We start from the raw sequence: 230,686 nt of genomic DNA on the forward strand, positions 1-230,686 counted from the left end.
TCGAGCACATGAATTTCCTGCATGCAGCGCTCGATGAATTCCGGATGAACATTCGTAAATGTCCGGAAGTCGACAATGCCGCGTTCACGTATATCGTCCAGCAGCGCCTTCACGCTGCTGAAGTCCTCGACCCACAGCGAAACAGGCGAATGCTCGAACAGGCCGCGCGCATAAAGCTCGCTCAGCGCGGCTTTGCGGCGCACATTCTCCAGTTCCGTAATGTCTTCCACGGTCACCAGCACGCGGTCCCAGGTCGCTTCGTGGCCGGGCAGGATCACCGCTTTCAGCAAGACATCGAGCCGCTTGCCGTCGAGCGTGTAGTTCACCGTCTTGCTGACGAACATCGACTTGCCGGACCACAGTTGTTCGAGTTCGTCGGCGTGGGTGAGCAACATGTCGTCGCGGAAAACAGCGCTCAGATTAAGCACCAGATGGTCAATATCCTTCGCGCCAAACAGCGTGAGCGTGCGCCGGTTGACCTTGATCACCCGGATGCGCGACGAGCATTCAGCAATCCGCGCCAGGTCTTCAAGCAGAAAAGCGCGCAGGTCGACAACGCCCTGCGCGCGCCAGCTTTCAAACACCTCACGCACGGCGCTGAAATCCTCGAGCCATAGCGAGACGGGCGCGAGGTCGAACATATCGGCATCGTCCGCCGGCGCAGCGGGTGCCGTCGTCGCTTCCGTCGTCGCCACGCTCTGCAAAACAACGCGCCCCTGGTTATTCGGCATGTCCATCCTTTTCCGCTAATCGAGCTTGATATGATCCGGTCCCGCCATTTTATGCGCAGTCGTGGCGGAAAAAAGCTGAAAGGAAAAAACCATGGGCTGCAAAACGCTGCGGCGTTGAGCAACAATGAAGGACTTCAGGCATGGTTGCTGCACCAAGGCGATGAACGGCCGCATGCGTTGCGGCCATCACCCGCCCGCACAAATGGCTGAACGCCGGCTAGTGTCAGTTGTTGCCGGGATATTAAAACCTGTTAAACCCTCAAAGGAGACACGTTGCCATGGCTGACTTTCGCATTTGGTCCGATGAATTCGCGGCCAACGGATATCTCTCGAAAAATCATGAGTTCGATCAGCAAGCATTCGGCGTAGACGGCGAAAACCTCTCGCCCGCGCTGCAATGGGACGGCGTGCCGCCTGACGCCAAGAGCCTCGCGCTGACCGTCTACGACCCCGACGCGCCCACCGGCAGCGGCTTCTGGCACTGGATCGTAGTGAACATTCCGGTGGACACCCGCTCGCTGCCGCAGAACGCCGGCAAGGCCGACGGCAGCCTGCTGCCCGCCGGCGCGCTGCAAATGCGCAACGACTACGGCACGGTCGGCTTCGGCGGCACCGCGCCGCCGCGCGGCGACAAACCGCATCGATATATTTTCCGGATCCATGCGCTGAAGGCGGATCATCTGTCGCTCGACGTCTCCGCGACCAATGCCGTCGCGCGTTTCATGCTTCATCTGAATGAAATCGATTCGGCGACTTATACCGGCTTGTACCAGTTGAAATAAGCGAGATGAAATCGCGCCGGATCAAGGCGCGGCGCGCCCTGGCTTGCCAGGCGCCGCGCCGCTTCCAGCGATGTTTACCCGTGTTCAAGTAACCTGTCTGAAAGGCGCCGGCCTTACACTTCGGCGCTCCCCTCCCTTCTTCCCTATCGATGGACGCAGACCAAGGTCTTCCTCTTCCTCAGCGCTATTGGGCCATTCTGGTCGTGGCCCTCGGTATTACCCTCGCAGTGCTCGACGGCGCCATCGCCAACGTCGCCCTTCCTACCATCGCCCGCAACCTGAACGCCAGTCCCGCCGACTCGATCTGGGTGGTCAACGCGTATCAGCTCGCCATTACGGTCTCCCTGCTGCCGCTCGCCTCGCTCGGCGACAGGATTGGTTACCGGCGCGTGTATATGTCCGGGCTCGCGCTGTTCACCATCGCATCGTTCGGTTGCGCGCTGTCCGGATCGCTGACCTCGCTTGCCATTGCCCGGGTGATTCAAGGATTCGGCGCGGCGGGTATCATGAGCGTCAACACGGCCCTCGTGCGCATGATCTATCCCAGTGAGCATCTGGGCCGCGGCGTCAGCATCAACGCCTCCGTGGTGGCGATCTCGTCGGTCATAGGGCCCACGATTGCTTCCGGCGTTCTGGCCATCGCCACGTGGCCGTGGCTCTTCGCGATCAACGTGCCGATCGGCATCGCCGCGTACGCGCTCGGCAGGAAAGCGCTGCCGCGCACGCCCGGGCACCGCCAACCCTACGACTATCTCAGCGCGCTGATGAACGCAGCGGTGTTCGGCCTCGCGATCACGGCGATCGACGGGCTCGGTCACGGCGAACATCGTTCGTATGTGCTGGCCGAGTTCCTTGTGGCCGGTATCGTTGGATACTTTTTCGTGCGGCGGCAACTGAAGCAAGCGGCGCCGCTCTTGCCTATCGATTTGCTCCGGATCCCTGTGTTCGCACTGTCGATCATCACGTCTTTCTGCTCATTCACCGCGCAGATGCTGACCTTCGTTTCGCTGCCGTTCCTGCTGCAGAACACGTTCGGCATGAGCCAGGTCTTGACGGGTTTCCTGATGACGCCATGGCCGCTGGTGATCGTATTCATCGCGCCAATCGCCGGCATGCTGTCCGACCGGTATTCGGCGGGCATACTCGGCGGCATCGGGCTGGCCATCATGACGGCCGGCTTGCTGTTGCTCGCAACGACCGGAGCGCACCCCGCGCCGGTCGATATCGCGTGGCGCATGGCGGTGTGCGGCCTGGGCTTCGGTTTATTCCAGTCGCCTAATAATCGCCAGATGTTGTCATCGGCGCCTCGTCATAGAAGCGGCGGCGCCAGCGGCATGCTCGGCACCGCGCGGCTGTCCGGACAGACGCTCGGCGCAGCACTCGTCGCGCTGATCTTTGGCATTGCGCCGCAGCACGGCACGATCATTACGCTGATCGTCGCGGCGGGCTTTGCAGCCACGGCCTCCATGGTCAGCCTGATGCGCATTTCGCGCAGCAAAACGCCCGCGGCGGCGTGATATCCGCGCCTTTCTTCTCGTCATATCGCCCTGTATTAAAGCCTTGTAGGCACACCCTTTGCTGAAATGAACGAACGTGGCTCTGTAGTCTGGAGCCGGTTCGTTCAATGCACTAAGGAGCTTATTCCATGGCTGATTCACTCACGGGTTACAAGGTCGCCATCCTCGCGCTCGATGGCTTCGAACAAGCCGAATTAATCGAACCGCAAAAGGCGCTGAAGGCCGCCGGCGCGCAAGTTCATGTGATCTCGCAAAAGCCGGGACAGATCCAGGGTTTCAAGCACGTCGACAAGGGCGACAAGGTCAACGTCGACGCCACCTTCGACCAGACGCGTGTCTCCGATTACGACGCGGTCGTATTGCCGGGCGGCGTGGTCAACGGCGATGCAATCCGCGTCGATGCAAAAGCGCAAGCCATCGTGAAGCAGTTCGATAAGGACGGCAAACCCATCGCCGTGATCTGCCATGGCGGCTGGTTGCCGATCTCTGCGGGCATCGTTTCCGGCCGAACGATGACGAGCTGGCCGACACTGCAAGACGATATCCGCAACGCGGGCGGCACCTGGGTCGATGAAGAAGTGCATCGCGATCGCAATCTCATCTCCAGCCGCAAGCCCGACGATCTGCCGGCGTTCAACAAAGTCATCATCGAAGCGCTCAGCGAGCGGAAGAAAGCGGCTTGAGTGCCGCTACGGGCGTCCCGATTGTTTCTGATTGGCCACGGAGAACCCAATGACGAAATCGATGCTGACGAATGCTCGCCACGGTCTGAGTGATTTGAATCGCGATCATTTCGGCGCAACGCTAGCGCCGGCGCGGAGCGTCAGTCCGGCGAGTCCGGCGGCGATGCACGCCTGAAAAATGTCGCCGCTAAAGCGCTGCCAATCATCAAGCATCACTATGCAATGGCGCAGCAGCTCGCCAAGCTCAAGGGCGTAACGTTATGACGGCCCCCTCGGCTTCGCTCGCGCTTTCATCCTTTCCGCAACCACGGCCGGCCTATGAGGACTCGACCATGCATATCCAGTTTTCCGATGCCGCGCCTACCTACGACGGTGACGACTACGCGCTCCATTTCACCGCGCTGATCGATGGAGATCCGGTCGTATGTTCCATCTCCGCTGAAGCGCTCGAGGATCATTTCGACGCCGCTTCCGCACGGGAAGACGACTTGCTTCAGGCATTCGAACGGGGCCGCGCGAGAATCCGCTCGGTGTGCGCCGAAGCGCTTGACAGCAATGGTGGAGAGAGCGTCGTATTACGTAGCGGATTGTTCCGCGTGGCGGGCATGGAACCGGAGTGATCGCACGCTTCGACCGTCATCGGTTTTATTAACGCGATTGATTGAAACAAACGCTTCCCGGAGGTCCTCATGTCTCTGATCATTGCAGGACGGTTTCAAACCTTTCCGAATGCCGAAGCCGCAGCGCAACGTCTGTTCGCGGCCGGCTTTCTCGAAGAAGATGTCACGCTCTTTTATGTCGCCCCGAGCGGCCAGCACGCACGGCTTGAGACGGGCGGCGATCACTACGCCGACGCAGGTGCGAAAGACGCAGGCAAGGGAGCGGGCAAAGGTGCCACGATCGGCGCGGTGATCGGCGCGATCGTCGGTGCAGGCATTTTTGTGTTGTTCAAGACACCCTGGCTGGCTGCGGTGCTAGCCGCCGGCGCAGGTGCTTACGTCGGATCGCTGGCCGGTGCAATGGGGCATGCGAAATCCGGCAAGCGCCCCGCCGCCGATGCGACCACGGCGGAGAATCACGGTTCGTCCAACGCCCTTGATGCGAGGCATTCCGGCGTCGTCGTCGCGGTTCACGTCGGCCCGGAAATGCAGGCGCAAGCAGCGTCGATTCTTCGTGACGCGGGCGGAAAGGAAGTCGAACGCGCAACGGGTCAGTGGCGCAATGGCCGTTGGGCCGATTTCGATCCGGTCAAACCGCCGGAACCAGTTCGTGAATTTGCGGAACCGCGTGCTTAAGATAAGGTTGGAGTACATAAGTACATAAGGCCGCTCATCGACCGGCCTTATGTACTTTGTATGTTTCGGAAAACTACGAATTACACCCACAGTTGAACTCTCGTTCTCGGCGGAACGCTTTTGCCTTGCACATCGTTCGCCGGTTCGCAACTCGCGCGCAAAGGAGCGGTTCTCATTGCTGACAGCGCCGGATTGCAGAGGCCTTCATGCGTCGATTGCGCACGCGTGGCCGCGAGGCTCTCGTCCAGACTATGTTGACGCACCTGCAATACGATTGCGGATGTGACGATCGCAACGAACACAAGACATTCGCGGGTACTAACGGTCATTGCTTCTCCGAGATTCACTTTTGGCGGTTCTCAGAGCAATGCACGTGCCACGTTTGGCGCTATTTCCCGGTGCTATTTCCCGGTGCTATTCCGCGGTTTCTTAAATCGCAAAACAACGGCTCCTCAGCATCGAATTTCAGAGTATCGGGCACGGCCATTGCAACTCATCCTTAGACTGCGATCCGGGGATCAAAGGACCGCAGGCCATCTTCGATTACTCACAGGAGGTTCATATGAGCACAAACGTCGTATCGGTACTGAACGATCTGGTTGAAACGTCGAAGGACGGCGAAAAGGGCTTCCGCAAGGCCGCCGAAGACACGAAGGATGCAACCCTGAAGCAACTGTTCACGGGCCGCGCCGAAGACTGCGCACGCGGTGCTCACGAGCTGCAGGATGTGGTCCAGCGACTGGGCGGCAAACCGGAAACTGGCGGAACCGTCGGTGGCGCGTTGCATCGCGGCTGGGTGGATCTCAAGTCAGCCGTGACCCATCGCAGCGATCACGCGATCCTCGAGGAATGCGAGCGTGGCGAAGATGTTGCGAAGAAGAACTATCGCGATGCGTTGGATAAGGAACTGCCAGCGGACGTGCGCGCCGTGGTTGAGCGCCAGTATCAGGGCGTAATCGAAAACCACGATCGTATTCGCGATCTGCGGGACCAGTACGCTGCTGCCAAGTCGTAATTACTGTCATTACTGGTTGCATGATGAAGTCAAGCCGGCGCGCTGAAAAGCGCGCCGGTTTTTTTACTCGCGTTTATAACCCTTCGGGATCCTACGTTTTTGTCTTCAGTCAACCTGCAACAAACGCAAGAAAAAACCCGCCGGCTGCTGCCGCAGCCGGCGGGTTCCTGTCACGTTTCATAAAAACGGCATCGCAGTCTTATTGCGGCGAGCCTTTATCGTTAGTGCCCAGTGCCGATGCCGCCGCCGCTGCCGACGCGCCTCGAAGATGCGCCGCCTTGTTCTGCTTGTGCAGGGTCGTACCGTGCGCGCCCTTGCTCATACCCATGCTTCCGGAAGCGGCCATGCCGCCTTCCGTGGGCCCGGCGGTAGCACCAGCATGTCCGCCCACTTCACTCGCACCTGCGCCAGTCGTCGGGCCGCCCGATGAACCTCCGGCCGATTGAGCCAGTACCGGACCTGAGAGCACCAGACACAGCGCACCGAGCAACGCGAACTTTTTCGTTTGATTCATTAAAATCTCCTTTCCGGGGGAACTGGTTCAACAATCGAGCGAAGACCAGGTCCTTATTGAGTGATGGCTACAAAATGGACTACAACCAAGCTGCATATATTCGGACTTCTTATTAAATACCCTAAACAACCACACCGCGACCGACGAGATAAAAACAAAATGGACAGCGAGCACGCTGCCCATTCTGGACCAACTAACTCATGCTTACTCTACGATCTTCAGATGGTTGCGCACCGATGCTACGCCATCCACCTTCGAAACCACGTCTTCCGCGCCGCTCTTGTCTTCAGCCGTCGGCACCGTACCCGTCAGCGACACCACGCCAGCACGCGTCTTCACGTGGATATGCGTGGACTTCACATTCGTTGCGCCCAGCAGTTCGGCCTTGACCTTCGTCGTGATTGCCGAGTCATCGACCTTTGTACCAATCGACGTGGAGGCGCCTGTTGCCGTCGTGGCCGCTTGTGCACTGACGTTAAGCGCAAACACGACACACGCGATACTTCCGGCTGCCTTCAGGATTTGGGTCGATTTCATCTTTACGCTCCTTCTAGTTGGTTTAAAAAACTGCGGCGTTACCGCTGTCTTATTTGAGCCAGGCCGCCTCGTACGGCCGCAGCTTTTTTGCTGCAAAGCCCCGCTCGTTTTCATACCCAGCGGCATCAAGACGCCACGAGTAGTAATACGTCAGACGCAAGGAGCGTGCCGGACCGCCCCTGCAATCGGAAAATGTAACCTCGAAAAGGGTCTTGAGACCGCGCGCGGCAATGCCCACCCACGGTTTTGTCCATGCGATGTTTAGCCGCGCCATGAGACCTTAAGCGCCTCTTCGTACCCGGAGTGCTTTTGCCCGGGCGCGTGTAAAAAGTGCGCGTATTTGCCATCTGATCGAACTGCTGGAGCCACTGGCAGCATGTGAAAACCGGTTTGAAATCTAGCGCTGACGCGCCCTGCAGCGCGCATGGCACGACTGTTGCTCTTAACGACGCACGAAAGTCCTAACGTTAAGGAACAACACGCAATGCCGCCGTCTCTCGAACTACGCACCAAGCAAAGTCTTGCGCTCACGCCGCGCCTTCAGCAATCGGTTCGTTTGCTGCAACTTTCATCGCTTGAGTTTCAGCAGGAGTTGCGCAACGCGCTGGATACGAACCCCTTCCTGGAGTACGACGAGACGCAGGCAGAAGACAACGCGCTGTCCACCGACAACGGCAACTCGATGGCCGACACGCCCGCGCCCGTTGATCAGAACACGCCCGTCGATACGCCGATGAGCGCCGAGAGTAGCTCCGACACATCGGACAGCAACGACTCGCAGTCGCACGACGACTCAATGAGCGAGTACTCGTCCGATCCGTTTGGCCGGACATCGACGCGCAATAATGGCGATGGTGAAGGCTCCGATCCCGCCGACTGGGTTCGAATCGAACCTTCGTTGCATGAGACGCTGCACGACACGCTCCGGCTCTATCCGATCAACGATCGCGACCGGGCGGTGGCGCAACTGATCATTGAAGCGCTCGATGATGACGGGTATCTGCGTCAGGATCTGCAAGAACTGTCGGAGCTTGTCGATATCGAGCCGGCATTGTCTGAAGATGAACTCAATATTGCCTTGAAGCTCGTGCAGTCGCTCGACAAGCCGGGCGTGGGCGCGCGTAACTTGTCCGAATGTCTGTCCTTGCAACTCGATGCACTCGATGCGGACACACCAGGACGTGCAGTCGCACTTGAAATCGTCACGCATCATCTGGAGCGCCTGGCGCGCCGTGAGCAAGCGGAGCTGCAGAAGAAGATTGGCTGCAACGCCGACGAACTGCGCGTTGCATGCGCACTCGTGCGCAAGCTCGATCCCAAGCCGGGCGCGAACTATGGCGCGGCGGAAGATAACTATGTCGTGCCCGACGTCATCGTGCGTCAGGTCAAGAAGAATTGGGTAGTAACAATCAACCCTGCCGTGCTGCCACGCGCGCGTATTCATCGCATGTACGCCGAGCTGTTCGCGCAGTCCGCGGGTGCAAGCCGCTCGCCGCTCGCTCAGCAACTACAGGAAGCGCGCTGGCTGATCCGCAACGCACAGCAACGCTTCACGACGATCCAGCGCGTGGCGGAATGCATCGTCTCGCACCAGAAGGCGTTCTTCGACTACGGGGAAATTGCGTTGAAGCCGCTGGTGCTGCGTGACGTAGCCGATGAACTCGAACTCCACGAGTCCACCATCTCCCGTGCGACGGGCAACAAGTACATGTCAACGCCGCGAGGCATCTTCGAGTTCAAGCACTTCTTCCCGCGCGAACTCAGCACTGAAAGCGGCGGTACGTGCTCGGCTGCTGCAGTGCGCGCCTTGCTAAAGGAAATGATCGCGAAGGAAAGCAGCAGCGAACCGCTGTCCGATGTAAGCCTCGCCAAGATGCTTGCGGATCAAGGTGTGATCGTCGCGCGCCGGACGGTGGCGAAATATCGCCATCTGATGAAGGTGCCGCCGGCGGAGCTGCGTCGCGGTTAAAGCAAACGGCTCGGCTTGCGGGCTGAAAACAAGCTGGAAGAATGCCCCCTGGATATATTCCAGGGGGCGTTTTTTATCGCCAGCCAGAGGCTCGTTGCGTACGTCTGCGCGCGACCATTGCCGATACTTCCGCGCCCAGCAGGAACACCGCCGCCGAGTAGTACAGCCACATCAGGATGATCGCGAGCGACCCGGCCGCACCGAACGTATTCGCTGTGCCTGCGTGCTGCAGATAGAACGCAAAGAGCCGTTTTCCTGCTTCGAACAACACCGCGGCGGTCAATGCACCGAGTGCGGCATCGCGCCATTGCATGCGTGCGCTCGGCAAGAATTTGAGCAACACCGCAAACGCGAGCACCATCATGAGCAAGGAAATGGCTCGCTGCGCCAGCGCCGCGATCAGGAAGGACGGCCCGCTCGTGCCCAAGACCCATTGACCGACCAGGACCACGAGGGCATCGAGTACGAGCAACGCAACAATCAGCAAGGCCGCGCCCAGGACGAACGCAAAGGAAATCGCGCGGACCCGCAGAATGGCAATGATGCTGGCCCGAGTGCCTGCAACGGGCGCGGGCCAGATCACGTTGAGCGCAGTGTATAGCGACGAAAAAGTCGCTGACGCGCCAACCAGCACCCCCACCCCTGACAAGATCGCCGTGCGCGTCGCAATGTCCGCATGCCAGGCGTTGGCGACAATGGCTTCAAGACCGTGCGCGGCGTCGGCACCGACTATCCCGGCGATTTCGCCGAACAGGCGCCCCTGGACCGCATCCGCGCCGAAAAAGACGCTCGCCACCGCGATGATGATGACCAGTGTCGGCGCCAGCGAGAACGCCGCAAAAAACGCGATCGCAGCCGAAAACATCAGCCCATGGTCCTGCGACCATCGGACGATGGGGTCCTGGATCCATGACCAGAAAGACTTCAGTCTTTGGTCCTTTGCTGCTGTGTTCAAGGCTGGGCGCTCCCGCAAGTTTTGCTTTTTGCGATGGTAGCGCGGATTTGAGGTTTGGCCGTGGTAAGCGCATTGGCGCTGTATTAGACGCCTGCTTGCTTAGCATTTCTTATTATTCTCGTTGAATGCAAAACGGCGCGCCCTGACGGGCGCGCCGTTTTGCAGCGCCTGGACGTACTACGGCTACAGGTCCTCGTCGCCGGGCTCTTCGTCGCTCGCCGGGTCGGCGGTTTCGTCGTCTATCGCCCTTGTCTCGTCTTCCACCCCGTCCGGCAAGATGTCCGAGTCGGCCTGCAGATTGTTGTCGCCATCGGCGGACGCCATCTCGCCCGTTCCATACCGGTCCGTGTCGCTATTCAGTTCGGCCGCGGACTGACCGACGGCGTGCGCGTCGAGTTCGTCTTCGATATCGCCTGGATAACGCTTCTCACCCTGCACGTCCGAGCCGCTATCCGAAGAATCGCTTGGACCCAATGCGCCGGTCCCATGCCCCTTGCCAACTTCTACACCGCCTTCTTCATCCGGGTCCAATGTGCTTCCACTCATGATTACCTCCTGATGATCGTGAGTGCTAACACGCAAATCCTGTTCCGCTTGCATTGACCCGATAAAGAAAAAAGCCCCGCGCCAATGTCTCGGCGGGGGGCTGGATTCATCTGAAGGTTTTGACCGGTCTTAGCTCGATGTCGCCACACGCGCCGGACGTTTCGCTTCGCTCACTTGCCGCACTGCCTTCTTCGTGACCGATGCAGCCGTTGCCACGCTGCGCAGATCGCTCAGGAACGAATCGCGCCACACCGATAGATTGTTCTCACGCAACGGCGCCATCATGTCCGCATGACGCGCCTGCCGCTCAGCGAGGGGCATCGACAACGCCCGCTCCAACGCTTCGGACATCTGCGACAGGTCGAACGGATTGACGACCAGGGCGCCCGGCATCTGATCCGCTGCGCCGGCAAATTGCGACAGCACGAGCGCGCCCGGATCGGCCGGATCTTGCGACGCCACATACTCCTTCGCCACCAGATTCATCCCGTCGCGCAATGGCGTGACGTACCCAACCTGCGACAAACGGAACAACGCCATCAACAAACTGCGATCGTATTTGCGATTGAGATACTGGATCGGCGTCCAGTCGAGCTGCGCAAAACGGCCGTTGATGCGCCCCGCTTCGCCTTCGAGATTCTGGCGGATGCGCTGATATGTCTGCACGTCCGACCGCGTTGGCGGGGCAATCTGCACCATCGATACCCGCCCATGCCATCCCGGCGCGTGCAACAACAAACGTTCGAATGCCTGGAAGCGTTCGGCAAGCCCTTTCGAATAATCGAGCCGGTCAACGCTCATGATCAGCTTGCGTCCGCGCAGGCTGTCGCGCAGGCTTTTCACCGGCTTTCGATTCGAAAATTGCTCGGCAACCTTGGCAATGGCGTCCGGATAAATGCCGATCGGATAAGCCCCGACCTTCAGCATGCGTCCGTGCGCCTGCAGCATCCCGTCTTCGCTGAGATGACCCAGGTTTCCACGCTCGATGTAATCGACAAACGACTGCTTGTCCGACTCCGTCTGGAAACCGACGATGTCATAAGCGCACATCGCCTTGATCAGCTCTTCGTGCGGCGGCACCGTCCGCAAAATCTCGGGCACGGGAAAGGGGATATGCAGGAAGAACCCGATGGGATTCTTGATACCCGCCGCCCGGCATTCCTGGGCGAACGGCAGCAAGTGATAGTCATGCACCCAGATGATGTCGTCGGGTTCGAGCAGCGGCTTGAGTTGTTTAGCCATTGCCTCGTTCACCCGCGCGTAACCGGCATATTCCTCACGGTCAAATCGCGACAGGTCGTTGCGGTAGTGAAATGTCGGCCACAGCGTCGCGTTGGAAAAGCCGCGATAGTACTGGTCGTAATCGCGGCGAGTCAGCCCAACGGTTGCGTACGTCACGTTGCCACGCTTCTCGATGACCGGCGCCGATGCCTCACCCACAATCTCGCCGCTCCAGCCGAACCACACGCCGCCTGTCTCCTTCAGCGCGTCCAGAACGCCGATGGCCAAACCGCCCGCAGCGGGTTTGCCTTCCTGGATCGGCGCGACACGATTCGATACCACGATCAATCTGCTCATTACTGCTTCACCTCATCAGTTGTCGTTGCTCGTTCGAATTGATCGGAATAGCAATGCAAGACACGTGCCTTTTTTACAATTTGGAAAATAAAAAATGTGTATAAATGTGACGGACGAACGAAAACACGCGGCCAGCACGCACTGTGCAGAAAATTTTCATGCTGGCGCGCAACACAATGCGACGGCTTGCTGCCTGGTTTTCGGCCGCTTTTTTGTCGCTCACGGCCCAGATTCAGGCGTCTTGTTCCGACCCGAGATCCCGCTGGTAATCGAGCCCTTCTTTCCGAATTCCACCCTGGTTATGGTCGCCGTCCGGCGGAGCGTCCGGCGCCGGGCGGTTCTGTGAGGCAGGATCATGCGGAGACTGCAAAGCTTCTGGACTCGCCGGATCGGCGGGAACGGCAGCGGCCTCGGGTGGAATCAATTTGGCTGGATCAGGCCGCCCTTCACGCTTCGATGAATGGCGTGCTGAGCGGCGGAGTGCGGGATGCCTCATGGGTGCCTCCAGAAAGAAGGCCGTCGGCGAAGTGTTCGGCGGCGGATTACCAACTAAATCCAGCAAGAACGACCAGACGTTACGCGCCAAATCCGGTCATTTTTGCCTAACGCGTTGTAATGCCTACAGCGACGATGAAATATCTTCAAAGCCCGCTCTTGTCCTGGTGAACCAGCTAAAGAACCAGCTAAACCAGCGCGCTCAATGCAGCGTGCCCGAGACATGCGGCGTTTCGTTCGGTCCCGGAGGGGGATCGCCGATCGGTTGACTCGGCGGGGACGGCGGCTCGCGCGTCGGATCGGGAATCGTATCCGGGGGTTCTTGCGGCGACGGCGGCTTCGGTGTGTCGGGATTAAAAGGCGGGTCAGGCGGCTGCGGAGTCTGAGCTTGAATCGGCATCGAATCCGCCGGCATCAACCCCGGCGTTCGTGAAACGCGCAACACTTGCCACACGTGTAACAGGTTTCGGGATTGGCGTTGAAGCGAGGCGAGATCGGTCATGGCGGGCTCCCTGGATCTTTTCATGATGACACTCGTTCGGATCGCGCGCAGCGGCCGATCCGGCCAAGGACTCTCGAACTTGAACGCAGGCGAAGAAACAAACAAACCGCCCACGAGCCAAGCCATTCAGTCGCAGCAAGGGCCATGCCCCGGGCTTACCGCCTTCACATCCAACCTACGGGCCTTCTGACATTATCGGCGCTGAGTTCGCGCGCTCCAACGAAAATCGCCCGTCCAAAGCGGACATCTTTCGATGCCCCAATGAGACGGGCGTTTGACTCGGTCAGCGCGCGTTACGTCGGCAATACCGCTAAAACCTAGCGACGGCCGGCGTCGGCATCCCCTACTTCGCTGGCTTCGCTGATCGCCGCTTTGCTCGCGGCGTCATCGCCATATTCAACCAGCCGGTTGTAAAGCGTCTTCAGGCTGATGCCAAGAATCTCCGCTGCGCGCGTCTTCACCCCACCGCATTGCTCGAGCGTGGCGAGGATCAACTGGCGGTCCGCTTCGGCCAGCGACGTGCCGAATGGAATCGTGACAGCCGTTCCCGCCGATGGCTTCGCCAGCGATATCTGCAGCGGCACGGTCGCCGTGCTATCCGACTCGGCGCCCGACATGATGTACGCGCGCTGCACGTAGTTTTTCAACTCCCGCACATTACCCGGCCACGGATACGACGCCAGCATGTCGCGCACGGCAGCCGGAAACGTCTTCTTTGTGTTGTAGCGTGAATTGAGTTCGTCGAGGAACGCCTGACCAAGCAGCTCCACGTCCGTACCCCGGTCGCGCAAAGGCGGCAGGTTGATCGGGAACACGTTGAGGCGGTGATACAGGTCAAGCCGCAACTTGCCTTCGAGCACGGCCTGCTCCGGATCACGATTGGTCGCCGCGATCAGGCGCACATCGGTTTCGAGTTCTTTCGTTGTGCCGACCCGCATGAACATGCCGGTCTCGAGCACGCGCAGGAGTTTCACCTGCAATTCGATCGGCATCTCGGTGATTTCATCGAGAAACAGCGTGCCGCCGTTCGCGCGTTCGAAGTAACCCTTGTGCTGACGATCCGCCCCGGTAAAAGATCCACGTTCATGTCCGAACATCTCGGATTCGATCAGGTTCGGCGAGATCGCCCCGCAGTTCACGGCAATAAACGAATGTTTGCGACGCAGGCTCAACTCGTGAAGCGTCTGCGCGGCAACTTCCTTGCCCGTACCCGATTCACCGATCAGCAATACCGACGCCGCCGTAGGCGCCACGCGGCCGACCTGATCGTAGACAGTTTGCATCGCGGGCGAATTGCCCAGCATCAGGCCAAAGCGGCCCATGCGGCGCAGTTCGCCACGCAACGTGCCGATCTCAGCTTTGAGATCGCCAGGACGTGGCAGGCGGCTCAGGATCGCCTTGACGCGCTGCATGTTGATTGGCTTGACGAGGTAGTCCGTCGCGCCCATCTTGAGCGCGCTGACGGCCGACTCGACCGTCGCGTGGCCGGTGATGACGATGATTTCCACGCCGGATCGGGGATCGAGATCCTCGAACAAGTCGACGCCCGAACCATCGGGTAACTTGAGGTCAGTGAACACGACGTCCGGCGTCTGGCGCACAAGCTGAATCCGCGCTTCGCGCAAATCGCCCGCAGTCGCTGTTGTCAGTCCGTCTTCGCCGATGATCGCGGCTAGTGCCTCGCGGGTACTGGGATCGTCATCGACAATCAATACATGTGGCATGCGTCTTGAATTTATCCAAAGCGTTGAAGGTCACACGGCGCAGAAAGCGTCGCGGGGGGTCTCTGGGACGATGCATGAGAGCAGGTCGCCGCCAGGCCGAATGGGCACCGAGAGAAACTCAAGTACGCCGAAGGATGAAAGTCTTTCCGGTTTCGCGAATGGCGCCGATTGCATCGCGCAATTATTGCCATATAGCGAACTTATTGCTGTGGGTCAGCCGATTATAAGGCTTTATCAAGATGAAACGCACGCCTGGGCGTGCGTTTCGAATAGTCCGTTTGGACACGTGACCTGACGTTCAGCTCACGTGCTCACATTGTTGACATAGATCAATGAACGCCGTTATTCCGTCCCGATGCGCCGCAAGATCAGCTATGTGGAAAATGCCATGCTTCAGGTGTGCCGCCGAGCACGCCGTTGCCCGTGCCGTTCGACGGCTTGACCGGCGCCGCGGGCGTGGCGGATGAAGCGGTTGACGCGCTTGCAGGCGTGATGACCTTGCCGCCTTCGCCTTCCCAGCGATGAAGTTCACGCGCACCGCGTCTTGAAGCATCGCGCTGCGCCTGCGCCCAACGCCAGGCGAGGACGCCGCCTATCGCGAATAACGCACTGAACAGGCCGAGTTTGGGTCGTGCCATTGTGATTCCTCCGTTTGCCGCGGTAGTTCGCGGTGTGTGCGGTTATCGATGAATTGATCGCGATGATCGGTCGGTCGACGATGTTCGGCCGATTGGTCAATTAACGCGAAACCAGAATGCCTGCCAGAAAGCCGATGCCCGCAGCAATGCCCAGCGCCTGCCATGGGTTGTCGCGCGTGTATTGCACCGTGCCGTCGAGACTCGCGCGATACCGCTCCTGCGCACTCGATTGCGCTGATTCAAGCGCATTGCGCGCTGCATCGACGTGATCGCGTAATCGCGTACGCAACGCATCCACACCTTCTGCGGGCAGCGATGCGCTGAGCCGCACGAGTTCTTCGGAATCGTTCAGCAAGACCTTGATGTCTTCAATAATCTTTTGCTTGCCTAGGGACATCTGGACCGTGGTTTGACTCATGTTATGAAACCCCTTGCCATCAGTGCCATTAATATCTGATACGACAGAACCATCCGATAAATGAGCCGCCTGGCCTGGCATCTGCGTTTCCATTTGCGCCTCCATCACGAAGCCCGCGAAGTGAGTGACGTGAGATGCTCCAAACGTCGCAACCGCGACGCGCGAAGCATGGCGCCAAGTACAAGAGCGCCACTGAGTGCGGCAAACACGACACTCGTGATACTTGCGGCCCGCGTAAGCGCCGGCGTGCCGGCAGCACACGCCATGACCACGCACATCAGCGCAGTCACCAGTCCGACGGCCGCCCAGTGATAAAGGTTGATTGGTTCGGCCGCCAGTAGTTCCGGACGCTCGGGCGCGCGTTGCGGCGCGCGAACCCGCCGGACAGGGCGCACCCGCGATTGCACGGGGATGTCGAAATGAAGGGAATCTTCCATGGCTTCGTGCCGGAAACCGGCCTTTCGTGTTGCAGATGCCACCCCACGTGCAGATTTCGTGCCACCTCGCTCAACGCACATCGCGTCGGGGCGATGATCATGAAAAGCACGCAGGCACACCACACCTCGAACTGATTCGAACGCGTAACAATTACGTTGACGCCAGTAATTTGAGGGCGCTATCGGTGAAGCTTTCGGCCTCACGTTGCGCTGTTTCGTGACGCTCGAATTCATATGGAGATTCGCGCGTCCGATTGCAGGATAAAGGACCACGAAACGACAAAGCCCATGCAAAGCACATTGGCGCTAAGCCGTCACGGATGGTTAAATACGGTTTATGAGATAAACGCCGCATGCAAGCGCTGGTGCCGAAACGACGGGACAGATCCTTGTCGACGATGCTTCGCCCACCTGAGCGGCAGTTACAACGGGCCTGCCAACCGATTGGCGGTGACCGCTCCGGCCTGCGGCGCCGCCTCGTCCATCCCCAGCGGCTGTGCTGTCGCCCGAACAACATTTGCAGGACAAAAGACTCATGGCGTCAATCGATCTGGACTCGCCGGCTGTCGCCTCCGGCGACACGCCATCGCAGAAAAAACGCAACGCAGGTGAAATTGCCGGGCTGAAATCGTACGGACTTCTGTACGGTTCATCGCCCGTGATGATGGAACTCTATTCGCAGATCGAACGCGTGGCCGCAACCGATGCCACCGCGTTGATCATCGGCGAATCGGGAACGGGCAAGGAACTGATCGCCCGCACGATCCACGATCAGAGCGCCCGCCGCGAAGCCCCGTTCGTCGCCGTGAATTGCGGCGCGATCCCCGATAACCTTATCGAACCCGAACTCTTCGGCCACGAAAAAGGCAGCTTCACGGGCGCGGTGCAAGGACGCCTCGGATACTTCGAGCACGCCAACGGCGGCACGCTGTTCCTCGATGAAGTGACCGAGATGTCACCGGTTCGACAAGTCAAGTTGCTGCGCGCGCTGGAGACGGGCACGTTCTTTCGCGTGGGTGGCAATGACCTGATTCACTCCGATGTCCGCGTGATCGCGGCGACCAATCGCGATCCGATTGTCGCGGTGAGGGAGAACGGCTTGCGCGAGGACTTGATGTATCGGCTCGCTGTGTTTCCGCTGCGTGCGCCGCCTCTGCGTGAACGCGATACCGACCGTGAATTTCTTGCGCAGCACTTCCTCGCCGAGATGAATGCGCAAGAAGGGACGAACAAATCCTTCAGCAAGCGCGCGCTTGACATGCTGCGCACGTACTCGTGGCCAGGCAATGTACGCGAGTTGAAGAACACCGTGTATCGCGCGTTCATCCTGGCTGAGAAGACCGTGGAGATCGCGCATCCGCATCTTGCATCGCGGGTTAAAAAGCCAGTCACGCAAGGCGATGCAATGAACGTGTGGGTCGGCACGCCGCTCGCCGATGCCCAGAAGCAAATCATCCTCGGCACACTCAAGCATTGTGGCGGCGATAAACGTCGCGCCGCCAAGGCGCTCGGCGTGAGCCTCAAGACGCTGTACAACCGCCTCGGTACGTATGAGAACGAAGGCGGCGACGGCGACGCGTCAACTTCCACAGGCGCTGACAGCTAGCTCTGCCTAGCTCAATGAGTCGATGAGCTCTCTTGCGGCTCATCGACTTCATCGAACCTTCATTCGCCCCGATCTGAGCTTGCGATTGTCACGTGTAAGTTTCATTTACTGCACCACGTTCCCCGCATTTGCAATTTCTTGCAAATTTCTTTGCCCCTCATTTGGCTGCGTACTTCAAAATGCGCGGGCGCTCCGATTGCTTAGTGTTCCTTCAGTGCCCGCACAAGCAAGCCGGTGGCCGTTATCGAAAGAATAAAGAAAGGCGAGGAAGGTACAGCATCATGCAGAAATCGATTCACCGGCGTCCCCCCAACGTCGTCGCACTGGCAACGCTTCTGGTCGGAGCGCTCGCATGCTCCGCGCTTTCAGGTTGTAGCTCGCTGTACGGAGAAGGCGCCGTCGCAGGCGCCGGTGTCGCAGGCGCCGCAATTGCCGGCACCGTGACCCGCAACGCAGCGGTAGCAACCGGAATTGGCCTTGGCGCCGTTGCTGCCGCCAAAGCCGGCGTGCAATACAGCGAGCGCGTGATGCACACCTATACGCAAGACAGGATCGCCGGGGCCGCCGGCCCGCTTGCCGTTGGCGCCGTGGCGCCGTGGTTCGCGGTGCATAGCGTGCCTATCGAGCCGGACGAGAAAGGCCGCGTGACAGTGAGCCGGACCATCAGTACCGGGACGCTCGACTGCAAGGAAATCGTATTCTCCGTCGATACCGATGCCACCAAGGATCATCCGGCGGATAGCGGTTTCTATGTAGCGTCGATCTGTCGTGATGGTCAGGTCTGGAAGTGGGCGTCGGCGGAACCCGCTACGCCGCGCTGGGGTGCGCTGCAATGAAGCCCGGCCTCAGTTTGATGCTTGCGGCCGGCGCGGCGGCGAGCTGCGTCTTCCTCAGCGGCTGCGGGTCGATCGGTGCGGCAGCCGGCGCGGCGGCGGGCGTGTCCACGGGCGTGGTGACCAGCAATCCGGCCATCGGTTTCGGCGTGGGTATTGCGGTCCAGGCCGCCACCGACGAAGCCATCCAGCGTCTGATGAAGCGCCTGCACAGTGACCAGCAGATCGCCATTGCAACGACCGCGGGCGATCTTCCTGTCGGCGATACAAAACCGTGGCGAGTGAAACACACGCTGCCGGTGGAGAACGGCCACGGCGACGTGCGCGTGTTGCGCGAGTTCACCAGCGCGCTGGCGACCTGCCGCGAGTTCGCGTTCTCGGTGGCGGACGGCGACAAGCCGGACGCGCATGAGGACTGGTTCCTGGCGCAGGCCTGCAAGGGTAATGACGATACCGGCGGCTGGAAGTGGGCATCGGCGGAACCGGCTGTCGCGCGCTGGGGCAATCTGCAGTAGGTCGTTAGCCGCCGGGGGGGCCGGGTCGATTTCCGCACCGTTGCTCACCAGCGCCAGCGCACGGCCGCGTTCCCGCCTACCGCCTCGCGGCGCGCGTCACCGGCGTTCATCGCGTAATGCATGCTCACGAAGACGCTGCCGCGTGCGCTCAGATTCACGGCGAACCCCGCTGCAATGTCGGCAATCGTCGACGATGATTGCGCCGGGATGCCGGTCGTACCGTCGAAGGTTACCTGACTCGTGGCATTGAAGTAGCGCCAGAGATTCACGCCTGCATACGGCTGCCAGGTCGCGCCCAATGCTTGCATCCGCCCCGTCAGCCGCACGCCGAGGCGCGCCGAGGCGCGCCGCGACGGTGTTGGGGTCAGCGAAGGTAACGTTCGAAATGCCGTCGTTGAGATCATCGATGGCCACGTGTTGCCAGATCACCTGCACCTGCGGTTCGAGACTTAAGCCAGCGGTCAAGGGAAACGGCAAGCCGGCCTCGATGGAGCCCGCTATCGACCGGCCATGCGTGGTCGGGCTGATGCCATCGTTCGACGACGGCTTGATCGTCAACGCGCTGCCGATTACGATGGTATCGGTGTACCAGCCTCCCGCGCCAATATGCGTCCAGTAAGCGCCGATGCTCCCGGCATCGATACTCAGGCTGCCCGCCTGCACGGCCGGCACGCCGAGCGCGAAGCCGCTCACATCGCCTGATGCACGCGCCATGCCGAGCAGAAATCCATAGTGGTCCCGATGCCCGTCCGCGGCGGTATCGGCGTAGAGATCCTGACCGATTTGCATGCCCCCGATCGCGCCATTGAAATGCGGATCGACGCCCGTGCCGCTGCTGGTAATCGTCCGGTTGCCCCAGACACGGCTCCACGCTGCAGGCAGCGCGCCCGTCTCGTTCAACTGCGATTGATCGCCCGCGCTGTCGTGGAACGTACCGATCTGCTGCACGCCAAGTTCACGCGTAAGCGATGAAATTTCTGCATAGATCGGTACTTCGATTCGATAGAGCGGCGTCGGGGTGGCCAGAAGCGGCGGCGTGACGGGCGGTGGCGTCACGGGCGGTGGCGTCACGGGCGGTGGCGTCACGGGCGGTGGCGTCACGGGCGGTGGCGTCACGGGCGGTGGCGGTGGCGGCGTGATGCTCGACCGCAAATACGAGTTATCCTCCGTCCCCGCCGCCACCCCACCTCGAAACAGGAAGTACGAATACCCTCCCGCCTTGACCGGATTCGCCAGTGAAAACGCGGTCGGCGCCGTTGTCCCGCCCTGAACCGTCTGAACGACCGTGATCCCGGCGCCGACCGTCAGCGCGCCCGCGCCGCCCGCGTTCGTTATCCCGATCGCGGTATTGCCCGTCGCGGCACCTTGCGAAATCACCAGTTTTCCGCTCGGCGAGTTGTCCGATCCGAGCACGCTCTGCAGCAGCAATCGGCCTCCATGACCGGCATAGTTGCCGCTGACCATCAGCGAGTTGCCCGGACCCGCGCCACCGGTCAGGTCGATCGTGCCCGCATTGTTCAAGGTCACGAGACCGCCCGGCAAAGTCATCGCAATTGCAGATTGCCCTCCGCCGTTCCAGCCCAGCGTGCTGGTCGTATCGATATTGAACAGGCCCGTTTGCGTGGTCGCGTCACCCATCGACACGCCGCGATTATCGAGTGAGAGCCGGCTGCCGTTCGTCAAGCCGATGCTTTCCCAACTCGTAAAACGGCCTAGGCCGCTAATTTGAGTATGGTCGAACGTGAGGGAATTCTGCCCGGTGCCCCCGTCGAGCGCCGATAACCCCGCGAGGTTGGCGTCGGTCAAATTCGACAACGTGGCCACCACGCCGCCCGCTCCGAATGACACCGTCCCGCCGATAACACCGCCTTCGAGCCATCCGAAGGTCGCGGCCCCGTCGCCCGATGCAAGAACCTGCGCAATCGATCCCCCCGTGACCGTGATGGCGTTCGTGCCGTTGCCGAGCGTGACCGCGCCGCCGATCGCCCCGCCCGATAGCGTCAACGCCGTATCGCCGGTGCCTGCCGTCACGTTTGCATCGACCTGCCCCCCGGACATCGTGAAGGTATTGGTGACGGCCGTCAGCGCCACGCTGCCAATGCGCCCGCCGGTAATCGTGGCAGCGCCGCCGTTCGTCAGGCCGCCCGTGACGCGGCTGCCGTTCAGCGTAAACCGCGGCTGCGGGCCGCCCTGATCGACGGAATCGACCTGCCCCGCCTGCATCACAAACGTGTTGACGCCGGTGCCTTGCCGGATCAGTCCGGTGACCGTGCCGCCGTTCATGTTGAACGTGTTCACGCCGGTATCGGTCCATCAGCAACGCCACCGCCGCCGGATATCTGGCCGGTATTCGTGATGGTGACGACGTACGGGCCGGTGGTCGAGATGCCGGGATTCGCGCCGCCCTCGATCACCCCGCTGTTCACGATCAGCGTGTTGCCGCCAACCGCCGACATCCCCACGTTGCCGCCCGAGATCGTCCGGGCGTTGGTGAACGTGCCACCGCCGTTGGCGTCGATACCGTTGTCTTGATCGCTGGCGATACGCGCACCGGCTGCGTTGACGAAGCTGACCGTATGCGCGAAATATGCGCCGAGCGAGTCCGGCCCATGCGTCACGATCGAACCATTGTTCGTGATGAGTCCTGGCGTGGCATCAAGGGAGACGATGCCGTGCCCGTTCGGTCCGGATGTCTCGACGGACCCGTTGTTGGTCACCGTCGTTCCAACGCCGCTCCCGTTCGCGAAAAGGCCATAAGAACTTGCTCCGGACGTCGTAATCGTGCCGTTGTTGACGAGCGCATCCCCGGAGGTTTCGGCGGCCATGCCGTAGGAACCTTCGCCGGAAGTCGTGAGCGTGCCGTGGTTGGTCAGCGTGCCGCCGCCCGCTGCAGAGAAGTCCAGCATGGCTGCCGAACCCGTCCCGCTAGTGCCAATAACCCCGCCCGCCGCATTCACCATCGTGACCGCCGCCGAGCCGTTATAGATGCCTTCCGACGCCGCGCCAGATGTATGAATCGAGCCGGCATTGGTCACTGAGTTATGCCCGAAACCGGATACGCTTCCTTCGGAGGTGATGCCATCGAACGAGTCGGCGGTGGTTTGAATCGTGCCCAAGTTCTGGACGGTGCTCGAATCCTGAATGGAGATACCGCTGCTGTTGTTCACGCTGATGCCCGCGCCCGGAAGCACGACAACGGTGACACCGGTACTGCCGCCGGCGGCCACGACGGGCTGTGTGGATGGATTCGGCGCATTGGCATTGCACGTGGCGGTTTGCCCGCTCGCAGGCGCGAGGTTGTCGCAAACGGCGAGCGCGGACGGAGCGCGCAACAGGCACGCCACGCCAATCGACAAACGAGATAGCCCCAGCGTTCGGCACGCCAGTAAGGACGGCAACGACAGGCGCGTTCGGCGCATCTTCTTGTCTCCACGTTTCAGGTTGGCTGAAGCGTTGGCCCGCTCGCGCTTAGCGCATGCGGGACGGCCTGCTTGCGAACGGCCAGGCAGGGGACTCGAAGGGTAATGCACGATTTACGCTGAAGCAATCTTGCGGAAAACATTCCAAAAAGGCCTTATTGAATCGATAAGATGCTTAATGGGCCTGGCTTTCAGCGTGACTTGAAATCATTGCGCCCAGCACCTCAACGGCTGTTGCCAATCCGGCTCTTGCCGCCGCGAAAACGCTCGATAAGCAAAATAAAATCGCCCGTCGATGACTAAAACACGCCCCGCAGAACGCAAAAAACGCGGTGTCCGTTTCCGGATCAGCCGCGTTTTTTTTGCGTGTTTTTTTGCGCCAGTCAGCGCTTCAAGTTGTCTTCATGCTCTGAGCATCAAGACTCGACGTCTTCCAGGCTGAAAATCTCGGTCTGGTCGTTGTACGAAAAAATCTCGCCGTAACGGCCCCAGTTGATGACCGCGTCCAGCGTTTCCTCGGCGGCTTTATCGGAGAGAAAATCTTCCAGTTCCTGTTCGAAGCGCACGCGTGGCGCACGATGCCCCGGCCGCTCGTTCAGCACTTTCTTGATTCGCGCGGCGAGCGGCACGTGCCGCAGCAAATGCTCCGCGAACATCATCTTGCGTTCCTGCGTTCCAAATTCGGCGAATACGCGCGCCGGCGGTGTGAGGAAAATGTCGCCTTCACGCACGTCAGCGAAACCCAGATGCTGCAGCACTTCGGCCACCGGAAACAAATCGTCGACCTCCAGGTGCAGCGACCGTGCGATTTCCGGCATGTCGGCGCGGCCGTGGTACGGATCGGCGGCAAGCGTTTCGATCAAACCTGCCATCAGGTTGGTCGAAACCTGCGGCAGCCAACTGCTCAGTTCCAGGCCCTTCTTCTTCTCTTCGCCGAGTTGACGCGCGGTCATCTTGGCGTAGATATCGTCGACCAGGCGGCGGAACGCCGGATCCAGCCGATTGCGAGGATGTTTGAACGGCACGCGGATTTCGGCCATCACGCGCCCCGGATTCGACGACAACACCAGGATCCGGTCACACATGAACACCGCTTCCTCGATGTTATGCGTGACGATCAGCACCGACTTGATCGGCATCTTCCCCTGCGTCCAGAGGTCTAGCAGGTCGGTACGCAAGTTTTCGGCGGTCAGCACGTCGAGTGCGGAGAACGGTTCGTCCATGAGCAGCAACGTTGGGTCGACGACCAAAGCGCGCGCAAAACCCACACGCTGGCGCATGCCGCCCGACAACTCACGCGGATACGCGTTCTCGAATCCGTCCAGGCCGATCAGGTCGATTGCCGCCAGCGCGCGCTCACGCCGCACCTTCGCCGGCACGCCTTGCGCCTCCAGTCCCGCTTCCACGTTCTGCAACACCGTTAGCCACGGAAACAGCGCGAAAGTCTGGAAGACCATGGCCACGCCTTTTGCCGGGCCGTGCAACGGCTCGCTCATATAGGTGACCTGGCCGCCGGTTGGCTCGATCAATCCGGCGATGATCCGCAGCAGCGTCGACTTGCCGGAACCCGAACGGCCCAGCAATCCGACGATCTCGCCTGCGTTGAGCGTCAGGTTCACATCTTCGAGCACGAGCAGTTCGCCCTGCGTCTTGTTGAAGCCGCGGCTCACGTTCTCGACGTGCAGGATTTCCTCGCCGCGGCGCGGCGGGATCGGCGGCGTTTGGGGTGTCGTATTCGTCTGCGTTGACATAGGCGCTCGCGCGTTGCTGATTACAAGAATTTAATGGTGCGGCCGTCAGCTTCAGTCCAGCCGCAAACGCGCTTCGGAATAAGCGAACAATGGCCGCCACAAGAGCCGGTTAAAGAGTGTGACGAACAGCGACATCACGGCAATACCGAGAATGATTTTCGGATAATCGCCGTCGGCCGTGCTTTGCGCGATATACGCGCCAAGCCCGTGCGCCACGATTTTCGTATTTCCCCACGACACCGCTTCCGCCACGATGCTCGCATTCCACGCCCCGCCCGACGCGGTGATCGCGCCCGTCACGTAGTACGGGAAAATGCCCGGCAGGATGGCCTGGCGCCACCACTGCCAGCCTTTGATCTGGAAATTGGTGGCCGCTTCACGATAATCGTTCGGATACGACGTCGCTCCGGCAATCACGTTGAAAAGGATATACCACTGCGTGCCGAGCACGATCAGCGGCGAGAGCCAGATATCCGGGTTCAGGTTGAACTTGACGATCACCACGACAAACACCGGGAACAGCAGGTTGGCCGGGAACGCGGCCAGGAACTGCGCGAGCGGTTGGATCTTGCTGGCCAAGGCAGGCCGCAAGCCGATCAGGACGCCAACCGGAACCCAGATCACCGATGCAATCGCGATCAGCACCATCACGCGAAACAACGTGATCAAGCCCAGCCAGAAGACGTGCCAGACTTCGCCCCACGTGACGCCCTTGCTCACGAACAGCGTCACCTTCCATACCAGGAACACGGTCAGCGCGAGGACGATGACCGCCCACACGATATCGCCGGCACGGGACGGATTGCGGGACTTGCTGCGCGCGCCGGGTGCTGAGCTGCCCAACGCGCGCATCGGGAATTTCGGCAGGCGGCCTTGCAGCGACGGCAGCTTCAGCGGCACCCGCGCCATCTTGCCGATGATCCAGCCCGCCGGCACCAGCAACTGGTGAATCAGGCGCGTACGGCGAATCAGGTCGAGCAGCCACGACTCCGGCACGTTGCCCGAACTCGTGTTTTCCATGCGAAATTTGTCGGCCCAGGCAACGAGCGGCCGGAACATGAGCTGATCGTAGGCCAGGATCACGACCGTCATGGCCAGGATCACCCAGCCGATCGCGCCGAGATTGCGCTCGCCAATGGCAGTGGCCAGATACGCGCCGATACCCGGCAGCACGATGGTCCGGTTACCCACCACGATTGCTTCGGACGCGACCACGAAGAACCAGCCGCCCGACATCGACATCATCATGTTCCAGATGAGGCCGGGCATCGAAAACGGTACTTCGAGCTTCCAGAAGCGCTGCCAGTTGGTCAGGTGAAAGCCGCGCGAGACTTCATCGAGATCGCGCGGCACGGTGCGCAGCGACTGATAGAAGCTGAACGTCATGTTCCACGCCTGACTCGTAAAAATGGCGAAGATTGCCGCCAGCTCGGCGCCGAACACGCGGCCCGGAAACAACGTGAGAAAAAACGTGACCGTGAACGAGATATAACCGAGCACCGGCACCGACTGGAGAATGTCCAGTATCGGCACGAGCACGACAGACGCGCGCCGGCTCTTCGCCGCGAGCGTGCCGTAGATCAGCGTGAAGACCAGCGACGCCACCATGGCCGCCAGCATGCGCAAGGTCGTTCGAAGCGCGTATTCGGGCAGGTTCGCCGGGTCGAGCGAGATGGCCTGGGTTTGCAGCGTCGACATGGGCGCCATCGTCTCGTGGAAGCCGACCACGGTGAGCGCGAGCACGCAGATAATCAACGGGAACGCGACGAAGTCCCATCGATTAGGCAACAGGCGCAACGCCGATGCGTTCGCCGTTCGAGTCAGGTTAAAGCCAAAATCCATTCCACGCCCTTTCCCGTTGAGGCTCGTTGCAGCAGGCTTTTCGTCACGTGAGGCAAACGTCCGGCGGCTGTGTCCTTGCCTGTGTTCTTGCTTGTCTTCTTGCTTGTGTTGTTATTTCCCGGGCGGATACTCCACCCTTCCCTCATCCGCCGGACGTGGTTGCGGCCCCATCCACCGTCGCGTCGACACACAACTTGACCATTTCAGAAACGCACGACACTACACCAACCTTTGTTTCACGCACAACCTCAGTTGACGGGTCTGTTGCGTGGTTTCTGAAGCCCCGGGCCTCAACACCGCGCATAAGCTAAACGGCTGACCCCAGGGCGGAGGTAAACACGCTGTTCAGAATCGCCCGCTCCCGCCGATAACAACTTGATGGCCGAGAGAAAACGTCGTCCAATCGAGGCCTGGAGGCGCAGAGGCGCAGACCGAATGAGAGAACCGGCGTGAACCTGGCCAAAAAAGGGACTGCGGATGCTCCGGACCAATGAACGAACGAACAAAAGCATGAGGTGCGGCTGATGCCGGTCCCGGCCATCAGCCACGACACTTGGGCGAACTACCGATGTGGGCGCGGCTGCGCCCGGTAAGATGCTCACATGCCGGTAAAACACTCATAACATGCACGTTGCGCGGGTTGTGCCACCGGCTCGCGCCACAGTCAGACAAGCCAGAGGATCGATGAACAAGACAACCTATCACCGCGCCATCGCGACGCTCGCCTTCGCGTTGCTCGCATGCGTGTGCTGGGTTGCCGCCGGGATGGTGTCGGAGCGAATGGTACAGCAAGAAGTGACCACGTCGGTACGCGTGGAACAGCAAATGGCAGCGTCTATCGTCGACAATACCGCGCAGATCATTGCCAGCGACCTCGCCATGTCCCGGGCGATTCCGGCCACTATCGCCGAAATGGACATGATCCAGTTGGCGCTCGCCGAATCGCACAGTTCCGCCGAAGAAATCCAGCAAACCGAACCGGAGCGGCGAGCAAAGTGGCTCGCCACGCCGGCGCTCGCCAGACTCGACAACTTCCTGCGCAACGCCCGCGGCTTCACGGGTCTCGACTACGTGTGGGTCGTCAATAGCGACGGGTTTTGCGTGGCGTCGAGCAATGGCCTCGACTCGAACAGCTTCGTTGGCACCGACATGCGCATGCGCGGCTATATCCAGAAAGCGCTGCTTGGCGCGTTCAACGAAACTTACGGGGTCGGCAGAATGAGCGGCGATCCGGGCATTTTCATCGCCACGCCGGTGTATCGCGACGGCTTCCTGGTGGGCGCGGTGATCGCGAAAGTCAGTGTGGACCGCTTGCGCCACTGGGTATCGCGCCCGGGCACGTTCGTCACCGACAGCAACGGCGTCATTGTCATGGCTCACGAAAGCCAGCTCGAAAACCGCGTACTGCCGGATTCGCCCGTGCTGCGGATGTCGCGGGCGCAACGGCTGGATGCGTATCGGCGGGTCGATTTCCGGACGCTGCAGCTGACGAACATTGGAGAACGCGTGCGGGCAGACGCGCCCTGGCTGCCGCCTTCGCTCGCGCGCTCGTTTTTCTCCGCAGGGGACAGCAGCTCACCCTCTCTCTACGATGAACGCACCGGCCTGAACTCGGGGCTTGCCGCTCATATTGTCCATCCGCTGCCGAACTGGGCGGAAATCGTGAGCAATCAGCGTCGCGACAGGCTGCTGGTGTTCCTGACGGCGCTCGGCGTGAGCCTGCTGGCGATCGTGATCACCGTGTCGTATCTGCGCGAACGGCGCTTGCACCGGGCCACGCGCCATCTGGCCAACCAGTTGCAGTCGGCCAATGAGCTGCTGTCGGCCGAAGCTCGCCACGACGCGTTGACCGGCGCGCTGTCACGACGTTATTTCCTCGATACGTTGCGCCGCGAAGTCGGTCTGGCCTGCTCGGGCGGCGTGCCGCTGTCGGTTGCTATCGCCGATCTCGACCACTTCAAGCAGGTGAACGACCGCTTCGGCCACGCGACCGGCGACCGTGCGCTCGAACATTTCGTGCGGATGTGCGAGGAGCAATTGCGCGCGAGCGATGGCGTCGGGCGCTTGGGCGGTGAGGAATTTGGGCTGCTGCTTCCGCATACCTCGCTCGCCGATGCCCACACGGTTCTCGAACGCCTGCGCAAGCGCTTCAACCAGGAACATTGCGCCTATCTCCCCGACGACACCATGCTGAGCGTCAGCATTGGCATCACGGAACTAAGCGACGGCGACACCGCCGAAAATCTCCTTAAGCGCGCGGATCTGGCGTTGTACGCGGCGAAATCGGGAGGACGCGACCGCAGCGAAGTGCGTCCGGCCGATACGCGCCCGCCCATGCCACGGCAGCCTGAAACGGCCTGACACGTACTGAACAATGGATAAAACGGCAATTTGGCGCGACGTTGGCTGAAAGGCGGGGTGCGGCGGCGGCACGACAGCAGGTATTATCGATCTTCGAGTTCGATATCTGCCGTTATCAAGAATCAGGAGGGGTGAATGAAGGGAAATCTGGTCATTGTCTGCCGCGATCAGGACGCTGAAGCATTCGATCACTTGCTGGCCGAGTATGGCGCGTTCCAGACGCGGCTCTCTTCGACTGCCTGGTATTTGCGCCTCGATGTCGCGCCTGAAGTGATCCAGGAGGAAATCCTGGCGCGGTTTGGCAAATACACCACGCACTATATTTTCGAAGCCGCGACCGTGACCTACAACACGGTGGACAGCGAAGCGGCTTCTGCGCTCAATACCCTGTTCGATTAGCGGTTTCGCTTGGGCGGCAGCCTTGGGTTTGCTGGCGCTGCGGGAGTTTGCCCAAGCCCTTGAACCACCCCACCCGAGGACGCCAAGCCTCGGGATGGAGGAACACAATCACATCACGCGGGCTTCATGCATCACGTCGCCATGTAACATCTCGGCCGAGCGCGCCACTACATCAAAAGGAAAGGTCATCACGACCTGCAGGCCGCCTTCGGGGCGATTGCCAATTTCACATTCACCGCCCGCCCGCCGCACCAGCCGCTCAACGATTGCCAGCCCCAACCCGCTGTGGCCACTACCGCCGCGCGCCGGATCAAGCCTGACGAACGGCCGGCTTGCCTTAACCAGATCGTGTGCCGCGATGCCGTTACCGCTGTCCATGACACGCAAAATCCAGCCATTCGTTCCACGCGACGTTTCGATCACAACGGGCGGTGCGCCGTACGCGTGAGCGTTATCGAGCAGGTTCGACAACAAGCGGTCAAGTGTTGCAGCAGGCAAAGCGAAATCCCGCCCCGCCATCAGACGCGTCTGCACTGACGGCGCCCCCACGGTCACCGCGCGATAACTGCGTGCAATGCGCTCGGCCTGCTGATCGACTTCAGCGGGCTCGCTTCGATCGGCGCCGTCGTGGGCGAACACAAGAAACTGGTCGACGATATGCGCCATGGAATCCACGTCGCGCACCACGCCGTCGCGCACTTTGGCTTCATCCATCATTTCAGCGCGCAGGCGCAAGCGCGCCAGCGGCGTCTTGAGATCGTGAGCGACTCCCGCAAGCATGACCGCGCGATCGCTTTCCGTCTGCTCCACTTCGCGCACCATCTGGTTGAACCCATGGGTCAACTGCCGCAATTCGCGCGGACCGCGCTCCGGAACGGGTGGAGTGGGTTCACCGCGGCCGAAGCGGCCGACCGCCTGCGCCAGCGAGCGCAACGGCGTCTGCAATTGCCACGCGGCAAAGAGCGCGGCCATCACGGCGGTGGAGAAAATAATCGCGAGCCAAAGCAACATGCGGTCGCGCGAACGCGGCGGACGCAAAGGCTGCACCGGCACGACAATCCAGCTGGCGTCTTTCGCGCCCCGCACCCAGAGGCGCGGCGGACCGCCCGGCTCACCAATGCGAACGTCGGTGCCATCCGGCAGCCGATCCCGCAAGTCGTCGATAAACCGGCTGAACGGCGGCGGCACGCGGCTGGAATCGGCGTCGGTAAAAGGTGGGGGAACGTCAGAACTGTTCGGCTCGACCACCCGCACGCTCGATGGCAGCGGCTGATCGGGCGAATTCGCGATGTGCTGGCGCACGGCGTCAACCAGGAACGCGGCCTCTTCTACCGCATAGCGCGTTTGTGTCTGATCCCGCTCGAGCCGGATGACCGCGAACCAGGCGACGTGCGACAACACGAGCACGCCAATGACCAGGACAACCAGCCGGCCGAACAGTGAATCAATGGGCCGACGCATTTTGCTCGCCGTCCGGCACGAACACATAACCGCGTCCGCGCACAGTCTGAATAAAGCGCGGCGTGGACGGATCGGTTTCGAGAATCCGGCGCAGACGCCACACCTGGACGTCGATACCCCGGTCGGTGCCGTCGTATTCCGGGCCGTGCAGCAGTTCGAGCAAGCGCTCGCGCGTCAGCGTGCGCATGGGGTGATTGACGAAAATCTTCAGCAATGCGAACTCGCTGCCCGACAGCGTGAGCGGCGTTTCGTCCTGATGCAGCGTGCGCGACTGGAAGTCGAGCCGGAAACGCCCGAATGAAAACGGTTCACGCTGCTCGGGCGCCGCCGACGGAATCGTGCGGCGGCGGCGCAACACCGCCTGCACACGCGCCAGCAACTCGCGCGGATTGAACGGCTTGCCGAGATAGTCATCAGCACCGAGTTCCAGTCCGACGATGCGATCCACGTCGTCCGCTCGCGCCGTCAGCATGATCACCGGGATGTCGTCGCCCGACGCGCGGAGCTTGCGCAACGCGGTCAGCCCGTCTACACCCGGCATCATCAGATCGAGCACGATCAGGTCCGGGCGCTCGCGTTCGAGGCGCCGTTCGAGTGTGCCTGCATCATGCAGCACCGATACCTCGATGCCTTGCCGGACCAGATAGTCGCGCAACAGGTCGCGCAGTTCGGAGTCGTCGTCGACGACAAGTATTTGAGTAGCCATGCGACGCAGTTTAACGCCTGCGCGGGGCCTCCATGTTGCGAAGACAGCGGAAACGTTTACTGGGTGTTACCGCGAAAGGCGAAAGTAAACCCGCGTAATAACGCGGCCACCGCTCGTAACACGCGCTTCCCGGCGACTGTCTACGCTGTGTCTTACCGAAGGCGCGACCACCTGAAAGGCGCAGCCAGATCGGCTCTGGAAATCAAAAAGGAGTAGACCATGTTGAAACAGTCCCGATTCCTCGCCATCACCGCCGCCGCGCTCGCCCTGTCGATCGGCGCGGTCAATGCCGCCAGCGCTGTCACACCCGACGCGCCGCCGCCCGGCGGGCCGGCCATGATGGACGGTCATGGCGGCCCGGGCGGCCATCGTGGCGGAATGCGGATGAAGAAAGAACTGGATAAGTTGCATGGCCAGCTCAATCTCAACGCGGACCAGGAAAAATCGTGGCAAGCCGCGCTCAGCACCATGAAGCAGAATCATGAGGCCATGCGCGAAAGCCACAAGCAGATGCGCGCACAAATGGCATCGATGAAGCAGCAGCCCATTCTCGACCTGAACGCCATGTACGCGACGCATCAGAAGATCGAGCAGCAGAATGCCCAGTTGCGCGACCAGACGAGCGCCGCGTGGCTGAACTTCTATAACACGCTGAACGACCAGCAGAAGACCACGGTCAGCACGGCGCTCAAGCAGCGCTTCGCAAGAATGGAAGCCATGCGCGAAAAGATGCATGAGCGCTGGAGTCAGCATCGCGGAACGCACGGCGCGCCGGCCGGCGCGTCTGCTGTCAATCCGTGAGCATTGCTTAAGCTCGGAAACCGGGCGTTGATTGCGGTGGCGTAGCCGCCGATTCAATCGCCCTTGCCGGACAAGCCGTTCCAGTCGACGCTGGAACGGCTTTTTCGTTTGGGGAAATGGGGGTTTTCGGTCAGCGCGGAAACGGCGGCCGACACAATTGATCGATACACGCCGGTTTTGTGGAGGTCCGCCGGACATATCGCGCGGCGTCATCAGGCCTCCCGGGAATCCAAGGCACACAAACAAAGAAAAAGGCCGCGGAAATTGCTTCCGCGGCCTTTTGTCGAGCCTCGATCGTTCTTCCAGCCGTAGCCGGAAGATCAGCTCATAACGGTTTTACCGCCGTTCACGCCAAGTCGAACAGGATCACTTCAGCGCCGGCGCCTTGTTCCAGCGTGACCTTCGACACCCCTTCCAGCTTTGCGGCGTCGCCAGCTACAAGCGTTTCACCGTTCACCGAAATCGCGCCCCGCGCCACATGAACATATACGCGGCGCCCGGCCGGCACGTCGAATTCGGCGCGTTCATCGCCGTCGAACAGACCTGCGTAGACTTCGGCGTCGGCGCCCAGCTTCACCGCGCCGTCGCGTCCTTCCGGCGATGCGATCACCCGCAGCCGGCCACGCTTTTCAGCGTCGTCGAAACGCTTTTCCTCGTAGCCCGGCGCATTGCCCTCAGCGTCCGGGATGATCCAGATCTGCAGGAAATGCGCGGTTTCGCTGTCCGAGCCATTGAACTCGCTATGGCGCACACCGGTGCCGGCGCTCATGCGCTGGACATCGCCGGGACGGATGGTCGAGCCGTTGCCCATACTGTCCTTATGCGACAGCGCGCCTTCGAGCACATAGCTGATGATTTCCATGTCGCGATGGCCGTGAGTCCCGAAGCCCTGGCCACCCGCCACGCGGTCCTCATTGATGACCCGCAGCGCGCCAAAGTGCACATGCTTGGGGTCGTTGTAGCCGGCGAAGGAAAAGCTGTGATACGAATCAAGCCAGCCATGGTTAGCGTGGCCACGTTCATTGGCGCGTCGAATTTCAAACATATCGAACTCCCGGTGATATTGCGATGGAGAGAATGTAAGGGCGCAGGCCGCCCTAAACAATCGCCCGCGCAAACACCACACCGTTCTGAAAATGCATGCAATCGAGACAATGCGGGGGTTTGGCCGGTGGGCTCTGCCCGATGTATCGGTTCAAGGAAAGCCCCGGCGCTACCCCGGGCGCATAGGCCGGCTTCGGGTAGAATACCCGCCTTTTCAAGGGTCAACGGGCGCCGGAGGCATCTACGTCCCGCCGGGGAAGCCGTGCCGGGAAAGCCGCATGAGGTTTCGGTGGATTTCAACCCAGGTCACGATTTTTCGGTGAAAGGCGTTTGTCGACAAATCGCACCAATTTTGGACACCTAGAATAAGCACCGCCGGAGACGATAGGTTAACGGGCTTTGGAGGGGCTGGGGCCAAGTTTGGGGGAGGTGCGTCGGGGCACGATTGCAGCGCGCGACCGGCGATTTGCCGATGAAGAGAAACACATTCAGCTATACAGACGGATAGAAGCAAACCGGCAGCGAGACTACTGACGGTGGGTGTAGAGAAGGTGTAGATAAGCCACGAACCAAGCAACGCGAGAGGCCAGGTTCACCGAACACCCGAAGCAGGCCGCCAGACAGCGGTTATGCGAATTCAGGCAAAAAAAGCGCGGCTAACCCGGCCACAGCGACAAAAGCGAAAGCCACGGCACGCGCGCACGTCATCAAGGAATCACCATGTTTCTGCAAGGCTACGGGCCGCTTATCCTCTCGGGCACATGGCAAACCGTCAAGCTGGCGGTCTTGTCGCTCGTGTTCGCCTTCGTGATCGGCCTACTCGGGGCGGCGGCGAAACTGTCGAGGAACCGGATTTCTTCGGGTGTCGGCACGGTCTACACGACGCTCGTGCGCGGCGTTCCCGACCTGGTGCTCATGCTGCTCCTGTTCTACAGCATTCAGATCTGGCTGAATCACCTCACGGATTTCCTCGGCTGGGACCAGATCGATATCGATCCGTTCGTGGCGGGTGTCATTGTGCTCGGGTTCATCTATGGCGCGTATTTCACCGAGACCTTCCGCGGCGCTTTCCTCTCCGTGCCGCGCGGCCAGCTCGAGGCGGGCGCGGCATACGGCATGACGCCGTGGCAGACCTTCTCGCGAATCATGTTTCCGCAAATGATGCGTTTCGCGCTGCCGGGCATCGGCAACAACTGGCAGGTGATGGTGAAAGCGACCGCGCTGGTATCGATCATCGGTCTGGCCGACGTCGTCAAGGCCGCCCAGGACGCCGGCAAGGGCACACTGCGTTTTTTCTTCTTCACGCTGCTCGCGGGCGCGGTGTATCTCGTGATCACGACCGTGTCGAATCTCGTGCTGTTGTGGCTTGAACGGCGTTACTCGTCGGGCGTGCGCAAGGCCGATCTCTAAGCCATGAAAACCATCGAAACCACGATGACCATGAGAAGCCGAAAGCGGTCGCAAGCAACACGCGACATTCGTGCGCCAAGCGCCCTCGCCTGAAGACAATCACGGCGAACCCAGACACTACCCGGCAGCCTCAGGCAACCCAGGTCACCCCACGCGGCGGAATCCATGCTCGAAATCATCCAGGAATACTGGCGCAACTATTTGTTCACCGACGGTTATCGCATCACCGGCCTGGCCATCACCATGTGGCTGCTGGTTGTGTCGATCGTGCTCGGCTTCTGTCTGTCGATCCCGTTGTCGGTCGCGCGGGTATCGAAGAACAAGTTCTTGTCGCGCGGCGTCTGGGTCTACACCTACATCTTTCGCGGCACGCCGCTCTACGTGCAATTGCTGCTTTGCTACACCGGGCTCTATAGCCTGCAAGTGGTCCGCGACCACGTCCTGCTCAACCAGTTTTTCCGCGACGGCATGCACTGCACGCTGCTCGCGTTCACCTTGAATACCTGCGCGTACACCACCGAAATTTTCGCCGGCGCGATCCGGGCGACGCCTTACGGTGAGATTGAAGCCGCGCGCGCCTACGGGATGTCGTCGTTCACGCTCTATCGGCGCGTGATCCTGCCGTCGGCGCTGCGCCGGGCGCTCCCCTACTACAGCAACGAAGTGATCCTGATGCTGCATGCGACCACCGTTGCGTTCACCGCCACCGTGCCGGACATCCTTAAGATTGCCCGCGACGTAAATTCCGCTACTTATCAGTCGTTCCAGGCGTTCGGCATTGCCGCCGTGCTTTATCTGTGTATTTCGTTCGCGCTCGTGTGGTTGTTTCGCCGTGCCGAGTACCGCTGGCTTGCGTACTTGCGGCCGCAGGGTAAATAAGTAACAGGGAACGGCACATCATGAACACACCGGCAAGCAAGCTTTTCGTCGATAACCTGCACAAGCAGTACGGCGACAACGAAGTCCTCAAGGGCGTCTCGCTAAGGGCGAAAGCCGGCGATGTGATCAGCGTCATCGGCTCGTCAGGGTCGGGCAAGAGCACGATGCTCCGCTGCATCAACTTCCTGGAGCAGCCGAATCAGGGCCGGATTTTTGTCGATGGCGAGGAAATCCGCACGCTCAAGGACAAGTTCGGTGCACTTAAGTCGGCGGAACCGAAACAACTGCAGCGCATGCGCACGCGCCTTTCCATGGTCTTCCAGCACTTCAACCTCTGGTCGCACCTGAGCGTGCTGGAAAACGTGATGGAGGCGCCGCTGAAGGTGCTGGGGTTATCGAAACAGGAAGCGCTCGAGCGTGCGCGTACTTATCTCGAGAAAGTGGGGCTCGCGCCGCGGCTGGAACAGCAATATCCGTCGCATCTGTCGGGCGGCCAGCAGCAGCGCGTGGCGATCGCGCGGGCGCTGGCCATGCACCCCGACGTCATGCTCTTCGATGAACCCACCTCGGCGCTCGACCCCGAACTGGTCGGCGAAGTACTGAAGGTGATGCAGACGCTAGCCGAGGAAGGCCGCACGATGATCGTGGTGACGCACGAAATGGCATTCGCACGCAATGTGTCGAATCACGTCGTATTCCTTCATCAGGGACGGATAGAAGAAGAAGGACATCCCGACGACGTTTTCGGCAACGCTCGCAGCGAGCGGCTCCGGCAATTTCTGTCGGGTAGCCTGAAGTAAAACTACAGACGCTCCCCGCTACAAATCTGAAAGCGCCCCGAGGGGCGCTTTTTTAGTTGGCGAATCTAAACACATGGACGTTTTTAAGCCACCGGCGCATTAACCCCACATGCATCGCCCGTCAATAGAGGCAATCCATAGCGTTGCAGGTCGATATCGCTTACAGCCTTATCCATCAAGGCTTTACGTCCGATATTGAGCGCGTTTCGAGAATGCGCAACACACCGATCATTGCATTTTCGAGACAGAAAATGGGTTGATAACAATTTTCTTGGCGGCACAAAGGTAATTTGCTAAATTAGTAATCAAAGTACGGAAACGAAGTTCATTAAAAGTAGTTTTACTTCAAAAAGAACTGAGGAGACACCGATCCCTAGGATCGGTTGTGACGCAAGGGGCCAATCAACGGGCACACCGGACGTCACGGACACCGGTCCTTCGCGTGTCATCCCTCTAAATAGTTTCCGGTTCGGTGCGCTGGCGCCGAACCAACACCGCCGCTTTTGGGCTTCTATTTTTGACAGGGTTGGAGGAGATGATGAAGAAAGCTTTGCTCGCGGCTTCGCTGCTGACGGTCGGCGTTGCGGCTCACGCTCAAAGTAGCGTGACGCTCTACGGCCGGCTCGATGCCGGTCTCGAATACATGTCGGGCGCGCCTACAAGTAATGGTACCGCTGGTCCTGGCGTTACTACTGGCAGCTCAAATCGTTTCCGTGCAGAAAGCGGTGACTGGGGTACCAGCCTGTGGGGCTTGAAGGGCGTTGAAGATCTGGGTGGCGGCAACAAGGCCGTGTTCCAGTTGGAAGGCAGCTTCAACACCATGACGGGCCAGGGCCCGGGCAACAATGGTCTCTTCAATCGTTGGGCGACAGTGGGTATCGCCAACGACCAGTTCGGTACCCTCTTGCTGGGTCGTGAACTGTTCATCTCGAACGGCGTGTGGGACTTCGATCCGTTCGGTCAGTCGAACTGGTCGTCGGCGTCGCTGGTGCGTGGCCGCAACTGGCCGCAATCGAGCAACAATGTGTCGTACCAGTCGCCGAAGATCGCTGGCTTTGACGTCTACGGCCAGTACGCGTTCTCGAACACGACGGGCTTTAACGGTAGCGGCGGCAACCCGGCAACACCGGGAACAGGTCGTGAAGGCGGTCTGCAAGTGACTTACACGAACTCGCTGTTCCAGATCCGTGGCTTGTACGACGAGATCCGCAACAACGTGAACGGTGGTCTGGGCGATACGGCCGCAGGTTCGCCGAACGGTCCGTTCAACTACGGCCGCGAATACTTCGCCGGCATCAACGTGTTCCTCGGCCAGTTCAAGATTCAGGCCGTGTATCAAGCGTCGCGTACGTCGGGTGAAACCAATGTACCTATCGGAACGCCGACGACGACTGATCAGGAATGGGGCGGTGTGACGTGGCAAGCTACGCCGGCTGCAGCTTTGATCGCGGCGGTATATCACGTCAATGCGAACAACGGTGCGGGCAACGCCAACATCTACACAATCGGCGGTTCGTACAACCTGTCGAAGCGTACGTTGCTGGACATCCAGGTCGCATCGGCACGTAACAGCAAGAACGCTAACTTTGGTTTGAATGCGAACGCTGCAGGTAACACGGTTTCGACCGATAACCCGCTGCCAGGTCATAACCAGACCGGCGTGTATGCAGGCATCCAGCACTCGTTCTAAGCCGAACGAATCAGCCGGGGCAAGGACGACAGAGAGAGAGTCATAAGGTTTTCACGCTGCTGCGAGAGGCGCGTATCGGTGCGGTGTCCGGAAGGGCATCGCACCGTTTTTTATTTTTGTTGGCACCGGTGGACGGGTTTTCGGGTTTGATGCTTTTGGGTTCTTGTTTAGGATCGCTTGTCATTTGGCGATGTTTTTGGCGTAGGTTCGGTTTTGTTCTCGATGTTTGAAGGTTGAGGTTTTTAGGCCGTGTCGTTAGGTTCCTGCGGTAGCGGTCTGAGTCAATGCCGGGTTGCTGCTTTTTAGGTCTTCGCGCGTTTGGTGTTCGATGTTTTCTTTATCACTATTAGCCACTGCGCGTGGCGGCGCGTCATTTCTTTGTCCAAAGCGACAAAGAAACGAAGCAAAGAAAACGCTTTCACCTCTCTACCCTAAGTGTCCACAGCGTGCAGTTCCTTTTCATGGGTGCCCCAAAAGCACGGCGCTCGCCAGAGCTTCGGATGTTTGAACCCCTCCTTCTCGCGAATCCCGACACGAACACGCTTCGCCCCGTACGCTCTTGGGCAAGCACACATTCCCTACCTACCCGCACCGCCCTCACCCTCGTCGTATTTCCTTCCCCCATACGCAAAAGCCGCCAATGCAAACCTCGCATCAGCGGCTTCTGTATTTCTTACTCTTTACTTCTCACTTCTGCACTCAATCTGGCGCGTCACGTCGCCAGGGGGTACTGCCCCACCTAGTCGCGGGCTATGCCCGCCGCGCCGTGGCTCAGCCAGTCAAGCACCGCGCCCGTGTCGTCATCGCCAGCTTCCCGCACCTTCGCCATCGCATCACTCACATCAGCACTCGCCGGCACCGCTCGGCGGATCGCCACGCCTACCGCCAAAATGTCGATCATCACGAGATGCAAAATGCGCGAGATCATCGACATCTGCGACTCACGAATCTCAATGTGATCCGTCTCCAACGCCACCGTCGCACGCTTGGCCAACGGCGTGTTGCTCGACGTGATCGCCACCACCGTCGCGCCCTGCTGCATCGCTATCTCAAGCACACGCAACAACTCAGGCGCACGCCCCGACTTCGATACCGCCACAATCACATCGCCCTTCCCCAACAACGCCGCCGACGCAGCCTGCATGTACAAATCGCCATAAGCAATCGTCGGGATGCCGAAACGGAAAAACTTATAGTGCGCATCCTGCGCCACGATGTTCGAATTGCCCAGCCCGTAAAACTCAATCCGCCGCGCACCATTCAAAATATCAATCGCGCGCTCCACATGATCGAAATTCAAATGCTCACGCAACTGCAAGATCGCGGATACGGTGTTGTCCAGGACCTTCGCACCAAAATCAGTGGCAGTGTCGCCCAGATGAACCTGGCTGTGACTCACCGGAATCGTACCGGTCAACCCCGTCGCCAGCTTCAACTTGAAATCGGACAAGCCCTGGCATCCCAGCGAACGGCAAAAGCGAATTACGGTAGGCTGGCTCACGTCAGCCTTGCGCGCAATATCAATGATCGGATCATTAATGATCGAACGCGGATGGTTCAGCGCAAGGTCCGCGACGCGGCGCTCTGCAGGCGTCAACGCATCGCGCATCTGGCGAATCCGCTCGAATACCGCAGACGAGCCGCCGTTCGCACGATTCGACAGTTGCTCCGACAAGATCGCCGATACCCCCAGAAACGCCGGATATTCCGCGGTGATGATGAACGTAGGCACGCTCGACAAATACTGCTGAAACCGCCCCTTCGCTTCGAACCGCTCGCGAAACGGCGACTTCGTGAACAGTTCGCCCAACTTCAACACCACCCCGCCGCCGATAAAAATCCCGCCCAGCGCACCCAACGTCACCGCAATATTCCCGGCAAACGTGCCAAGAATGCCGCAGAAACAGTTCACGGTTTCAAGCGCAAGCGCCTCGCCATCGTGTGCGCGCTGCGTAATGCTCGCCGACTCGAGATCGTCCGGCACAATCACGCCATCACGTTCAGCAAGTGTCTGATAAATCAGCAACAAACCCGGTCCTGCCGCCACGCGCTCAAACGAAACATGCGAGAATTTCGTGCGCGCAAAACGCATGACCAGATCTTCAGTTTCATTCGACGGCGCAAAGGTCGCATGGCCGCCTTCGCTGCCAAGCGCAATCCATCGGTCATCGGCAGGAATCAGGCCGGACACGCCCAGGCCCGTACCCGGCCCAAGCAAGCCAATCACACTGTCCTGCCGACGCGAACCGCCGCCCACTTGCACTCGCTGGGCATCGGTCAAGCCCGGCAACGCCATGGCTAGAGCGGTGAAGTCGTTCACGACCAGCAACGTGTCGAAGCCCAATGCGCGGCGCGTAGCCTCGATCGAAAAGCTCCAGTCGTGATTCGTCATGGAGACGTGATCGCCATCCACCGGATTCGCAATCGCCACGGCCGCGTGGTTGACGCGGCTCACCTTGATGTCCTTCAGATACTGCTGCAAGGCCTCAGCAATACCCGGATAGTCGCGGCCGGGATAAACACGTATTTCGCCAATCACGCCCGGCGCGCTTTCGAGCGCAAACCGCGCGTTCGTGCCGCCAACATCGGCCAAAAGCCTGGGTCCGTCGGCGTGCTGACTTCCGGCCGCTACCGTTACGGCCTTACTTTGCACACCAGTAGACATCGAGCCTGACTCCCTGAGCATTTGCCAACGTGGAGATGGCGTTCCTTTGCGGTGCGGCAAGCGCAGCGTTTAGTACATCTAGCTTCTTCTGGCCACTAATGAACAGATAAAGCTGCTTGACGTCCTTGAGCGCCGACATGGACAACGACACCCGCGCGTGCGGCGCACTGCCCGGATGGACCGAGACAAACCGGTCCGTCGTCGATATCGCAAACGCCCACTCGGGGGCATCGGCGAAAATGGACGCCGTATGGCCGTCCTCGCCCATGCCCAGCACGGCAACGTCAGGGACCCGGCGCTGCGGATCGCCATTCAAATCCGCAATGTGCGCATCCAGCGGCCGGTTCGTGTCCACCAGCGGCAGGAAATGCGCGCCGCTCGCTGCGTTCTGCAGCAGCGTTTCACGCGCAAGGCGCGCATTGCTTGCGCCGTCCGTCTCCGGGACCCAGCGGTCATCGACCAGGGTGACATCGATATGCGCCCAGTCGAGCGCACGCGTCGAAAGCGTTTGCAAGAACGGCTTCGGGCTCGTGCCGCCGGATACGGCAAGCGTTGCGTGTTGGGTGGGATTTCCAGCCACAGCAGCATCAGCCGATGCCGCTCCGCGAGCCGCGAGCGTTGCAGTAAGCGCGTCGCCTACCGCTTCTGCCAATGCGTCGGATTGGGCGCCTGGCTCATCAAAAGTATGAAGCTCGATCACTGCTCCTCCATGCTGCCTTGTTTTGGTTTCATTTCGCCCGTTGCGTAACGCCTAAACCAATTGCTGGAACCACTTTCAGCGTCGCGCGACGGGATTTGTCTCGGCTTTAATTGCAACATGTCTACAGCACGTACGTCTTAGAACACGTTCCACCGACCCATTACTACGGTCTCAATACCAATCTTAATTCTCTTCTTCCAGCCAGCACGTGCCATGTTGCGCGAGCATCGCGCTTGCTGCCGCCGGGCCCCAGGTGCCAGAAGCGTAAGGCTTCGGCGGTTTCGTCGATGCCGCCCATTCGTCCAGGATCGGCTCCACGTAACGCCACGCCGCTTCCTGCTCGTCACGCCGCACGAACAACGCGAGACGTCCGTTGATCACGTCGAGCAGCAGGCGCTGATATGCCTCCATCTGCCCTTCCTTGAAGAACTTGTCGAACGCGAGATCCAGGTGAACGCTTGCGAGATTCATGCCCTCGCCAGGCTGCTTTGCAAGGCAGTACAGACGAATGGTTTCGTTCGGCTGCAAGCGAATCACCAACCGGTTCGCACCCGCGCGTAACGCGTTTGCACCGAGAGCCGAATGCGGCACCGGGCGGAAGTTCACGACAATCTCAGCCGTGCGATCCGCCAGCCGCTTGCCGGTGCGCAGGAAAAACGGCACGCCGGCCCAGCGCCAGTTTTCGATTTCCACCTTCAACGCAACAAATGTCTCGGTACTGCTGTCCGGCCGCACGCCCTTTTCAGTAGCGTACCCCGGCACCGACGTTCCCTTGATCACGCCCGCATGATATTGGCCGCGTACAGCGACCTTGCTGATGTCGCGCGGATCGACGGGTTTAAGCGCGCGCAGGACGCGCAGCTTTTCGTCCCGTACGGAATCGGAATCCATGGAATGCGGCGGTTCCATCGTCACGATGGAAAGCAGTTGCAGCAAGTGGTTCTGCACCATGTCGCGCAACGCGCCGGTGTTGTCGTAGAAATCGCCGCGCGCTTCTACGCCCAGTTCTTCCGCAATCGTGATCTGGATGCTTTCCACCCACTCGCGGCGCCACAACGGTTCGAACAGCGCATTGCCGAAGCGCAGCGCGAGCAGGTTCTGCACCGGCTCCTTGCCGAGGTAGTGGTCGATCCGGTAGATCTGCTCTTCCGCAAAAATCTCGCCGACCGCGTCATTAATTGCCTGCGATGACTTCAGGTCGTAGCCCAGCGGCTTTTCCAGCACGATCCGCGCATTTTCGTTCAGGCCGACATCGGCGAGCGCTCGGCAGATCGGCACGAACAGCGACGGGCCGGTGGCCAAGTAGAACACGCGCGTGCCGTCGTGTTCGTTCACCGCATCGCGCAGCAGCTTGAAATCTTCCGGCTTGCCGAGGTCGAGCCGAACGTAGACGAAGCGCGCGAGAAAACTCTTCCACACGGTTTCGTCGACACCATTCTTCGACACGTGCGGCTTGACGTGTTCGTCGACCCACTTCAAATACGCCTCGCGATCTTCGGCGGCGCGCGCCACCGCGACAATCTTGCCGCCTTCAGCGAGCATCCCGCCCCGGTGCGCTTCGAACAACGCCGGCAGGATCTTGCGCATCGAAAGATCGCCAGTTCCGCCAAACAGAACAAAGGTGAAATTCGAGTCGTTTTGCATGTGTCTCCGCTGGGGTTCTGGAGGACCGTAGTCCGATAAAATTTTTTTTGACACTGAATTGTAGTTTAACTACAATTCAAATCAAGGGGTAACGTGATCCCGGAAAAAAACACTTAGTCAATCAGAACATGCGTGTTTTCCCGGAGATTCATGTCTAGTTGCATGGTAATAGACCTGAGCCGATGACGCTTTTGCCAGATAGGCAACGGCACGACAAGGGGCAAAAACCACGTTGATGCAAAACCCCGGACGCTCGCCGCGCTGGCCGAACGCCAGTGTGAACGGGCAAAAATCAAAAGAGGAGACACAGTTGCGATTCGACACACTCATCTCTTGAGAGCCGTGCGGCCGTGGTTCGGTCTGCCGGCCAGGCTGGCGTGCCCAAGGTTCCTTACCCTGGACAATGCTTGGCTTTTCCCGCCGACACCGCCGATAACCGGCCACTTCAGTTTGTTCATGTTCCAGCCATCGCTTCCTGGCGGCATCAGGGGCCAATCGTTTTTTGTTCAGGTGTTCGGAGGAGATAAACAATGAAATTTCGCAAGCTCATCGGCGCGCTCGGCGCCGCAGGTCTATTGTGCGGCGTGTCGGCGCAAGCGGTTCAGGCAGCTGAATCCTTGTCGGTACTGCACTGGTGGACTTCCGGTGGTGAGTCGAAGGCCGTTGGCGTGTTGAAAGACGACATGACCAAGCAAGGCTACACCTGGAAGGACTTCGCCGTTGCAGGCGGCGCGGGTGCAGCGGCCATGACGGCGCTCAAGACCCAGGTCATCTCGGGCAACGCCCCGTCGGCAGCACAGATCAAGGGTCCGCTGATCCAGGAATGGGCTGAACAGGGCGTGCTCGTGCCGATCGATTCAGTGGCGGGTGACTGGAAGAAGAACCTGCCGCCGGAAATCGACAAAGTCATCCACGCCGACGGTCACTATGTTGCCGCGCCGTTCTCCGTGCACCGCGTGAACTGGCTGTGGATCAACAAGGCCGCACTGGACAAGGCAGGGGGCAAGGTTCCGACCACGTGGCCGGAATTCTTCGAACTGGCTGACAAGATGAAGGCACAAGGCATCGTTCCGGTGGCAGCAGGCGGCCAGCCGTGGCAAGACCTGACGTTGTGGGAAGACGTCGTGCTGTCGCAAGGCGCGGATTTCTACAAGAAGGCGATTGTCGACCTAGACCAGAAGACGCTGACGTCGGACCAGATGGTTGGCGTGTTCGACACGGTGCGCAAGATCGAAACGTACTTCGATAACGGCCGCACCGGCCGCGACTGGAACCTGGCAACCGCCATGGTCATCAACGGTAAGGCCGGCATGCAGTTCATGGGCGACTGGGCCAAGGGCGAATTCGCAGGCGCGAACAAGACCGCCGGTACGGACTATGTCTGCGCACCGGTGCCGGGCACCGCCAAGCAGTACACGTTCAACGTCGACTCGTTCGTGTTCTTCCAGCAGAAGGGCTCGAAGGAAGCAACGCCGGGTCAACTGGCGCTCGCGAAGACCATCATGTCGCCGGCGTTCCAGGAACAGTTCAGCTTGTACAAGGGCTCGATCCCGGTTCGTCTGGGTGTCTCGATGGCCAAGTTTGATGCTTGCGGCAAGCAGTCGTACGCTGACGAACAAACAGCCATCAAGGCAGGCGGATATGTTCCGTCGCTGGCTCACGGCATGGCTCAAGGTGACGCAACAGCAGGCGCGATCACCGACGTCGTGACGAAGTTCATGAACTCGACGCAGGATTCGAAGAGCGCAGTTGCCGCTCTCGCGAATGCAGCGAAGACGAAGTAAGCCGAAGTAAGCATTCGGTTCAGTAACTCCGGGCGCGCGGCTTTCAAACGGCCGCGCGCCCGGGTTAATCCCAAGCATGAGTTGGCGTAAAAAACGGCAGTATCCCTGTTCCGGCCTGAGACTCTTGCCGGCAAATTTTCAGGAGTCGAGAAGTGGCTGCCTCCCCTAGCGGTATCGCGAGCAAGACATCGCGCACCCCGCCCCGCCGCACGTCGCCTTTGGCGGCGCTTGCCGACACATATATTCCGAAGCTGGTACTCGCGCCGAGCGTGCTGATCGCGCTGGTGTTCGTGTACGGCTTTATCCTCATTACCGGCTGGCTTTCGCTGACGAATTCGCGATTGATGCCGCGTTACGAATTCACCGGCTTCCAGCGCTATACGGAGTTGTTCTCAAACGACGTCTGGTGGACGTCCGCCGCAAACCTGGGCTGGTTCGGCATTCCGTTCATCGGGATCTGCGTCGGGCTCGGGCTGTTCCTGGCCATCCTGCTCGATCAGAAGATTCGCAACGAAGGTGCTTTGCGCGCGATTTTTCTCTATCCGATGGCGCTGTCGTTCATCGTGACGGGCACCGCGTGGCAATGGATCTTGAATCCCGGCCTCGGGCTGGAAAAGATTTTCCACGACTGGGGCTGGACGAGCTTTTCGTTCGACTGGCTCGGCAACCCCGACAAGGCGATCTTCTGCGTGGTGATCGCCGCCGTGTGGCAATCCACGGGGTTTGTCATGGCGTTGTTCCTTGCCGGTTTGCGCGGCGTGGATGCGGAAATCTTCAAGGCTGCGCAGATGGACGGCGCGTCGTTGCCGCGGATCTATCGCAGTATCGTGATCCCGAGCATGCGGCCGGTGTTCTTCTCCGTGCTGCTGATTCTCTGCCACATCACCATCAAGACCTTCGACCTCGTGGTTGCGTTGACCGCGGGCGGTCCGGGCACGTCGTCGTCGCTGCCAGCCATGTTCATGTACACGTTTTCGTTCAATCGCGGGCAACTGGGCCTGGGCGCCGCTTCGTCGATGATGATGCTCGCCACCGTCGTCGCCGTGCTGGTGCCGCTCATGTATCTGGAATCGAGGAGCACGCGCAATGGAATCTAAGATGACGATCAGCCGCGCCGTCATCTATGCGGCACTGATCCTGTTTGCCCTGTATTTCCTGTTCCCGATCTACGTGATGCTCTCGACGTCTTTCAAGGACCTCGACCAGTTGCGCACCGGCAACCTGCTCACGCCGCCGACCTCGTTCACGTTCGCGCCGTGGGTCAAGGCCTGGTCGCAATCGTGTACCGGCGTGCGTTGCGACGGCATGGAACCGTTCTTCATGAACTCCGTGCGCATGGTGATCCCGGCCGTGCTGATCTCGTCGATAGTCGGCGCGTTCAACGGTTACGTGCTCACGCACTGGCGTTTCCGTGGTGCTGACGCCGTGTTCACCATGCTGCTGGTGGGTTGCTTCATCCCCTTCCAGGCCATCCTTTTGCCGATGGCGCGTTTGCAAGGCATGTTGGGACTAGCTAACACCACGACCGGTCTTGTGCTCGTGCACGTGGTCTACGGGATTGCGTTCACCACCATGTTCTTCCGCAACTTCTACGTGAGCATTCCGGCGGAGCTGGTGAAGGCGGCACGGATTGACGGTGCGGGTTTCTTCACCATTTTCACGAAGATCCTGCTGCCGGTATCGCTGCCTATTTTCATGGTGTGCCTGATCTGGCAATTCACGCAGATCTGGAACGACTTCCTGTTCGGTATCGTGTTCTCCGGCGTCGATTCAATGCCGATCACGGTGGCCCTGAACAACCTGGTCAATACATCGACGGGCGTGAAGGAATACAACGTCGACATGGCTGCTGCGATCATTGCTGCCCTGCCTACCCTGCTCGTCTACATGGTTGCCGGCCGGTTCTTCGTGCGCGGCCTGACAGCGGGCGCGGTGAAGGGCTGATTTGCGCGGGGTGCCTTCAGTTGCTGAACGGCGCTCGCGACAGAAGATCAACTGAAGCGCGGACGAAGAGTCTCAGCGCGAGAGACATTAAAGGATTCATAGCATGGCAAGCCTTTCAATCCGCGACGTATACAAGACTTATGCGAACGGCGTCCCCGTTCTGAAGGGCGTGAACATCGACATCGAGGATGGTCAGTTCCTGATCCTCGTGGGCGGTTCGGGCTGCGGCAAATCGACGTTGCTCAATATGATCGCCGGGCTGGAAACAGTCACCAAGGGCGACATCATGATCGACGGCAAGACGGTCAACAACCTCTCGCCGAAGGATCGCGACATTGCGATGGTGTTCCAGTCGTACGCGCTGTATCCGTCCATGACCGTGCGCGAGAACATTTCGTTCGGCCTGAACATTCGTAAGGTCCCGAAGGACGAGCAGAAGGCGATTGTCACGCGCGTGTCGGACACATTGCAGATCCAGCATTTGCTGGATCGCAAGCCCGGCCAGTTGTCGGGCGGTCAGCGTCAGCGTGTGGCCATGGGCCGTGCGCTCGCGCGCGATCCGGTCATGTTCCTGTTCGACGAACCGTTGTCGAATCTGGACGCGAAGCTGCGGATCGAAATGCGCTCGGAAATCAAGCTGCTGCATCAGCGCCTTGGGACGACGATTGTGTACGTGACGCACGATCAGATCGAAGCCATGACGCTGGGCGACCGGATTGCCGTGATGAAGGACGGCGTGGTGCAGCAGTTCGGCGCACCGCAGGACATCTATGATTCGCCGGCGAATTTGTTCGTGGCGGGTTTCATTGGCGCGCCGCCGATGAATTTTATCGATGGCAAGCTGGTCGAGGCCGGGTCGGGCATCGGGCTGGAAATTGACACGGGCGTGGCGCGTAACGTGTTGAACCTGCCGTTCGATGCAACAGCGGTCCGCGGCAAGATCGGTCAGAACGTGATTCTTGGGTTGCGTCCGGAGCGGATCACCGACGCACGCAGTGCGCATAATGTTGAAGATGCACGGCTGCAGCCGATTGAAGTGAAGATCGATGTGATCGAACCGACGGGTCCGGATACGCTGGTGTTCACGCAAGTGAACGGCAAGCGCGTGGTGAGCCGCGTGCACCCGGCGAGCAATCCGCAACCGCTGACGAACATGACGCTGTTGTTCGATGTATCGAAGGCAGTGTTGTTCGATTCGAAGACGGAAGAACGGTTGGCTTGAGGTCACGCGTTCTGAACTAGAAAGCCGCGCACCCGAAGGGGTGCGCGGCTTTTTGTTTTGGGCGCTCAGCGGGCACGCTTGCTTATTGCCACTGCTTGCTTACCGCCCGGCCTCGCGTGCGTGATACTCAGCGCGCCGGCGCTCCAGCCTCCGGCCCAGATCACCCTCGAACATGGCCGAACCTTGATGGCTCAAATTCGACTTCGTATCGATTGCAGGCGTAATGCCAATCGCCGCACACCGCCGGCAGAACGCATAGTCCTCCGAGAGATAGCGCCCGGATTGCGGGTCGATCATGGTGTCGAAAAACGCGTAATAGAGCCCAGCCATTTTTCCGGCGTTGTGTTCCGGCCGGCCGACCAGGCCAGGGTGGTAGCGAAGCTCGGGAAAGCTGTTCGCGAGCTTCAAAAACACCTCGCGCTTGATAAGCATGAATCCCGTTGGTGCGTCGATGACATCGAGAAAACCGTTCTCATCCGGCTCCAGTTCACCCGCGATCGCGGAGGCTGGATAACGGGCGAAGCGCGCTTGAAAATCGCCCTTCGTCGTGCCGGCTGGCAAGGCCTCAGGTAGGCCCTCCGACGGCCAGCCGTCAGTTTTCAACGGATAGACGCCCGCCACCAATGGACGATCCGCCAGAAGCAGGCGAACGACATCCGAACCCTTGAAACCGATATCGCCGTCGATCCACATCAGATGCGTGAATCGTTCGTCCGCGAGATATTCCGCCACCATCGTGTTGCGAGCACGTGTGATCAGGCTGTCGAAGCTGTTGAAATTTATCCTGAGACCGAATTCGTGCCGGTCAGATGTGTCGTACAGATCGAGCAGCCCCTGGACGTAGCTCGTGGTCACTACGCCACCGTAACTGGGTGTGGCCACAAATACATTGGCGGGGATTTTTACATCGGTAGTCAAGGTTGCTCCGGAAACGGTGAAATCCATGGTCCTGCGTGCCTGGCCTTCATGCGCCCGATCCCGATCCGTTTTGATACCTGACGGAACGAGCGGAACGGCATCCTAGCCGAATAAATCATCTCGAAAAACTGTGCGCTCGACGTCGGCCAAGGTTCAGGTTGCGGCCGTGGGTCACCGACATCGCCGCACGGCCCATGCGTCGAACAGGCACAATCGCTGTTTACCGACAATATCGGCGGCGGCGCCATGCTGCGCTTTGCCGTTCAGCAGACTCTCCCGACATGACCCAAAGCTTCCTCGACAGCCATCCCAACCTTGCGTGGACCTCTACGCAGAAACAGTCCAGCCCCGAGGATCCGTTCATTGAACTCGAAGCACTCGATAACGCCCACGTCGACACCTGGGTCAACGCGCAAAACGCCCGCACGACAACCGCGTTCGGTAAAACGCCGCAAACAGATGCACTGACCGCTCGCCTGAAAACCGCGTACACGTCGCAGGAGCGGATCGTGTCGTGCTCGCGTTACAACGATTGGGGCTACAACACGTGGCAGGACGAGACTCATCCGCTCGGGATCGTCAGGCGCACACTCTGGCAAAAATGGCTCGCAGGCACGCCCGAGTGGCAAACCATCCTCGATGTCGATCAGATCGACTTGAATACGAGCGCCGCCAAAGACGGCATCCGTTGGGCGCTACACGACTTCGACATGCTCTACCCGACCTGGGACCGGGCGTTGGTGAGCTTGTCGCCGGGTGGTTCAGACGCGTGCATGGTCCGTGAATTCGACATCGAAACACAACGCTTCGTTGAAGACGGTTTCACGCTTCCCGATGTCGGCAAGCATGGCATCTCGTGGATCGATCGCGACACGGTGTATGTCGGCTGGGACGACAGCGCGCACAGCAAGAAGCCTGCACTGACCACGTCCGGTTTCCCGCGCCAGGCACGCAAGTGGAAGCGCGGCACGAAGCTGGCCGATGCTCCCGTGGTCTTCGAAGGCAAGCGTCGCGATGTATCGGCAGGCGTCGATTACGATCAACTCGAAAAGCTGCACCTTGCTTCGCGCGCGGTGACTTTTTACGAGACGCTGCAATACTGGCTCGATGAAACCACGGGCGAGTGGGAGCAATACGATGTCCCGCTGCACGCAGAACTTGAGCATTGGAACGGCTGGTTGTTCGTCACGCCGCGCGAGTCCTACGAAGCGGATACAACATCGGGCGCCACGACCTACGCAAGCGGTTCGCTGCTCGTCATTCGCCGCGATGCCTTCCTGAAAGGCGCACGCAATTTCACCGTGCTGTTCGCGCCCTCGGGCCGCAACGTTCTCGCCGATATCGACTTCACGAAGCACTGGCTGGTGATGTCGCTAATGGACGATGGTTCGCCGCGCGTGGAATTACTCGGGGCGCCGGCCGATCTCGAAGGCGAATGGACGCGCCGCGATTTCGCGTTGCCGGCCGCCAGCCAGTCGTACGTTGATTCCATCGACAGCGAACGCGACGACACCGTGCTCGTTCACGTCGAACATTTCCTCGCGCCGCCGTCGCTGTACTACGCTGATTTCGCGCAACCGGACAGCGAATGGCAACTCCTTGCACGCCTTCCCGCTCAGTTCGATGCGAGTGGTCTCATTGCTGAGCGTCGGCACGCGATATCAACCGATGGCGTGGCCATTCCCTACTGGCTGATCGGTCGCGAAGCGAACGTCAAGGGTCATCAATCAGCGCCCTGCCTGCTCTATGGCTATGGCGGTTTCGAAGTCGCGCTCGACCCGCATTACGACGCGACCACGGGCATTGCGTGGCTCGAAAGCGGTGGGCTGTACGCCGTCGCGAACATTCGTGGCGGCGGCGAGTTCGGGCCGGAATGGCATCAGGCGGCGCAGCGTGAAAAGCGCCAGGTCGCGTTCGATGACTTCATCGAGGTGGCAGAAGCGCTGGTGGCGTCGGGCGTGACGACATCGAAACAACTTGCCATTCGCGGCGGCAGCAATGGCGGCTTGCTCACCGGCGTCATGCTGGTCCAGCGGCCGGATTTGTTCGGCGCGGTGTTGTCCGAAGTGCCACTGCTCGACATGGCGCGCTTTCATTTGCTGCTGCAAGGCGCATCGTGGATCGATGAATACGGCGACCCTGAGGAAGCAGACGATCTGCGCTTCCTGATGACCTATTCGCCGTATCAAAACGTGAAAGCCGATGCGGTTTATCCGCCGGCGTTGTTCACGTCATCGGCGACCGATGACCGCGTGCATCCCGGCCACGCTCGCAAGATGGCGGCAAGGATGCAGGCGCAAGGGCACGACCGCGTGTGGTATCTGGAGAACCGCGACGGCGGTCACGGTGCGGGCGTGGAGGCCGAAAGCATCGCCCGCGTGGAAGCGACCGCGTTCACGTTCCTGCGGCAGATGGTGGGCAACCGCTAACGTGAAGCAAGGGGGGCGCGGCTGTTTCATCACCCCGCCCCGCTCGCCCTCACCGGCGTGCCGTGCCAGCGCAACACCAGCGTCCGGCCGACGAACGTCAGCACGCCCGTCACGCCGATAACGATTCCCATTCCTTGCGGCGTGCCGTCGTGGAACATCCCGACCGCGACGCTCGCCAGCGCGCCAAGCGCCAATTGCACCGCGCCAAATACTGCGGCCGCGGCGCCCGCGTTGTGCGGGTATCGATGCATCAGGTCAGTCGTGCAGTTAGCCGATAACAAACCGACGACGCCGACCACGAAGAACAGACAGATGACGATCGACCACAGGCCCCCAAAACCGGTGATGCAAACAAACGCCGTTGCGAGCGCTGCGATCACGCTGACAAACGACGCTATCGAAATCAGTTTCAGCGATCCCAGCGGCCCGACCAGCCGCGTGTTCACCACGTTCCAGCTGATGATCCCAATGATGTTCAGCCCGAAGAAAAACCCGTAGTGCTGCGGCTTCACATGAAAGTAGTCGATATACACAAACGGCGTGGCGGTGATGTACGCGAACATCGACGCGAACGCCATGCCGCCGCATAGCGTGTGGCCCCACGTGACGGGATCGGTGAGAAGACGGCCGTAAGCGGCGAACGATCGGCCAAGCGCCGACGTCGCGCGTTTCTCGCGCGGCCACGTTTCCGGCACGCGCAAATACGTGGTCACCGCGCACAGCGTACCGAACACCGTCAATGTGATGAACACCGCGCGCCATCCGCCCAGCAGCAGCAACTGGCCGCCTATCAGCGGCGCAAGCAGCGGCCCAATCGACGTGACGATGGCAAGCATCGAAAGCACGCGGGCCGCATCCGACGGCGCGTGTGCATCGCGTGCAATCGCGCGCGCCAGGACTGAGGCCGAACCTGCACCGAGCGCTTGCAGAAAGCGCAGGAAAACCAGCGAATCGATGGAAAACGACAGCGCGCATCCGACGCTCGCGAGCGTGTACAGCACGATGCCGCCGAGCAGCACCGGCCGGCGGCCATAGGCATCGGAGAGCGGACCGTACACGAGCATGCCGAGCGAAAACCCGAGCATGAAACTGGTCAGCGTGATCTGCGCGGCGGCGGCGGTCGTACCGAACGAGGCGGCGAGCGCGGGCAGGCTCGGCAGATACATATCGATGGAAAGCGGTCCGCACGCCGCCAGCGCGCCGAGCAACAGGATCAATCGGCGGTCGGAACGGCGCTTAATGATTTCGGGCATGAGAGGCGAAAGGAAGCTTGAGCAAAAGGCGCGGTTTTCGAAACCGGCGAGCAATGAGCAACGACTGGCGAAACGAGTGCGAAAACCTCGCAAAGGCCATGTCCGGCGTACCGTCGAACAGCTTAAACAAAGCCTTAAAACACAGTGCATTGTACGCGCCCCGCTTTCGTTGGCCTCACGGTTGTTCTTTTGAATGCGGCGCCGGGGCGGACCGTCGCGGGCTCGAAGCAGTCGACTCCGGTACAATTTCAGCTTGATTTCCTGCTGCCGCGAGCCGGGCGTCGAAAGCAGCCGGACCCCGCCGAATGCGATTTCGGCGCTGATCCAGGTTTGAAAACGAAGCCAGCGGCCGCAGCCCTCTTCAGCCGAACCCGTCATTCAGCGCAGGCCCCGTCATGTCCAGAAATGAAGCTCTCTTCGAACGCGCCCAAAAAACCATTCCCGGCGGTGTGAACTCGCCAGTGCGCGCGTTTCGCTCGGTCGGCGGCACGCCGCGGTTCATCGAACGCGCGCAAGGTCCGTATTTCTGGGACGCCGACGGCAAGCAGTACATCGACTACATTGGTTCATGGGGACCGATGATCCTCGGTCACGTTCATCCCGAAGTACTCCACGCCGTGCAGCGCGTGCTCGCGAACGGGTTTTCGTTTGGCGCGCCGACCGAATCCGAGATCGAGATCGCGGAAGAAATCTGCAAACTGGTGCCATCCATCGAACAGGTTCGCATGGTGTCGAGCGGCACCGAGGCGACCATGAGCGCGCTGCGTCTCGCGCGCGGCTTCACGAAGCGCGACCGGATCATCAAGTTTGAAGGGTGCTATCACGGTCACGCGGACAGTCTGCTCGTGAAAGCGGGATCGGGTTTGCTGACGTTCGGTAACCCGACGTCGGCAGGCGTTCCCGCCGATATCGCCAAGCACACCACCGTGCTCGAATACAACAATGTCGAACAGCTTGACGACGCGTTTGCCGCGTTCGGCGCGGAAATCGCGTCGATTATCGTGGAGCCGGTAGCCGGCAACATGAATCTGGTGAAAGCCACGCCCGAGTTCCTGCAAGCACTGCGCGCGCGTTGCGACGAGTACGGCTCCGTGCTGATTTTCGATGAAGTCATGTGCGGTTTTCGCGTAGCGCTCGGCGGTGCGCAGGAAGTCTATGGCATCAAGCCGGACCTGACCTGTCTTGGCAAGGTGATCGGCGGCGGCATGCCGGCGGCAGCGTTCGGCGGACGCCGGGACATCATGGCGCATCTCGCGCCGCTCGGCGGCGTGTATCAGGCGGGCACGTTGTCGGGGAATCCAATCGCGGTCGCGGCCGGCTTGAAAACGCTGCAACTGATCCAGGCGCCGGGGTTCTACGAGACGCTGACAAAGCAAACGCGCCGTCTCGCCGACGGCCTCGCTACCGTCGCCGAGAAAGCCAAGGTTCCGTTCTCGGCGGATGCTATCGGCGGCATGTTCGGCTTGTATTTCGCGGAAACCATCCCGGGAAGTTTCGCTGAAGTCACGCAGGGCGACACGAAGCGCTTCAACGCGTTTTTCCACGAGATGCTCGACGCCGGCGTGTACTTCGCGCCATCGGCGTATGAGGCGGGATTTGTGTCGATTGCCCATGACGACGCCGTGATCGATGCGACGCTCGACGCCGCCCGCGGCGCCTTCGCCCGCCTCGCCGCCTAAGCGCCGCCGCCATGTTCTCGCAGACCGATTTCTCGCACATGGAGCGCGCGCTGGCGCTGGCCGCGCGCGGCATGTACACGACGACGCCAAATCCGCGCGTCGGCTGCGTGCTGGTGAAAGACGGCAATGTGATCGGCGAAGGTTTCACGCAACCCGCCGGTCAAGATCATGCCGAAGTTCGCGCGTTGAAAGATGCGCGGGCGCGGGGCTACGATCCGCGCGGCGCAACGGCTTACGTCACGCTCGAACCATGCAGCCATTTCGGCCGCACGCCGCCGTGCGTGCATGCGTTGATCGACGCGCGGGTCGTGAAGGTTATCGCCGCCATGGAAGATCCGAATCCGGCGGTGTCCGGGCGCGGACTGGCGATTCTGCGCGATGCGGGTATCGATGTGCGCTGCGGTCTGCTGGCCAATGAAGCGTACGAGATGAACATCGGCTTTGTGTCGCGCATGACGCGCCGCCGTCCGTGGGTACGCATGAAGGTCGCGGCCACCCTCGATGGCCGCACGGGTTTGCCGACTGGCGAAAGCCAGTGGATCACAGGCGAAGCGGCGCGTGCCGATGGTCACGCATGGCGTGCTCGCGCGTGCGCGATCCTGACGGGCATTGGCACGGTGCGCGAGGACGATCCGCAACTGACCGTGCGGGCAGTGGAAACGCCGCGCCAGCCGCAACGCGTATTGATCGATAGCCGCCTGGACGTGCCGCTCACCGCCCGGATTCTGGAAAGCACGCCGCCGTGGGTGTTTTGCGGCGCTGAGCCCGACCCGGCGAAAGCCGATGCGCTGCGTGAACGGGGTATCGAATTCACGTCGTTGACGAACGAGCACGGCAAGGTCGATTTGCCCGCCATGCTGGGTATTCTCGCGGATCGCGGGATTAACGAATTGCATGTGGAAGCGGGCCACAAGCTCAACGGCTCGCTGTTGCGCGAGGGCTGCGTCGACGAATTGCTGGTCTATCTCGCGCCCAGTTTGCTGGGCAACGCGCCGGGCATGTTCGATTTCGCTCCGCCCGATACACTCAACGCCCGGCCGCATTTGCGGTTTCATCGGATCGACCGGTTGGGTGATGACCTGCGGATTCTGGCGCGCTTCGCGGTGGTAAAAACCGATGCGCCCACGGACGCAAAACCGGTCATCTGACGCGCAGCAAAACTCACACAATTTAAGGAAGCACGACGATGTTCACAGGAATTGTCGCGGCGGTCGGCCGCATCGAAGCAGTTACGCCGTTGGGTTCAGCTACCGATGCCGATACCGGCGTGCGTCTCACAGTCGCTTCCGGCGGGCTGGATCTCGCGGATGTGCAGCTTGGCGACAGCATCTCGATACAAGGCGCGTGCATGACCGTGATCGAGAAGTCAGCGGCGTCGTTTGCCGTCGATGTATCGCGCGAGAGCCTCAACAAGACGGCAGGACTTTCCGAACCCGGCGATGTGAACCTAGAGAAGGCGCTGCGTACGCATGACCGGCTGGGCGGGCATCTGGTATCGGGACACGTTGATGGTCTTGGCGAAGTGACGCATTTCGCGCCGGTTGGCGAGTCACATGAGCTGAGGATTCTCGCGTCGCGCGATATCGGTAAATATCTGGCTTATAAGGGCTCTGTGACCGTGAATGGCGTGAGCCTGACGGTCAACACCGTGAACGATCGGCCCGACGGCTGCGAGTTTTCGATCAACCTGATTCCGCATACGGTGGAAGTCACGACGTTGCGGCATTTGTTGGCCGGCGCGAAGGTCAATCTGGAGATCGATTTGATCGCGCGGTATGTGGAGCGGATTCTCAGCACGTCTCAGGACGGCTACAAGCCATTGGCATAGCGCGATTCCCCGAGAATCGGCTGTCTCCCGTCGCCTCAAAGCCAGGTCAGGGAATTCAAAAACACACGCACTCCGCCCGGCGGAGCTTTCAGCACACCGATCAGACCGGTCGTGGATGGAAGCTCCATGGCGTCGCCTGGGCGAAAAGCGCTTCAATACAAAAAACCGCCCGAAGGCGGTTGGATGATTAACCCTTGGGGTTCGCTGCGATGAACGAAGCCAGCGCCGACTGCCAGCCATAGGCTTTGCCGCTGTTGTTATAGAGGCCGTAGCCATCCGTGAAGTCGTACATCTCGTAAAAGTTAAAGCCGACCACTTGCGGCTGCGCGACCATCTGTGCCATTGCCTGATTGACGTATGCCACGCCGGTACTTGCCGAAACCGAAGTCGACGACTGGCCGATACCGCACTCGGAGAAGTAAAGAGGCTTCGTGCTGATCTTCGCGATGGACGTGAAGACGTTGTACGTGCCGCTAATTCCATACACCGATTCCATGTTGCCGCCGGTGTAGTAGTAGTGCCACGCGATCATGTCGAAGTTTGCCGGTGCCGTGGACATCGCCGAACCATTCGGCTGGGTGTTGCTCACGATCATTTGCAGGAAACCGAAATGGATATAAGCGATGCCGCCCAGCATTACCTTGGTCTTGCCGGTGGTGTCGACACTGCGGAAACCATTGCAGAGGCCGGCCTGGAAGGCGATGTACAACGGAGCGGTGGAATTGTAGTGCGACGGAAGATTGCCATCGACGTTGTTGTTCACGCAGGCAATATCCATCTCATTGCCCATCTCGATCACGGGCACCAGGCCAGCAAAGGTGTTCGCGGCCGCAACGCCCAACTGGTAGCCTTGGGTATAGGCGCTGGAGACCGAGGAACCCGTTGGCGTCGCAGCGACCACCGGCAGCACCGTGATGCCCTTCATGCCCGGGATCACCGTATTGGCCAGCGTGGTCATGCCCGCCTGGTCATAGCAGTCCTGCCGGCACGTCTTCATCCCGTTTGCCGTCATCAACGCAACCTGCTGAGCCAGCGAAGTTGACTGATACAGGCCGCCCTGGATGTAATGGGCATTGATACCGTAGAACGGCAAGACGCCCGCAGCGGGAGTCGCCGGCGCTGCAGCGCCGATCGTCACGCTCAAAGAGGCCGATGTGGACGTACCGCCTGATTTCCCTGCCGCGACGCTGAAGGCCATCACGGTCAGCGTCTGGGCGCCCGTGAGCGTGCCCATCTTGACACTCGCGCTCCACTTCCCGCCAGAAGGCGTCACGTCGGAGCTGAGCTTGGTGCTGCCGCTATAGACCGCGACGTTGACCCATTGCGTGCCTGCGGTGCCGCTCACGGTGAACGTGGACGTTGCACTGGCATTCTGCGCGGGCGATGTGACTGCGAAGGCAGTCGTACTGCCCGTTGCAGCCTTCTGAGCATTGGCTTCGGCGCCGTCGACAGCAGCGCCGCTGCTATCAGTACCACCGCCGCCACATGCACTGACGAGCGGCGCAATGCAGCCAGCGATAAGACAACCTAGAACCTTGCGGCGCGCATTAAAATCGTTCATTTGGAATCCTTAGAATTTATCAAAAAGACGAGACACCTCAACGGCCAGGTCGTTATCCGTTCTGGCTGGTTTTGTGCGCCTGCAGTGAAGTAGCGAGCTTCGTGCTCGCCTGGAAGGTCAGACGGCCGGCATCTTCATCGTTTGCTCGACGGTAAAGGATGGATGCGGCTCTAAATTTTCGTTGTACTAACATCGCAAGTTTCTCCATCGCCGAGGGACCTCGACGAAAATGTTTGTGAAAAAGCACTCGGATCGACTACTTAGCGGTCGGACCAACACGAGCCCTTCCATCCCTCAGCCATGGATCTTGGTCACACCCGATGCGATACGGCTTCGAATCCATCTAATTAGGGGTACTACCAAATCTCCCCGTTGCGGAAGTCATTTCAATTTCCTTACCCCGGAGGTTTGCGTCACGCGCCCACTACGGCGTACACAAATCCGGTTGTCGAATAGTCCGTGGGTGCCGTGACCGGGCTGACGGACGGGGATTTATGCACAAAGGATCCTGCGCAGAACGTCGCGTGCGACGAAGGCGAACAACGGGACGACTGCTACATATCGATCACGCGGCCTTACAGATCTGCCGGCGATAATTCGCCAAGACGAACGAAGTTCGCCGTGCGCGGACCAGAGCGCTCGTCCTTTTATTTACCAGACAAATTAGTCAGTACTTCTTACTTGAATAAAAGGTTTTTGCGCTCGCACTTGCAATCTCGATGCTGAGCGGAATGTTACATTAAAGAAACGTTTTTAATCATTGATGACTCGATCCATCTTGTAACTTTCTGTGAGATATGGCAATAGTTACCTTAACATCCTATTTTTAAGGAAATTTTTCCCCTATTTCCCGAAAAAAATGGCGAAATATCAAAATTTGGCAGTAAATCTACTAAATTTATTTAGTCCGTATTTGTACGATGTTTCAGATTTGAATCAAATTTTATCAACGGCCTTTTCGAGCCAATACGGACCGGTAAGCGCCCGCAGCAAGGTCAATTCGACCGGTTTTCACGATTGCCGCATTGATGTTACCGAATGCCCCTTCTCACGATGTCCGCACGAACTTGTAAAACGACGACCGTCGCCTCTGGTTAGCCGGCGTTCGCATCCCGTCGAATTGCTTGAGCGCGTGGAACGCAATCAGCGGATCCCGTTTTGGAAATCCAGCTAGCGTCACGCATTTCGATCTGGGTCATGCCGAGGCCGCGCGAAGGGGGTGGCTTGCACGTAAGCTATCTACGAGGTGAGCAACACTCCTTCATCAGCCGGATGACACCGAACATGCACCGTCACCAGCGTTGCCATTCCATTCCAATAGTCACTGACACCACTCGCGCTTATACTGCCGGACAACCGGTTGCCGTCGCCATGAAGCGTGCAAAACAAGTCGGGCGGCGCGAGTCGGACTCAAAAACTGGAGGAAGACAAAATGAAGCCTTTCGTTTCCCGCTGTACGGTTGCGGCCTCAACGATCATCGTTTGTTTGCTGTCCGGACTCGCGCACGCAGATGCTGCGCATCCAGTAATTGCTCTCCTGCCCGGCGTGGTTGATCCGTTCTACTTCACAATGCATCGCGGCGCGGAACGGGCGGCCAAGGAAGAGAAAGTCGAGCTGCTGTTCCAGGTTCCCAAAGCGTGGAACACCAGTGAGCAAGTGCCTATCCTCAAGGCGTTCATCGCCAAGCATCCTGACGTACTGCTGATTTCGCCAGTCGATAAACAACAACTGATTGGACCGCTGAAAGAAGCCGCGGACGCCGGCATCAAGGTCATTACCGTCGACACCTATATCGGCGATGGACACTATCAGACGGGCAAGGGCGACGCTGATTTCCCGCTCTCGTATATTGCTTCGGACAATCTCGAAGGCGGCCGGGTCGCAGCACGCGCGCTTGCTAAAGCGATAGGCGACAAAGGCACGGTTTATTGCGAGAACAACAAGCCGGGGATATCAAGCACCGACGCGCGTGCCGAAGGTTTCGCCGACGAGATGAAGAAGCACCCCAACGTCAAAGTGCTGCAAACGCTGTACAACGAGGACGATGCAAACCAGGCCGCTGCGCACGTAGCGGCGGTGTTGGCGCGCAATCCGGACCTTGCGGGCGTGTTCGGCGCGAATACATTCTCCGGCAGCGGCGCGGCTCAGGGCGTCAAGGCGGCGGGCAAACAAGGCGTCGTCAAGGTGGTCGTATTCGATGCTGTGCCGGGCATCGACAAGCAAATCAAGAGTGGCCTCGTCGATATCGCGATTGCGCAGCGTCCGGATGAAATTGGTTATTACGGCGTCAAGTACGCCGCCGATGTCATTCACGGCAAGAAGATTCCCACCCTCAAGAGCACGGGTTTCGAGGTTCTCGATAAAAACAATATCGACAAGCCCGACATGCAGCAATACATCTACTCGAACTAGCCGCAACAGAATGGCTTAAACGATAGATCGTCTCCACCGCGTGCGCCTCCGCGCACGCGGATTCTGCTCATGACAACGCGGATAACTCCATGGATAACTCGCGTCTCGACAAGATCGCGCTGATTACCAAGCTATGGCCGTGGCTGTTCCTGGCCGCCCTGCTCGCCTTCTTCGAGGTGTATGCGCAGATCTCGGCTCATCGGTCATTTCTTTTTAACGCCTACAACCTGCAATCGATTGGTCTTGCCGCCGCCGCTCCGCTGTTGCTCGCCATCGGCCAGACCTTCGTGATCATCACGGCTGGCATCGATCTGTCGGCGGGTTTCGTGATGGGACTCGCGGCCGTCTGCGTCGCGCAGTTCACGCTGTTCGGCAGCGGCTCGCCATGGATCCTGTTCGTGTCCATTCCGCTCACGATTGTGGTTTGCCTGATTCCCGGGCTGGTCAACGGAGTGCTGATCGCGTGGCTTGGCGTGCCGGCGTTTATCGGCACGCTCGGCATGTATGGCGTGGCGCGCGGTGCAGGTTTTCTCGCGGCCGGCAGCGGCATGACCGTGTCGGTGGACAACACAGGTCTTGCGTGGCTCGGCGCCGGGTGGACGCCCGTGGTGCTGACCGGAGTGCTGCTGGTGATCATGCATCTGTTGTTATCGAAGACGCGCTTCGGGCAGTACACCTACGCAATCGGCGGCAACCCGCAGTCGGCCGTGCGCGCGGGCATCAACGTCAAACGTCACTTGCTGGTCGTGTACCTGATCGCCGCCGCGTTCGCCGCGGTCGGCGGGATCATCTATACCGCGCGTTTCGCCGCAGGCGCTGCCAATGCCGGCGAGCCGATGTTGCTCGATTCGATCGCCGCTGTCGTGATCGGCGGCGCGAGCCTGTTCGGCGGCACCGGCAATGTGATCGGGACGCTGATCGGCGCGCTGATCATCGCGGTGATCCAGTTCGGACTGGTGTTCGTCGATGTCAACGCGTTCTGGCAATTCATCGTGGTGGGTATTGTGATCATCCTGTCGGTACTGATCGATCAATACAAGGACCGCCTCGGAGGCGCTCAATGACCACGCCGATCCTTGAAGTGCGCGACGTCTCGATCCGCTTTGGCGGCGTGGAGGCGCTCAAGCACGTTTCATTGCAATTGCTGCCGGGCGAAGTGCTGGCGCTCGCCGGCGACAACGGCGCAGGCAAGTCGACGCTGATCAAGATCATTTCCGGTGTCTACCGGGCCGATCAAGGCGAACTGCTGTTCGACGGCGCGCCGTTGCAGTTGCGCGATCCACAGGACGCGCGCGCTCGCGGGATCGAGACGATCTATCAGGACTTGGCGCTGGCCGACAACCTGGACGTTGGCAGCAATATCTTCCTGGGCCGCGAACCGCTACGCCGGCAACTCGGCTTTCAGGTCATCGACCGGCCGCGTATGGCGCAGGTCGCGCGCGAAGTGCTGAAGCGTCTCGACATCGTGATTCCCGAGCGCAAGCTTGGCGGTCCCGTGAAGATGCTATCGGGCGGACAGCGACAAGCCATTGCCATTGGCCGCGCCATCTATTGGAACGCCCGCGTGCTCATCATGGATGAGCCCACCGCGGCGCTGGGCGTGCCCGAGCAGCGCAAGGTCATGGAGTTGATATCGACGTTGAAGGCCGAAGGTGTCGCCGTTCTCCTGATCTCGCACAATCTGCATGACATCTTTGCAATCGCCGATCGCATTGTCGTGCTGCGACGTGGCGAAGTGGCCGGGGAGCGGCAAGTCCAGCAAACCAATGGCGATGAAATCGTCCACCTGATGGTCGGCGATACCTACGTGAGCCCCGGAATAGACGGGACATCGAAAGCAACGAACCTATAACCGTTCGCCATGGTGCCGGAGGACTTCATGCATCGATCAGGCAGCAGCGCAAGCCAGCTTCCGCTCCTGCGCCGCAAGCCTCCCGATGACAACCGTCAGGACAAACGCTGCTATTTCACAAGCAGCAGCGGTCCAGCCAAGATCGCTGACCGATGTAAGACTCAACGTGAGTGAACCCAGCGCGGCGCCGAGCGAAAAGCCGAGATACATGAACGAAGCGTTCAGCGACAAGGCAATCGGCGTTCCACGCATGCCCGCGATGCTGATCAGCCCCGCTTGCTGCGCCGGGTAAAACGACCAGTGCGCCACGCCCCAGGCCACCACGCCCAGCAGGATGGGGACCAATGCCATCGACGTCGGCAACCAGTGCGCGCTTGCCGACATCATCGAGAAAGCGAGGATCGACACAATCAGGCACGGGACGATCACGCGGCGCGGGCCAACGCGATCCGCAGCCTTGCCGCCGATGAACACACCAACCGCCGCCGCGACGCCCCACGTGAATAGGACATAGCCAATCTGCGCGCCATGCAACGGCGTCGTCTTGGCGATGAACAGGGCAAGGAAGGTGTAGATCGTGTAAGCGCCCATCGCCCAGAGCGTGGTGACAAGCAAGGTCATCAGGATGACTGGCTGACGTGCGACATGGATACGTTCGCGCAGCGTGGCGGACGGCAATCCTGCGCCGATCGTGCGCGGCAAGCCGAACAACAATCCAGCCGTAGCCATCGCGGACAATGCAGCGACGCCCGCAAACGTCATGCGCCATCCAAGCCTGTCACCGACCAGCGCGCCAAGCGGCACGCCGAACGCCACCGCGACCGTGATGCCGCCGTTGACGATAGCCAGTGCTGTACCACGCCGTTCCGGACCGGCGATAGCGCCCGCCAGGGCATTCGCGCCGGGAACGTACAAACCGGCAGCCGCGGCGAGCAAGACGCGAGCCGCCATCAATTCCCAATAATTCTGGGCGCCCCACGCAATCAGGTTAGCCAGCGTGAAGGCCGAAAGCGACAGGATCATCAGCGTTCGCCGATGAAACCCGCCAGTCAGAGCCGTCAGGACCGGCGAACTGAACGCGTAGGCCAAAGCAAACACGGTCACCAGCTGACCCGTGGCAACGATGCTGGTGTGCAGGTCTGCCGCCATGTCGGGCAGCAGGCCGGCGATCATGAAGCTCTCGGTGCCGACTGCGAAGGTACCGAGGGCCAGCCAGTAAAGCGGCGCAAGCGAAATGCGTGCGCCCGTCGAGTGAGTCGCGTTCATCACATGCTCCGCTTATGTTCCGCTTAAGCTGCTACCAGGTCCTTGTCATAGAACGGATAGTCCGTATAACCGACATCGGTACCGCCGAAGAAACTGGGGCGGTCATACGGATTCAAGGGCAACTGGCGGCGCAAGCGTTCGGGCAGATCCGGATTGGCGATGAAGTCGCGGCCAAATGCAACCAGGTCGGCATCGCCCGCCTGCAAGATGGCTTCGGCCGTTCCGCTCTTGAAACCGCCGGCAGCAATGATGATTCCCTTGTAGTGCTTGCGAATCAGTTGCGCGGCAACCGGGTTCTGGTCCTTGCTTTCGTCATCCACGTTACCGAGTACGCGCGGCTCGATCAGGTGCAGATACGCCAGATTCAGCTTGTCCAATTCTTCCGCGACATAGCTGAAGAGCGCTTCAGGATTGCTGTCGGACATGTCGCCCCACGTGCCGCTCGGGCCAAGGCGCACGGCCACACGTTCGCTGCCCCACACCGAGATGACGGCTTGAGTCGCTTCGATCAAAAAGCGCGCACGGTTTTCGAACGAACCGCCGTAGATATCGGTGCGCTTGTTGCTGCCGTCCTGCAGGAACTGGTCGAACAAGTAGCCGTTGGCGGCGTGTAGTTCAACGCCATCGAAACCGGCCTGCTTGCCGCGAATGGCTGCGGTGCGGAAGCTCTCGACCAGATCGGCGATCTCGGGAATGGTCAGCGCGCGGCTCGGCGTGTTCGGGACCCAGCCCGCTTCGGTGTAGGCAACGCCGCCATGCAACACGGCGGAAGGTGCCACCGGCTCGGCGCCGCCCGGCTGCAACTGGCTGTTGGACTGGCGTCCAGCGTGATAAAGCTGCAGGAAGATGCGGCCGCCTTTGGCGTGCACGGCGTCCGTCACCACCTTCCAGCCGGCGATCTGACTATCGTCGTACAGGCCGGGCGCGCCCAGGTAACCGTTGCCGTTGGCCGCAGCGATGGTCGCTTCGCCAATCAGGAAGCCGCCCTGTGAAGTACGTTGTGCGTAGTATTCGGCCATCAACGGGCCGGGTTTCGCGCCGTCTTCGGCACGCATGCGGGTGAGCGGCGCCAACACAACGCGATGGGAAAATTCAAAAGGACCGACGTTGATGCTGGAATGAAGTTTGGACATGATTTCCTCAAGATTCAGTGGCTGTTGAATGTTGATCAGCAGCGGGTTTTTGACCTTGAGGAGAGTGTATGGACTGTCCGGGAAAAGAAAAATGGGCTAAGGTTCCGAATATATTGGACTAAAATGTCCGCAATCGAGCGGGTCGCCGTAGCATTGCCCATCGATGCCGCCTTCTTCAGACCCAAGAAAATCACGCTCAGGTATCGGGCATATCGGATGAATATGTCTGCAATTGCTTTCGGGATGCGTTGATGGATAGCCTCAGCGGCATTTCGATGTTCGTGCAGGTCGCGGAGACCCGCAGTTTTACCGAGGCGGGACGATTGCTGGGCGTATCGTCGTCGGCGGTCGGCAAGAGCATTGCGCGCACCGAGGAACGCTTGGGCGTTCGGCTCTTTCACCGCAGCACGCGTAGCGTCACGCTCACAGCCGAAGGTGCCTTGTTCCTGGAGCGGTGCCGGCGCATTCTGGACGAAGTCGAAGCGGCGGAAGCAGAACTGTCCGGCGCGGTGGGCAGTCCTCGCGGAAGGCTGCGGATCAGCACGCCGCAACTGTCCGGGTTGTTCATGCCGATGCTGGACGGCTTCATGAAGCAATACCCGGACATCGAGATCGATGTCGATTTCTCCGATCGCATGGTGGATATCATCGAAGAAGGTTTCGATGCCGTCATTCGCACAGGCGAGCAGCTTGACTCGAGGCTGATATCGCGGCGCCTGGGTTCGTGCGGACAGGTAGTGGTCGCCTCGACCGGATATCTCAAGCAACATGGTGTTCCCGCGCATCCCTCCGAACTCGTTCAGCACGCTTGTTTGCTGCATAAATTTCCCGCCAGCGGCAAGCTGGAACGCTGGCCCTTCCGGCTTGCTGAATCGGAAGCGGAGCCGGAGTTACCGCAAACCTTCGTCAGCAATACCATCGAAGTCCTGGGCTTTCTCGCGCTTCAGGACAAGGGCCTGGCCCTCCTGCCAACCTTCCTCGTGCGGGATGCGCTGGCGAGCGGCGAGCTGCAGATCGTGCTGGGTGATTTCATCGAACAGACCGTCACCTTCTGGATCTTGTGGCCGGCAAGCCGTTACGCCTCGCCGAAGCTGCGGGTTTTTATCGATTACGTGAGTGAGAATTTGCGGATTTAGGTTGGGGGAGGTCTGACGCCGCGTGTGTGGGATCCCGCCAATAACCAGCCAGATGGCCAACGCCAGCGCAAAACCGGCAAAACCAGCGCGTTGACATCGGCGGTGGCGTAAAATACGCCCTTTCTCGCACCGGACGACCAACGCTATGACGCTCGCCTCCACTCCAGAGATCATCGCCGAGCTGAAGGCTGGCCGGATGGTGATCCTCGTCGACGAAGAAGACCGCGAAAACGAAGGTGATCTCGTCATCGCCGCCGATTTCGTCACGCCGGAAGCGATCAATTTCATGGCGCGCCACGGCCGTGGACTGATCTGCCTGACTCTCACGCAAGACCGCTGCCGCCAGCTGAACCTGCCGCTGATGACACAGCGAAACGGCACCCAGTACGGGACGGCGTTCACGGTGAGCATCGAGGCAGCCGAAGGCGTGACCACCGGCATCTCCGCCGCAGACCGCTCACGCACCATTCAGGCGGCGGTCGCGCACGACGCAAAAGCCGAGCATATCGTCCAGCCGGGTCACGTATTTCCGATCATGGCGCAACCGGGCGGCGTGCTGGTCCGCGCCGGGCATACGGAAGCGGGCTGCGACCTGACGGCAATGGCCGGCCTGACGCCAGCGTCGGTGATCTGCGAAGTGATACGCGACGACGGCGAAATGGCCCGGTTGCCTGATCTGATCGAATTCGCCGAGCTGCACGGCATTCGTATTGGCACGATCGCCGACCTGATTCACTACCGCTCACGCACGGAATCGATTGTGGAGCGCGTCGCCGAACGCACCATGCAAACGGCGCATGGCGCGTTTCGCGCGGTGCTGTATCGCGATCAGCCAAGCGGCTCGCCGCATATTGCGCTGGTGCGCGGGCAGCCGTCACCGGATCGGGAAACGCCGGTGCGCGTGCATGAACCGCTGTCGGTGCTGGATCTGCTCGAAGTGGACTCGTCCACGCACTCCTGGACGCTGGACGCAGCAATGAAGGAAATTGCGGCCCGCGACCTGGGCGCCATCGTGCTGCTCAATTGCGGCGACACGAAAGAGCATCTCGTCGATGTCTTCCAGGCGTTCGAGCGCGAGGACAAAGCGGCCGAACTTAAACGCCGCCCAATCGATTTCAAGACCTACGGCATCGGTGCGCAGATCTTGCGCGAACTGGGCGTGGGCAAGATGCAGGTGCTGTCGAATCCTCGCAAGCTCGGCAGCATGTCGGGTTACGGTCTCGAAGTGACCGGGTTCATCCCCATGCCGGGTTGTCCCGCCACGAGTTCCACGGAATCGGCAGATCCCGCTTCCATCGCCCATTTACGCTCGGTCTGACCCGCGCCAACCACCACACTGCATCACACTGAAAACGGATAAATAATGGAAATCGGACAATACCAACCGAACCTCGACGGCGACGGATTGCGCATCGGGATCGTGCAATCGCGTTTCAACGAACCGGTCTGCAATGGCCTCGTGGATGCTTGCACGGAAGAACTTGAACGCCTCGGCGTGATTGGTGAAGACGTGTTGCTCGTCACCGTGCCGGGCGCACTCGAAATTCCGCTGGCACTTCAAAAGCTGGCTGAATCGGGTCAGTTCGATGCGTTGATCGCGCTTGGCGCCGTGATTCGTGGCGAAACGTACCACTTCGAGCTGGTATCGAATGAAAGCGGCGCGGGCATTTCCCGTATCGCACTGGACTTCGGCACGCCGGTCGCGAATGCAGTCCTGACGACCGAAAACGACGAGCAAGCTGTTGCCCGCATGACGGAAAAAGGCCGCGACGCTGCACGCGTGGCGGTGGAAATGGCGAACTTGTCGGTCGCGCTGGAACAGCTCGGCGGTGACGATGAAGACGAAGACGACGAGGACCGTGCATGAAAAGCGCTCGACGACGCTCGCGCGAACTCGCGACACAAGGGCTTTACCAATGGTTGCTGTCGGGCGCGCCCGGCGGCGAGATCGACGCGCAGTTGCGCGGCGCGCAAGGCTTCGACAAAGCCGACCAGGAACATCTGGACGCCATCCTGCACGGCGTGATCAAGGAAGCGGACATCATTTCCGCCGAACTCCAGCCGTGCCTCGACCGTCCGCTCGAGCAGCTTTCGCCAGTCGAACGCGCGGTGCTGATGGTCGCTGCGTTCGAGTTCAAGCATCACCTGGATATTCCTTATCGCGTGGTGATCAATGAGGCAATCGAACTGACGAAGACGTTCGGCGGCTCCGACGGCCACAAATACGTGAACGGCGTGCTCGATAAACTCGCCGTCCAGTTGCGGCCAACGGAAGCGCAAGGCCGCGGGCAACGCAGCTAAGCAGACGGTTTCTCCTATTCATGAACTTTGCAAAAGAACCGTTGAACGCAGCCATCCGATACGCCGCCCGCGTTGACGCCATCGAGCCGTTCTATGTCATGGAACTGGCAAAAGAAGCGCAGGCGCTCGAACGCGCGGGCCGCAGCATCATTCATATGGGTATCGGCGAACCGGATTTCACAGCGCCGGAGCCGGTGATCGCGGCCGCCACCGACGCCTTGCGCCGCGGCGTCACGCAATACACGAATGCGCTCGGCCTGGCTTCGTTGCGCGAGGCTATTTCAGCTCACTATCGCGACACGTTCGGGCTCAGTGTCGATCCGGCGCGCATCGTGGTGACAGCGGGTGCATCGGCGGCATTGCTGCTGGCGTGCACCGCGCTGGTCGATCGCGACGACGAAGTGCTGATGCCCGATCCGTGCTACCCGTGCAATCGCCATTTCGTGGCGGCCACCGAAGGCCGTCCGGTCCTGATCCCAAGCGGTCCGGCCGAGCGGTTCCAGTTGACGGCCGCTCAGGTCGAAGCGCATTGGACATCCGCCACGCGCGGCGTGCTGCTCGCGTCGCCGTCCAATCCGACCGGCACGTCCATTGAACCCGCCGAACTGGCGAAAATTGTCGACGTCGTGCGTGCGCACGGCGGTTTTACGATCGTCGATGAGATTTATCAGGGCTTGAGCTACGACGCGAAGCCCATATCAGCGCTTTCGTTAGGCGATGACGTGGTCACGGTGAACAGCTTTTCGAAGTACTTCAACATGACTGGCTGGCGGCTCGGCTGGCTTGTAGTGCCGCCAGCGATGGTCGCCACCATGGAGAAGCTCTCTCAGAACTTGTTTATTTGCGCCTCGGCGCTGGCGCAGCACGCGGCGCTGGCATGTTTTGAACCGGCGACGCTCGCCATTTATGAATCCCGGCGCTTGGAATTCGGACGCAGGCGGGATTTCATCGTGCCGGCGCTGCGTTCGCTTGGTTTCGAAGTGCCCGTCGTGCCGGATGGCGCGTTCTACGTTTATGCCGATACGCGCCACGTCGCGCATCCCGCAGCCGGCGACAGTAACGCGTTGACGCGTTCCATGCTGCATGACGCCGGCGTGGTGCTCGTACCCGGTACCGATTTCGGCTTTCATGCACCGCAGGATTATATTCGGCTGTCTTATGCGACGGCGTACTCGCAGCTTGAAGAGGCGGTGCAACGGCTGGGAACGCTGTTTCGGGTTTGATCAGAGTGAAGAAAATCGAAAAGCCGTTCCAACGCGAGTTGGAACGGCTTTTTTGTGTTTCCTCTACAGCTTGAGTGTCCTGCTTCTGCTGACAACCTGACTTTTAAGCGCCGAATTCCGTCGATGCTACATGCTTCGCTTGCGCGTCTGCGTCGTCGGTCTCGTTGTGGTCGCTGGCTTGCGGCGTAGACGATTTGGCCGGCGCCGTAATCGCCGGAGCACCGGCAAGCGTCACGTGCACGCGTTTTTCGGTTGTTCCAGAAGCTGACGACGAAGCCGACGCCACCACTTGCTTCGGCGCAGACGGCACTGGCACTGGCGCCGGCGGCGTGATGATCGGCACATTGCGGCCGCGCGCTACATCGCGCAGACGTGAACGTTCTGCCAACACCTTCGCGCCGTATCCGCCGTCGTCCTGTGCTGTCGAACCCACGTAGAAACGCAAGCCACCCGCCACCGAACCGCCACGCGCGATGCAATCCTTCAGCACCAGCGCGCCAACCTTGATATTCGCGAGCGGCTCAAGCGCGGCATGCGAACCACCGAAGTACTCGAATTTGTCGGAATGAACCTTCGACATCACCTGCATCAACCCTTGCGCACCCACACCGCTTTCAGCATACGGATTGAAACCCGATTCGATTGCCATGACGGACAGCAGGAGCAGAGGATCGAGGCCGACCTCACGGCCGGTATCGAAGGCCGCTTTTACGAGCTCGCTGACCGGCTCTTGCGCCACGTGGTAACGCCGCGCAATGAAATTCGCCACCAGGTTCTGCTCACGATCCGACACGAGCACGCGATCGTCGCGGGCATCGGCAACCACCTTCTGCGATGAAATCGCGCTGGCCAGCGTCGAAACGCTTGGCAACGTGCGGGGATCGAGCCCATTTGGCGATACGGCAAGACTCAGCCCGCCGGTGAGCTTACGAGTGCTGTCGTCGTCGGTGGCTGCGGCGCCCAGCGAGGTGGTCTCGGCGGTGCCGTTACTGCCATTACGCAGTTCCTCTTCGCGCTGATGACCGAGCGCAAACGGGGGGAAAGGTTGTCCGGAGAGCAACCGGGCCGGCCCCGCTTGTACCGCGGCCGAGACGAGGGGCATGAGTTTGGCGGCGAAGGACCCGCGCCAGGCTGGCAGCAGCCAAAGTGCGAGCGCGGTCACGACAGCAGCACAACCGACCAAGCTAAAAACGGTAAGACTCATGTGTTTGGCGCGACGCAGCATAGCGCGTAGATGAAGCGCCAGGCGAGCGTCGGGACGCCACGACAACCAAGCATTCATTGGATGGATCTCCCAAATTGCATGATTTCCGCAGATGAAAACCCGAAAAACTGGGCCACCACGCAGAAATCGACACCGCCAGCCCTGGGTTAGCCACGAGCGGTATCGGGAAAACGGCACAGACCGTTGGGGAAACCTGACCGGAACATTACGTTTCCGGGTACGCGCAGCACGAAGGACATGCTGGGGCGCGCACACAGGTCACCACGCGAAAAACCGGCGAAGAAGAGCGCCGGCAAGAAAACCAAAGCCTTGATTCACCGAACTAATCGGTGCAGGCGACGCGTCGCGTCATATCAAAAGACCTGAGGCAGTGGTAAAAAGTTTCAATTGGTGTTGTCAATGCCAAAGGATTTTAGCAGGCTCAAATGATCCGTCAATGCTGGTAAATGTAAAAGCTATTACTTCCAGTAATTATGAACAGTGTTCAGGATGGCTAGAGCGGCCTGCCAAGCCACTTTCCGGCGGAAACGCGGGAATTGTGCCGTTGTGTGCTATGACGTACCGACATCAACACAGGTAAAATCGACAATCGCCCGCGCGCGAAAGTTCCTCATATGAATTTTGGACCGCGCCATCAGCCTCTGCTGCCCCGAGCGCAGACCGCGCTTCCCGCTGCCCCTCTCTTAGGCACCTTCCCACTAGCCGATGAAATACAAAGATCTGCGCGACTTCACTGCCCGCCTCGAAACGCTCGGCGAATTGCGCCGCATCAGCCAACCGGTCTCGCCCGTCCTTGAAATGACCGAACTCTCCGATCGCGTGCTGCGTTCGGGCGGTCCGGCTTTGCTGTTCCAGGCACCGACAGGCCACACCATGCCCGTGCTGGCCAATCTGTTTGGCACGCCGCGGCGCGTGGCGCTTGGCATGGGTATCGAGACGGAAGCGCAGGAGACAGCCGATCCCAGTCTTCTCAGCGATAAAGCCGCGCTCGAGTCGTTGCGCGACGTGGGCCGGTTGTTGTCGGCGCTAAAGGAACCCGAGCCGCCGAAGGGCCTGAAGGACGCGGGCAAGTTGCTGTCGCTGGCGAAAGCCGTCTGGGACATGGCGCCGAAAACGGTCAGCTCGCCAACCTGCCAGGAGATCGTGTGGGAAGGACAAGACGTTGATCTGGCGCGCCTGCCCATTCAGACGTGCTGGCCGGGCGACGCCGGTCCGCTCATCACGTGGGGACTGACGGTCACGCGCGGCCCGAACAAGACGCGTCAGAACCTTGGTATCTATCGGCAGCAGCTGATCGGGCGCAACAAATTGATCATGCGATGGCTGGCGCATCGGGGCGGCGCGCTGGATTTTCGCGAGTTCGCGCTCGCCAATCCTGGCAAACCGTATCCGGTGGCGGTGGTGCTCGGCGCCGATCCCGCCACTATTCTCGGCGCCGTGACGCCGGTGCCGGACTCGCTCTCCGAGTATCAATTTGCCGGGTTGTTGCGCGGCGCAAAAACCGAGCTGGCGAAATGTCTCACGCCGGGGGTGGATACGTTGCAGGTGCCCGCGCGCGCGGAGATCGTGCTCGAAGGCTTCATCTATCCGCAGGATGGTCCTGTTCCGCCGCTGCCCGCCGGCGCGCCGCCGCGACCCACCAATAGCGCGTCTTCGAAGTACGAACACGCGCTCGAAGGTCCGTACGGCGACCATACTGGCTATTACAACGAACAAGAGTGGTTCCCGGTCTTCACAGTCGAGAAGATCACTATGCGTCGCGATGCGCTCTATCACTCTACGTATACAGGCAAACCGCCCGACGAGCCGGCCGTGCTCGGCGTCGCGCTCAACGAAGTGTTCGTGCCGTTGCTGCAAAAGCAGTTCACCGAGATCACCGACTTTTACCTGCCGCCCGAAGGTTGCAGTTATCGGATGGCGATCGTACAGATCAAGAAAAGTTACCCCGGCCACGCGAAGCGCGTGATGTTCGGCGTCTGGAGCTTCCTGCGGCAGTTCATGTATACGAAGTTCATCGTGGTGGTGGACGACGATGTCAATATCCGCGATTGGAAGGAAGTGATCTGGGCCATCACCACGCGCATCGATCCGTCGCGCGATACGGTTCTGGTCGATAACACCCCGATCGACTATCTCGATTTCGCGTCGCCGAAGGCAGGGCTGGGATCGAAGATGGGGCTCGACGCCACCAACAAATGGCCCGGTGAGACCGACCGCGAGTGGGGCCGGCCGATCACGATGGACGATGCGGTGAAACGGCGCGTCGATGCGCTATGGGATGAAATCGGCTTTTCCGGAGGCAAGCGCTCATGAACGTTGCTGCGACGGTTTATCGTGGGGATCTGGTTGAAAACACGCACGCCGCGCATGTGGCGGTCGTCGATGCCGAAGGCCGGTTGATCTACGCGTTCGGTGATCCGTCACGCATGACGCTTGCGCGCTCGGCGGCGAAGCCGGCGCAAGCGCTCGCGGTGCTGGAAACGGGCGCGCCGGACCGCTTCGGTTTCGACGACGCCGATCTCGCTCTGATGTGCGCATCGCATAACAGCGAGCCGCGCCACATCGAGCGCACGCGCGCCATGCTGGCAAAGGCGCAGGTCACCGAAGCCGATCTTCGATGCGGCGGCCACGCGCCTCTGTCGGACGCGGTCTGGAAAGAGTGGATCAAGCGTGACTTCACGCCAACCGGCGTCTGCAGCAATTGCTCGGGCAAACATGCCGGCATGCTGGCGGGCGCGCAGGTGTTGGGCGCCGCCGTTCGCGACTACCACTTGCCAGAGCATCCGCTGCAGGTTCGGGTGAAACGCACCGTTGCCGAGCTCTGCGACCTGCCGGACGATGGCGTGCATTGGGCCATTGATGGCTGTAATCTGCCGACGCCCGCCTTTCCGCTGGATCGGCTCGCCCGGCTTTTCATGAAGATGGCGCACGCGAATGCTGAGGTTGAAGACACGCCGCGCTCGAAAGCCCTGGCCCGAATCTACCGCGCGATGACGACCTACCCGGAACTCGTCGCGGGCGACGGCCGTTTCTGTACCACGTTGATGCAAGCATTCGGCGGCGATCTGGTGGGCAAAGTAGGCGCCGATGCAAGTTATGCAATCGGTGTGCGTGGCACCGCTACGCGCGGATCGCTGGGCATCGCGGTCAAGGTCGAAGATGGGAACACCGCCGTGCTTTACGCAATCGTCACGCATGTGCTGGCGCAACTCGACATCGGCCACGAAACGCAGCGCGCGCAACTCGCCGCCTACAGCAATCCGCCGATGCGCAACACGATGGGTATTGAGACCGGACGGCTGGTCGTATCTGTGCCGCTTGAACGCGTCTAGTGCTACCCCACACGCAACAGCAAGATGAAAACGTGAAGCCGGACAACCGGCTTCGCTCAATATAAAAAGATCAAGAAGGAAAGCCGGGATGCACGTGTTGTCATTGCTGTCTGATGGATTTTTTCTGTCGTTGTCGCTGTGTCTGGATATTGGTATTGCAAACGTCGCGGTTATTTCGCTAACGCTTTCCCACGGCTTCAAGCCGGGCATGATGATCGGCCTCGGCACCTGTTTCGGCGATCTCGTCTACGCAGCGCTCGCACTCGCGGGCATGGCTGCATTACTCCAGTTCGATACCGTGCGCTGGGTCGTATGGATAGGCGGCGCAATCGTACTGCTCTTCCTGACCTTCAAAATGGCACGCGAAGCGCTCTTTCCGGCATCGGCGCCGCCAGTCGCGGGGGAACCGGATCTTGTCCCTACAGCGCGGCCCTCTCATCTGCGCAGCTTCACGCGTGGCATGCTGCTCGCGGTTTCGTCACCCAGCGCCATCCTCTGGTTCGCCGCCGTGGGTGGCGCACTGATCGCGAAAGCCGGCGCAACCGGCCCGGCGAGCGCGTCGGTGTTCCTCATTGGCTTCTTTTGCGGCGGCCTTGCCTGGACGCTTTTCATCTGCACGCTCGCCAGCCACGGTCGCAAACGCGCAGGAACGGCGCTGCTGCGCGCTTGCCATGTGTTATCTGCGGTGCTGTTCGCGTACTTTGCGTACAGCGTGATCGTGAACGGTTATCACGACCTGATCCTCAAGGGCGCACAGACGTTATGACGTCAGGACATCAAGCCAGGAACTGAGCGAGTCGCGCCAGATCGACGTTGCCGCCGCTGATGATCACGCCCACGCGCTTGCCCTTCACCGGCACGATGTTCTGCAACACGGCGGCCGCAGCCAGACAACCCGTTGGCTCAACGACCATCTTCATGCGCTGCGCGAAGAACTTCATGGTCTGCACAAGCTGGTCGTCGCTGACGGTGACGACCCTATCCACGTAGCGCTTCAGAATGGGAAAGTTGTATTCACCCACGTGGGTGGATGCGGCGCCGTCGGCAATCGTGCGTGGCACTTCTATATGGACAATCTCGCCGCGTTCGAGCGATTGTTGTGCGTCGTTACCGGCCTCCGGCTCCACGCCAATCACCGTGCATGACGGACTCAACTCCGCCGCCGCCAGCGCGCCGCCGGCGAGCAAACCTCCGCCACCCAGGCACACGAACAGATAATCCAGCGGCCCGGTTTCTTCGATGAGTTCTTTCGCCGACGTCCCCTGCCCCGCAATCACATGCGGATGGTCGTAGGGTGGAATCAGCGTCATGCCGCGCTCTTGCGCAAGCCTCGCGCCAATTGCCTCACGATTCTCGGTGTACCGGTCGTACGTAATCACTTCGCCGCCGTAACCGCGCGTGGCCTCCATCTTCGCGGCCGGCGCGTCCTCCGGCATGATGATGGTCGCCTTGATGCCAGCGATACGCGCCGACAACGCAATTGCCTGCGCGTGATTTCCTGATGAATACGTCAGGACGCCGGCCTGGCGCTGAGACTCGGAGAAATGCGAAATCGCGTTGAACGCGCCCCGAAATTTGAAAGCGCCCATGCGCTGGAAGTTCTCGCACTTGAAGAACAGGTTCGCGCCAGTGAGCGCGTCTGCAGTGCGGGAAGTCATCACGGGCGTACGATGCGCAGCGCCAGCAATTCGTTCTGCGGCGTCGGCGACGTCGGCGTAGGTGGGAGCGGGAAGGATTGACATCGAGACTCAAGGGCGGCGGTTGAGGAATGCCTATTGTCCCAGCATCGTGGAGTCTTTGGAAAGCTGGCCAAATGGCCGACGCTGCCGGCTTCATGCGTGCCGCGCGGTGAGCGCGGTCGGCGTGATTGAACAAACCCACGCAAAAAGAAACAGCGCAACCCGGTTCCATGCCGGCGTTGCGCTGTTTTCCAGCCAATCCAATAATCAGCAAGCCACGCCGCTCATGCCGCGAATCTTAATGGCGCCAGCCACCATAACCGCCGTGATAACCGCGATATCCGCCATGGTATCCATACCCATAACCGCCGCGATAATGACCGCGATAATACGGACCACCGCCGTAATACCCGCCCACCACAACGGGCGGCGGCGCATAAACCACGGGCGGCGCGGCGTACACCGGGCCTGGTGCGTAATACACGGGCGGCGGCGGAGCGGCATAAACCGGATAAGCCGGCACCCCGATGCCGATACCCACCGAAACGTGCGCCTGCGCGGCGCTGACAACGCCAACACCAAGCGCGGCTGCAGTTAGAATCTGGACGATCTTTTTCACTTTTATTCTCCGTACCGCAGTCCGGTACGCACGACCGGTTACCGCAGCGACATGCCTTCAATGTAGCTAAAAACCCTGAATCCCACCTTAAGCATTTGTTGCAAATTGCAATATCTACAGTCCTAGGAATGGGTTTTGTCTGCCGAATTTCAAGCGGGCGGATAACCGCGCCAGCCTTGGCGCACAGGCTTAACGAGACGGATTAAGGGTTTGCTGGGAAAGCGGCCGCCAGATTGTTGGAGTCCTGCGCCCTTTCCGCCTGTCACCAAAGTAATGATTCATTACACTTTGCTTTTAGCGCCTGAAAAAATGAAAGCCCCGCCGACCTGAAAGCGTCGAGCGGGGCATGTTCGAACTGTTTTCAAACTCAGACGGTTCTATCTCTTGGAGCGCGGTCGCAAACCTCCGCTCAACCCACCTTTACGTAGGCGAATTCGCGAGTAACGCTGGGCGGCACGTACGCGCCACTTATCTTCACCCGTGGCGTAAGACGCTTGCGCTGATCCCACCACTGCCGGCGATGTGTCTGGCTGAGAAAACGCAGATGTTTCCGATACGCAAAAATACTCATGGCGACCCCCAAACGTTGCAAAACAAGCAGTGGCGCACATCGGCCAAATGACCAGCCCTGACTATTAGGCCCGATATACCAGCTTGCTCGAGCCTCGCAAAACCGTTGGCGGCGGCGCCCTGTGCCGTCTTTTATGGCACCAACGCCGTTGCGCGATACTTCATCTTGCGCCGCGAGCGCGAACCGCGCATCGCAACGAATCTTATGGAGCAACAACCGTGCCTTTTTCAACGACACCCCGTCTGGGCTTCGTCGGCGCCGGCCGCCTCGCGCGCTGCCTGGCGGCCGTCTGGTCCCGCGCGGGTTATCCAGTCACCGCAGTAGCGAGCCGATCGGCGGCATCGGCAAGTGAATTCGCCGGCGAATTGCCCGAATGCCTGGTCGCCGATGACGCCAGCGCCGTTGCACAACACGCCGATATCCTATTTTTAACCGTTCCCGACGACGCCATCGGTGCGACGGCGAACGCTTTGCGACTGGATCATGCCCATGGCGGTGCAAAAGCGGTCGTGCATTGCAGCGGCGCCACGCCCGTCGATGTCCTCGCCGCAGCCCGAGCGCAGGGCGCGGATATCGGCGGATTCCATCCGTTGTTCCTGTTTGGCGGCCTGCCGAGCGACCAGACGCGCATTGCGGGCTGTTCTGTCACGATCGAAGCGAGCGGGCCCTTGCGTGACACGCTGACCGCGTTGGGCGAGGCGCTCGGCTGTCATCCGTTGTCGATCCCGCCGGGCGGCCGCCTGCTCTATCACGCCGCCGCGCACTACGCGGCAAGCTTCGCGCTGTGCTCGCTGTCGGAGACGGTCACGCTCTGGAAAGAATTGGGGTTCGACGAGGACGACGCGTTGCGCGCAATCCTGCCGATGCTCGCCGGCACTATCGAAACCGCGCGTGAAAAGGGTTTGCCGGGTGCGCTTGCCGGCCCGGTGTCGCGCGGCGACGCCAGCATTGTTGTCAGGCAACTGGCGCTGCTGCAAGACCTCGGCGGCGATCACGCCGCCCTCTACGCTCTGCTCACGCGGCGCGCGGTCGCGCTGGCCAAACGGCGGACGTCGCCACCGCCTGCGGACGCACTGGACGCGATGTCACACGCCATCGAAGTCGTGTTGAACGCGATCGGACCGAGCGCCGTTTGATTGCCCTGATCAGGGCCGCATGACAGGCCGTTTGGGGGCACCCGTACGCCGGTGTACGCCAAGCGGCACAAGGCGTCACCAAGCCATGCTATCGTGATGCCCGGCGCGCCAGTGTGGCAAAGCCGCCGAGGGTTCGGGCACGGGCAGGAAGCGAGCAACATAAGTTCCAACCCGCGTTTTTGGAGCCGGGTTCAGAACGTGGACCGTACGTTGATCCAGGCGAAGCTCCGGCTTCGGCCGCCGCCCTCGACGCCAACCCATTCCAGCTACGAGAACGAACAATGATCAAGGTGAGCTTTTTTTATCCGTATGGCGAGAATGCGCCCTTCGACATCGACTACTACTGCACGAGCCACATGCCGTGGGTGGCCGGTTTGCTGGGCTGCGCGTTGAAAGGCTGGTCGGTCGATGCAGGCCTCGCGGGCGGCGCGCCGGGTTCAACGCCCACATATATTGCGGCGGGCCACCTGCTGTTTGATTCCGTCGATGCCTTTACCACCGCGGTCTCGCCACATGCGAAAGCCTTCTCCGCGGACATCGAGAACTATTACCCGGACGGCGTTGCGCCGGTCGTGCAGGTCAGCGACGTGCGCGCCGCCAGCTGACCGGCCGTTGCTGATTTATTGCTAATTTATTGATAAGGCCGGGCGGTTTCCGTCGCGGCTTTGCCAGGCCCTCATATCACCTCGCGCGGCCATGAACGCCGCGCTTTTGCCTTGAAAAGGATTTGAGATGTTCGGCGAGATCGCCCGTTTTCTACTCAACACAATCTTCACGTTGTTCGGCGCTGCGCTGTTGCTGCGCGCCTGGATGCAGGTCGTCCGCATGCCGCCGTACAACCCGGTGTCCAACGCCGTGATGCAAGCCACGAACTGGCTCGTCCTGCCGTTGCGCAAGATCCTGCCGGCGTCCAAGACCATCGACTGGGCGAGTATTGTCGCGGCGGTCCTTGCGGCGGTGGTATTCGTGATCCTGCTGGTCCTGCTCGCGGGCGTCGATCCCGTCGGACTCGTGCCCATGCTGCCCACGCTGTTGCTGGTCGCGGTAATCACCGTCATCAAATGGGCGCTGAACCTCATTATCTGGATGACGATCCTGATGGCGTTGCTGTCATGGCTCAATCCGCAATCCCCGGCCATGCCGCTGCTGTACCAACTCACGGCGCCGTTTCTCGAGCCGCTGCGGCGCGTGTTGCCGCGCATGGGGGGTATCGACTTGTCGCCTATCCTGCTGTTCGTGATCGTTCAGGTACTGCTGATGGTCGTGACGCGGCTGGCCGTGACCATGACCATGTTCGGGGTGTGATATCGGTGTTGACGCTTTAATCAGCTGTCGATCCGGGTTAAGTTGCGGTAGACGCGGTATTCCGCGTAAAATCGCGGTCTCTGCGGGCGTCGTATAATGGTAATACCCTAGCTTCCCAAGCTAGAGCCGTGGGTTCGATTCCCATCGCCCGCTCCAGTTTTCGTTCACAAAAAGCCGCCTTCCAAAAGGCGGCTTTTTGATTTACAGCAGCGCCAGGTTTGCCTCGCGTTGGTTTGCCGCAAACTCCGCTCAACCTCAAAACCCGCGTCCTTTCCGATGATCCACGATCCCACTCCCAACCCAGACGAGACCAACGAAAGCGACGAAGCCGCCGACAGCGCGGACGCGACCAGCACGCTTCGTCATCGGCGGATTCGGAGCTTCGTCACGCGTGCGGGGCGGGTATCCACGGGACAGCGTCGCGCACTCGATGAATTCGGTCCGCGTTTTATCGTGCCCTACGCGCCGCAGCCGCTCGACTGGGACGCCGCGTTTGGGCGCCATGCGCCGCGGGTGCTGGAGATTGGCTTCGGTATGGGCGGGACGACGGCGGAAATCGCGTCGGCACGTCCCGGCGACGACTTCCTCGGCATCGAGGTGCATGAACCGGGCGTGGGCGCGTTGCTGAAACTGATCGGTGAACAAGCGCTGACCAACATTCGCGTTGTCCAGCACGACGCCGTGGAAGTGCTCGAACATATGATCGCGGCAGACAGCCTCGATGGCGTCCACATCTATTTCCCCGATCCATGGCACAAGGCACGTCACCATAAACGCCGGCTGATCCAGCCGAAGTTCGTGGCGCAGTTGGTGTCGCGGCTGAAGCCGGGCGGGTATATCCATCTAGCCACTGACTGGCAGAACTATGCCGAACAGATGCTCGAGGTATTGTCGGCGGAGGCGGCGCTGGAAAATACAGCCGCCTCGGATTACGCGCCACGTCCCAACTATCGGCCTGTGACCAAGTTCGAGCGGCGCGGCTTAAAGCTGGGGCACGGCGTTTGGGATCTCGTGTTCAAGCGCCGCTGAACGACACCAACGAAAAAACAGGCCGTTCCAACTCACGTTGAAACGGCCTGTTTTGGTATGCGCTTGCGGACTTTTAGACCTTGCCCCAAGGGCAAGACAACATCGAAATCAATCCGCCCAACTCAACCCGCCGCTATATCCCACGATCAGGATCAGCAGCCCAAAGCCGATCCGGTACCACGCGAAAGCCGTGAAATCGTGCGTGGCGACGTAGCGCAGCAACCATCGAATACATATAAATGCGCTGACAAAAGCAGCCAGCAGCCCGACGATAAACAAGCCCACCGAATCGACGGACAGCGTACGCCAGTCCTTCGCAAGCTCGTAAAGCGTGGCGCCGAAGATAATCGGAATGGCGAGGAAGAAGGAAAACTCGGTAGCAACTTTACGTTCCAGCCCGAATAACATCCCGCCGATAATCGTTGACCCCGAACGCGACGTGCCGGGAATCAGCGCGAAGCATTGGGCGAGACCGACCTTGAAGGCATCGGCGTAAGAGAGATCGTCCACCGACGTCACCCGCGCCGCGACATTGCGCTCGCGATGCCGCGCTTCCGCCCACAGGATCACGACACCGCCCACGATCAGCGCCACGGACACCGGCACAGGCGCAAACAACACGGCTTTGATGTGCTTTTCGAACAGCAGGCCGAGCACAACTGCCGGAATGGTCGCGATGATCACGTTCAGCGTGAACCGGCGCGCCTTGGGCTGCGTGGGCAAGCCGGCGACGATCGAGCCGATCTTGCGCCGGTATTCCCAGACGATCGCGAGAATCGCGCCGAACTGGATCACGACGTCGAAGGTTTTCGCCTGAGCGTTCGTGAAATTCAGCAGACTGCCCGCAACAATCAGGTGTCCCGTACTCGATACCGGCAAAAACTCAGTCAAACCCTCCACCACACCCAGAATCAGCGCTTTGCAAAACAGAATCCAGTCCATCGCTCCGCCCTTTTGGCATAGTCTGGCCGTCGCCAGCCAATCGTTCGGGCACGCGCGTCCTGGGATTGCGTCGGGAAAATACTACTTCTCGACGATCTGCACACGTATGCCGTTTGTAAGGACGGTGATTGTACCGGGTTCGTAGTTAACACCGGCAAACTGTAATTGTTCTGGCTTGAATGTGTAGATTGGGTAACGGTCCAGGAACTGCGTCGCCATGACCGCGCCGACCGCGTTGATCTGCTGGGTATATTGCGCAGCATCGCCGGAAACCTGGACATCGTCGACATTCGGCGACATCAGGATGACCGAATGACTTGGGGCATCGTAAGCAAGCTGACTGGAAAGAGTAAACACGCCGGTCACCGGATTCGGCATGAACGGCGTGGCAAGCCGTGCGTCCAGCCGAATGGTCACCCGGTTGCGATCGGGCGAGAGACCCACTAGCGGATTGCTCAGCATGACATCGAAGATCTGCGAGGCCGTGCGCTGCAGCGGAAACTTGCGCTGCACCGCGTCCTGGACTTGCGCCTGGCTGAACGTGTAGTGATCGGGGATGAACGGAAATATCGCGGCGGCGCATCCCTGGGTTCCTAGCGCCACCGCACTCGCGCCGCCGAGGGCAACGAGCAGGAACCGGCGCCGCTTCGGCGCAACGGCTTGATTCATGCGAAATTCTCCAGTGACTTGAATCTGAACTTGGATTTGGATTTGAAACTGAGCGTTCGACCGGCTAAGCGCGCTCAGGTTGCTTATCGGGTCGCTTATCAGGTTGTGTATCTGCTTCGAGTTGCGTGAGCCAGGCCAGCGCGTAAGCACGCGTGTCGCCGCACATGGACTCCGATGGCTGCAGGCCCGAGCAGCACGCCGGCCTGCGCGGATCGCCGAAAATCGCACAGCGCAGATCCTCCCCAAGCTGGACGCAGCGCACGCCGGCCGGCTTGCCGTCGGGCATGCCGGGAATCGCGCTCGAGATGGACGGCGCAATGCAGCAAGCGCCGCAGCTTTCGCGGCACGCGTGGGCGGGGTTCAGATCCTGGATGAGCATTGGTTCGGCAGTTCGGGCACATGCGACGCCGCATGCAATACATTACGCAACCCGGCATTGTGCCACCGCGGGACTGCGGCGTTATCACGCAAGAAACAGGGGTATGGGTCCGCTAGACTCGAAGCACCCTGTCCGAGTCTGTCCGCAATGTCCCTCTTCCGTCCCGATCTGCTCTCTAAATACGACACGGCCGGTCCGCGTTATACGTCGTATCCCACTGCCGTTCAATTCACAGATACCTTCGATCCCGCCCATTACCACCGAGCGGCGGCGGACTCGGGCGCGGCATCGTCGGATCTTTCGCTCTACTTCCATATTCCGTTTTGCGACACCGTCTGCTTCTACTGCGGTTGCAACAAGATCGCTACAAAAAATCGTGCGCACGCGCGTCCCTATCTTGATCGGCTGAAACGGGAACTTGTGTTGCAGGCGAAATGTTTCGATACCAACCGCCCGGTGTCGCAATTGCATTGGGGCGGCGGCACACCGACGTTTCTATCGCACGACGAAATGGGCGAGCTCATGGCCGCGACAGCCGAGTCGTTTCACCTGCTGCCCGACGCAAAGGCCGAGTATTCGATCGAAGTCGATCCGCGCGAGGCATCGGCGGAAACCATCGGCGTATTGCGCGACCTGGGTTTCAACCGGCTGAGCTTCGGCGTGCAGGATTTTGATCTGCGCGTGCAGCAAGCGATCAATCGCGTTCAGCCGCTCGAAATCACGAAGACGGTCATGTCGGCGGCGCGGGCCGAAGGGTACAAGTCGGTGAGCGTCGATCTGATCTATGGCTTGCCGCATCAGAACGTGGAGAGTTTTAGCCGCACGCTCGACACCATTATCACGCTCGCACCCGACCGGCTTTCCGTGTTCGGCTATGCGCATATGCCAACTCTTTTCAAGATGCAGCAGCAGATGGACGAAGCTACGTTACCCTCGCCGGCTATGCGTCTCGCGATTCTCGAACGGGTTATCGAGAAACTGACCGAAGCGGGTTATGTGTACATCGGGATGGATCATTTCGCATTGCCACACGATGAGCTCGCCATTGCGCAGCGAGCGGGCACGCTGCATCGAAATTTTCAGGGGTACAGCACGCAGGCGGATTGCGATTTGATTGGTTTGGGGGTTTCTTCGATCGGCAAAGTAGGCGATGTCTACGCGCAGAACGCCAAGGACATGGCCGGTTACGCCGCAGCGATCGATCGCGGTGAGCTTGCTATTGCGCGAGGCGTCCAGCTAAGCGCCGACGACCGTCTGCGGCGTGACATCATCACTGAAATCATGTGTCAGTTTTCACTGCGCTTCGATGCAATGGAAGCGGCTTACGGGATTCAATTCGAAGTTGCCTTTGCAAACGAGCTGGAGCGCTTGAAATCGCTGGAAGCCGATGGGCTCGTCAAGGTAAGTCACGATGGCATTGAGGTGCTTCCCGCCGGCCGCCTGCTCGTGCGTAACGTGGCCATGATCTTCGATCGATATCTTGCCAGGAACGTCGTTGGGAATACTACACGGCGATTTTCACGGACGATTTGATCCGTAGTCGCGGTCGGCCGCCCGCGCTTGCTTCAGCAACTTTGACGCCGGCCAGCCGTAAATGCGCTATCGTGCGGCGTGCTTCACGCTCCACTTAAACGCAATGCATTCATCGAAAAAACGGAACCTCTTTCTCGCGGCGATCGTGGTAGTCATCGTGCTGGCGCTCGGCGTCACGCACACGCTCAGAAAACGCGCAAAAGTCAGTGCTTCAGCAGCATCACCGGCTTCCGCGAACGAGTCCGTCATCGAATTCACGCCTGGCGACCTTGCCGCGCTCACGCGCCACACCCTCGCTGAAACGCTGCCGCTCACCGGTTCACTTCGGGCCGTCACGCAAGCTGCCGTCAAGGCGAAAGTGGCAGGCTCGGCGCTCGATGTCCGTGCGCGCGAGGGGGACACCGTCAAGGCTGGACAAATCCTCGCCTCCATCGACGCCCGCGACTACACCGCGCGGGCCGAGCAGTCTCGTGGGCAAATGGCCGCCATGGCCGGCCAGCTGGATATCGCGAAACAAACGCTCGAGAACAATCGCGTGCTGGTCGAAAAAGGCTTCATCTCGAAGAACGCTTTCGATACCGCGCAGAGCCAGTACACCATCGCCGCCGCCAATCTCGCGGCCGCGCGCGCGGCGCTGGCGTCATCGAATTTGTCGGTGGCGGACACCATCGTGCGTGCGCCGTTCAGCGGTCAGATTGCATCGCGCAGCATTGAACCCGGCGAACGTGTAGCGGTGGACAGCAAATTGTTCGATGTCGTCGACCTGACCCAACTCGAACTCGAAGCGCCCGTGCCCGTGGGGGAAATCGGCCGTGTCCGGATCGGCCAGCCGGTGTCGATTCGTTTCGATGGCATCGACGCACCGGTTGTTGCCAGCGTCACGCGCATCAATCCCGCCGCGCAACCAGGCTCGCGCTCGATCATGGTCTATATCCGGGTGCCCAATCCGGATGCCACACTGCGCGTCGGCATGTTTGGGACGGGCAGCGTGACGGTGGGCAGCACCCCGAACGCGCTGGTGGTGCCGGCATCGGCGGTGCGCACGGACGGCGCGAGCCACAGCGTCTACGCCCTCTCCGGCGGCAAACTCGTTGAAGTACCCGTCGCCACCGGGGCAACCGGCGACGCCGATGGCGCGAGCTGGACTCAGCTCGTCAATCCGCCGCTCAAGGAAGGCCAGCAGGTCGTGAAGAATAATCTCGGCGCATTGCGCATCGGCAGCACCGTGCGGATGGTCGGGCTGGCCGCTGGTCTACCTACGGCCGCAACGCCGGACCCAGCGGCTTCCATGCCCGCTGCTCAATAGCGGAGCCGCATGCCATGTGGTTCACGCGCATCAGCATCAACAACCCCGTGTTCGCCGCCATGATGATGGCGGCGTTTCTCGTGATCGGACTGTTCTCGTACGAGCGCCTGAAGGTCGACCAGTTTCCGGATATCACGTTTCCCGTGGTCGTCGTGCAGACGGCGTATCCGGGGGCATCGCCGGAATCGGTTGAATCCGACGTGACCCGCAAGATCGAGGAAGCCGTCAACACGATTAGCGGTATCGACGAAATTTCATCGCACTCCTATGACGCGTTGTCGGTGGTGATCGTCCAGTTCGATCTCTCGGTGAACGTCATGCAGGCCGCGCAGGATGTCCGCGACAAGGTGGCGCTGATCCGGCCCGATCTGCGCGACGGCGTGAAGGAACCGCGCGTGTTGCGCTATGACCCGGCCGACATGCCGATAGTCACGGTTGCCGTCTCCAACGCGCCGGGCGCGGCGCTGAGCACGCGCGACCTCACGACTACCGCCGACCAGGTCGTGCGCAAGCGCCTGGAAACCGTGCGCGGCGTGGGCTCGGTGAGCATTGTGGGCGGCGTGAAGCGGCAGGTTCGCATCGATGTCAGCCCGGATCGGCTGCAAGCACTGTCCGTTGGCGTGGACCAGGTGATTCGCGCCGTGCAGAACGAGAATCAGGAGATTCCGGCGGGGCCGCTGACGTCGGCCGGCGTTGAGCAGACCGTGCAGGTGAAGGGCCGTTTCCAGACGCCCGATGACTTCAAACGCATTATTGTCGCGCGTCGCGGCGTGTCGAATGCAGGGCACGCCGTCACGCTGGATCAGGTGGCGCAAGTGGTCGACGGGCAGGAAGAGCCCGACAGCATGGCGCTGCTGAATGGGAATCGCGCGTTGTTTTTATCGGTGGTCAAGGCGCAGGGCGAGAACACGGTCGACGTCGCGCACGGCATCCGGGCCGAAGTCGAAGCGCTGCAAAAGGCGCTGCCGCCGGGCGTCAAACTGGATATCACAGACGACTCGTCGCTCGATATCGAAAACAGTGTGAACGAAGTCAAAGGCACGTTGCTCGAGGGCGCGCTGCTGACCATCGCGATCGTGTTCCTGTTCCTGGGTTCGTGGCGCAGCACCGTGATCACCGGGCTCACGCTGCCCATCGCGTTGATCGGCACGTTTGCACTCATGTTCGCCGCCGGTTTCACGATCAATGTCATCACGCTGATGGCGTTGTCCCTGTGCGTCGGCTTGCTGATCGACGACGCAATCGTGGTGCGCGAGAACATTGTCCGGCACGTTCAACTCGGCGCGGATCACCGCACGGCAGCACTCGATGGCACGAAGGAAATCGCCCTCGCCGTGCTGGCAACAACGTTTTCGATAGTCGCGGTGTTCCTGCCGGTCGGGTTCATGAGCGGCATCATCGGCCGGTTCTTTCACCAGTTCGGTGTGACGGTCGCGGCCGCCGTGCTGATCTCCATGTTTGTCTCGTTCACGCTCGACCCCATGCTCTCGTCGATCTGGCCCGATCCCGCACTGCACGTGCGCGGCACACGCCATCTCGCGCGCTTGCTCGCCTTCTTCGAGCGCGGCGTGGAACGGCTCGCGCAGTTCTATCAGCGGCTGCTTGGCTGGTCGCTCAGGCATCGCGTCGCGACCCTTTCTGTCGCGGCAGCCACCTTTATTGGCAGTCTGTTCCTCGTGCCGCTGATCGGCACCGAGTTCGTACCCAATGCCGATTTTTCCACCACGCAGATTGGCTTGAACACGCCCGTGGGAACGTCGCTGGAAGCGACCGCCGACAAAGTCCGCCAAGTCGAAGCAGCACTCGCGTCATACCCCGAGGTGCGTTATAGCTACGCCACGATCAACTCCGGCAATGCGCAAGGCAAGAACAACGCGCTGATCACCGTGCGTCTGAAAGAAAGGCGCGAACGTACCCGCGGCGTGCTTGAATTGAACCAGGTGTTCCGCACCCGCCTTCAGAGCATTGCCGGAATCGTGGTGACCGAGATCGGCATGCCTGACGGCGCTGGATCAAGCAAGGCTGTGCAGTTCAGCCTGCAAGGCGACAATCTGGACGAACTCCGGCGTCTGTCCGACGACGCACAGCAGCGCTTGCGGAAGATTCCCGGGCTCGTCGACCTGGACGCGAGCCTGAAGGACGACAAACCCATTGTTGCTATCGACATCCGTCGAGAACTCGCTTCGGACCTTGGCGTGGGCGTAGCCGAAGTCGGTCAGGCGCTGCGCCCGCTGCTGTCCGGCGACGCCATCAGCACATGGCGCGCGCCGGACGATCAGGATTACGACGTGAGCGTGCGCTTGCCCTCGGCACAACGCCGAAACGTCGATGACCTGTCAAAGCTGATGATTGCCACCAGTCGCACCGACGCCAATGGCGCGCCGCTACTCGTGCCTTTGCGGCAGGTCGCCGCGATCACCGAGACGACCGGGCCGGACGTGATCAGCCGGCGGGATCTGTCGCGGGAAGTCGAGATTTCGGCAAACGTCCTGGGACGTTCACCGGGCGAAGTCGCCGCCGACGTACAGAAAACCCTCGACGAGATGCACCTTCCCGCGGGCTACCGATACCGTTTCGGCGGCTCCACAAAAAGCATGAACGAGTCGTTCATCTACGCGGTCCAGGCGCTGATGCTCGCCGTGATCTTCATCTACATGATCCTCGCGTCGCAATTCGGCAGCTTCCTGCAACCGCTCGCGATCATGACGTCCTTGCCGCTTACGCTGGTGGGCGTGCTGCTTGCGTTGCTGCTGTTTGGCAGCACCCTCAACATGTTCTCGATCATCGGTTTCATCATGCTCATGGGCCTTGTCACGAAGAACGCGATCCTGCTCGTCGACTTCGCGAATCAGGCACGGCGCGGCACCCTGCTCGATGCAGCGGGCACAGGCCATCCGATGACCCGCACCGACGCGTTGCTGGAAGCGGCACGCGTGAGGTTGCGGCCAATCCTGATGACCACGCTCGCGATGATCTTCGGCATGCTGCCGCTCGCGCTGGGCCTGGGCGAAGGCGGCGAGCAACGGGGGCCGCTGGGCCAGACCGTGATTGGCGGCGTGATCACCTCGTCTTTGTTGACGCTGGTGGTCGTGCCCGTGGCTTATACGGTCCTCGATGATTTCGGCGCGTGGGTCGCGAGAAAATGGAGGCGTGGTGCGAAGGGAAAAGCGCTCACCGCACCTCCGTCCGAAGCTTCTCGCGATATGGCAGCCGAGGCGGACCGCGTTCCCTGATGCGATTACGACGCAGCGTAATCGCGCTTCACGTTCGAGGTCGCGCCGGCAAGAACGCCGCCGGGCTTGCGTTGCATTGAGTACAGGTTGCGCTATTACCCCAACAGCTATTCCTTCGCAAGCGCAGCAACTTCTTCACGTTCCTCGCTTTCCACCGTGATCTTGCGGGGCCGGCCGCCACGCGCCCCGTTCGCGCGCGCCGCAGCCGCTTTGGATTCACTTCGGCTTGCCCCTCCTTGCTTGCCCAGCCGCCTGGCCATGAACGAGCGGGACCCCAGCACACCGGCAAGTAGCGGCGCCACGAGAATGTCGGCGTCGACGATAGGGAAATACAGCCCCGTGCCAGACGCCGTGATTTCGATCTCGTTCAGGTCACTGTCCGAAGCATTTTCCAAACCCTGAATAATCCGCGCAGGAATTGCGAACAACGCGCCATTCGACAGTTCGATAGCCACCCTGCCGTCCGCCGGGTTGAACGAGACAAACACGGCGACCGGATGTTCGGCGACGTGCTTGCGCATCCGCTCTTCGGCTTCGCGCATCTGGTGTTCGGTGATATCAACAAAAGCAGTCATGAAGTGTTTTCCATTCAGTGCACAGCGAGCCGACTACGTTTTGCATCCGGCGAGCGAAGGTATTTGCATCGACACGTGAGAAACCGTGATTCTTTTGCAAGGCCGGCGGTCCGCCCGGACATTGCAGGTTGAAGATGGCGTGCTGCTTGCCATCAAGCACATGCACGTGAGCAGGCTGATGGTCGTTCAGATAAATCACGACGCGGGCAGCGCCGATGCGGAAAATCGTTGGCATGTAGTCACTCTATCGGTTAGCTTCAGGCAAGTAAACCCAAACGCTTGGGTTTACTTGCAACTGTTGTTTTCCGCCGCAAAAGACTGCCTGCAGGGGACCCGCCAAGCTTAGGGAGGAACCAATGGCGGCGCTATCAGCCGGATGGCCGAGAAGCCCGGTTTATCAAGCGCTACGCGCGTCGCTTCGAGTATTTATTACTTTGCTGGCTTAGAATGACAGCCACCTTTGGGCAGGTTGCATCAGGTGCTCCATTGCGCTCGTCGGCACGGCAAGGCCACAACGTCACAATGAGAACGGATCGCTCACCGCGCCGCATTTGCGCTTAGTGCAGGACGTCCGACTTTGCCCATTTTGCAGCCCGCCAAGCCACCGTTTTCTCTCGACATCATGCCCATCACTTCGCCTCAATTCGTGCCTCTTGCCCAACTCGCCGCCGCGCTTCGCGACGGTAAAACCACCAGCCGCGAGTTGGTCGAACAGGCGCTCGAACGCATTGCAGATCCTTCGGGGCAGGGAGCGGTTTCCTTCCTGCACGTCGATGCAGAGCGCGCCCGCGCCGCCGCCGATGCCCACGACGCGTTGCGCCGCGCGGGCACCGTCCTCTCGCCGCTGGCGGGCATTCCAGTGTCGATCAAGGATCTCTTCGATATCGAAGGCCAGGTAACACGCGCCGGTTCTCGGGTACTGGCCGACGCGCTGCCGGCCAAGGCTGACGCACTCGCCGTTGCCAGGTTGCGGCGCGCGGGCGGCGTGATCGTCGGGCGCACCAACATGAGCGAGTTCGCGTTCTCCGGGCTCGGACTGAACCCGCACTACGGAACGCCGCGCTCGCCGTATCGGAGCAATGTGGCGGGCGATGAGCGGATTGCCGGAGGATCGTCATCAGGCGCGGCGGCGTCGGTGGCCGATGGCATGGCCGCCATCGCGCTCGGCACCGACACCGGCGGCTCCATCCGCATCCCGGCCGCGCTCTGCGGACTCACCGGCTTCAAGCCGACCGCTGCCCGCGTGCCTACGCAAGGCGGCGTGCCGCTTTCCACCACGCTGGACTCGTTCGGGCCGATCGGGCTGTCGGTGGCGTGCTGCGCGCTTGTCGACCGTATCCTGGCGGGCCGCGACTCCGGCGTGCCCGCGACCCGGCCGCTGGACGGCGTACGTCTCGGCGTGCTGACGAACTTCGTCATGGAGGGTGTCGACGAGACGGTTGCGAGTGCCTACTCCGCGGCAATCGGGCATCTGTCGGCTGCGGGTGCGCTGGTGGAAGACGTGCGCTTTGCGCCGCTCGAACGACTCGCCGGGGTCAATCGATTCAGCTTCGCGTCAATCGAGGCCTATGCGTGGCATCGGCCGTTATTGCAGGCACACGCTGATCAATACGATCCGCGCGTGCGCGTGCGGATCCTGAAAGGCCAGCCTGCGAGCGCGGCTGATTACATCGACTTGTTGCAGGCGCGCGCCACGATGATCGAGCAGGCGCGCGCGCTGTGGCAACGGTTCGACGCCATCGTGTGTCCGACCGTGCCCATCGTGCCGCCGCGCGTGGCTGACCTCGAACACGACGACGAAGCGTTCGGCCGGATCAATGCGCTGATCCTGCGCAACCCTTCCGTTTTCAATTTCCTCGATAGTTGCGCGTTGTCGCTGCCGTGCCATCCGCGGGGCGAAGCGCCGGTCGGCCTCATGCTGGCCGGGGCGCCGTTCGGCGACGACGCGCTGCTCTCCATCGGTCGCGCAGTGGAAGCCGTACTCGAAGCCACTCGCTGAGCCGTCCACGCTGCACACCGCGCCTGAAACCGCCCGGCGACTGTGATCGCGATAGAATTCCCACGCCGGATGTGCCCTTCAGACGCTTTTTTCTCGAACAATTCGGAAAATATGAATAACTCCTTGAATCATTTCACCATGCACCACGACGATCGGACGATTCGCCGCGAACGGCGATTGCTGGTCTTGCTCGCGGTGATCTGTCTGGGGCTCGTTGGCGGAGCACTGTATCTCCAGTTCGTCAAAGGTGAAGATCCCTGTCCGCTTTGCATCATTCAACGCTACTTTTTCGTGCTGATCGCGGTCTTTGCGTTGCTCGGCGCTTCGTTCCGGGGATGGCGCGGGATCGCGTTGCTCGAAACGCTCGTTGCACTCTCCGCTCTCGGGGGCGTGGTAGCCGCCGGACGGCACGTTTATGTGCAAGCGCATCCGGGGTTTAGCTGCGGCTTCGATGCTCTCCAGCCCGTTGTGGATTCGCTTCCGCCCGCGCAGTGGCTGCCTCAGGTATTCAAGGTCGCCGGTCTTTGCGAGACGCCCTACCCGCCCATTCTCGGGCTATCACTTCCGCAATGGGGTCTCATCGCGTTCGCGGTGATTTTCCTGTTCGTCGCCGGCAGTTTGTGGGGCAAGCGCAGGTTGCGCGCTAGTTGAATTTGGAGGCGGGCGGTTCGGAACTGCCGCCCTGGTCCGGTTTTTCGCGAAAACCAAAGCCGCAATCCGCTGCGGCCGGTCCGATATTTTGCTGCACCACGGCGCACGAACGTCCAGCGCCGTTGTCTGATCCGCTGGACCTCTGCGCCAGCGAATACAAAGCCCCTCGCGTCTCCTCCGTGCTCGTTTCGGCGCTTGTTCCGCCCACTCACATCCGCCTATTCGCATAGTCTTGATACGTTCGCCAGAATCTTTTTGAGATATTGCGGTGATATCGTTATCTTTGGATGGCGATCCACGTGCGCGCTTTCGGCCTGGTTTCTTTGAATCCTGACGCCGATTTTCGCGTAACGCGCGCCCGATCCGCAATGTCTCGGACTTCTTTATGACAACGCAAACCATCCGGTTCTTCCAGCGCAACGCACTGCGCGAAGTCCACGACATACCCGCTTCCCGCACGGTGCTCCAGCACTTGCGCGAGCACGATCAATGCACCGGGACCAAGGAAGGGTGCGCGGAAGGCGATTGCGGCGCCTGTACGGTGGTAATCGGTGAACTCGATGCGGAAGGCCAACCCGTCCTCAAGGCTGTCAACGCCTGCATCCAGTTCATGCCGACGCTCGACGGTCGAGCGCTCTTCACGGTCGAAGACCTGCGCGCCAAGGACGGCACGCTGCATCCGGTCCAGCAAGCCATGGTCGATTGCCACGGCTCGCAGTGCGGCTTCTGCACGCCCGGTTTCGTGATGTCGATGTGGGCGCTGTACGAGAACCAGCCCGCCGATGCCGGCCTGCCCACCCGCGACGAAATCAACGCCGCCCTCTCCGGCAATCTCTGCCGGTGCACGGGATATCGGCCGATCGTGGATGCGTCGCAGAAAATGTTCGAATACCCTCGCACGCCGTTTGATCGCAACCACCTCAAACGCCAGCTCGAATCCATCCAGCGCAAGGAGACGCTCGAATACGCCGCGCCCGACGCGCGCGGCGCCGCATTCGGCCGCCCGACATTCTTCGCACCCGTCTCCCTCGCCGAATTCGCCCGCTTGCGCGCCGCCCATCCGGACGCGCGCATCCTGGCCGGCAGCACCGACGTCGGCCTGTGGGTCACCAAGCAATTCCGCAATCTCGGCGACATCCTGTTTATCGGTAATGTGACCGAACTCAAGTCCATTACCCGCGACGGCCAATGGCTGACCATAGGAGCTGCAGCCTCGCTGGAAGATTCATATGCCGCGCTTTCGGCGGTTTATCCGGAACTCGCCGAATTGTGGACGCGCTTTGCGTCCCGGCCCATTCGCAACGCCGGTACGCTCGGCGGCAACGTGGCGAACGGGTCGCCCATCGGCGATTCCATGCCCGCGCTGATCGCCCTCGATGCTGAAATCGTGCTGCAAAACGCCAGCAAGGTCCGCACGATGCCGCTCGATGCCTTCTATCTCGGCTATCAAAAATCCGCGCTGGAGCACGGCGAATTCGTCGCGGGAATTCGTGTTCCGTTGCCATCGGCGAATCTGCGCTTCCGGACTTACAAGGTATCGAAGCGATACGACCAGGACATCTCGGCGGTCTGCGCGGCGTTCGCCGTGACGCTCGACGGCACTCGGGTAAGCGCCGCGCGTTTCGCATTCGGCGGCATGGCAGCCACGCCCAAACGGGCATCGAATGCGGAAGCCGTGCTGGTGAACGAGGAGTGGAACGAGGCCAACGTGAAAGCGGCCATGCGCGCGCTGGACGTCGACTTCCAGCCGCTCACCGACATGCGTGCGTCGAGCGAATACCGCAGCAAGGTGGCGCGCAATGTGCTGTGGCGTTTTTTCCTCGAGACCCGCGAGGATTCGCCGCTCGCACTGCGCGACGTCAACGCGTTCGCGTTCGACGTGCAATGCGCGACATGACGCCACACCAATCCCCAAGGACCACGCGATGAACAAGCGTACCGATCCACACCATATCGACCGTGCCGCCGCCGATGCACTGGCGCTGCACGCCGGCGCAAAAAAGCCGGAGCCCGCAGCCATTGGCGTCGGCTTGCCGCACGAATCGGCGACGCTGCATGTGAGCGGCGAAGCGACGTACGTTGATGACATCGGCGAATTGCGTGGCACGCTGCACGCGGCGCTTGGTTTATCGCGGCATGCGCATGCGCGCATCGTCTCGATCAATCTCGACCTCGTTCTGGCCGCGCCCGGCGTGATCGCGGTGTTCACCGCCGACGACATCCCCGGCGAGAACAATTGCGGTCCCGTGCTCCACGACGACCCGATCCTCGCGAAAGACGAAGTGCTGTACCTGGGCCAACCGGTGTTCGTCGTGATCGCGGAAACGCACGATCTCGCGCGCCGCGCGGCAGCGTTGGCGAAGAGCGAAGAAGTGATCCGATACGAACCGCGCGAAGCCATCCTGACGCCGCGCGATGCGAAAGCGAAACAGCAGTTCGTGCTGCCGCCGCTGCATTTGAAGCGCGGCGATCCGGATGGAAAAATCGCGTCGGCGCCGCATCGGTTGCAGGGCGAATTCGAGGTTGGTGGACAGGAGCAGTTCTATCTCGAAGGGCAGATCGCGTATGCCATTCCAAAGGAACTGGACGGCATGCTCGTCTACAGTTCCACGCAGCATCCGAGCGAAATGCAGCATCTGGTCGCGCATATGCTCGACTGGCCGACGCACAACGTCATCTGCGAATGCCGGCGGATGGGCGGCGGATTTGGCGGCAAGGAATCGCAGTCGGGCATCTTTGCGTGCATCGCTTCGCTGGCTGCGCATTTGCTGCATCGGCCGGTGAAACTGCGTGCGGATCGTGACGACGACTTCATGATCACCGGCAAACGCCACGACGCGATCTACACCTACGAAGCCGGTTTCGATGACGACGGCCGCTTGCAAGGCGCGCGTGTGGAAATGGCGTTGCGCGCGGGTTATTCGGCGGATTTGTCGGGCGCGGTGGCCACGCGCGCCGTCTGTCACTTCGACAACGCGTATTACCTGCAGGACGTCGATATCACCGCGCTCTGCTGCCGCACCAACACGCAATCGAACACGGCGTTCCGCGGTTTCGGCGGACCGCAAGGCGCGCTGGTAATGGAAATCATGATGGATGAAATCGCGCATCGGCTGAAGCGCGATCCCGTCGATATCCGCCGCGTGAACTACTACGGCATCACCGAGCGCAATGTCACGCCCTACGGCCAGACCGTGGAAGACAACATCATCGCGCCGCTGACGGACGAACTGCTGGCATCGAGTGCGTATGAGCCGCGACGCAACGCGATTGCCGCATTCAATGCAACGAGTCCGGTGCTCAAGCGGGGCATCGCGTTCACGCCGGTCAAGTTCGGCATCTCGTTCAACGTGCCGTTCCTGAACCAGGCCGGCGCGCTGGTGCACGTCTATAAAGACGGCTCCGCGCTCGTCAATCACGGCGGCACCGAGATGGGCCAGGGCTTGAACACGAAGGTCGCGCAGGTCGTGGCGAATACGCTGGGCGTGCCGTTATCGCGTGTGCGGGTCAGCGCCACCGATACCTCGAAGGTCGCGAATACATCGGCGACTGCTGCGTCCACCGGCAGCGACCTGAACGGCAAGGCGGCCGAAGCCGCTGCGCTCACCATTCGCGGACGGCTCGCTGAACTCGCCGCGAAGCAGCTCGGCGGACGCGCGGAAGACGTGCGTTTTCACGATGGCGTGGTCGAGTCGAACGGCGGCCAGATGCCTTTCGATCAACTGGTCGGCGCGGCCTACTTGTCGCGCGTGCAGTTGTGGTCGGATGGTTTTTACGCCACGCCCAAGGTCAACTGGGATTCGAAAACGCTGACCGGCCAGCCCTTCTACTACTTCGCGTATGGCGCGGCGGTCTCGGAAGTGGTCGTCGATACGCTCACCGGCGAGTGGCGTTTGTTGCGCGCGGACATTCTCCACGACGCGGGGCAGTCGATCAACCCGGCACTCGATATCGGCCAGGTGGAAGGCGGTTTTGTCCAAGGCATGGGCTGGCTGACAACCGAAGAACTCTGGTGGAATCGTGACGGCCGCCTGATGACGCACGCGCCGTCGACGTACAAGATTCCATCGGTGAGCGACATTCCCGCTGCAATGAACGTCGCGCTTTACGATAACCAGAACGTCGAGCCAACCGTGTTCCGGTCGAAAGCTGTGGGCGAACCGCCGTTGCTGCTCGGTTTCTCGGTGTTGCTGGCTATTCGCGCCGCGGTGGCGTCGGTCGCACCCGATTCAACCGACGCGCCCGTACTGCGCGCTCCGGCCACGCCGGAATCGATCCTGAACGCACTGGACGCACAGGCCGCGAAAACTCAAGCCGCGGCTACGCCGGACATCGCCCAGCCTGTACCAGTCAACTAGCCTTTAGAGAGGCCTATTAATGCAAGCCTGGCTGCACGATCTGCAACACCTCCTCGCACACGGCGATCCCGTCGTGCTGGTGACGGTCGCGCGCGTGGAAGGCTCGGCGCCGCGCGAAGCGGGCACGAAGATGATCGTCACACGCGACGATGCACGCAATACCATCGGCGGCGGTCATCTGGAATGGAAGACGATTGAAACCGCGCGGCAAGTGCTCAAGGACGGCGCGCGCAGTCCGCACATGCGGCGGCTCGAGCGTTTCGCGCTCGGCCCAAGCCTCGGTCAATGCTGTGGCGGCGCGGTCGTGGTGGCGTTTGAACGGTTGGATATCGGCGATCTCGCCTGGGTCACATCGTTGAACAAACGCATGGCACAGGGGTTATCCACGGTGCGCAGCGTCGGCTTCGGCCCGATTCCGGACGGGGTGATGATCTCCGACCCGGAACCCGGTGTAACCGGCCCCGATTGCCTGCTCTGGGACGGCGCAGGTTTCGACGAAAGCGGCTCGCTGCTGACCGAAACCATCGCGGTGCGCGACTTTCCGGTGGTGCTGTTCGGTGCTGGCCATGTGGGCGCGGCGCTCGTCAGGGTGCTCGCGAATTTGCCTTGCCGCGTGGTGTGGGTCGACGAACGCGATGAAACATTCCCGCCGATGGACGGGATCCCCCCAAACGTCACGCTGGACGCCAGCGGAATCCCGGAAGCCGCCGTGGATGAAGCGCCGGCCAATAGTTACTTTTTGGTGATGACGCACAACCACGCGCTCGATCTCGAACTTGCCGAGCGCATTCTCAAGCGCGGAGATTTTGCGTTCTTCGGCATGATCGGCTCGCATACGAAGAAGGTGCTGTTCGAGCGCCGGCTGGCATCGCGAGGGCTGGACGCCATGTTGATCGGGCGCATGACTTGCCCCATCGGCGTACCCGGCATTGTCGATAAAGCGCCTGAAATGATTGCCGTATCAGTCGCCGCTCAGTTGCTGCAGAAGGTCGAGGAACGCGCCGCGCACAGCTACAATTCCGCGCAGCATCCGCAAACCGCGTGATCAGACCTTTTAAAGCACAAAACAAGTATGAATTCCACTCTCGCTGACAAAATCGCTCGCGCGCCCAAAGCCGAACTTCACATTCACATTGAGGGTTCGCTCGAACCCGAGTTGATCTTCGAACTCGCAAAACGCAATGGGGTGACGCTCGCGTACGACTCTATCGACGCATTGCGCGCGGCTTACGCGTTCACCGACCTGCAATCGTTCCTCGACATTTACTACGCAGGCGCAAGCGTGCTGCTGCACGAGCGCGATTTCCACGACATGACCCTGGCCTACGTTGAACGTGCGCTCGCCGATCATGTCACGCACACCGAAATTTTCTTCGATCCGCAGACGCACACGGAACGCGGTGTTTCGATTGCCACGGCGGTTGCGGGTATCGAAAGCGCGCTGGCTGAAGGTGAGCGGCGCGGTTTGACGAGCAAGCTGATCCTGTGTTTCCTGCGTCATCTGCCGGAAGAAGACGCGCTTAAAACGTTCGATGAAGCGTTGCCCTTGTTCGATCAATACAAGCATCGGCTGATTGGTGTCGGGCTGGATTCTTCTGAACGCGGCCATCCGCCTTCGAAGTTCGCGCGTGTGTTCGCGAAAGCGCGTGAGAAGGGCCTGAAGCTCGTGGCGCACGCAGGCGAGGAAGGGCCGCCTGCGTACGTGTACGAAGCGCTCGACGTGCTGAAAGTGGACCGTGTTGATCACGGCGTGCGCAGCATGGAGGACGCCGCGCTTGTCGCCCGTCTCGCCGATGCCCGCATCGCACTGACCGTCTGCCCGCTGTCGAACCTGAAGCTGCGCGTGTTCGACGACATGGCAAAACACACGCTCAAGGCGCTGCTGGATCAGGGCGTGGCGGTAATGATCAACTCCGACGACCCCGCGTATTTCGGCGGCTACGTGAACGCTAATTACTTCGCGATTCTCGACGCCTTGAATCTCAACGATGCCGAGTGTTACACGCTGCTGAAGAACAGCCTCGAAGCGTCGTTCGTGACGGATGCGGAACGTAACGCGATGGTCGCGAAACTCGATGCCTATTGGTACAACGGGCAAGCGGCTTGAGCGAGAACGTCATGGCGACCATTACCAACGACAGCACCACGCTCGAGCGTTTCTTCGGCATCCGTGCGGCGGGTTCGCGCACGAAGACCGAGATAGTTGCGGGCATCACGACCTTCCTCACGGCGATGTACATCATCGTCGTCAATCCCGGCATCCTGTCGCAGGCAGGCGTGCCATTTCCCGCAGCGCTGACGGCCACCGTCATTGTCAGTTTCCTCGGCAGTTGCGCGATGGGCCTCTACGCGCGCAACCCTGTGCTCGTCGCGCCCGGCATGGGCATGAACGCGCTGTTCGCGTTCGTGATGGTTCATAGCGGCAAGATGCCGTGGCAGACCGCGCTCGGCTGCGTGTTCTGGGCCGGCGTGATCTTCGCGGTGCTCGCGGCGTTCAACGCGCGCAAACTGGTCGTCGATGCAATTCCGGCGAACCTGCGGCATGCGGTGTCGTGCGGCATCGGACTGTTTATCAGCCTGATCGGACTGGTCAACGCGAAGTTTGTTGTCAGCGATCCGGTGACGATCGTGCATTCGGCATCGCTGAATCCGGTGGTCATCACGTTCCTGATCGGCCTCGCCGTGACCACTATTCTGGTTGCACGAAAAGTAACCGGCGCGTTGATGATCGGCATCATTTTCACGACTGTGATTGCGATTCCCATCGGCCGTTTCTGGGGCGACGGCACCGCTTACTGGCCAGCCGCCATTGCGACCAAAACGCTCGTGAACTGGAACGGTTTGTTCTCCGCGCCGGACTTCTCCGCCGTCGGCCAACTGGACCTGCTCGGCTCGCTGAAGGTGATCTACTGGCCGTTTATTTTCGTGATGCTGTTCACGTCCTTCTTCGACGCGCTCTCCACCTTCATGGCGATCTCGGAAGCCGGCAAGCTCTTCGATAAAGACGGCAACCCGCGCAACATCCGCCAGTCGATGATGGTCGATTCCTTCGCCGCGCTGGTCTCCGCGCCGCTTGGCACGAGCCCGGCGAATGCGTACATCGAATCCGCGGCGGGCATTTCGGCGGGCGGCCGCACGGGGCTGGTCGCGGTCGTCGCCGGCCTGTGTTTCCTGCCCTTCCTGTTCCTCTCGCCGCTGCTTTCGCTGGTGCCCGCCATTGCAACCGCGCCCGCGCTCGTGCTGGTTGGTGTGTTCATGATGGAGTCGATCACGAAGATTGAATGGGGCCGCTTCGACGAGGCCATTCCCGCCTTCCTCGCGATGATCCTGATCCCGCTGACGTACTCGATCACCGATGGCATTGCGTACGGCTTCCTCGCATTTGTCGTGATCAAGTCGTTCACCGGCCGCAGAAAAGAAATCAAGCCGGCGATGTGGATTGTCGCCGCGCTGTCGTTGCTGTTGTTGACACAGCTATAAGGGCGCTGACCCGCTTTACTGGAGACGTTTCACCATGACTCAAACCGCTTACCGCGCGCAGTTACTGACTTTCCGCGACGATCCCGCTTTTTCCGATGACAACGCCGTGTATGAAACGGACGGCTTGTTGCTGGTGCAAGATGGCCGCGTGGTGGCGGCGGGCGCGTATTCGGCGCTGCATGACGCCGTCGCGCCCGATGCAATCCGGAAGGACTTGCGGGACAAGTTGATCGTGCCGGGTTTCATCGACTCGCACATTCACTATCCGCAGACCGACATGATCGCCTCCCCTGCGCCGGGGTTGTTGCCATGGTTGAACACGTACACGTTTCCGACCGAGCGCAAGTTCGAAGACCCGGCGTACGCGCGCGAGACGGCGAGGTTTTTCATCGATGAACTGCTGGCTTGCGGCACGACCACGGCGCTCGTGTATTGCACGGTCCACAAGCAATCCGCCGATGCCTTCTTTAGCGAGAGCGAGTCGCGCGACCTGCGCATGATCGCGGGCAAGGTACTGATGGATCGCAACTGTCCGGAGTATTTGCAGGACACCGCGCAATCGGGCTACGACGACAGCGCTGAACTCATCGCGCGCTGGCATGGCCGCGGCCGGCAGGAATACGCGCTGACGCCGCGTTTTGCGCCGACGTCGACGGAGGAGCAACTCGAAGCCTGCGCGGTCCTCGCGCGCAAGCACCAGGACGTGTACATCCAGAGCCACGTTGCCGAAAACACCGACGAGATCAAGTGGGTGGAAAGCCTGTTTCCGGGGCATCGGAGCTATCTGGATATCTACGATCACTATGATTTACTGCGTCAGCGCGCGGTGTACGGTCACTGCATCTATCTCGACGATACCGACCGCCAGCGCATGGCCGAAACCGGCGCGGTGGCGTCGCATTGCCCGACATCGAATTTATTCCTCGGCAGTGGGCTGTTCGATATCGAAAAAGCGGGCGCGGCGAAGATGCCGGTGGCGCTTGCAACCGACGTCGGCGGCGGCACCACGTTTTCGATGCTGCAAACCATGGGCGAAGCCCACAAGATCGCGCGGCTGACCGGGCATCACCTGACCGCCGCGCGCATGTTCTGGCTGGCGACTACGGGCGCGGCTGAAGTGCTCGACATGGCGGACCGGGTCGGGACGCTCAGGCCCGGCAGCGAGGCGGATTTTGTGGTGCTGGATCCGGCTGGAACGCCACTGCTTGATCGCCGGACTTCGCGTGCGGAATCGCTGGAAGAACTGCTGTTCGCGTTCGCGATGCTCGGCGACGACCGCGCCGTGTTCGAGACGTATGCGGCGGGGAAATGCGTGCATCGGAGAGACACGCGACGCGGGACGGTACCGGAGTTGGCAGCGGCTTGACGTGAACTCTGGCGTGCGGGCCCGCAACGGCGCGGACGCTTTGATTCGCTTAACTATCTTTATCGAAGAAGTGGGTTGCGGAATTTTTCGAACCCATTCGCACAGCTCACCTTAAATCCGCTGAGGATTACATACTCACAGGATTCGCTTCAAACCAAACGGAACCCGCTCCTCGCGCCGCTCCCGCCGGACGGGCTCCAAGCACTTGGTTAAGCACACTTTTCTGCTTCCGGCTAAAGTCTAGGCTTTTCGCAACGCCACGTGCGTACGTCGCGTCCTTCACAGGCGCGCGGATTGGAAACATGAAGCCACTCGTACAAGCCGTCCGCATCGGCTTACTCATCCTGATTGGAGCATCGTCCGCGCACGCTTCGGCCTACGCGCTGGATGCTCAACTCGACTGTAAATCGACCGCGCATGCGTTCATCGCGCCGCTTCAGGAAAACCACGCGATAGAAATCACTCCCATGCGCGTGGAGCCCAATTCAATCAACGCGTTTAAACCAACCCGCGATAGCCATCTCACCGCGTTCGATTTCGGCGTATTCGCGGTGGTCGGTTTCCAGAAGAATGACGCGATTTTCAAGCAGGGCAACGGCGATCCCATCGCCGATTCGGCTTATGGCGCTGTTGTGATCGGCGGGGAAGAATCGGTCAAGCAAAAGGTCCGCGCGGCCGGCAGCGACGCCGTGATTCGTCGCGTCGCGCCTTTTATCACCGCGATCTTCTGCAAGCCCGATTTACCGCAATTCGCCACGGTCAGTCACGATTAACACGCGTCCGCCAAGTCAAAGGCCGCGCCAACATCGAGTTGGTGCGGCCTTTGGGTGAACAACGTGACATCCGAAGCAAGATCAGCGCGACAACCTAGCGTCCAATGTGCGTTTGCAACCGGCGACGCACGTCTTCCGGCGTGATCTTCGGGCGCGGCAGATCGTCTGGCGTGCCGGTGCTGATCGACAGCCTCGCAAAACGCACACCATCGACGTCATTCGCCTCGAACAACCGGTCGATGACGCTCGGATCGTCGCCATCCAGCGCCAGCGCGTAACCGCATGCTGAAGCGATCCGCGCGAACTCGACGCCTTGCGACACCGTCGCCTGACCACCGGTCGATTCATGCGCGCCGTTGTCCAGCAGCAAGTGCGTGAGATTGGCCGGGCCGTAAGCGCCGAGCGTGGCGAACACGCCCATGCGCATCAGCGCGGCACCGTCGCCGTCGAGCGCCACCACGTTCAGGTCAGGCCGCGACAACGCCAGGCCAAGCGCCATCGGCGTGACGCATCCCATGGATCCGACCAGGTACACCTGGTTCTCGCGGTCATCGATAGTGTAGAGTTCCCGTCCGCAAAATCCCGTCGATGCCAGCACGACCGTCGACTCTTTCGGCGTATGCGCAATCACGCGCTGCAAGGCGTCGTGACGCGATACACGTTCGCCTGCACTTTCAAACGACTCAACCTCGGCGCGCTCGTTCAACGCGCGCTGACGCACGCCGCTCAAGCCTTTCTTGTTCAACTTGTACGGTGCAACGCTGCCCTTCTGCATCACGAGCGCGTACGGACGCCCAGTGCTGTCCATATGCGCGGTCGCGCGATCGAGCGCGGGTCCGATTGCATCGGCTTCGGTCGGGAACAACTCCCACGGAATCTCCATGGTGTCGAGCATGGCCGGCGTGACGGGCCCCATCAACGCGTGCTGAGGTTCATCGGCGACACCCGGCTGACCGCGCCATGTGACGATCAGCAATTGCGGCAGCCTGAACGTCCACGTCAACGACGTCAGCGGGCTGACCGCGTTGCCAAGCCCGGAGTTCTGCATCATCGAAATGCCCCGACGCGCCTTATGCACGCCCGACGCGCCCAGCGCCACCCCCGCGATCAACGCGACGGCATCGCCCTCATTGGCCGCCGACACGTAATTCAGCGACTCGTCCTGCAGCACGTAATTGATGAACGGCGTCAAATACGAGCACGGCACGCCCGCGTACCAATCGAAACCCCGCTCGCGCGCGGCTTCGACAAATTGCGCAGCTTCGATCACGCGCCGGCCTCCGAGGAGCCCGAGCCGTTCGATCCGTACGGCGCTTGTCCGTGGGCGAAATCGCCGGCCTGACGCAACTCGTCAAGGTCGTTCACGCCGCGCCAGTGACCGTGCACGTACTGCACTTCGATCTTTTCGTCGGCCGCGACCAGCGCGTTGAGCAGCGCGGCCATGTCGAGCTTGTCGAAGTCATCGCGTTGCTGCAGCGTTTCGAGCATGGCGACCAGGCGTTCACGCCCCGCGCCGCGTACGTTCAGCAGGCCCATCCAGCGGCCTTGCGGCGTCTTCGAGTTTGCGGGACCGGCTGAACTCGTCACGCTTTCGAGCCATACTTTCTGACCGAACAGCGCCCGGTCGTCCGCGGTCGAGCAATAAGCAAAATCCGTCGATACCACCCCGGCAGCCAGCGTCTGCGACGAATCCACGACCACGCAGAAATCGCTGTCCGACTCAACGAGATCACGAAGAATGTAGCTGCGGAACAAGAGATCGCCGTACGAGATCACGGTGTCGGCGGTGAACGATTTCGCGGCGCATGCCAGCGACGCCAGTTCGCCCGTCTTCTCGTGCTTCTCGTTCACGACCAACCGGATGCCCGATGTATCGATGGCATCGGCGCGATAACCGCCGACCACCGTAATGTCGTTGATGCCTTCTTTCTTGAACGCTTCGACCAGACGGCGCAAGAGCGGCTTGCCTGCGATCGGCAGCATGACCTTGGGTTTATCGGCGGTAACGGCTTCCAGCCCCGCGCCCCGGCTTGCCGCGAGCACGACAGCATTGCGCGATGCACTCGCCGACGACAAATACACGCTCTCGGCAGTTGAATATTCCTCGGCGTCTTGCAGACGGAAGATTTCGTTCACCGTCGCCACGCGGTCTTCCACGTTCACGAGCGTCTCGCTGCTGTGAATTTCCTTAGCGATGGCCTGCATGGTCGACGCTGCGCCGCGCAGCAAATGGTTCGCCCAGATCACCGTGCTGATGCCGGCTTGGCGGAACACGTCGGTCGGCGTGCTGTAGTACTTGGTCGGCACGATCACGAGCGGGCCGCGGCCGGCCCATTCACGGGCGAACGTGAGAATTTCGTCCGGCTTGGACAGCTTGCTGTGAATCAGGATGGCGTCCGCGCCGGCCTGGCGATAAGCCTCGGCGCGCTTCAGCGCTTCTTCCATGCCCCAGCCCGCGATCAACGCTTCCACGCGTGCGACGATGGAGAAATTCGGATCGCTTTGCGAGTCCTTACCGGCCTTGATCTTGCCGCAGAACTCGTCCATCTCGGCGAGCGGCTGACGCTCGCCGTTGAGAAAACTATTGGTCTTCGGAAACTGCTTGTCTTCGATACATACGCCGGCAATGCCGCGCTGCTCCAGCTTTTTTACGAGCCGACGAACGTTGTTGAAGTTGCCGTAGCCGGTGTCGCCATCGAGCAGGATAGGCAGGTCGCTAGCGTCCGCCATGAATTCGAGCGTGTCGACCACCTGGGTCCAACTCGCTTCGTTGTTGTCGCGTACGCCGTACTGCGCGGAGATCGTGAGACCCGATCCCCAGATTGCCTTGAAACCGGCTTCCTTCACAATGCGTGCAGACAAGCCGTTGTGCGCTTCCATCAGGAATTCGAGTTGATTGCTTTGCAACATCTCGCGCAGGCGAAGGCTGCGGGCATAGGCTGCTGGTAGTTGATACGGTGCGTTCATCGTAGAGCTCCTGCAAGCTGACGCAGTTGCGGCAAGACTTCGTCGGCCGCGCGTTTAACGTCGTTCTGAAAATCGATTTCAATCCATGGTGCGCCGGTTACATCGGCCACGTCGAACACCTGGCTGCGTTCCAGCAGCAAATCACGCACGGCTTCTTCATGCGGCAAGTTCGCGCGGCCCGTTTCGACATAACCCGCCACGAGTTCGGCCAGGCGCCGTGCGGCGGTTTCATCGAAGCGGAAAAATCCGACCGACTCGCCGATCACGTCGAATTGCAGGTCAGCCAGCACTTGCTTGCGCAATTCCACCGGCACGCCATTCGCCACACACAGCTTCACGGGTTCATCGCCGGCTTCGAAATCACGGTCGATCAGCAAGCGGTTCACCGGTCCCGCGCCCGCCACCAGCGGCTCGAGAATGCGCTCGTCGTAGAGTACGTCGGCGTCCATCAGCAACACGTCGCCGCCACGCGTCAGCGCTTCGGCCGCCGTGTGCACGGACAGCACGCTGCCGAGCGAAAACTCGCGATTCACGACCACTTCCGTACGCGGTTTCCAGTCGATCGCGGCAAGTTCCGCTTCCACCTGTTCATGCTTAAAGCCGAGCACAAAGACGATTTCATCGACGCCAGCCGTCTTCAGCAATTGAAGATGACGTTCGAGCAGCGACGACTCGCCAAAACGCAGCAGGCACTTCGGCTTTTGCTGCCCTTCCGGCTGAACCAGGCGCAAACCCATCCCGGCGGCAAGAATAATTGCGCGCATGTTGATCCTATGGATGATGCTTTATTCGATATCCGGCACGCGCGCGAGACGACGGCGCTGCCAGCCCTTTTCAGCGAAATGTAGATAAACGATACCCGGCAAGCCGAGCAGTAATTCCCGTGCGCGCTTGGCCAACGAAAGCGCGAGCGCGGCCTCCGGCGGCAAGCCAATCAGACGCGCGAGCAGCAAGTAGCCGCCCTCCTGCACACCCAGCGAACCCGGAATGAAGAACGCCGCGCCCCGAATGGCCTGGCCCAGGCTTTCCAGCATCAACGCTTCGCCCCAGCCAACCGGCGAGCCCAGCAAGTGCAGCGCAAGCCACACTTCGCCCGTGCCCACGAACCAGCCCAGAAGACTCAGCGCAAAACTTGCCGCGACCGGTCCGGGCTTCTTGTAGAGATCGAGCACGGCGGTGTCGACCGCTTCCGCACGCGACACGAGCGACGACCAGTCGCGCTTCTTCGAAAAGCGCGCGGCGAATTGCGAAGCGAAACGGGTCGCGCGGCCGAACAAACCCTTGCGTTGTGCGAAGAAGAACCCGACGACCATCAGCGAGCACGCCACGATCACGATCAGCACCGGCAGCAGCATGCCCACGCCCGACGCATAGCTGCTCAGCAGCGCGAGTCCGATCATCGCGAAGATCATTTGTCCGACGGATTGCATGGTCGTGCTGACGGTGATGACCGCCGCCGCGTCGCGCGCCCGCATGCCGCGCTGCGACAGATAACGCACCATCAGCATGGGGCCGCCGATCTGTCCGGCCGGCATCAGGCTGTTCACCGACTCACCGGTCCAGCGCGCGAACAGCGCGTCGCGGAAGGTGACATCGCGTTCATTGCGGGGAAAGAGCGTTTCGATAGCCAGCGCGTCGATCACGACAGGCAGCACATGAAACACCGCCACCGCGAGCAGACCCCAGCCTGCGGCCGCGAGCGCGGTCGCGACGGAACCGAAGCCCTGCCAGCCGAGCAGCGCGATGAACAACACCACGCCGAGCGACAGGAGGACCGTTCCGGCGCGGCTCATGCTGCGCCGTTCTTCCCGCCTTTGCGGCGGAAAACCTGCCCGAAGCCGAAGTACGCGATCGAGTCCTTCATGTTCGAGATGAAACGCCGCCACGGCCGCATGTTCGGATTCGTGACGTACTCGAAGGTCAGCGACACGCGGAATTCGTTCGCGCGCGCAGGCGTGACGCGATGGCGCAGTTTGTCGCCATCGAAGAAAACCAGCCCGCCCGGCGGAATTTGCACTGAACCCGGCTGATCGGGAATCTCAGGCGTGCGCGTGTGCAGTTCATAGTCGAGACGGCACGACGAATCGTCCTTCACGCCAAGCAGCAAGGTATAACGGCGGCCTTCGTAGTACGACGTATCGTAGTGCCAGCCGATATGGTCGCCCGCCTTCGTATAGAAATACAGCGCGTACGCGTGCGGATCGTCAGCCGGCGACTCCTGAAGCGTGTCGCCGCTAATTTTTTCGAGCCAGCTAATCAGTGCCGGTGACCGGTACAAGTCGGCGATAAACGGCGCGAGCTCGTCGATCGCGTGACGGCTGACGCTGCCGCCCTGCTTGTGCCCCGGCAAATAATTGCGGTTGATTGCGGGCGTGACGGCCTGGACAGCGGCAACCAGCTTCTCGGTGAACTCGCGCGGCAGAAAGTCGTCCAGGTACAGGAACGCGCCCTGGTTATCGAACGTTTCGTGCAGCTTCGCAGTCTGCCGCCCGGGCAATACGCGCTGAAGATGCGCGGCCAGGGTTTCGTCGAGAGCGTGAGAGCTCTTGCGCTCAGCGGACTGGCCGCCAACCGCACGAGGGGATAAGGAATCGACAGAAGAATTCATTGAACAGCCTGCAAATCCTGATCTTGAGTATCAGCATCTTTGTTAAGTGCCGTGGCCCGGGCGAAACGCCGCAGTGCGTGCTGGTAATCCACGACGACCCACACAGCAAACAGCGGTGCACCAATGGAGGCCGCCACGAGGAACGGCGTCATGCCGTTGAGCAGCGTCACCGCCGGCAGCAGATACAAGACGTCTTCGGTCTCGAAACCCGCCATGGACGCCTGCTTCGTGCCGCTCTTGCCCGCCATGGATTCAATCCGCATCCGCAGGAAGAAGATCAGCGCAACAGCGACACCCGCAATAGCGCCAAGCCATTCGGCCGACACAATCATCGCCGGATGATGAACACTCACATAAAACCCGAGACCGACGAACAGCAGCACGGTCACCACCGAATCACACGCGAGATCGTAAAAATGACCGATTTTGCTCGATTGCCCGCTGATTCGCGCGAGTTCGCCGTCCGTATGGTCGACGAAATTGGACAGCGCGATCAGCAATGCGCCCAGGCTGCATAACCAAAAACTGCCGACCGACAGGTAATACGCGCCGGCAATGCCAATCAGCAGGCGCAGAGTGGTCAGGTGGTTCGGTGTAACGGGGGTGCCAACGAGCGGTGTAACGAGGCGCCGGGCGAGCCGCGCATCCCAGGTGGCGGGCTCAGGAAGCGTATGGTGTTTAGCGTTGCGGGGTTTGTTCATCCTCGAAATATATCTCGTTTCGAATTTAATTGCATACAAGGGCACGCTGCCATACGCCCGCAATAAGGCAGGTTTTTAACCGGAATTCGAGCATATCGCGGACACAATGGCGGCGGTGACCGGATCGGGCAACCCGTCATCGTAACGGTAAATTTTGCTGAACCGGATGTTCTGAAAACGCATCGGCTTAACGGCTACTGCACGGGCACCGGTGCTGCGACTGGCGCTGGAGCGGCGGCCTTCGTGTTCGTCCCGACCGAAACCGGCGCTTCATTGCTGACACCGCCGGTTTTATCGAGCGGGATTTTCACCGTGCGCACGGTGCCGTTACCCAGCGGAAAATCCGCGAGCGCACTACGGACGAGATATGGCATGGCGCGAACCAGCGACGATTCGCCGCCTGAATTGCTCGCGGTCACTTTGTACACCTCGCGCCCGCTTTCGCGCTCGGTCATGCGGATCTGCAGCGAGTGGACGAAGATTGGGTAGCTTTGGTCGACATAACCCGTCGGCCCCATGTCCCAACCGCCCCATGCTCCCCACCCGCCGTATCCACCCCATCCGTACGGCCGGCCGTACCAGCCGCCGTACATAGGCCACGGATCGTAGTAGACAGGCTGGCGCACGGTAACCATGTCGCCGCGAATGGAGTAGGACAGTTCCACAAGATAACGCGCGCCGGCATCGGGCACCTGCTTGAACGAGTGCGTGGCGAGTTCGTTTGCGGCGAGCACTTCATACGTCTTCTGTTCAATGCTGTTTTGCTGTGGCGCCGAGCGCACGAACGCGTAGGTCCGCGTGGCGTCGGTCCCGGACCAGTCGGAGAACGCCGCCACCTGCGTCTGAACATAGGTCGTACACCCCCCGAGCAACGCGAAACCCGCTACCAGCAGCACGCGCGCCGCGCCCTTCCACTCCCCGTACCACCGTCCCAACGTCATGGCCGACCTCATTCGTCTTGTTGATCTTGATTGCGACGTGATGTGTAAAACAACAACCCTGAAGAGTCGCATGCACCGTACGAAAGACGGCTGACTCCATCTGTTTAAAGACCGTCGCAGACAGGTGAAGTTCGAGAAGCAGGCCATTCGGCCGACCCCAAATCGAGCACACGATCCCGCGAGCCTTTGTACAATGGTCCGACACAAGGCCGCCTGGAAAGCAAAGGCACCCGCTCAACTCAATCAGAACCGCCATGTCCACCATTTCCACCATGCCCAACTCGACCGCACCTGCTGTAATCCGCCGTGCCGACTACACGCCGCCCGCCTTCCTGATTGATACCGTTGCGCTCGAATTCGATCTCGTCCCCGAACGCACGATAGTGCGTAACACCATGCGCCTGCGCCGTAACCCGGACGCCGCGCCTGCCGCGTCGCTGGAGTTGCTTGGCGAGCAGATGGAGTTCATTGGCGCCACGGTCAACGGGCGCCCGCATGCGGATGTCCGCGTTACTGAGAACGGTTTGTCGGTGAGTAATATTCCCGACGCGTTCGAATTGACGCTGGAAAGCGCGTGCAATCCGGCCGAAAACACGACCTTGTCGGGTCTATATGTATCCGGCGGCAATTTCTTTACGCAATGTGAGGCCGAGGGCTTCCGGCGCATTACGTACTTCCTCGACCGGCCCGACGTCATGGCCACGTACACGGTCACGTTGCGGGCGAACAAAGAAGCGTATCCGGTGCTGCTGTCCAACGGAAACCTGATTGAAGAAGGCGACCTGGAAGACGGCCGGCACTTTGCGCGCTGGGAAGACCCGTTCAAGAAACCAAGCTACCTGTTCGCGCTGGTGGCCGGCAAGCTCGTCAAGCTCGAACAGCGCATGAAGACCGGTTCGGGCAAGGAAAAACTGCTTCAGGTCTGGGTCGAACCTCACGATCTGGACAAGACGCAACACGCCATGGATTCGCTGGTTCATTCCATCGAATGGGACGAACGGCGCTTTGGGCTGGAGCTCGACCTGGACCGCTTCATGATTGTTGCCGTGAGCGACTTCAATATGGGCGCGATGGAAAACAAGGGCTTGAACATCTTCAATACGAAGTACGTGCTCGCGAATCCCGAAACGGCTACAGACGTGGATTTCGGCAATATTGAAGCGGTGGTCGGCCATGAATATTTCCACAACTGGACGGGCAACCGCGTGACCTGCCGCGACTGGTTCCAATTGAGCCTGAAGGAAGGCCTGACTGTATTCCGCGACCAGGAATTCTCCGCCGACATGGCCGCCGGGCTCGAACCGGGCGCAGCCAGCGACGCGGCGCGCGCCACCAAACGGATTGACGACGTCCGCGTGCTGCGCCAGATGCAGTTCGCCGAAGACGCGGGTCCAATGGCGCATCCGGTACGCCCGGAAAGCTACGTCGAGATCAACAACTTCTACACGATGACCGTCTATGAAAAAGGCTCGGAAGTCGTGCGTATGTACCAGACGCTGCTCGGGCGCGACGGTTTCCGGCGCGGCATGGACCTGTATTTCCAGCGTCACGATGGCCAAGCGGTCACCTGCGACGACTTCCGTCACGCCATGGCCGATGCAAATGGCCGCGATCTCGCGCAATTCGAGCGCTGGTACAGTCAGGCGGGCACGCCCAGGATCACGGTGCGCACGCTTTACGACGCAGCCGCGAAGCGTTACTCGCTGACGCTCACGCAAGGCTACGGCGAGGCGTCCGAGGCCGCGCGCGAAACTCAAAAGGGTCCGCTGCTGATTCCATTTTCGGTCGGCCTGATTGGCAAGAACGGCGCCGACCTGCCGTTGAAGCTTGACGGCGAGAAGGAACCGCAGGGCACTACGCGCGTGCTGGAGTTCACGGAACAAGAACAAACCTTCACGTTCGCCGACGTCGCCGAAGAACCGCTGCCCTCATTGCTGCGCAATTTTTCGGCGCCGGTGGTGGTCGATTACGACTACACCAACGAACAGCTCGCGTTTCTGCTGGCTCATGACAGCGACCCGTTCAACCGGTGGGAAGCCGGCCAGCGCCTCGCCACGCGCGAATTGCTTGCGCTGGCGGACCGGGCATCGAAAGGTGAGGAACTGACGCTCGACGACCAGGTGGTATCCGCATTCGCCCAAGTTCTCGACGACAGCACGCTCACGCCGGCATTCCAGGAACTGGCGGTGATGTTGCCGTCCGAGGGATATCTGGCCGAACAGATGGCTGTGTCGGATCCCGCCGCCGTTCACGCCGCTCGTGTGTTCGTGAGCCGCCGCCTCGCCACGGGCCTGCGCGACCGTTGGCTCGCCGTGTACGAAGCGAACCGCACGCCGGGCGAATATCGCGCGACGCCGGACGACGCCGGCAAGCGCGGGCTGAAGAATCTTGCGCTCGTCTATCTGAGCCAACTCGACGATCCCACCCGCGCAATCGAACTGGCGAGCGCGCAGTACGACGCCGCGAACAACATGACGGACCGGTCGGCTGCGTTGTCGGCATTGCTGACGGCGGGCGCGTCAGGTTCCGTCGATACAGCCGTGGCCGATGCGGCCCTTGGCGATTTCTACCAGCGTTTCGAAAAGGAGCCACTGGTCATCGACAAATGGTTCGCGCTGCAGGCCACGCAACGCGGTGGACCGAAGCGCAATGTGCTCGAGATCGTGCGCAAGCTGATGCAACACCCGGCGTTCACGCTGAAAAATCCGAATCGCGCCCGCTCGCTGATTTTCAGCTTCTGCGGTGCCAATCCGGCGCAATTCCACGCCGCCGATGGTTCTGGTTATGCGTTCTGGGCCGAACAGGTCACGGCGCTCGACGCGATGAATCCTCAGGTGGCCGCACGCCTGGCTCGTACGCTCGAACAATGGCGCCGATACACGCCGGCCTTGCGGGACAAGGCGCATGCGGCGCTGGAACAGGTAGCGTCGAAGGTGAAATCGCGCGATGTACGGGAGATTGTGGAAAAAGCGCTGGGCTGACTTGAGGATTAAGGCTTAATTCGATACCGCGGCTCACAAAAACCGGCGCTACGGCGCCGGTTTTTTTACGCGCCGTCGCCGCGCGACAACCAGGATTGGCGTCTCGCAACACTCCATTAAATGTGCACTACATTGCTGTGACATCGGGAGACACATTCCAAGCGGGTAGAATCTGAGGCATTCGTCTAACGCTCTCGGAGCCCAATGCAATGTCGACCCCATCATCTATTTCACGCCGCACAACGCTCACCAAGTATCTGATCGAGCAGCAGCGCGAACATCAAAATCTTCCCGCCGACCTGCGATTGTTGATCGAAGTGATCGCGCGCGCGTGCAAGCAGATCGGCTATCAAGTGAGCAAGGGCGCGTTGGGCGAAGCGCTGGGCACCGCCGGCAGCGAAAACGTCCAGGGCGAAGTGCAGAAGAAACTCGATATTCTCTCGAACGAAATCCTGCTCGAAGCCAACGAATGGGGCGGCAACCTGGCCGCGATGGCATCGGAGGAAATGGAAAAGATTTTCCCGATCCCGAACCGATATCCGAAGGGCAACTACCTGCTCACGTTTGATCCGCTCGACGGCTCGTCGAACATCGACGTGAACGTGTCTATCGGCACGATCTTTTCCGTCCTGCGATGCCCGGACGGCATGGAACCGAGCGAACAGGCATTCATGCAGCCGGGTTCGGCGCAAGTGGCGGCCGGCTATGCGGTCTATGGTCCGCAGACGGTTTTCGTGCTGACCACCGGCTACGGCGTGAACTGCTTCACGCTCGACCGCGAACTCGGATCGTGGGTACTCACGCAAAGCAACATGCAGATTCCCGCCGACACGCGCGAGTACGCAATCAATGCATCGAATAGCCGTCACTGGTACGAGCCGGTGCAAAAGTATGTGAACGAGTTGATCGAAGGCAAGGACGGCCCGCGCAAGGAAGATTTCAACATGCGCTGGATTGCTTCGATGGTGGCAGACGTGCACCGTATTTTGAGCCGCGGCGGCGTGTTCATGTACCCCGCTGACAAGCGCACGCCCGATCGGCCGGGCAAGTTGCGCCTGCTGTACGAAGCGAACCCAATGGCGTTCATCGTCGAACAGGCGGGCGGCGCCGCGACGGATGGCGAGCAGCGCATCCTCGACATCGTTCCGACCAACCTGCATCAGCGCGTGCCGGTGTTCCTCGGATCGAAAAACGAGGTGGAACGCGTGACGCGCTATCACTCGGAAATTAATTGAGGTCAGGGTGTTGCCAAACTCGGGGAAACGTACTTATAATCTCGTTTCTCTGATGCCGGAATAGCTCAGACGGTAGAGCAGCGCATTCGTAATGCGAAGGTCGGGGGTTCGATTCCTCTTTCCGGCACCAAACAGAATCAAGCAAATTAGCCCAATCCTCGGATTGGGCTTTTTGTTTTCTATTCTGAAATAATCGCGATGCAACCGATTGGCGCATTACCGCTTTGGCCCCGTCGAGATCGGACTCGCTATGGTGAGATTGAATTAAGCATGAGTTAGTGCTCGTCTTTCTGACACATCGTTGAATTAACTGAATTCGCCGAGCTTTCCGAATGCAATCGACCGTATTTCAGAAAGCGTTGCTCGCTCGCAACCGCACGGGCGCACATACATTCAGGCTGGTCGAAAGCGTGTCATGCTGGAAACCCTCACATCACCGCACGCTGGGAGCCACGAAAATGGCTAAATCGAGCGACACTCACGACCTCTCCTCGCAGCAAATGACGCGATGCAAGCGGCAGATCGCTTTGGCGACCGCCGCGGCAGTCATCGTTGCGGCGTTTTTGTGGTTTGTCGCCGTTCGACTCGGGCTTGCCGGTTCATGATCCGCTGATGGCCGGCGGACTCAATTGAACCGGTCACTGTCCATCCTCCCACGGAACACGCGCTCCATCTGGCAAAGTAGCGATTAAGGGTTTACCCTTAAAAACCACAAAAACCAATTGTGCGTACCGACCTTAATTTTAAGAGACCTCTTAACTACACTTGGGTTACCGGCTTCGAACAACGGTTCGTCGCCAAACCAAGACTGGAGGTTCATCATGAAATCGCTTATTCAAGCTGTTGTGGTTGCCGCAGTGCTCGCCGTGCCCGCTGTATCGTTTGCTCAATCCAGTGCGCCTCAGCTGGACGCTGCCGCGTCCAGCTACGGTGGCGCCCCGGACGGCACATCGGCGACGGGTTCACATCGTGCGCTTCATTCAATCGATCGGGTCGTGCATCGCGTAGATAACAAGATCCGCTCTTCGATTCGCCCGGATGCCAATGACGGTATGGAACCCATTTACTTCGGTTCTTGATTCGTTCGAAAGCGTGAAAGTCCCATGTCATGCGGCAGCGACTTTCACGCTCGGACCCGTCAGTCGCGACGAGCTCTTGGATTACCCTGAACCAATGACGTAACTGTCACGTCAACCCCGTCAATATATTCATTTATGCGCGCAAAAAGCACCGCGCTAAGCAACGCATTAATCTCGCGAGCCAACATTCGCAGTTGGCAACACAATCATTAACTATTTCTAATTCGTGAACACTTCGCCGTAAAGGGTAATAAAAGTTATCCGGCAGCGGAAAACGTCGAAATGAATGGGCTGCGCTGGTAAAGTCGCCGTGATTTTCCCGGCTTCTACCAGGTCTTTAATGACCTCGCCCCACCACACCGCGCCGCAATGTCGCTAACGCCGAAACAAAAAAAACGCCCGCAACCGGAATGCTGATCGCATGCAGTATCTTCCGGCTGTCGCATCCCTGTGTCTTTCCTTGCAGGGTTGTGCGCCGCACGGCGCACCGTCTTATGAAATCTTTGGTGCGTATTTTCCGCTCTGGCTGCTAAGTGCCCTGCTGGGACTAGTCGGCGCGCTCGTTGCGCATCGGATATCCGTCTTGACTGGATGGGCGCAAATCGTCCCGTTTCAGCTCTTCGTCTGTGCGGCCATCGGCTTGATGGTTGCCGTGGTTATCTGGCTTTCGATGACCGGACAACTCCCATGAAAATAACCGGCTTGCGCAAAAACGCTTTCAAAGGCCGCGTGGTTGCGTGCGTGATCGTCGCCCTTGGTATTGCCGCGCTGTTTTACGCATCCAGTCGGTCAAGCCGGTATCCGTCAACGGACGACGCAACAATCGATGCCGACGTCGTGCATATCGCCTCGCCGGTGAGCGGCCGGATCGTCAGGCTTGCCGTCGTGGAGAACCAGCGGGTCACAAAAGGAGACGTGCTCTTCGAGGTCGATCCCGTTCCGTATCAGCTCCTCGTGGCGCAGACCCAGGGCGATCTCGACCTGGCGCGCGCGGCGTTGGACACGCGCCGCAGGACTTTGGTCGGCGAGCGCGCGAATGCGGTCATCGCGGGCGATCAGACCGGCAAGGCAGCGCACAACTACGAACTGAGCTCGCGCAGCGTTCAGCGGCTAACGCCACTCGCAGCAAAAGGATACGTTCCGCTCCAGCAGCTAGACCAGGCGCAAGTGGCACAGCACGATGCCGAGCTGACGCTCAAGCAGGCACAAGAACAAAAGCGGGCGGCCGCGCAGACCATAGGCGACGAGTCGGGCGCCATGGCCCTGGTGCGCGCACGCGAGGCAGCGCTGGCACTCGCGCAGCACAGCCTCGACTCAACCGTTGTGCACGCGCCGCACAACGGTTTTGTCACGGGCCTCTCGGTGCTGGCGGGCGAGACAGTCGCGCCCAATCAATCGATATTCACGCTCATCGCCGCCGACGAATGGTTCGCCGTCGCGAACTTCCGGGAAACGGCGCTCGGCGCGATCCAGCCAGGCGATTGCGCGACCGTCTATTCAATGATCGACCGGAGCCAGGCGATCCACGGCAAGGTGGTCGGCATCGGCGCGGGCGTGGCCGATACCGACCGGGTCAATCTGCCGCGTGCGTTGCCCGTCGTGCAACAGTCCGTGAACTGGGTGCGGGTTGCTCAACGCTTCCCCGTGCGCGTGCTTCTGGATGAGCCGGCCGCCCTGTTGGTCCGGGTCGGTGCGAGCGCGTTAGTCGAGGTCCGGCATGGCGCAGCCTGCCGGTGATCTTGCCCGGCCAGGCGCGGCCGACCTGCTGAAGCTGCTTGCGCCCTTTCCGGGAAGAGCGGAAATGGCCTGCCGCGTCGCGCTGATCTGCGCGCTGACTATATTCGTGACAAGCGCCTACGGCACGCCGGAAGCCGCCATCTCGGCCTACGTCGTGTTTTTCCTGAACCAGCCGGACCGGGTTTTCAGCGTGGTGCAGAGTCTGGCAATGCTGGTGCTGGTCACGCTGGTGGTCGCGCTGATAACGGTCGTGGCCATATTCGCACTCGACGATCCGGTCTGGCGGGTTGCGTGCATCGCGGGGCTCTCGCTCGCGCTGCTGTTCGTCACGTCGGCGAGCAAGCTGCGGCCGGTCGGTGCGATCGTTGCGATGATCGTCGGATTTACGCTCGACGAACTTGGCAGCGTGCCGTTCGGCGAAGCGGCGACCCGTGCGTTGCTTTACTCCTGGGTGATGGTCGGGATTCCGATCGGGGTGTCGATCTGCGTGAACCTGGCGCTTGCACCGTCGCCGCGGCGGCTTGCCGGCCGCGCGTTGGCGAAGCACCTGCGGCTCGCGGCCCAAAGCCTCGCCGAACCCGATGCAACGCGCGACGCGCTCAACGCCTGCCTACGCAAAGGCGATGCGCAGATGCGCTCGTGGCTGACGCTTTCGGCGCTCGGCGGATCGTCGGCACGTGCCGATATCGCCCCTTTGCGGCAAGCCGTTTCATCGACATTTGCGATCCTGGTCTCAGCGGATCTCGCGGCCCGGGAACCGTGGAGCCGGCTGCCGGCATCGTTCGTAATGCCGATCATCGACACGCTGGAGAGCATGGCACGCATGCTGGAAGCGGGAGGTTATCCGGTCGATATCGAACTCAGCCTGCCCGCCGCAACAGAATTGACGCCGCTTGCGCGCGTCGTCGCTGAAGAACTGCAGCACGCAATCACTTTCTTCGCTGTAGTAGATGTCGATGTCGATGTCGATCACAAACCACAGGCCGACAGCGCCCCGCCCCCGAACGAGCATGGCGGATTCTTCCTGCCCGACGCGTTCACGAATCCCGAACACGTGCGCTATGCCGTGAAAACCACCGCGGCGGCCGTGTTTTGCTATCTGCTTTATTCGCAACTCAACTGGTCCGGCATCCACACCTGCTTCATCACTGTCTACATGGTGTCGCTCGGCACCACCGCTGAAACCGTCGAGAAAATGACGCTGCGCATCGCCGGATGCATCGCGGGCGCGCTCCTCGGTACCGCAGCGATCGTGTTCGTGATTCCCGCGATGACCTCTGTCGTCGGGTTGATGGGTATCGTGTTCCTCGGCGCCTTGCTTTCGGCCTGGATTGCCTTTGGTTCGCCGCGCATTTCTTATGCAGGATTTCAGATTGCGCTGGTCTTCTTCATGTGCGTGATCCAGGGCGCCGGGCCTGGCTTCGACGTGACGGTCGCGCGGGATCGCACGATCGGGATCCTGATCGGCAACGTGGTCGTGTATCTGATCTTTACCCGTGTGTGGCCGGTCAGCGTGGCTGAGCGCGTCGATACCGCTCTCAGCTCGCTGCAGCAGCAATGGGAGCGGCTCGCCATGCCGGGGAATTCCGCTACGCGCCGCGCGCAGGCCTCGAGCGCGATGGCGCAATACGGCGCGCTGGAACAGGACCTGGCGCTGATGCGCTACGAACCATCATGGGTTCGTCCGGATCCACAGTGGCTTGCCGAACGTCGCAGCGCGCTGGCAAGGCTCGGCGCGCTCGAAGCACCCATGCTCCTGATTGCCGAGAGGCGACCGGGCGATGCCGCGTTCGCCGGCTGGCTCAGCCAGGTTACCGGCAATCCGCCGCAACAGCCGCCCAAGACGGGCGCGATAACCGACCGGCAGCCATTGGCGAACGCCGACGCCGCAACCGACGAAACACTTGCCGCGCTGCTACACCTGGGCGACACACGCCTCGCTCAACTCCAACACGCCGCGCCAAACATGGCGGCGAAGGACTTTACGACTCATGCTCCGGCTTGACCCTTCATTCGCACTAGCGATCCTGGCCGCAGCGAGTTTGACCGGCTGCGCCACGTCCTCCGTGGACATGGCGCCCGAAAGCCTTGACCGTCCGTGGCAACCGCAGACGGACGCGAGCGGCGCCATCGTGCCGGGAGCGGTATCGACTGGATCGACTGCAACGAACCGTGGCTACGTGTTACCCGCGAATCCCGCGCTCGCCGTGCTGCCCCCTCCTCCGGCATTCGACCCGGCGCATGCCTACGAACTAGCCGAACTGATTGACCTCGCTGAATCGGCGAACCCGCTGACGCGCATCGCCTGGAACGATGCACGCAACATGGCGCTCGCGGCCGGCATTGCGAAGAGCGCCTACCTTCCCCAACTGTCCGTGGCGGCAATGGGGCAATACGCCGGCGCCCAGAATGTGCGCTCGTCCGTGCCCGATGCTTCATCAACCGCCGGGACGGGACATGGCACGACTTCGGCGGTGACGCTGCAATGGCTGCTCTTCGATTTCGGCGGACGTGCCGCGCGCCTCGAGGCTGCATCGCAGGCATCGGTGGTCGCGAATATCAGCTTCACCGCGGTTCACCAGCAGGTGATCTTCGATGTAAGCGTCGCGTTCTACGGATACCAGGCCGCGCGTGCCCGCGTCGCCACGGCAGCCCAAGGTCTCGGCAATGCCGAAGCCATCCTCGCTGCGGCGCAGTCGCGCTACCGGCATGGCATTGGCACTGTGATTGAAGTAGCGCAGGCCAATCAGAATCGCGCGCAGGCGAAGCTCGCGCTGATCCAGGCGCAGGGGGCCGAAAGCAACAGCTATCTGACGCTGATTTCGGCGATGGGCATCTCGCCGCTGTCGAAACCGAGGATCGCGGAAATGCCGGCACGTGCACTTCCGGCGCCGACCAACGACTCGATCGAGCAGATCGTGTCTTCCGCCATCGCCCGGCGGCCGGACGTGCTGAGCGCCTATGCCGCCGAGCGGATCAACCTGGCGAGGGTGAAGGCAGCCGAATCGGAATTCATGCCGAAGGTGTTTGTCTCGGCTAACGGCGCGTACAACACCGGCAGTTCATCGATTTCAGGGATTCCGGCCATTGGCCAGCAATTGCCGACGCTGAATCTGAGCGGCGGCCGGTACGGCGGCAGCGTGATCGTGGGCGTGACGATTCCACTGTATGACGGCGGCTTGCGTCAGGCCGTACTCGCGCAGGCACGCAACGACGCCGACAGCGCATCGACCCGCCTCGCCCGAAGCCGCGAAGAAGCGGTCCGGCAAATTGTTGCCGCACAGAACACGCTGCAGACGAGCCTCACCGCGCACGCTGCCGCCAAGGAGTTACTGGCCGCTGCACAGACAACTTACGACGCCGCATTCGACGCGTACGGCCAAGGGATCGGGTCGGTCACCGACTCGCTGCTCGCACAGAATCAACTGCTGGCTGCAACGAACGCAGACGCGGATAGCTACAGCAGCGCGCTTTCGGCTGCGGCTGCGGCCGCGCTCGCGGTGGCGACTGGTGCGATCGATTCGATGCCGACGGAGCCGGGCTGGCGCTGAAGGCTGAGAGCGTCGCGTTCATCGATATCCGCTCGCAGTATTGCCTCGGGCCGTTAACTTAAAGTAACGCTTCAAGTGAACGATTGTGATGCGATTGATAATTCATCGCAAACACGTCGGCGCAAAACGATCTTTTCACGTCGCATCGCCGATGCTTCGGATTTATCCGATTTGCGAACATAAACCTGTTCGTGTGTACGCTTGCGGACATCACTTAGAGAAAATTCCATTAAAAGATAATAAATCGGTCAACCGGGCGGATTTATTGCCGTTATCAATATTAGGAAGGAGTGCGTGATAGGGGGCTCACGCCATCGGCGGCGACGTTCGAAGCGCGCCCGATAGACTTTGAAACGCCTGGCGAAATATTTGCCGCGCAGCAGCAGAACTCAGTAATAGCGATAACCGTGTATGGCCGGGTTTTCACTGCAAAACGGAGACGACGGAGAATTGCGTCATCGGGGATACACGAACTGAGCCATTAATTAACTGTGACATGCCTGAGTCATCTCACCGGTGTCCCGTTAAAGCAACAGAGCAAGCGGCAAAAGTTCCACCGGCGCATTCGGCGCTAGCAGGAATCCAGAGTCGAGATTGATAATCGACCCATACAAGGAGAGAAAGTGATGGACGCCAAGCCGACCAAAATCCCGACACCGGATAAGGTGCAATGTCCGGATCAAGAACCGGTCGCAGTTGAATTCCTCGCGGAGTTGCCCGAATACGTCCGGGCTTTCTTCGACGAACAGCGCAACCAGTGCGACCCGAAGTAATTGAGCAACGTTGCCGGGGTGGGCTCAACGCGTGTGCGCTTAACGCGCGTGAGCCGTGGGCGATCTATGTGCGGACATCGAACAGGCTGCGGTTTTCGCACGCTTGAACAGCGCGGCATCCTCTTAGTCACAACGGCGTAAAGGCGCGTGGGCGTCGAGCCAAAGCCAACTGCATCAGGCCAACCAGAATGACCCTCTTGTATCGCGCAAGATGAATGTCTCAAACACGATGGGTTAAGCTGCAGATCTTTGCACGCTATCGATCAATCATGCTTTCCACTCGCATCTCGCGCACTCTGCGGACCATTGCTGCAATGGCCGCTGTCCCGGCGTTTATCGGTATATTTCAGCCGGCCGCTTTTGCCGATGGCGACGATACACCGCTCACCAATCTCATTGCTTTATCGTCGCAACGTCTCGCCTTGGCCGAGCCGGTCGCGCGCTGGAAGTGGGCGCGCCACGAACCGATCACCGATGAACCCCGCGAAGCCGCGCTGTTGGCAAGTATCGACAAGCGCGCGAAATCCGCCGGCATGGATCCCGCGTTTGCGCAAGCTTTCTTCCGGGATCAGATCGAGGCGAGCAAGGACGTGCAGAACGCACTATTCGATAACTGGCGCAAATCGCGGCCGCCTGAAGGGACACCGCCGGACCTCGCTAGCGAAACACGGCCGAAACTTGATCGCATAACGAATTCATTGCTCACCGCGCTGGCTCGCGTGGAGCCGTTGCGTCACACCGATGATTGTCCGTCGCGGCTCGCCGAAAGCATTGCGCGCTGGAAGCACCTCACACGTTACGATTCTGCCCAGAACGCGCCGCTCGAGCGCGCACTCTCGCATGTGTGCGCTGCCGGGGGCGTGGGCGCCGTGGGTTAAGCCGGCTCTCCGCTCACAGGAACGGTGGTTCCGAGCGGTACGACGATCAATCCGCGCGACAATCGCTCGCGGAGAATCCGGTAAGTCGACAACTCGAAGCTCGCCAATTCCGCGGACGAACGCAAGCGCGCAGCGTCACCCAGCGATGTTGCCGTGCCAAAGAACTGCCAACCGTCCACGACATGCCAGACTCGCGCCCCGGTCGTGGCGTCCGCCTCCTCAATGGCGATAGCACCCGGATACGTCCACGGGGCGCCGCGAGGATCGTCGCGCCGCGTTTTCACCGCGCGATTGTGCGCCGGTCCGAGCCGTGCGACGGAGCGGCCTTCCTCGAGCATCGCGCCAATCTCGCCGCCCGTCGCGCTCCACTCCACGCGCCGGACGAGTTCCGCGAGCCGTTGCTCCTTCGCCGAGCGCTTCACGCCCGACAAATGCGCGCGCACCCGCTGGCGCAAGCGCACGCTTCGCCCCACATACAAAGGCACGTCGTTTTCGCCATAGAACACGTAGATGCCGCAACCCGCCGGAATCCGTTCGATCGTGTCTTCGTCGATATCGCCCGCCAGACGGAAACGCCGCGTCACCTGGTCGATATGCGCGCGCAGGGTATCGGCGGAATGAGTGGTGTGCAGGTGCTGCCAGAATTGCCAGAGCAGATCGGCGTCGGCCAACGCGCGATGGCGCGCTGAGGGCACAAGCGCGTGCCGTTCGATCAACGCGTCGAGTCCGTGCCGGCGCTCCGTCGGATAGATCGTGCGCGATAACTGGACCGTGCACAGCACGTCGGGCTGGAACTTGATGCCCGCGCGCTTGAACTCGCTGCGCAGGAAGCCGTGATCGAACCGCGCGTTGTGGGCGATAAACAGCCGCCCATCGAGACGCGCCAGCAAATCATGCGCGATGGATTCGAACGTCGGCGCGTGGCGCACCATCGAATCGCTGATGCCGGTGAGTTGCTGGATAAAGAATGGAATTGGCTGCTCTGGATTAACGAGCGAACTCCACTGCGTGACGCCAGCCGGCCCAACCTCGACCACGCCGATTTCAGTGATGCGATTCACGCCGAACGTGCCGCCGGTGGTTTCGAGATCGACGAAAACCATCGGTTCTGAGCTAACACTATTAGTAGTAACGATTGGGAGCACAACGCTGACCGCTAAAAGAGGAATGGACGCGATCCGCGCAGGACAACGGCGTATCGATCGGGCATTTTAGCTCACGTCCATTCGAGCCCCGGCAGTTCAGTACCGATTCCAGTCGCGAGGCGGCTCGGCGCAAGGGGAGCTTCGCAGGCCGATTCCACATGCGCTCTCGAATCCAGGAAAACAATAGTCGTAATAATTCCGGAATAAACCGCCGCTATCCGCTAAAAGGAAATATTTACTGAGATTGTAACCATTATTATCGAATCGTAAGCGTTAACGAGCCTTGTTACCGAAATCGGCTATGGGCATCATGAACCTGTACCGCAAACACTTTAAAGGAGGTCATTGCTGTGACGACCGAACTCAAAAGCATGTTTTCGTGGATCAGGACGTTTGTCGCTCCCCAGGCAGTAGTGGAATCGCATTCAGCTCTGGATTTTGACCCGGCGTGGCATGGCGACCATTGGCAAAACCTTCTGTCCTCGCCAATGGATGCTCGTCGATATGTGATGGAAGACTGGACAATATCGAGTCCACCCACATTCGATAGCAACGACGGCGCTGAATCACCCGACGCCGCGAATAAGGCTGAAGGGATGCCTGAAGAAGTGCTGGAAGCAACTATATAAGTAACGCGCACCTGAACGCGCTATGGCCATCAAGCCCGTTCAGGTAAAAAAAAGCGCGACTGGGAAGTCGCGCCGACAAGGTTTGGAGATCTTTTCCGTCAACGAAAAAGTCTGCTTCGGAAAGCAGCAGTTAAAGTATAACGGCACGTCTTCTGGTGATCATCTACAGTTCTGGCAATCATCTATTGCGGTTCCGTCAACAATCGACATTTAGGATTATTGGCGTTGTATTTTAACGATAGCGCATGTCGCAATTGCGCAACGAACGTCTGTTGACACATCGCATTCACCCCCGCCATTCTCCCGCAAAGCCTTGCCAGTAAAGGCTTAGATTGCGTTTCTTAATCATTGCCGATCGCAGAATACTTTATTGCGTAAATCGGAATGCCAACGCTGTAACACCGTCTTTACACTTCGTCTGGTCCGGAAACGACTGTGTCTTCTTTCGATACACGAAATCACCTGACAGCGCCTCTCGCAGCGCGTCGGAGTGAAGGTTTCCTTCAAGCCTGGGTTGTCAGACCCAAATTGCTCTCGGAGTTACAAAGATGAAAAAGACTCTCATGGTCGCCGCCCTGTCGGGCGTATTTGCAACCGCCGCTCATGCTCAAAGCAGCGTGACGCTGTACGGTTTGATCGACGCTGGCCTGACGTACACGAACAACCAAGGCGGCTCGCATAACTTCAAGGAAACCAGCGGTTCGGTGAACGGCAGCCGTTGGGGCCTGCGCGGCGCTGAAGACCTCGGCGGTGGCCTGAAGGCAATCTTCACGTTGGAAAACGGCTTCAGCATTGCTAACGGCACGCTGGGTCAACAAGGCCGTGAATTCGGTCGTCAAGCATTCGTTGGTCTGTCGAGCACGCAGTACGGTGCTGTGACGTTGGGTCGTCAGTATGACTCCGTGGTCGATTACCTCGGCCCGTTGGCTCTGACCGGCACGCAATACGGTGGCACGCAGTTCGCCCACCCGTTCGACAACGACAACCTCGACAACTCGTTCCGTATCAACAACTCGGTCAAGTACCAGAGCGCGAACTACGCTGGCTTCAAGTTCGGCGCGCAGTATGGCTTCTCGAACCAGCAAGCTGGCTTCGCGAACAACCGTGCTTACAGCGTTGGCGCATCGTATAACTACGGTCCGTTGAACATCGCTGCTGCTTACTTGCAACTGAACAACGACGTAACCGGTGCTGGAGCTGCTGCGGCAATCTCCAACGCTAACGGCGCAGTTGCTGGCGACAACACGTTCGTGGCAGGCCTGCAGCGCACGTTCGGTGCTGGTTTGAACTACGCGTTCGGCCCGGCAACGGTTGGCTTCGTGTTCACGCAAACGAAGCTTGAAGACGCAGTTGGCATCACGGGTGCAGCAACCGGCGGCGCAGGCGTTAATTTCAACAACAACTACGCTCGCTTTAACAACTATGAAGTGAACGGCCGTTACGCACTGACCCCGGCATTGAGCCTGGCTGGTGAGTACACGTACACGGACGCACGTCTTGATGGTGAAAAGCCGTCGTTCCATACGTTTGCTCTGCAAACGGCTTACTCGCTGTCGAAGCGCACGGACGTGTACCTGCAAGGCGAGTACGTTCACGCGATCGACCTGAGCAATGGCCTGGGCGCTCCGATCACGGGCGTAGGCATGTCGTCGACCCCGAACCAAGTCTCGGCAACGGTTGGCATTCGCCACCGCTTCTAAGTCTTGTTCCAGGTTGTACCGATGTGAAAAAGGCGCCGCTTGCGGCGCCTTTTTTTCGTCCTGAGTTTCCCCTGCGTTAGCGCTTTAGATCAACCGCATCAGGCCTTCGACGGATAACGCACATCGAGGATATCGATTTGCTGCACACCCGCGGGCGTGTGCAGCGTGACGGTATCGCCGACCTTGGCCTTGAGCAGCGCACGGGCAATGGGCGAGATCCAACTCACATGTCCCACATCCAGATTGACCTCGTCTACGCCCACGACGGTCACCGTGTGCGTTTCGCCATCGTCACCGGCGTAATCCACCGTTGCGCCGAAAAACACCTGGTCGACATTTTCCTGGCGGCTGCTGTCCACCACTTCCGCCTTGTCGAGACGCTTGGTCAGGAAGCGAATTCGCCGGTCGATCTCACGCAAGCGCCGCTTGCCGTAGATGTAGTCGCCGTTCTCCGACCGGTCGCCATTAGAGGCCGCCCAAGAAAGCAGTTTCACGACATCGGGCCGCTCGACGTCCAGCAGGTGCAGCAGCTCGTCACGCAGGCGCTGGTGCCCTGCCGGCGTGATGTAGTTCTTCGTGCCGGGCGGCACGCCGACAGGTTGTTCGAGGTCGAGGTCTTCATCGCTCTCGTCTGATTCTTTGACAAATGCTTTGTTCATGGTGCAAACCGCTCAAAATGACGTGAAGAGGAGCGAGATAGCTCCAGTGCACGGTAACACGAAGGGGATCGGCATTACAGAAATCGAGCCGGGACCCTTCCTTTTTTGGGAGAGCTTGGCTATACTCTTGGTCTCGCGTGCGGCTGTAGCTCAGATGGATAGAGTACTTGGCTACGAACCAAGGGGTCGTGGGTTCGAATCCTGCCAGCCGCACCACTTCTTCAAAGTGTTTTAGTTGTTTTGTTTCAAGCAAGCATTTCCTGCATCAGTTTTTTGTATTACTCTGCTTCATGCGCGGCTGTAGCTCAGATGGATAGAGTACTTGGCTACGAACCAAGGGGTCGTGGGTTCGAATCCTGCCAGCCGCACCAGTTTTAGAAGGGCCTTCCTCACGGAAGGCCCTTTTTGTTTGTGCGGACGGAATGCCTAAGCGCATTCGTTGCCGGAGAACGTCGAGCGCGCCCGGCAAGATTTCACGGGGCGCGCGAGGCGCAACAAACGCATTTACTGCCGCGCAGTCGACCCGATATCGCCTATACGCCCGTCTGGCAACGGCGCATCTTCAACGGTTGCCGCCCCACTCTGCTCGCCAATCGGCTCAGCGCGCTCTCCAAGCAACCTCTGCGAACGATGCGGAAACTCATCGTCAACCGTGTCTCCGAACGCATGTAGCAGGAACGCCCGCAGCAACGCGATGCGCAACGACGGTCCGCGCCCTTCCACTTCCGCACCGGCCTTGCCGAATACCGCGGTGCACACGACCTCGCCGCGTCCGTGGTCCTTCATCTCCAGGCAGCATACGCGCTCGAGCACCACTGATGCCGCTTCCCATGACGTCGATGGCAGGAAGCGCCCGTCCCACGCCCGGCCACGGTCGTTGCCACGGATCGAGAGCGTCTGGCCACCATCGGTGAAATGAATTTCGCGGATAAAGTCGTGCAGCCCGCGCGCGACCCAATAATCGAGCTCGGCGCCTTCCAGTTCTGATGTTTTCATAAGTGCCCCTGTGTACGCAGAATGGGTACAGGCACGCAGGTCGCTTTCCAGCGGCGGCAAGTCAGATCAGCTGCAAACCCAGACTCTGCCGGCCGCTGCGCCAAGGGGCGAACGCCAGGCGTCAATAATCGCCGCGTTCGCGATCGATCCGCATGCCGCCTTCGGTATTGCGATGATGCGGTTCGTCACTCGGCCGCTCACGCGCGATGCGCATCACGTCCGGATTCGTGCGCACGCGCCGTATGACGTTCGCCAAGTGCACACGATCGCTCACCTGGATCACGAAACGCAGCACGGTAGATTCCTGCGTCACATCCTCGTCCATGGCAATGTGCACGATATTGGCATCGGCGGACGTGATATCAGCCGCCACGCGGGCAAACACGCCCTTGGACGTGCTCACGAGCACCTTGATGGCGACATCGAACAGACGGCCTGGCTGCGGTGCCCAGGCGACGTCGATCCATCGGCCCGGATCGCGCCTGTGAATCCGCTGCGCCACACGGCATTCGGTGGTGTGGATCGCCATACCCAGCCCGATGCCGATGTAACCCATGATGTCGTCGCCGGGAATCGGGCGGCAGCAAGCCGACAACTGTACCGACATGCCTTCGGTACCAGTGATCACAACCGGCGGCGCGGTGTTCGTGCTGAAGCTTTCGCGCGGGGAATCGTCGTCGTCGCGGCCAGTCATCAGCACTTCGATGCGCTTCGCCATGACCGCGGCCACGCGCCGGCCAAGGCCGATATCCGCGAAAATTTCCTGACGGCTCTTATTGCCCGTCCATTGCGCCAGTTTTTCCCACGCTTCCGGCGTCACTTCCGACAACGCCAATCCATAACTCTTGAGGCACTGATCGACCAGCCGTTCGCCCAGTTGAACCGATTCGTTCAACCGCATGGTCTTGAGATAGTGACGAATGGCCGAGCGCGCCTTGCCGGTACGCACGAAGCCAAGCCACGCGGGATTCGGCTTCGAATAAGGCGCGGTGATCACTTCCACAATGTCGCCGCTCTTCAATTCCGTGCGCAGCGGCAGCAACTCGTTATTGATCTTCACCGCGACGCATTGATTGCCCAGGTCACTGTGAATGGAATACGCGAAATCCAGCGCAGTCGCGCCGCGCGGCAGCGGCATGATCTTCGACTTCGGCGTGAACACGTAGACCGCATCGGGGAACAAATCGATCTTGACGTGTTCGAGGAACTCGCTTGAATCGCCGGCTTCGCTTTGAATGTCCAGTAGCGACTTGAGCCATTGGTGCGCACGCTTTTGCACGTCATTCAGATCCGCGCCGCCATTCTTGTACAGCCAATGCGCAGCCACGCCCGCTTCGGCGATTTCGTGCATCTTGCGCGTACGGATCTGGAATTCGATAGGTGCGCCAAACGGCCCCACCAGCGTGGTGTGCAACGACTGATAGCCGTTCACCTTCGGAATGGCGATGTAGTCCTTGAACTTGCCCGGCACCGGTTTGTAGAGCGCGTGCAGCGCACCTATGCACGTATAACATTCGAGCGCGGTATCCACGACCACACGAAAGCCATAGACGTCGAGCACTTGCGAGAACGACAACTGCTTGTCACGCATCTTCTTGTAAATGCTGAAGATGGTTTTCTCGCGGCCGGTCACGTCGGCCTTGATTTTCGCGTCCGCAATGGTGCGCTGGACCGCTTCAAGGATCTTGCCCACCACTTCGCGCCGGTTGCCGCGAGCGGCCTTCACGGCGCGCTCGAGCGTGGCGTATCGATGCGGATTGAAGTTCGCGAAGCTCAGGTCCTGCAGCTCGCGATACGTGTTGTTCAACCCGAGCCGATGCGCGATAGGCGCATAGATGTCGATGGTTTCGCGCGCCACGCGACGTCGTTTTTCCGGCGGCACCGCGCCCAGCGTGCGCATGTTGTGCAGCCGGTCCGCCAGCTTAACGAGAATCACGCGGACATCGCGCGCCATGGCGAGCAGCATCTTGCGGAAGTTTTCCGCCTGCGCTTCCTCGCGATTGCGGAACTCCATTTTGTCGAGTTTCGACAGGCCGTCGACGAGTTCTGCAACCTTCGGCCCGAAACGCTCCGCAATCTCGGTCTTCGTCACGCCCTGATCTTCGATCACGTCGTGCAGCAACGCCGCCATGATCGATTGATCGTCGAGTTTCCAGCTGGCGCAAATTTCCGCGACCGCGACCGGATGCGTGATATACGGCTCGCCACTCTGACGATATTGCCCAAGATGGGCTTCATCGCTGAAATGGAAAGCGAGCTTGATCTGCTTGATTTCTTCCGGCGAAAGATACGCGGCCAGCTCGGTGGTCAGTTTCGCAATGGAAACGACGTCGTGGCGGCGTGGCTTTTCCGGTGTGGCAGTCGGCCCGAACAGATGGCGAAACGATTGTTCGAGGACTGCGTCGATGTACTTGCGCGCCGCCGAGGGCGAATCGGCATCATGAGCGGTGTCATGATCGTGCGCGTGATTCTGAGAATGAGACTCTGTGCTGAGGACGTCGTTATGCGGATCCACAGAGACGGACGATGGAACAGGATTCATGGTCGCCTCCGTGGTTAGCTGACGCGGTTAGTAACAAGTCGCGTAGACGTCCGGACCGTCAATCAGACCGGAACCTTCTTCAACATCTCGACACCGACCTGGCCGGCCGCGATTTCGCGCAGCGCAACAACAGTCGGTTTGTCGCGGCTTTCGATCTTCGGCGTATGGCCTTGAGCGAGCTGGCGCGCGCGATACGTTGCTGCGAGCGCAAGCTCGAAGCGATTGGGGATCATTTTCAGACAGTCTTCGACGGTGATGCGGGCCATGGTTGATTCCTTCTCGATATGTTCTTCATTCTACCTTATGTGACCGGAAAGCCCCGTTCACTCGGCGTGCGGCGAGTGTATGCCCAACTCCACAAACAACTGCGTATGACGGGCGTACTGTGAACCAAAACGTAGCCGTGTGGCAGCAACGAGACACTGTAATTCGCCGAGCGCGCGCTCGAAGTTCTCGTTGATCAGCACGTATTCCGCTTCCGGCGCATGTGCCATCTCGCTGCCGGCGGCCAGCAAACGCCGCACGATCACGTTCGGCGAGTCCTGGCCACGCTTCTTCAGGCGCTCTTCAAGCGCGTCCAGCGACGGCGGCAGGATGAAGATTTCCACCGCATTGCGAAAGCGTTTCTTGACCTGTTGCGCGCCTTGCCAATCGATTTCAAGCAGCACGTCGTGGCCGCTTTTCATCTGCTCTTCAATCCATACGCGTGACGTGGCGTAGTAGTTCCCGTGCACTTCCGCGCTTTCGAGGAACTCGCCGGCGGCGTGGCGCGCCATGAAGTCATCGACGGAAGCAAAATGGTATTGAACGCCGTTTTCCTCGCCCGGCCGCGGTTCGCGCGTGGTGTACGACACGGACAGACGGATTGCCTGATCCTGCGCGAGCAACGCGTTGACCAGCGTCGACTTGCCCGCGCCCGACGGCGCCACGACCATGAACAGGTTGCCCGGATAAACACCGGCGTAGGTATTGCGTTGTGCGTCGTTCATGGCAGCGTCACTCCAGGTTTTGCACTTGCTCGCGCATCTGTTCGATGAGCAACTTGAGCGTCATCGACGAATCCGCTAGTTCTTTCGCAGCCGCCTTCGACCCGAGCGTATTCGCTTCGCGATTCAGCTCCTGCATCATGAAGTCGAGCCGCTTGCCCACTTTCCCGCCCTTCTGCAACACATGGCGCGTTTCCGCAAGATGCGCGGAGAGCCGCTGCAATTCCTCGGTGATGTCGATACGGATGCCATAAATAGTCACTTCCTGGCGAATCCGTTCCGCAATTTCCTCGCGCGGAATGCTGGTTTGGGTGCCTTCCGGCGATGCAATCCCAAGCGCATCCTGCAATCGCTCGACAATCTTCTGCTGATGTTTCGTGATCAGTTCCGGCACGAGCGGCGTGACCTTTGCCACGATAGCTTCCATTTCCGTCACGTTCGCGATCAGCACGGCGCTAAGCGCGGCGCCTTCGCGGGCGCGGACATCGATAAGTTCAGCAATCGCCTGCTTGCCGCATGCCAGCACCGCGTCGCGCAACGTTTCCGCCGATACGCCGCTCTCCGACAAAATGCCCGGCCAGCGCAGGATTTCACCGGTGCGCATGCGTTCGGCATCGGGGAAAATATCTAGCACCGAGCGCTCCAGCGCGGCGAGTTGCGACAGCGCATCGCGATTAAGCACGCCGGCAATGGTCGTCTGCTCAGCACGATTCAGGTTGATGCGGATATCAACCTTGCCGCGCGACAGCTTGTTCATCAGCATTTCGCGCAATTGCGGCTCGCAGACGCGAACGTCTTCGGGCATGCGGAAATTCATGTCGAGGAAGCGCGAATTCACCGTGCGCAATTCCACCGATACCCCCACGCCCGAGCCATTGGCGCCCGCGCCGTCCGACGCTACTTCGCGCGTGGCGCTGGCGTAGCCTGTCATGCTGTAGATCATTGTCGCGTCCGTAATTTGAAGGCCGTGGCGGCGTTGCTGCTTGTTTGTTGCCTGCACCGCGCGGCCAGTTCGCTTCGAAACGCCCGGCGTGTAGCTGCGCGAAATGGCAGGCAATGTTGGCCGGGCGAGGAAGCTGGCATTATCCCATTTTTGCCGATCCCGCCCCTGGAAACGCAATGCCGCTGTGCAGCGCGTGCGCATCAATACGGGACGCTGCCCCGGACGCTCACTCCGATTGCGGATAAAATTCGAACCTAGCGCGATTTTTACGCGTTTTTTATCGCGCGCCCAAGCTCCTTTCACTGCGTTTTTTCACTTTGCCGCCTCCATGACCGACTCCACGCTGAACCCGTCCGCCCCGTTCAACCGCCCGAGCGGCCGTCGCGCGGATCAATTGCGCGACGTGCGCATCACGCGGCACTACACGAAGCATGCGGAAGGGTCGGTGCTCGTCGAATTCGGCGATACCAAAGTGATCTGCACCGCGAGCATTTCCGAGCGCGTGCCCGAATTCCTGCGCGGACGCGATCAAGGCTGGCTCACCGCCGAATACGGCATGCTGCCGCGTGCCACCAATACGCGTAACGACCGTGAAGCCGCACGCGGCAAGCAAACCGGCCGCACGCAGGAGATTCAGCGCCTGATCGGGCGCGCGCTGCGTTCCGTATTCGATCTGAACAAGCTAGGCGCACGCACGCTGCACATTGACTGCGATGTGATCCAGGCCGACGGCGGCACGCGCACGGCAAGCATTACGGGCGCGTTTGTGGCAGCCCATGACGCGGTGAGCAAGCTGCTGGCCGCCGGCAAGATCGCAGAATCGCCGATCAATCAGTTTGTCGCGGCGATCTCGGTCGGCGTGTATAACGGCCAGCCGGTGCTCGACCTCGACTACGACGAAGACTCGCAGTGCGACACCGACATGAACGTCGTGATGACCGGTGCCGGCGGTTTTGTCGAGGTGCAGGGAACGGCTGAAGGCGTACCGTTCACGCGCGCCGAAATGAACTCGCTGATGGATCTGGCGCAAAGCGGTATCGAAACGTTGATCGCCAAGCAGAAGATCGCGCTGGAGCTGCTTAATGTCTGATTCTGATTCCGTTAGCGCGTTGAAACGCGTTGTGCTCGCGTCGAATAATCCGGGCAAATTGCGCGAATTCGCGGCTCTGCTGAGCACCGCGGGCATCGATCTTGTGACGCAAGGCGAACTCGGTGTGTCGGAAGCCGAGGAACCGCATGTGACCTTCGTCGAAAATGCGCTGGCGAAGGCGCGGCATGCTTCGGCGGCGACGGGATTGCCTGCTCTCGCCGACGACTCCGGCCTCTGCGTGCATGCGCTGCGCGGCGCACCTGGCGTGTATTCGGCGCGTTATGCGCAGTTGCTCAACGGCGGCGAGAAAAACGATATCGCGAACAACGCGCGGCTCGTGAAGGATCTGGCCAATGAATCAGATCGGCGGGCGTATTTCTTCTCCGTCCTCGTGCTGGTACGTCATGCCGACGATCCAGAACCCCTGATTGCGGAAGGCCGCTGGCACGGCGAAGTCATCGATACCCCGCGCGGCGCGAACGGCTTCGGCTATGACGCGCATTTCCTGGTGCCATCGCTCGGACAAACCGCCGCCGAACTCGATCCCGCCGTGAAGAACGCAAGCAGCCATCGGGCGATTGCGCTTCGCCAGTTGCTCGCGCGGCTGAAGGAAATATCGTGACGGCTGGCTCAAGCGGTCCCCAGGCGATCAACGTGGTCAAGGCGTTCACGTCGCCGGGCAGTATTCGGCTGACGTCGCTGCCGCCACTGTCGTTGTACGTACATTTCCCATGGTGCGTGCGCAAATGCCCGTATTGCGATTTCAACTCGCACGAGTGGAAGGGCGAGACGTTTCCTGAGGATCGTTATCTCGATGCCTTGCGCGCCGATCTCGAGCGCGCGTTGCCGATGGTCTGGGGCCGCCAGGTGCACACCATTTTCATTGGCGGCGGGACGCCTAGTTTGCTGTCGGCGAAAGGACTGGACCGCCTTCTCTCCGATGCCCGAGCGCTGCTGCCGCTCGACGCCGACGCCGAGATCACACTCGAAGCCAACCCCGGCACCTTCGAAGCCGCGAAGTTCGCGCAATTTCGGGCAAGCGGTGTGAACCGTTTATCGATAGGAATCCAAAGTTTCAACGAACAACATCTGAAGGCGCTTGGCCGGATTCACGATGCAACGCAAGCGCGTCAGGCAGTGGAAATAGCGGCGAAGAACTTCGATAACTTCAACCTCGACCTCATGTTCGCGCTGCCGAAGCAGACGCTGGATGAATGCCGCGCGGATATCGAAACAGCGATCAGTTTCGCGCCGCCGCATTTATCGCTGTATCACCTGACGCTCGAGCCGAACACGATGTTCGCGAAGTACCCGCCGCCCGTTCCCGACGACGACGCTTCCGCCGACATGCAGGACTGGATTCATGAGCGCACGGCGTCAGCCGGTTACGAGCGCTACGAAGTGTCGGCCTATGCGAAACCGCACAGGAAGAGCCAGCACAACCTGAACTACTGGCGCTTTGGCGACTATCTCGGCATTGGTGCGGGCGCACATACGAAGCTGTCGTTCCCGCAAAAAATCGTGCGTCAGGTTCGATACAAACATCCAGGAACGTACATGGATGAAGCGCTTGGCGGCGCGGCGATACAGGAAGAGCACGAAGTCGGGCCGCGCGACTTGCCCTTCGAATTCATGCTGAACACGTTGCGGCTAGTGGAAGGATTTCCAGTGCATTCGTTCAATGAACGAACCGGACTCGCGATGTCCGCGATCGAGCCGGGACTGGTCGAAGCGGAACGCCGTGGCTTGATTACGCGCGATATCGAACGCATTGCGCCTACGCAGCGCGGCCAGGATTTTCTCAACGACTTGCAAGCGCTCTTTCTCCGGGACACGCCGTCGATAAACATCAAGGAAGTTCGTTAAATTGGACGCGCCCGCCCCTGGCCTGACCACCGGCTCCGTCATGCGTCACCGTCCCTTCGCGCTCTTCTGGAGCGCGCGGGTGATGTCATCGGTTGCGTTCCAGATGATGTCGGTTGCTATCGGCTGGCAGATCTACTCGATCACGCACAGCGCGTTCGCACTCGGGCTCGTCGGTCTCTCGCAATTCCTGCCGATGTTCTTGCTCACGCTGGTCGTCGGCCATGTCGCGGATCGCTACGACCGGCGCACGATCGCGTTCGTCTGTCAGGCAATCCAGGGCGTGGCCGCGCTGACGCTGTGCATCGCCACGTGGCGCGGGGTCACCAGCCAGGAACTGATCTATGTGATCGCTGCAATCGCTGGATCGGCGCGCGCGTTCGAGTCGCCATCAATGGCCGCGCTTTTGCCCAACCTGATTCCGCGCTCGCAATTGCAGTACGCGACCGCGTGGTCGACATCGGCGAACCAGACCGCACAGATCCTCGGACCGGCGATGGGTGGTCTGCTTTACGGGCTCGGGGCGCTGACAGTGTACGGCGCGGTTGCCGTGGCGTTCATCGGGGCGGCGGCTGTGTTGTCATCGATAAAAATTGAACAAGTGGTGCGCATGCGCACGCCCCTGACGTTTGAGTCGCTCTTTTCCGGCATCGCCTTCATCCGGCGCAAGCCTGTCATTTTGGGCGCGTTATCGCTGGATCTGTTCGCGGTGTTGCTTGGCGGCGCGACGGCGTTACTGCCTGTTTTCGCGCACGATATCCTGCACGCCGGGCCATGGGCACTCGGCGTCTTGCGCGCGGCACCTGCCGTCGGTGCGCTGACCGGATCAATTTATCTCGCGCATTTTCCGCTGCGACAGCGCGCCGGAACGGCATTGTTCGGCGGCGTGATCGCGTTTGGCATTGCGACGATTGTGTTCGGGTTATCGCGGAACCTGTACGTTTCGCTGATCGCGCTGGCCGCGCTAGGCGCCTCCGATGTCATCAGCGTGGTCGTGCGCATGTCGCTTGTTCAGCTTCAAACGCCCGACGATATGCGAGGACGCGTGGGCGCCATCAATTCGCTGTTTATCGGGACATCGAATCAGTTGGGCGAGTTCGAGTCGGGGATGACGGCGGGGTTGTTCGGCGCGGTGCCAGCGGTGCTGATTGGCGGCGTAGGAACGATCGCCGTTGCGTTGTTATGGATGCGATTGTTTCCCGGTTTGCGCGCGACCAGGTCGCTGGAAGGTTAAGTCGGTTTTGCCTGCTGGACGGCGGGGAAAGTTGCGCTACAATACGCGCCTTGCCGGAAAGGTGCGACGCTGTTTAGGCGCACTTTTCTCGTAGTTGCTGTGTGTGAAAATTTTTGAAACGTGGAAGCGTGGCCGAGCGGTTTAAGGCACTAGTCTTGAAAACTAGCGACGGGGTGACTCGTCCGTGAGTTCGAATCTCACCGCTTCCGCCAAAAACAGCGCCCCGGCTTGTCTGCAAACCTCTGCGTCAACTTCCCCGCCCCCACCAAGCAATTCACACCGCCAGTTCGTCCGGCGAATGGGTATTGGCCGCCTCAGCGATAAAAAGCCCCGCGTCGCGGGGCTAGGTACCCAACACACCGCCAAACCTCACCCCACGTCCGGCTCGCCCTCCCCCGGCTTCTTTCCAGGCTTATCGCTTGGGGCCTGCTTACGGTCGTCATCGGCGCGATCCGGCATCTTGCTTGCCTCGTTATCGCTGTGCTCGGCGGGCTTCGGGTTTTTCACATCAACGGATTCGTTGCTCATGGTCTTCTCCTTGCGCATCAAAATGCAGTGGACATGCAAAATGGGGCAGCAAGACGCGGACCAGCCGCGTATTGTTAAGTATGAGTGCAACGAATTCGTGGAGCCTCGCCCGTCATGACCTCCAATTTTAAAATCGCGCGCATCGCGCTCACCTTATCGACTGCGGCAACCATCGCCGCCTGCACGATCACGCCGCCGCCCAGCGCGCTCGAACCCAAACCAGCCGCCGCCGTCAGCGGCGCTACGCTCGATCAGTACAAGGTGCGCGTCGCGCAACACATCTTCGAGCGCAATCCGTCGCTGGTACTCAAAGGCACGCCGCAAGCGATGCTGCGCTCGCTCGTCGTGGTCGCATTCACCGTGGATCGCAACGGCCGTGTAATCCGGTCGTCGGTTTATCGGACCAATGGCGACGACGAAGCCGAAGCCACCGCTCTCGCGTCGCTGCGGCGCTCGTCGCCATTGCCCACGCCGCCCGCGCGTCTGCTCGACGGCAACGGCCAGCTCGATTTGTTCGAAGACTGGCTCTTCAACGATAACGGCCAGTTCCAGCTACGCAGCGTCCATTCACCGCAGGCGACAACCATCGATTAAGCGGAACTAAGTGGAACTATTGGTGCATTCATCAACAAGGTTTCCTTGCCCGCCGCGGCGCACGGTCGTTATAATTTTCGATACCCCCCGCCGGCCATGCCGGCAAAGCCGTCGCTGCCGCCCATCCAGCGCTTGATCGACGCGCCTGACCGGTCGACTCCGCGACACACCGCGCGCGGTCCAACGCCGTTCGCTTATATCGCCACACCACGCAACGCTGCGCACTGAATACAAAATGTCCCGACGCGCGTCCCCATTCCCGGGCGCGACACGAAGGGCGAACCGGAGACGTCATGTCATCAGCCTCACCCTCGGGCTCCTTACCCGCATCGCCTGCCAGCGACGCGAAGATGAGCAGTTCCCGCGTGATCTTCGCGAGTTTTATCGGCACGGCGATCGAGTTCTACGATTTCTATGTCTACGCGACCGCCGCCGCGCTAGTTATCGGCCCGGTCTTTTTCCCGCATAGCTCGCCCGCGGCGCAAGCGTTGTCGGCGTTCGTCACGTTCGGCATCGCGTTTATCGCGCGGCCGATCGGCTCGTTTATCTTCGGCCATTTCGGCGATCGCATCGGGCGAAAATCAACGCTCGTCGCCTCACTGCTCGTGATGGGCGTGTCGACCACACTGATTGGCTTTGTTCCCGGCTACGCGTCCATCGGCAGTCTGGCGCCGGTGCTGCTGTGCATCTTGCGCTTCGGCCAGGGCATCGGGCTCGGCGGAGAATGGGGCGGTGCAGCGCTCCTCGCCACCGAATACGCGCCGCAAAACAAGCGCGGCTGGTTCGGCATGTTCCCGCAACTCGGGCCGTCGGTGGGGTTCCTGGCATCGAATGGATTGTTCTTCGGATTGGCGCTCTCGCTCACCGACGAACAGTTCCGTAGTTGGGGCTGGCGCGTTCCGTTCATCGTGAGCGCGGTGCTGGTGGCGCTCGGACTTTACGTGCGCCTGAAAATTGCCGAAACCCCGGCGTTCCGCGAGGCGATCGAGAAAAAGGAACGCGTGCGCGTGCCTATCGCGACGTTGTTCAGCCAATACCTGAAACCGACGCTGCTCGGCGCGATCGCGATGATCGTCTGCTACACGCTGTTCTACGTTTCGACGGTATTTTCCCTGTCATACGGCGTCTCGACGCTGCATTTCACGCGCGAGAAATTCCTCGGCCTGCTGTGTTTCGCGGTAATTTTTATGGCGATCGCGACGCCGCTTTCTGCATTGGCCAGCGATAAATTCGGCCGTCGTCCAGTGCTGATCGTGGGTTGCATCGCGGCCATCTTGTCCGGCTTCACGATGGCCCCGCTGCTCGGCAGCGGCAACACCTTCGCGGTCGCGCTGTTTCTCACCATCGAACTGTTCCTGATGGGCGTGACGTTTGCCCCGATGGGCGCGCTGCTGCCCGAGTTGTTCCCGACTAACGTGCGTTATACCGGCGCGGGCGTCGCGTATAACGTGGGCGGGATTCTGGGGGCATCGGTGGCGCCGTACATTGCGCAATTGCTGGCGAATCGCGGCGGTTTAGCGTGGGTCGGCGGGTACGTGTCGGTCGCGGCAGCGATCAGCCTGCTCGGTGTGCTGTGCATGCGGGAAACGCGGGATATCAAGCTTTCCTAGCACTGATTGCGTGCCGGCGAGACTTTGTGGAGCTCACCGGCACGCATGGTTCAAACTCCTCACCGGTCGCGCCGATGTGTCGCGTGCAACGGCACCGGTTGCCGTTTCGGCAGTCGCGCCCGTTGCGCCTCTTTACGGTCGCGCCAGAAGGCCGCAAGCCAGATCAGGCTGCCAATCGCGATAGCGTCGCCGCCCAGTCCCGCTATCCACTGGAATTGGCCGAACGACACGAGCCGCAAAGCGGTATCGATGACCAGCGACATGCACGCGCCCGCAATAAAACACACGAGTCCTTGCTTGCCGATGTTCACCACGCTCGGCATGCTCTTCGCCAGCGCCTTGATCCATCCGGCGTGCACCGCCTGAGCAAACAGCCACGCGATCACGACAAAACTTACAATCCGCAAGCTCGCCAGGTTCTGCTTCATGTATCCGGGCGGCGCTTGCGTCTCCAGGAACAGCTTCGCGAACGCGAACGTCAGGAACACGACAATTCCCGCCCGCGTCATCCAGAGCGCGGTTTTCGAATCGTGGAATTCAGCGGGAATTGGCTGGACGCGCGCCAGGATGCCGAGCGCGAACATCAGTTGCCATGCAAACGGGTTGAACGACCACCCTTCCGCGTAAGCCGACGGCAGCCATTGCGCGAGCGATGACGCAAAAAGCCACACGCCAAGGCTTCCGAACAGCACGACAACTGGCTTGCGTTCAGCGAATGGCACCACAAACGGCACAGCGAGCGCGAACATGGCGTACATAGGCAGCACGGCCGATAAATACGGCTGATGCCGCAACGTAGCGACATCGAACGTGAGACCCAGCGGCCGGGCCAGGAAGGATGGCCATTCAGTGATCTGCAGCATCGGGGTGTCGACACGCATCCACATCAACAGCGCCCCGCCGAGCAACATCATCACGGCGGTGAAGAGGTACGCGCGATAAATCTCCCAGCTGCGTTTCAGAAAGCGGAGTCGCGCGGCCCCGTGACTCCGGTTCACCGCGAGCGTTGTATAAGCGGCTGCCGATGCATATCCCCCCAGGAACACGAATACCTCTGCGGAATCGCAGAACGCATAACTATGGAGTGTAAATTTGGACAGCACGCTCCCCGAAATGTGATCGACGGCAATGATCAGCAGCACGACTCCCCGGAAGAAATCCACTTCGAGAGAACGGCGATTCGGGGAATTCATAAATACAACTCCGTGGATAAACCTTTGCCCTGCACGGGAAAACACCAATTCGGGTTAGTACGGACTGCGCCCGGAAAATTCCCATCAGATCATTAGATAAATACAGCGACCGGGCGCTCGCATATTTTTATGCAACTTGCGTACCGGCCCCTGCTGCCTATACTCAACAAACACTCGACAAAAGATCGAATATTCGTGAGGCCGGTGTTATGCGAATTCATCTGCAAAGTGCTGATGTGGTTGCGATAATTGCCATCGCGTTATTCACCGCCCTCATGCTGGCTGTGCGTTTCCGGACGACGAGCTGGCGCGGAATCGTGCTGCAGGCGCTGATTGCCAACGCCGGCGCCATCGCTGCCGTGGTCGCTTTTGAAGTCATCACGACCTGAGCTTCAGTAAGCACTTCACGTCCTGCCAAATACACATTAATCGATAAAACTTTCAATCTCCCTGGCCCGTTTTTGAAACGTTTGCGAACCATCTGAGAATCATTCGAATACCTGAATAAAGCATTACCTTTTAATTACGCTCTTCTCTCCACTCTCGCCACCCCGACGAGAGTGTTTTGGGGCGCTGGCTTTTAGCTGCGCCCCGTTTTCTTTTTGAAAGCGAGTTACAGGATCACAAGCAGGATCACAAGCAGGGTCACAAGCAGGATTGTCAACGCCAGGCGTCAATCGGCTCGATTTGAGACAAGTCGGTATAATCGCCGCTTTGCCGACAGCCGGTCGCATGGCTCACCGCATATGATTCGCGCAATACGCTCTCTCCCCCGATTTACGCTTCGACGTGCGCGCAGCCTGTGGCACCGCTACGGGATCTTTTGGGTTGGCGCTATCGCGGTCGGCCTGGTCGCGGTGCTGTACGCCAAGCTCATCGATTGGGGCTATAACGCGTTCCGCGCCGTTCAGCACGACCATGTCTGGCTGCCGCTGATCCTGACGCCCGCAGTCGCCGCGTTATCCGTCTGGCTGACCCGCAAGTTCTTTCGCGGCTCGGAAGGCAGCGGCATTCCACAGGTCATTGCCGTGTTGCACAGTCCGCCGGGACTGGGAACTCGACTGTTGTCGCCCGGCATCCTGATCGCCAAGATGGGGATCTCGTTTATCGCCATCCTCGGCGGATTCACCATCGGCCGCGAAGGGCCGACCGTCCAGGTCGGCGCCGCCCTGATGTACAACCTGCGACGACTGTTTCCCCGCTCAAACGCCCGCATCGAACGGCAACTCGTGCTGGCTGGCGCGGCAGCCGGCTTATCCGCGGCGTTCAATACACCGCTTGCCGGCATCGTATTCGCGATCGAAGAATTGACGCGCAGCTTTGAAGCACGTACGAGCGGCGTGCTGATCACGGGCATCATCCTCGCGGGTATCGTCGCGCTCGGCCTGAACGGCAATTACACCTATTTCGGCACCATCGAAGTCAACGCGCATTTCCCCAACCTGCTGGCGGTCGCAGTGCTGCTCACGGCCATCGTGACTGGCGTCGCGGGCGGCGTGTTTTGCTGGTTGCTGCTCAACACGTCGAAATGGATTCCGGCATGTCTGCGCGAGATGCACGCGACGCGCCCGGTTGTGTTCGCCACGCTGTGCGGGTTGATCATCGCCGTGGTGGGGCTCATGTCGGGCGGTACGACCTTCGGCAGCGGCTACGCCGAAGCGCGCGGATTGCTGGAAGGCCATGAGCAGCTCTCGCCGCTGTATCCGCTGCTCAAGATGGTCTCGATGATCGGCTCATACCTGCCGGGCATTCCGGGCGGCATCTTCGCGCCGTCGTTATCGATTGGCGCCGGCTTCGGCAATGTGCTTCATATGGTCTTCAGCCACATGCAGCTGTCGATGCTGATTGCGCTCGGCATGGTGGGATATCTCGCAGCCGTCACGCAGTCGCCGATCATGTCGTTCGTGATCGTGATGGAAATGATCAACGGTCATGCGCTCGTGATTTCGCTCATGGCGACAGCGCTGATTGCGAGCCGGGTGTCGCGCTTCTTTTCGCCGCCGCTGTACGAAGCGTTGGCTGAGCGCTATATGACCCCTCTGCCCTTGGCGGTGCCGCGGGCATCGCCCGAACTGCCGGAAACACCCGTCGAGGACGAAGAGCCGGTCACCAAATAAAGCTCGGGCGAACTTAATAAACGTAGACGCGCGGCACCGGATGATAAGCATACGGATGCGCCGGCACGACAATGCAGCCTGCCAGCAAGGTCGCGAGGAAGCCAATAATCAGTAGTCTGGTTTTCATGTGGAACTCCGGAACGCGTTCATTGGATTCGGGCGGCGTGTATGCCGCCGCCCATGAAGCTAGCGAATTACTGGCGCTCAGGCCCAGTGCCCGGGCATCCAGCGCCACGCACCGCCGCGTGCGATCCAGTGTCCCGGCACCCAGTGATACCCCACGCGCTCGACTTGCCAATGCCCTGGATTCCACACGTATTGTCCGTGTTCCCAGCGCCAGTGGCCGTTATCCCAGACGTAACCCACGCGAGCCGGCGGAACCGACTCTATGCGCACGGGCGGCGGCGCATTCGGCGCCACGATAATCACTTCAGCCGACACACTTCCGGCTACCGCCGCGACGCCGGCCATAACAATCGCCGCCTGGGCAATGAACAAACGCATTTTCATGATCGGCCTCTTGAGTTGGTCACCGCATATCGCGGCGATACACACTCAATGCGCGAGCCCACGGTTTAGCCGACAGCGCCCGTGTAACGGCGATGGCTAAACTGCAACGGAATATTGATGTAAGTCGCCGATGCGACCTAAAAATGCAGACGCACAAATGAAAAAGCCGGAATCATGCGATTCCGGCTTTTAGATATGCAACGCGCCGAGAAAAACCTTCGGCGCAGGTTGAAACCGTCATCCATCTTCAAACCGATGGAATTTCGATTTTCACTTCGAGTACTTCGAGATCGTCCTGACGTTCGAGGCTGACCCGGATATCGTCACTTGAAATCTTCACGTACTTGGAAATCACGGCAACGAGTTCTCGTTGCAACGCCGGCAGATAATCGGCGGGAGCATGTCCGCCCGCTCGCTCGTGCGCGATGATCAACTGCAAGCGTTCCTTCGCGACCGAAGCGGACTTCTTTTTCTCGCCCAGCAAAAACGAAAGAATCGACATTGCGTCCCCTTACTTGTTGCCGAAGATGCGTTGCAACAGACCTGGCTTCTGATAGTCAGTGAAGCGCAGGGACTTTTCTTCGCCGAGAAAGCGCGAAACGATGTCCTTGTAGGCTTCAGCCACATCAGTGCCATCGAGGTGCACGGCCGGCAATCCCTGATTGGACGCATGCAGCACGGCTTCCGATTCAGGGATCACACCGATCAGTTCGATCCGCAGGATTTCCTGGATGTCGGTCAGCGACAACATCTCGCCTTCGCTTACGCGCTTCGGGTTGTAGCGCGTGATCAGCAGATGTTCCTTGATCGGCTCCTTACCTTCAATCGCGCGCTTTGTCTTCGACGAAAGAATGCCGAGAATGCGGTCCGAGTCACGCACGGACGACACTTCCGGATTCGTCACGATCAGCGCTTCATCGGCGAAATGCATGGCCAGCAACGCGCCCGATTCAATCCCCGCCGGCGAGTCGCAGACGATGTATTCGAAGTCCATCGCGATCAGGTCGTTGATGATCTTCTCGACGCCGTCTTGCGTCAGCGCGTCTTTATCGCGCGTTTGCGAGGCCGGCAGGATAAAGAGGTTTTCGCACTTCTTGTCCTTGATCAGCGCCTGGTTGAGGTTCGCTTCACCCTGGATCACGTTGATGAGGTCGTACACCACGCGGCGTTCGCAGCCCATGATGAGATCGAGATTGCGCAGGCCGACATCGAAGTCGATAACAGCCGTTTTATGCCCGCGCAACGCGAGGGCCGATGCGAAGCTCGCGCTGGTGGTCGTCTTGCCGACGCCGCCCTTGCCCGAAGTCACCACAATGATTTTTGCCATTCCTGTACCTTGTGTTCGTCAATTAAATCCGCTCGCGTGCCATCCGAGAGCGCGCCGTCCCCATCAGGCGCGCCTGGCTGACTCTTCTCAGGCCTCTCAGGTCAGCCGCAGCGGTTCGATCATCAATTTTTCTTCGTCGAGCCAGATCTGCACCGGCTTGCCCAAGACATCGGGACCAAGCGGTGTTTCCATCGTCCTGTAGATGCCGGCGATAGAGATCAGTTCCGGCTCCAGACACGTGCAGAAAATGCGCGCGTCGAGGTTGCCGTGCACGCCCGCGAGCGCGCGGCCGCGCAACGGCGCATAGATATGAATGTTGCCTTCCGCGATCACTTCCGCCCCGTAGCTCACGAGCCCGAGCACGACGAGATCGCCTTTCGCATAGACCTGCTGGCCCGAACGCAACGGCCGGTCGATGATGGTCGTCTTCGGCACCGGCGCGGTGGGCGCAGGCGTTTGTGCAACGGCCGCTTCGATCACGGCGGCCGCCTCAGTGTTCTCGACACCCGCGTCCACCGACGGCTTCGGCGCACCGCGCCGGTCGCGCGCTTCAAGCAGCGGCAGCGCGCCTTCGGACGCCCACGCCTGGTCCGCCGATGCAACTACGCCGATCGGGCGCATGCGCACGCTGCCGAGCAACGCCGCGAGTTCGCTGATCGATATGCGTTCGTCGGCCGCCAGACGGCGCACGTCGATGGCGACAGTATCGTTCGCGAAAAACTCAGGAGTCGCCTCGAAGCGCCGCGTAAGTTCCGTTCGCAGCGCGTCGAGGTCGGTAGTCTTGACGACAAACAGAAGCGTGTCGACAGAGCCGCTGCGCAATTCGAAAAAGGGCGTTTTTTTGAGCGACATAGGTAAAGCCAAAAATTTTGCGTATTTTACAGGCGTGACGCAAGCAAACGGAATATTTCAGATTGCCGCCCAAATGCGGGCAGCATGGTGTGAACGAAAGTGGCAAGACAGGGGACGGCGAGATGAGCCGGGAGGACCAAGCCACGCGTGCCGTGACCGAATCCACTTGCGAAGAACGATGGCAGATCAGCTGCTCAGGTCACGTGATCACTTACGTAATGTGATCAGTCACTCGGCGCACGAGCAGGGTTTCGTATTCCTCGGGATGCGCTGGAATCCGCCGGCGTTCGCCGGTAGGGCCAAAGCCCAGGCGCTCATAGAAACGCATGGCGTTGCGGTTTTCGTCAGTGACCCAGGCAAAGACGTCGTGCACGCGCCGCTCGGCGAGCCATTGCGTGGCGGCATTCACGAGCAGCTCGCCGCCGCGCAAATGCCTCACAGCAGGCGCCACCCACAACGCATAGACGAACGCACGCGGTGCAGGCGCTTCATCGATAAACGCCCCGACCAAGCCCGCCGGATGACCTTCGGTGTACAGGATAAACGACGCGGTGACGGGTGAATTCGCGTGGCGATCGGCCGTTTCGTCGAAGCTTGCGACGTCGGCGGACAAGGCCTCCTCCAGCGTCTCACCGAACGCGTAAGGCGCCTCGCGCAATGAGGCCGTGCGAAGCTCGCGCAGGACTGCACCTTGATGCGCGGCGATCCTGCGAACAGTTAGTGAAGGACTCATGCGGGTGTTTTTCTCTCAAGCTTTCACAAGCTTCTTAAGCTTTCTTAAGCCGGCTTGGTCTATTTAATAGCTTCAACCGAACAGGCGTACGAGTCAAATCATTATTGCAATCCGAGGCGTGAGGTGCCTTCACCGCGGGTCTCCCAGGCCGCCACCTCGTTTGTCTCATGATGCTTTACGGTGCATCGACGTGCATTCAGAGTGCTGCGTATCAAGGTGCTGCGTATCAAGGTGCTGCGTATTCGCCCGTTCCGTCGGGCCACGGTGTCAGCAATTCGAAGCCATCGCCGGTTACCACAACCATGTGCTCCCATTGCGCCGATAACGACCGATCCTTGGTAGTCACGGTCCAGCCATCACGCGATTGCTGCGTTGCAGCGCGGCCCGCATTCACCATGGGTTCAATGGTGAATACCAAGCCCGGCTTCAAACGCATTCCGGCGCCCGGTTGTCCGTAATGCAGCACTTGCGGATCCTCGTGATATACGCGGCCAATGCCGTGTCCACAATATTCGCGCACGATCGAATAGCCCTCGCGATTAGCGACGGACTGGATCGCATAACCCACATCGCCCAACGTGGCTCCCGGACGCACTACCCGGATGCCGGCAACCATCGCTTCATACGTCGTGTCGCACAGCCGTTTGGCTTCGCGGCTCGGCGTACCGGCGTAGTACATGCGGCTGGTATCGCCGAAATAACCATCCTTGATGATCGCGACGTCGATGTTGATGATGTCCCCGTCCTTCAGTGCGCGAGGGCTGGGAATACCGTGACAGACCACGTGATTCACCGACGTGCAAATGGTCTTGGTAAAACCCATGTAGCCCACGTTTGCGGGAATCGCCTTCAGTTCTTCGACAATGAACCGGTTGCAGATCGCATCCAGTTCTTCCGTGGTGATGCCCGGTTGCACATGCTCCCCGATCATCGCGAGGACTTCTGCGGCCAAGCGCCCGGAAATACGCAGTTTTTCGATGTCGGCAGGCGACTTGAGTGTAATGGCCATGGAGCGTTGGTGTGTCGGCGCGCGATATCGATTGATATCGATGTATCGCGGACGCATTAATTCAGGATGCCGGCGATGATAGCATCGCACGCTTTTCCGCTCTTTTTTCGATGGCCTGCGCGATTGTCTTGCGGGTGCGCGACGTCATGCTTTACGCTTGGTCCGGCTTGATTCAGGTTGCGTGGCGCTGGTTGTTTTGGCCCTTGATTTGCGGCTTGTTTCTGTTCTGTTTTGTTGATTCCGTTGTTGCTTCTTTTGTTGTGTCGTCTCTACTGAAGCCCATTGCTTATGCTCTTACGCCGAGTTGTCCCGTTTGCCCCCTTAGTTGCGTCTGCACTTGTGCTTGCTGCGTGCAGTTCCACCAGCGTTCCTGAACTTCGCGCTTCTAGTCCGGTGATCTACGTGTCGTCGCATCGCCAATCACGTGACGTATTGAATTGCCTTGAGGACAAGCTGCCTTCGGTGTCCACATCGAAGCTGGGTAGCGCCTCGGAATTGCTGGTTGGGCCGAACGCGTGGCTGGTTACGCTCACGCCGTCGCAATATGGATCGACGGTAAAGGTGCAGAAATCTTCAGAAGATTATGGCGGATTGCCCGAGCCTGAAATGCGCTTCGATATAGCGCGCTGCACGACCTGAAATCAAATGGCATCAACCAATAAAATCCCCGACGATTGATTATTCTTCGGGGATTTTTTGTCGGCTTAGATTTTTCCGGCTTAAGAAACCATTAAGCCAATCAGAAGTAGTAGTGAACTCCAACCGTCACGCTGTCATTACGGCGTTTGGTTCCGTCGTGGCGACTTGAATCGGCCGTCCATTCAGCCGCGACGCTGAATTGCTTCACGAACTTATATTCAACGCCTAAACCACCATGAAGGCGCGCATTAGGCCAGGTTCCGGTCATGCCTAAACGTGCATAGGGCATGACCGTGTTGAATGGCATTCCAAACTTGAGATCCACCCCACCGTCCTTAAAGGTGGTCGAACCGTGGTGAAAATCCGCGAACACTTCTGCGCCAATCACGAACTGCTTTACATCGAACCCGTAGCCTGCAGTCAGGCCGGGGAAAGTCGTGGCGTGGGACCTGACGTTCACGACGCCCGACGCGTCAGACCAGTTCTCCCCGACTTTGACGCCGGCGTAGGGGCCGGCAAACTCGCTCGCTTGAGCGCACGAAATACCGGTCAGCGCGATGACCAGCGCGGCAAAAAACTTCTTTAAATTGGACATGGGAATTGATACATAACATTAAATTGAAAAGCAACGCTAATTGCCACGTTCGTGCACATTCACTGTTAATAAGATTCAAAGAATTTCTTCGAGATGAATCTTGCAACGAAGCGAAAGATTAAATTGCAAGGACGTGCGGGACCAATCGGAGTGCTCTTAGTTATATTTTTAGCGTTATTATTTATAGACTTTTGCTTGGCGAGCGCATCAAAGGAACAGAGGCTGCAATAGTTATGTGATCAATTCGCAACACACGTCAACTTCACGTCAATGCGATTAATTCAACGAAATGAAACGAATTAATGAATTGAACCGGATATTGATATAACCCGCGATCTCAATCAGGCTGAATAAGCGAATTCACGTTTTCGTTTCACGAAACGCGTCGACTTTGTCGGATGTGCCCGTTGCGGCCGCGACCGCTATCGGATCCTTACAACGGAAATGCACGTATGAACCACCCCGCTCTTTACCTCGGCGGCAGCTTGCTGGCCACAGCTGTGACCACTGCATCGCTTTGCTCCGCTGCAGGCGCCCAGACCGCCCAACAAGTTACACCGCCCGCCGACAATCCCCTCTCGCTGTCGGTGGCACCTGTACATGTGTATCGATCGCCCTCGATTACCGGAGCGCCACAACTGGAATCTGCCCCACTGCCCGCGTCGGGTTCCGATGACCGGTCAGCGAGGCCGACGCCAAGTATTGAGAAACCGGACAACTGGGCTTGCCGGACATCGAATAACCTGTCGCGGAGCTCGGCCGGCAGGAATACTGACGGCAAGTCGACCTTCGACATAGAGCGTTTGCTGCCGAAATGCTGACCGTTGCGCGCCGCAGATGGATTTGATAGTCAAGTCGCGCACTTTACGAGAGGTTCTCGCAGCCCTGGAAATGCAAAACCCCCGCTGATCTTTCGATCAGCGGGGGTTTTTGAATTTGGCGGAAAGGGTGAGATTCGAACTCACGGTACGCCTAAACGTACACTGGATTTCGAGTCCAGCGCATTCGACCACTCTGCCACCTTTCCATTTACTGCAACCGCTTTAGTGCTTGTTACTGCGCTTCGCGGCCTTCGCTGAACGGGTCGATGCTCAGCGAAGAGAAAGATTATAGACGACTCGGAATCGATTTCCAACCCCTTTTCGTGAGCTGGTTACAACACGCCGACTCTGTGCGCCGCGCTCACTCTGCCTTCGGCACTTCCAGTTTTTCCACACCCCGCATGTACGGGCGCAAAACCGCCGGCACCGTCACCGAACCGTCAGCGTTCTGGAAGTTCTCAAGCACAGCAACGAGCGTGCGCCCGACCGCCAGCCCCGATCCATTCAGCGTGTGAACAAACTCGGGCTTGCCCTGTGCGTTACGGAACCGTGCCTGCATCCGGCGAGCCTGGAACGCTTCAGTGTTCGAACAGCTCGAAATTTCGCGATAGGTGTTCTGCGCCGGCAGCCAGACTTCCAGGTCGAACGTCTTGGTCGCTGAAAATCCCATGTCGCCCGTGCACAGCGTGATCACGCGGTACGGCAATTCAAGCTTCTGCAAAATCGCTTCGGCGTGACCGACCATTTCGTCGAGCGTGTCGTACGATTTTTCCGGCGACACAACCTGCACCATTTCCACCTTGTCGAACTGATGCTGGCGGATCAGGCCACGCGTATCGCGGCCATACGAACCCGCTTCAGAGCGGAAGCAGGGTGAATGCGCGGTGAGCTTCACCGGCAGCGCAGAGGCTTCGAGAATGCTTTCGCGCACCGTGTTTGTCAGCGAGATTTCGGAGGTCGAAATCAGGTATTGCGTGATCGTGTTTTCTTCGCCGCCCTTCTCCACCCGAAACATGTCGTCGGCGAATTTGGGCAATTGTCCCGTGCCGACCAGAATCTCCGGATTCACGATATACGGCGTGTACGCCTCCGTATAACCATGCTGCTCCGTATGGGTGTCGATCATGAATTGCGCAAGCGCGCGATGCAGCCGCGCGATCTGCCCGCGCAGCAGCGTGAAACGCGCGCCGGAGAGCTTGGCGCCGGTTTCAAAGTCGAGTCCGAGCGGCGCGCCTACATCGACGTGATCCTTTACCTCGAAATCGAACGACCGCGGTGTGCCCCAGCGGCGCAGCTCGACGTTTTCCGTCTCGTCGCGGCCAACCGGCACGCTTTCGTGCGGCAAGTTCGGTACGCCGAGCATCAGGTCGGCGAGGCGTTTCTGGATGTCGTCGAGTTGCGCCGACGACGCTTTCATCGTCTCGCCAATTCCGCCCACTTCCGCCATCACCGCAGCCGTGTCTTCGCCGCGGCCCTTCATTGCGCCGATCTGCTTGGACAACGTGTTGCGACGCATCTGCAGTTCTTCGGTCCGCGTCTGGATCTCGCGACGTTCGATTTCCAGTGCCGCGAAAGCCGCGACGTCGAGGGTGTAGCCGCGTTGGGCCAGGCGCTGGGCGACAGCGTCGGGGTCTTTGCGCAGAAGTTGAATGTCGAGCATGGCAGGGCCGGTTCTTAGTAGGTGCGAATCCGCGATTTTATCTCAGCACCGAAAGGTTATTGGCGCGGGATAACCACGTTAGCCGTTCGGCCTGGCGTTCGAGGCGTTTTCCGTTGCAGAAAAGCCTGTCTTGAAATCGGTGGCGGCGCTATTCATCAACAATGCCTGCTTCAGAACGCCTGAGATCATTTCTTCCCGGCCTTGTTCTCACGCCGCCATTGCGCGTCCATCTCGGCCAGCCTCGCCATCTTCTCGCCGATCTTGCCTTCCAGGCCGCGCGGCGTCGGCTCGTACCAATGCGGGTCGCGCATGCCGTCCGGGAGATACGTTTCCCCCGCCGCGAACGCGTCGGGTTCATCGTGCGCGTAACGGTATTCATGCCCGTAGCCCAGCTCCTTCATCATCTTCGTCGGCGCGTTGCGCAAGTGCACCGGCACCCCGCGCGACTGATCCTTGCCGACAAACTGCCGCGCTTCGTTATAGGCCTTGTAGCCCGCGTTCGATTTCGGCGCGACCGCCAGATAAATCAACGCCTGCGCCAGCGCCAGCTCGCCCTCTGGGGTACCGAGCCGCTCATAGGTTTCGGCGGCATCGAGTGCAATCCGGCCCGCGCGCGGATCGGCGAGACCGATGTCTTCCCATGCCATGCGCACGATGCGCCGCGCCAGATAACGCGGGTCAGCGCCCCCATCGAGCATTCGACAAAACCAGTAAAGCGTCGCGTCCGGATTACTGCCGCGCACCGACTTGTGCAACGCGCTGATCTGGTCGTAGAACGCGTCGCCGCCTTTATCGAAACGACGCAAATTCTCGGCAAGCGCGCTGCCCAGCAACGCTCCGTCGATATGCGTCGACTTCTGCTGTGCCGCCGCCCGCGCGACAATCTCGAGATTGTTGAGCAGCTTCCGGCCGTCGCCGTCGGCGGAGCCAATCAGCGCGTCGCGGGCGTCGTCGGTGAAAGTAAGACCGCCCAACTCGCCCTGCGCGCGGTCGAGCAATTCGATCAGCTCGCTCGCCTCAAGGCTTTTCAGCACATAAACGGCCGCTCGCGAGAGCAACGCGCTATTCACCTCGAACGATGGATTTTCGGTCGTCGCGCCCACGAACACGAACAAGCCCGACTCCACGTGGGGCAAGAACGCGTCTTGCTGACTCTTGTTGAAGCGATGCACCTCGTCGACAAACACCAGCGTCTGATGCCCGTTCGCCCGATGAATCTGCGCCAGTTCGACCGCCTCGCGAATGTCCTTCACACCCGACAACACCGCCGACAGCGAGATGAATTCAGCGTGAAACGCCGCTGCCATCAAGCGTGCGAGCGTGGTCTTGCCCACGCCCGGCGGCCCCCAGAGGATCATGGAATGCGCTTCGCCGGACTCGAACGCGACACGCAGCGGCTTGCTGGCGCCGAGCAGGTGTTTCTGGCCGATAACCTCGTCGATAGTGCGAGGACGCAGACGCTCGGCAAGCGGAACATTGGCACGGTTTTCTTCGAACATGGCGCTCTGGGAGGTTTCCAAATGGGTCTGGTAGATCTGGTCGATCTAAGTAGTGCAGTTCGGGCAAAGGCAGCGATAATCGTGCGCTTTTCGAGACAGACGCCGCCACTGCTTCAAAATGGGCGTTTCGCCTCGAAAAAACGCGAATCGAGTCGCAACGGGTGATTATGACAGCCGCGGACGAACCGAAGAAACGCGCATGAACCGGGCCAAGCCCTACAGATAAGGACGAAACGCGAATGGGACAAGGGAACAAAGCGAGGAATACCAGGGACTCGGCCGGCGAAACCGGTGCATCGACTTACGCGCCGCTTTTGCCGGTCCCCGCCGCGCGCCGCGCGTTTGGCACATCGGACGCCTTCGCGCTGTGGTTTTCGCTCGGCATCGGCTTGCTGGTCGCGCAGGCCGGCGCGCTGCTCGTACCGGGCATGTCGCTGCCGCATGCACTTGCGGCCATCGTGATCGGCACGGTGATTGGCGTGGTCCTGCTGGCGCTCGCGGGCGTGATCGGCACGGACACGGGCTTGGCTGCCATGTCGTCGTTGCGCCCGACGCTGGGGCTACGCGGCGCATCCGTGCCTGCAGTCATCAACGCCGTGCAACTGGTCGGCTGGGGCTCGTTCGAAATCATCGTGATGCGCGATTCCGCCGATGCCCTCGCCAAACAATCATTCGGCTTGTCCATGCCGCTGATCTGGACGCTGATCTTCGGCGTGCTGGCGACAACGCTCGCGATCACCGGTCCGCTCTCGTTCGTCCGGCGCTTCTTGCGTACGTGGGGAATCTGGCTGCTGCTCGGGGGCGCGGGCTGGCTGACGTGGAATCTGCTGTCGAAACAAGACTTTGGCGCGCTGATGAACCGCCCCGGCACGGGTGACATGCCGTTCGGCGCGGGTATCGACCTGGTGGTTGCAATGCCGCTGTCGTGGTTGCCGCTGATCGCGGATTACACGCGTTTCGGAAGCAGCGCCGGCGGCACGTTCCGCGGCACGCTGTTCGGATATGGAATCGCGAACATCTGGTTCTACGCGTTGGGCGCGTTCTACGGCCTGGCAGCGGGCGGCGGCGATGCGCTGCTGACAGTCGCGCTGGCACAAGCGGCGGGCGGGATTGCGCTGCTGCTGATTCTCATCGATGAAATCGACAACGCTTTCGCCGATATCCACTCCGCCGCCGTCTCCACCGGCACCTTCTGGGCGAAGGCGAGCGTGCCGTTGCTGTCGGCGGCGTTCGGCGCGTTGTGCACGCTGATCGCGCTGCTTGTGCAGATGGGCAAGTATCAGAACTTCCTGCTGCTGATCGGCTCGGTGTTCGCGCCGCTATTTGGCGTGGTGCTGGTGGATCACTTTATCGTGAGGAAACGTCGAGTGGACGTCGCCGCACTCACCGATCCGCGCGGCCCGTACGGATTCTCGGGCGGTTGGCATGTGAGCGGGTTTATTGCGTGGGCCTTGGGAATCGCGGCGTATCACGCGATCAATCAGTGGCTGCCGAATCTTGGCGCAACGCTGCCGGCGCTCGTGGTGGGCGCGCTGGCTTATCTGGCGTTGGTGTCGGGTCGACGGGAAGAACAACGGTCTTCGGCGACTTGAGTGAATGTTTGAAGCGTGAGGACCATCTGATCCTCACGCTCGCGTGAAACCGAGCAGCGTGCGCTGCGTCAGCCGTTGATCACGTCTGCGCCCTTGGGCACGACGAACTTGAACTGATCGGCTTTCAGCGGCGGATTTTTCTCGATGTTCGAGAAGGTCAGCAACGTGACATTGCCGAATACGTCATGCAATTCCATCGCTTCGAGATTGCCGTTTTTGAAGCCGATACCGACCTGCTGGAACTGCGTGTCCTGCGCTTTAGGCGTCAGTTCCAGCCAGTCGATGCCATCCTTCACGCCCGCGTCGCGCGACGTGAAATTCTTGTCGAGGTCGTTGCTGCCGAAAAGAATCGCAGCAGGACTCGCCCCCAGCGCGTTGCCCAGCGCGCGGACCGTGACCTGGTTCAAGTCCTTGTCGTAGACATAGAGCTTGTCGCCGTCGGCCTGCAGAATTTGCGCATAGGGTTTGTCGTACGCCCAGATGAACTTGCCCGGCCGCGCGAACGTGAACGTGCCGCTCGACGTGCCGCCAATGCGGGCGGCCATGCCCTGTGTAGCCGATGCCGCCGCCTTGCTCGGCGCCTTCACTTCACGCTGGACGAAGCTGCCATGCGCCGAGTGAACCTGCGCGATAAACGCCTTCAACTGCTCGGTGCCGCTTGCGAAAGCCTGCGACGCAACCAACAAGGAAGCGCCCAAAACGACGGCTTTCAACGCCGATCTCAAAACTGACTGCATAGATAAATCTCTCCAGATAACCTTATTCGGGTTCGCGCGCCGGCGTGAGGATTTCGCGATTACCGTTCGAGGACATCGACGAAACGAGTCCCGAATTTTCCATTTGTTCGAGCAACCGTGCTGCCCGGTTATAACCGATCCGCAGATGCCGCTGCACAAGCGAGATCGATGCGCGCCGGTTCTTGATCACGATTTCGACGGCCTGATCGTAAAGCGGATCGGCTTCGCCTTCTCCGCCGCCCGCGCCTGCACCGCCCGGCGCACCGTCCTCGCCATCGCCCAGCACGCCGCCTTCAAGAATACCTTCGATGTAGTTCGGCTCGCCGTGCTCCTTCAACCTGGCCACCACGCGATGCACTTCTTCGTCCGACACAAACGCGCCATGCACACGCACGGGCAACCCTGAGCCCGGCGGCAGATAAAGCATGTCGCCCATCCCGAGCAGGGATTCCGCGCCTTGCTGATCGAGGATGGTCCGCGAATCGATCTTCGACGACACCTGGAACGCCATCCGCGTAGGCACGTTGGCCTTGATCAAACCGGTGATCACGTCGACCGACGGCCGCTGCGTGGCGAGAATCAGGTGGATCCCCGCAGCCCGCGCTTTCTGCGCGATCCGTGCAATCAGCTCTTCCACCTTCTTGCCGACGACCATCATCAGGTCGGCGAGTTCGTCGATCACGACCACGATGGTCGGCAAACGGTTAAGCGGTTCCGGTTCGTCCGGCGTCAGGCTGAACGGATTAGGAATCTTCTCGTCGCGCTTCGTGGCTTCATCGATCTTGTTGTTGAAGCCTGCAAGATTACGCACGCCCATCTTGCTCATCAGCTTGTAGCGGCGTTCCATCTCGGCCACAGCCCAGTTGAGCGCGTTGCCGGCCTGCCGCATGTCGGTGACGACCGGACAGAGCAAATGCGGAATGCCTTCGTAGACGCTCATTTCGAGCATCTTCGGGTCGATAAGGATCATGCGCACTTCGTCGGCGGTGGCTTTGTACAACAGCGACAGGATCATCGCGTTGATACCCACCGACTTGCCGGAACCCGTGGTACCCGCGACCAGCAAGTGGGGCATCTTCGCGAGGTCGGCACAGATCGGCTTGCCGCCAATATCCTTGCCCAGACCCATGGTCAAAGGCGAAGCGGCATCGGCATAAACCTGCGAACCGAGGATCTCGGACAGGCGCACGGTCTGGCGGCGCTGATTCGGCAACTCCAGCGCCATGAAATTCTTGCCCGGAATAGTTTCGACCACCCGAATGGAGACCAGCGACAGCGAGCGCGCCAGATCCTTCGCCAACCCGACGATCTGCGAGCCCTTCACGCCCGTTGCCGGCTCGATTTCGTAGCGCGTCACGACCGGACCCGGATAGGCTGCCACCACGGCAACTTCCACGCCGAAATCCTTGAGCTTTTTCTCAATCAGCCGTGATGTGTATTCGAGCGTATCGGCGGAAATGGTTTCCTTCACTTCCGGGGCAGCGTCAAGCAGCGCCAGCGGGGGAAGCGTGGAATCGCCGGGGAGATCGGTGAAAAGCGGCACCTGCTTTTCCTTCTCCACCCGTGCCGATTTGGCCAGCGCGACCGGCGGCACGATCATCACCGGCTCCTGCTCCTCGATCTTCACGCGCCCGCGCACAACCTTGCCTTCACGTTTCTCGGCCGCCACTTCGCCCAGCTTGCGGTCACGGCCCGCCTCACGGCGCATCCTCGCGCCGGTGATGGTGGCCATGATGGCGTCGCCGGTTTTTTCGCAGACGGACAGCCAGGAGAAGTTGAAATACAGCGACAAGCCGATCGCCAGCGCGATCAGCAGGAACAACGTAGCGCCGGTGAAACCCAACGCGTGGGACATCCCATGCGCGATCGCCTCACCGACCACGCCGCCCGATGCGTTTGGACGCGGCATTTGTACCTTGAGCGACCACATCCGCAGTGCTTCCAGACCGTCACTGGCCACCAGCACCAGCACGAACGCAAACGCCTCGGCGAGCCACGTGCGATCTTTCACTGGCGCTTCATCGTCACCCGCTTCGTGATTCGTGATCCGCCGATAATTCGCGATGATTCGCCGCACCAGCAGGATGACCCACCAATAGGCGGACAGGCCGAACAAAAGCAGCAGAAGGTCGGCTGTCCACGCGCCCACGCGGCCGGCCCAGTTGGCGATCTGGTCGACTTGCGCGGCATGCGTCCAGCTTGGATCGTGGCGGCTGTAACTCACCAGCGCCATGAGCAGGAACACGCAGAGCGCGACCTGCAAGATCCATCGAATTTCGGTGAAAAGGCGCGACATGCGGTGCGGCAATGCCTGCGCGCTTGCAGAATAGGTAGCTTTTGCCATTGATCCGTAAGGCTTTCTGACCCACCGCACGGCGCGCAGCGGGTCGACAGGTTTAATGACGCATTGTAAACGCTGCGTTGCGATGATCGAGCAAAAATGGTCTGCGGTTTCACCCTGTAACACACGCGTTACACGCTGCAAGCCGCGAATCGCGCTATGACCGCGATTGAAAGGATCACTCGGCGAGCGTTCTTTACGCCCTTTATAATGGCGAATTCGCACTTAACTACAGGTCAACGGCAGCAGCGCGTGGCATGCGGATCGCCGTCACGAGCGACTTTTCCACTGTCCGCGCGCGCTACTCGATATGAACCGCTGATCGGATCAACGCAGATCAACGGTTCGGCCCTAACCACAACGGATTGCTCTCATGTCATCGCCCAAACACGCAAAAGTGCTGATTCTCGGTTCCGGCCCCGCCGGCTACACCGCCGCTGTCTACGCGGCGCGTGCCAACCTGTCGCCGTTGCTGATCACGGGCCTGGCGCAAGGCGGTCAGCTGATGACCACCACCGACGTCGAAAACTGGCCCGGCGACCCGTTGGGCGTGCAAGGTCCGGAACTGATGCAGCGTTTGCTGGAGCACGCCGAGCGCTTCAACACTGAAATTGTCTTCGATCACATCCACACCGCCAAGCTGACCGAAAGGCCTATCCGCCTGATCGGCGATTCGGGCGAGTACACCTGCGACTCGCTGATCATTGCGACGGGTGCATCGGCGCAATATCTCGGCGTGCCGTCGGAAGAAGCGTTCATGGGCAAAGGCGTGTCGGCTTGCGCGACCTGCGATGGTTTCTTCTACAAGAATGGCGAAGTCGCGGTGATCGGCGGCGGCAATACGGCCGTGGAAGAGGCGCTGTATCTGGCGGGTATCGCCAAGAAGGTGACGGTGGTTCATCGTCGCGACAAGTTCCGCGCGGAGCCAATCCTGATCGACCGCTTGCTTGCGAAGGAAAAGGAAGGCCTGGTCGACATCAAATGGAACCACGTCCTGGACGAAGTCACGGGCGATGCGTCCGGCGTGACCGGCTTGCGGATCAAATGCACCGAAACCGGCACGACCAGCGACGTACCGCTGCAAGGCGTGTTTGTGGCGATCGGCCACAAGCCGAACACGGACCTGTTCGTGGGCCAGCTTGAGATGAAAAACGGCTACATCATCACGCACGGCGGCCTGCAGGGTAACGCGACGAGCACGAGCATTCCGGGCGTGTTCGCCGCCGGCGACGTGCAGGACCACATCTATCGCCAGGCTGTCACCAGTGCCGGCACGGGCTGCATGGCCGCACTCGATGCACAGCGCTATCTTGAGAGCATCGATGAAAATCCCGCCGTGCATTCGATGAGCGCCGAAGCGGAACGGTAAGCAGCGAGAGAGTTAGTGCCCGTATTAGCCTGCCGGGCACGAAGAAACGCCGGTCGCGATCCTCTGGATCCGGCCGGCGTTTTCGTTTGGCGCGCGATGTAAGTTGAACGAGGCGCCGGATAAAAACAGGCAAGAAAACACCCGCCCCGCCGATTTTTCCCCTTCCCATGTTAAAAAGGGTTTCTGGAGCGGCGTGAACCGTGTTCCCCGCCGCGCGTTTTCTTCTGCCGTGCAATGCCCAAGAACCTGCCCCATCCGAACGAACCCAAGCCGAAACGCCAGCGCGACGCTGCGCCTGCGTCGGTATCCGGTTCGCCCGCCTCCTTGCCGAAGGCCGCTGCGCCGACGCCGGAAGAAGTGTCGGCGGCGTTGAAACGCGATGGCCTCGCCGGGCTCGGCGCGTTACGCAGCACACTCGAGGCCGCTGCGGTCAAACGCAAGCTACAACGCGCCGCGGCCGCAATGGCCGAGCGCGAAGCCGTAGCAGACGCGGATATTTTTCGTCGTTCGATCGGCGCGGTGGCGCCGCTGAAAGTCCCGCCCCGCATGCCGCTGCCGCGCGTGCCGCCGTCGCCGCTGCCGTTGCAGACGCGCCTGGACGAAGAAGCCGTCCTGCACGAAGCGCTCTCCGACGAATTCGATCCCGAAAGCCTGCTCGATACCGACGACTCCCTCTCCTATTGCCGCCACGGCGTGCGGCAGGAAGTGGTGCGCAAGCTGCGCCGCGGCGCGTGGATCGTGCAGGCACAACTCGACCTGCACGGCATGCGGCGCGAAGAGGCGCGCGAGGCGCTGTCGGAATTTATCCGTGAATCGGTGAAACGTGGGCTGCGGTGCCTGCGCGTGATTCACGGGAAGGGACTTGGGTCGATCGGACGGGAACCGGTGCTCAAGGGCAAAGTGCGCGCGTGGCTCGTACAGAAAGAGGAAGTGATCGCATTCTGTCAGGCGCGGCCGCACGATGGTGGCGAGGGCGCCGTGCTCGTGCTGCTCCAGCCGGCCAGCTCACCGCATCATCACAGTCATCCGCAGGACCGGGATCACCGGCCGCATGACTCCGGCAACAGCCGCGACCAGCGCGACCAGCGAAAGGGACCGTGATCGTGCATCCCAGGCTCACGCTGGCCATCTCGATCATGGAGGCGTTCGCGATCTTCGCGTATGCAATCTCGGGGTTGATCGAAGCGAGAAAGCGCCGGCTGGACGTTGTAGGGGCCTTCCTGGTGGCGCTCGCCACCGCTTTTGGCGGCGGCACGATGCGCGATGTATTACTGTCGCGCCGGCCGTTCTACTGGGTCCAGCATCAGGACTATGTCATCGTCATCTTTTTCATGGCAATTTCCGCGCCGTTCCTGCTGCGCACGACCACACGCCTGTTCGACCAACGCGCGTTGCTGATTGCGGACGCCATCGGACTGGGCCTGTTCAGCATTTCGGGGACCTCAGTTGCGCTCGACGCGCAGATGCCCGCCTTCACGGCGGCCATGATGGGCGTGGTGACAGGGGTATTCGGCGGCATTATGCGCGACGTGCTGTGCAACGAGGTGCCGCTGATCCTGCGCGACTCGCGTCCCTATGCGGTGTGTGCGCTGGCGGGTTGCTGGGTGTATCTCGGACTGGACTGGCTCGGGCTGCAAGGGGTGTACAACGTGCTGGTGTCGACCGGATTTATCCTGGTTGCACGGCTCCTCACGCTCAAGCTGGACATTCGTTTGCCGCACTGATTCATCGAAGCAATGTCCCGCGGTGCCCCGCCACGCCGGGCTCGCCACACGCGCCAGCGAAAGCCGCCGGTGATTTGCTACAATCTCTCCTCGATTTTCGCCGTATTTCCGGCATTGCATTTTCGTCAACTCGTTGTCTTAACTCGTTACGTCAACTCCACCCCAACGGTCGATCGACCCGCAGACTGAACATGAACATCGAGCAAGCGCGTTTCAACATGATCGAACAGCAGATCCGTCCCTGGGATGTGCTGGACCAGGACGTCCTGAACCTGCTGTCGATCGTCAAGCGTGAAAACTTCGTTCCGGCCGCGTATCGCAACATCGCGTTCGCGGATCTCGAAATTCCGCTGCCCACCGGTCAACACATGCTGTTTCCGCGAGTCGAAGCGCGCGTGCTGCAGGAACTGGCTGTGAAAAAGCACGAAGTCGTGCTCGAGATCGGCGCTGGTTCCGGCTACATGGCGGCGTTGCTCGCCGCGCGCGGCCGTTCGGTGACCACCATCGAAATCGAGCCCGAACTTGCGAAGCTGGCCGCAGAAAATTTGGCCGCGAACGGTGTATCGAATGCGCAGGTCGTGCTCGGTGACGGCGCGCTGGGCTGGAAAGAAACCGAACCCTACGACGTCATCTGCGTCTCGGGCGGTCTCCCCGTCATGCCGCAGGAATTCCTCGATCAGTTGAAGATTGGCGGCCGGTTGGCGGCGTTTGTCGGCACCGCGCCGGTCATGAAGGCGCAAATCATTACGCGCGTGGACGAAAAGCAATTCCGCGTCGCCGATATTTTCGAAACGCTGATCCCGCCGCTCAAGAACGCCGTGCAACCGTCGCGCTTCAAGTTCTGATACGGCTTCGTTTCACATTCGGACTCGCGCTGGTGTTAGTTTGATCGTCCGTGCGGCGAGTCCGAAGCATCACGTTGCAAGCTGCACCTTTGTTTGTGCGGATAGCACCATCGGGCCGCCCGGCTCGCTGTCGCTAACCACTTTCACCGGAATCCCATGCAAAACCTGTCCGCACCCGAACTGGCCGAATGGCTCGCCGATACATCGCGTCCCGCCCCTGTCCTGCTCGACGTCCGCGAACCGTGGGAACTCGAAACTGCCAAGCTCGCCAACATCGTCGCCATCCCGATGCGCGATATCCCCGCGCGCAGCGAAGAACTCGACGACGAAGCGCAGATCGTCTGCATCTGCCACCACGGCGCCCGTAGCGCGCAGGTCGGCATGTTCCTGGAATCGCGCGGCTTTACCCAGGTGTTCAACTTGTTCGGCGGTATTGACGCATGGTCGCGTCAGGTCGACCCAGCCGTTCCCACGTACTGATCCGGCCGCTTTCGCGCCGCCTTTTTAGTCGTCTCCCCTTCCGCTTACCGGTCCGGACGAATCCCATGCGCCCGATGTTCGCACTCGCGCTATGCAGTCTCGGGGCCGGGTTTGCGTGCTCGCCGGCCTCGGCCGTGAGTCTCAACCAGCTCTACGATGAAGCGCTTGAAACCGACGCGCAACTCCAGAGCGCGCGCGCCGGTCTCACCGCCGACAGTGAGCAATTGCCGCAAGCCCGCGCGAAACTGTTGCCGCAATTGTCGGCATCGGTGACCGCCAGCGAGCAGCGCACGGAACTTGGCGGGGGTTTCCCGGCGACCACGGGAAACAGCAACGGTTACACCGTTTCGCTCACGCAACCGCTCATCAACGTCGCGAGCTGGCAAGGGTATCAACAAGGCCAGATTGCGCTGACGACCGCTCAGGCGCAGTTCGCCGCCGCCCGTCAGGACCTGATCGTGCGGCTAGGCCAGGCTTACTTCGACGCCCTTTCCGCGCAGGACAGCGTCGCAATCGTGCGTTCGCAAAAAGCATCGATTGCTGAGCAGCTTGAATCGGCGAAACGCTCATTCGATGTCGGCCAGTCGACCATCACCGATACCAACGAAGCCCAGGCCAAATACGATCAGTCGATCTCGCAGGAAATTGCGGCGCAGAACGATCTCGAGGTGAAGCTGGCGGCGCTGGAACAAATCGTCGGGCACCCGGTGATGCGCGTGGATGGCCTCGCGCGCGGCGTGACGCTGCCACCACCCGTTCCCGCCGACATGCAGCAATGGGTCGAGATGGCGCGCGACGCGAACTATCAGGTCGTGCTCAAGCAACTGGCCGTGGCGAACTCGCAGCGCGAGACTTTGAAGGCGAAGGCCGGCCACTATCCCACGCTCGATTTGATCGCGAGTTACGGGAGAAATAGTCTGGGGGCGGCCGGCGCCGGTAACTTCGGCGGGAATTTCGGCGGCGGTTTTGGCAGCGGCGCGAATACGATCTCGCCGGAAGTGCCGGCGGCTGCAGCCGAACTGGGCAATTACGGCGCGTATTACACCAACGCGACCGTCGGCGTTCAACTCACCATTCCGTTGTACGAAGGCGGGGCCACGCAAAGCCGCGTGCGCCAGACGCTGGCGCTGGAAGACAAGGCGGCAGCAGATCTGGATGCCGCGCGGCGTTCGGCGGCGTTATCGGCGCGACAGGCATTTTTGGGGGTATCGAGTGGACTTGCACAGGTCCGCGCACTCGAAACCGCTGAACAATCCGCGCGGACATCGCTTGAATCGAATTTGCTCGGGTATCAGGTGGGCGTGCGGATCAATATCGATGTACTCAACGCGCAGGACCAGCTCTTTTCGGCACGACGCGATCTTGCGAAAGCCCGCTATGACACACTGATTAACTCGCTCAAGCTGAAGGCATCGACGGCCAGCCTGACCGATAGCGATGTGCTCTCGCTAAACATGTTGCTCTCGCCCACCGATGACACCGCGTTGACCGCGTTGCCCGTTGCGCCCAGCGTGCCGCATCCGGGCGCGGCGGCGCGTGGAACCAACGCGGTTGGCCGTCGTTCTATGCCGCAATAAAAAAACGCGGGCTTTTCTTCAAGAAAAGTCCGCGTTTTCTTCAACATTCATAAAAAATCAAACCACGTTCATGGCGAGCGCGCTCTCGCGATAGTGCAGGCTCGCCTTTTCGCTATCGCCGAGTTGTTCATGTAAACGAGCCAGCGCCCGATGCGTGCGAATCTTCAACGGTTCGTTGTCCGCAAGTTTCAACGCCGACTCCAGGAACGCCTGCGCCTTGCCCCACAACTGCTGATGCAGGCACAAGCGGCCGAGCGTGAACATCAGGTCCGCGTCTTCGGTGCGCTCCTTCTGCCAGGCTTCGGCGCGCTGGATCAACGGCAATGCGTCGCCCGGTGATGCGCAATCCGGATATCGCCGCAACAAGCGTGCGTCCCAATTGTGATTCAACGCTTCTTCAACAATCTTGCGTGCATCGTTCCTTCGATCCAGCGCGATCAGAAGTTCGGCGGCAAGATCGGCAAGACGCGGCGATTGCCGCTCGGTCGCTGATAACGACTGCCAGAACTCCAGCAACGCGTCCGGGTTATGTCGCCGGTCGCGCAGCAGATTTTCCGCCGCGACCTGACGCAAACGCACCGCGACCGCCGGATGCAGCGCCTCGCGTTTCTCCAGCGTCTTGACCAGCTTCAGCACTTCGCCCCAGTTCTTCAATTGCTGCTGCGCGCGCAACGCAATCTGCTGCGCATGCAGGCGCCGGCCGCCCTGTGCCTGCATCTCGGTCAGCGCAACGAGCGCGCCGTCCGCGTCGCGGCCGTCGGCACGCATGTCGGCCGTTGCCATCAAACGCGCGTCCTGCCAGTCGCTGCCTTGAACCTTGGCGAGCCATTCGTCGCGACGCGCGTATTCGTGCATTTCGTGCGCCGCCTTGGCACCGATCAACCCGGCGGCACCGGCGTTTTCATCGGCGATAAGGGAATCGCGTGCGGATTTCTCCGCCTTCGAAAAGCGCCCGGCATACAAGTGGCCGATAGCATCGCGCAACGCGGTATTTGCCTTCGCGAGCCGCGAGCGGGTCCGGTACGCCGATACGCGCTGTGGCATCTTCAAGACGCTGCGAATGGCGCGCAACACGGCGTAGATCACGATAAACGATACGACCAGCGCCACCACGAACAGATTCAGCGATATATCCACGCGATAAGGCGGCATGACCAGCAGCACTTGCCCGCCGTCGAAGACGCCAACGAGCGCCAGGCCCGCAGCTGCCGCGAACAGCAGTACAAACCAGATAAGTCCGCGCATCGTCATCATCCGCCTCGCTTGAACTGGTGGACCGCCGCGAGACTCGCGTTCAGATCGGGCACGGTGACCGCGAGCGACGCCTGATCGACTTGTTGCAAGAGCGTATGAACCGCCTTGACCTTGCCTGACGATTGATCGAAATACCGGCCGAGCGCGGTGTCGGCGGCATGAAGATCCGACTTGAGCGCGGATTCACTGCGCGACAACAACGACAAGCGCGCCGACAACAACCGCAGCTTCACGTTTTCGCGCACGAAATAACCTTGATCCGGCGAAGCGAGCATGGCGTCGGCGTTATCGATACGACGCACCGACACAAGGCTCGACAACTGCTGCCCGATACCGCTGGCAATCTGCTCCAGCCACACTCTCCAAACCGGCTGGCCCGTCTTGGCAGCGATGGCGGCGGTGTCGCGCGGCGTATCGGCGTGGGCTGTTGCCGGCGTGATCGGCGCTTCGCCGGCCAGCGGCAGGGAGTCGATTTGATCGATGGCCGTGTCCAGCTTGATGGCCAGCCCGGTGAGATCGGTGGACGGCGTTGCGCGCAACTTGTCCATGTCCTGAGCGATAGCCTTGCGGATAGTCACGATCTGCGGACCCGTGGTCGCAGCCAAACGGGTGTCCGCGCTTTGCAGCGCGAACAGCGCAAGCTGCACGTTGCCGGTGAGCTGCAACTGCTGGCTCGCGCTCGAAAGAATCTGCTCGACTTCGGCGAGCGTCCAGTCGTCGCGATTGCTCGCGAGATCCTGGTATTGCTGCTGCAGCGCCTGGCTTTGCGCCTGCGCGTCGGTGAGCTTGCCCTGGAACTGGATGATCTGTGTATTGATGGCCGTTACAGAACTGGCGGCCTGATCGGCCTGTGAGCGCAGCGCGGAAGTTTGCGCGTCGTTCGCTTGAAGACGCTGCGCGAACTGCGCGTCGCGCTGATCGAACTTGCGGTTGAGCATGAAGCCGCCCACGCCCGCGACCACCACGACAATCAGCAGCACCAGCCACAGCAGCGCAGTGCCCGCGCCACCGCCACGCTGTTTCGGCGGCTGAGACTCGTAGGGCGTGAACGGCGTATTCGGCGGGTTCGACGCCGGGGGCGGAGTCGACGTAGCGGACTGCGAGGCGGTTTTACTTGAGTCGTTCGAATCAGTCATGCGTGATTGAGCCGGTTGGTGAGCCGGCGTTGAAGCCGGCCTGGAATCCGTCGGCGCGGACTCCTGGTTGGTTTGACTGGACCGGCTGAACGGCGCTGCCGTCGAGGCCTTGTATCCATGTTCCTGCGCTTTTGCAACCTGCGCGTCGGATTCTTGTTCGGGTTCTTGTTGTTTCGCAAAGATGCCGCCAAGCGCCTGCACGATACGCTCATCGCCGGCGCCGGACACCGTAATCCTATCAAAACCCGCTTGCCGCGCGGCTTCGGCAATACGCGGATGCGGGCTCACCAGCGGCGCGTGCTTGAGCGTGAGGGTTTCATCGACAGTGAGATGCTCGCGGGCGAGCTCTTCAAGGTTGCGCACGCCTTCCGAACTCGTCAGCAGCCACGCGTGCGGGACGCCGGCGAGCAATGCGTGGACGCGCTCCCAGTCGCGCATGGACGGTTCCGGCACGATCCGCCGGTACGCCGCGACCTTCTCCACGGTCGCGCCCGCAGCGCTCAAAGCGTCTGCCAGCCATTCACGGCCGCCATCGCCGCGCACGATCAGTACACGTTTGTCCTTGAGACCCCCAAGGCCGAAATGCGCTTCGATAGCCGCATGCAACGCCTCGGAATCGTAACGGGGGTCCGTGGGCGTTTCGGTCACCGTTGCGCCAGTCGCCGGACTGATGATCGTATAACCCGGCGCCGTCACGCCTTGCCGGCCGAGCGCGGCCACGCTGCCGGGGCCGACTACGCCGATGGGAATCTGCAAAGGCCACGCTGAATTGAGCGCGGCGAACGCGTGATCGATTGCATTCGGCGATACGAACACCACCAGCGCAAAGCCAAGCGGCGCGGGTGCGTACAGCTCGCCGAGCGCCGCGTGCAGCGGCGCGGCATCGGTCACGGGACCAATATCGATGAGCGGAAACTCGATTGACTCGAAACCGGCGCGCTCAAGCAACGCCAGCAGGGCGGCCGACTGGCCTAAAGGACGCGTGACGACAACAGCCGGTCGCACAGATGGCCCTTGCGCCGATGGTTGGGCAGATCCCTGAGCGCTCGCCATCAGTCGGCAGGCGAGGCAGCAGGAGGAATACGCGCGCCGCTCGCGGTGCTCAACTCACGGACGATCTCCATTGCGCCCTGCGCCTCCAGTTCGGCCGACACGCGGCTGCCGAGATCCAGCGCGGCCTGCACGTCGGCGGCACGGGCCGTGCCTTCGGCGCGCAAGACCCGCGTGCCGTCGACGGTGGATACACATCCGCGCAAATGCAGCACGCCGTCGCGCCAGTCGGCATAGGCCGCAAGCGGTACTTCGCAACTGCCGCCGAGCGAGCGCGACACCATCCGTTCGGCTTCGACAGCGGCGGCCGTCGCTTCATGGTGTAAAGGGGCGAGCCAAGCAGCGAGATTGTCGCGGCCGGCGCAGATCTCGATGCCCAGCGCGCCCTGCCCGGCGGCCGGCAAGCTGATTTCGACCGGCAAATTCACACGAATGCGCGACTTGAGGCCAAGGCGTTTCAACCCGGCGGCGGCGAGGATGATTGCCGCGTAATCGCCGCGATCGAGTTTGCCGAGCCGGGTATCGAGATTGCCGCGCAACGGACGGACGTCGAGATGAGGAAACTGCATGCGCAACATGGCTTCGCGGCGCAGGCTGGACGTCCCCACGATACTGCCTTCCGGCAACTCTTCAAGCGAAGCATAGTGTGGCGAAACGAAGGCGTCACGCGGGTCTTCACGTTCGAGAATCGTGCTCAGCGTGAAACCGTCAGGCAGTTCCATGGGCACGTCTTTCAGCGAATGCACGGCCAGGTCGGCGCGGCCGTCGGCCAGCGCAGCTTCCAGTTCCTTGACGAACAGGCCCTTGCCGCCGACCTTCGATAAGGTCCGGTCAAGAATCTGATCGCCGCGTGTCGTCATTCCGAGAATTTTGACGTCGCAAGATGGATATAATTTGTGCAGCGCAAACCGCACGTGCTCAGCCTGCCACATGGCTAGACGGCTTTCCCGCGAGGCAATGACCAGAGTGTCGGGCGGTGGCGTGGAAGGCGTCTCGGAGTTCATTGCAAAGTCAATCGGATGACGGGATGGATAACAAACAATGGTAGCACGCACGCCATTGCCCAATTACAGTCGGACCCCGCGCCCGAACGCCACGGCGCGGGCTTCGAGCAAGGCGGCAGGACGGAGACAGCAAGGGTATGCCGCATCGCGCGGCATCGCCGGGGCACGCATTTTATCGTGTGATCGCGGTTGGACGCCCTCGTTATCTCGGGTTTCGTCGGCTACGGTGTAATGAGGCATGGCAAAGCAGTCGAACGTCGCACCGGCCGGCGGTCTCGCGCCCTTTTGTCTTTTCTGGCGCTCGGCCGCCCCGGTATCCTGTCTCTGGCTTTCAAGAGGAATTCAACGTGACGTCTCCCGGATCGGCGCGCAACGCCCGCCCCCGCCGCAACGCTGTATCGAAGGATGCTTCTTCCGCCGCGCCCGCTACGGCGCCCGCCGTTCGTAGCCGCACAGCCGCCGCTACCGTTTCTGCCAGCAAGGCGTCCAAATCCGCCGCCCCCGTGAAAACGGCTGCGACCGGCACGACGAAACGTGTGACGAACGGCCGGGTTGCGGCTGCTCCTGCGCCTGCGCCGGCAAAAGCCGCGAAGAACGGCAAAGCTCCTTCCCGCGCCCGCGATGACAAGGACCAGCCGCTTTTCGAAGACATCCGCTATCTCGGCCGCCTGCTCGGCGACGTGGTGCGCGAGCAGGAAGGCGACGAAGTGTTCGATGTCGTGGAAACGATTCGTCAGACAGCGGTGAAGTTTCGACGCGAGGAAGACAACGAGGCGTCGCAGACGCTGGAAAAGCGGTTGAAATCGCTGTCGCCCGAGCAGACGGTGAGCGTTGTGCGCGCGTTCAGCTATTTCTCGCATCTCGCGAATATCGCGGAGGACCGGCATCACAACCGGCGCCGCCGGATTCATGCGCTCGCCGGTTCCACGCCGCAGCCCGGCACGATGGCTTATGCCATCGAACGCCTGAAGGCGAGCCCGAACGCGAAGTCGGCGAAAAAAACGCTGCAAAAGTTTTTCGATGATGCGCTGATCGTCCCGGTCTTGACCGCTCACCCGACGGAAGTTTCGCGCAAGAGCATTTTGGACGCGCAGCACGAAGTCGCGCGGTTGCTGGCCGAACGCGATCAGGAACTGACCGCGCGCGAACGCGCGCACAACGAAGCAATGTTGCGCTCGCGCGTGACATCGCTCTGGCAAACGCGGATGTTGCGCGACGCCCGCCTGACCGTTGCCGATGAAATCGAAAACGCGCTTTCGTATTACCACGCGACGTTTCTCGAAGAAATTCCCGCGCTTTATGCCGATATTGAAGCCGCGCTGAGCGAGCACGGCCTGCCCGCGCGCCTGCCGCCGTTCCTGCAAATGGGCAGCTGGATTGGCGGGGATCGCGACGGCAATCCGAACGTCACCGCGCCCACGCTCGTACACGCCATCACGCGCCAGGCCACCGTGATTTTCGAACATTATCTCGATCAGGTGCACAGGCTGGGCGCGGAATTGTCGGTATCGCATTTGCTGGCCGGCGCCAGCGATGCGCTGAAGGCGCTCGCCGATGCGTCGCCGGATTCGTCGGCGCATCGGATTGATGAGCCGTATCGGCGCGCATTGATCGGCGTGTATGCACGGCTGGTGGCGAGCGCCGACGAGCGGCTCGGGACGGGCGTGGTCGCGGCGCGTAGCCGTCATCCGGCGAAACCGTATGCATCGGCGGCGGAATTTGCAGGCGATCTGAACGTGCTGATCGAATCGCTTGCCGCGCATCACGGTGAGTATTTGTCCGCGCCGCGTTTGTCGCCGCTGGCGCGCGCGGCCGAGGTGTTCGGCTTCCATCTGGCTAGCATCGACTTGCGTCAAAGCTCGGATATCCACGAAGCCGTGATCGCGGAGCTGCTCGCGCGAGCGGGCGTGGAGGACGATTACGCGGCGCTGCCGGAAGCCGATAAAGTCGCGTTGATGCTGAGCGAACTGGCACAACCACGGCCGCTGCGCCTGCCCTATTCCGATTACTCGGATCTTGCGAAGAGCGAACTCGGCGTGCTGGAAACGGCACGCGTCACGCGCGAGAAATTCGGTACGCGCGCGGTGCGCAACTACATCATTTCGCATACGGAAACGGTCAGCGATTTGCTGGAAGTGATGTTGCTGCAGAAGGAAACGGGCTTGCTGCAAGGGCGGCTCGGACACGCGAAAGATCCCGCGCACGATGGCCTGATGGTGATCCCGCTGTTCGAAACCATCGCCGACTTGCGCAATGCGCCGCACATCATGGGCGATTTTTTTGCGCTGCCGGGCGTGGACAAGCTGGTTGAACTGCAAGGCGGCGAGCAGGAAGTGATGCTCGGTTACTCCGACAGCAACAAGGACGGCGGTTTCCTCACGTCGAACTGGGAGTTGTATCGCGCGGAATTGGCGCTGGTCGCTTTGTTCAAGCAGCACAAGACCACGCTGCGGCTCTTTCACGGCCGCGGAGGTACGGTCGGCCGCGGCGGTGGTCCGACGTATCAGGCGATCTTGTCGCAGCCGCCGGGCACCGTCGATGGCCAGATCCGCACGACCGAGCAAGGCGAAGTGATCGCGAGCAAGTTCGGCAATGCGGAGATCGGGCGTCGCAATCTTGAACTCGTGGTTGCCGCTACGCTGGAAGCATCGCTTCTGCCGCACGAAAACACGCCGCCGCAGTTGCCGCTGTTTGAAGCCACCATGCAGACCCTGTCGGATTCGGCAATGGCTGCGTATCGCGCGCTGGTTTATGAAACGCCCGGGTTCAAGGAGTATTTCTTCGAATCGACACCGATTTCGGAGATCGCGGAGCTGAACATCGGCAGCCGGCCGGCATCGCGGAAACTGCAGGATCCGAAGCAACGGAAGATTGAAGATTTGCGGGCGATTCCGTGGGGCTTCTCGTGGGGCCAATGCCGCTTGCTTCTGACCGGGTGGTATGGGTTCGGCAGTGCAGTGACCGGTTTCCTCGATGCCGCTCCCGACGCCGCCGAGCGCACCAAGCGTCTCGCGACGCTGAAGAAGATGCACAAGACCTGGCCGTTCTTCGCGAATTTGCTGTCGAACATGGACATGGTGCTGGCGAAGACGGATATCGCGGTGGCATCGCGTTACGCGCAGCTCGTCACCGATAAAAAGCTTCGCAAGCATGTGTTCGGCCGGATCGTGGCGGAATGGGAGCGGACGTCGGACGTGTTGTCGGAAATCACGGGGAACAACGAGCGGCTCGCGAATAATCCGCTGCTTGCGCGGTCGATTAAAAACCGCTTTCCTTATTTGGATCCGCTGAATCACTTGCAGGTGGAGTTGCTGAAACGCCACCGCGCGGGGGATGACAACGTGCGGTTAGGACGCGGGATTCATTTGACGATCAACGGGATTGCGGCGGGGTTGCGTAATACGGGGTGAGATAGCGAAAGCAAGGTGATTGCTTCATCGAAGAGGCCGGCTCGTGTCATACAAGCCGGCTTTTTCATTTCGTCGCCGTGAGTTTTCACGGTCCCTACAGGTTTTCGTCAGTATTTCCCTACGAGCCGCGACGCTACAATCACGTCCTCTTGTACCGGTACAAGTTGAGCGATTATTCTGGTATCAAACATACCCGAGGCGTTGCCCGACTTTCCAAAGTGCGTATTGAGCCTCATGCCCTTGTCACCCACCACCAACAACACCGACGCCGCCCCGCCCCTCGACGCCACCCCAGCCCACGCTCTTGGCGACTTCATCCGTGCGCATCGGGAACGGTTGTCGCCAATGGCCGTCGGCCTGCCGCCCGGCCCGCGCCGCCGTACGCCCGGCTTGCGACGCGAAGAAGTCGCCCAGTTGTGCGGCGTCAGTCCGACCTGGTACACGTGGATCGAACAAGGACGGCCCGTGTCCGCCTCCGCCGACGCGCTTGCGCGCATCGCCGTGGCGTTGCAGTTATCACGGGCCGAACGGGCGTATCTCTTTGAACTGGCCGCCCAGCGCGACCCCGCCGAACCCGATCCGGCAGCGCAGGACGCGCCGGCAGCGCTGCTGAAATCGGTGGAACTGATCGATGCGCCCGCCTACGTCCTCGACCGGCAGTGGAACGCGTTGCGCTGGAACGCACAGGCGGCATCGCTATTCACCGGCTGGCTCGACGACGTTCAGGACCGCAATCTGCTTAGCTTCACATTTACCGCGCCCGGGGCGCAAAGCTTGATCGTCGATTGGGAAACGCGCGCGCGAAGGCTGGTCGCGGAGTTCCGGGCGGATTCAATTCGCCACCTGAACGATGCCCCCACGCGAGCGCTGATCGATTCGCTCAGCGCCGCCAGCGATGCGTTCGCCCGTTTTTGGGCGTCGCAAGACGTGGGCGAACGGGAAGGCGGTACGCGGGAATTCAATCATCCAACCCGCGGGCGCCTGGTGTTTGACCAGATTACGTTCAAGCCGGCGCACCGGGAGGATTTGAAGCTGGTGATGCTGGTGGGCTCGGACGCGGCGGAACGCATTCGAGAATAGCTAGTTCAGGTATACGAATCAGGGCTATCGGCATGCTTCTGCGCATCCTATAGCCGAAAAAAATGCCCGACCGGTACGATCGGGCAAAGCCGCTTCTCCCCGGCAGGGCCGCAGGAGAACGGGGACACATGGTGAGCTGTGCGGCCAGCGCTGATTGTTTCGCGCGCCGCGGGGCTCGTATCCGTTGTTACGCAGGCAAAAACGAGACGGATGCATCCGGATGCAAAAAAACCTGTGCGATTCGAAAGAATTATTTCTGTAAGATCAATCGCGCCGCCCACCCGACCGGTCCCATGACGACAACACTCCCCCACGACCCGACCCCCGACACCCTCGTGCAACTGCTCGATCGTGTCGCCAGCGAAGACGCCGCCGCGTTGCGCGCGCTCTACGATTTAACTTCCTCGAAACTGTTTGGCCTCGCGCTTCGTATATTGGTGAAGCGTGAGTGGGCCGAAGAAGTTTTACAGGACGCGTTCGTCAATATCTGGCGATACGCGGGCGACTACAAAGCCGGCCTCTCCGCACCGATGACCTGGATGGCGGCTATTGTCCGCAACCGGGCCCTCGATTATTTGCGGCGGCAAAAGGCCAACGGGGCAAGCGCCGAAACAGAATGGAGCGACGCTTTGGACGATACCTTGCCCACCAATGAGGCAGATCCCTCCGACCAGATGTTGATGAGCCAGGAGGCGCGGCAACTCGCCATCTGCATGGGGCGGCTCGAAGCCAATCAGCGACAGGCCGTGGCGCTGGCCTATCTGCGTGACCAGAGCCACAGCGAAGTGGCCGATGTCCTGAAAGTACCGCTGGGCACGGTGAAGTCGTGGATTCGGCGCGGCCTCGAAAAACTCAAGACGTGCCTGGGAGGTCTGTGATGGATCTGCATCGACACGCAGGCCTGGTGGACCAACTCGCCGCCGAGTACACGCTCGGCGTGCTGCGCGGGGGATCGCGCAGACGGTTTGAAACTATTTCGCAGCACGATCCGGCGATACGCCTGGCCGTCGAAACCTGGCGTTTGCGACTAGCGGCAATGACCGAACTCGGGCCGGCGGTCGCGCCGCCGCCGGAGATCTGGCCGGCGATCGAGCGACGCTTGAACCTGGTGAACGCCCGGCGCGACGCGGCCGCGGCCCGGCCGGTTTCCCGGCCGAAGCCGAGCTGGTTCGAGAACCTGTCGTTCTGGCGTGGCTGGTCGATCGCCGCTACCGCGATCGCAGCGATTGCGCTGGTTGTGTCCATTCGCGAACTGTCGACGGTCGCGCCGGTGCCAGCCCCCGCGCCCGCGCCGCAAGTCGCGCAGGAGCCGCAGATTGGTTATGTCGCCACGCTTGCCGATGACAAATCGAACCCGAGGATGCTCGTCACCTGGGACGACCGGACTTCCGAGGTCATCGTTCGGCGTTTGAGCGGCTCGTCGGATCCCTCCGATAAATCCATGCAGCTCTGGGGCCTGCCCAAGGAAGGACACCCGGTTTCGCTCGGCGTGCTGCCAGTCGGGGGAACCGCGCGGTTCAAAGCGGCTTCTGTGAATGCGTATCCGATGTTGGCGGTGTCGGTGGAACCTGTCGGCGGATCGCCGAATCCGAATGGGCCGACCGGCCCGGTCGTCTATACGGGTAAGGTGATTCCGGCAGCGTGACGGTTGTTGTTTGACTAAAGAGCTAAGGAGCGTCGCCGAGACGCTCCTTTTTCTTTTGTGCCTTGCATGCGCGTGTTGAACAGCCCGCTTCCCTCCGTTCGATGGTTCCCCGTTCTCATTGCCTGTAAAATCGCCAATTCTGCGGGTTTCTATCCGGATTGCGCTACGCCCGGCCGCCTGCCATCGACTTTCCGCCCTCTTACGAGCATCACTATGACGTCTCAACTGCACAAAAAAGGCGAAGCCTGGTCGGCTCGCTTCAACGAACCAATGTCCGATCTGGTCAAGCGCTACACGTCATCGGTGTTCTTCGACAAACGCCTCGCGCTCGTCGATATCGAGGGATCGCTGGCTCATGCCGCCATGCTGGCCGCGCAAAAAATTATCGCCGATGCGGATTTCCAGGCCATTCAGAAAGGCTTGACGCAGATCCGCGGCGAAATCGAACGCGGCGAATTCGAGTGGAAACTCGACCTGGAAGACGTGCACCTGAACATCGAAGCGCGGCTGACGGCGCTTATCGGCGATGCCGGCAAACGCCTGCATACCGGCCGCTCGCGCAACGACCAGGTGGCAACCGATATCCGTCTCTGGCTGCGTGGCGAGATCGACCTGATTGGTGAATTGCTGGTCGCGCTGCGTCGTGCGCTGATCGATATTGCCGAGCAAAACGCCGAAACGATCATGCCCGGTTTCACCCATTTGCAAGTTGCGCAGCCTGTGACGTTCGGTCATCACCTGCTGGCTTACGTGGAAATGTTCAGCCGCGACAGTGAACGTCTGCTCGATTGCCGCAAGCGCGTGAACCGTCTCCCGCTTGGCGCAGCGGCGCTTGCCGGCACGAGTTATCCGATCGATCGTCACGCCGTGGCCAGGACGCTCGGCTTCGATGGCATCTGCGCAAACTCGCTCGACGCCGTATCGGATCGCGATTTCGCCATCGAATTTACAGCGGCGGCTGCGTTGATCATGACGCACGTGTCGCGCTTCTCCGAAGAACTCGTGCTGTGGATGAGCCCGCGGGTTGGTTTCATCGACCTGGCTGACCGCTTCTGCACCGGCTCGTCGATCATGCCGCAGAAAAAGAACCCGGACGTGCCCGAACTCGCGCGCGGCAAGACGGGTCGCGTGAACGGGCATCTGATGGCATTGCTGACGCTGATGAAGGGCCAACCGCTCGCGTACAACAAGGACAATCAGGAAGACAAGGAACCGCTGTTCGATACCGTCGATACCGTCTCGGACACCCTGCGCATCTTCGCCGAAATGGCAGCGGGTATCACGGTCAAACCGGACGCCATGCGCGCAGCCGCGCTGCAGGGTTTCTCGACGGCAACCGATCTCGCGGACTATCTGGTTAAACGTGGCCTGCCGTTCCGCGATGCGCACGAAGCGGTGGCGCTGGCTGTGCGGATCTGCGTGGACCGCGGCTGTGATCTGGCCGACCTGACGCTCGATGAAATGCGCGCGGAATTGCCGAACGTGGCGAGTTTGATTGGCGAGGATGTGTTCGAGTACCTCACGCTGGAGGGCTCGGTCGCCAGCCGGAATCACGCCGGTGGAACCGCGCCGGAACAGGTTCGGGCGGCGGCGAAGGCGGCGCGCGCGGCGCTGGGGTAATTAAGGCAGCCAGCGAAGCACATTGCGGGACCGATCGTAGCTAATTTGGCTACGATCGTAGCCGATGTGGCTACATTCGCGCGTAGCAACTGCCCGGCACGCAATCACCTCCGTTGTTTTCGGATCACCCATGATCATCCGTCCCAAGCTCAACTGGTTCCGCATGCTGTTCGTCTGGCGCGGGTCCGTGTTGCCGCAACTCCTGCCGCGCCTCGCGCTGATCTTCGTGTTGTCAGTCGCGGCGATCGTGATGCACGACCACGTGCGCAATTACCCGGTCGGGCTCGGCACGCCACCGTTCGCGCTGGTAGGTATCGCGCTCGCCGTGTTCCTGGGCTTTCGCAATAGCGCGAGTTATGAGCGATGGTGGGAAGGCCGCAAGCTGTGGGGTTCGTTGCTGATCCACGGCCGTTCAATTGCGCGGCAAGCACTGACGCTGCCGCGCGGCGTCAAAACCGAAGACACGCGTGAGTTCATCGCGGCAATAGGTGCGCTCGGTCACGCGCTGCGCCACGAAATGCGCCGCACCGATCCCCTACCCGATCTCGCCACGCGCCTCCCGCCGGCGGTTTATCAACGTGTCGTTCAAGCGCAATACCGCTCGTCGCTGATCTTGCGATGGCTCGGCGAATGGGCGAGCACGCGTGCTCGCGAAGGTGCACTCGACGGCTACGGCGAGCTCGCCTTCGAGCAAAACCTGAACGAGTTGTCCGGCGTGATCGGCGGGTGCGAACGGCTGGCATCGACGCCCCTGCCGTTCTCGTATTCAGTGATGATCCACCGGACCGTGTATCTGTTCTGCGTGATGCTGCCGTTTGGGCTTGTCGATGGAGCCGGTCTGCTCACACCGTTGTTCGCGCTGCTGGTCGCGTACGCGTTCATGTCGCTGGAGGCGATTGCCGCGCAGATCGAAGATCCGTTCGGCCTGGAAGAAAACGACCTGGCGTTGACCGCGCTATGCGACTCGCTCGAATCCGCGCTCTACGATATGACCGCTGACCCGGCGTTCACGCGACCACCGAAGGCGTTGCCGGAGCCGGGCGTGGCAGCGCGCCGGTTTATCGTTACCTGAGAAGCCTGCGCATTGACAACGAAGGCCCGCATTCGCGGGCCTTTGTCACTCCACCATTCCTACGTCGTCAAATTATTTTTCGAGCGACACGCAATCGACGAAATACTCGATGCGCCCATTGATCATCTCCCCAACCAAGCCGTGGATATCCGTATGGAAGCCCGGGAAACGCTCGTTGAATTCACGCGCAAAACGCAAATAATCGACGATCGTCTTGTTGAACCGCTCGCCCGGGATCAGCAACGGGATGCCCGGCGGATACGGCGTCAACAGAATGCTGGTGACACGCCCTTCGAGTTCATCGATAGGTACACGATCGATCTCCCGATGCACCAGCTTCGCATAAGCATCCGACGGTTTCATGGCCGGTTCCATGCTGGACAAATACATCTCGGTGGTCAGCCGGGCGATATTGTTGGCCCGATAAACGCTATGGATCTGCTCGCAAAGATCCTTCAACCCCATGCGCTCATACGACGGATGCAGCGCAATGAAGTCCGGCAACACACGCCACAAAGGCTGATTGTTGTCGTAGTCATCCTTGAACTGCTGCAACTCGGTGACCATCGAATTCCAACGGCCTTTCGTAATGCCGATCGTGAACATGATGAAGAACGAATACAACCCGGTCTTCTCCACGATAATTCCGTGCTCCGCCAGATATTTCGTCACGATGGCAGCCGGAATGCCGGTCTCGCCGAATTCGCCGTCCACGTCCAGTCCGGGCGTGATGATGGTCGCCTTGATCGGATCGAGCATGTTGAAGCCTTCGGCAAGCGCCCCGAAACCGTGCCAGCGGTCATTCGGCTTCAATACCCATTCCTCACGATCGCCAATGCCCTCTTCCGCAAGCGCTTCCGGTCCCCATACCTTGAAGAACCATTCGTCGCCGTATTCGTCGTCGACCTTGCGCATGGCGCGGCGGAAATCGAGCGCTTCCGCGATCGACTCCTCCACCAGCGCCGTGCCGCCCGGCGGCTCCATCATGGCCGCGGCCACGTCGCAGGACGCGATGATCGCGTACTGCGGGCTCGTGGACGTGTGCATGTGGTATGCCTCGTTGAAACGATGCTTGTCGAACGTGCTGTTCTCGGAGTCCTGGACCACGATCTGCGACGCCTGCGAAATCCCCGCGAGCAGCTTGTGCGTGGAGTGCGTGGCGAACACCAGCGCGCCCGTACGCGGACGCCCCGCGCCAATGGCGTGCATGTCCTGATAAAACTCGTGGAACTCGGCGTGCGGCAACCAGGCTTCGTCGAAGTGAAGCGTGTCGAGCAAATCGCCAAGGAGGTCCTTGATCATCTCGACGTTATAGATCACGCCGTCATAGGTACTTTGCGTGATGGTCAGAATGCGCGGCTTTGCGTTCGGGTTTTTTGCCAGCGCCTCACGCGTGAACGGATTCGCTTCAATCTTCTTGCGGATGTTTTCCGGTTTGAATTCGTCACGCGGAATCGGTCCGATAATGCCGAAGTGATTGCGAGTCGGCGTCAGGAACACGGGAATGGACCCGGTCATGGTGATCGCGTGCAGGATCGACTTGTGGCAATTGCGGTCGACCAGGACGATATCGCCAGGCGCAACGGTCGCGTGCCAGACAATCTTGTTCGACGTCGACGTGCCATTGGTCACGAAGAACAAATGGTCCGCGCTGAAAATGCGCGCCGCATTGCGCTCGGACGCCGCGATCGGGCCGGTATGGTCGAGCAACTGGCCGAGTTCATCGACGGCATTGCAGACGTCCGCCCGCAACATGTTCTCGCCGAAGAACTGGTGGAACATCTGCCCGAGCGGGTTCTTCAGGAACGCCACGCCGCCCGAGTGCCCCGGGCAATGCCACGAGTACGAACCCTCTTCCGCGTACTGCACGAGCTCCTTGAAGAACGGCGGCGCCAGCGCGTCGAGGTAGACCTTCGCCTCGCGAATGATGTGGCGCGCCACAAACTCCGGCGTGTCCTCGAACATGTGAATGAAGCCGTGCAGCTCGCGCAAGATGTCGTTGGGCAAGTGCCGCGACGTACGCGTTTCGCCGTACAGGAAAATCGGGATGTCGGCATTGCGTCGTCGGACTGCCTGCACGAACGCGCGCAACGCGACGATTGCAGAGGCCAGCTCCGGCGTATCGCCTTCGGCCACCACCACGTTATCCACATACGGCAGCAACTCGTCATCGTCGATCGACAAGATGAAACACGACGCGCGGCTCGATTGCTGCGCGAACGATGTCAAGTCGCCGTAACTCGTCAGCCCGAGCACCTCGACGCCTTCACCCTGAATCGCCTCGGCGAGCGCGCGGATGCCGGAACCCGAGATGTTCTCGGAGCGAAAATCTTCGTCGATGATGACGACGGGAAAACGGAACTTCATGCGGCGAATCTCCAAATGGAACGACCGCTGACCGAGTTGTGCATGCTCGAGTCCAGCGGTCTTTCAAAAAGCGTTGCAACGACGTTTCTGATGATCAAGAAACGTCAGGTTTTCGGCAGTGTTACGCCGATTTGCCCTTGGTACTTGCCCCCACGATCGGCGTATGAGGTCTCGCAGATCTCATCGCTTTCAAAGAAGAGAACCTGCGCCACGCCTTCGTTCGCGTAGATTTTGGCAGGCAAAGGTGTCGTATTCGAGAATTCCAGTGTCACAAATCCTTCCCATTCGGGCTCGAACGGCGTCACGTTCACGATGATCCCGCAGCGTGCATACGTGGATTTGCCGAGACAAACCGTCAGGCACGAGCGTGGAATCCGGAAGTATTCGACCGTGCGCGCGAGCGCGAAAGAGTTCGGCGGGATGATGCAGACGTCGCCCTTGAAGTCGACGAACGATTTCTCGTCGAAATTCTTCGGGTCGACAATCGTCGAATTGATGTTGGTGAAGATCTTGAATTCGTCTGCCACACGAATGTCATAACCGTAGCTGGACGTGCCATAGCTCACGATCTTGCGGCCATCTTCGGACACCCGCACCTGATCGCGCACGAACGGCTCGATCATGTTGTGCTCTTCGGCCATGCGCCGGATCCACTTGTCGGACTTGATGCTCATAGGGAATGCTACCCAACGAAAGAGGCGGCTTGGAAAGAGGCCGCCGGGCTTGAAACAGGGCGCGGCCGGAGACTCGGGATAAATGCAGAAGCACGCCGAAGCCAGCCAGACCAGACGAGAAGCGCGTATTTTACTTGATGCGCGGGATGTGCGACGCGGCTATGCCAACAGGCCAGGCCGCGCGCCGCAACGGCCTGATTTCATTGAAAGATCACTGCCGGATCACGCCGCACGCGAGTGTGGGACCGGCGCCGTGCGGCACGACGGCGTAAGAGTCGGCGGCGTCGCGATGAAGCACGATAGCGCGCGACAACACCGAGCGCACGCCGTCGAGCGACACGTCGGGCGCAACGATGAAACCCGTCGCCGTACCGTTTGCATCGGCGCGAATGCTGGCGAGGTCGCCTTCGACCTTGGAGCCGGAGTCACTGCGTTCGGACGCGGGCGCAAATACGGGACCGCCGTCGGAAGATGCGGGGATGATGCAATCGGCGCGTTCATGAATCTGCAGCGCGTGCTCGCTATTGGGCGGCATTCCCGACAGGTTGTAAGACACCTGGACGCCATCCGAGCGTTCGATGAACGTGACCGTGCCAGTCGCGGCATTGCCGCCGGTAGGCTGCAACGTGGCATCGGCACGTTTTTCGTGGTTCTGGAACAGGAGGCCGCAGCCGCCGAGCAGCATGACACTCGCCAACACGGTGACCGTGGTGCATGCAGCCGTGCTCAAACTTAGTATCAGGCTCGGGACCGGGTGACTCGCAGCAGGCAGTCTGCGCGATTCAGGCCCGTCGAATCTTTGTTTCATGCGATCCTCATGGCGACCCGCGACCACCCCGTGTGTTCACCTGGCCGCGCCAATCAAGGCGACATGATACCGCGACACGCGCCGCCAAAATCGCCCGCGTCCTCGTGTCGCCTAAGTGTTTTGCACGACGATGCTCGGGAACATCGACGTCATGTCGCGCTGGCGTTCGGCAATCGAAATAGCCACCTTGCGCGCGATCGACCGGTAAGCCTCGGCAATCTTGCTATCCGGTTCCGAGACAACCGTCGGCTGGCCCGCATCGGTCTTCTCGCGGATCGCGATATCGAGCGGCAAGTGGCCGAGCACCGGCACGCCATATTCCTTCGACATCCGCTCGCCCCCGCCTGCCCCGAAAATATGTTCTTCATGGCCGCAATTCGAGCAGATATGCGTGCTCATGTTCTCCACGATACCGAGAATCGGGATGCCCACTTTCTCGAACATCTTCAGGCCCTTCTTGGCATCGAGCAACGCAATGTCCTGCGGCGTGGTGACAATCACCGCGCCCGTGACGGGCACTTTCTGCGAGAGCGTGAGCTGGATGTCGCCGGTACCGGGCGGCATGTCGACGACCAGGTAATCAAGGTCCTTCCAGTTGGTCTGGCGCAGCAATTGTTCGAGCGCGGACGTGACCATCGGGCCACGCCATACCATCGGGTTGTCCTGTTCGATCAGGAAACCGATCGAGTTGGCCTGGATGCCATGGCCGATCATCGGGTTCATCGACGTGTTGTCGGGCGATTCCGGCCGGCCGGTGATGCCGAGCATCATGGGCAGCGACGGACCGTAGATATCCGCGTCCAGCATGCCGACCGATGCGCCTTCCGCGGCCAGCGCGAGCGCCAGGTTCACGGCGGTCGTGCTCTTGCCGACGCCGCCCTTGCCCGACGCGACCGCAATGATGTTCTTCACGTTCGGCAGCAGCTTTACGCCGCGCTGGACCGCGTGCGCGACCACTTGCGAGGTGACCGTAACCTGTACGCCGGCCACGCCCGGAACGCCGCTGACGGCGTTCGCCACAAGCGTGCGAATGGTGTCGAACTGGCTTTTCGCCGGATAACCCAGCACGATGTTCACGGTGACGTTCGCCCCGTCCACGGCCACGCTGCGGATGCTTTTCGTGTCCGCGAAAGTGCGGCTGGTATTAGGATCGATCAAACCGCCGAGTGCGGTATCGATCTGGGCGCGATCAAGACTCATCGAAACTCCAGGGGAACGCTTTTTGCTTTGGCGGATCGAATGGTCCGCACGCAAAGTATGAAATTGAAAGGAATTGTTGCACCACGTTGCGCCGCAGCACTGGGCGATGCACTATCCCACGCTGCCATGATTCGGGGACGCATCGTTATAATCGCTTGAATCCTTGGCGGTATTGTAGTGGCAGCCGTTACGACGCGCCGGAAGACCCTACGGGGGCCCTTCCAGCTGTCGATGCCGGCTTTGTCTGATTGGTATCCTGGAGAATGAACACATGAACTCGAAAATGATGACCCGCTTGACCGTAATCGCCGTCGCGGGCGCGCTCGTCGCCGGCTGCGCAACCCAACAAGGCAATAACGCCGCCGTTGGCACGGGCATTGGTGCGGCGTCCGGCGCAGCGCTTGGCGCCATCTTTGGCGGCGGCAAGGGTGCGGCCATCGGCGCGGGCGTAGGCGCAGCGGCGGGCGGCATCACCGGCTACAACTGGCAGGCCATCAAGGGCAAGCTGACCGGCGCAACTCAGGGCACGGGCACGCAGGTAACGGAACAGCCGGATGGATCGCTGAAGGTCAACATCCCGAACTCGATTTCGTTCGATACCAACAGCTACGCCATCAAGCCCGGCTTCGCGCCAGTGCTCGACCAGGTCACGCAGACGCTCACGCAGCATCCCGAGCTGATCGCGCAAGTGGTTGGACATACGGACAGCACGGGTCAGCCGGCGTACAACCAGACGCTGTCGCAGAATCGTGCACAAAGCGTGGCTTCGTATCTGGCTAGCCACGGCGTGGCTGGTCAGCGTTTGTCGGCACAAGGCATGGGCCAGACCCAGCCTATCGCCGACAACAGCACTGAAGCTGGCCGTGCGCAGAATCGTCGCGTGGAAATCTATCTCCGCGCGACTGCACAGCCGGGGCAGGTTCAGTAAGACGGTTGATTTACAGGGGGATTGGCGCGGTAGTTGGGGTCGGAGATTCAATTCGTTTCAAGGCTGAATAGAGAGCAGGCGGGGAACCCGCAGAAAACTCGCCGCCGATACGAAAATATTTGAAACTTTGCTCCAACAGTCCGTGTCTGTATTAACGGTAGGTGGCTGGCTTTGCCGCCACGTGCCATTCTCCTCTTGTCGTTGTTGCTCCGGGGCCGTTAATCCGTTAATCGCCCCGGTTTTTTTTCGTCTGGAATTTGGTGCGAGAGAGCGCTCGCCTACCCCGGCAGCCCTTGCCGCCCTTGGCCGAGTGCGAACGAAAGACGCGTGGCTGTTAGAATCGTGATTCGCTTTTTCACGCAATCACTGAATTCTTCAACCGCAGGGCCAGCGCCTCATGTCAGCACCCACCTCGTCACCATCCGTCTCCGCAGCGGCGTCAGCCACCCCAGGCCATCGCCGGATTCTTGTCACGTCCGCGCTCCCTTACGCGAACGGCCAGATTCACATTGGCCATATGGTCGAATATATCCAGACCGATATCTGGGTGCGCTCGCTGCGAATGCACGGTCACGAGGTCTACTACGTCGGCGCCGACGATACCCACGGCACCCCCATCATGCTGCGCGCCGAGCAGGAAGGCATCACGCCGAAGCAGTTGATCGAGCGCGTGGGGAAAGAGCACAAACGCGATTTCGACAGCTTCGGCATTTCCTTCGATAACTACTACTCCACCGACGCCGAAGAAAACCGCGTGCTGTGCGAATCCATCTACGGTTCACTGCAGACGGCCGGGCTAATCGAAGCGCGCGATATTGAGCAAGCCTACGATCCGGTCAAGGAAATGTTCCTGCCCGACCGCTTCATCAAGGGCGAATGCCCGAAGTGCGGCGCAAAGGATCAATACGGCGATAACTGCGAAGTCTGCGGCTCGACATATCAGCCGCTCGATCTCATCAACCCGTATTCGGTGGTGTCGGGCGCCACGCCCGTGCGGAAGACCTCGACGCACTATTTCTTCCGTCTCTCCGACCCGCGTTGCGAAGATTTCCTGCGCGGCTGGGTCAGCGGACTCGCGCAGCCCGAAGCCACGAACAAGATGCGCGAATGGCTCGGCGATAAAGGCGACGCCAAACTCGCCGACTGGGATATTTCGCGCGACTCGCCGTATTTCGGCTTCGAAATCCCCGGTGCGCCGGGCAAGTATTTCTACGTGTGGGTAGACGCGCCCGTGGGTTATTACGCCAGTTTCAAGAATCTGGCGGATGCGCGCGGCCTCGATTTCGAGGAATGGATCCGGCCGGGATCGAAGACGGAGCAGTATCACTTTATCGGCAAGGACATCCTGTATTTCCACACGCTGTTCTGGCCCGCGATGCTCGAGTTTTCCGGTCATCGCACGCCGACGAACGTGTTCGCTCACGGCTTTCTCACCGTCGATGGCGCGAAGATGTCCAAGTCGCGCGGCACGTTCATCACGGCGAAAAGCGTGATCGATACGGGCATCAACCCCGAGTGGCTGCGCTACTACTTCGCCGCGAAGCTGAACCACACGATGGAAGACATCGACCTGAATTTCGAGGATTTTCAGGCGCGCGTGAACAGCGATCTGGTCGGCAAATACGTGAATATCGCGAGCCGGGCGGCAGGGTTCCTGATCAAGCGTTTCGAAGGCCGTGTGCTGGACAGCGCGATGGATCATCCGCTGCTGCTGCAATTGCGCGCCGCTGTGCCGCAAATCTCCGCGCTTTACGAGGCGCGTGAATACGGGCGGGCGTTGCGCACGACCATGGATCTCGCCGATACCGTCAACGCGTTCGTCGATACCGCCAAGCCATGGGATCAAGCCAAGGACGAAGCCAACGCCGCCGCGCTGCATGAAACGTGCAGCGTGAGCCTGGAAGCATTCCGCTTGTTGTCGCTGGCGTTGAAGCCGGTGTTGCCGATACTGGCGGAATCGGTTGAAGGTTTCTTGGGCATCGCGCCGCTGGCCTGGGCAGATGTCTCGACGCCGCTCAGTTCTTCGCAGCCGATCAACGCATACAAGCACTTGATGACGCGCGTCGATCCGAAGCAGATTGAAGCGTTGATTGCGGCAAACAAGGAATCGGTCGCGCCGGGGCAAGCGGTTGCTGCGGCGCCCGCTCCTGCTTCTTCGTCGAAGAAGGCAGCGAAGGTGAAGGAACCCGAAGCGGAAGGCGTGATTTCCATCGACGACTTCGCCAAGGTCGATCTGCGCATCGCGAAGATCGTGAATTGCACGGCGGTCGAAGGATCGGACAAGCTGCTGCAACTGACGCTGGATATCGGCGAGGAAAATACCCGCAACGTGTTCTCCGGCATCAAGTCGGCGTACGAGCCGCAGGACCTGATCGGGAAGTTCACGGTCATGGTTGCGAACCTCGCCCCACGCAAGATGAAGTTCGGGCTGTCGGAAGGCATGGTGCTCGCCGCTTCCGCTGAGGACGAAAAAGCCGAACCGGGCTTGTATATTCTTGAGCCGCACAGCGGCGCGAAGCCAGGCATGCGCGTGAAGTAAAAGTATTTGGATGGAACAAAACGTAAAACCAAAGGCCGTATTCAACTCGCGTTGAATACGGCCTTTTTCACGTTCATGCGGTCCGCAACCTACTTACCCTCTGTCGGACCGTTCCTTCGCGACCACGAATCGAAGCGCCGCGTGTAGAGCAGATCCATGCCCTGGAACGTGCCGCCGTATGCCGATATTGACCAGAACCGCGACAGGCTCAGCGTCGCCTTGATCGCATTGCTTGCCGATTGCAGACCCTGCTCGTAACCGAGCACGAGCCGTTCATTAATTGCCTTCGACAACATCACGACTTGCGGATCGGTCAGTCCCACCTCACTCGTTCCGATAGAAAACTCGTCCAGCCCGAACGTCTGCGCAATCCGCTTACCCTGCGAACTTCCAAGCAACGCAAGCGCATTCGTCATCGCACTCTGCTGGCCGATGTTGTTGCCCTGATCCGTGCCATGCCCGAACAGCAGCCACGATAACTTCTCGTTATCCGGCACGTTCGGCTCTGAGATCAGCTTGGCAACCGGCGACTGCACGGTGCCTGTCACCTGCACGCCGGCCTCGATTTCCTGATTGCGACGCATCGCGAGAATGTTGATGCCGGGGTTCGTGACCGGTCCGTTGAACGTGAAGAAGCCGTTTTCGATGCCCAGCTTCCGCCCGAACGCCGTATAGGTGGAACCCGGCGTCACGCGCACGTTGCCGACTGCCCGCAGCGGCATGTTCGGCGCGCTCATGGCGGTGATGGTGCCAGCCAAACCAAGGTCGGCGCCCGCGCCACGGAAGCGGAATTTCTGGCCAAGATTGATATCGATATTCGCGCGCGGCGCAAACGCGCCCACGGGCTTCTGGCCGGTCTCCACAACGTGCTGGTCCTCACCCTTCACCGTCCCGTCGGGACGCTCGACCACGACATCATCGCCCAGCGACGGCGCCGATTTTTCCGGCAGATCGAAGAGCGCTTTATCGACGGTGAACTTGCCATCGATTGCCATGCCGCCCTTCAGGCCCGCGTTCGCCACCGTTGCACTGCCCGACAACTGCAATTGCCGGTCAGGCGATGCAAATAGCTCGAGTTTGTCCGCGATGATGCTGGCGGTGAGGTCTGGCTGCTGCTGATCCAGCCGCACCTTGCCGGTCGCGCGCAACGTGCCGCTGGCGCCGTGAAACTCGACCTGCTGGAAATCGACAAGATTCTCCGACAACGCAATCCGGATCACGCCGTCCTTCAACTGCACGCCTTGATCGATGACCGTGACCGACAGCTTGTCGCCGGTCAGCATGCCAGAGACCGTCGGTTTCGCGACAATCCCCGCGATGGTCAGCTTGAGCCCGACCTGACCATCGAGCAGATAGGCCGGGCCGAACAGCCCGCCGGTCGTGCGCAGCGTTGGGACGTTTGCGTCAATCGATCCGCTCAGAGGCGCTTCGTCCGCGACCGTGAGCACGCCGTCGCGCGCAACCAGGTTCGTGTGGACGTTCGCATCGATCACGCCGATCCGTGTCGCCTGCGCGTGCACCGTCGCGTTGAGCCGATTGCCGCCCGTGAAGTCCGCGCGGGCGGTTATGTCCGTGATGCCGAGCGCCGCGACGCCGCGGGCTGCGTCGATGGAAACGTCGCCCGACCGCCGCTTCAGTTGCGCGTAGCCGGTTGCGGTGGCGCCGAGCGCGAAATTCCAGTCGCCGTCGAAGACCAGATCGGTCCTCGCGGGCGGCGGTCCGCCCTCCAGTTCCTGACGAATTTCCAGCAACCGCGCCACCGAGAGATTCGTCAACTGGCCAGCCGAACTGATACGCCCGCCATCGAGCGCGAACGATTTCAAGTTGAGCACCGCGCCTTCCGCCGATAACCGCGTCGCGCCCAGCGCCACGTGATTAGGCGCGTAGCTCACGGTAAGCGGCGCGTCGAGGTTAACGTTCGGCGTGCCCTTGTTCGATAAACGCGTCACCGTGCCGTCCCAATGCGCGCCGTCGCGCGCATCGGTCAGGCGGCCGTTTGCAGACAGCGTCAGGTTGACCGGGTTGCCGCGCACCTTGCCGACAGCGGTCGCGTTGAGCGTATGGTTGGCGCGCGTGCCGTTGAGGTTTGCATCCAGGCTTTGAAGATCGACGCCGTCGGCCGCGACATCGCGCGCCTGAAGCGTAAACACCAGCGCGCCGTTCGCGCCGTCGCGCGCTTCGGCCCGGCCTTCCGCATGGCCCACGCGATTCGCGCCGAACACCACGCTGTCAGCCTGATAGTTGGCCGCCAGATTTGGATGCGCGAAAGAACCGGTGATATCGCCATCGGCCTTGACGAGTCCTGCTAGTCCGAAGCCCAGGCGCTCGAGTTGCGGTGCGTCGATACGAAAACGCAAGCGATCGCTCGGCGCACCGAAACTGCCGTTTAGATCGACGTTGTTACCCGCAACCGAAAGCGTTGCCGTGCTCGGCAGAATGCGCGTTCCCACGACCTGGATCGTGCCCGCGCCGGTGAGCGGCAGGTTGTCGTAGACGCTCTCGCCTAGCTTGAACTGGGCCTTGGTAGTCAGAGTGGGCGCGAGTACGCCCGCGGCCGACAGCGTGCCGTTCACACGGGCTTCGATAGGCCGGGATTTCGCCGCCGCCGGCTTCGGCTTTGCTGCAGAAGATCCCTTCGCCGGAGGCTTCGCGACCAGTTCGTCCGTCAGCAGCAGCGGATTGAAATCGATGAGCTTCGCCTTCAGGTCGTAGCTTGAATGAATGTCTTTTTGCAGCGCGCCGCTCAACTCTATACGGCCTTTTCCTACGCTCAGTTTTACGCCATCGAACGCGGTTTGTTTCGCGTCGAGCGTGACCTTGCCTTGCGCGCGCAACGCCGCTTTCGGATCGTTGAGATCCAGCGTGATGGTCTGCTTGTCGTTATCGAGATTAATGCCGATTGGACCGGCAAACTGCGTCGGACGGATGGTCGGCTCGATTGCGTTCAGATCAAGTTTCGCGACCTTCAAATCGAACTGGCCTGTTCCGCCCTTGAGCGTTCCACCGCCGGTGACGGTCGCGTCCTTCAGCAGCCGCACGTTCAGGTCGGAAATAATTTGCGCCGATGCATCGAGCTTCACGTTCGCGTGGGCATCGATTAACGGGAGCAGTTGCTTATCGACTGAACCGGGCTTCGCGTTCACGATCGATATCGGTCCGGTCACCACCAGCGCGTTCGGCGTAGCAGGATCGGGCTTCAGTTCCGTCCGCAACGCGAGGTCCGCGAACGGCGCGCTCGGGCTGAATGCCTGCGGATTGACGTGATCGATGGTCACCAGCGCGCGCTTGAGCGGCACGTCGCCGAACGGCGCCGCCTCAACGTGCGCCTGGCCCTTGAGTTTCAAGCCGCTGGCGTTGATATCGGCGGTGAGATTTTCCAGCGACCCCGTCAAATGCGCGGCGACCTGCACGGCTTCGCCGCTCACCTCGCCCGAATAACCGGCATCGCCCGTCAGCGGAAACGGGCGCGCGCCGCCGTCGAGTTTCAAAGCGGCCGTGATGGCGCCGAACGGCGTATCGAGACGCTGGATGCGTGCCTCGTGATGACGGCCGTCGCTATGTCCGTCGAGCGCGAGCCGCGAGAATTCGGTGGTCGTCGCGCCTTCGTGGAGGCGCAGCTTGTCGAGCGTGACATCGCTGATGGCAAGCTGGAGCGGCAAGCGTAAATCCTTCGGCAACTCGGTCTTGCTGGTGTCTTTCGGCGAGGGCGCAATGCGTGCATCGACCGTCCCGACATGCAAGTAACCGATAGAAAAACGCAACGGCGCGCGCGTTAGTTCCCACTTGCCGGAAACCTCGTCCACGGCAATGTCCGTCCCATTGCCGTCCAGACTCTTCCAGTGCACATTGCGCAAGCGCAGGCCCGTCGCTATTGCGCCGCCGTCGAGCGTGCCGCTCAGCCGGCCGCCGAGCAGCGACGTCGCCGCCTGCCACACGTAGCGCGTCCCGCGCTCACTGTTCACGGCGTACAGGATCATCGCGACACCGAGCGCGAAGCACAGCACAAGCACCAGCACAATGCCGCCGAGCCATTTCGCCAGGCGCCGCCAGCCGCCGCGACGCGGCTTCGGAGCCGTCGTTCCGTTTTCAGACGCGCCGTTCCCCCGGTCCTCGGAGGGGTCCGGTCGGTCTGCGGAAGATTGGCCGTTCTGGTCGCTCATGCTTGAAGGAACAATCGAAAAAATCCAGGCAAATTCATCAAAAGGCGATTCCGAGCGTCAGATACGGGCGGATGTCCCGGTTCTTGAAGCCATACGCGATATCCACGTTCACCGGCCCGACCGGACTGCGCCAGCGCACGCCCACGCCCGCGCCCGGCTCGAACACGCGCTCCTTCCAGGTGTCGGCGGCGGTGCCTATATCGAAGAACACCGCACCGCCCCAATCGTGTGAAAACCAATGCTGGTACTCCGAGCTGCCGGTCATCAGGTACTTGGTCGGCAAGACGGAGCCATCGACGTCATTACCAATGCTCTGATACCCATAACCGCGCACCGAATTCGCGCCGCCGGCCCGGAACAGCAGCGACGCGGGCACGCCATTCGAGCTGCCCGACGTGAACACCCCGCCGAACTCCGCGCGGAACACGAACAGGTCGCTCTTGCCGAGCGGCAGGTATTGCAGCAGGTTGGTGTAAATGCGGCCAAAGGTTTGATCGGTGAGAATGCCCTTCACCGCGAAGTCCGCTTCCGCCCGGATCAGGTTGCCCGAGCGCGGAAACAGCGGATCGTCCACGTTGCGTCGCACCCATTGCCACGTTGGCACGAGCGCACGCGCGGTCGAGGGCGGCGCGCCATTCTGCGTCAGCCGGTCGTCATAGAACAGCAGCGCAAACGTGGTGTCGATGTTCTGCAGCGAGCGGGTGCGCTGCACGCCCACGCGCGCGCTGTAAATGCGCGTGTCGGATACATTCGTGTTCGTGTACGAAGCCAGCACGCTGTTCACCCACGTGCGGCCGTCCGGTGGCATCGCGAGCTGGACCTGGCCGTATTGCTGGGTCTGGTCCAGGCGGCCGGAGATGGTGAACGGATACGCCTTGCCGAAGGTATCGAGGTAACTGTAAGCGCCCTGGATGTGCGGACCGGTATCTGTCGCGTAACCCACGCCGTAGCGCACGCTGTTGTACGGATACTCGCTGACCTTCAGGTGCATCGGCGTTTCGTTCGGCTTGTTGACGTCGTTATCCGCGTCGATAGCCACTGACGCGTAATACGGCGTGTTCTGTAACTGCCGCTGCAACTCGTTCACGCGCGCGACGTCGTAGGTATCGCCGGGATGAATCCGGTTCACATTGTGAATGATCTTTTCCGGATAACGCCGGACGCCGCTGATGTCGAGTTGGCCGAAGGTGAAGGTCGGGCCGCTATCGAATGTCACCGACAAATCCGCTATGTGCGTCCGCGGATTCACCCGCGCCTTCGATTGCGAGATTTTCGCGCCGAGATACCGGCGTGCCTGCAGCGCTTTGAGCGCGGCATTCTTCGCGTCGTCCCACGCGTTTTGGGAGAACGGATCGCCTTCTTTCACCGAAAACGCGAGCCGCGCGGCATTTTCCTGCGCGGGGTCTTCAGTCGTGATTGCACCCTTGAACGTCAGCGAAACGGAAGCGATCTTGGTCTGCGGACCGGGATCGACGCTGATCGTGATGGATTTTTTATCGCCGTCATGTTTCACGTCGGTTCGCACGATTGGCGAGAAATAACCATCGGTCGCGACCAGATCGCGGACTTCCTGCGGCGTCGCCGTGACCAGGAAGTCGAATTGTTCGTCGCTGATGTCGTCACGCTTCTTGAAACGCGACAAATCCAGATGGTCTTTCAACAACGACCGGACGCTGCGCGGCGCGTCGATATCGACATCGTATTTCGCGTGCGCGGGCTGGGCGACGGCAAATAATGCCAGCGCATGGAGCGACCAGACGACACGGCGCACGAGTGAACACCACCACGCACGGGAAGGCGCCTTCGACGACGCGATGACCGGCGGCTTCAGCCGCCGGTCATCGGCTTGCCCGCGCTTGAAGCGCAGCGGATCAAACAGGCGCCCCGCCAAACGTGACCTCCGGGGTTGAATTAATGGGACTGCGTGGTGAGACGGGACAGCCGGCGTTCGCTGACGAATCGATGCCAGCTCGATGCCGGCGCGGTGTTGCGCACACGCCGAGCGCCATTCCAGCAGGCGCTATTTCACCACATCGGCGCGGCCGGCTGTCCCAAAAGGCGACAGGTTGGACGATCGGACAGCATTCGGCCCAATCGCCGCCCCGTTTAATCCCACCGCTTCTGAAAATGGCAGAGGTGCGCCTTGGACGGCTCCGTGCAGAGCTTGTTCCGCCCTGCTTCAAAAATTGACATCGTTGTGCCATTGGATATCGTTGCCGGCATGGTCGCGCCAATAGCCCGATAGGCCGATGTCTCCGGTTATCCGCTCCGCTGCCTGACGCTTGCGGTAAAATCGTGATGAATCACGGCGGGAACTCATGGCAGCATTTGCCTGGAGACTCCGCCGCGCCCGTTTTCGAATCGCTCTGAGCCAACGGAAGTCGAATCATGTACCTGTCGGACATCACCCAGTTCATCAATCAGATGAAAGAGCAGAAACCGTCGCTCGAAGCAGAGCAGCGCAAGGGCCGTGCGCTGCTGTGGGACAAGCAGCCTATCGACCTCGACGAGCGCTCGGAAATCAAGACATCGCGAGTCGAACAAACGCCCTACGTTTATTACCAGAACTTCTGAACGTGAGTGCCGCCCGCGAGGCGCCGCAAGCTCCGGAGCGTTCGGGACACCCCGGGCATCCGGGCAAGGATGATCGCGCCGCGGCGCTAGCCGCGCCCGCGACCGACTCCACGCCGAACACCATTGACGGCGTGGCGTTTGCGCATTTGTACGGCGAACCGCTCTGGAAGCTGCCGACCGACCTGTATATCCCGCCGGACGCGCTCGAGATTTTCCTCGAAGCGTTCGAAGGTCCGCTCGACTTGCTGCTGTACCTGATCCGCAAGCAAAATTTCAACGTCCTCGACATCCCGATGGCCGACGTGACCCGCCAGTACCTGGGCTACGTCGACCAGATTCGCGAATCCAACCTGGAGCTCGCGGCGGAATACCTGTTGATGGCGGCCATGCTGATCGAGATCAAGTCGCGCATGCTCCTGCCGGTGAAAAAGGCGGATACGGGCGAGGACGCGGAAGATCCGCGCGCCGAACTCGTGCGGCGCTTGCTGGAATACGAGCAGATGAAGCTCGCCGCGCAGCGCCTGGATCACCTGCCGCAACTGGGCCGCGACTTCCTGCGGGCAGAGGTGTACGTCGAGCAGAGTTCGGCGCAACGCTTTCCGGACGTCGATGCAAATGACCTGCGCGCCGCCTGGGCCGACGTCATCAAGCGCGCCCGGCTGGTCGAGCATCACAAGATCTCGCGCGAGGAATTGTCGGTGCGCGAGCACATGAGCACAATCCTGCGACGCCTGCAGAATGCCCGCTTCATGGAATTCGGCGACCTCTTCGACGCGTCGCGTGGTGTTCCCGTCGTGGTGGTGAATTTCATCGCGATGCTGGAACTGTCGCGTGAAGCGCTGATTGAAATCACTCAGGCCGAGCCGTATGCGCCCATCTACGTGAGACTCGCGTATTCGCCGGCTTAAAGTTCCGTGGCGCGGCCTTCCGTGGCCGTTGGCAGCGCAAGAGCGCCGCCGCGCCCTTCCCCTTTCTTTCGCCTTGGAGCAGCGTTTTCAAGCTGCCCGCCAGGAGACACCCGCTAGATGAAAGTCATCAGCTCGATCCATGAACTGCGCGACCAGTTGCGCGGCCAGAACCGAACCGCCTTTGTGCCGACCATGGGTAATCTGCACGAGGGCCACTTGTCGCTCATGCGGCTCGCGCGCCAGCATGGCGATCCGGTGGTTGCCAGCATTTTCGTGAACCGGCTGCAGTTCGGGCCGAACGAAGACTTCGATAAATACCCGCGCACGCTGCAGGACGACATCGAAAAGCTGCAGTCCGAGAACGTGTACGTGCTGTTCGCGCCGACCGAAGCCGATCTTTATCCAGAGCCGCAGCAGTATCGCGTTCATCCGCCGACCAATCTGGGCGACATCCTGGAGGGCGAATTCCGCCCGGGTTTCTTCCAGGGCGTGTGTACCGTCGTGATGAAGCTGATGTCATGCGTGCAGCCGCGCGTGGCTGTCTTCGGCAAGAAGGATTATCAGCAGTTGATGATCGTGCGGCAGATGTGCCACCAGTTTGCATTGCCTACGGAAATCATCGCGGCTGAAACCGTGCGCGACGCCGACGGCCTGGCGCTCAGCTCGCGCAATCGCTTCCTGCAAGCAGCCGAGCGCGCCGAGGCGCCCATCCTCGCAAAAACGCTGAATCGCGTACGCGACGCGGTATTGGCGGGCAATCGCGACTTTGCATCGATAGAAAAAGAAGCCGTGGAATCGCTCGCACAGCGTGGCTGGCAGCCTGATTACATCGCGGTGAGAAGGCGTGTGGATCTGCTCCCGCCCGGCCCGGCCGATACCGCGACCCCGCTCGTCGTGCTCGCCGCCGCCAAGCTGGGCACGACGCGCTTGATCGATAACCTGGAAATTTGAACGAAGTTTGAGAGAGAAACGGATGCAGCGAACGCTTTTGAAATCGAAGATTCACCGCGCCACGGTGACGCATTGCGAATTGCACTACGAAGGCTCGTGCGCCATCGACGAGGATTTGCTGGAGGCCGCGAACCTGGTAGAAAACGAGCAAATCGACATCTGGAACGTGAACAACGGCGAGCGCCTCACGACCTACGCTATCAAAGGCGAGCGCGGCAGCGGGATGATTTCGCTGAATGGATCGGCCGCACGACGGGCGCAACTGGGCGACCTGGTGATCATTGCCGCGTTCGCGCTGGTCGATGAGGCGGAACTAAAGGCAGGCTGGAAGCCGGATCTCGTGTTCGTCGATGAAAAGAACCGCATCAAGGGAAACCGCGATCACGTGCCCACGCAGAACTGGACCTGAATCGGGCACGGCGCAAGACAAGACGCAAAAACGCCGGTTGGCTGTCACAGTCAACCGGCGTTTTTTTACAGGCGTCGGGGTCGCCACCATCAACTTCTACTTCTTCGACGCCCACTCAATAATCGGCTGCCATTGCTCGATATCCTTCTCCACCCGGCTTTTGGCGACGTCCCAGATGGTCAGCCCGTGCGCCGCGACCTGCACATAGTTCTGCGTATCGCGGATAAAACCCAGCACCGGCAGGTCAAGCCCTTCCACGAACCGATGCAACTGATCCGCTGATTTCGTCCGCGCGTCCACCCGCATACCCACCACGCCGACTTCGATGGTCCCCTTGCGTATGGCCTTCTCTTTCTGCAGCCGTTCGAGGAATTCCTGCGTGGCGAGGATATCGAACATGGATGGCTGCAACGGCACGATCACCTTGTCCGCCAGTTCCAGCGCCAGCGCGAGACGGGTGCCGTGAATCCCGGCAGGCGTGTCGATAATCGCCTTCTCCAACCCTTTGGGCGGCTTCGACGGCGCGTCCACGTTTGTCTTCCACTCTTCTATCTTCGGCAGCGTGTCCGGGCGCAAGCCCAGCCAGCCGTGGGCTGACTGCTGCTTGTCCAGGTCCGCGAGCGCGACCCATTCGCCGTTCGCCGCAAAATAACCAGCCAGATTCGTGGACAGCGTGCTCTTGCCCACGCCGCCCTTCGGATTCGCCACCACGATCACCGTCATAGGTTCAATCCACGCGTTGTCGGCCGCGCCCGACGCCGGACAATCCCGGCATGCTGTAAGCGCTGCATTAAGTGAAAAGTTCGAGCCGTTGATACTATCGGATTTGCCAATTTCAATCCATGCGCGTCAACAACGCCGCTTAACTTCAAGGACTCCGCAACATGGCCGCACTGCGCCCCGACATCACCCTTGACTCTTTGCGCGAACGCCAGCGCGGTTGCCTGCCGGATCTGCTCGGCGTGGAAGTGGTATCGCTGGAAAGCGGCACGCTCACCGGCAAACTGACCGTTCGCCCAGAATTGCTTGCGCCGAACGGGTTCCTGCACGCAGCGACGGTGATCGGGCTCGCCGATACCTGCTGCGGCTACGCCTGCATCGCCCATTTGCCCGAGGGCGCGAAGAATTTTACAACCGTCGAACTGAAGAGCAATCACGTGGGGACAGCGCGCGACGGCGTCATCACGGCAAAGGCGACAGCCGTTCACCTGGGCCGCAGCACGCATGTGTGGGACGCGATCGTGACGAACGGCGAGGGCAAGACCATCGCGTTATTTCGATGCACGCAGATGATCTTGTATTGACCTGGCGCCGCGGCAAGCGAGATCGCGCGCGTCGTTCAGGCGAACATCGCGCCGATCGCGTCAAGATCCAGCGATTGACCGAGCGTATCGGCCAGACGGTCAAGCGATGCCTCTCGCAGCGCCGGGTAGTCGAGCGCCTCGGCATTGCGCAGTCCCGCCCATGCGAGCAGCGCCGCGCAGGCTTCGGGCGTGTCGAAGATGCCGTGCAGATAAGTTGCGGCGATCTGGTTATCGGCGGAAATCGCGCCGTCCGGACGCTCGCCGTCGAGCATGACGGCAGGCCGGGCGAGCGCGGCGCCCGTCGTGCGGCCCATATGGATCTCGTAGCCTCTCACGGGCGCTGGAGTAGCGCCAGCGCTTAAGGTCAACCGGCCCGTAACGTTGTCCAGCAGCTTGTCCGCCGTCAGCGTGGTGTCGAGTTCCAGCAAGCCCAGCCCGTTCGCTCGGCCTGCTGGTCCTTCGAACCCCTGCGGATCATCCACCGTGCGACCCAGCATCTGCATGCCGCCGCAGATGCCCAAGACCTTGCCGCCGTATCGAAGATGCCGCTCGATCGCGCGATCCCAGCCGTTTTCACGCAGCCACGCCAGGTCACGCTGCACGCTTTTTGACCCCGGCAGCACGATCAGATCAGCCGATGGCGGCGCTGTCCCCGCACGAACGTAGGAGAAATCGACCTGCGGGTGCGCGCGTAAGGCGTCGAAGTCCGTGTGATTGCTGATGCGCGGCAACGCGGGCACGATCACCTTCAACACTTCGCCGCCGGCATCGCCCCGCGTGCGCAACTGGCTCGGCAACATGTCTTCTGCATCCAGCGTCAGGCCGTGCAGATAGGGCACCACGCCCAGCACCGGCTTGCCGGTCTGCATTTCAAGCCAGTCGAGACCAGGCTGCAACAGGCTGATATCGCCACGAAAACGATTGATGACAAAGCCGCGAATCCGCGCCCTTTCCGTCTCCGATAAACACGCGAGCGTCCCCAGCAAATGCGCGAACACGCCGCCACGGTCGATATCCGCCACCAGCACCACCGGGCAATCCACGCGCTCGGCAAACCCCATGTTGGCGATATCGCGGTCTCGCAAGTTCACCTCGGCCGGGCTTCCCGCGCCTTCCACGATGATCGCGTCAAAACGCTGCTGAAGCCGGGCGTACGAGGCGAGAACGGCATCGAAGGCGATGGTTTTGTACTCGTGATACGCCCGGGCATCCAGATTGGCGTGCGCGTGGCCGTGGATGATCACCTGAGCGCCGCGATCGCTGGTCGGCTTGAGCAGCACGGGATTGAAGTCGATTTCCGCATCGACGCCCGCCGCGATCGCCTGCAGCGCCTGAGCGCGGCCAATCTCCCCGCCGTCCACGGTCACCGCGCTGTTCAGCGCCATGTTCTGCGGCTTGAACGGCGCGACCCGCATGCCGCCGCGCCGCGCGAGCCGGCACAGGCCCGCGACCAGCGTGCTCTTGCCGGCATCGGAGGTCGTGCCCTGGATCATCAGCGTGCCGCGCGGCGCGAATTGCATGGGGGTGTCCGTCGTCATCGGATTCATTGGTTCTGCGGGAAGCCGCTATGGTAGCGCCGGCCGGTACAATATTGCGATGACTTCACCCGACCTTACTTTCATTCTCGGCGGCGCGCGCTCGGGCAAGAGCGCTTACGCCGAACGGCTCGCCGCCGACAGCGGTTTGCCCGTTACCTACGTGGCAACGGCGCGGATTGGCGATGCCGAATTTGCCGCGCGCGTGGAACAGCATCGCGAACGCCGGCCGGCGCATTGGGCGCTGGTCGAAGCGCCGCTCGATCTGGGCGGCGTGTTGCGCGAATTGGATCGCGAAGGTCATGTGGTGCTGATCGACTGCCTGACGTTGTGGCTCGCCAATCTATTGTTCCCAGCCGACGGAAGCACGCCCGACGGGCCGCCGCTGCAAACGTTCAGCGACTTCGACGCGACGCTATCGCAACTGCGCGGCAAGGTGATCGTGGTGAGCAACGAGATCGGCCTGGGCGTGGTGCCCATGGGGTCGGTGACGCGCCTTTACGTCGATGAACTCGGCCGGCTCAACCAGCGCGTCGCCGCCGCGAGCACGCACGTGACCATGATGGTCGCCGGCCTGCCGCTCGTGCTCAAAGGCTGACATGCTGCTGCTCTCCTTCTACGTCACGGCGATGCTCGCCATTGCCGGCGTCGTGATCGACCGGATCTTCGGCGAACCGGCTACGCGGCATCCGCTGGTTGCGTTCGGGCGGCTTGCTACGCGCATCGAAGCAAAGATGAATACGGGTTTCCGGGCACGGCCGGCGGGCATTCTCGCGTGGTTGCTGGCCGTCGTGCCGCCGGTGCTGGTGAGCTGGATTCTCGTGAGCGCGCTGCCGTTCGCCGCCGCGTGCGCCGTGCATGTCGCGCTGCTGTGGTTCTCGCTCGGCGCGAAGAGCTTGCGCGATCACATCGCGCCCATCGCCCGCGCGCTCGGGCTTGGCGACTTGGCCGCCGCGCGAAAGCTGACGGCGCGGATCGTCTCGCGCGACACCACGAACGCCGATGAAGCCGCGCTGTCCCGCGCCGCCGTGGAATCGGCGCTGGAGAACGGCAACGATGCCATCTTCGGCGCGCTGTTCTGGTTCGTGATCGCAGGCGGACCGGGCGCGCTGATGTTCCGCCTTGCCAACACGCTCGACGCGATGTGGGGTTATCGGACGCCGCGTTACTTGCGTTTCGGTTGGGCCGCCGCCCGTTTCGACGATGTCCTCAACTTCGTGCCCGCGCGGCTCACGGCGGCGAGCTATGCCCTGATGGGCGACACCCGCACGGCGTGGCGCTGCTGGCGCACGCAAGCGCCGCTGTGGGACAGCCCGAACGCGGGGCCGGTGATGGCGGCCGGCGCGGGGAGCCTGAACGTGCTGCTCGGCGGTCCGGCGATCTACCACGGCACGCTGGAAACGCGGCCCGTGCTCGGTTTCGGCATGACCGCCGCGCCAGTGCATGTGGTGGCGGCGCTTCGGCTGGTTGAACGCACGACGCTGCTCTGGCTCGCGATACTTCTAGTGCTGGCTTTCACGGGCGTGGGGGTCCATGGCTGAACCTATCCGGCATGGCGGGAATCTACGGGAAGCTGCGCATCGGTACGACATTGCGCTGGGCGACTGGCTGGATTTATCGACGGGGATTAATCCGCGTGCGTATCCGGTTCCGCCTGTGCCAATGGACGCATGGCGCCGTTTGCCCGAAGACGGCGACGGTCTCGCCGAGCTTGCCGCGCGCCACTACGGCGCACCGGCGGCGCTGCCGGTTGCGGGTAGCCAAGCTGCGATTCGTGCGTTGCCGGGCTTGTTCCAGCCTGGCGTTGCGGCGGTCGCGCCGTTGACTTATAGCGAATACGCGCCTGCGTTCGAACGCGCCGGGCATCGAATCGTCGGCCTTGACGCCGCATCATCAAAGCTGAACGACGATATCGATTATGTGATCGTTGCGAATCCTAACAATCCTGCGACCGACCTGATTGCCCGCGATGTTCTGCTTCATTGGCACAAGCAATTGGCGGCGCGCGGCGGCACGCTGATCGTTGACGAAGCATTCGCCGATGCCTACGGTGATGCGGCCACGTCGTTGGCATCGGAGAGTGGGCGGGAGGGGCTGGTCGTGCTGCGTTCAGTCGGCAAGTTTTATGGATTGGCCGGGATTCGCGCGGGGTTTGTCCTCGCGGCGGCCCCCTTGCGCGATGCGCTTTCAGAAACCCTCGGTGCGTGGACAGTAAGCGGTCCGGCGCGACACGCGGTGCAGGCCGCGTTCGCTGATCTTTCATGGCAAGCGGAGACTCGCTCTACGCTGGCTCGCGATAGCGCAAGGCTGGCAGCGTTAGTCCGCAATCAAGGTTTCGATTGTCACGCGACGCCGCTTTTTGTTTGGTTCGAGACCGATCAAGCGGCGGCGTTGCAGCACGCTTTGGCCACGCGCGGAATCTGGACGCGGCTCTTCGAGCGTGGCGCGCTGCCGAGTTTGCGAATCGGGTTGACGGGATCTCAAGAGGAATGGGCGAGGTTTGAAGAGGCGTTTATGGATTCCGTTGCAACGATCCGCTGAGCGATTGAATGACGCATCCAAACCAACCCACCTCAATGACTTTGCGCCACTTCCTCACGCTGACCTTTACCGCTGCTGCGATATTTGCATCGGCCCAAGCAAAAGCCGAAGCTCTCACTGTCACCGACGACTCCGGCGCCACCGTCACCCTCACCGCCCCCGCACAGCGCATCGTGAGCCTTGCACCGCACGTCACCGAACTCCTGTTCGCGGCAGGCGGCGGCGCGCGCGTAGTCGGTGCGGTCAGCTATAGCGACTATCCTCCGCAAGCCAAAACCATCCCGCGTGTCGGTGATAACAAATCGCTCGATCTCGAACGCATCGTCGCGATGAAGGCCGACCTGATCGTCGTCTGGCGTCACGGCAACGCAATGCGCCAGATCGACAGATTGCGCGAACTGCATGTGCCGCTGTTTTTCAGCGAGCCGCACAAGCTCGACGATATCCCCGTCACCATCGATAAACTCGGCGTTCTGCTGGGGACATCGGCGGAGGCGAATAAGGCGTCGAACGCGTTCCGCGACAACATCGCCGGCTTGCGGACGCGTTACGCAAATCGCCCGCCGGTGAGCGTGTTTTATCAGGTCTGGGACGACCCGCTGATGACGCTCAACGGGACGCACATCATTAGTGAAGTGATCGATTTATGCGGCGGCCACAACGTGTTCAACGATCTTAAACCGCTGGTGCCGACCATCTCGACTGAAGCCGTGCTGGCAGCTAATCCCGAAGCGATCGTGACGGCCACGCCGGGCGCGACAAGCTCGGAACATGCGTTGCCGTCGCTGGATGCGTGGCGCAAATGGCCATCGATCAAAGCCGTCGCGCGCAACAATTTGTTCGGTATCGATGGCGACCTGATCAACCGGCCGACACCGCGTCTCGCGCTCGGCGCGACTGCGTTATGCGAAGACCTCGAAGTCGCCAGAACACGACGCCCGAAGTGACGCGTCAGGCGTTCCAGCGCACCAGCAGCCATTCATTGCGCACGCGTTTCAACCAGACGATCGCACCGAAATCCAGCGGCCATTGAATCGCGTTCGCGCGCGGGACGCCGAGTAGATGGCCAGTTAGTACACGTATGACGCCGGCATGCGTTACGGCGTGAATTGGGGCGGTGGAATCGGCACAACAAACGGAATCGAACCAGGCAATCACCCGCGCGGCGAACTGCAAGACGCTCTCGCCGCCATGCTCGCGCGCGTGTTCAAGATCCGCTGCCCAGGCATCGAGCATGGCCCGATCGAGGCCGTCCCAGCGCTGCCCTTCCCAAGCGCCGAAATCGAGTTCCTGCAAACGTGGATCGGCTTGAATGGGACTGAGCGCTTCGGCAAGCAAGCGGCATCGGCTTAATGGACTTGTGTGCCAAAAGCCTTCAACCGCAGGCACTTTCAGCAGCGCCAACTTGTCACTGAGCACGCGCGCGGAAACGGCCGCATCAGCTAGAAGCGGGACATCGGTGCGGCCATAACAAATCCCGGTGTCGATACCAACAGCAGGATGGCGAATCAGGACGAGATCCATCCGAGTCCAATGAGGTAGATAGCGAGTTCAAAGATCTGCTGCGCAAAGCCGAGGCAATCGCCGGTATAACCGCCGATGCGCTTGACGAAGTAACGTCCCATGGCAAAACGCAGCACACCAAGCGCCACGATCATCACGCATCCAAGCCGCCAGTCAGGCCAGAAAAGCCAAGGCAATCCGAATAAAGCGGCTAACAGGAACGCGCTCGCGCTCATCTTCTGCGCGACCGGTTTTGCCTTGCCTTCGGCGCGTACATAGTCGAGGGTGCAGAGATAGCTGATCGCAAACGTGCGGCTTGCCGCATGCGCCGCGACGATCATCCATGCGGTGCGCAGCGGCAACATCGTGGCCAATGTCTGCCACTTCAGCGCCAGCGCGACGATCAACGCAATCGCGCCGAATGCGCCTATCCGCGAGTCGTGCATGATGCGCAACACGTCCTCGCGCGTGTAGGCGCCGCCGAAGGCATCGGCGCTATCGGCGAGGCCATCTTCGTGAAACGCGCCGGTGACCAGCAGCGTTGCCGCCATCGACAACAACACGGCCACTCCCGCCGGAAACACCTGAATCGCAGCGAGATAAACGATCGCGCCAAGGCCGCCGACCAGCGCGCCGATCAAGGGAAAATAGCGAGCCGCCGCGTTCAGATAATGCGCTTCGAAACCGACCCAACGCGGTACCGGCACGCGGGTGAAATATCCGAGCGCCGTGAAGAAATAGCGGAGTTCCCGCGATGGCCGGTTCATGACGGAATCACACGGCCTTGTCGGAGACACCAGCCGATTCGAAGCTCGCCATTTCGTTGATGAACGCCACGGCCGCGCGCAACAAAGGCAATGCAAGCGCGGCGCCCGTGCCTTCGCCGAGACGAAGCCCAAGTTGCAACAAAGGCGCAGCGTTGAAATGCTCCAGCATGCGCCGGTGCCCCATCTCATCCGATGCATGCGCAAACACGCAGTAGTCGAGCACGGCGGGGCTTAGCGCATGAGCCACAAGCAATGCCGACGTCACGATAAAACCATCGACGAGAATCGTCATGCGCGCTTCAGCCGCCGCGAGGAATGCGCCCACGATCATCGCGATTTCAAAGCCGCCGAAAGTGGCCAGCGTATCGAGCGGATCGGTCGATGCCGCGTGTTTCTCCAAAGCCGCAGCAAGCACATCGCGCTTGTGCTTCAGGCCGGCGTCGTCGAGGCCGGTGCCGCGACCCACGCAGGCATCGATCTCGACGTTGCAGATCCGGCTCATCAAACACGCTGCAGCCGAAGTATTCGCGATCCCCATCTCGCCGAAGCCGATCACATTGGTCCCGAGCGCCGCGTGAAAACGCACGCGCGCGGCGCCGTGCTCGATGGCTTGCAACACTTCGTCGCGCGTCATCGCCGGTTCGTGTGCGAAGTTGCGCGTACCGCCACGCCGGATCGCTGCATCGACGAAACCAGCCGCTGGTGGCGACGCACTCGCCACCCCCGCATCCACCACTTCGAGCGTCATGCCCGCCGCCTTCGACAACGTATTGATCGCCGCCCCGCCCGCGATGAAATTCGCGACCATCTGCACGGTGACTTCCTGCGGGAACGGACTCACGCCTTCTGCCGCGATGCCGTGATCGCCAGCAAAAACAATGATTGCCGGACGCTCGATACGCGGCTTCAAAGTCCGCTGGATCAGCCCGATTTGCAACCCAAGCGATTCGAGCCGCCCAAGACTGCCGGGCGGTTTTGTCTTTGTATCGATGACATGTTGCAGCTCGGCCGCCATCGATCGATCGAGCGGTTCAGGACGGGGAAGTGTGTCGTTCATAGTCATGTTCAGGGTTGCCTTTGACGCATCACGGGCACGAGCGCCTCGTGACCGTCCTGCTGGATGAGAGTAAGCGGATAACCGAATGCGGCGCCAGCACGCTCGGGCGTGAGGACATCGCGGACGGGCCCGGCATGCGCGTGGCCGGCGCCATCGAGCAGCAAAGCGTGCGTGGCGAAACGCCGGGCAAGGTTCAGATCGTGACACGAGAAAATCACGCTGCGTTGTTTCGAGCGGACCCATCGGCTCAACGCTTCAAGGCAATCGATCTGGTGATGCAGGTCGAGATGCGCAAGCGGTTCATCGAGCAATAAAAGCGGTGCGTCCTGGCACAAGGTTGCCGCGAGCGCCACGCGCTGGCGTTCGCCGCCGGAGAGCGAGAGGACATCGCGTGAAGCGAAATCAGCGAGGCCGAGCGTATCGAGCGCCGCGTGCGCAGCCGCACGGTCTGCATCGGTTTCCCAGCCCCAGCCGGTGAGATGCGGAAAGCGGTTGAGCATGACGGTGCCCAGAACGGTGGCGCTGAATGCATCGTGCGTAGCTTGCGGCATCAACGCGCGGCGGCGGGCGAGTTCGCTCGCGCCCCACGCGGTCAACGCGCGTCCATCGAGTGAAATCGCATGCGATGCCGCCTTCGATACCCCCGCCATCGCCGCAATCAAGGTCGTCTTGCCCGCACCGTTCGGACCGGCGATGCACCACAGTTCGCCGGGCGCGAACGTCAGCGTGAGATCCTGGATCAACACACGTTTGCCTGCACGCAGCGTAAGTTGGCTGAGCTGAAGTCCATTCATCGCGCGCGCCTGAGGAGCATGCACAAGAACACCGGCACGCCGATCAGCGCGGTAATGACGCCCACCGGCAACTGCGCCGGCGCGATCACCGTCCGCGCGATCAGGTCCGCTCCCATCACGGCCAGCCCGCCAGCAAGCGCCGATGCAGGCAGCAGCATGCGTTGATCGTTGCCGAACGCGAGCCGCAACGCATGCGGCACCACGAGGCCGATAAAACCAATGGTCCCGGCCGTCGTCACCGCCGCGGCGGCCGCCAGCGACGCCACCAGATACACGCGCAATCTCAACTGCACGACCCGCACGCCCAGCGCTTCGGCCGCGACATCGCCACGTAGCAAGACGTTGAGCTGCGGCGCGACCGGCACGATCGCGACCAACGCGATCACGAGCGCGATCAACGCGGTCCACGGCATCGCGACGCCGTTCAGGTCGCCGGTCAGCCAGAACACCATGCCGCGCAAGCGATTCTCGGGCGCAACCGCGAGCATGAGCGTGATCAACGCGCCCCACCCCGCCGCGATCACCGCGCCGGTCAACAGCAATCTAGGCGATGTGTCCTGCGGTTCGCCGCGCCACAACTCGCGCCGGGCGAGGCCGAGTACAAGCAGTATCGATAAGAACGCGCCTGTGAACGCGGCAACATCGACGCTCCACCACGAGAAGGAGAACAACATCGCGGCGAGCGCGAACGCGGCTGCGCCGCCCGATACGCCAAGCACATACGGTTCAGCCAGCGGATTGCGCAGCAGGACCTGTAGCAGCGCGCCGGCCATGCCAAGCAAGGCACCCGCCGCAAAGCCGCCGAGCGCGCGCGGCAAGCGCAGGCTGAGCACGATTTCATCGATCACGTCAGTCGACCGGGACGCAAGTGCCTGCATCACGCGCAGTGGCGAGACGGCGATACTGCCCAGCGCCAGCGACGCCACGAATACAACGAGCGCGGCCAGACCCAGCACGGTCCAGACCATGAAAGCGCGCTGGGCGTTCATGCGCTTAACGTTCACAGATGGTGTCGTCCGAACGAAAACGCGGCGCCGGAACGCGGCAGGTTGTACGGGTGCGCAAACTGATGATCCTTGATGAAGAGTTCGTCCAAATAGAAGATAAGCGCATTAACCCACGGAATGGCAAACCCACGAGACAATCGAACGATTGCTGCTGAACGGATGGTACAGATCGTGGGAGATTGAAGCACGATGGATAACCGCAGCCGTTCCTGTTGAAGACCTGCGCCGCCCCGCCAACCAGATTCGATCTAACCAGCGCCGGCACTCCTACATAAACATAAGCAAGTGTCCGCTGCGGCCGTTGCGCTGCATCACATCCCGCGGATTGTCGGCCTCATGCCATCGATCCCACATCAGCCTGCTCCTCGCTCAAGGACAGCATTGAACTCACGGAGGTCATTTTTCGAGTGGTGAAATCGGTCGGGCAACGCACACTCGGACCGGCTTGCAACTTGCGTTGTAGTCGCTTACCGTTGCGGGGGCAGCGAAGATTGGCTCGTCTGTTCCCTGTCTTTTCCTTGTCTTTTCCCTGTTTCCCGCTTCACTGCGCGTAGGCAGACCCCTGCGAGCACCGGGGTGGCGGGAGTGTAAAAGCGGCACAATGGCCCGTCAAGAAAGCAGCACAACGCAGGCGTAAAGACTGTCCTTGCCGTGGTTCGATTATTCGATTTACCCCTGTTTTCATAGGCTCCCGCGCGATATTCCGACAAACGCTCGCACGCCTGAATGAATAGGAAATTGACTCCCTGTAAAACGTTTCCCCTTACAAATAAAGGGCCGCGCCCATGCTTTGAAGACTGATTGCTGTTACGTCTGGAAACGAACCAATTTTCTGAAGCGCCTGAGAAGCGCGCTAAAATGCGAGGTCTTAAGAGGACGCAGCACATGCTCAACGAACTCGAATCACTGTCACAGAATATCGGCCGGCTGATCAAGATCAGCGAACGCCATCATCAAGCTCAGAACGCGCTGGCCCAGCAACTCGAACAGTTGCGCGCCGACCATGCCAACACGCAGGGCGAACTTGCGGCCGTGCGCGAAGAACGCGACGCACTGATCGCGGAGCGTGACTCGCTGTCGGCGAAGATCGACGACGCACAGATTCGCCTCAACGCGATTCTCGAGAAATTACCGCGTACGAAAGCTGCACCTGAGCCGGATAACCAGCTTGCCCTTTTGCCTCCCGATGGCGGCATCGAACCGGATACCGTCGACACGGCGCACGGTGCGTTGCATGAAGAATCACACCATCACGGAGAAAAGGCATGACGACGAAACAGATCGAGGTATCCATTCTCGGCGCGCCTTATCGGCTTGCGTGTTCTCCGGAAACGGAAGGTGCGTTGCGCGAAGCGGTGGCACGCGTAGATGCGGAAATGTCGAAAGTGCGAAGCGCAAGCAGCGTGCGCGGCACGGACCGGATCGCGGTGATGGCGGCGTTGTCGCTGGCGTCGGAATTGCTCAAGTTGCAAAACAGCGTGCGTCACGGCGAAGCGTTCCCGGCGGAAGAAATTCGCCGCACCATGCATCAAATGAACGAACAACTCGGCGTCGTGATTTCACAATACGAAGCACAGTAGGTGCGCAGTAGTTGTCGAGGTAGTTGCCGGGATTGCTTTATATGCTTGACGCTCGAGCTAGCATGCGAATGTTATTTTATTGCTGGAATTCGAGCACATTTCCATAGCGTTGTGCATCGCGCTGCGCATCGTCTTCATGCATTTAACAAATTCATCGGTCAACGCGAAGTTTTCCCGGATCATTGCTGCATCGTCTCGTTGATTGGTGTAAAGTGACTGCTCCCTGCCTGGTTTGCCAAGGTCATATATTCCTTGAACCAATGCCATTGTGCACGGTTGTGGGACCTTGTAGCACTGGCGAGCGCGTCACTCTGTCTGATGAGCCCAAAGTGTTGCTTACTGCGACCAATCTTGAACCCAGGTTCAGGATGCCGGCCTAGCGGCTTGGGCGGGGACCTTTTTAGCGGCATGCGTAACTTACGCACGTTTGCAAGCGGTTGAGTTGACTGAATGGACTAACGGCGCTGGAGCTTCTCCGGCGCCGTTTTCTTTTGCATCGTGAATCCTGCATCGTGCATGCTTCTTTGCACCGCACCTTTCTCATGGAAGACATTCATGCACTACTGGCTGATGAAGTCGGAACCGAATGAAGCGAGCATCGACCATCTCGCTCACGCTCCGAAAAAAACCTTGCCATGGACGGGCGTGCGTAATTACCAGGCACGCAACTTCATGCGCGACGGCATGCAGATTGGCGACGGCGTACTGTTCTATCACTCGAGCTGTCCGGAACCGGGCATCGCAGGCATTGCGAAGGTGTCGTCGGCCGCTTATCCCGATCCCACTCAATTCGACTCCACCAGCCACTACTACGATCCGAAGTCATCGCCGGAAAAACCGCGCTGGTTGCTCGTCGACGTTCATTTCGTGAAGAAGACGCCGCTCATTCCCCTCGCCACGCTGCGCGATCATGCGGAGCTCGCAGACATGCAAGTGCTCGCCCGAGGGAATCGGCTTTCCATCACGCCGGTCACCGAAGCGCAATGGCGCTTCATCACCAAACACCTTCTGTAACCTTCCTGAAGGGAACTTCGCGTGCATGAGTTGCGCCTAAGCTTCGCGTCACATGACGTGCACTCATGCTTACGGAGTTAAACGATGACAAAGAAAAACACCACTTCCGCGCTGGCAGCCGCCGTGCTGCTCGCAAGCGCTGCCATGGCACAGGGCGCGTTTGCGCAAAACGTCATTCAGCCCCAGCCGTCGGGCGTGCTGTCGCTCGCAGCGCAGGCCAGCGCAGACGTACCGCAGGACGTGGTCGACATCACGCTGTTCTACGAGCAGGAAGCGCAAGATCCGGCCTCGCTGACATCGGTGCTCAATCAGCGCGCGGACGCCGCGCTGCGCCAGGCGAAAGGTGTCGATAACGTCACCGCGCACAGTGGTTCGTTCACCGTCTATCCGTCGACGGATCGCGATGGCCGCATCTCCGCCTGGCGCGGCCGCACGGAAGTCGTGCTGGAATCGAAGGACTTCGCCGCTGCGTCCAAGTTGGCCGGCAAGATGAGCGATTCCATGCAGGTAGGCAGCGTGACGTTCTCGCTCTCACCGGAAGCGCAGCGCGCGGCGGAACAGAAACTGTCGACGCAAGCCATTGCTTCGTTCAAGCAGCAGGCACAAAGTTCGGCACAGGCGTTCGGCTATAGCGGATATGCGATCCGTGAAGTGAACATCGGCCATAACGGGTCGTCGCCGCGTCCGGTCATGATGATGGCCGCGCGCAGCATGGGCGCCGATGCCAAGATGGCTGCACCCATGGCGCTGGAAGGCGGCACCTCCACGGTGACCGTGAACGTGTCGGGCTCGGTACAGATGAACCGCTAAGCGCTCGGTTCAACGCTCGCGATATAAAAAAGCCTCGCTGCGTGCGAGGCTTTTTCATGGCTAAAACAAATGCCGATCTCTCATTCAGGAGAGTTTCGCGGACTCGGAAGGCACTGAGCGTCCCCGTCGATACGACCAGATCAGCAGTCCGATTCCGCCAATGATCATGGGCAGCGAAAGCCATTGGCCCATCGACAGATTCATGGCCAGAAGACCCAGATAATCATCGGGTTCACGCGCGAATTCGACCGTGAAGCGTGCAAGGCCATAACCGATCAGGAACACCGCCGAAATCGCGCCGACCGGCCGTTGCTTGCGCGACATCAGCCACATCACGATAAACAGCGCGAACCCTTCCAGCGCAATTTCATACAGCTGCGACGGATGGCGCGGCAGCATCTGGTAACGCTCGAAAATCTCGTTCAGATTCCATTGCGCGGCCTGTTGCGGATGAGTGCGCAACCAGACGGCGTCATCGGGGGATGCGTTCTGGAAGAGCATGGCCCACGGCGCATTCGGATTGGTCACGCGGCCCCACAACTCGCCGTTGATGAAGTTGCCGAAGCGCCCGGCTGCAAGCCCGAGTGGAACCAGCGGCGCGACGAAATCGGTGACTTGCAGCCAGGTCCGCTTTCTTTGCCACGCAAACACGACCATCGCAAGCGTCACGCCGATCATGCCGCCATGGAACGACATGCCGCCTTCCCAGACCTTGAAGATATCGAGCGGATGCGCGAGGTAGAAACTCGACTTGTAGAACACCACATAGCCAAGACGGCCGCCCAGAATGGTACCGAGCACGCCGTAGAACAGGATGTCGTCTATGTCTTTCGTCGTCCACCCTTGCGCCGCGACGTAAGGCAAACGCAGCCGCAAGCGGCCGACGACAATGCACTGGATGAACGCCAGCAGATACATGAGGCCGTACCAGCGCACAGCGAGCGGACCGAGATGAAGCGCGATGGGATCGAAATTCGGGTGAATGAGCATGTTTCTATTTACGTGTTGGGGTCACGGCAACGCAGGCACGGTAGCCGCATGAGCGCGCACTATATCGATAAAACCGGCGAGCACCGGGCTAACCTCCGCCGCGCGCCACACGAGTCCGGTCTCAACCACCAGCCCGGATTCGAGCAACGGACGATACACCACTCCGGTCCGGCGCAGATGTCGCAGCGATTGCGGCACGAGCGCGACCCCCATGCCGGCCGATACCAGGCTGACAATGGTCTGCATCTGGATGGCCTCCTGCCCGATACGCGGCATCAGGCCAGCCGCGCCGTAGCAACCCATAATCATGTCATAGAAACCGGGCGCGAGACGCCGCGGAAAGACGACGAGCGGGGCATCGGCGAGTTGATGCAGGCTCACAGGCGTCTCCGACCACTCATCGGCGCCTAGCCCGAGCTCGGCCGCGGCATCACTCGACATGGCGATGACCAGCGGCTCGCGTGCGATCGGCAAATACGACAGCGCGACGGCGTGGCGCGGCGGCAGCGGCGGAATCACGAGACCGGCGTCGATACGGCCCGCCACCAGCTCCTCCACCTGGACGTCGCTGGTCGCTTCCACGAGTTGCAGGCGCACGCCGGGGTAGCGGGCGCCGAAATCGCGCAGCAGCAGCGGCAGGAGGCCGTAATCCGCGGTGGAAACGAACGCCAGCGACAGAACCCCCGCCTCACCCCGCGCGAGCGACTGGGCAAGCGGTCGCAACGCATCCGCGCCCGCGAGCAGCCGTCGCACTTCCGGCAGCAGGTCCTTGCCCACGGGCGTCAGTTCGACGGAGCGCTTCGTCCGCACGAACAGCGCCACGCCGAGCATGTCCTCCAGCGCCCGGATGGCCTGCGACAACGGCGGCTGCGTCATCGCAAGGCGACCCGCGGCTCGCCCGAAGTGCATTTCTTCCGCAACCGTCACAAAATACCGCAACAGCCTCAGTTCAATGTTCCGCGCATCCATTGATATCCTCTGCGACCTAATAGACCCTGAATAATATATTGGACACGCGTTCGCACAAGCTTCATCCTTTCGCGACCAGACAATAAAATCCTCAAGGAGCCCCCACATGGCCTTCAATCGCCGCTCGAAAAACATCACGCAAGGCATCGCGCGTTCCCCGAATCGCTCGATGTATTACGCCCTTGGCTACAAGGAAGAAGACTTCGACAAGCCGATGATCGGCATCGCCAACGGTCATTCCACCATCACGCCGTGCAATTCCGGCCTGCAAAAGCTGGCGGATGCCGCCGTCGAATCAATTCGCAAATCCGACGCAAATCCGCAGACCTTCGGAACGCCGACCATCTCGGACGGCATGTCGATGGGCACCGAAGGCATGAAGTATTCGCTCGTGTCGCGCGAAGTGATCGCCGACTGTATCGAAACGGCCGTGCAAGGCCAGTGGATGGACGGCGTGGTCGTGATCGGCGGCTGCGACAAGAACATGCCCGGCGGCATGATCGGCTTGGCGCGCATGAACGTGCCGGGCATCTACGTGTACGGCGGCACGATCCGTCCGGGCAACTGGAAGGGCGTGGACCTGACCATCGTCTCGTCGTTTGAGGCGGTGGGCGAATTCTCGGCTGGACGGATGTCGAAGGAAGATTTCGACGGCATCGAGAAAAACGCGTGCCCGTCGAGCGGTTCGTGCGGCGGCATGTACACGGCCAACACCATGAGCTCGTCGTTCGAGGCGCTCGGCATGTCGCTGATGTATTCATCGACGATGGCGAACCCCGACCAGGAAAAGGTCGATTCCGCCGCGGAATCGGCGCGCGTGCTGGTCGAAGCGGTCAAGGCCGACCTCAAGCCGCGCGACATCATCACGAAGAAATCGATTGAAAACGCCGTTGCGCTGATCATGGCGACCGGCGGCTCGACCAATGCCGTGCTGCATTACCTGGCGATCGCCCATGCGGCGGAAGTGGAATGGAGCATCGACGACTTCGAGCGCATGCGCAAGAAAGTGCCGGTGATCTGCAACCTGAAGCCGTCGGGCCAGTACGTCGCGACCGACCTGCACAAGGCCGGCGGTATTCCGCAAGTGCTGAAGATCTTGCTCGACGCAGGCATGCTGCACGGGGATTGCATCACGATCACGGGCAAGACTATCGCCGAAGAACTGAAGGACGTGCCGTCGAAGCCGCGCGCTGATCAGGACGTGATTTTCCCCATCGACAAGGCGCTTTACGACGAAGGCCATCTGGCCATCCTGAAGGGCAATCTCGCGCCGGATGGCGCCGTCGCCAAGATCACCGGCCTGAAGAACCCGGTCATCACCGGCCCGGCACGCGTGTTCGAAGACGAGCAAACCGCGATGACCGCGATTGTCGCGGGTCAGATCAAGGCGGGAGATATCGTGGTGTTGCGCTATCTCGGGCCGAAGGGCGGTCCGGGCATGCCGGAGATGCTGGCGCCGACTTCAGCGATCATCGGCCAGGGCTTAGGTGAATCGGTGGGCCTGATTACCGATGGCCGCTTCTCCGGCGGCACGTGGGGCATGGTCGTGGGTCACGTCGCGCCGGAAGCGTATGCGGGCGGCACGATTGCGTTCATCAAGGAAGGGGATTCGATCACCATCGACGCTCACAAGCTACTGTTGCAGCTGAACGTGGACGATGCCGAGATCGAGCGCCGTCGAGGGGAGTGGACGCAGCCTGCGCCACGTTACACGCGCGGCGTGCTGGCCAAGTATGCTGCGCTCGCGCAGCCGGCGAACAAGGGCGCGGTAACGGGCTGATTGCTGGTTGTTTTTCGCTTGGCGCCGGTGGACTGTTTCAGCACCTGCCGGCACTCAACGGCGATTGATGTTGCCTTGGGGTTTGGGGTTTAAGTTCCGGCCGCATCCCAAAACCCCTTCTTACTAGCGCCCCCGCCGCTCCAGTTCATCCGCCACCGCCTCGCGCACCCATTGCGTCAGCTCGGTTTCCAGCGCCAACGCAACCTCCCGCGTAATCTGGCTGACCAGCCAGTTGGAATGCTCCTGCAACGACTCCCTGCAACGTTCTTCGATCAACGCCCGGCCATCGCCTGTCAAAAAGTGCGTGAAACGCCCTCGCAGCCTGTCTGCGATTACATCGGCGTCGCGATCCGCGCCGTGCGCGAGCTCATCCTGCGATGGCACAGCAGCCGGTGACAACACGGGTTCCGGCGCACGCGGTGCCACGCGGGCGCGGTCCGGCCGCCCCGGTGCGATGACATCGGTCAGCACGGGAATGGAAGAATCGAAATTTTCGGGTGTTTCAGCCGTATCGGGCGCGATGGTGATGGGCACGAGTGGACTCCGTCTCTTGATGGCAGGCTGTTGGCAACCCAATGGCAACCGATGGCAACCGATGGCAACCTGAAGGCAGGCCGGCTGCGGGCTAACGGCGGGCGTTTTTGGGATTCTACCGCGTGGCCGTCTTGCATCGCGACTGAGGCAGCGACTGAGCGATATGCTCAGCCGCCTTGCTTGTAGTTGTTGAGCACGTAGCCCCGATCGCGGTAGAACCTGTACCGGTCGCGCCCGGCCACGAGTTCGTGCTCCTCGTTGCCGACCACTTCCAGCAGGCGTTCAAACCGCGCGAACTGCGGCGGTACCGTTGCGCCGAGGTTCAGCAGGATCTGCTGCTGCAGATCCTGCCCCAGCGCCTCCAGGGATTCCGTCAGCAACACGGGCGTTTCAGACGCCAGCGCGCTGTCCGCCATGCAATGCGGCACGAACTCAAGCGGCTTGAACGTCCACAATTGCTCGTCGAACCGTTTTAACCGCTCGGGTTCGGCCAGCACGATCAACGGCTGGCCGCTCATATAAGCCTTGCGCACGAGGCGGCAGGCATACGCGATCGAATCCCCCACATTCGAATGGAAATCGATACGCGTCATGCCTGCGCCTCCCCGCTCATGCTTCGTTCAACCACGCTCATTGGCCCGCGCGATCGACCAGGAACTGCGTGAGCAAGGGTACCGGACGACCGGTTGCACCCTTTGCCGCGCCGCTTTTCCACGCCGTGCCCGCGATGTCGAGGTGAGCCCACGGATAGTTCTGCGCGAATCGCGACAGGAAACACGCCGCGGTAATCGCGCCGCCCGGCCGTCCGCCAATGTTCGCGACATCGGCGAAATTCGACTTCAGCAGGTCTTGGTACTCGTCGTCGAGCGGCATGCGCCAGGTCGGATCGACAGCTTCCTTCGATGCGTCCAGCAACTCGCCCGCCAGCGCGTCGTCCTTCGAGAACAAGGCTGTGTTGTGATGGCCAAGGGCCACCACGCACGCGCCCGTGAGCGTGGCGATATCGATGACTGCCGCGGGTTTGAAGCGTTCCACGTAGGTCAGCGCGTCGCACAGAATCAGGCGGCCTTCCGCGTCCGTATTCAGCACTTCGATCGTCGTGCCCGACATGGACGTGACAATGTCGCCCGGCTTCACTGCATTGCCGGCCGGCATGTTCTCGCAGGTCGGCACCACGCCGATCACATTGAGCTTCAGCCCCATTTCCGCGATTGCGCGCACGGTGCCGAACACAGAGCCGGCGCCGAGCATGTCGTACTTCATCTCGTCCATGCCTTCGCCCGGCTTGATGGAGATGCCACCGGTGTCGAACGTGATGCCCTTGCCGACCAGCACGACGGGAGCTGCCTTCGCGCCCGCGCCCTGGTGATGCATCACGATGAACGCAGGCGGTTCGATCGAGCCTTTCGCGACCGACAGGAACGAACCCATGCCGAGCGCTTCGATCTGCTTCTGGCCAAGCACTTCGACCTTCAGCTTGAATTCCTTGCCCAGCTTTTTCGCGGCATGGCCGAGATACGTGGGCGTGCAGACGTTCGGCGGCAGGTTGCCGAGATCGCGCGTCAGGTCCATGCCGTTGGCAAGCGCCGTGGCGTGTTTCACCGCAAGCTTCGCGGCTTTTTCGTCGGCGGCGTCAATGCTGAACACCACTTTCTTCAGCGCGCGATCGCCGTTTTCCGGCTTGCTTTTCATCTGCGTAAACTTGTACGTCAGCTCGCGCAGGGCGAGGATGGCGCAGCGCACACCCCAGTCGCTGGTGCGCTCCGGCACCGGCAGTTGGGCGAGCGTGAAGGCCACGTTCGCGATCTTCGTGGCAAGCAGCGCCCGCCATGCGGCACGCGCGGCTTCCGCGTAAGCCTTTTGATTGAAACCGTCTTGCTTGCCGAGTCCCACCAGCAAAATCCGCGACGCGCCGATGCCCGTCACTTCGGTCAACATCAGCGTGGAACCGGCCTTGCCGCTCATGTCGCCGGCCTTCACCGTGCGTGTAAGCAGCCCCTTGGTCACCAAATCCATCTCACGGGCGGCACCCGTCAACGTCTGCGCTTCGAACACTCCGAGCACCACTACATCGGCCTTCCCGTTAAGGAAACCATTTGCCGAGCCTTTGCTCCAATCACAGGCTTTTATGCTAAAGTCCATCGCGCTTATCCTCGGATAAAATCTGGGCTGAAGGATGAAAGCCGCAATTATCCGCTATTTTTTCCGAGGCGGTCGCGAGCAGCAATACCCGGATTGAATGTCCCGCTCATGACTCGTTCGACACGTTCGCTCGAAACGCTCGCTCGACACGTTAATTCGGCACGTTTGTCATGGCGTGTGGTCCAGACGCGGATCCAAACGCGGACCGCACATAATCCAACCGCCTCGTCGTCGCCGGTTTCCACCTGACAATCAATGATCTTCGAACGCTCCCTTCAGCGTGAACTCGCGTATACGGCTGGCGCCGTATTCATGGTGCTGCTCACGATCATGCTGACCACGATGATGATCCGCATCGTCGGCTTTGCTGCATCGGGCCAGGTCGATCCACGCGACGTCGTCGTCCTGATCGGTCTTACCGTCATCGGCTATCTTGCCGTGATCATGATCGTGACCCTGTTCGTGTCCATCCTCTTCGTGCTGACGCGCTGGTATCGCGACTCGGAGATGGTCGTGTGGCTCGCGTCGGGCGTCAGTCAAACAGCGCTGATCAAACCGGTCGCGATCTTCTCTACGCCTATCATCATCGCCATTGTATTTTTCGCGTTCGTCGTGTGGCCGTGGTCCAATTTGCAAAGCAAGCTGATCAAGGCGCGGTTCCAGCAGCGCGACGAAGTGTCGTTGCTCGCACCCGGCCAGTTCCGCGAATCGCAGACCAGCCACCGCGTGTTTTTTATCGAGAAGATGTCACCGGATCAGGGGCACGTGCAGAACGTGTTCGTGACGAGCACGGAAGGCGGCAAGGTCAACGTGGTGGTATCGAAAAATGGTCATACTGAAACGCACGCGAACGGCGATCGTTTCGTGGTGCTGGAAAACGGCCGCCGTTACGATGGCGTTCCGGGGCAGCCCAATTTCCGGATCATGGAGTTCGAGCGCTACGGCGTGAAAATCCAGAGCCAGCAATTCGTGAATACGCCCACCACGACCGGTATGTACACGGATGAATTGCTGGCTAATCCTACTCGCGACAACCTTGCCGAAATTGCGTGGCGCGCGGGTCTGCCGCTGATCGCTATCAACTTGATGCTGCTTGCCATTCCGCTGTCCTATCAGAATCCGCGACGCAGTCGCACAATCAATCTTGTGATGGCAGTGCTCATCTATCTGACCTATTCCAACCTGCTGAACGTGGTGCAGTCGTGGATCGAGCAAGGCCGGGTGTCGTTCGTTGTCGGGCTCGTAGGACTGCACATACTTGTCTCGATCATGGTCGGGTTCATCTTCTGGCTGCGCATACGCAACCGCCCGCTGTTCAAACTGTCGGCGTTCACCCGCTCGAAAGGGGCCTGACGCAATGCGCATTTACGAACGGTATTTCGCGCGTCAGATCTATCTCGCGTTCATCTTCATCCTGTTTGCGTTCTCCGGCCTGTTCTTCTTCTTTGACCTGATCAACGAACTGAACACGGTTGGCCACGGCAACTACAAGTTCGGGCTCGCCGTGCTGCGCGTGGCCTTGCAGACGCCCTCTCGCTTCTACGAAATCATCCCGGTTGCTGCGTTGATCGCGGCCATCTACGTGTTCGCGCAAATGGCCGCCGCGTCCGAGTTCACCATTTTCCGCGTGTCCGGATTGTCTACGGGCAAGGCGCTGCGCTCGCTGCTCAAGATCGGCATACCCATGGTGTTTCTCACCTATGTGATCGGCGAAGTGGTCGGCCCCTACTCCGACCAGCTCTCCGAGAAAGTGCGGCTAGAGGCGCTGGGGTCATCGGTGTCGATGAACTTCGAATCGGGCGTCTGGGTGAAAGACACGCTGACCGCGCGCGCGGACGGCGAACAGGTCACGCGCTTCGTGAACGTCGGCACGCTGAATCCGGATACGACCATTGCGAACGTGCGCATCTACGAATTCGATTCGCTGTTCCGCCTGACCAATGTGCGGATTGCGAAGAGCGGTGTATTCCAGCCGCCGGGCCACTGGAAGCTCACCGATGTGACGGATACCGAACTGGTCGACGCGCCGCCGCAAGCCGTGAATCCCGGCGACGCGCTCAATCCCGTGTATCGCGCGAAACAGATTACGCTGCCCGAGTATTCGCTGCGCTCCGAATTGACGCCGCAGATTTTGTCGGTGCTGCTGGTGTCGCCGGACCGGATGTCGATGTTCAACCTGTTCCACTACATCCAGCATTTGACGGAGAATCATCAGGACACCCAGCGTTATCAGATCGCGTTCTGGCGCAAGATCTTGTATCCGCTCGCGGTGCTGGTGATGCTGATCCTGTCGCTGCCGTTCGCGTACCTGCATACGCGTGCTGGCGTAGTGGGTGTGAAGGTGTTCGGCGGCATCATGATCGGCATGAGCTTCCAGTTGATCAACACGCTGTTCTCGCACATAGGTACGCTGAATACATGGCCTGCGCCATTAACGGCCGCCGCGCCGGCGCTGGCGTATCTGGTCGTCGGCTTGATCGGGTTGCGGTGGGTGGACCGGCATTAGGACTTTGGGGCTTTTTCGGCTTTGGAAACAGCGGAGAACGCGATGAGCAAGCACGCTTTGATCTTGTTCGGCCACGGCGCCCGCGATCCACGCTGGGCAGCGCCTTTCGAACGGCTCGCCACGAAGCTTCGGGCGCGGCGCAGCGAACCGGTGTCGCTGGCGTTTCTTGAACTGATGCCACCTGATTTACCCACGGCGATTGAACATATGGCGGCCGATGGCTGTAATGCGGTTACCGTTGTGCCTGTGTTCTTCGGTCAGGGCGGCCATATACGGCGCGACCTGCCTGAACTGCTCGATCGATGCCGGGCGATGTTTCCATCGATAACCATTCGCTGTGCAACGGCAGTCGGCGAAGACGATTCAGTGCTCGACGCGGTCGCGGCGTATTGCGTTCGGCAGATCGAGTAAGTCGACTACCCCTCCCACCAAGATCCTGACGAATTTCTCGATGCCCCGCGAGTCACAGACTTCCGGGGCATTGTCTTGTTCCGGAAATTTCGACCCGCGCCGCGGAACCTGCTGTCCCCGACAACCCGGCAAGTTTCCCCGCTAATTGCTGAACATTTCATTAGTTCAATATCCATCGACGGGCGAAAAATAGTCATATCTGACCAATTAACCCGCTTAATTGGTCAGATATGACTAATACTGCTATATGGCTTTATTGACGAATTGCGTTTTTTGTCTATACTGACCAATTAAGCAGGTTTATATGTCAGATACGACAAAATGAAGCGCAATAATCGAGAATTTTCCTCCCCGGAACTCAGCCAACAGGCTGCGGGACTGGGACACGCGGTTGCAGCCGCCCGGATCGCACGCAATATGACCCGGAAGGACTTTTCCGAACGAGCCAACATTAGCCCAAGCACGCTGGTACGCATTGAAAACGGCGATGTCTCGGTCAGTTTCTCGTCGTGGCTGCACGCGTTCGAACGGGCCGGACTGCTCGGATTACTCCAGCCGCTCACGAATCCGCAGAACGATGTAATCGGTGAAGCGCGACGTAAAACGGAATCCCGTGTACGTCCCCGCAAGCCCGCTTCGAAGACAGGCGAGTATGATTTTTAATACAACCACATGGAGCAAATACGTCTTCATCGCCCTGGAAGGCGCGGCCGAGGCGGTTCCTGCCGGTAAGCTCGAAATACTCGAGGACGGCATCAGGCCGGTCGGGTCTTCCTTCGTCTACGGCAACAAGTATTTGCAACGCGCCAACGCCGTTGCCGTGGACCCGGTCAGCATGACTTTGGACGAAGCGAAGAACTCCAAGGAATCCGAATTCCAGCCCCCTGCAGGACTGGCGCTGTTTGGCGCCATTCGTGACGCTGCCCCAGACTCCTGGGGACGGCGCGTCATTGAGAATATGTTGAGGGCTGCACCCGACGGTTTGCCTGAAACCGAGTACCTCGCTCACGCCGGCCCGCATCGGACCGGCGCGCTGGATTTCAGGGATTCCCCCACGGCCCCGGCGGAACCCGGCAAGCTGCCGGATGCAAAAGAGCTGTCTTATCTGCTCGACGCCGCAGCCATGATCCAGGACGGCAAGCCGGTTCCGAAGAAGCTGCAGTTGCTCTTCAGTGTCGGCGCAACTTTCGGCGGCGCAAGACCCAAAGCCGTGCTGCTGGACGATGGACGGCAATGGGTCGCCAAATTCCCTGTCGCCCGAGACGGGTTCAATGTGCCTCTAGTCGAGCGCGCGACGCTTGAACTCGCCCGCAAGTGCGGTATGCGCGTTCCCGCGACCAAGCCCGTTCACTTGCCCGATGGCCGTGATGTCATGCTGATCGAACGCTTTGACCGCGTGCCACTGGCCGCGGGCGGGTTTGGCAAACGGCATGTCGTAAGCGCGCTGACCATGCTCCGGATGCATGAGAGCGACACCGCATCGGCCAACTACGCCGATCTGGCCGACCTGCTCGGTGAACGCGGTGCGACCGGTTTCGTGGCGGCTGACAAGGTCGAATTGTTCAAGCGGATGGTATTCAACATCCTCGTGACGAATGACGATGACCATCTGCGAAATCATGCGTTTGTGTGGGACGGAGCGAACAAGGGCTGGCGCCTGAGTGACCTTTACGACGTTGTGCCGAAGCCGCAGGTCGGCTCCGATCGATTCCTCGTACTAGGCGTAGGCCCGGCAATGGGCCGGCTGGCGACGCTCGATAACGCGCTCTCGGCGGCGGGCCGATTCGGGCTGCTCAAGCACGCGGGCGTCGAAATCATCCAGCAGCTATCGGCGGTTGTGAGGGAATGGCGGACTTACTTCGAGGAATTTGGCGTTCCCAAGCGCGAGTGCGACAAGATCGCTTCGGCGTTTCGGAAACCGCAGACCATTGGTCTGCGCGAAGTAGAGAAGACATAATTCTTTAAACGCTGCTGAACAAGACGTTCGTTACAAGCGCAATTTTCTCAAGGATCGGACGACCTCGAACGAATTTGAAAAAGCCCTCGTAGGTCAGTAACCGACGAGGGCTTTTAGATGCGATGAGAGGCGACCTCTCTGAACTTCCCTTTCGGCTTGAATCAAGCGGCGGCCTGCAACGCCCCTTCCGCGCTTTGGACCGGCTCCAATGCCGACCGATCCGCAAATGCCTCGCCAATCATCAGCAAACTCGGCTGGGATGCATCGAGCCAATCCTGCGCCTGACCAATCGCCATGTCGCCCAGCGTCAGCGTCAGCGAACGCTCGCGCGGTGTGCTGCAAGCCTCGACGATAGCAACCGGCGTCGACGCTGCCTTTCCTGCATCGATCAGTTGCTGCGCGATCTCCGGTGCGCTGTCGCGGCCCATGTAGAACACAAGCGAATCCGCGCTTGCCTGCTCGCGGATTTCGTCACTGTCGGGCGCACGGCTATAGGTCGCCAACGCAACGCTGCGCGCTACCCCGCGCAAGGTCAGCGAGCGCTTCAACGTTGCGGCGCTCGCCAGCGCGGCCGTAATTCCCGGCACCACTTCGTACTCAATACCCGCTGCTTCGAGCGCGCGCATTTCTTCGTCGGCGCGGCCGAACAACATGGGGTCTCCGCCCTTCAAACGCACGACAATGTCGTGTTCGAGCGCGGCATCGACGATCTGCTTGTTGATGAAATGCTGCGCCGTCGACCGCTGTCCGCAACGTTTCCCGACCGCGATCTTGCGTGCTTCCGGCGCGTAGTCGAGCATGGCCGGCTCGATCAACGCATCGTGCAGGACGACCTGCGCCTGGCTCAACAACTTCGCGCCACGAACCGTAATCAAGTCCGCAGCACCCGGTCCCGCACCGATCAGATACACCTTACCCATAATCAATACTCAGGCTGAATAAGAGCGAATCATTCCGGCCGCAACCGTGTGATGCGTCGCTTCATCGATAAGAACAAACGCACCCGTGCCCTGATGCGTGTCGTAGGCATCGCAGACGATCGGCTTTTGCAGCGTCAGCGCCACGCGGCCGATGTCGTTCATCGTCAGATCATGGCGGTCCACCGCGTGCAGCAGCGTATGCACGTCGAGCACTTCCTTGATCGCGCCAATCCGCGCGAACACCGTGTTCGTGGTCTGCTTCAGCAAGTATTTGCGCTGCGGCGAGAGCGGCTCTTCATCGAACCAGCACAGGTCCGCATCCAGCCTCTTCGCCGGCTCGATCTTCGCGCCAGTCGTGTTGCGCGGCACGAATGTATCGCCGCGCGAGACATCGATATCTTCGGCCAGGCGAATGGTCACCGTCTGGCCCGCGAACGCACGATTCACTTGCGCCACGCCGCCCGGAACCGGCGCGATGATCTCGGCGACGGTTGCGTCGCGATTAGCCGGTAGCACCGTGATGGTATCGCCCAGCTTCACTTCGCCTGATTCCACCCGGCCCATGTAGCCGCGAAAATCATCGGCCTGACTGCCGTCCTGACGCGCGACCCATTGCACCGGGAAACGCAGCGCCTGATCGACAGGCTGCGACACCGGCAGCGCTTCAAGCAGATCGAGCAGCGGCTCGCCCGCGTACCAGGGCATGCGCTCGCTCGCGGTCACGATGTTGTCGCCCTTCAACGCTGACACCGGCACGAAGCGCACATCGGCAATTCCAAGCCGGCGCGCGAGTTCAACGTACGCGTCGCGGATCTCGTTGAAGCGCGACTCGCTGAAGTCGATCAGGTCCATCTTGTTGATCGCGACGATCACATGCTGCAGCCCAAGCAACTTGACGATCGCGCTATGGCGCACCGTCTGCGGCAACAACTGCGCGACGCCATCCTTCAATGTCACGCGCGTAGCGTCGACAAGAATAATCGCAGCGTGCGCAGTCGATGCGCCCGTGACCATGTTGCGCGTGTACTGCTCGTGGCCGGGGGTATCGGCGATGATGAACTTGCGCTTCGCCGTTGCGAAATAGCGATATGCAACGTCGATCGTAATGCCCTGCTCGCGCTCGGCTTCAAGACCATCGGTCAGCAGTGACAAATCGATTTCATCGCCAACGGTGCGCTTATTCTTCGCGCGCGACAACGCGGACAACTGATCCGACAACACCGCCTTGCTATCGAACAAGAGGCGTCCGATCAGCGTGCTCTTGCCGTCGTCAACGCTCCCTGCCGTGATGAAACGCAATACGCCGAGGTCTTCGGGTTGATGAATGCTCATGATGTTTCCCTGTTCCTTGTTTGCGGCGTGATGCTTAGAAATAACCTTGTTTCTTGCGGGTTTCCATCGCAGCTTCGGACGCTTGATCGTCCATGCGCGTGGCGCCGCGTTCCGTGATTTCCGTCACGGCCGTTTCCGCGATGATCTTCTCGACATCGTCGGCATCGCTGGCAACGGGGCAGGTGCAACTGATGTCGCCAACGGTCCGGAAACGCACTTGTGCGACTTCCGATACTTCGCCTTCCAGCAGCGGCGTGATCGGCGTCAGCGGCACGAGCAAGCCATTGCGACGAATAATTTCGCGATCGTGCGCGTAGTAAATAGACGGTAATTCAAGCTTCTCGCGGCCGATGTATTGCCAGATATCCAGTTCGGTCCAATTCGAAATGGGGAACACGCGCAAGTGCTCGCCGTTATGCAGGCGCGCGTTATAGATGCTCCACAATTCCGGGCGTTGCGCTTTGGGATCCCACTGGCCGAATTCATCGCGGAAAGAGAAGATGCGCTCTTTAGCGCGGGCCTTTTCTTCATCGCGACGCGCGCCGCCGATCAGCGCCGTATAACCATATTCTTCGATGGTTTCAAGCAGCGTAACCGCTTGCGCGGCGTTACGCGAATCCGTTTCGCGACGCAGGCGCACGGTGCCTTTCTTGATCGAATCTTCGACATGACCGACCACGAGCTCAGCGCCAATTTCAGCAGCACGACGATCGCGGAAGTCGATGACTTCGCTGAAGTTATGACCGGTATCGATATGAACCAGCGGGAACGGCAGCACGGTCTTGCGACCCGAGCCAATGCCAAATGCCTTCAACGCAAGATGCAGCACGACGACCGAATCCTTGCCGCCCGAGAACAGCAACGCAGGCTTGCTGCATTCGGCCACGAGTTCGCGCAGGATATGAATGGACTCGGCTTCGAGCCAGTCGAGGTGGTCCATGCGGTCGCCGCGATTGGCGACGGGGGCGTTGACTGTTGAATCGAGCGTGCTGCTCATATGCGTCGTTCCTTGGTTGCTTTGCATGACACCCAGCTTGTGGCGTCGTGCGTCAATATCAATGCGTTCAGAGCGCCGAACTTGGCGCTGCGCTGCGATCTTCCACGATCTTGATGTTCGTCACGTGCAAGCCGCATTCCTTCGTGTCCCGCGATTCCCACCACCAGCGCCCTGCCCGGCTGTCTTCGCCCGGACGGATAGCGCGCGTGCACGGCTCACAGCCAATGCTCGGATAACCACGCGCGTGCAGCGGGTTGACGGGGACATCGAAGGCTTTCAGATAGGCCCAGACATCGGCTTCGGTCCAGTCCGCGAGCGGATTGAACTTGGCGATTCCGCGTGGCGCGTCGTGCTCTTCTTCGTGCAACTCTACGCGCGTGACGGATTGCTCGCGCCGCTGTCCCGTGACCCACGCGCTCACGTCCTTCAGCGCGCGATTCAACGGTTCGACCTTACGAATGCCGCAACAGCTTTTACGCAGATCGACACTCTCATAGAACGCGTTCAGACCGTGATCGCGGACATATTCTTCAACCGCTTGCGGCTGCGGATGAAACTGTTCGATGTCGAAGCCATACCGCTCTTTCACGCGATCGATCATGCCCAGCGTTTCAGCATGCAGACGGCCCGTGTTCAGCGAGAAAATGCCGATCTTCACACCGCGCGAAAGAATCGCGTGCGTGAGCAACATATCTTCGGCGGCGAGACTGCTGGCTAGCTTGACGTTCGCATGACGTTGCGCGATGGAATCGAGCAATGCATCCAGGCGTTCGACTTTGGCTTGCAGTTCGGCATTCATGCAGACGCTCCGGCGGCGGCCGCTTTTTCACGACGACGGAACAACGGGTTCGGATCGTCTACCGCGCCTTGATACGGAATGCTCAGTTCACCGAACGCATTCAGCGCGTCGTGAATGTCTTTGTCGGCGCGGACGGCGAACGCATCGAAACCGCAACGCGCGTGAAAACGCAGTTGGTCGCGCAAGACATCGCCGATAGCCCGCAACTCACCCTTCCACTGATAACGTTCGCGCAGCAAACGGCCGATGCTGAAACCACGGCCATCGCTGAACTTGGGGAAATCGACGGCGATCAGCGCGATCCTGTCGAAATCTTCGACCAGTTCGGCGGGTTCATCGTCGGGGGCAAGCCACACGCCTATCGGTTCTTTTTTGTGCGCCGCGGTCAACGCGCTCTTGTGCTCTTTCCACCACGCGAACGGCACGATCACCTTGCCGGGCAACAATGCATCGACTGCGGGCAGCGTGCCGTCTTCAGCAGCACGCACCAAGGTCCAGTCGTCTTCCACCACTTCGCGATTCTTGATAATCAAAGCCATGTGCTTTATTCCTTAGCGACTCAACGTAGCAAATCAGGCATGCGCCGGCTGGCGCGACGCGTACACGCGTTCCTTGAACGGTGCGATGCCGATACGGCCATACGTCTCGATGAAACGCTCGCCTTCGATGCGGTTCTCGACGAACGTATCGATCACCTGCGACACCACGTCGGGCATCTCTTCCGCCGAGAACGACGGGCCGATCACGCGGCCAAGATGCGCGCCCGTTGCACCCGAGCTTTGCTCTCCGCCGAGCGTGACCTGATACCACTCCGAGCCGTCTTTATCGACACCCAACACACCGATGTTGCCAATGTGATGATGACCGCACGCATTGATACAACCCGAGATGTTGAGCGTCAGGTCGCCAAGGTCGTAGACGTAGTCGAGATCGCTGAAACGCTCTTGAATCGCTTGCGCAATCGGGATCGACTTCGCATTCGCGAGCGAGCAGAAATCGCCGCCCGGGCACGCAATGATGTCGGTGAGCAAACCAATATTCGATGTCGCGAATCCCAGCGCCTTCGCGCGTTCCCACACCGTATGCAAATCGCGCTTTTTCACGTTCGCGAGGATCAGGTTCTGCTCGTGCGAGACGCGGATTTCACCGAACGAGAATTCATCGGCGAGATCGGCGACGGCTTCCATCTGTACGTCCGTTGCATCGCCCGGCGCAATGCCCGTCGGCTTCAGCGACAACGTCACCGACGCATAACCCGGCACCTTGTGCGGACGCACGTTGCGTTCGATCCAGCGCGCGAACGGCTTGCTATCGATGAGATGCTTTTCATACGATGCATCCGTGTCCGGCAGCTTTTCATACGCGGGCGGTGCAAAAAACTGCGACACGCGGTCGAGTTCTTCTTGTGTGAGCGTGGAAGGACCATCCTTCAAATGCGCCCACTCTTCTTCCACTTGCTGCGCGAATTTCGCGGGGCTCAGCGCTTTCACGAGAATCTTGATCCGCGCCTTATACATATTGTCGCGACGGCCGTAGCGGTTATAGACACGCAACACGGCTTCGCAATACGTCAGCAGATGCTGCCAGGGCAGATCTTCCTTGATGACCGCGCCGACGATCGGCGTACGACCCAGACCACCGCCCGCGAGAATGCTCGCGACCACTTCGCCGTCAGCGTTCTTCTTCAGATAGACGCCCAGATCGTGCACTTGCACGGCTGCGCGATCTTCCACCGAGCCGTTCACCGCGATCTTGAACTTGCGCGGCAACCACGCGAACTCAGGGTGAAAAGTCGACCATTGACGCAGGATTTCGGCCCACGGACGCGGATCGACGATTTCATCGGGCGCAACGCCAGCGAACTGATCTGCGGTGATATTGCGGATGCAATTGCCCGACGTTTGAATGCCGTGCATTTGCACCGATGCCAGCTTGCGCAGGATTTCCGGCGTCTCTTCGAGCTGAATCCAGTTGAACTGGATGTTGGTCCGCGTCGAGAAGTGGCCGTAGCCGCGGTCATGTTCCCGCGCGATGGTGCCAAGCATGCGCATCTGGTCGCTGCGCAAGTTACCGTACGGAATCGCGATGCGGTGCATGTACGCGTGCCGCTGCATATAGAGACCGTTTTGCAGGCGCAGCGGCCGGAATTCTTCTTCGCTCAACTCGCCGGACAAACGGCGGCGTACTTGGTCGCTGTATTGAGCGACGCGTTCGTCGACGATTTTCTGGTCGATCTGATCGTATTGATACATTCGGGGGCCCCAGTTTTTAGTAGTTCCATCAGTACGGCGTCCTAGCCACGCCGCACATCGCTATTAGTAGAGTCATTGCCTGGAACGCCGTTCGGACGGTGTGTTCATTTGCTTATGACAAATACAGATATCGATATTGGAAAAATTGGCTCGATGGTAATAAACTTCCTATATATTGCAAACGACTGATAAATTACTTTGATATGCGGATGGGTTATATATGAATCTGCACCAGTTCCGCTTCGTGCGCGAAGCCGTCCGGCAGAACTACAACCTCACCGAAGCCGCTAAAGCGTTGTTTACGTCGCAGCCGGGGGTATCGAAGGCGATCATCGAGCTGGAGGATGAGCTCGGGGTCGAGATCTTCACACGTCATGGCAAACGGGTTCGTTCGCTGACGGAGCCGGGACGGATTATCCTGGCATCGGTGGAAAAAATCTTGCAGGAAGTTGAAAGCCTGAAACGCGTCGGTAAAGATTACGCCGCGCAAGATCAGGGCAATCTCGTGATTGCCGCCACGCATACGCAGGCGCGGTATTCGTTGCCGAATGCCATCGCGGAATTCAAGAAGCGCTTTCCAAAAGTGCACCTTTCAATTCTGCAAGGCAGTCCGACGCAGGTCGCGGAAATGGTCATACATGACCAAGCGGATATTGCGATCGCCACGGAAGCCATCGCCAACTATAAAGAACTGGTTTCGTTGCCGTGTTTCCAGTGGCATCACGTGGCCGTGGTGCAGCCGGACCATCCGCTGCTCGAGCGCAAGCTGCTGACGCTCGACGACCTCGCGCAATACCCGATTATCACCTACGACAACGCGTTCGCCGGCCGCACGAAAATCAACCAGGCGTTCGCGCTGCGTCACCTGACGCCGGACATTGTGCTGGAAGCCATTGATGCCGACGTGATCAAGACTTACGTCGAGCTGGGCCTGGGCGTGGGCATTCTCGCGGATATCGCGTTTAATCCGGAACGCGATAAACACCTTCGCGCGATGCCCGTCGGTCATCTTTTCGGCACGAATGTCACGCGGCTCGCTTTGAAACAAGGCGCGTATCTGCGCAGTTATGTGTACACGCTGGTCGAACTGCTCTCGCCTTCGATGAATCGCAAGCTGATCGAGCAGGCGCTGTCGGGTGAGCACGAAACTTACGAGCTTTGATTGAGCGGATTGGCGTACGACGTGAGACAAGAGCCACGCTCACGTCTTAAGTCGTGCCGCGCGATTTTTGTCATCCCACACTTCAGCATTTTTAAACCACACCTCTTCGCGGAGACCATCCAATGAAGTTGTCGAAGTTCATGCGCCCGGCGCTGATGTTCAGCGCGCTCGCGTTCTTTAGCGCAGCGGCCAGCGCGCAACTGAAAGTCGGTATCGATTTGTCGAGTACGGGTCCGGCGGCCGCTATCGGCATCACGAGCAAGAACGCCATGCTGATGTGGCCGAAGACGATTGCGGGTCAGCAAGCGGAATACATCATTCTCGACGATGGCTCCGATCCGGGCGCGGCCGTGCGCAATATCCGCAAGCTGATTACAGAAGACAAGGTCGATGTGATCGTCGGACCGAACATCACGCCGGCAGCCATGGCGGCGCTTGATCCCGTGGCCGAATACCAGACGCCGATGATTACGCTGATCGGCTCGGCGTCGGTTGTCGAGCCGCAGGAAGGCAAGAAGGTGTGGGCGTTCAAGATGGCCCAGACCGACCGCGCGATGGCCGACGTCATGACCCGCACGATGGTCAGCCGGAACGTGAAGACGGTTGGTTTTATCGGTTTCGCCGATAGTTACGGCGATAGCTGGTTCAACGAGTTTTCGAAGTTCGCCGAGCTGCGGCATATCAAGGTGGTCGCGAGCGAGCGCTTTAATCGTACCGACGCGAGCGTGACCGGGCAGATTCTCAAGCTGATGGCCGCGAAGCCGGATGCGGTGCTGATTGCCGGCGCGGGTACGCCGACGGTGTTGCCGGAACGCACGTTGATCGAGCGTGGTTATAAAGGCGCGATTTATCAGACGCACGGCATTGCGACGCCGGAGTTCATCAAGCTCGGCGGCAAGGACGTGGAAGGAACGCTGTTCCCGACGCAACCGGTCGTGGTCGCGCGGACGTTGCCGGCTGATCATCCGTCGAAGAAAGCGGCGCTGGCTTTTGTCGATGCTTACGAGGCGAAGTACGGCAAGGGCACGGTCACGCAATTTGCCGGCGATGCGGCCGGGGTTTATCCGCGGCTGCAGGATGCGGTCGGACGCGCGCTGAAGGCCGGGCAGCCGGGGACGGTGGCATTTCGCGTGGCGCTGCGCTCGGAGCTGGAACACGCGCATGAACTGGTCGTGCCGAACGGCGTGGTCAACACCAGCGCCACCGATCACGTCGGCTTGGATCAGCGGGCCAGCGTGATGGGCATCATCAAGAACGGCCAGTTCACGTATTTGAGCCAGTGAGTGCAGCGGTCTGCCACGTGTCTCCAAGGGCTTGCCCGCGGAAACGATTTTCGGCATAATCGCTGACTTGCCGGTTGGCGTCGGATTTTTCCGCCTCCAGTCGGCTGATTCAAATGCTGTTTGCCCGGGTGGTGAAATTGGTAGACGCAGGGGACTCAAAATCCCCCGCCGCAAGGCGTGCCGGTTCGATTCCGGCCCCGGGCACCATTTCCGAAAAGCCGTTTCTGCGTATGCAGAGACGGCTTTTTCGCATTTGGGCGCTGGTTGGAGTCTGCTGGGCAGCTGCGGCTGACGACCGAAAGCCACCGACCGCCCTTCCCCGCCACGATTGTTTCTCTCCTTTAAAAGCCGGGCCGCACAAACAGATATCATGTGCGCTCATTAATACCTGCCGTGCTTACCCGGCATTCCTGCTGGAGTTTCTATGGCCTCATCCCCTGATAGCGTCAGCATGGCGTTGTTTTGCGACTTCGAAAACGTCGCCCTCGGCGTGCGCGACGCGAAATACGACAAGTTCGACATCATGCCGGTGCTCGAACGGCTGCTGCTCAAAGGCAGCATCGTGGTGAAAAAGGCTTATTGCGACTGGGATCGCTACAAAGGTTTCAAAGCTGCCATGCACGAAGCGAGTTTCGAGCTGATCGAAATCCCGCACGTGCGCCAGTCAGGCAAGAACTCAGCGGACATCCGGCTCGTCGTCGATGCGCTCGATCTCTGCTACACCAAATCTCACGTCGATACATTCGTCATCATCAGCGGTGATTCGGACTTCTCGCCGCTCGTCTCGAAGCTGCGCGAGAACGCAAAGAAGGTGATTGGCGTCGGTGTAAAAAACTCGACCTCCGACCTGCTCGTCGCGAACTGCGATGAATTTATTTTCTACGATGACCTCGTGCGCGAGCAGCAACGCTCGATCGCCAAACGTGAAGCGCGCGAGGCGCGTGAAGCACGCGACGCACGGGATGCGAACGCAGCGGCATCATCGTCGGCGAAGCGCTCACCCGAGGAAGGCCAGCCCAAGCAGGAACTCGAAGCCCGCAAGGCCAAGGCCATCGCGATTGCGGTGGAAACGTTCGATGACCTCGCCTCCGAGCGCGGCGAAAGCGGGAAGATCTGGGCGTCGGTGCTCAAGAGCGCAATCAAGCGGCGCAAGCCCGATTTCAACGAGTCGTACTACGGGTTTCGCGCATTTGGCAATCTGCTGGAAGAAGCGCAAGTGCGTGGTCTGCTCGAAGTGGGCCGGGACGAGAAATCGGGTTCGTTCGTGTTTCGCACGCAATCGGTGGCGGTCACTGAATCCGTGAGGGATATCGAGGCGCCCATCGCGCAGAAGGAAAATCGGCAGGCGGGTAACTCAGGCAACTCAGGCAACGACCGGAATCGGAGGAAAGGCCGCAACCCGCGTCAGCAAGTTTCCGAACCCCTCTTCGATGAACCGCGCGATGCTCAAGCCGTAACGCCTTCCGAAGCGCGTGACGAACACGATCGCGGGGACGAACCGAACCAACGATCGCAAGTCGGGGAACCGCTTGTCGACGCACCGCAAACCGCGCAACAACCTGAGGCGCAGCCGGAAGCGCGACCCAGGCAGGGGCGTGACCGGAATCGTCGGAACAATCGGAACCCTAGGCCGCAGGTTCACGAACCGCTGTTCGATGTAGCACAGGAACTGCCACCCGAAACTCACGTGGAAACTCGCGCGGAAGCCGTCGGCGAGCGACCATTCTTCACGCTGCCGGTGAAGGCTAAGGATGAATTCGTGTTCGTGGAGCGCACGGAAGAAACGCCTGCGCATCCCATCGAAGTCAGTGAAACGCCGTCACCCAAAACTGGCGCGGCGCGGCGTGGACGTCAAGCAGCGGCGAAAAAAGTCGTGGCAAAAACTCAGCCGGAAGCGCCGGTTGAGAGTGTCGCCGCGGCCGAAAGTGTCGCCAACACGGACAAGCCCGCCGCAAAGAAAACGGCAACGAAAAGGGCACCGCGTAAAACGGCCCCGGCCAGCCGGCGTCCGCGAAAGACGGCGGCCGCAACTAGCGAAGAGTGAACGGTTGAGGACGCGTCATCGCCATGACTTGGTTGTCATGGCGATGACGGTCTGGGTGGCTGAACGTCCGGCTGCCTATGCCGCAGCGCTCAACGCAACATCGCATCACCTCACATCACGTCAAGGCTCCGGGATCTCGAGATCCATCAGCGCCGAGCTTAGCGATTTCCCGTGCGCATCCAAAGCGAGCGATCGCGTCACGCCCCCACCCAGCGCGCGCCCGAGCACGAAATTCATCGCCGCTATTCCCGGCAATTCGAAGCGCGTCACATCACCCTTCACCACATCGCTGAGATGCGCTTTTACGCGCTCCGGCGTGATATGCGCGAGCAGATGATCGTAGTGCCGCGCGTCGTAACAGATCACCGATACATTCAGCGTATTGCCCTTATCGCCGGTTCGGGAATGAGCAAGTTGGCGTAGTTTCATCTCAAGCCTCCACCATTTCAAACGATGGCCGTACAAGTTCGCGCGGCAACAACACCGACTGCACCGCTATCACTTCGCGCGTTGTCTTTGTCACCCCGCCGCCGCCAGCCGGACCATTGGTATAAAGCGTCTCGACTTCATTGCCGATACGAACCGCTTCATCCATCGAATCCGTTCGACCGGCCACGCGCAAACGAACCTCATACGGCTCCGCGTTACGCTCTCCCAGCGTCGCGCCATGCAATGAATCGATACCGATCAAATCGAAGCGCAGTTCGCTGGTCACGACGCCCGTTATCTCCAACCGTTCACGCACAATCTCGAGCGCCAGTTTCGCGCGCGCGACCGCGCCCGGACCGCCATACGAAATCTGCCCCTCGCCGATAAACCCATCCACGTAAGCCACGGTCACCTTCAATGTTTCCGTGCGCGATGTCCCGCGTCCACCGCTCACCCGCACGCGATCCGGCGCCTGTTCCACCACGCAAACCTGCGTGAAGTCGGCGACTACATCTGGCTGCAGATATCGGCGGGGATTGTGGATTTCGTACAGCAGCTGCTCCTTGCATGTGGCCTCCGTTACTCGACCGCCGGCGTGCGCGACCTTCGTGATCGTGACGTTTCCATCGGCGTCGACCTCGCCTATCGGAAAGCCGAGGCGCGCGAGCATCGGAACATCCTTGAAACCAGGATCAGCAAAATAACCGCCCGTAATCTGTCCCGCGCATTCGAGCAGATGCCCCACCACGGTTGCCTGACCGAGCGTGTTCCAATCGTTCATCGGCCAGCCGAATGCGTGGATCAGCGGCGCCGTGAACAACGACGGATCGGCCGCGCGGCCGGTGAGCACGATATCGGCGCCGGCCTTTAACGCATCGACAATCGGCTCCGCGCCCAAATACGCATTCGCCGAAACAAGCCGGCTGTCGTAGGTGGCAACGCTGTCGCCCGACTCTTCGAACACATACGCCCCTTGCCTCACTACATCGAGTACATCGTCGCCGCTCACGGCCGCGATTTTCAAACCGCTCAACCCCAGCTCATGCGCAATCGATGCCGTCTTGCGTGCCGCCGCCAGCGGATTCGCCGCGCCCATGTTCGAGACAATCTTCACACCGTTACGCGCGGCGGCCGGCAATACCGCGCGCATCCTGGCTTCGAGCAACGGGTCGTAACCCAGCTCCGGATCTCTCCGACGCACTTGTTGCGCCAGTGCAATGGTTCGTTCTGCCAAGCACTCGAACACGAGATAGTCGAGCGCCCCGTGTTCGACCAGTTCGACAGCGGGTTCGATGCGATCGCCCGAGTAACCCGCGCCCGCGCCGATCCGCACGCGGATAGCCCGGGTCGCAACGTTGAGTGCAGCAGTCATACCCATTCCTTGCGTTAAAAAACGCGTCAAAGAGGAAAGATGCCCAGCACGACGCACGCGATCGTCATCACGATCGATGCGCCGAACAGCAGCGGAAAAGTGAATTTCTGATGATCGGCGAGATCGATACCCGTCAGCCCGACGACGAGGAATGTCGCGGGAGTGAGCGGGCTGACCGGGAATCCCGTTGTCATCTGGCCGAGTAACGCTGCTTGTCCGACATGCACGGCCGGCACGCCAAGCTGCCCCGCTACTTCCGCGATGACCGGCAGCACGCCGAAGTAGAACGAGTCGGGGTCGAAGAGCATGCTAAGCGGCATCGACAGGAAGCCAAGTGCGACGGGAATGTGCGTGGCCATCGAAGGCGGCACAAAACCTACGGCGGCTTGCGCCATTGCCTTGAGCATGCCGCTGCCTTGCATGACACCCGTGAACACACCCGCTGCGAGCAGGATGCCGGCCATCATCAGCGCGGCGCGCGCGTGCGCATCAATGCGCTGGCGCTGCATATCCACGTTCGGATAGTTGACCAGTAACGCGACGCACAGCCCGACCATGAACATGATCGCCGGCGGAATCTTTTCGCCCATGACGACCATCGTGCCGAGCACTATCAGCGTCAGCACAATGTTGAACCAGAAATTTTTCGGACGACGCAGCGCCTTTTGTTCGTCGGTGAGTTCGCGTTTCGGCATGGGGATTGCGCCGTCAGCGCCGGTATATCCCAAGCGCTTCTCCTCGCGTCGGCCGAGCCGCCAGGCCACGCTGAACACAAACACGAGACCCACGATCTGCACCGGAATCAACGGATTGAATAACGCCGATATAGGCAGATGCAACGACGCCGACGCCCGGATCATCGGCCCGGTCCATGGCAGGAAATTGATCCCGGCTGCCATCGATGCCGCCGCAGCGAGCACGCGCCGATCCATCTTGAGACGATCGTAAAGCGGCAGCATCGCGGGGATGGTGACGAGAAAACACACCGCGCCCGAGCCGTCGAGGTGAATCAGCAGCGCGAGCAGCGTCGTGCCCATCACAATGCGCGTCGGCCGCGTGCCCACCGTGCGCAAGATGCGGTCGATGATCGGATCGAGCGTGCCGGCGTCGGTAATCGTGCCGAAGTACAAAATCGCGAAGACGAACATGCCGACCACAGGCGCGAGGCTCTTCAGCCCGTCGATGACAAACTTGCTGGTCTGCAAGCCGAAGCCGCCAATCAGCGATGCCGCTATCGGCACGATGATCAGCGCCACCAGCGGCGACATCCGTTTTGAAAGAATCGCCGCGAGCAGGACGACGATAGTGGCGAGGCCAAGTAGAGGCAGCAAGGTTTGTCTCCGATCTTTTAATCGATTGTTTTATGTGTCAACCAAGCGTAGTTTCGCAACGTCGATAAAACAATTGAAATGATTTGATGGCAGCAATCACGTTTCGTAATAGACCGAAAACATGGACCTGAATCTCCGCGATATCCGCGCGTTCATCGCCGTCGCGCAGGCGGGCAGTTTCACGCGCGCTGCCGTGCGGCTGCATTTATCGCAGCCCGCGT

General features: G+C 60.5%; 205 protein-coding genes, 7 tRNA genes, 1 other RNA gene and 1 pseudogene (2 of these 214 running past the window's edge). 120 read left to right on the top strand and 94 right to left on the bottom strand.

Features of this window, described 5'->3' with window-relative positions:
* Positions 1-731: the start of a diguanylate cyclase domain-containing protein gene (locus ACSQ83_RS00695; RefSeq protein ID WP_436226922.1), read on the bottom strand. It extends 766 nt beyond the left edge of the window; only the first 731 of its 1,497 coding nucleotides appear in the window; it begins with the start codon at positions 729-731; its stop codon lies off the left edge, out of view.
* A gap of 30 nt (positions 732-761) precedes the next feature.
* Between ACSQ83_RS00695 and ACSQ83_RS00700 the strand changes: the two genes are divergently transcribed.
* From ACSQ83_RS00700 to ACSQ83_RS00735, 8 genes are all read left to right on the top strand, one after another.
* Positions 762-941, top strand: a complete 180-nt coding sequence (locus ACSQ83_RS00700; RefSeq protein ID WP_436226923.1) for a hypothetical protein — start codon at positions 762-764, stop codon at positions 939-941.
* 68 nt (positions 942-1,009) lie between these two features.
* Entirely contained in the window at positions 1,010-1,513 is a 504-nt protein-coding gene (locus ACSQ83_RS00705) for a YbhB/YbcL family Raf kinase inhibitor-like protein (protein ID WP_436226924.1), read from the top strand.
* A gap of 149 nt (positions 1,514-1,662) precedes the next feature.
* Entirely contained in the window at positions 1,663-3,030 is a 1,368-nt protein-coding gene (locus tag ACSQ83_RS00710) for an MFS transporter (protein WP_436226925.1), read from the top strand.
* 128 nt (positions 3,031-3,158) lie between these two features.
* Positions 3,159-3,713, top strand: a complete 555-nt coding sequence (locus ACSQ83_RS00715) for a type 1 glutamine amidotransferase domain-containing protein (RefSeq protein ID WP_436226926.1) — start codon at positions 3,159-3,161, stop codon at positions 3,711-3,713.
* A gap of 49 nt (positions 3,714-3,762) precedes the next feature.
* Entirely contained in the window at positions 3,763-3,888 is a 126-nt protein-coding gene (locus ACSQ83_RS00720) for a hypothetical protein (protein WP_414968155.1), read from the top strand.
* Positions 3,889-3,973: 85 nt separating this feature from the next.
* The gene (locus tag ACSQ83_RS00725) at positions 3,974-4,333 is read left to right on the top strand and encodes a DUF1488 domain-containing protein (RefSeq protein WP_436226927.1); all 360 of its coding nucleotides are present in this window, start codon (positions 3,974-3,976) and stop codon (positions 4,331-4,333) included.
* 69 nt (positions 4,334-4,402) lie between these two features.
* A complete protein-coding gene (locus ACSQ83_RS00730; protein ID WP_414948029.1) occupies positions 4,403-5,008 on the top strand; it encodes a hypothetical protein in 606 nt (201 codons plus the stop codon).
* Between the two features lie 562 nt (positions 5,009-5,570).
* Positions 5,571-6,023: a PA2169 family four-helix-bundle protein gene (locus ACSQ83_RS00735; protein WP_414948028.1), complete on the top strand. Its 453-nt coding sequence runs from the start codon at positions 5,571-5,573 to the stop codon at positions 6,021-6,023.
* A 199-nt stretch (positions 6,024-6,222) separates the two neighbouring features.
* Here ACSQ83_RS00735 and ACSQ83_RS00740 read toward each other — a convergent pair whose 3' ends face one another.
* Positions 6,223-6,537, bottom strand: a complete 315-nt coding sequence (locus ACSQ83_RS00740; RefSeq protein WP_436226928.1) for a hypothetical protein — start codon at positions 6,535-6,537, stop codon at positions 6,223-6,225.
* A 204-nt stretch (positions 6,538-6,741) separates the two neighbouring features.
* Positions 6,742-7,074: a BON domain-containing protein gene (locus ACSQ83_RS00745; RefSeq protein WP_414948026.1), complete on the bottom strand. Its 333-nt coding sequence runs from the start codon at positions 7,072-7,074 to the stop codon at positions 6,742-6,744.
* Between the two features lie 484 nt (positions 7,075-7,558).
* Between ACSQ83_RS00745 and ACSQ83_RS00750 the strand changes: the two genes are divergently transcribed.
* Positions 7,559-9,043, top strand: a complete 1,485-nt coding sequence (locus ACSQ83_RS00750; protein ID WP_436226929.1) for an RNA polymerase factor sigma-54 — start codon at positions 7,559-7,561, stop codon at positions 9,041-9,043.
* Between the two features lie 73 nt (positions 9,044-9,116).
* On the opposite strand, the gene ACSQ83_RS00755 is transcribed toward ACSQ83_RS00750, so the two are convergent.
* From ACSQ83_RS00755 to ACSQ83_RS00795, 9 genes are all read right to left on the bottom strand, one after another.
* Positions 9,117-9,998: a YihY/virulence factor BrkB family protein gene (locus ACSQ83_RS00755; RefSeq protein WP_436226930.1), complete on the bottom strand. Its 882-nt coding sequence runs from the start codon at positions 9,996-9,998 to the stop codon at positions 9,117-9,119.
* 183 nt (positions 9,999-10,181) lie between these two features.
* On the bottom strand, positions 10,182-10,547 hold the full coding sequence (locus ACSQ83_RS00760; RefSeq protein WP_436227077.1) for a chemotaxis protein: 366 nt from the start codon (positions 10,545-10,547) through the stop codon (positions 10,182-10,184).
* 126 nt (positions 10,548-10,673) lie between these two features.
* Positions 10,674-12,122: an alpha,alpha-trehalose-phosphate synthase (UDP-forming) gene (gene otsA, locus ACSQ83_RS00765; protein ID WP_414948023.1), complete on the bottom strand. Its 1,449-nt coding sequence runs from the start codon at positions 12,120-12,122 to the stop codon at positions 10,674-10,676.
* A gap of 232 nt (positions 12,123-12,354) precedes the next feature.
* The gene (locus ACSQ83_RS00770) at positions 12,355-12,618 is read right to left on the bottom strand and encodes a hypothetical protein (RefSeq protein ID WP_436226931.1); all 264 of its coding nucleotides are present in this window, start codon (positions 12,616-12,618) and stop codon (positions 12,355-12,357) included.
* A gap of 201 nt (positions 12,619-12,819) precedes the next feature.
* The gene (locus ACSQ83_RS00775; protein WP_414948021.1) at positions 12,820-13,143 is read right to left on the bottom strand and encodes a hypothetical protein; all 324 of its coding nucleotides are present in this window, start codon (positions 13,141-13,143) and stop codon (positions 12,820-12,822) included.
* A gap of 293 nt (positions 13,144-13,436) precedes the next feature.
* Positions 13,437-14,843, bottom strand: coding sequence for a sigma-54-dependent transcriptional regulator (locus ACSQ83_RS00780; protein ID WP_436226932.1), 1,407 nt, complete (start codon positions 14,841-14,843; stop codon positions 13,437-13,439).
* Positions 14,844-15,211: 368 nt separating this feature from the next.
* Positions 15,212-15,481, bottom strand: a complete 270-nt coding sequence (locus tag ACSQ83_RS00785; protein ID WP_436226933.1) for a hypothetical protein — start codon at positions 15,479-15,481, stop codon at positions 15,212-15,214.
* 100 nt (positions 15,482-15,581) lie between these two features.
* The gene (locus ACSQ83_RS00790) at positions 15,582-15,899 is read right to left on the bottom strand and encodes a DUF883 family protein (protein ID WP_414948018.1); all 318 of its coding nucleotides are present in this window, start codon (positions 15,897-15,899) and stop codon (positions 15,582-15,584) included.
* A 104-nt stretch (positions 15,900-16,003) separates the two neighbouring features.
* Positions 16,004-16,336: a hypothetical protein gene (locus ACSQ83_RS00795; RefSeq protein ID WP_436226934.1), complete on the bottom strand. Its 333-nt coding sequence runs from the start codon at positions 16,334-16,336 to the stop codon at positions 16,004-16,006.
* A 535-nt stretch (positions 16,337-16,871) separates the two neighbouring features.
* On the opposite strand from ACSQ83_RS00795, the gene ACSQ83_RS00800 reads away from it, so the two are divergent.
* The 3 genes from ACSQ83_RS00800 to ACSQ83_RS00810 all read left to right on the top strand — a co-directional run bounded on the left by ACSQ83_RS00800 (position 16,872) and on the right by ACSQ83_RS00810 (position 19,290).
* On the top strand, positions 16,872-17,942 hold the full coding sequence (locus ACSQ83_RS00800; RefSeq protein WP_436226935.1) for a sigma-54 interaction domain-containing protein: 1,071 nt from the start codon (positions 16,872-16,874) through the stop codon (positions 17,940-17,942).
* A gap of 281 nt (positions 17,943-18,223) precedes the next feature.
* On the top strand, positions 18,224-18,778 hold the full coding sequence (locus tag ACSQ83_RS00805; protein WP_436226936.1) for a hypothetical protein: 555 nt from the start codon (positions 18,224-18,226) through the stop codon (positions 18,776-18,778).
* On the top strand, positions 18,775-19,290 hold the full coding sequence (locus ACSQ83_RS00810; RefSeq protein WP_436226937.1) for a hypothetical protein: 516 nt from the start codon (positions 18,775-18,777) through the stop codon (positions 19,288-19,290). Before ACSQ83_RS00805 ends, ACSQ83_RS00810 begins: the two co-directional genes overlap by 4 nt.
* A gap of 44 nt (positions 19,291-19,334) precedes the next feature.
* On the opposite strand, the gene ACSQ83_RS00815 is transcribed toward ACSQ83_RS00810, so the two are convergent.
* From ACSQ83_RS00815 to ACSQ83_RS00835, 5 genes and pseudogenes are all read right to left on the bottom strand, one after another.
* Positions 19,335-19,694: an autotransporter domain-containing protein gene (locus ACSQ83_RS00815; RefSeq protein WP_436227078.1), complete on the bottom strand. Its 360-nt coding sequence runs from the start codon at positions 19,692-19,694 to the stop codon at positions 19,335-19,337.
* Positions 19,636-21,573: pseudogene (locus ACSQ83_RS00820) on the bottom strand (autotransporter domain-containing protein); the annotation flags it as partial. The gene ACSQ83_RS00815 and the pseudogene ACSQ83_RS00820, both read right to left, overlap by 59 nt.
* Positions 21,574-21,584: 11 nt before the next feature.
* Complete coding sequence (locus tag ACSQ83_RS00825; RefSeq protein ID WP_436226938.1) at positions 21,585-22,709, bottom strand: hypothetical protein; 1,125 nt, start codon at positions 22,707-22,709, stop codon at positions 21,585-21,587.
* Positions 22,710-23,125: 416 nt separating this feature from the next.
* Positions 23,126-24,460: an ABC transporter ATP-binding protein gene (locus ACSQ83_RS00830; protein ID WP_436226939.1), complete on the bottom strand. Its 1,335-nt coding sequence runs from the start codon at positions 24,458-24,460 to the stop codon at positions 23,126-23,128.
* Between the two features lie 51 nt (positions 24,461-24,511).
* Complete coding sequence (locus ACSQ83_RS00835) at positions 24,512-26,302, bottom strand: ABC transporter permease (protein WP_436226940.1); 1,791 nt, start codon at positions 26,300-26,302, stop codon at positions 24,512-24,514.
* Positions 26,303-26,986: 684 nt separating this feature from the next.
* Here ACSQ83_RS00835 and ACSQ83_RS00840 point away from each other — a divergent pair.
* Both ACSQ83_RS00840 and ACSQ83_RS00845 read left to right on the top strand, forming a co-directional pair.
* Positions 26,987-28,663, top strand: coding sequence for a sensor domain-containing diguanylate cyclase (locus ACSQ83_RS00840; RefSeq protein ID WP_436226941.1), 1,677 nt, complete (start codon positions 26,987-26,989; stop codon positions 28,661-28,663).
* 135 nt (positions 28,664-28,798) lie between these two features.
* Positions 28,799-29,062: a double-stranded DNA-specific endonuclease gene (locus ACSQ83_RS00845; protein ID WP_050381213.1), complete on the top strand. Its 264-nt coding sequence runs from the start codon at positions 28,799-28,801 to the stop codon at positions 29,060-29,062.
* A 108-nt stretch (positions 29,063-29,170) separates the two neighbouring features.
* Here ACSQ83_RS00845 and ACSQ83_RS00850 read toward each other — a convergent pair whose 3' ends face one another.
* A complete protein-coding gene (locus tag ACSQ83_RS00850; protein WP_436226942.1) occupies positions 29,171-30,523 on the bottom strand; it encodes an ATP-binding protein in 1,353 nt (450 codons plus the stop codon).
* On the bottom strand, positions 30,507-31,229 hold the full coding sequence (locus ACSQ83_RS00855) for a response regulator (protein ID WP_031362548.1): 723 nt from the start codon (positions 31,227-31,229) through the stop codon (positions 30,507-30,509). Before ACSQ83_RS00855 ends, ACSQ83_RS00850 begins: the two co-directional genes overlap by 17 nt.
* A 219-nt stretch (positions 31,230-31,448) precedes the next feature.
* Here ACSQ83_RS00855 and ACSQ83_RS00860 point away from each other — a divergent pair, with 219 nt between their 5' ends.
* Positions 31,449-32,030: a periplasmic heavy metal sensor gene (locus tag ACSQ83_RS00860; RefSeq protein ID WP_436226943.1), complete on the top strand. Its 582-nt coding sequence runs from the start codon at positions 31,449-31,451 to the stop codon at positions 32,028-32,030.
* 346 nt (positions 32,031-32,376) lie between these two features.
* On the opposite strand, the gene ACSQ83_RS00865 is transcribed toward ACSQ83_RS00860, so the two are convergent.
* Positions 32,377-33,075 (bottom strand): pirin family protein, encoded by a 699-nt coding sequence (locus ACSQ83_RS00865; RefSeq protein WP_436226944.1) that lies wholly within the window; start codon positions 33,073-33,075, stop codon positions 32,377-32,379.
* Between the two features lie 719 nt (positions 33,076-33,794).
* On the opposite strand from ACSQ83_RS00865, the gene ACSQ83_RS00870 reads away from it, so the two are divergent.
* The 4 genes from ACSQ83_RS00870 (at position 33,795) to ACSQ83_RS00885 (ending at position 37,853) form a co-directional block, all read left to right on the top strand.
* On the top strand, positions 33,795-34,484 hold the full coding sequence (locus ACSQ83_RS00870) for an ABC transporter permease (RefSeq protein WP_414948006.1): 690 nt from the start codon (positions 33,795-33,797) through the stop codon (positions 34,482-34,484).
* A 165-nt stretch (positions 34,485-34,649) separates the two neighbouring features.
* Entirely contained in the window at positions 34,650-35,363 is a 714-nt protein-coding gene (locus ACSQ83_RS00875; RefSeq protein WP_158936503.1) for an ABC transporter permease, read from the top strand.
* 20 nt (positions 35,364-35,383) lie between these two features.
* Positions 35,384-36,163 (top strand): ABC transporter ATP-binding protein, encoded by a 780-nt coding sequence (locus ACSQ83_RS00880; RefSeq protein ID WP_414948005.1) that lies wholly within the window; start codon positions 35,384-35,386, stop codon positions 36,161-36,163.
* A gap of 538 nt (positions 36,164-36,701) precedes the next feature.
* Positions 36,702-37,853, top strand: coding sequence for a porin (locus ACSQ83_RS00885; RefSeq protein ID WP_436227079.1), 1,152 nt, complete (start codon positions 36,702-36,704; stop codon positions 37,851-37,853).
* A 739-nt stretch (positions 37,854-38,592) separates the two neighbouring features.
* On the opposite strand, the gene ACSQ83_RS00890 is transcribed toward ACSQ83_RS00885, so the two are convergent.
* From ACSQ83_RS00890 to zwf, 3 genes are all read right to left on the bottom strand, one after another.
* Positions 38,593-40,518 carry a bifunctional transcriptional regulator/glucokinase gene (locus ACSQ83_RS00890; RefSeq protein WP_436226945.1) on the bottom strand — a complete coding sequence of 642 codons (1,926 nt, stop codon included), beginning with the start codon at positions 40,516-40,518 and terminating at the stop codon, positions 38,593-38,595.
* Positions 40,496-41,218, bottom strand: a complete 723-nt coding sequence (gene pgl / locus ACSQ83_RS00895) for a 6-phosphogluconolactonase (RefSeq protein ID WP_436226946.1) — start codon at positions 41,216-41,218, stop codon at positions 40,496-40,498. Before pgl ends, ACSQ83_RS00890 begins: the two co-directional genes overlap by 23 nt.
* Before the next feature lie 183 nt (positions 41,219-41,401).
* A complete protein-coding gene (zwf, locus tag ACSQ83_RS00900) occupies positions 41,402-42,862 on the bottom strand; it encodes a glucose-6-phosphate dehydrogenase (RefSeq protein WP_414948002.1) in 1,461 nt (486 codons plus the stop codon).
* Between the two features lie 530 nt (positions 42,863-43,392).
* Between zwf and ACSQ83_RS00905 the strand changes: the two genes are divergently transcribed.
* The 4 genes from ACSQ83_RS00905 to ACSQ83_RS00920 all read left to right on the top strand — a co-directional run bounded on the left by ACSQ83_RS00905 (position 43,393) and on the right by ACSQ83_RS00920 (position 47,812).
* Complete coding sequence (locus ACSQ83_RS00905; RefSeq protein ID WP_414948001.1) at positions 43,393-44,646, top strand: ABC transporter substrate-binding protein; 1,254 nt, start codon at positions 43,393-43,395, stop codon at positions 44,644-44,646.
* A 173-nt stretch (positions 44,647-44,819) separates the two neighbouring features.
* Positions 44,820-45,743, top strand: a complete 924-nt coding sequence (locus tag ACSQ83_RS00910; RefSeq protein WP_366144582.1) for a carbohydrate ABC transporter permease — start codon at positions 44,820-44,822, stop codon at positions 45,741-45,743.
* A complete protein-coding gene (locus ACSQ83_RS00915; RefSeq protein WP_031359215.1) occupies positions 45,733-46,590 on the top strand; it encodes a carbohydrate ABC transporter permease in 858 nt (285 codons plus the stop codon). Before ACSQ83_RS00910 ends, ACSQ83_RS00915 begins: the two co-directional genes overlap by 11 nt.
* 103 nt (positions 46,591-46,693) lie before the next feature.
* On the top strand, positions 46,694-47,812 hold the full coding sequence (locus ACSQ83_RS00920) for an ABC transporter ATP-binding protein (RefSeq protein WP_414948000.1): 1,119 nt from the start codon (positions 46,694-46,696) through the stop codon (positions 47,810-47,812).
* Positions 47,813-47,911: 99 nt separating this feature from the next.
* Here the strand turns inward: ACSQ83_RS00920 and ACSQ83_RS00925 are convergent, their stop codons facing one another.
* Positions 47,912-48,730 carry a hypothetical protein gene (locus ACSQ83_RS00925; RefSeq protein WP_436226947.1) on the bottom strand — a complete coding sequence of 273 codons (819 nt, stop codon included), beginning with the start codon at positions 48,728-48,730 and terminating at the stop codon, positions 47,912-47,914.
* Between the two features lie 281 nt (positions 48,731-49,011).
* On the opposite strand from ACSQ83_RS00925, the gene ACSQ83_RS00930 reads away from it, so the two are divergent.
* The gene (locus ACSQ83_RS00930) at positions 49,012-51,159 is read left to right on the top strand and encodes a prolyl oligopeptidase family serine peptidase (RefSeq protein WP_436226948.1); all 2,148 of its coding nucleotides are present in this window, start codon (positions 49,012-49,014) and stop codon (positions 51,157-51,159) included.
* 29 nt (positions 51,160-51,188) lie between these two features.
* Here the strand turns inward: ACSQ83_RS00930 and ACSQ83_RS00935 are convergent, their stop codons facing one another.
* Positions 51,189-52,412, bottom strand: coding sequence for a Bcr/CflA family multidrug efflux MFS transporter (locus tag ACSQ83_RS00935; protein WP_414947997.1), 1,224 nt, complete (start codon positions 52,410-52,412; stop codon positions 51,189-51,191).
* Between the two features lie 395 nt (positions 52,413-52,807).
* Here ACSQ83_RS00935 and hemL point away from each other — a divergent pair, with 395 nt between their 5' ends.
* The 3 genes from hemL to ACSQ83_RS00950 are packed head-to-tail and all read left to right on the top strand — an operon-like array spanning position 52,808 to position 55,919.
* Positions 52,808-54,091, top strand: a complete 1,284-nt coding sequence (gene hemL, locus ACSQ83_RS00940; protein WP_436226949.1) for a glutamate-1-semialdehyde 2,1-aminomutase — start codon at positions 52,808-52,810, stop codon at positions 54,089-54,091.
* Between the two features lie 11 nt (positions 54,092-54,102).
* Positions 54,103-55,239, top strand: coding sequence for a bifunctional diaminohydroxyphosphoribosylaminopyrimidine deaminase/5-amino-6-(5-phosphoribosylamino)uracil reductase RibD (gene ribD, locus ACSQ83_RS00945; RefSeq protein ID WP_436226950.1), 1,137 nt, complete (start codon positions 54,103-54,105; stop codon positions 55,237-55,239).
* Positions 55,240-55,277: 38 nt separating this feature from the next.
* The gene (locus ACSQ83_RS00950) at positions 55,278-55,919 is read left to right on the top strand and encodes a riboflavin synthase (protein ID WP_414947994.1); all 642 of its coding nucleotides are present in this window, start codon (positions 55,278-55,280) and stop codon (positions 55,917-55,919) included.
* A gap of 187 nt (positions 55,920-56,106) precedes the next feature.
* Here ACSQ83_RS00950 and ACSQ83_RS00955 read toward each other — a convergent pair whose 3' ends face one another.
* Entirely contained in the window at positions 56,107-57,480 is a 1,374-nt protein-coding gene (locus tag ACSQ83_RS00955) for a hypothetical protein (RefSeq protein ID WP_414947993.1), read from the bottom strand.
* A 1,432-nt stretch (positions 57,481-58,912) separates the two neighbouring features.
* Here ACSQ83_RS00955 and ACSQ83_RS00960 point away from each other — a divergent pair.
* The 3 genes from ACSQ83_RS00960 (at position 58,913) to ACSQ83_RS00970 (ending at position 61,745) form a co-directional block, all read left to right on the top strand.
* Entirely contained in the window at positions 58,913-59,893 is a 981-nt protein-coding gene (locus ACSQ83_RS00960) for an ABC transporter substrate-binding protein (protein ID WP_414947992.1), read from the top strand.
* An 89-nt stretch (positions 59,894-59,982) separates the two neighbouring features.
* Positions 59,983-60,957: an ABC transporter permease subunit gene (locus tag ACSQ83_RS00965; RefSeq protein ID WP_436226951.1), complete on the top strand. Its 975-nt coding sequence runs from the start codon at positions 59,983-59,985 to the stop codon at positions 60,955-60,957.
* A complete protein-coding gene (locus ACSQ83_RS00970) occupies positions 60,954-61,745 on the top strand; it encodes an ATP-binding cassette domain-containing protein (RefSeq protein ID WP_436226952.1) in 792 nt (263 codons plus the stop codon). The genes ACSQ83_RS00965 and ACSQ83_RS00970 overlap by 4 nt, the downstream gene beginning before the upstream one ends.
* 36 nt (positions 61,746-61,781) lie before the next feature.
* On the opposite strand, the gene ACSQ83_RS00975 is transcribed toward ACSQ83_RS00970, so the two are convergent.
* A complete protein-coding gene (locus ACSQ83_RS00975) occupies positions 61,782-63,011 on the bottom strand; it encodes an MFS transporter (protein WP_436226953.1) in 1,230 nt (409 codons plus the stop codon).
* 23 nt (positions 63,012-63,034) lie between these two features.
* Positions 63,035-64,144: an alkene reductase gene (locus ACSQ83_RS00980; RefSeq protein ID WP_414968161.1), complete on the bottom strand. Its 1,110-nt coding sequence runs from the start codon at positions 64,142-64,144 to the stop codon at positions 63,035-63,037.
* A 251-nt stretch (positions 64,145-64,395) separates the two neighbouring features.
* On the opposite strand from ACSQ83_RS00980, the gene ACSQ83_RS00985 reads away from it, so the two are divergent.
* The 5 genes from ACSQ83_RS00985 (at position 64,396) to ACSQ83_RS01005 (ending at position 68,804) form a co-directional block, all read left to right on the top strand.
* Positions 64,396-65,280, top strand: coding sequence for a LysR family transcriptional regulator (locus ACSQ83_RS00985; RefSeq protein WP_436226954.1), 885 nt, complete (start codon positions 64,396-64,398; stop codon positions 65,278-65,280).
* 145 nt (positions 65,281-65,425) lie between these two features.
* Positions 65,426-66,598: a bifunctional 3,4-dihydroxy-2-butanone-4-phosphate synthase/GTP cyclohydrolase II gene (ribBA, locus tag ACSQ83_RS00990; protein ID WP_414947985.1), complete on the top strand. Its 1,173-nt coding sequence runs from the start codon at positions 65,426-65,428 to the stop codon at positions 66,596-66,598.
* Positions 66,599-66,643: 45 nt separating this feature from the next.
* Positions 66,644-67,147 carry a 6,7-dimethyl-8-ribityllumazine synthase gene (ribH, locus tag ACSQ83_RS00995; protein ID WP_047896193.1) on the top strand — a complete coding sequence of 168 codons (504 nt, stop codon included), beginning with the start codon at positions 66,644-66,646 and terminating at the stop codon, positions 67,145-67,147.
* The gene (gene nusB, locus ACSQ83_RS01000) at positions 67,144-67,581 is read left to right on the top strand and encodes a transcription antitermination factor NusB (RefSeq protein WP_213762568.1); all 438 of its coding nucleotides are present in this window, start codon (positions 67,144-67,146) and stop codon (positions 67,579-67,581) included. Before ribH ends, nusB begins: the two co-directional genes overlap by 4 nt.
* A gap of 20 nt (positions 67,582-67,601) precedes the next feature.
* Positions 67,602-68,804 (top strand): pyridoxal phosphate-dependent aminotransferase, encoded by a 1,203-nt coding sequence (locus ACSQ83_RS01005; RefSeq protein ID WP_436226955.1) that lies wholly within the window; start codon positions 67,602-67,604, stop codon positions 68,802-68,804.
* Positions 68,805-68,907: 103 nt separating this feature from the next.
* Here ACSQ83_RS01005 and ACSQ83_RS01010 read toward each other — a convergent pair whose 3' ends face one another.
* On the bottom strand, positions 68,908-70,086 hold the full coding sequence (locus ACSQ83_RS01010) for a transglycosylase SLT domain-containing protein (RefSeq protein ID WP_436226956.1): 1,179 nt from the start codon (positions 70,084-70,086) through the stop codon (positions 68,908-68,910).
* A 648-nt stretch (positions 70,087-70,734) separates the two neighbouring features.
* On the opposite strand from ACSQ83_RS01010, the gene ACSQ83_RS01015 reads away from it, so the two are divergent.
* The 3 genes from ACSQ83_RS01015 (at position 70,735) to ACSQ83_RS01025 (ending at position 74,127) form a co-directional block, all read left to right on the top strand.
* Positions 70,735-72,342 carry a UbiD family decarboxylase gene (locus ACSQ83_RS01015; RefSeq protein ID WP_436226957.1) on the top strand — a complete coding sequence of 536 codons (1,608 nt, stop codon included), beginning with the start codon at positions 70,735-70,737 and terminating at the stop codon, positions 72,340-72,342.
* Entirely contained in the window at positions 72,339-73,361 is a 1,023-nt protein-coding gene (locus ACSQ83_RS01020) for an asparaginase (protein WP_436226958.1), read from the top strand. The genes ACSQ83_RS01015 and ACSQ83_RS01020 overlap by 4 nt, the downstream gene beginning before the upstream one ends.
* An 88-nt stretch (positions 73,362-73,449) precedes the next feature.
* Positions 73,450-74,127, top strand: coding sequence for a LysE family translocator (locus ACSQ83_RS01025; RefSeq protein WP_414947980.1), 678 nt, complete (start codon positions 73,450-73,452; stop codon positions 74,125-74,127).
* 10 nt (positions 74,128-74,137) lie between these two features.
* On the opposite strand, the gene ACSQ83_RS01030 is transcribed toward ACSQ83_RS01025, so the two are convergent.
* Positions 74,138-75,103: a threo-3-hydroxy-L-aspartate ammonia-lyase gene (locus ACSQ83_RS01030; RefSeq protein WP_436226959.1), complete on the bottom strand. Its 966-nt coding sequence runs from the start codon at positions 75,101-75,103 to the stop codon at positions 74,138-74,140.
* 235 nt (positions 75,104-75,338) lie between these two features.
* Entirely contained in the window at positions 75,339-75,659 is a 321-nt protein-coding gene (locus ACSQ83_RS01035; RefSeq protein ID WP_414947978.1) for a hypothetical protein, read from the bottom strand.
* A 789-nt stretch (positions 75,660-76,448) separates the two neighbouring features.
* On the opposite strand from ACSQ83_RS01035, the gene ACSQ83_RS01040 reads away from it, so the two are divergent.
* The 5 genes from ACSQ83_RS01040 (at position 76,449) to trmB (ending at position 79,700) form a co-directional block, all read left to right on the top strand.
* A complete protein-coding gene (locus tag ACSQ83_RS01040) occupies positions 76,449-77,366 on the top strand; it encodes a Rossmann-like and DUF2520 domain-containing protein (RefSeq protein WP_436226960.1) in 918 nt (305 codons plus the stop codon).
* A 281-nt stretch (positions 77,367-77,647) separates the two neighbouring features.
* Positions 77,648-77,971: an EthD family reductase gene (locus ACSQ83_RS01045; RefSeq protein ID WP_436226961.1), complete on the top strand. Its 324-nt coding sequence runs from the start codon at positions 77,648-77,650 to the stop codon at positions 77,969-77,971.
* 127 nt (positions 77,972-78,098) lie between these two features.
* Entirely contained in the window at positions 78,099-78,671 is a 573-nt protein-coding gene (locus ACSQ83_RS01050) for a YggT family protein (protein WP_436226962.1), read from the top strand.
* A gap of 82 nt (positions 78,672-78,753) precedes the next feature.
* Positions 78,754-78,827 (top strand) — tRNA-Gly (locus ACSQ83_RS01055).
* A 120-nt stretch (positions 78,828-78,947) separates the two neighbouring features.
* Positions 78,948-79,700, top strand: coding sequence for a tRNA (guanosine(46)-N7)-methyltransferase TrmB (gene trmB / locus ACSQ83_RS01060; protein WP_436226963.1), 753 nt, complete (start codon positions 78,948-78,950; stop codon positions 79,698-79,700).
* A 108-nt stretch (positions 79,701-79,808) separates the two neighbouring features.
* Here the strand turns inward: trmB and ACSQ83_RS01065 are convergent, their stop codons facing one another.
* The 3 genes from ACSQ83_RS01065 to ACSQ83_RS01075 form a co-directional block, all read right to left on the bottom strand.
* On the bottom strand, positions 79,809-80,642 hold the full coding sequence (locus ACSQ83_RS01065) for an undecaprenyl-diphosphate phosphatase (protein WP_414947973.1): 834 nt from the start codon (positions 80,640-80,642) through the stop codon (positions 79,809-79,811).
* 81 nt (positions 80,643-80,723) lie between these two features.
* On the bottom strand, positions 80,724-81,311 hold the full coding sequence (locus tag ACSQ83_RS01070) for a DUF1439 domain-containing protein (RefSeq protein WP_436226964.1): 588 nt from the start codon (positions 81,309-81,311) through the stop codon (positions 80,724-80,726).
* 64 nt (positions 81,312-81,375) lie between these two features.
* Positions 81,376-81,690 (bottom strand): YkgJ family cysteine cluster protein, encoded by a 315-nt coding sequence (locus ACSQ83_RS01075; RefSeq protein WP_436226965.1) that lies wholly within the window; start codon positions 81,688-81,690, stop codon positions 81,376-81,378.
* A gap of 147 nt (positions 81,691-81,837) precedes the next feature.
* Here ACSQ83_RS01075 and hemN point away from each other — a divergent pair, with 147 nt between their 5' ends.
* The 3 genes from hemN to ACSQ83_RS01090 all read left to right on the top strand — a co-directional run bounded on the left by hemN (position 81,838) and on the right by ACSQ83_RS01090 (position 87,762).
* On the top strand, positions 81,838-83,223 hold the full coding sequence (gene hemN / locus ACSQ83_RS01080; protein ID WP_436226966.1) for an oxygen-independent coproporphyrinogen III oxidase: 1,386 nt from the start codon (positions 81,838-81,840) through the stop codon (positions 83,221-83,223).
* 103 nt (positions 83,224-83,326) lie between these two features.
* Positions 83,327-84,529 carry an efflux RND transporter periplasmic adaptor subunit gene (locus ACSQ83_RS01085; protein ID WP_414947969.1) on the top strand — a complete coding sequence of 401 codons (1,203 nt, stop codon included), beginning with the start codon at positions 83,327-83,329 and terminating at the stop codon, positions 84,527-84,529.
* Positions 84,530-84,543: 14 nt separating this feature from the next.
* Positions 84,544-87,762: an efflux RND transporter permease subunit gene (locus tag ACSQ83_RS01090; RefSeq protein WP_414947968.1), complete on the top strand. Its 3,219-nt coding sequence runs from the start codon at positions 84,544-84,546 to the stop codon at positions 87,760-87,762.
* 107 nt (positions 87,763-87,869) lie between these two features.
* Here the strand turns inward: ACSQ83_RS01090 and ACSQ83_RS01095 are convergent, their stop codons facing one another.
* Both ACSQ83_RS01095 and ACSQ83_RS01100 read right to left on the bottom strand, forming a co-directional pair.
* A complete protein-coding gene (locus tag ACSQ83_RS01095) occupies positions 87,870-88,337 on the bottom strand; it encodes a DUF2442 domain-containing protein (RefSeq protein WP_436226967.1) in 468 nt (155 codons plus the stop codon).
* Entirely contained in the window at positions 88,321-88,572 is a 252-nt protein-coding gene (locus ACSQ83_RS01100) for a DUF4160 domain-containing protein (protein WP_436226968.1), read from the bottom strand. Before ACSQ83_RS01100 ends, ACSQ83_RS01095 begins: the two co-directional genes overlap by 17 nt.
* 387 nt (positions 88,573-88,959) lie before the next feature.
* Between ACSQ83_RS01100 and ACSQ83_RS01105 the strand changes: the two genes are divergently transcribed.
* The 9 genes from ACSQ83_RS01105 to ACSQ83_RS01145 all read left to right on the top strand — a co-directional run bounded on the left by ACSQ83_RS01105 (position 88,960) and on the right by ACSQ83_RS01145 (position 100,964).
* Positions 88,960-90,336: an amidase gene (locus ACSQ83_RS01105; RefSeq protein WP_436226969.1), complete on the top strand. Its 1,377-nt coding sequence runs from the start codon at positions 88,960-88,962 to the stop codon at positions 90,334-90,336.
* A gap of 138 nt (positions 90,337-90,474) precedes the next feature.
* On the top strand, positions 90,475-90,987 hold the full coding sequence (locus tag ACSQ83_RS01110; RefSeq protein WP_414948295.1) for a disulfide bond formation protein B: 513 nt from the start codon (positions 90,475-90,477) through the stop codon (positions 90,985-90,987).
* A gap of 385 nt (positions 90,988-91,372) precedes the next feature.
* On the top strand, positions 91,373-92,884 hold the full coding sequence (gene xdhA, locus ACSQ83_RS01115; protein WP_436226970.1) for a xanthine dehydrogenase small subunit: 1,512 nt from the start codon (positions 91,373-91,375) through the stop codon (positions 92,882-92,884).
* 28 nt (positions 92,885-92,912) lie between these two features.
* The gene (gene xdhB / locus ACSQ83_RS01120; protein ID WP_436226971.1) at positions 92,913-95,345 is read left to right on the top strand and encodes a xanthine dehydrogenase molybdopterin binding subunit; all 2,433 of its coding nucleotides are present in this window, start codon (positions 92,913-92,915) and stop codon (positions 95,343-95,345) included.
* 19 nt (positions 95,346-95,364) lie between these two features.
* Positions 95,365-96,390, top strand: a complete 1,026-nt coding sequence (gene xdhC, locus ACSQ83_RS01125; RefSeq protein ID WP_436226972.1) for a xanthine dehydrogenase accessory protein XdhC — start codon at positions 95,365-95,367, stop codon at positions 96,388-96,390.
* Positions 96,391-96,417: 27 nt separating this feature from the next.
* Entirely contained in the window at positions 96,418-97,452 is a 1,035-nt protein-coding gene (locus ACSQ83_RS01130; protein WP_414947962.1) for an adenosine deaminase, read from the top strand.
* Positions 97,453-97,463: 11 nt separating this feature from the next.
* Entirely contained in the window at positions 97,464-98,825 is a 1,362-nt protein-coding gene (locus ACSQ83_RS01135) for an NCS2 family permease (protein WP_414947961.1), read from the top strand.
* Between the two features lie 34 nt (positions 98,826-98,859).
* Complete coding sequence (gene guaD / locus ACSQ83_RS01140; protein ID WP_436226973.1) at positions 98,860-100,191, top strand: guanine deaminase; 1,332 nt, start codon at positions 98,860-98,862, stop codon at positions 100,189-100,191.
* A 302-nt stretch (positions 100,192-100,493) separates the two neighbouring features.
* Positions 100,494-100,964, top strand: coding sequence for a hypothetical protein (locus tag ACSQ83_RS01145; protein ID WP_414947959.1), 471 nt, complete (start codon positions 100,494-100,496; stop codon positions 100,962-100,964).
* Between the two features lie 94 nt (positions 100,965-101,058).
* On the opposite strand, the gene aepY is transcribed toward ACSQ83_RS01145, so the two are convergent.
* The 7 genes from aepY to ACSQ83_RS01180 all read right to left on the bottom strand — a co-directional run bounded on the left by aepY (position 101,059) and on the right by ACSQ83_RS01180 (position 108,181).
* Positions 101,059-102,234 (bottom strand): phosphonopyruvate decarboxylase, encoded by a 1,176-nt coding sequence (gene aepY / locus ACSQ83_RS01150; RefSeq protein ID WP_436226974.1) that lies wholly within the window; start codon positions 102,232-102,234, stop codon positions 101,059-101,061.
* Entirely contained in the window at positions 102,231-103,931 is a 1,701-nt protein-coding gene (gene aepX, locus ACSQ83_RS01155; protein ID WP_436226975.1) for a phosphoenolpyruvate mutase, read from the bottom strand. Before aepX ends, aepY begins: the two co-directional genes overlap by 4 nt.
* Complete coding sequence (locus tag ACSQ83_RS01160; protein ID WP_414947956.1) at positions 103,928-104,695, bottom strand: NTP transferase domain-containing protein; 768 nt, start codon at positions 104,693-104,695, stop codon at positions 103,928-103,930. The genes aepX and ACSQ83_RS01160 overlap by 4 nt, the downstream gene beginning before the upstream one ends.
* A gap of 21 nt (positions 104,696-104,716) precedes the next feature.
* The gene (locus ACSQ83_RS01165) at positions 104,717-105,724 is read right to left on the bottom strand and encodes a flippase-like domain-containing protein (RefSeq protein ID WP_436226976.1); all 1,008 of its coding nucleotides are present in this window, start codon (positions 105,722-105,724) and stop codon (positions 104,717-104,719) included.
* Entirely contained in the window at positions 105,721-106,539 is an 819-nt protein-coding gene (locus ACSQ83_RS01170) for a HalD/BesD family halogenase (protein ID WP_436226977.1), read from the bottom strand. Before ACSQ83_RS01170 ends, ACSQ83_RS01165 begins: the two co-directional genes overlap by 4 nt.
* Positions 106,536-107,240, bottom strand: a complete 705-nt coding sequence (locus ACSQ83_RS01175; protein WP_436226978.1) for a CDP-alcohol phosphatidyltransferase family protein — start codon at positions 107,238-107,240, stop codon at positions 106,536-106,538. Before ACSQ83_RS01175 ends, ACSQ83_RS01170 begins: the two co-directional genes overlap by 4 nt.
* A 194-nt stretch (positions 107,241-107,434) precedes the next feature.
* Positions 107,435-108,181 carry a DUF4136 domain-containing protein gene (locus ACSQ83_RS01180; RefSeq protein ID WP_436226979.1) on the bottom strand — a complete coding sequence of 249 codons (747 nt, stop codon included), beginning with the start codon at positions 108,179-108,181 and terminating at the stop codon, positions 107,435-107,437.
* 272 nt (positions 108,182-108,453) lie between these two features.
* Between ACSQ83_RS01180 and pepN the strand changes: the two genes are divergently transcribed.
* The 10 genes from pepN (at position 108,454) to ACSQ83_RS01230 (ending at position 120,415) form a co-directional block, all read left to right on the top strand.
* Entirely contained in the window at positions 108,454-111,162 is a 2,709-nt protein-coding gene (pepN, locus tag ACSQ83_RS01185; RefSeq protein ID WP_436227080.1) for an aminopeptidase N, read from the top strand.
* 209 nt (positions 111,163-111,371) lie between these two features.
* The gene (locus ACSQ83_RS01190; RefSeq protein ID WP_414947951.1) at positions 111,372-112,397 is read left to right on the top strand and encodes a class 1 fructose-bisphosphatase; all 1,026 of its coding nucleotides are present in this window, start codon (positions 111,372-111,374) and stop codon (positions 112,395-112,397) included.
* Between the two features lie 54 nt (positions 112,398-112,451).
* Positions 112,452-112,527: transfer RNA gene (locus ACSQ83_RS01195), tRNA-Thr, on the top strand.
* 691 nt (positions 112,528-113,218) lie between these two features.
* The gene (locus ACSQ83_RS01200) at positions 113,219-113,476 is read left to right on the top strand and encodes a hypothetical protein (RefSeq protein WP_436226980.1); all 258 of its coding nucleotides are present in this window, start codon (positions 113,219-113,221) and stop codon (positions 113,474-113,476) included.
* Positions 113,477-113,897: 421 nt separating this feature from the next.
* Positions 113,898-114,167, top strand: coding sequence for a hypothetical protein (locus ACSQ83_RS01205; protein WP_436226981.1), 270 nt, complete (start codon positions 113,898-113,900; stop codon positions 114,165-114,167).
* Complete coding sequence (mdtN, locus tag ACSQ83_RS01210) at positions 114,164-115,213, top strand: multidrug transporter subunit MdtN (RefSeq protein ID WP_436226982.1); 1,050 nt, start codon at positions 114,164-114,166, stop codon at positions 115,211-115,213. The genes ACSQ83_RS01205 and mdtN overlap by 4 nt, the downstream gene beginning before the upstream one ends.
* Positions 115,194-117,218 (top strand): FUSC family protein, encoded by a 2,025-nt coding sequence (locus ACSQ83_RS01215; protein ID WP_436226983.1) that lies wholly within the window; start codon positions 115,194-115,196, stop codon positions 117,216-117,218. The genes mdtN and ACSQ83_RS01215 overlap by 20 nt, the downstream gene beginning before the upstream one ends.
* Positions 117,205-118,764, top strand: a complete 1,560-nt coding sequence (locus ACSQ83_RS01220; protein WP_436226984.1) for a TolC family protein — start codon at positions 117,205-117,207, stop codon at positions 118,762-118,764. Before ACSQ83_RS01215 ends, ACSQ83_RS01220 begins: the two co-directional genes overlap by 14 nt.
* A 626-nt stretch (positions 118,765-119,390) precedes the next feature.
* Positions 119,391-119,537 (top strand): hypothetical protein, encoded by a 147-nt coding sequence (locus tag ACSQ83_RS01225; RefSeq protein WP_414951102.1) that lies wholly within the window; start codon positions 119,391-119,393, stop codon positions 119,535-119,537.
* 284 nt (positions 119,538-119,821) lie between these two features.
* Positions 119,822-120,415: a chorismate mutase gene (locus ACSQ83_RS01230; protein ID WP_436227081.1), complete on the top strand. Its 594-nt coding sequence runs from the start codon at positions 119,822-119,824 to the stop codon at positions 120,413-120,415.
* On the opposite strand, the gene ACSQ83_RS01235 is transcribed toward ACSQ83_RS01230, so the two are convergent.
* Positions 120,412-121,518, bottom strand: coding sequence for an exonuclease domain-containing protein (locus tag ACSQ83_RS01235; RefSeq protein WP_436226985.1), 1,107 nt, complete (start codon positions 121,516-121,518; stop codon positions 120,412-120,414). The genes ACSQ83_RS01230 and ACSQ83_RS01235 overlap by 4 nt on opposite strands.
* A gap of 392 nt (positions 121,519-121,910) precedes the next feature.
* On the opposite strand from ACSQ83_RS01235, the gene ACSQ83_RS01240 reads away from it, so the two are divergent.
* Together ACSQ83_RS01240 and ACSQ83_RS01245 are read left to right on the top strand one after the other, a co-directional pair.
* Positions 121,911-122,189, top strand: coding sequence for a hypothetical protein (locus ACSQ83_RS01240; RefSeq protein ID WP_414951100.1), 279 nt, complete (start codon positions 121,911-121,913; stop codon positions 122,187-122,189).
* Positions 122,190-122,737: 548 nt separating this feature from the next.
* Entirely contained in the window at positions 122,738-123,889 is a 1,152-nt protein-coding gene (locus ACSQ83_RS01245; protein WP_436226986.1) for a porin, read from the top strand.
* Between the two features lie 98 nt (positions 123,890-123,987).
* Here ACSQ83_RS01245 and greB read toward each other — a convergent pair whose 3' ends face one another.
* The gene (greB, locus tag ACSQ83_RS01250; RefSeq protein WP_414951098.1) at positions 123,988-124,548 is read right to left on the bottom strand and encodes a transcription elongation factor GreB; all 561 of its coding nucleotides are present in this window, start codon (positions 124,546-124,548) and stop codon (positions 123,988-123,990) included.
* 139 nt (positions 124,549-124,687) lie between these two features.
* Between greB and ACSQ83_RS01255 the strand changes: the two genes are divergently transcribed.
* Positions 124,688-124,764, top strand: a tRNA-Arg gene (locus tag ACSQ83_RS01255).
* Between the two features lie 78 nt (positions 124,765-124,842).
* Positions 124,843-124,919: transfer RNA gene (locus ACSQ83_RS01260), tRNA-Arg, on the top strand.
* 133 nt (positions 124,920-125,052) lie between these two features.
* Here ACSQ83_RS01260 and ACSQ83_RS01265 read toward each other — a convergent pair.
* The 5 genes from ACSQ83_RS01265 to ACSQ83_RS01285 all read right to left on the bottom strand — a co-directional run bounded on the left by ACSQ83_RS01265 (position 125,053) and on the right by ACSQ83_RS01285 (position 130,015).
* Positions 125,053-125,544 (bottom strand): phage protein NinX family protein, encoded by a 492-nt coding sequence (locus ACSQ83_RS01265; protein WP_436226987.1) that lies wholly within the window; start codon positions 125,542-125,544, stop codon positions 125,053-125,055.
* A 121-nt stretch (positions 125,545-125,665) separates the two neighbouring features.
* Positions 125,666-128,086 carry a RelA/SpoT family protein gene (locus tag ACSQ83_RS01270; RefSeq protein ID WP_436226988.1) on the bottom strand — a complete coding sequence of 807 codons (2,421 nt, stop codon included), beginning with the start codon at positions 128,084-128,086 and terminating at the stop codon, positions 125,666-125,668.
* Between the two features lie 62 nt (positions 128,087-128,148).
* Positions 128,149-128,352: a DNA-directed RNA polymerase subunit omega gene (rpoZ, locus tag ACSQ83_RS01275; protein ID WP_031359151.1), complete on the bottom strand. Its 204-nt coding sequence runs from the start codon at positions 128,350-128,352 to the stop codon at positions 128,149-128,151.
* A 57-nt stretch (positions 128,353-128,409) separates the two neighbouring features.
* Entirely contained in the window at positions 128,410-129,075 is a 666-nt protein-coding gene (gene gmk, locus ACSQ83_RS01280; protein WP_414951095.1) for a guanylate kinase, read from the bottom strand.
* 7 nt (positions 129,076-129,082) lie between these two features.
* The gene (locus ACSQ83_RS01285; protein WP_414951116.1) at positions 129,083-130,015 is read right to left on the bottom strand and encodes a YicC/YloC family endoribonuclease; all 933 of its coding nucleotides are present in this window, start codon (positions 130,013-130,015) and stop codon (positions 129,083-129,085) included.
* 343 nt (positions 130,016-130,358) lie between these two features.
* Here ACSQ83_RS01285 and rph point away from each other — a divergent pair, with 343 nt between their 5' ends.
* The 5 genes from rph (at position 130,359) to ACSQ83_RS01310 (ending at position 134,414) form a co-directional block, all read left to right on the top strand.
* Positions 130,359-131,105: a ribonuclease PH gene (gene rph / locus ACSQ83_RS01290; protein WP_436227082.1), complete on the top strand. Its 747-nt coding sequence runs from the start codon at positions 130,359-130,361 to the stop codon at positions 131,103-131,105.
* Positions 131,098-131,727, top strand: coding sequence for an RdgB/HAM1 family non-canonical purine NTP pyrophosphatase (rdgB, locus tag ACSQ83_RS01295; RefSeq protein ID WP_436226989.1), 630 nt, complete (start codon positions 131,098-131,100; stop codon positions 131,725-131,727). The genes rph and rdgB overlap by 8 nt, the downstream gene beginning before the upstream one ends.
* Complete coding sequence (hemW, locus tag ACSQ83_RS01300) at positions 131,724-132,971, top strand: radical SAM family heme chaperone HemW (RefSeq protein ID WP_436226990.1); 1,248 nt, start codon at positions 131,724-131,726, stop codon at positions 132,969-132,971. Before rdgB ends, hemW begins: the two co-directional genes overlap by 4 nt.
* Positions 132,972-133,011: 40 nt before the next feature.
* Positions 133,012-134,202, top strand: a complete 1,191-nt coding sequence (locus ACSQ83_RS01305) for an MFS transporter (RefSeq protein WP_436226991.1) — start codon at positions 133,012-133,014, stop codon at positions 134,200-134,202.
* 122 nt (positions 134,203-134,324) lie between these two features.
* Positions 134,325-134,414 (top strand) — tRNA-Ser (locus ACSQ83_RS01310).
* Positions 134,415-134,571: 157 nt separating this feature from the next.
* Here the strand turns inward: ACSQ83_RS01310 and ACSQ83_RS01315 are convergent.
* Positions 134,572-134,730, bottom strand: coding sequence for a hypothetical protein (locus ACSQ83_RS01315; RefSeq protein WP_414967185.1), 159 nt, complete (start codon positions 134,728-134,730; stop codon positions 134,572-134,574).
* A 114-nt stretch (positions 134,731-134,844) separates the two neighbouring features.
* Here ACSQ83_RS01315 and ACSQ83_RS01320 point away from each other — a divergent pair, with 114 nt between their 5' ends.
* Both ACSQ83_RS01320 and ACSQ83_RS01325 read left to right on the top strand, forming a co-directional pair.
* Positions 134,845-135,324: a TonB family protein gene (locus ACSQ83_RS01320; protein ID WP_436226992.1), complete on the top strand. Its 480-nt coding sequence runs from the start codon at positions 134,845-134,847 to the stop codon at positions 135,322-135,324.
* 293 nt (positions 135,325-135,617) lie between these two features.
* Positions 135,618-136,934, top strand: a complete 1,317-nt coding sequence (locus ACSQ83_RS01325; RefSeq protein WP_436226993.1) for an MFS transporter — start codon at positions 135,618-135,620, stop codon at positions 136,932-136,934.
* A gap of 59 nt (positions 136,935-136,993) precedes the next feature.
* Here ACSQ83_RS01325 and ACSQ83_RS01330 read toward each other — a convergent pair whose 3' ends face one another.
* Positions 136,994-138,127, bottom strand: coding sequence for an OpgC domain-containing protein (locus tag ACSQ83_RS01330; RefSeq protein ID WP_436226994.1), 1,134 nt, complete (start codon positions 138,125-138,127; stop codon positions 136,994-136,996).
* Between the two features lie 209 nt (positions 138,128-138,336).
* Between ACSQ83_RS01330 and ACSQ83_RS01335 the strand changes: the two genes are divergently transcribed.
* Together ACSQ83_RS01335 and ACSQ83_RS01340 are read left to right on the top strand one after the other, a co-directional pair.
* On the top strand, positions 138,337-138,516 hold the full coding sequence (locus ACSQ83_RS01335; RefSeq protein ID WP_436226995.1) for a hypothetical protein: 180 nt from the start codon (positions 138,337-138,339) through the stop codon (positions 138,514-138,516).
* A gap of 357 nt (positions 138,517-138,873) precedes the next feature.
* Positions 138,874-140,244: a chloride channel protein gene (locus ACSQ83_RS01340; RefSeq protein WP_436226996.1), complete on the top strand. Its 1,371-nt coding sequence runs from the start codon at positions 138,874-138,876 to the stop codon at positions 140,242-140,244.
* Between the two features lie 204 nt (positions 140,245-140,448).
* On the opposite strand, the gene ACSQ83_RS01345 is transcribed toward ACSQ83_RS01340, so the two are convergent.
* The 6 genes from ACSQ83_RS01345 to map form a co-directional block, all read right to left on the bottom strand.
* Positions 140,449-140,715, bottom strand: coding sequence for a YXWGXW repeat-containing protein (locus tag ACSQ83_RS01345; protein WP_436227083.1), 267 nt, complete (start codon positions 140,713-140,715; stop codon positions 140,449-140,451).
* Between the two features lie 286 nt (positions 140,716-141,001).
* Positions 141,002-141,256: a cell division topological specificity factor MinE gene (minE, locus tag ACSQ83_RS01350; protein ID WP_031359136.1), complete on the bottom strand. Its 255-nt coding sequence runs from the start codon at positions 141,254-141,256 to the stop codon at positions 141,002-141,004.
* Positions 141,257-141,265: 9 nt separating this feature from the next.
* Positions 141,266-142,081: a septum site-determining protein MinD gene (minD, locus tag ACSQ83_RS01355; RefSeq protein ID WP_031359135.1), complete on the bottom strand. Its 816-nt coding sequence runs from the start codon at positions 142,079-142,081 to the stop codon at positions 141,266-141,268.
* Positions 142,082-142,177: 96 nt separating this feature from the next.
* Positions 142,178-142,933: a septum site-determining protein MinC gene (minC, locus tag ACSQ83_RS01360; protein WP_414951081.1), complete on the bottom strand. Its 756-nt coding sequence runs from the start codon at positions 142,931-142,933 to the stop codon at positions 142,178-142,180.
* A gap of 211 nt (positions 142,934-143,144) precedes the next feature.
* Positions 143,145-143,666 (bottom strand): GNAT family N-acetyltransferase, encoded by a 522-nt coding sequence (locus tag ACSQ83_RS01365; RefSeq protein WP_414951080.1) that lies wholly within the window; start codon positions 143,664-143,666, stop codon positions 143,145-143,147.
* 226 nt (positions 143,667-143,892) lie between these two features.
* On the bottom strand, positions 143,893-144,675 hold the full coding sequence (gene map / locus ACSQ83_RS01370) for a type I methionyl aminopeptidase (protein ID WP_436226997.1): 783 nt from the start codon (positions 144,673-144,675) through the stop codon (positions 143,893-143,895).
* Between the two features lie 402 nt (positions 144,676-145,077).
* Here map and ACSQ83_RS01375 point away from each other — a divergent pair, with 402 nt between their 5' ends.
* Entirely contained in the window at positions 145,078-145,314 is a 237-nt protein-coding gene (locus ACSQ83_RS01375) for a hypothetical protein (protein WP_414951078.1), read from the top strand.
* Between the two features lie 100 nt (positions 145,315-145,414).
* On the opposite strand, the gene ACSQ83_RS01380 is transcribed toward ACSQ83_RS01375, so the two are convergent.
* Positions 145,415-145,909, bottom strand: a complete 495-nt coding sequence (locus tag ACSQ83_RS01380; protein WP_414951077.1) for an outer membrane beta-barrel protein — start codon at positions 145,907-145,909, stop codon at positions 145,415-145,417.
* Positions 145,910-146,361: 452 nt separating this feature from the next.
* Between ACSQ83_RS01380 and ACSQ83_RS01385 the strand changes: the two genes are divergently transcribed.
* Positions 146,362-146,730, top strand: coding sequence for a hypothetical protein (locus ACSQ83_RS01385; RefSeq protein WP_436226998.1), 369 nt, complete (start codon positions 146,362-146,364; stop codon positions 146,728-146,730).
* Between the two features lie 116 nt (positions 146,731-146,846).
* On the opposite strand, the gene ACSQ83_RS01390 is transcribed toward ACSQ83_RS01385, so the two are convergent.
* The 3 genes from ACSQ83_RS01390 to ACSQ83_RS01400 form a co-directional block, all read right to left on the bottom strand.
* Positions 146,847-146,936 (bottom strand) — tRNA-Ser (locus tag ACSQ83_RS01390).
* Positions 146,937-147,091: 155 nt separating this feature from the next.
* Positions 147,092-148,390, bottom strand: coding sequence for a serine--tRNA ligase (serS, locus tag ACSQ83_RS01395; RefSeq protein WP_436226999.1), 1,299 nt, complete (start codon positions 148,388-148,390; stop codon positions 147,092-147,094).
* A 185-nt stretch (positions 148,391-148,575) separates the two neighbouring features.
* Positions 148,576-149,889, bottom strand: a complete 1,314-nt coding sequence (locus ACSQ83_RS01400; RefSeq protein WP_436227000.1) for a replication-associated recombination protein A — start codon at positions 149,887-149,889, stop codon at positions 148,576-148,578.
* 239 nt (positions 149,890-150,128) lie between these two features.
* Between ACSQ83_RS01400 and cytX the strand changes: the two genes are divergently transcribed.
* A complete protein-coding gene (cytX, locus tag ACSQ83_RS01405; RefSeq protein ID WP_414951073.1) occupies positions 150,129-151,481 on the top strand; it encodes a putative hydroxymethylpyrimidine transporter CytX in 1,353 nt (450 codons plus the stop codon).
* A gap of 68 nt (positions 151,482-151,549) precedes the next feature.
* Here cytX and lolA read toward each other — a convergent pair whose 3' ends face one another.
* Together lolA and ACSQ83_RS01415 are read right to left on the bottom strand one after the other, a co-directional pair.
* The gene (gene lolA, locus ACSQ83_RS01410) at positions 151,550-152,218 is read right to left on the bottom strand and encodes an outer membrane lipoprotein chaperone LolA (RefSeq protein ID WP_414951072.1); all 669 of its coding nucleotides are present in this window, start codon (positions 152,216-152,218) and stop codon (positions 151,550-151,552) included.
* A gap of 22 nt (positions 152,219-152,240) precedes the next feature.
* Entirely contained in the window at positions 152,241-154,562 is a 2,322-nt protein-coding gene (locus ACSQ83_RS01415; protein WP_436227001.1) for a DNA translocase FtsK, read from the bottom strand.
* A 370-nt stretch (positions 154,563-154,932) separates the two neighbouring features.
* On the opposite strand from ACSQ83_RS01415, the gene trxB reads away from it, so the two are divergent.
* The 6 genes from trxB (at position 154,933) to ACSQ83_RS01445 (ending at position 160,554) form a co-directional block, all read left to right on the top strand.
* On the top strand, positions 154,933-155,928 hold the full coding sequence (gene trxB / locus ACSQ83_RS01420) for a thioredoxin-disulfide reductase (RefSeq protein ID WP_436227002.1): 996 nt from the start codon (positions 154,933-154,935) through the stop codon (positions 155,926-155,928).
* Positions 155,929-156,162: 234 nt separating this feature from the next.
* Positions 156,163-157,029, top strand: a complete 867-nt coding sequence (locus tag ACSQ83_RS01425; RefSeq protein WP_414967229.1) for a Smr/MutS family protein — start codon at positions 156,163-156,165, stop codon at positions 157,027-157,029.
* A 2-nt stretch (positions 157,030-157,031) separates the two neighbouring features.
* A complete protein-coding gene (locus ACSQ83_RS01430; RefSeq protein ID WP_414967192.1) occupies positions 157,032-157,652 on the top strand; it encodes a trimeric intracellular cation channel family protein in 621 nt (206 codons plus the stop codon).
* A gap of 191 nt (positions 157,653-157,843) precedes the next feature.
* Positions 157,844-158,497, top strand: a complete 654-nt coding sequence (locus ACSQ83_RS01435) for a protein-L-isoaspartate O-methyltransferase family protein (protein ID WP_414951069.1) — start codon at positions 157,844-157,846, stop codon at positions 158,495-158,497.
* 156 nt (positions 158,498-158,653) lie between these two features.
* Positions 158,654-158,977, top strand: a complete 324-nt coding sequence (locus ACSQ83_RS01440; protein ID WP_414951067.1) for a rhodanese-like domain-containing protein — start codon at positions 158,654-158,656, stop codon at positions 158,975-158,977.
* Between the two features lie 65 nt (positions 158,978-159,042).
* The gene (locus tag ACSQ83_RS01445; protein WP_414951066.1) at positions 159,043-160,554 is read left to right on the top strand and encodes a TolC family outer membrane protein; all 1,512 of its coding nucleotides are present in this window, start codon (positions 159,043-159,045) and stop codon (positions 160,552-160,554) included.
* 57 nt (positions 160,555-160,611) lie between these two features.
* On the opposite strand, the gene ACSQ83_RS01450 is transcribed toward ACSQ83_RS01445, so the two are convergent.
* Genes ACSQ83_RS01450 through hemC form a run of 3 tightly spaced genes read right to left on the bottom strand, consistent with a single transcriptional unit; the run spans position 160,612 to position 164,998 of the window.
* Entirely contained in the window at positions 160,612-161,805 is a 1,194-nt protein-coding gene (locus tag ACSQ83_RS01450; RefSeq protein WP_414951112.1) for a heme biosynthesis protein HemY, read from the bottom strand.
* Positions 161,805-163,997: a fused uroporphyrinogen-III synthase HemD/membrane protein HemX gene (gene hemDX / locus ACSQ83_RS01455; protein WP_436227003.1), complete on the bottom strand. Its 2,193-nt coding sequence runs from the start codon at positions 163,995-163,997 to the stop codon at positions 161,805-161,807. Before hemDX ends, ACSQ83_RS01450 begins: the two co-directional genes overlap by 1 nt.
* A complete protein-coding gene (gene hemC / locus ACSQ83_RS01460; RefSeq protein ID WP_436227004.1) occupies positions 163,997-164,998 on the bottom strand; it encodes a hydroxymethylbilane synthase in 1,002 nt (333 codons plus the stop codon). Before hemC ends, hemDX begins: the two co-directional genes overlap by 1 nt.
* Positions 164,999-165,345: 347 nt before the next feature.
* Between hemC and ppc the strand changes: the two genes are divergently transcribed.
* From ppc to ACSQ83_RS01490, 6 genes are all read left to right on the top strand, one after another.
* Positions 165,346-168,408 (top strand): phosphoenolpyruvate carboxylase, encoded by a 3,063-nt coding sequence (ppc, locus tag ACSQ83_RS01465; protein WP_436227005.1) that lies wholly within the window; start codon positions 165,346-165,348, stop codon positions 168,406-168,408.
* 234 nt (positions 168,409-168,642) lie between these two features.
* Complete coding sequence (locus ACSQ83_RS01470; protein WP_436227006.1) at positions 168,643-169,488, top strand: helix-turn-helix transcriptional regulator; 846 nt, start codon at positions 168,643-168,645, stop codon at positions 169,486-169,488.
* A 128-nt stretch (positions 169,489-169,616) separates the two neighbouring features.
* Positions 169,617-170,366 carry a sigma-70 family RNA polymerase sigma factor gene (locus tag ACSQ83_RS01475; protein ID WP_414951061.1) on the top strand — a complete coding sequence of 250 codons (750 nt, stop codon included), beginning with the start codon at positions 169,617-169,619 and terminating at the stop codon, positions 170,364-170,366.
* Entirely contained in the window at positions 170,366-171,133 is a 768-nt protein-coding gene (locus ACSQ83_RS01480; protein WP_436227007.1) for an anti-sigma factor, read from the top strand. The genes ACSQ83_RS01475 and ACSQ83_RS01480 overlap by 1 nt, the downstream gene beginning before the upstream one ends.
* A gap of 213 nt (positions 171,134-171,346) precedes the next feature.
* Entirely contained in the window at positions 171,347-172,753 is a 1,407-nt protein-coding gene (argH, locus tag ACSQ83_RS01485) for an argininosuccinate lyase (protein WP_414951059.1), read from the top strand.
* A 130-nt stretch (positions 172,754-172,883) separates the two neighbouring features.
* Positions 172,884-173,825: a bestrophin family protein gene (locus tag ACSQ83_RS01490; protein ID WP_436227008.1), complete on the top strand. Its 942-nt coding sequence runs from the start codon at positions 172,884-172,886 to the stop codon at positions 173,823-173,825.
* Positions 173,826-173,897: 72 nt separating this feature from the next.
* Here the strand turns inward: ACSQ83_RS01490 and ACSQ83_RS01495 are convergent, their stop codons facing one another.
* The 4 genes from ACSQ83_RS01495 to apbC all read right to left on the bottom strand — a co-directional run bounded on the left by ACSQ83_RS01495 (position 173,898) and on the right by apbC (position 178,874).
* Entirely contained in the window at positions 173,898-176,192 is a 2,295-nt protein-coding gene (locus tag ACSQ83_RS01495) for an Orn/Lys/Arg decarboxylase N-terminal domain-containing protein (RefSeq protein ID WP_414951057.1), read from the bottom strand.
* 104 nt (positions 176,193-176,296) lie between these two features.
* Positions 176,297-176,866: a dCTP deaminase gene (gene dcd / locus ACSQ83_RS01500; protein ID WP_414951056.1), complete on the bottom strand. Its 570-nt coding sequence runs from the start codon at positions 176,864-176,866 to the stop codon at positions 176,297-176,299.
* Positions 176,867-177,077: 211 nt separating this feature from the next.
* On the bottom strand, positions 177,078-177,551 hold the full coding sequence (locus ACSQ83_RS01505) for a superoxide dismutase family protein (protein WP_436227084.1): 474 nt from the start codon (positions 177,549-177,551) through the stop codon (positions 177,078-177,080).
* Between the two features lie 234 nt (positions 177,552-177,785).
* Entirely contained in the window at positions 177,786-178,874 is a 1,089-nt protein-coding gene (gene apbC, locus ACSQ83_RS01510; RefSeq protein WP_414951055.1) for an iron-sulfur cluster carrier protein ApbC, read from the bottom strand.
* Positions 178,875-179,145: 271 nt separating this feature from the next.
* On the opposite strand from apbC, the gene ACSQ83_RS01515 reads away from it, so the two are divergent.
* On the top strand, positions 179,146-179,802 hold the full coding sequence (locus ACSQ83_RS01515) for an OmpA family protein (RefSeq protein WP_414951054.1): 657 nt from the start codon (positions 179,146-179,148) through the stop codon (positions 179,800-179,802).
* Between the two features lie 397 nt (positions 179,803-180,199).
* Positions 180,200-182,341 carry a methionine--tRNA ligase gene (metG, locus tag ACSQ83_RS01520; protein WP_436227009.1) on the top strand — a complete coding sequence of 714 codons (2,142 nt, stop codon included), beginning with the start codon at positions 180,200-180,202 and terminating at the stop codon, positions 182,339-182,341.
* 89 nt (positions 182,342-182,430) lie between these two features.
* Here metG and ACSQ83_RS01525 read toward each other — a convergent pair whose 3' ends face one another.
* Entirely contained in the window at positions 182,431-186,501 is a 4,071-nt protein-coding gene (locus ACSQ83_RS01525; protein ID WP_436227010.1) for a translocation/assembly module TamB domain-containing protein, read from the bottom strand.
* 37 nt (positions 186,502-186,538) lie between these two features.
* Positions 186,539-188,272: an autotransporter assembly complex protein TamA gene (locus ACSQ83_RS01530; RefSeq protein WP_414951110.1), complete on the bottom strand. Its 1,734-nt coding sequence runs from the start codon at positions 188,270-188,272 to the stop codon at positions 186,539-186,541.
* A 614-nt stretch (positions 188,273-188,886) separates the two neighbouring features.
* Between ACSQ83_RS01530 and ACSQ83_RS01535 the strand changes: the two genes are divergently transcribed.
* The 4 genes from ACSQ83_RS01535 to panD all read left to right on the top strand — a co-directional run bounded on the left by ACSQ83_RS01535 (position 188,887) and on the right by panD (position 191,343).
* Positions 188,887-189,075, top strand: coding sequence for a DUF3460 family protein (locus ACSQ83_RS01535; RefSeq protein ID WP_414951109.1), 189 nt, complete (start codon positions 188,887-188,889; stop codon positions 189,073-189,075).
* 2 nt (positions 189,076-189,077) lie between these two features.
* Positions 189,078-189,983, top strand: a complete 906-nt coding sequence (locus ACSQ83_RS01540) for a segregation and condensation protein A (protein WP_436227011.1) — start codon at positions 189,078-189,080, stop codon at positions 189,981-189,983.
* A 117-nt stretch (positions 189,984-190,100) separates the two neighbouring features.
* On the top strand, positions 190,101-190,934 hold the full coding sequence (panC, locus tag ACSQ83_RS01545) for a pantoate--beta-alanine ligase (RefSeq protein ID WP_414951049.1): 834 nt from the start codon (positions 190,101-190,103) through the stop codon (positions 190,932-190,934).
* Between the two features lie 22 nt (positions 190,935-190,956).
* Positions 190,957-191,343 carry an aspartate 1-decarboxylase gene (gene panD, locus ACSQ83_RS01550; RefSeq protein WP_047896052.1) on the top strand — a complete coding sequence of 129 codons (387 nt, stop codon included), beginning with the start codon at positions 190,957-190,959 and terminating at the stop codon, positions 191,341-191,343.
* A gap of 96 nt (positions 191,344-191,439) precedes the next feature.
* Here the strand turns inward: panD and ACSQ83_RS01555 are convergent, their stop codons facing one another.
* Positions 191,440-192,066 (bottom strand): ParA family protein, encoded by a 627-nt coding sequence (locus ACSQ83_RS01555; RefSeq protein WP_436227012.1) that lies wholly within the window; start codon positions 192,064-192,066, stop codon positions 191,440-191,442.
* Between the two features lie 161 nt (positions 192,067-192,227).
* Here ACSQ83_RS01555 and ACSQ83_RS01560 point away from each other — a divergent pair, with 161 nt between their 5' ends.
* The gene (locus ACSQ83_RS01560; RefSeq protein ID WP_414951047.1) at positions 192,228-192,647 is read left to right on the top strand and encodes a PaaI family thioesterase; all 420 of its coding nucleotides are present in this window, start codon (positions 192,228-192,230) and stop codon (positions 192,645-192,647) included.
* A 35-nt stretch (positions 192,648-192,682) separates the two neighbouring features.
* On the opposite strand, the gene ACSQ83_RS01565 is transcribed toward ACSQ83_RS01560, so the two are convergent.
* A complete protein-coding gene (locus ACSQ83_RS01565; RefSeq protein WP_436227085.1) occupies positions 192,683-194,167 on the bottom strand; it encodes a cobyric acid synthase in 1,485 nt (494 codons plus the stop codon).
* Positions 194,168-194,243: 76 nt separating this feature from the next.
* Between ACSQ83_RS01565 and cobU the strand changes: the two genes are divergently transcribed.
* Genes cobU through ACSQ83_RS01585 form a run of 4 tightly spaced genes read left to right on the top strand, consistent with a single transcriptional unit; the run spans position 194,244 to position 197,670 of the window.
* On the top strand, positions 194,244-194,780 hold the full coding sequence (gene cobU, locus ACSQ83_RS01570; RefSeq protein ID WP_436227013.1) for a bifunctional adenosylcobinamide kinase/adenosylcobinamide-phosphate guanylyltransferase: 537 nt from the start codon (positions 194,244-194,246) through the stop codon (positions 194,778-194,780).
* Between the two features lies 1 nt (position 194,781).
* Entirely contained in the window at positions 194,782-195,723 is a 942-nt protein-coding gene (gene cbiB, locus ACSQ83_RS01575; RefSeq protein WP_436227014.1) for an adenosylcobinamide-phosphate synthase CbiB, read from the top strand.
* Positions 195,716-196,723, top strand: coding sequence for a threonine-phosphate decarboxylase CobD (gene cobD, locus ACSQ83_RS01580; protein ID WP_436227015.1), 1,008 nt, complete (start codon positions 195,716-195,718; stop codon positions 196,721-196,723). The genes cbiB and cobD overlap by 8 nt, the downstream gene beginning before the upstream one ends.
* An 8-nt stretch (positions 196,724-196,731) precedes the next feature.
* Positions 196,732-197,670 (top strand): cobalamin-binding protein, encoded by a 939-nt coding sequence (locus ACSQ83_RS01585; protein WP_436227016.1) that lies wholly within the window; start codon positions 196,732-196,734, stop codon positions 197,668-197,670.
* A 4-nt stretch (positions 197,671-197,674) separates the two neighbouring features.
* Here the strand turns inward: ACSQ83_RS01585 and cobC are convergent, their stop codons facing one another.
* From cobC to ACSQ83_RS01610, 5 genes are read right to left on the bottom strand one after another with little or no spacing between them, the layout of a single operon-like run.
* Complete coding sequence (gene cobC / locus ACSQ83_RS01590; protein WP_436227017.1) at positions 197,675-198,247, bottom strand: alpha-ribazole phosphatase family protein; 573 nt, start codon at positions 198,245-198,247, stop codon at positions 197,675-197,677.
* Positions 198,232-198,993, bottom strand: a complete 762-nt coding sequence (locus ACSQ83_RS01595) for an adenosylcobinamide-GDP ribazoletransferase (protein ID WP_436227018.1) — start codon at positions 198,991-198,993, stop codon at positions 198,232-198,234. Before ACSQ83_RS01595 ends, cobC begins: the two co-directional genes overlap by 16 nt.
* A 7-nt stretch (positions 198,994-199,000) precedes the next feature.
* On the bottom strand, positions 199,001-200,056 hold the full coding sequence (gene cobT, locus ACSQ83_RS01600; RefSeq protein WP_436227019.1) for a nicotinate-nucleotide--dimethylbenzimidazole phosphoribosyltransferase: 1,056 nt from the start codon (positions 200,054-200,056) through the stop codon (positions 199,001-199,003).
* Between the two features lie 2 nt (positions 200,057-200,058).
* Positions 200,059-200,844, bottom strand: coding sequence for an ABC transporter ATP-binding protein (locus tag ACSQ83_RS01605; RefSeq protein WP_414951037.1), 786 nt, complete (start codon positions 200,842-200,844; stop codon positions 200,059-200,061).
* Positions 200,841-201,833, bottom strand: coding sequence for a FecCD family ABC transporter permease (locus ACSQ83_RS01610; RefSeq protein ID WP_436227020.1), 993 nt, complete (start codon positions 201,831-201,833; stop codon positions 200,841-200,843). The genes ACSQ83_RS01605 and ACSQ83_RS01610 overlap by 4 nt, the downstream gene beginning before the upstream one ends.
* Before the next feature lie 903 nt (positions 201,834-202,736).
* Here ACSQ83_RS01610 and ACSQ83_RS01615 point away from each other — a divergent pair.
* The 5 genes from ACSQ83_RS01615 to ACSQ83_RS01635 all read left to right on the top strand — a co-directional run bounded on the left by ACSQ83_RS01615 (position 202,737) and on the right by ACSQ83_RS01635 (position 205,255).
* Positions 202,737-203,120, top strand: a complete 384-nt coding sequence (locus ACSQ83_RS01615; RefSeq protein ID WP_436227021.1) for an ATPase — start codon at positions 202,737-202,739, stop codon at positions 203,118-203,120.
* The gene (locus tag ACSQ83_RS01620) at positions 203,117-203,431 is read left to right on the top strand and encodes a cell division protein ZapA (protein WP_158936365.1); all 315 of its coding nucleotides are present in this window, start codon (positions 203,117-203,119) and stop codon (positions 203,429-203,431) included. Before ACSQ83_RS01615 ends, ACSQ83_RS01620 begins: the two co-directional genes overlap by 4 nt.
* Before the next feature lie 217 nt (positions 203,432-203,648).
* Positions 203,649-203,830: non-coding RNA, 6S RNA (gene ssrS / locus ACSQ83_RS01625), on the top strand.
* 156 nt (positions 203,831-203,986) lie between these two features.
* A complete protein-coding gene (locus tag ACSQ83_RS01630) occupies positions 203,987-204,445 on the top strand; it encodes an EVE domain-containing protein (protein ID WP_436227022.1) in 459 nt (152 codons plus the stop codon).
* A gap of 84 nt (positions 204,446-204,529) precedes the next feature.
* Positions 204,530-205,255: an SIMPL domain-containing protein gene (locus tag ACSQ83_RS01635; protein WP_436227023.1), complete on the top strand. Its 726-nt coding sequence runs from the start codon at positions 204,530-204,532 to the stop codon at positions 205,253-205,255.
* 84 nt (positions 205,256-205,339) lie between these two features.
* On the opposite strand, the gene lgt is transcribed toward ACSQ83_RS01635, so the two are convergent.
* Both lgt and ACSQ83_RS01645 read right to left on the bottom strand, forming a co-directional pair.
* On the bottom strand, positions 205,340-206,245 hold the full coding sequence (gene lgt, locus ACSQ83_RS01640) for a prolipoprotein diacylglyceryl transferase (RefSeq protein WP_436227024.1): 906 nt from the start codon (positions 206,243-206,245) through the stop codon (positions 205,340-205,342).
* A 21-nt stretch (positions 206,246-206,266) separates the two neighbouring features.
* Positions 206,267-207,214 carry a LysR substrate-binding domain-containing protein gene (locus ACSQ83_RS01645; RefSeq protein WP_436227025.1) on the bottom strand — a complete coding sequence of 316 codons (948 nt, stop codon included), beginning with the start codon at positions 207,212-207,214 and terminating at the stop codon, positions 206,267-206,269.
* Between the two features lie 106 nt (positions 207,215-207,320).
* Here ACSQ83_RS01645 and ilvD point away from each other — a divergent pair, with 106 nt between their 5' ends.
* A complete protein-coding gene (ilvD, locus tag ACSQ83_RS01650) occupies positions 207,321-208,994 on the top strand; it encodes a dihydroxy-acid dehydratase (RefSeq protein ID WP_414951030.1) in 1,674 nt (557 codons plus the stop codon).
* Between the two features lie 123 nt (positions 208,995-209,117).
* Here the strand turns inward: ilvD and ACSQ83_RS01655 are convergent, their stop codons facing one another.
* The 3 genes from ACSQ83_RS01655 to ACSQ83_RS01665 all read right to left on the bottom strand — a co-directional run bounded on the left by ACSQ83_RS01655 (position 209,118) and on the right by ACSQ83_RS01665 (position 211,670).
* A complete protein-coding gene (locus tag ACSQ83_RS01655) occupies positions 209,118-209,528 on the bottom strand; it encodes a DUF2486 family protein (protein WP_414967202.1) in 411 nt (136 codons plus the stop codon).
* 167 nt (positions 209,529-209,695) lie between these two features.
* Positions 209,696-210,121 carry a DNA polymerase III subunit chi gene (locus ACSQ83_RS01660; RefSeq protein WP_436227026.1) on the bottom strand — a complete coding sequence of 142 codons (426 nt, stop codon included), beginning with the start codon at positions 210,119-210,121 and terminating at the stop codon, positions 209,696-209,698.
* A 37-nt stretch (positions 210,122-210,158) separates the two neighbouring features.
* Positions 210,159-211,670, bottom strand: a complete 1,512-nt coding sequence (locus ACSQ83_RS01665) for a leucyl aminopeptidase (protein ID WP_436227027.1) — start codon at positions 211,668-211,670, stop codon at positions 210,159-210,161.
* Between the two features lie 255 nt (positions 211,671-211,925).
* On the opposite strand from ACSQ83_RS01665, the gene lptF reads away from it, so the two are divergent.
* The 5 genes from lptF to ACSQ83_RS01690 all read left to right on the top strand — a co-directional run bounded on the left by lptF (position 211,926) and on the right by ACSQ83_RS01690 (position 216,544).
* Positions 211,926-213,023 (top strand): LPS export ABC transporter permease LptF, encoded by a 1,098-nt coding sequence (gene lptF / locus ACSQ83_RS01670; RefSeq protein WP_414951026.1) that lies wholly within the window; start codon positions 211,926-211,928, stop codon positions 213,021-213,023.
* Positions 213,024-213,027: 4 nt separating this feature from the next.
* Positions 213,028-214,176 (top strand): LPS export ABC transporter permease LptG, encoded by a 1,149-nt coding sequence (lptG, locus tag ACSQ83_RS01675; protein ID WP_414951025.1) that lies wholly within the window; start codon positions 213,028-213,030, stop codon positions 214,174-214,176.
* Positions 214,177-214,218: 42 nt separating this feature from the next.
* The gene (locus tag ACSQ83_RS01680; protein WP_436227028.1) at positions 214,219-214,587 is read left to right on the top strand and encodes a sirohydrochlorin chelatase; all 369 of its coding nucleotides are present in this window, start codon (positions 214,219-214,221) and stop codon (positions 214,585-214,587) included.
* A 321-nt stretch (positions 214,588-214,908) separates the two neighbouring features.
* Positions 214,909-215,250 carry a helix-turn-helix domain-containing protein gene (locus tag ACSQ83_RS01685; protein WP_414951023.1) on the top strand — a complete coding sequence of 114 codons (342 nt, stop codon included), beginning with the start codon at positions 214,909-214,911 and terminating at the stop codon, positions 215,248-215,250.
* Complete coding sequence (locus tag ACSQ83_RS01690; protein ID WP_436227029.1) at positions 215,240-216,544, top strand: type II toxin-antitoxin system HipA family toxin; 1,305 nt, start codon at positions 215,240-215,242, stop codon at positions 216,542-216,544. Before ACSQ83_RS01685 ends, ACSQ83_RS01690 begins: the two co-directional genes overlap by 11 nt.
* Before the next feature lie 161 nt (positions 216,545-216,705).
* Here ACSQ83_RS01690 and cobA read toward each other — a convergent pair whose 3' ends face one another.
* From cobA to ACSQ83_RS01720, 6 genes are all read right to left on the bottom strand, one after another.
* The gene (cobA, locus tag ACSQ83_RS01695) at positions 216,706-217,464 is read right to left on the bottom strand and encodes a uroporphyrinogen-III C-methyltransferase (RefSeq protein WP_436227030.1); all 759 of its coding nucleotides are present in this window, start codon (positions 217,462-217,464) and stop codon (positions 216,706-216,708) included.
* A gap of 9 nt (positions 217,465-217,473) precedes the next feature.
* Positions 217,474-218,799: a sulfate adenylyltransferase subunit 1 gene (locus tag ACSQ83_RS01700; RefSeq protein ID WP_436227086.1), complete on the bottom strand. Its 1,326-nt coding sequence runs from the start codon at positions 218,797-218,799 to the stop codon at positions 217,474-217,476.
* Between the two features lie 31 nt (positions 218,800-218,830).
* Positions 218,831-219,793: a sulfate adenylyltransferase subunit CysD gene (gene cysD, locus ACSQ83_RS01705; RefSeq protein ID WP_414951019.1), complete on the bottom strand. Its 963-nt coding sequence runs from the start codon at positions 219,791-219,793 to the stop codon at positions 218,831-218,833.
* Between the two features lie 67 nt (positions 219,794-219,860).
* Positions 219,861-220,592 (bottom strand): phosphoadenylyl-sulfate reductase, encoded by a 732-nt coding sequence (locus tag ACSQ83_RS01710; RefSeq protein ID WP_414951018.1) that lies wholly within the window; start codon positions 220,590-220,592, stop codon positions 219,861-219,863.
* Entirely contained in the window at positions 220,589-221,131 is a 543-nt protein-coding gene (locus tag ACSQ83_RS01715; protein ID WP_436227031.1) for a DUF934 domain-containing protein, read from the bottom strand. Before ACSQ83_RS01715 ends, ACSQ83_RS01710 begins: the two co-directional genes overlap by 4 nt.
* A 33-nt stretch (positions 221,132-221,164) precedes the next feature.
* On the bottom strand, positions 221,165-222,844 hold the full coding sequence (locus ACSQ83_RS01720) for a nitrite/sulfite reductase (RefSeq protein ID WP_414951015.1): 1,680 nt from the start codon (positions 222,842-222,844) through the stop codon (positions 221,165-221,167).
* A 220-nt stretch (positions 222,845-223,064) separates the two neighbouring features.
* Between ACSQ83_RS01720 and ACSQ83_RS01725 the strand changes: the two genes are divergently transcribed.
* The 4 genes from ACSQ83_RS01725 to ACSQ83_RS01740 all read left to right on the top strand — a co-directional run bounded on the left by ACSQ83_RS01725 (position 223,065) and on the right by ACSQ83_RS01740 (position 227,333).
* Positions 223,065-224,006 (top strand): CysB family HTH-type transcriptional regulator, encoded by a 942-nt coding sequence (locus ACSQ83_RS01725; RefSeq protein ID WP_414951014.1) that lies wholly within the window; start codon positions 223,065-223,067, stop codon positions 224,004-224,006.
* A 122-nt stretch (positions 224,007-224,128) separates the two neighbouring features.
* Positions 224,129-225,289, top strand: a complete 1,161-nt coding sequence (locus ACSQ83_RS01730; RefSeq protein WP_436227032.1) for an ABC transporter substrate-binding protein — start codon at positions 224,129-224,131, stop codon at positions 225,287-225,289.
* A gap of 122 nt (positions 225,290-225,411) precedes the next feature.
* Positions 225,412-225,496 (top strand) — tRNA-Leu (locus ACSQ83_RS01735).
* Between the two features lie 217 nt (positions 225,497-225,713).
* Entirely contained in the window at positions 225,714-227,333 is a 1,620-nt protein-coding gene (locus ACSQ83_RS01740) for an NYN domain-containing protein (RefSeq protein WP_436227033.1), read from the top strand.
* Positions 227,334-227,453: 120 nt separating this feature from the next.
* On the opposite strand, the gene ACSQ83_RS01745 is transcribed toward ACSQ83_RS01740, so the two are convergent.
* From ACSQ83_RS01745 to ACSQ83_RS01755, 3 genes are read right to left on the bottom strand one after another with little or no spacing between them, the layout of a single operon-like run.
* Positions 227,454-227,762 carry an AtuA-related protein gene (locus ACSQ83_RS01745; RefSeq protein WP_414951011.1) on the bottom strand — a complete coding sequence of 103 codons (309 nt, stop codon included), beginning with the start codon at positions 227,760-227,762 and terminating at the stop codon, positions 227,454-227,456.
* Between the two features lies 1 nt (position 227,763).
* A complete protein-coding gene (locus ACSQ83_RS01750) occupies positions 227,764-229,134 on the bottom strand; it encodes an acyclic terpene utilization AtuA family protein (RefSeq protein WP_436227034.1) in 1,371 nt (456 codons plus the stop codon).
* A gap of 26 nt (positions 229,135-229,160) precedes the next feature.
* The gene (locus tag ACSQ83_RS01755) at positions 229,161-230,465 is read right to left on the bottom strand and encodes a CitMHS family transporter (RefSeq protein WP_436227035.1); all 1,305 of its coding nucleotides are present in this window, start codon (positions 230,463-230,465) and stop codon (positions 229,161-229,163) included.
* A gap of 121 nt (positions 230,466-230,586) precedes the next feature.
* Between ACSQ83_RS01755 and ACSQ83_RS01760 the strand changes: the two genes are divergently transcribed.
* Positions 230,587-230,686, top strand: the start of a protein-coding gene (locus ACSQ83_RS01760) for a LysR family transcriptional regulator (RefSeq protein ID WP_414951008.1). 806 nt of this gene lie beyond the right edge of the window; 100 of the gene's 906 nt are visible here — the first part of the coding sequence; the start codon lies at positions 230,587-230,589; its stop codon lies beyond the right edge, outside the window.

It is taken from the genome of Caballeronia sp. LjRoot29 (assembly GCF_964252755.1).
In the GTDB taxonomy this organism is placed as follows: domain Bacteria; phylum Pseudomonadota; class Gammaproteobacteria; order Burkholderiales; family Burkholderiaceae; genus Caballeronia.

Coding starts and splice junctions, on each gene's coding strand:
- ACSQ83_RS00700 (WP_436226923.1), top strand. CDS start 762: ATGATCCGGTCCCGCCATTTTATGCGCAGTCGTGGCGGAAAAAAGCTG.
- ACSQ83_RS00705 (WP_436226924.1), top strand. CDS start 1,010: ATGGCTGACTTTCGCATTTGGTCCGATGAATTCGCGGCCAACGGATAT.
- ACSQ83_RS00710 (WP_436226925.1), top strand. CDS start 1,663: ATGGACGCAGACCAAGGTCTTCCTCTTCCTCAGCGCTATTGGGCCATT.
- ACSQ83_RS00715 (WP_436226926.1), top strand. CDS start 3,159: ATGGCTGATTCACTCACGGGTTACAAGGTCGCCATCCTCGCGCTCGAT.
- ACSQ83_RS00720 (WP_414968155.1), top strand. CDS start 3,763: ATGACGAAATCGATGCTGACGAATGCTCGCCACGGTCTGAGTGATTTG.
- ACSQ83_RS00725 (WP_436226927.1), top strand. CDS start 3,974: ATGACGGCCCCCTCGGCTTCGCTCGCGCTTTCATCCTTTCCGCAACCA.
- ACSQ83_RS00730 (WP_414948029.1), top strand. CDS start 4,403: ATGTCTCTGATCATTGCAGGACGGTTTCAAACCTTTCCGAATGCCGAA.
- ACSQ83_RS00735 (WP_414948028.1), top strand. CDS start 5,571: ATGAGCACAAACGTCGTATCGGTACTGAACGATCTGGTTGAAACGTCG.
- ACSQ83_RS00740 (WP_436226928.1), bottom strand. CDS start 6,537: ATGAATCAAACGAAAAAGTTCGCGTTGCTCGGTGCGCTGTGTCTGGTG.
- ACSQ83_RS00745 (WP_414948026.1), bottom strand. CDS start 7,074: ATGAAATCGACCCAAATCCTGAAGGCAGCCGGAAGTATCGCGTGTGTC.
- ACSQ83_RS00750 (WP_436226929.1), top strand. CDS start 7,559: ATGCCGCCGTCTCTCGAACTACGCACCAAGCAAAGTCTTGCGCTCACG.
- otsA (WP_414948023.1), bottom strand. CDS start 12,122: ATGAGCAGATTGATCGTGGTATCGAATCGTGTCGCGCCGATCCAGGAA.
- ACSQ83_RS00770 (WP_436226931.1), bottom strand. CDS start 12,618: ATGAGGCATCCCGCACTCCGCCGCTCAGCACGCCATTCATCGAAGCGT.
- ACSQ83_RS00775 (WP_414948021.1), bottom strand. CDS start 13,143: ATGAAAAGATCCAGGGAGCCCGCCATGACCGATCTCGCCTCGCTTCAA.
- ACSQ83_RS00780 (WP_436226932.1), bottom strand. CDS start 14,843: ATGCCACATGTATTGATTGTCGATGACGATCCCAGTACCCGCGAGGCA.
- ACSQ83_RS00785 (WP_436226933.1), bottom strand. CDS start 15,481: ATGGCACGACCCAAACTCGGCCTGTTCAGTGCGTTATTCGCGATAGGC.
- ACSQ83_RS00790 (WP_414948018.1), bottom strand. CDS start 15,899: ATGAGTCAAACCACGGTCCAGATGTCCCTAGGCAAGCAAAAGATTATT.
- ACSQ83_RS00795 (WP_436226934.1), bottom strand. CDS start 16,336: ATGGAAGATTCCCTTCATTTCGACATCCCCGTGCAATCGCGGGTGCGC.
- ACSQ83_RS00800 (WP_436226935.1), top strand. CDS start 16,872: ATGGCGTCAATCGATCTGGACTCGCCGGCTGTCGCCTCCGGCGACACG.
- ACSQ83_RS00805 (WP_436226936.1), top strand. CDS start 18,224: ATGCAGAAATCGATTCACCGGCGTCCCCCCAACGTCGTCGCACTGGCA.
- ACSQ83_RS00810 (WP_436226937.1), top strand. CDS start 18,775: ATGAAGCCCGGCCTCAGTTTGATGCTTGCGGCCGGCGCGGCGGCGAGC.
- ACSQ83_RS00815 (WP_436227078.1), bottom strand. CDS start 19,694: ATGATCTCAACGACGGCATTTCGAACGTTACCTTCGCTGACCCCAACA.
- ACSQ83_RS00825 (WP_436226938.1), bottom strand. CDS start 22,709: ATGCGCCGAACGCGCCTGTCGTTGCCGTCCTTACTGGCGTGCCGAACG.
- ACSQ83_RS00830 (WP_436226939.1), bottom strand. CDS start 24,460: ATGTCAACGCAGACGAATACGACACCCCAAACGCCGCCGATCCCGCCG.
- ACSQ83_RS00835 (WP_436226940.1), bottom strand. CDS start 26,302: ATGGATTTTGGCTTTAACCTGACTCGAACGGCGAACGCATCGGCGTTG.
- ACSQ83_RS00840 (WP_436226941.1), top strand. CDS start 26,987: ATGAACAAGACAACCTATCACCGCGCCATCGCGACGCTCGCCTTCGCG.
- ACSQ83_RS00845 (WP_050381213.1), top strand. CDS start 28,799: ATGAAGGGAAATCTGGTCATTGTCTGCCGCGATCAGGACGCTGAAGCA.
- ACSQ83_RS00850 (WP_436226942.1), bottom strand. CDS start 30,523: ATGCGTCGGCCCATTGATTCACTGTTCGGCCGGCTGGTTGTCCTGGTC.
- ACSQ83_RS00855 (WP_031362548.1), bottom strand. CDS start 31,229: ATGGCTACTCAAATACTTGTCGTCGACGACGACTCCGAACTGCGCGAC.
- ACSQ83_RS00860 (WP_436226943.1), top strand. CDS start 31,449: ATGTTGAAACAGTCCCGATTCCTCGCCATCACCGCCGCCGCGCTCGCC.
- ACSQ83_RS00865 (WP_436226944.1), bottom strand. CDS start 33,075: ATGTTTGAAATTCGACGCGCCAATGAACGTGGCCACGCTAACCATGGC.
- ACSQ83_RS00870 (WP_414948006.1), top strand. CDS start 33,795: ATGTTTCTGCAAGGCTACGGGCCGCTTATCCTCTCGGGCACATGGCAA.
- ACSQ83_RS00875 (WP_158936503.1), top strand. CDS start 34,650: ATGCTCGAAATCATCCAGGAATACTGGCGCAACTATTTGTTCACCGAC.
- ACSQ83_RS00880 (WP_414948005.1), top strand. CDS start 35,384: ATGAACACACCGGCAAGCAAGCTTTTCGTCGATAACCTGCACAAGCAG.
- ACSQ83_RS00885 (WP_436227079.1), top strand. CDS start 36,702: ATGAAGAAAGCTTTGCTCGCGGCTTCGCTGCTGACGGTCGGCGTTGCG.
- ACSQ83_RS00890 (WP_436226945.1), bottom strand. CDS start 40,518: ATGTCTACTGGTGTGCAAAGTAAGGCCGTAACGGTAGCGGCCGGAAGT.
- zwf (WP_414948002.1), bottom strand. CDS start 42,862: ATGCAAAACGACTCGAATTTCACCTTTGTTCTGTTTGGCGGAACTGGC.
- ACSQ83_RS00905 (WP_414948001.1), top strand. CDS start 43,393: ATGAAATTTCGCAAGCTCATCGGCGCGCTCGGCGCCGCAGGTCTATTG.
- ACSQ83_RS00915 (WP_031359215.1), top strand. CDS start 45,733: ATGGAATCTAAGATGACGATCAGCCGCGCCGTCATCTATGCGGCACTG.
- ACSQ83_RS00920 (WP_414948000.1), top strand. CDS start 46,694: ATGGCAAGCCTTTCAATCCGCGACGTATACAAGACTTATGCGAACGGC.
- ACSQ83_RS00930 (WP_436226948.1), top strand. CDS start 49,012: ATGACCCAAAGCTTCCTCGACAGCCATCCCAACCTTGCGTGGACCTCT.
- ACSQ83_RS00935 (WP_414947997.1), bottom strand. CDS start 52,412: ATGCCCGAAATCATTAAGCGCCGTTCCGACCGCCGATTGATCCTGTTG.
- hemL (WP_436226949.1), top strand. CDS start 52,808: ATGTCCAGAAATGAAGCTCTCTTCGAACGCGCCCAAAAAACCATTCCC.
- ribD (WP_436226950.1), top strand. CDS start 54,103: ATGTTCTCGCAGACCGATTTCTCGCACATGGAGCGCGCGCTGGCGCTG.
- ACSQ83_RS00950 (WP_414947994.1), top strand. CDS start 55,278: ATGTTCACAGGAATTGTCGCGGCGGTCGGCCGCATCGAAGCAGTTACG.
- ACSQ83_RS00955 (WP_414947993.1), bottom strand. CDS start 57,480: ATGAACGATTTTAATGCGCGCCGCAAGGTTCTAGGTTGTCTTATCGCT.
- ACSQ83_RS00960 (WP_414947992.1), top strand. CDS start 58,913: ATGAAGCCTTTCGTTTCCCGCTGTACGGTTGCGGCCTCAACGATCATC.
- ACSQ83_RS00965 (WP_436226951.1), top strand. CDS start 59,983: ATGGATAACTCGCGTCTCGACAAGATCGCGCTGATTACCAAGCTATGG.
- ACSQ83_RS00970 (WP_436226952.1), top strand. CDS start 60,954: ATGACCACGCCGATCCTTGAAGTGCGCGACGTCTCGATCCGCTTTGGC.
- ACSQ83_RS00975 (WP_436226953.1), bottom strand. CDS start 63,011: ATGAACGCGACTCACTCGACGGGCGCACGCATTTCGCTTGCGCCGCTT.
- ACSQ83_RS00980 (WP_414968161.1), bottom strand. CDS start 64,144: ATGTCCAAACTTCATTCCAGCATCAACGTCGGTCCTTTTGAATTTTCC.
- ACSQ83_RS00985 (WP_436226954.1), top strand. CDS start 64,396: ATGGATAGCCTCAGCGGCATTTCGATGTTCGTGCAGGTCGCGGAGACC.
- ribBA (WP_414947985.1), top strand. CDS start 65,426: ATGACGCTCGCCTCCACTCCAGAGATCATCGCCGAGCTGAAGGCTGGC.
- ribH (WP_047896193.1), top strand. CDS start 66,644: ATGGAAATCGGACAATACCAACCGAACCTCGACGGCGACGGATTGCGC.
- nusB (WP_213762568.1), top strand. CDS start 67,144: ATGAAAAGCGCTCGACGACGCTCGCGCGAACTCGCGACACAAGGGCTT.
- ACSQ83_RS01005 (WP_436226955.1), top strand. CDS start 67,602: ATGAACTTTGCAAAAGAACCGTTGAACGCAGCCATCCGATACGCCGCC.
- ACSQ83_RS01010 (WP_436226956.1), bottom strand. CDS start 70,086: ATGAATGCTTGGTTGTCGTGGCGTCCCGACGCTCGCCTGGCGCTTCAT.
- ACSQ83_RS01015 (WP_436226957.1), top strand. CDS start 70,735: ATGAAATACAAAGATCTGCGCGACTTCACTGCCCGCCTCGAAACGCTC.
- ACSQ83_RS01020 (WP_436226958.1), top strand. CDS start 72,339: ATGAACGTTGCTGCGACGGTTTATCGTGGGGATCTGGTTGAAAACACG.
- ACSQ83_RS01025 (WP_414947980.1), top strand. CDS start 73,450: ATGCACGTGTTGTCATTGCTGTCTGATGGATTTTTTCTGTCGTTGTCG.
- ACSQ83_RS01030 (WP_436226959.1), bottom strand. CDS start 75,103: ATGTCAATCCTTCCCGCTCCCACCTACGCCGACGTCGCCGACGCCGCA.
- ACSQ83_RS01045 (WP_436226961.1), top strand. CDS start 77,648: ATGATCAAGGTGAGCTTTTTTTATCCGTATGGCGAGAATGCGCCCTTC.
- ACSQ83_RS01050 (WP_436226962.1), top strand. CDS start 78,099: ATGTTCGGCGAGATCGCCCGTTTTCTACTCAACACAATCTTCACGTTG.
- trmB (WP_436226963.1), top strand. CDS start 78,948: ATGATCCACGATCCCACTCCCAACCCAGACGAGACCAACGAAAGCGAC.
- ACSQ83_RS01065 (WP_414947973.1), bottom strand. CDS start 80,642: ATGGACTGGATTCTGTTTTGCAAAGCGCTGATTCTGGGTGTGGTGGAG.
- ACSQ83_RS01070 (WP_436226964.1), bottom strand. CDS start 81,311: ATGAATCAAGCCGTTGCGCCGAAGCGGCGCCGGTTCCTGCTCGTTGCC.
- ACSQ83_RS01075 (WP_436226965.1), bottom strand. CDS start 81,690: ATGCTCATCCAGGATCTGAACCCCGCCCACGCGTGCCGCGAAAGCTGC.
- hemN (WP_436226966.1), top strand. CDS start 81,838: ATGTCCCTCTTCCGTCCCGATCTGCTCTCTAAATACGACACGGCCGGT.
- ACSQ83_RS01085 (WP_414947969.1), top strand. CDS start 83,327: ATGCATTCATCGAAAAAACGGAACCTCTTTCTCGCGGCGATCGTGGTA.
- ACSQ83_RS01090 (WP_414947968.1), top strand. CDS start 84,544: ATGTGGTTCACGCGCATCAGCATCAACAACCCCGTGTTCGCCGCCATG.
- ACSQ83_RS01095 (WP_436226967.1), bottom strand. CDS start 88,337: ATGACTGCTTTTGTTGATATCACCGAACACCAGATGCGCGAAGCCGAA.
- ACSQ83_RS01100 (WP_436226968.1), bottom strand. CDS start 88,572: ATGCCAACGATTTTCCGCATCGGCGCTGCCCGCGTCGTGATTTATCTG.
- ACSQ83_RS01105 (WP_436226969.1), top strand. CDS start 88,960: ATGCCCATCACTTCGCCTCAATTCGTGCCTCTTGCCCAACTCGCCGCC.
- ACSQ83_RS01110 (WP_414948295.1), top strand. CDS start 90,475: ATGCACCACGACGATCGGACGATTCGCCGCGAACGGCGATTGCTGGTC.
- xdhA (WP_436226970.1), top strand. CDS start 91,373: ATGACAACGCAAACCATCCGGTTCTTCCAGCGCAACGCACTGCGCGAA.
- xdhB (WP_436226971.1), top strand. CDS start 92,913: ATGAACAAGCGTACCGATCCACACCATATCGACCGTGCCGCCGCCGAT.
- xdhC (WP_436226972.1), top strand. CDS start 95,365: ATGCAAGCCTGGCTGCACGATCTGCAACACCTCCTCGCACACGGCGAT.
- ACSQ83_RS01130 (WP_414947962.1), top strand. CDS start 96,418: ATGAATTCCACTCTCGCTGACAAAATCGCTCGCGCGCCCAAAGCCGAA.
- ACSQ83_RS01135 (WP_414947961.1), top strand. CDS start 97,464: ATGGCGACCATTACCAACGACAGCACCACGCTCGAGCGTTTCTTCGGC.
- guaD (WP_436226973.1), top strand. CDS start 98,860: ATGACTCAAACCGCTTACCGCGCGCAGTTACTGACTTTCCGCGACGAT.
- ACSQ83_RS01145 (WP_414947959.1), top strand. CDS start 100,494: ATGAAGCCACTCGTACAAGCCGTCCGCATCGGCTTACTCATCCTGATT.
- aepX (WP_436226975.1), bottom strand. CDS start 103,931: ATGAACGCACCGTATCAACTACCAGCAGCCTATGCCCGCAGCCTTCGC.
- ACSQ83_RS01160 (WP_414947956.1), bottom strand. CDS start 104,695: ATGCGCGCAATTATTCTTGCCGCCGGGATGGGTTTGCGCCTGGTTCAG.
- ACSQ83_RS01165 (WP_436226976.1), bottom strand. CDS start 105,724: ATGAGCCGCGCCGGAACGGTCCTCCTGTCGCTCGGCGTGGTGTTGTTC.
- ACSQ83_RS01170 (WP_436226977.1), bottom strand. CDS start 106,539: ATGAATTCTTCTGTCGATTCCTTATCCCCTCGTGCGGTTGGCGGCCAG.
- ACSQ83_RS01175 (WP_436226978.1), bottom strand. CDS start 107,240: ATGAACAAACCCCGCAACGCTAAACACCATACGCTTCCTGAGCCCGCC.
- ACSQ83_RS01180 (WP_436226979.1), bottom strand. CDS start 108,181: ATGACGTTGGGACGGTGGTACGGGGAGTGGAAGGGCGCGGCGCGCGTG.
- pepN (WP_436227080.1), top strand. CDS start 108,454: ATGCCCAACTCGACCGCACCTGCTGTAATCCGCCGTGCCGACTACACG.
- ACSQ83_RS01190 (WP_414947951.1), top strand. CDS start 111,372: ATGTCGACCCCATCATCTATTTCACGCCGCACAACGCTCACCAAGTAT.
- ACSQ83_RS01200 (WP_436226980.1), top strand. CDS start 113,219: ATGAAATCGCTTATTCAAGCTGTTGTGGTTGCCGCAGTGCTCGCCGTG.
- ACSQ83_RS01205 (WP_436226981.1), top strand. CDS start 113,898: ATGCAGTATCTTCCGGCTGTCGCATCCCTGTGTCTTTCCTTGCAGGGT.
- mdtN (WP_436226982.1), top strand. CDS start 114,164: ATGAAAATAACCGGCTTGCGCAAAAACGCTTTCAAAGGCCGCGTGGTT.
- ACSQ83_RS01215 (WP_436226983.1), top strand. CDS start 115,194: ATGGCGCAGCCTGCCGGTGATCTTGCCCGGCCAGGCGCGGCCGACCTG.
- ACSQ83_RS01220 (WP_436226984.1), top strand. CDS start 117,205: ATGCTCCGGCTTGACCCTTCATTCGCACTAGCGATCCTGGCCGCAGCG.
- ACSQ83_RS01225 (WP_414951102.1), top strand. CDS start 119,391: ATGGACGCCAAGCCGACCAAAATCCCGACACCGGATAAGGTGCAATGT.
- ACSQ83_RS01235 (WP_436226985.1), bottom strand. CDS start 121,518: ATGGTTTTCGTCGATCTCGAAACCACCGGCGGCACGTTCGGCGTGAAT.
- ACSQ83_RS01245 (WP_436226986.1), top strand. CDS start 122,738: ATGAAAAAGACTCTCATGGTCGCCGCCCTGTCGGGCGTATTTGCAACC.
- greB (WP_414951098.1), bottom strand. CDS start 124,548: ATGAACAAAGCATTTGTCAAAGAATCAGACGAGAGCGATGAAGACCTC.
- ACSQ83_RS01265 (WP_436226987.1), bottom strand. CDS start 125,544: ATGAAAACATCAGAACTGGAAGGCGCCGAGCTCGATTATTGGGTCGCG.
- ACSQ83_RS01270 (WP_436226988.1), bottom strand. CDS start 128,086: ATGAATCCTGTTCCATCGTCCGTCTCTGTGGATCCGCATAACGACGTC.
- rpoZ (WP_031359151.1), bottom strand. CDS start 128,352: ATGGCCCGCATCACCGTCGAAGACTGTCTGAAAATGATCCCCAATCGC.
- gmk (WP_414951095.1), bottom strand. CDS start 129,075: ATGAACGACGCACAACGCAATACCTACGCCGGTGTTTATCCGGGCAAC.
- ACSQ83_RS01285 (WP_414951116.1), bottom strand. CDS start 130,015: ATGATCTACAGCATGACAGGCTACGCCAGCGCCACGCGCGAAGTAGCG.
- rdgB (WP_436226989.1), top strand. CDS start 131,098: ATGTCTGATTCTGATTCCGTTAGCGCGTTGAAACGCGTTGTGCTCGCG.
- ACSQ83_RS01305 (WP_436226991.1), top strand. CDS start 133,012: ATGCGTCACCGTCCCTTCGCGCTCTTCTGGAGCGCGCGGGTGATGTCA.
- ACSQ83_RS01315 (WP_414967185.1), bottom strand. CDS start 134,730: ATGAGCAACGAATCCGTTGATGTGAAAAACCCGAAGCCCGCCGAGCAC.
- ACSQ83_RS01320 (WP_436226992.1), top strand. CDS start 134,845: ATGACCTCCAATTTTAAAATCGCGCGCATCGCGCTCACCTTATCGACT.
- ACSQ83_RS01325 (WP_436226993.1), top strand. CDS start 135,618: ATGTCATCAGCCTCACCCTCGGGCTCCTTACCCGCATCGCCTGCCAGC.
- ACSQ83_RS01330 (WP_436226994.1), bottom strand. CDS start 138,127: ATGAATTCCCCGAATCGCCGTTCTCTCGAAGTGGATTTCTTCCGGGGA.
- ACSQ83_RS01335 (WP_436226995.1), top strand. CDS start 138,337: ATGCGAATTCATCTGCAAAGTGCTGATGTGGTTGCGATAATTGCCATC.
- ACSQ83_RS01340 (WP_436226996.1), top strand. CDS start 138,874: ATGATTCGCGCAATACGCTCTCTCCCCCGATTTACGCTTCGACGTGCG.
- ACSQ83_RS01345 (WP_436227083.1), bottom strand. CDS start 140,715: ATGGCCGGCGTCGCGGCGGTAGCCGGAAGTGTGTCGGCTGAAGTGATT.
- minE (WP_031359136.1), bottom strand. CDS start 141,256: ATGTCGATTCTTTCGTTTTTGCTGGGCGAGAAAAAGAAGTCCGCTTCG.
- minD (WP_031359135.1), bottom strand. CDS start 142,081: ATGGCAAAAATCATTGTGGTGACTTCGGGCAAGGGCGGCGTCGGCAAG.
- minC (WP_414951081.1), bottom strand. CDS start 142,933: ATGTCGCTCAAAAAAACGCCCTTTTTCGAATTGCGCAGCGGCTCTGTC.
- ACSQ83_RS01365 (WP_414951080.1), bottom strand. CDS start 143,666: ATGAGTCCTTCACTAACTGTTCGCAGGATCGCCGCGCATCAAGGTGCA.
- map (WP_436226997.1), bottom strand. CDS start 144,675: ATGGCCATTACACTCAAGTCGCCTGCCGACATCGAAAAACTGCGTATT.
- ACSQ83_RS01380 (WP_414951077.1), bottom strand. CDS start 145,909: ATGTCCAATTTAAAGAAGTTTTTTGCCGCGCTGGTCATCGCGCTGACC.
- ACSQ83_RS01385 (WP_436226998.1), top strand. CDS start 146,362: ATGAACCACCCCGCTCTTTACCTCGGCGGCAGCTTGCTGGCCACAGCT.
- serS (WP_436226999.1), bottom strand. CDS start 148,390: ATGCTCGACATTCAACTTCTGCGCAAAGACCCCGACGCTGTCGCCCAG.
- ACSQ83_RS01400 (WP_436227000.1), bottom strand. CDS start 149,889: ATGTTCGAAGAAAACCGTGCCAATGTTCCGCTTGCCGAGCGTCTGCGT.
- cytX (WP_414951073.1), top strand. CDS start 150,129: ATGGGACAAGGGAACAAAGCGAGGAATACCAGGGACTCGGCCGGCGAA.
- lolA (WP_414951072.1), bottom strand. CDS start 152,218: ATGCAGTCAGTTTTGAGATCGGCGTTGAAAGCCGTCGTTTTGGGCGCT.
- ACSQ83_RS01415 (WP_436227001.1), bottom strand. CDS start 154,562: ATGGCAAAAGCTACCTATTCTGCAAGCGCGCAGGCATTGCCGCACCGC.
- trxB (WP_436227002.1), top strand. CDS start 154,933: ATGTCATCGCCCAAACACGCAAAAGTGCTGATTCTCGGTTCCGGCCCC.
- ACSQ83_RS01425 (WP_414967229.1), top strand. CDS start 156,163: ATGCCCAAGAACCTGCCCCATCCGAACGAACCCAAGCCGAAACGCCAG.
- ACSQ83_RS01435 (WP_414951069.1), top strand. CDS start 157,844: ATGAACATCGAGCAAGCGCGTTTCAACATGATCGAACAGCAGATCCGT.
- ACSQ83_RS01440 (WP_414951067.1), top strand. CDS start 158,654: ATGCAAAACCTGTCCGCACCCGAACTGGCCGAATGGCTCGCCGATACA.
- ACSQ83_RS01445 (WP_414951066.1), top strand. CDS start 159,043: ATGCGCCCGATGTTCGCACTCGCGCTATGCAGTCTCGGGGCCGGGTTT.
- ACSQ83_RS01450 (WP_414951112.1), bottom strand. CDS start 161,805: ATGACGATGCGCGGACTTATCTGGTTTGTACTGCTGTTCGCGGCAGCT.
- hemDX (WP_436227003.1), bottom strand. CDS start 163,997: ATGGCGAGCGCTCAGGGATCTGCCCAACCATCGGCGCAAGGGCCATCT.
- hemC (WP_436227004.1), bottom strand. CDS start 164,998: ATGAACTCCGAGACGCCTTCCACGCCACCGCCCGACACTCTGGTCATT.
- ACSQ83_RS01470 (WP_436227006.1), top strand. CDS start 168,643: ATGCCCTTGTCACCCACCACCAACAACACCGACGCCGCCCCGCCCCTC.
- ACSQ83_RS01475 (WP_414951061.1), top strand. CDS start 169,617: ATGGTGAGCTGTGCGGCCAGCGCTGATTGTTTCGCGCGCCGCGGGGCT.
- ACSQ83_RS01480 (WP_436227007.1), top strand. CDS start 170,366: ATGGATCTGCATCGACACGCAGGCCTGGTGGACCAACTCGCCGCCGAG.
- argH (WP_414951059.1), top strand. CDS start 171,347: ATGACGTCTCAACTGCACAAAAAAGGCGAAGCCTGGTCGGCTCGCTTC.
- ACSQ83_RS01490 (WP_436227008.1), top strand. CDS start 172,884: ATGATCATCCGTCCCAAGCTCAACTGGTTCCGCATGCTGTTCGTCTGG.
- ACSQ83_RS01495 (WP_414951057.1), bottom strand. CDS start 176,192: ATGAAGTTCCGTTTTCCCGTCGTCATCATCGACGAAGATTTTCGCTCC.
- dcd (WP_414951056.1), bottom strand. CDS start 176,866: ATGAGCATCAAGTCCGACAAGTGGATCCGGCGCATGGCCGAAGAGCAC.
- ACSQ83_RS01505 (WP_436227084.1), bottom strand. CDS start 177,551: ATGCTGCTCGGCGGCTGCGGCCTCCTGTTCCAGAACCACGAAAAACGT.
- apbC (WP_414951055.1), bottom strand. CDS start 178,874: ATGAGTCTTGATCGCGCCCAGATCGATACCGCACTCGGCGGTTTGATC.
- ACSQ83_RS01515 (WP_414951054.1), top strand. CDS start 179,146: ATGAACTCGAAAATGATGACCCGCTTGACCGTAATCGCCGTCGCGGGC.
- metG (WP_436227009.1), top strand. CDS start 180,200: ATGTCAGCACCCACCTCGTCACCATCCGTCTCCGCAGCGGCGTCAGCC.
- ACSQ83_RS01525 (WP_436227010.1), bottom strand. CDS start 186,501: ATGAGCGACCAGAACGGCCAATCTTCCGCAGACCGACCGGACCCCTCC.
- panC (WP_414951049.1), top strand. CDS start 190,101: ATGAAAGTCATCAGCTCGATCCATGAACTGCGCGACCAGTTGCGCGGC.
- panD (WP_047896052.1), top strand. CDS start 190,957: ATGCAGCGAACGCTTTTGAAATCGAAGATTCACCGCGCCACGGTGACG.
- ACSQ83_RS01555 (WP_436227012.1), bottom strand. CDS start 192,066: ATGACGGTGATCGTGGTGGCGAATCCGAAGGGCGGCGTGGGCAAGAGC.
- ACSQ83_RS01560 (WP_414951047.1), top strand. CDS start 192,228: ATGGCCGCACTGCGCCCCGACATCACCCTTGACTCTTTGCGCGAACGC.
- ACSQ83_RS01565 (WP_436227085.1), bottom strand. CDS start 194,167: ATGCAATTCGCGCCGCGCGGCACGCTGATGATCCAGGGCACGACCTCC.
- cobU (WP_436227013.1), top strand. CDS start 194,244: ATGACTTCACCCGACCTTACTTTCATTCTCGGCGGCGCGCGCTCGGGC.
- cbiB (WP_436227014.1), top strand. CDS start 194,782: ATGCTGCTGCTCTCCTTCTACGTCACGGCGATGCTCGCCATTGCCGGC.
- cobD (WP_436227015.1), top strand. CDS start 195,716: ATGGCTGAACCTATCCGGCATGGCGGGAATCTACGGGAAGCTGCGCAT.
- ACSQ83_RS01585 (WP_436227016.1), top strand. CDS start 196,732: ATGACGCATCCAAACCAACCCACCTCAATGACTTTGCGCCACTTCCTC.
- cobC (WP_436227017.1), bottom strand. CDS start 198,247: ATGGATCTCGTCCTGATTCGCCATCCTGCTGTTGGTATCGACACCGGG.
- ACSQ83_RS01595 (WP_436227018.1), bottom strand. CDS start 198,993: ATGAACCGGCCATCGCGGGAACTCCGCTATTTCTTCACGGCGCTCGGA.
- cobT (WP_436227019.1), bottom strand. CDS start 200,056: ATGACTATGAACGACACACTTCCCCGTCCTGAACCGCTCGATCGATCG.
- ACSQ83_RS01605 (WP_414951037.1), bottom strand. CDS start 200,844: ATGAATGGACTTCAGCTCAGCCAACTTACGCTGCGTGCAGGCAAACGT.
- ACSQ83_RS01610 (WP_436227020.1), bottom strand. CDS start 201,833: ATGAACGCCCAGCGCGCTTTCATGGTCTGGACCGTGCTGGGTCTGGCC.
- ACSQ83_RS01615 (WP_436227021.1), top strand. CDS start 202,737: ATGCTCAACGAACTCGAATCACTGTCACAGAATATCGGCCGGCTGATC.
- ACSQ83_RS01620 (WP_158936365.1), top strand. CDS start 203,117: ATGACGACGAAACAGATCGAGGTATCCATTCTCGGCGCGCCTTATCGG.
- ACSQ83_RS01630 (WP_436227022.1), top strand. CDS start 203,987: ATGCACTACTGGCTGATGAAGTCGGAACCGAATGAAGCGAGCATCGAC.
- ACSQ83_RS01635 (WP_436227023.1), top strand. CDS start 204,530: ATGACAAAGAAAAACACCACTTCCGCGCTGGCAGCCGCCGTGCTGCTC.
- lgt (WP_436227024.1), bottom strand. CDS start 206,245: ATGCTCATTCACCCGAATTTCGATCCCATCGCGCTTCATCTCGGTCCG.
- ACSQ83_RS01645 (WP_436227025.1), bottom strand. CDS start 207,214: ATGGATGCGCGGAACATTGAACTGAGGCTGTTGCGGTATTTTGTGACG.
- ilvD (WP_414951030.1), top strand. CDS start 207,321: ATGGCCTTCAATCGCCGCTCGAAAAACATCACGCAAGGCATCGCGCGT.
- ACSQ83_RS01660 (WP_436227026.1), bottom strand. CDS start 210,121: ATGACGCGTATCGATTTCCATTCGAATGTGGGGGATTCGATCGCGTAT.
- ACSQ83_RS01665 (WP_436227027.1), bottom strand. CDS start 211,670: ATGGACTTTAGCATAAAAGCCTGTGATTGGAGCAAAGGCTCGGCAAAT.
- lptF (WP_414951026.1), top strand. CDS start 211,926: ATGATCTTCGAACGCTCCCTTCAGCGTGAACTCGCGTATACGGCTGGC.
- lptG (WP_414951025.1), top strand. CDS start 213,028: ATGCGCATTTACGAACGGTATTTCGCGCGTCAGATCTATCTCGCGTTC.
- ACSQ83_RS01680 (WP_436227028.1), top strand. CDS start 214,219: ATGAGCAAGCACGCTTTGATCTTGTTCGGCCACGGCGCCCGCGATCCA.
- ACSQ83_RS01685 (WP_414951023.1), top strand. CDS start 214,909: ATGAAGCGCAATAATCGAGAATTTTCCTCCCCGGAACTCAGCCAACAG.
- ACSQ83_RS01690 (WP_436227029.1), top strand. CDS start 215,240: ATGATTTTTAATACAACCACATGGAGCAAATACGTCTTCATCGCCCTG.
- cobA (WP_436227030.1), bottom strand. CDS start 217,464: ATGGGTAAGGTGTATCTGATCGGTGCGGGACCGGGTGCTGCGGACTTG.
- cysD (WP_414951019.1), bottom strand. CDS start 219,793: ATGAGCAGCACGCTCGATTCAACAGTCAACGCCCCCGTCGCCAATCGC.
- ACSQ83_RS01710 (WP_414951018.1), bottom strand. CDS start 220,592: ATGAATGCCGAACTGCAAGCCAAAGTCGAACGCCTGGATGCATTGCTC.
- ACSQ83_RS01715 (WP_436227031.1), bottom strand. CDS start 221,131: ATGGCTTTGATTATCAAGAATCGCGAAGTGGTGGAAGACGACTGGACC.
- ACSQ83_RS01720 (WP_414951015.1), bottom strand. CDS start 222,844: ATGTATCAATACGATCAGATCGACCAGAAAATCGTCGACGAACGCGTC.
- ACSQ83_RS01725 (WP_414951014.1), top strand. CDS start 223,065: ATGAATCTGCACCAGTTCCGCTTCGTGCGCGAAGCCGTCCGGCAGAAC.
- ACSQ83_RS01730 (WP_436227032.1), top strand. CDS start 224,129: ATGAAGTTGTCGAAGTTCATGCGCCCGGCGCTGATGTTCAGCGCGCTC.
- ACSQ83_RS01740 (WP_436227033.1), top strand. CDS start 225,714: ATGGCCTCATCCCCTGATAGCGTCAGCATGGCGTTGTTTTGCGACTTC.
- ACSQ83_RS01745 (WP_414951011.1), bottom strand. CDS start 227,762: ATGAAACTACGCCAACTTGCTCATTCCCGAACCGGCGATAAGGGCAAT.
- ACSQ83_RS01750 (WP_436227034.1), bottom strand. CDS start 229,134: ATGACTGCTGCACTCAACGTTGCGACCCGGGCTATCCGCGTGCGGATC.